This window comes from Cobetia sp. QF-1 (genome assembly GCF_002213105.1).
GTDB lineage: Bacteria > Pseudomonadota > Gammaproteobacteria > Pseudomonadales > Halomonadaceae > Cobetia > Cobetia crustatorum.
On sequence record NZ_NBVS01000005.1, the window covers coordinates 1 to 230,686 of the forward strand.

The 230,686-nt window shown below is 57.9% G+C and carries 208 protein-coding genes, 2 tRNA genes, 2 other RNA genes and 1 pseudogene (1 of these 213 cut by a window edge); 101 read left to right on the forward strand and 112 right to left on the reverse strand.

The window, feature by feature from the left end:
* Positions 1-541 precede the first annotated feature (541 nt).
* Entirely contained in the window at positions 542-1,750 is a 1,209-nt protein-coding gene (gene tyrS / locus CFN46_RS10465) for a tyrosine--tRNA ligase (RefSeq protein ID WP_088743522.1), read from the reverse strand.
* Positions 1,751-1,894: 144 nt separating this feature from the next.
* Between tyrS and CFN46_RS10470 the strand changes: the two genes are divergently transcribed.
* Entirely contained in the window at positions 1,895-3,043 is a 1,149-nt protein-coding gene (locus tag CFN46_RS10470; protein ID WP_088743523.1) for an anhydro-N-acetylmuramic acid kinase, read from the forward strand.
* A gap of 121 nt (positions 3,044-3,164) precedes the next feature.
* Here the strand turns inward: CFN46_RS10470 and CFN46_RS10475 are convergent, their stop codons facing one another.
* Positions 3,165-4,319 (reverse strand): PilT/PilU family type 4a pilus ATPase, encoded by a 1,155-nt coding sequence (locus CFN46_RS10475; RefSeq protein ID WP_088743524.1) that lies wholly within the window; start codon positions 4,317-4,319, stop codon positions 3,165-3,167.
* A 124-nt stretch (positions 4,320-4,443) separates the two neighbouring features.
* A complete protein-coding gene (locus CFN46_RS10480; RefSeq protein ID WP_088743525.1) occupies positions 4,444-5,475 on the reverse strand; it encodes a type IV pilus twitching motility protein PilT in 1,032 nt (343 codons plus the stop codon).
* Positions 5,476-5,659: 184 nt separating this feature from the next.
* On the opposite strand from CFN46_RS10480, the gene CFN46_RS10485 reads away from it, so the two are divergent.
* The 6 genes from CFN46_RS10485 to CFN46_RS10510 all read left to right on the forward strand — a co-directional run bounded on the left by CFN46_RS10485 (position 5,660) and on the right by CFN46_RS10510 (position 10,835).
* Complete coding sequence (locus tag CFN46_RS10485; protein ID WP_024952173.1) at positions 5,660-6,397, forward strand: YggS family pyridoxal phosphate-dependent enzyme; 738 nt, start codon at positions 5,660-5,662, stop codon at positions 6,395-6,397.
* 109 nt (positions 6,398-6,506) lie between these two features.
* Positions 6,507-7,349, forward strand: coding sequence for a pyrroline-5-carboxylate reductase (gene proC / locus CFN46_RS10490; RefSeq protein ID WP_088743526.1), 843 nt, complete (start codon positions 6,507-6,509; stop codon positions 7,347-7,349).
* Positions 7,350-7,484: 135 nt separating this feature from the next.
* Entirely contained in the window at positions 7,485-8,066 is a 582-nt protein-coding gene (locus CFN46_RS10495) for a YggT family protein (protein ID WP_024952171.1), read from the forward strand.
* Between the two features lie 260 nt (positions 8,067-8,326).
* Positions 8,327-9,520: a homoserine O-acetyltransferase gene (locus CFN46_RS10500; protein WP_088743641.1), complete on the forward strand. Its 1,194-nt coding sequence runs from the start codon at positions 8,327-8,329 to the stop codon at positions 9,518-9,520.
* Positions 9,513-10,127 carry a methionine biosynthesis protein MetW gene (gene metW, locus CFN46_RS10505; protein ID WP_088743527.1) on the forward strand — a complete coding sequence of 205 codons (615 nt, stop codon included), beginning with the start codon at positions 9,513-9,515 and terminating at the stop codon, positions 10,125-10,127. Before CFN46_RS10500 ends, metW begins: the two co-directional genes overlap by 8 nt.
* 225 nt (positions 10,128-10,352) lie before the next feature.
* The gene (locus CFN46_RS10510) at positions 10,353-10,835 is read left to right on the forward strand and encodes an acyl-CoA thioesterase (RefSeq protein ID WP_024952168.1); all 483 of its coding nucleotides are present in this window, start codon (positions 10,353-10,355) and stop codon (positions 10,833-10,835) included.
* A gap of 156 nt (positions 10,836-10,991) precedes the next feature.
* Here the strand turns inward: CFN46_RS10510 and CFN46_RS10515 are convergent, their stop codons facing one another.
* A complete protein-coding gene (locus CFN46_RS10515) occupies positions 10,992-12,044 on the reverse strand; it encodes a ChaN family lipoprotein (RefSeq protein WP_024952167.1) in 1,053 nt (350 codons plus the stop codon).
* Positions 12,045-12,127: 83 nt separating this feature from the next.
* Between CFN46_RS10515 and CFN46_RS10520 the strand changes: the two genes are divergently transcribed.
* A complete protein-coding gene (locus CFN46_RS10520) occupies positions 12,128-12,598 on the forward strand; it encodes a Rieske 2Fe-2S domain-containing protein (RefSeq protein WP_169734521.1) in 471 nt (156 codons plus the stop codon).
* A 27-nt stretch (positions 12,599-12,625) separates the two neighbouring features.
* Here CFN46_RS10520 and sfsA read toward each other — a convergent pair whose 3' ends face one another.
* The gene (gene sfsA / locus CFN46_RS10525) at positions 12,626-13,468 is read right to left on the reverse strand and encodes a DNA/RNA nuclease SfsA (RefSeq protein ID WP_088743528.1); all 843 of its coding nucleotides are present in this window, start codon (positions 13,466-13,468) and stop codon (positions 12,626-12,628) included.
* Positions 13,468-14,655 (reverse strand): aminotransferase class I/II-fold pyridoxal phosphate-dependent enzyme, encoded by a 1,188-nt coding sequence (locus CFN46_RS10530; RefSeq protein ID WP_088743529.1) that lies wholly within the window; start codon positions 14,653-14,655, stop codon positions 13,468-13,470. Before CFN46_RS10530 ends, sfsA begins: the two co-directional genes overlap by 1 nt.
* A 274-nt stretch (positions 14,656-14,929) precedes the next feature.
* On the opposite strand from CFN46_RS10530, the gene dksA reads away from it, so the two are divergent.
* The 10 genes from dksA to CFN46_RS10580 all read left to right on the forward strand — a co-directional run bounded on the left by dksA (position 14,930) and on the right by CFN46_RS10580 (position 24,860).
* The gene (gene dksA / locus CFN46_RS10535) at positions 14,930-15,367 is read left to right on the forward strand and encodes an RNA polymerase-binding protein DksA (RefSeq protein ID WP_024952164.1); all 438 of its coding nucleotides are present in this window, start codon (positions 14,930-14,932) and stop codon (positions 15,365-15,367) included.
* A gap of 130 nt (positions 15,368-15,497) precedes the next feature.
* On the forward strand, positions 15,498-16,430 hold the full coding sequence (gene gluQRS / locus CFN46_RS10540) for a tRNA glutamyl-Q(34) synthetase GluQRS (RefSeq protein ID WP_024952163.1): 933 nt from the start codon (positions 15,498-15,500) through the stop codon (positions 16,428-16,430).
* Positions 16,431-16,544: 114 nt separating this feature from the next.
* On the forward strand, positions 16,545-18,086 hold the full coding sequence (locus CFN46_RS10545; RefSeq protein WP_088743530.1) for a sigma-54 dependent transcriptional regulator: 1,542 nt from the start codon (positions 16,545-16,547) through the stop codon (positions 18,084-18,086).
* Between the two features lie 357 nt (positions 18,087-18,443).
* Positions 18,444-18,818: a hypothetical protein gene (locus CFN46_RS10550; RefSeq protein WP_088743531.1), complete on the forward strand. Its 375-nt coding sequence runs from the start codon at positions 18,444-18,446 to the stop codon at positions 18,816-18,818.
* 359 nt (positions 18,819-19,177) lie between these two features.
* Positions 19,178-20,578 carry a polynucleotide adenylyltransferase PcnB gene (pcnB, locus tag CFN46_RS10555; protein WP_024952161.1) on the forward strand — a complete coding sequence of 467 codons (1,401 nt, stop codon included), beginning with the start codon at positions 19,178-19,180 and terminating at the stop codon, positions 20,576-20,578.
* A 21-nt stretch (positions 20,579-20,599) separates the two neighbouring features.
* Positions 20,600-21,097 (forward strand): 2-amino-4-hydroxy-6-hydroxymethyldihydropteridine diphosphokinase, encoded by a 498-nt coding sequence (gene folK / locus CFN46_RS10560; RefSeq protein ID WP_024952160.1) that lies wholly within the window; start codon positions 20,600-20,602, stop codon positions 21,095-21,097.
* Positions 21,098-21,265: 168 nt separating this feature from the next.
* Entirely contained in the window at positions 21,266-22,057 is a 792-nt protein-coding gene (gene panB, locus CFN46_RS10565; protein ID WP_088743532.1) for a 3-methyl-2-oxobutanoate hydroxymethyltransferase, read from the forward strand.
* Complete coding sequence (gene panC, locus CFN46_RS10570; RefSeq protein WP_088743533.1) at positions 22,057-22,911, forward strand: pantoate--beta-alanine ligase; 855 nt, start codon at positions 22,057-22,059, stop codon at positions 22,909-22,911. The genes panB and panC overlap by 1 nt, the downstream gene beginning before the upstream one ends.
* 79 nt (positions 22,912-22,990) lie before the next feature.
* Complete coding sequence (panD, locus tag CFN46_RS10575; protein ID WP_024952157.1) at positions 22,991-23,371, forward strand: aspartate 1-decarboxylase; 381 nt, start codon at positions 22,991-22,993, stop codon at positions 23,369-23,371.
* A 307-nt stretch (positions 23,372-23,678) separates the two neighbouring features.
* Positions 23,679-24,860 carry an acetyl-CoA C-acetyltransferase gene (locus CFN46_RS10580; protein WP_024952156.1) on the forward strand — a complete coding sequence of 394 codons (1,182 nt, stop codon included), beginning with the start codon at positions 23,679-23,681 and terminating at the stop codon, positions 24,858-24,860.
* Positions 24,861-25,000: 140 nt separating this feature from the next.
* Here CFN46_RS10580 and pnp read toward each other — a convergent pair whose 3' ends face one another.
* The 15 genes from pnp to rlmE all read right to left on the reverse strand — a co-directional run bounded on the left by pnp (position 25,001) and on the right by rlmE (position 41,085).
* Complete coding sequence (gene pnp / locus CFN46_RS10585; protein ID WP_088743534.1) at positions 25,001-27,154, reverse strand: polyribonucleotide nucleotidyltransferase; 2,154 nt, start codon at positions 27,152-27,154, stop codon at positions 25,001-25,003.
* A gap of 247 nt (positions 27,155-27,401) precedes the next feature.
* Positions 27,402-27,671, reverse strand: a complete 270-nt coding sequence (rpsO, locus tag CFN46_RS10590; protein WP_024952154.1) for a 30S ribosomal protein S15 — start codon at positions 27,669-27,671, stop codon at positions 27,402-27,404.
* Positions 27,672-27,771: 100 nt separating this feature from the next.
* Entirely contained in the window at positions 27,772-28,701 is a 930-nt protein-coding gene (gene truB / locus CFN46_RS10595; RefSeq protein ID WP_024952153.1) for a tRNA pseudouridine(55) synthase TruB, read from the reverse strand.
* Positions 28,701-29,126, reverse strand: a complete 426-nt coding sequence (gene rbfA / locus CFN46_RS10600; RefSeq protein ID WP_088743535.1) for a 30S ribosome-binding factor RbfA — start codon at positions 29,124-29,126, stop codon at positions 28,701-28,703. The genes truB and rbfA overlap by 1 nt, the downstream gene beginning before the upstream one ends.
* 27 nt (positions 29,127-29,153) lie before the next feature.
* Positions 29,154-31,583, reverse strand: coding sequence for a translation initiation factor IF-2 (gene infB / locus CFN46_RS10605; RefSeq protein WP_088743536.1), 2,430 nt, complete (start codon positions 31,581-31,583; stop codon positions 29,154-29,156).
* Positions 31,584-31,610: 27 nt separating this feature from the next.
* On the reverse strand, positions 31,611-33,104 hold the full coding sequence (nusA, locus tag CFN46_RS10610) for a transcription termination factor NusA (RefSeq protein ID WP_088743537.1): 1,494 nt from the start codon (positions 33,102-33,104) through the stop codon (positions 31,611-31,613).
* Between the two features lie 76 nt (positions 33,105-33,180).
* A complete protein-coding gene (gene rimP / locus CFN46_RS10615) occupies positions 33,181-33,639 on the reverse strand; it encodes a ribosome maturation factor RimP (protein ID WP_024952151.1) in 459 nt (152 codons plus the stop codon).
* A gap of 123 nt (positions 33,640-33,762) precedes the next feature.
* Positions 33,763-33,839, reverse strand: a tRNA-Met gene (locus CFN46_RS10620).
* 102 nt (positions 33,840-33,941) lie between these two features.
* Positions 33,942-34,028: transfer RNA gene (locus tag CFN46_RS10625), tRNA-Leu, on the reverse strand.
* A 63-nt stretch (positions 34,029-34,091) separates the two neighbouring features.
* Positions 34,092-34,478 (reverse strand): preprotein translocase subunit SecG, encoded by a 387-nt coding sequence (gene secG / locus CFN46_RS10630; RefSeq protein WP_024952150.1) that lies wholly within the window; start codon positions 34,476-34,478, stop codon positions 34,092-34,094.
* A 5-nt stretch (positions 34,479-34,483) separates the two neighbouring features.
* On the reverse strand, positions 34,484-35,230 hold the full coding sequence (tpiA, locus tag CFN46_RS10635) for a triose-phosphate isomerase (RefSeq protein WP_088743538.1): 747 nt from the start codon (positions 35,228-35,230) through the stop codon (positions 34,484-34,486).
* Positions 35,231-35,429: 199 nt separating this feature from the next.
* The gene (gene glmM / locus CFN46_RS10640) at positions 35,430-36,773 is read right to left on the reverse strand and encodes a phosphoglucosamine mutase (protein ID WP_088743539.1); all 1,344 of its coding nucleotides are present in this window, start codon (positions 36,771-36,773) and stop codon (positions 35,430-35,432) included.
* On the reverse strand, positions 36,770-37,561 hold the full coding sequence (gene folP, locus CFN46_RS10645; RefSeq protein WP_088743642.1) for a dihydropteroate synthase: 792 nt from the start codon (positions 37,559-37,561) through the stop codon (positions 36,770-36,772). The genes glmM and folP overlap by 4 nt, the downstream gene beginning before the upstream one ends.
* A 493-nt stretch (positions 37,562-38,054) precedes the next feature.
* On the reverse strand, positions 38,055-40,037 hold the full coding sequence (ftsH, locus tag CFN46_RS10650; protein WP_024952146.1) for an ATP-dependent zinc metalloprotease FtsH: 1,983 nt from the start codon (positions 40,035-40,037) through the stop codon (positions 38,055-38,057).
* Positions 40,038-40,461: 424 nt separating this feature from the next.
* Positions 40,462-41,085 carry a 23S rRNA (uridine(2552)-2'-O)-methyltransferase RlmE gene (rlmE, locus tag CFN46_RS10655; RefSeq protein WP_254918472.1) on the reverse strand — a complete coding sequence of 208 codons (624 nt, stop codon included), beginning with the start codon at positions 41,083-41,085 and terminating at the stop codon, positions 40,462-40,464.
* Positions 41,086-41,366: 281 nt separating this feature from the next.
* Between rlmE and yhbY the strand changes: the two genes are divergently transcribed.
* Both yhbY and CFN46_RS10665 read left to right on the forward strand, forming a co-directional pair.
* Entirely contained in the window at positions 41,367-41,681 is a 315-nt protein-coding gene (yhbY, locus tag CFN46_RS10660; RefSeq protein ID WP_024952144.1) for a ribosome assembly RNA-binding protein YhbY, read from the forward strand.
* A gap of 42 nt (positions 41,682-41,723) precedes the next feature.
* Positions 41,724-41,948, forward strand: coding sequence for a hypothetical protein (locus CFN46_RS10665; RefSeq protein ID WP_024952143.1), 225 nt, complete (start codon positions 41,724-41,726; stop codon positions 41,946-41,948).
* Between the two features lie 20 nt (positions 41,949-41,968).
* Here CFN46_RS10665 and greA read toward each other — a convergent pair whose 3' ends face one another.
* From greA to dapB, 4 genes are all read right to left on the reverse strand, one after another.
* Positions 41,969-42,445 carry a transcription elongation factor GreA gene (gene greA / locus CFN46_RS10670; protein ID WP_024952142.1) on the reverse strand — a complete coding sequence of 159 codons (477 nt, stop codon included), beginning with the start codon at positions 42,443-42,445 and terminating at the stop codon, positions 41,969-41,971.
* Positions 42,442-45,672, reverse strand: coding sequence for a carbamoyl-phosphate synthase large subunit (carB, locus tag CFN46_RS10675; protein ID WP_024952141.1), 3,231 nt, complete (start codon positions 45,670-45,672; stop codon positions 42,442-42,444). Before carB ends, greA begins: the two co-directional genes overlap by 4 nt.
* Before the next feature lie 68 nt (positions 45,673-45,740).
* Positions 45,741-46,886, reverse strand: coding sequence for a glutamine-hydrolyzing carbamoyl-phosphate synthase small subunit (gene carA, locus CFN46_RS10680; protein WP_176426462.1), 1,146 nt, complete (start codon positions 46,884-46,886; stop codon positions 45,741-45,743).
* A 576-nt stretch (positions 46,887-47,462) separates the two neighbouring features.
* A complete protein-coding gene (gene dapB / locus CFN46_RS10685; protein WP_024952139.1) occupies positions 47,463-48,269 on the reverse strand; it encodes a 4-hydroxy-tetrahydrodipicolinate reductase in 807 nt (268 codons plus the stop codon).
* Positions 48,270-48,471: 202 nt separating this feature from the next.
* Here dapB and CFN46_RS10690 point away from each other — a divergent pair, with 202 nt between their 5' ends.
* Positions 48,472-49,497: an esterase-like activity of phytase family protein gene (locus tag CFN46_RS10690; protein ID WP_024952138.1), complete on the forward strand. Its 1,026-nt coding sequence runs from the start codon at positions 48,472-48,474 to the stop codon at positions 49,495-49,497.
* Positions 49,498-49,606: 109 nt separating this feature from the next.
* Here CFN46_RS10690 and dnaJ read toward each other — a convergent pair whose 3' ends face one another.
* The 3 genes from dnaJ to grpE all read right to left on the reverse strand — a co-directional run bounded on the left by dnaJ (position 49,607) and on the right by grpE (position 53,685).
* Complete coding sequence (gene dnaJ / locus CFN46_RS10695) at positions 49,607-50,749, reverse strand: molecular chaperone DnaJ (protein ID WP_024952137.1); 1,143 nt, start codon at positions 50,747-50,749, stop codon at positions 49,607-49,609.
* A 169-nt stretch (positions 50,750-50,918) separates the two neighbouring features.
* Positions 50,919-52,841, reverse strand: a complete 1,923-nt coding sequence (dnaK, locus tag CFN46_RS10700) for a molecular chaperone DnaK (protein WP_088743542.1) — start codon at positions 52,839-52,841, stop codon at positions 50,919-50,921.
* A 214-nt stretch (positions 52,842-53,055) separates the two neighbouring features.
* Positions 53,056-53,685, reverse strand: a complete 630-nt coding sequence (grpE, locus tag CFN46_RS10705; RefSeq protein WP_024952136.1) for a nucleotide exchange factor GrpE — start codon at positions 53,683-53,685, stop codon at positions 53,056-53,058.
* A 375-nt stretch (positions 53,686-54,060) separates the two neighbouring features.
* On the opposite strand from grpE, the gene recN reads away from it, so the two are divergent.
* Positions 54,061-55,731 (forward strand): DNA repair protein RecN, encoded by a 1,671-nt coding sequence (recN, locus tag CFN46_RS10710; RefSeq protein WP_088743543.1) that lies wholly within the window; start codon positions 54,061-54,063, stop codon positions 55,729-55,731.
* Between the two features lie 160 nt (positions 55,732-55,891).
* Here recN and fur read toward each other — a convergent pair whose 3' ends face one another.
* Complete coding sequence (gene fur, locus CFN46_RS10715; RefSeq protein ID WP_035159798.1) at positions 55,892-56,314, reverse strand: ferric iron uptake transcriptional regulator; 423 nt, start codon at positions 56,312-56,314, stop codon at positions 55,892-55,894.
* A 78-nt stretch (positions 56,315-56,392) separates the two neighbouring features.
* On the opposite strand from fur, the gene CFN46_RS10720 reads away from it, so the two are divergent.
* Positions 56,393-56,821, forward strand: coding sequence for an outer membrane protein assembly factor BamE (locus CFN46_RS10720; RefSeq protein ID WP_024952134.1), 429 nt, complete (start codon positions 56,393-56,395; stop codon positions 56,819-56,821).
* An 87-nt stretch (positions 56,822-56,908) separates the two neighbouring features.
* On the opposite strand, the gene CFN46_RS10725 is transcribed toward CFN46_RS10720, so the two are convergent.
* Both CFN46_RS10725 and CFN46_RS10730 read right to left on the reverse strand, forming a co-directional pair.
* Positions 56,909-57,223, reverse strand: coding sequence for an RnfH family protein (locus CFN46_RS10725; protein ID WP_024951455.1), 315 nt, complete (start codon positions 57,221-57,223; stop codon positions 56,909-56,911).
* Between the two features lie 59 nt (positions 57,224-57,282).
* Positions 57,283-57,714: a type II toxin-antitoxin system RatA family toxin gene (locus tag CFN46_RS10730; RefSeq protein WP_024951456.1), complete on the reverse strand. Its 432-nt coding sequence runs from the start codon at positions 57,712-57,714 to the stop codon at positions 57,283-57,285.
* A gap of 162 nt (positions 57,715-57,876) precedes the next feature.
* On the opposite strand from CFN46_RS10730, the gene smpB reads away from it, so the two are divergent.
* Together smpB and ssrA are read left to right on the forward strand one after the other, a co-directional pair.
* On the forward strand, positions 57,877-58,353 hold the full coding sequence (gene smpB / locus CFN46_RS10735; protein ID WP_024951457.1) for an SsrA-binding protein SmpB: 477 nt from the start codon (positions 57,877-57,879) through the stop codon (positions 58,351-58,353).
* Positions 58,354-58,476: 123 nt separating this feature from the next.
* Positions 58,477-58,832: a transfer-messenger RNA gene (gene ssrA, locus CFN46_RS10740) on the forward strand.
* A gap of 90 nt (positions 58,833-58,922) precedes the next feature.
* Here ssrA and CFN46_RS10745 read toward each other — a convergent pair.
* From CFN46_RS10745 to CFN46_RS10760, 4 genes are all read right to left on the reverse strand, one after another.
* Positions 58,923-59,807: an ABC transporter ATP-binding protein gene (locus CFN46_RS10745; protein ID WP_084487985.1), complete on the reverse strand. Its 885-nt coding sequence runs from the start codon at positions 59,805-59,807 to the stop codon at positions 58,923-58,925.
* Between the two features lie 104 nt (positions 59,808-59,911).
* On the reverse strand, positions 59,912-61,015 hold the full coding sequence (locus tag CFN46_RS10750; RefSeq protein ID WP_084487986.1) for an iron chelate uptake ABC transporter family permease subunit: 1,104 nt from the start codon (positions 61,013-61,015) through the stop codon (positions 59,912-59,914).
* 102 nt (positions 61,016-61,117) lie between these two features.
* On the reverse strand, positions 61,118-62,086 hold the full coding sequence (locus CFN46_RS10755) for an iron ABC transporter permease (protein ID WP_217897819.1): 969 nt from the start codon (positions 62,084-62,086) through the stop codon (positions 61,118-61,120).
* A 207-nt stretch (positions 62,087-62,293) separates the two neighbouring features.
* Complete coding sequence (locus CFN46_RS10760; RefSeq protein ID WP_088743544.1) at positions 62,294-63,301, reverse strand: ABC transporter substrate-binding protein; 1,008 nt, start codon at positions 63,299-63,301, stop codon at positions 62,294-62,296.
* Positions 63,302-63,887: 586 nt separating this feature from the next.
* Here CFN46_RS10760 and ybiO point away from each other — a divergent pair.
* Positions 63,888-66,353 (forward strand): mechanosensitive channel protein, encoded by a 2,466-nt coding sequence (ybiO, locus tag CFN46_RS10765; RefSeq protein ID WP_176426463.1) that lies wholly within the window; start codon positions 63,888-63,890, stop codon positions 66,351-66,353.
* 154 nt (positions 66,354-66,507) lie between these two features.
* Here the strand turns inward: ybiO and CFN46_RS10770 are convergent, their stop codons facing one another.
* The 5 genes from CFN46_RS10770 to hemC all read right to left on the reverse strand — a co-directional run bounded on the left by CFN46_RS10770 (position 66,508) and on the right by hemC (position 72,291).
* The gene (locus tag CFN46_RS10770; RefSeq protein ID WP_024951461.1) at positions 66,508-67,089 is read right to left on the reverse strand and encodes a DUF2780 domain-containing protein; all 582 of its coding nucleotides are present in this window, start codon (positions 67,087-67,089) and stop codon (positions 66,508-66,510) included.
* 487 nt (positions 67,090-67,576) lie between these two features.
* A complete protein-coding gene (locus tag CFN46_RS10775) occupies positions 67,577-68,800 on the reverse strand; it encodes a heme biosynthesis HemY N-terminal domain-containing protein (protein ID WP_088743547.1) in 1,224 nt (407 codons plus the stop codon).
* The gene (locus tag CFN46_RS10780; protein ID WP_246116477.1) at positions 68,797-70,395 is read right to left on the reverse strand and encodes a uroporphyrinogen-III C-methyltransferase; all 1,599 of its coding nucleotides are present in this window, start codon (positions 70,393-70,395) and stop codon (positions 68,797-68,799) included. Before CFN46_RS10780 ends, CFN46_RS10775 begins: the two co-directional genes overlap by 4 nt.
* Before the next feature lie 86 nt (positions 70,396-70,481).
* On the reverse strand, positions 70,482-71,363 hold the full coding sequence (locus tag CFN46_RS10785; protein ID WP_246116476.1) for a uroporphyrinogen-III synthase: 882 nt from the start codon (positions 71,361-71,363) through the stop codon (positions 70,482-70,484).
* Positions 71,344-72,291 carry a hydroxymethylbilane synthase gene (hemC, locus tag CFN46_RS10790; protein WP_024951464.1) on the reverse strand — a complete coding sequence of 316 codons (948 nt, stop codon included), beginning with the start codon at positions 72,289-72,291 and terminating at the stop codon, positions 71,344-71,346. The genes CFN46_RS10785 and hemC overlap by 20 nt, the downstream gene beginning before the upstream one ends.
* Positions 72,292-72,578: 287 nt before the next feature.
* On the opposite strand from hemC, the gene argH reads away from it, so the two are divergent.
* From argH to CFN46_RS10830, 8 genes are all read left to right on the forward strand, one after another.
* The gene (gene argH, locus CFN46_RS10795; RefSeq protein WP_088743644.1) at positions 72,579-73,973 is read left to right on the forward strand and encodes an argininosuccinate lyase; all 1,395 of its coding nucleotides are present in this window, start codon (positions 72,579-72,581) and stop codon (positions 73,971-73,973) included.
* An 84-nt stretch (positions 73,974-74,057) separates the two neighbouring features.
* Complete coding sequence (locus CFN46_RS10800) at positions 74,058-74,291, forward strand: lipoprotein (RefSeq protein ID WP_088743548.1); 234 nt, start codon at positions 74,058-74,060, stop codon at positions 74,289-74,291.
* 57 nt (positions 74,292-74,348) lie between these two features.
* Positions 74,349-75,620, forward strand: coding sequence for a diaminopimelate decarboxylase (lysA, locus tag CFN46_RS10805; protein ID WP_088743549.1), 1,272 nt, complete (start codon positions 74,349-74,351; stop codon positions 75,618-75,620).
* Positions 75,620-76,450, forward strand: coding sequence for a diaminopimelate epimerase (gene dapF, locus CFN46_RS10810; RefSeq protein WP_088743550.1), 831 nt, complete (start codon positions 75,620-75,622; stop codon positions 76,448-76,450). The genes lysA and dapF overlap by 1 nt, the downstream gene beginning before the upstream one ends.
* Before the next feature lie 77 nt (positions 76,451-76,527).
* Positions 76,528-77,319 (forward strand): DUF484 family protein, encoded by a 792-nt coding sequence (locus tag CFN46_RS10815; protein ID WP_024951468.1) that lies wholly within the window; start codon positions 76,528-76,530, stop codon positions 77,317-77,319.
* Positions 77,316-78,344, forward strand: coding sequence for a tyrosine recombinase XerC (locus CFN46_RS10820; RefSeq protein ID WP_088743551.1), 1,029 nt, complete (start codon positions 77,316-77,318; stop codon positions 78,342-78,344). The genes CFN46_RS10815 and CFN46_RS10820 overlap by 4 nt, the downstream gene beginning before the upstream one ends.
* Positions 78,341-79,075, forward strand: a complete 735-nt coding sequence (locus CFN46_RS10825; RefSeq protein WP_248623627.1) for an HAD family hydrolase — start codon at positions 78,341-78,343, stop codon at positions 79,073-79,075. The genes CFN46_RS10820 and CFN46_RS10825 overlap by 4 nt, the downstream gene beginning before the upstream one ends.
* 288 nt (positions 79,076-79,363) lie before the next feature.
* A complete protein-coding gene (locus CFN46_RS10830) occupies positions 79,364-79,714 on the forward strand; it encodes a hypothetical protein (RefSeq protein ID WP_024951471.1) in 351 nt (116 codons plus the stop codon).
* Positions 79,715-79,824: 110 nt separating this feature from the next.
* On the opposite strand, the gene yihA is transcribed toward CFN46_RS10830, so the two are convergent.
* Positions 79,825-80,514, reverse strand: coding sequence for a ribosome biogenesis GTP-binding protein YihA/YsxC (yihA, locus tag CFN46_RS10835; protein WP_088743552.1), 690 nt, complete (start codon positions 80,512-80,514; stop codon positions 79,825-79,827).
* Between the two features lie 382 nt (positions 80,515-80,896).
* On the opposite strand from yihA, the gene CFN46_RS10840 reads away from it, so the two are divergent.
* The 6 genes from CFN46_RS10840 (at position 80,897) to CFN46_RS10865 (ending at position 87,001) form a co-directional block, all read left to right on the forward strand.
* The gene (locus CFN46_RS10840; protein WP_254918473.1) at positions 80,897-81,535 is read left to right on the forward strand and encodes a cytochrome c; all 639 of its coding nucleotides are present in this window, start codon (positions 80,897-80,899) and stop codon (positions 81,533-81,535) included.
* A 251-nt stretch (positions 81,536-81,786) separates the two neighbouring features.
* Positions 81,787-82,428, forward strand: coding sequence for a thiol:disulfide interchange protein DsbA/DsbL (locus CFN46_RS10845; RefSeq protein WP_024951474.1), 642 nt, complete (start codon positions 81,787-81,789; stop codon positions 82,426-82,428).
* Between the two features lie 35 nt (positions 82,429-82,463).
* On the forward strand, positions 82,464-83,258 hold the full coding sequence (locus tag CFN46_RS10850) for an endonuclease/exonuclease/phosphatase family protein (RefSeq protein ID WP_088743646.1): 795 nt from the start codon (positions 82,464-82,466) through the stop codon (positions 83,256-83,258).
* A 489-nt stretch (positions 83,259-83,747) separates the two neighbouring features.
* Positions 83,748-84,317: a TRAP transporter small permease subunit gene (locus CFN46_RS10855; protein ID WP_024951475.1), complete on the forward strand. Its 570-nt coding sequence runs from the start codon at positions 83,748-83,750 to the stop codon at positions 84,315-84,317.
* Positions 84,317-85,723, forward strand: coding sequence for a TRAP transporter large permease subunit (locus CFN46_RS10860; protein WP_024951476.1), 1,407 nt, complete (start codon positions 84,317-84,319; stop codon positions 85,721-85,723). The genes CFN46_RS10855 and CFN46_RS10860 overlap by 1 nt, the downstream gene beginning before the upstream one ends.
* A gap of 231 nt (positions 85,724-85,954) precedes the next feature.
* Positions 85,955-87,001: a TRAP transporter substrate-binding protein gene (locus CFN46_RS10865; RefSeq protein ID WP_246116479.1), complete on the forward strand. Its 1,047-nt coding sequence runs from the start codon at positions 85,955-85,957 to the stop codon at positions 86,999-87,001.
* A gap of 132 nt (positions 87,002-87,133) precedes the next feature.
* On the opposite strand, the gene dtd is transcribed toward CFN46_RS10865, so the two are convergent.
* From dtd to CFN46_RS10880, 3 genes are all read right to left on the reverse strand, one after another.
* The gene (gene dtd, locus CFN46_RS10870; protein ID WP_024951478.1) at positions 87,134-87,583 is read right to left on the reverse strand and encodes a D-aminoacyl-tRNA deacylase; all 450 of its coding nucleotides are present in this window, start codon (positions 87,581-87,583) and stop codon (positions 87,134-87,136) included.
* Positions 87,584-87,761: 178 nt separating this feature from the next.
* The gene (locus tag CFN46_RS10875) at positions 87,762-89,036 is read right to left on the reverse strand and encodes a TRAP transporter large permease (protein ID WP_084487990.1); all 1,275 of its coding nucleotides are present in this window, start codon (positions 89,034-89,036) and stop codon (positions 87,762-87,764) included.
* 100 nt (positions 89,037-89,136) lie between these two features.
* A complete protein-coding gene (locus CFN46_RS10880; RefSeq protein ID WP_024951480.1) occupies positions 89,137-89,784 on the reverse strand; it encodes a TRAP transporter small permease in 648 nt (215 codons plus the stop codon).
* Between the two features lie 456 nt (positions 89,785-90,240).
* Between CFN46_RS10880 and dctP the strand changes: the two genes are divergently transcribed.
* Positions 90,241-91,329: a TRAP transporter substrate-binding protein DctP gene (dctP, locus tag CFN46_RS10885; RefSeq protein WP_024951481.1), complete on the forward strand. Its 1,089-nt coding sequence runs from the start codon at positions 90,241-90,243 to the stop codon at positions 91,327-91,329.
* Positions 91,330-91,483: 154 nt separating this feature from the next.
* Here the strand turns inward: dctP and CFN46_RS10890 are convergent, their stop codons facing one another.
* Together CFN46_RS10890 and thiD are read right to left on the reverse strand one after the other, a co-directional pair.
* Positions 91,484-92,101 (reverse strand): chalcone isomerase family protein, encoded by a 618-nt coding sequence (locus CFN46_RS10890; RefSeq protein WP_051510775.1) that lies wholly within the window; start codon positions 92,099-92,101, stop codon positions 91,484-91,486.
* Between the two features lie 88 nt (positions 92,102-92,189).
* A complete protein-coding gene (gene thiD / locus CFN46_RS10895) occupies positions 92,190-92,990 on the reverse strand; it encodes a bifunctional hydroxymethylpyrimidine kinase/phosphomethylpyrimidine kinase (RefSeq protein WP_024951483.1) in 801 nt (266 codons plus the stop codon).
* Between the two features lie 110 nt (positions 92,991-93,100).
* Between thiD and CFN46_RS10900 the strand changes: the two genes are divergently transcribed.
* Both CFN46_RS10900 and CFN46_RS10905 read left to right on the forward strand, forming a co-directional pair.
* On the forward strand, positions 93,101-93,550 hold the full coding sequence (locus CFN46_RS10900) for a YqaA family protein (protein WP_024951484.1): 450 nt from the start codon (positions 93,101-93,103) through the stop codon (positions 93,548-93,550).
* Positions 93,551-93,794: 244 nt separating this feature from the next.
* Complete coding sequence (locus CFN46_RS10905; RefSeq protein WP_024951485.1) at positions 93,795-95,015, forward strand: patatin-like phospholipase family protein; 1,221 nt, start codon at positions 93,795-93,797, stop codon at positions 95,013-95,015.
* A gap of 59 nt (positions 95,016-95,074) precedes the next feature.
* On the opposite strand, the gene CFN46_RS10910 is transcribed toward CFN46_RS10905, so the two are convergent.
* Together CFN46_RS10910 and CFN46_RS10915 are read right to left on the reverse strand one after the other, a co-directional pair.
* A complete protein-coding gene (locus CFN46_RS10910; protein WP_024951486.1) occupies positions 95,075-95,845 on the reverse strand; it encodes a pseudouridine synthase in 771 nt (256 codons plus the stop codon).
* Between the two features lie 3 nt (positions 95,846-95,848).
* Positions 95,849-97,783: an ABC-F family ATP-binding cassette domain-containing protein gene (locus CFN46_RS10915; RefSeq protein ID WP_088743647.1), complete on the reverse strand. Its 1,935-nt coding sequence runs from the start codon at positions 97,781-97,783 to the stop codon at positions 95,849-95,851.
* Between the two features lie 66 nt (positions 97,784-97,849).
* Here CFN46_RS10915 and CFN46_RS10920 point away from each other — a divergent pair, with 66 nt between their 5' ends.
* Positions 97,850-98,524, forward strand: a complete 675-nt coding sequence (locus tag CFN46_RS10920) for a TIGR02444 family protein (RefSeq protein WP_024951488.1) — start codon at positions 97,850-97,852, stop codon at positions 98,522-98,524.
* Positions 98,525-98,624: 100 nt separating this feature from the next.
* Positions 98,625-99,332, forward strand: coding sequence for an FKBP-type peptidyl-prolyl cis-trans isomerase (locus CFN46_RS10925; protein WP_024951489.1), 708 nt, complete (start codon positions 98,625-98,627; stop codon positions 99,330-99,332).
* Between the two features lie 478 nt (positions 99,333-99,810).
* On the opposite strand, the gene CFN46_RS10930 is transcribed toward CFN46_RS10925, so the two are convergent.
* Together CFN46_RS10930 and CFN46_RS10935 are read right to left on the reverse strand one after the other, a co-directional pair.
* Positions 99,811-100,470 (reverse strand): SCO family protein, encoded by a 660-nt coding sequence (locus tag CFN46_RS10930; RefSeq protein ID WP_088743553.1) that lies wholly within the window; start codon positions 100,468-100,470, stop codon positions 99,811-99,813.
* A 37-nt stretch (positions 100,471-100,507) separates the two neighbouring features.
* The gene (locus tag CFN46_RS10935; RefSeq protein ID WP_088743554.1) at positions 100,508-101,122 is read right to left on the reverse strand and encodes a hypothetical protein; all 615 of its coding nucleotides are present in this window, start codon (positions 101,120-101,122) and stop codon (positions 100,508-100,510) included.
* A 197-nt stretch (positions 101,123-101,319) separates the two neighbouring features.
* On the opposite strand from CFN46_RS10935, the gene CFN46_RS10940 reads away from it, so the two are divergent.
* Positions 101,320-102,249 carry an AEC family transporter gene (locus CFN46_RS10940; protein ID WP_024951492.1) on the forward strand — a complete coding sequence of 310 codons (930 nt, stop codon included), beginning with the start codon at positions 101,320-101,322 and terminating at the stop codon, positions 102,247-102,249.
* A 218-nt stretch (positions 102,250-102,467) separates the two neighbouring features.
* Here CFN46_RS10940 and CFN46_RS10945 read toward each other — a convergent pair whose 3' ends face one another.
* From CFN46_RS10945 to thiS, 4 genes are all read right to left on the reverse strand, one after another.
* Complete coding sequence (locus CFN46_RS10945) at positions 102,468-103,394, reverse strand: putative RNA methyltransferase (RefSeq protein ID WP_088743555.1); 927 nt, start codon at positions 103,392-103,394, stop codon at positions 102,468-102,470.
* Positions 103,395-103,505: 111 nt separating this feature from the next.
* Complete coding sequence (gene trmB, locus CFN46_RS10950) at positions 103,506-104,306, reverse strand: tRNA (guanosine(46)-N7)-methyltransferase TrmB (protein WP_088743556.1); 801 nt, start codon at positions 104,304-104,306, stop codon at positions 103,506-103,508.
* Positions 104,307-104,375: 69 nt separating this feature from the next.
* The gene (locus CFN46_RS10955; RefSeq protein WP_088743648.1) at positions 104,376-105,173 is read right to left on the reverse strand and encodes a thiazole synthase; all 798 of its coding nucleotides are present in this window, start codon (positions 105,171-105,173) and stop codon (positions 104,376-104,378) included.
* A 105-nt stretch (positions 105,174-105,278) separates the two neighbouring features.
* The gene (thiS, locus tag CFN46_RS10960) at positions 105,279-105,479 is read right to left on the reverse strand and encodes a sulfur carrier protein ThiS (protein ID WP_024951494.1); all 201 of its coding nucleotides are present in this window, start codon (positions 105,477-105,479) and stop codon (positions 105,279-105,281) included.
* 115 nt (positions 105,480-105,594) lie between these two features.
* On the opposite strand from thiS, the gene CFN46_RS10965 reads away from it, so the two are divergent.
* Positions 105,595-106,014 (forward strand): DUF423 domain-containing protein, encoded by a 420-nt coding sequence (locus CFN46_RS10965; RefSeq protein WP_024951495.1) that lies wholly within the window; start codon positions 105,595-105,597, stop codon positions 106,012-106,014.
* A gap of 40 nt (positions 106,015-106,054) precedes the next feature.
* Here the strand turns inward: CFN46_RS10965 and CFN46_RS10970 are convergent, their stop codons facing one another.
* Together CFN46_RS10970 and CFN46_RS10975 are read right to left on the reverse strand one after the other, a co-directional pair.
* Positions 106,055-106,471, reverse strand: a complete 417-nt coding sequence (locus tag CFN46_RS10970) for a PaaI family thioesterase (RefSeq protein WP_024951496.1) — start codon at positions 106,469-106,471, stop codon at positions 106,055-106,057.
* 228 nt (positions 106,472-106,699) lie between these two features.
* Positions 106,700-108,868, reverse strand: a complete 2,169-nt coding sequence (locus tag CFN46_RS10975) for a malate synthase G (RefSeq protein WP_088743557.1) — start codon at positions 108,866-108,868, stop codon at positions 106,700-106,702.
* A gap of 369 nt (positions 108,869-109,237) precedes the next feature.
* Here CFN46_RS10975 and CFN46_RS10980 point away from each other — a divergent pair, with 369 nt between their 5' ends.
* From CFN46_RS10980 to CFN46_RS10995, 4 genes are all read left to right on the forward strand, one after another.
* The gene (locus tag CFN46_RS10980) at positions 109,238-110,197 is read left to right on the forward strand and encodes an alpha/beta hydrolase (RefSeq protein WP_246116478.1); all 960 of its coding nucleotides are present in this window, start codon (positions 109,238-109,240) and stop codon (positions 110,195-110,197) included.
* On the forward strand, positions 110,185-110,715 hold the full coding sequence (locus tag CFN46_RS10985; RefSeq protein ID WP_024951499.1) for a hypothetical protein: 531 nt from the start codon (positions 110,185-110,187) through the stop codon (positions 110,713-110,715). Before CFN46_RS10980 ends, CFN46_RS10985 begins: the two co-directional genes overlap by 13 nt.
* A 142-nt stretch (positions 110,716-110,857) precedes the next feature.
* The gene (locus CFN46_RS10990) at positions 110,858-112,003 is read left to right on the forward strand and encodes a histidinol-phosphate transaminase (protein WP_088743559.1); all 1,146 of its coding nucleotides are present in this window, start codon (positions 110,858-110,860) and stop codon (positions 112,001-112,003) included.
* A 10-nt stretch (positions 112,004-112,013) separates the two neighbouring features.
* Positions 112,014-113,087: a DUF4105 domain-containing protein gene (locus CFN46_RS10995; RefSeq protein WP_088743560.1), complete on the forward strand. Its 1,074-nt coding sequence runs from the start codon at positions 112,014-112,016 to the stop codon at positions 113,085-113,087.
* 18 nt (positions 113,088-113,105) lie between these two features.
* Here the strand turns inward: CFN46_RS10995 and CFN46_RS11000 are convergent, their stop codons facing one another.
* The gene (locus CFN46_RS11000; protein ID WP_369597146.1) at positions 113,106-114,056 is read right to left on the reverse strand and encodes a YifB family Mg chelatase-like AAA ATPase; all 951 of its coding nucleotides are present in this window, start codon (positions 114,054-114,056) and stop codon (positions 113,106-113,108) included.
* A 21-nt stretch (positions 114,057-114,077) separates the two neighbouring features.
* Between CFN46_RS11000 and CFN46_RS11005 the strand changes: the two genes are divergently transcribed.
* Positions 114,078-115,694, forward strand: coding sequence for a recombinase family protein (locus CFN46_RS11005; protein WP_088743562.1), 1,617 nt, complete (start codon positions 114,078-114,080; stop codon positions 115,692-115,694).
* Positions 115,695-115,912: 218 nt separating this feature from the next.
* Here the strand turns inward: CFN46_RS11005 and CFN46_RS11010 are convergent, their stop codons facing one another.
* Positions 115,913-116,479, reverse strand: a complete 567-nt coding sequence (locus tag CFN46_RS11010) for a recombinase family protein (protein ID WP_088743563.1) — start codon at positions 116,477-116,479, stop codon at positions 115,913-115,915.
* A gap of 1,417 nt (positions 116,480-117,896) precedes the next feature.
* Between CFN46_RS11010 and CFN46_RS11015 the strand changes: the two genes are divergently transcribed.
* Positions 117,897-118,649: a hypothetical protein gene (locus tag CFN46_RS11015; RefSeq protein ID WP_088743564.1), complete on the forward strand. Its 753-nt coding sequence runs from the start codon at positions 117,897-117,899 to the stop codon at positions 118,647-118,649.
* A 3-nt stretch (positions 118,650-118,652) separates the two neighbouring features.
* Here CFN46_RS11015 and CFN46_RS11020 read toward each other — a convergent pair.
* Positions 118,653-119,297: pseudogene (locus CFN46_RS11020) on the reverse strand (magnesium chelatase domain-containing protein); the annotation flags it as partial.
* Between the two features lie 935 nt (positions 119,298-120,232).
* Between CFN46_RS11020 and CFN46_RS11025 the strand changes: the two are divergent.
* Complete coding sequence (locus CFN46_RS11025) at positions 120,233-120,511, forward strand: hypothetical protein (protein WP_035159267.1); 279 nt, start codon at positions 120,233-120,235, stop codon at positions 120,509-120,511.
* 95 nt (positions 120,512-120,606) lie between these two features.
* Here the strand turns inward: CFN46_RS11025 and CFN46_RS11030 are convergent, their stop codons facing one another.
* Positions 120,607-120,960, reverse strand: a complete 354-nt coding sequence (locus CFN46_RS11030; protein WP_024951504.1) for an accessory factor UbiK family protein — start codon at positions 120,958-120,960, stop codon at positions 120,607-120,609.
* Positions 120,961-121,396: 436 nt separating this feature from the next.
* On the opposite strand from CFN46_RS11030, the gene CFN46_RS11035 reads away from it, so the two are divergent.
* The 3 genes from CFN46_RS11035 to glnK all read left to right on the forward strand — a co-directional run bounded on the left by CFN46_RS11035 (position 121,397) and on the right by glnK (position 123,504).
* Complete coding sequence (locus tag CFN46_RS11035; protein ID WP_024951505.1) at positions 121,397-121,735, forward strand: P-II family nitrogen regulator; 339 nt, start codon at positions 121,397-121,399, stop codon at positions 121,733-121,735.
* 32 nt (positions 121,736-121,767) lie between these two features.
* Entirely contained in the window at positions 121,768-123,015 is a 1,248-nt protein-coding gene (locus CFN46_RS11040) for an ammonium transporter (RefSeq protein ID WP_024951506.1), read from the forward strand.
* 150 nt (positions 123,016-123,165) lie between these two features.
* Positions 123,166-123,504, forward strand: coding sequence for a P-II family nitrogen regulator (glnK, locus tag CFN46_RS11045; protein WP_024951507.1), 339 nt, complete (start codon positions 123,166-123,168; stop codon positions 123,502-123,504).
* 142 nt (positions 123,505-123,646) lie between these two features.
* Here the strand turns inward: glnK and CFN46_RS11050 are convergent, their stop codons facing one another.
* Positions 123,647-124,423, reverse strand: coding sequence for a ferredoxin--NADP reductase (locus CFN46_RS11050; protein ID WP_024951508.1), 777 nt, complete (start codon positions 124,421-124,423; stop codon positions 123,647-123,649).
* Positions 124,424-124,697: 274 nt separating this feature from the next.
* Here CFN46_RS11050 and CFN46_RS11055 point away from each other — a divergent pair, with 274 nt between their 5' ends.
* Positions 124,698-125,669 (forward strand): LysR substrate-binding domain-containing protein, encoded by a 972-nt coding sequence (locus CFN46_RS11055; RefSeq protein ID WP_088743566.1) that lies wholly within the window; start codon positions 124,698-124,700, stop codon positions 125,667-125,669.
* 150 nt (positions 125,670-125,819) lie between these two features.
* Here the strand turns inward: CFN46_RS11055 and CFN46_RS11060 are convergent, their stop codons facing one another.
* Positions 125,820-126,248 carry a host attachment protein gene (locus CFN46_RS11060; protein ID WP_088743567.1) on the reverse strand — a complete coding sequence of 143 codons (429 nt, stop codon included), beginning with the start codon at positions 126,246-126,248 and terminating at the stop codon, positions 125,820-125,822.
* A 317-nt stretch (positions 126,249-126,565) separates the two neighbouring features.
* Between CFN46_RS11060 and CFN46_RS11065 the strand changes: the two genes are divergently transcribed.
* Positions 126,566-127,099 (forward strand): hypothetical protein, encoded by a 534-nt coding sequence (locus CFN46_RS11065; RefSeq protein ID WP_024951511.1) that lies wholly within the window; start codon positions 126,566-126,568, stop codon positions 127,097-127,099.
* 148 nt (positions 127,100-127,247) lie between these two features.
* On the opposite strand, the gene CFN46_RS11070 is transcribed toward CFN46_RS11065, so the two are convergent.
* The 7 genes from CFN46_RS11070 to hemE all read right to left on the reverse strand — a co-directional run bounded on the left by CFN46_RS11070 (position 127,248) and on the right by hemE (position 134,686).
* Positions 127,248-127,976 (reverse strand): amino acid ABC transporter ATP-binding protein, encoded by a 729-nt coding sequence (locus CFN46_RS11070; protein ID WP_035159270.1) that lies wholly within the window; start codon positions 127,974-127,976, stop codon positions 127,248-127,250.
* A gap of 76 nt (positions 127,977-128,052) precedes the next feature.
* Positions 128,053-129,177, reverse strand: a complete 1,125-nt coding sequence (locus tag CFN46_RS11075; protein ID WP_035159272.1) for an amino acid ABC transporter permease — start codon at positions 129,175-129,177, stop codon at positions 128,053-128,055.
* Positions 129,178-129,187: 10 nt separating this feature from the next.
* Positions 129,188-130,378, reverse strand: coding sequence for an amino acid ABC transporter permease (locus CFN46_RS11080; RefSeq protein ID WP_024951514.1), 1,191 nt, complete (start codon positions 130,376-130,378; stop codon positions 129,188-129,190).
* A 240-nt stretch (positions 130,379-130,618) separates the two neighbouring features.
* Complete coding sequence (locus tag CFN46_RS11085; protein WP_024951515.1) at positions 130,619-131,644, reverse strand: amino acid ABC transporter substrate-binding protein; 1,026 nt, start codon at positions 131,642-131,644, stop codon at positions 130,619-130,621.
* A 404-nt stretch (positions 131,645-132,048) separates the two neighbouring features.
* Positions 132,049-132,912 (reverse strand): polyamine aminopropyltransferase, encoded by an 864-nt coding sequence (gene speE / locus CFN46_RS11090; RefSeq protein ID WP_088743568.1) that lies wholly within the window; start codon positions 132,910-132,912, stop codon positions 132,049-132,051.
* 272 nt (positions 132,913-133,184) lie between these two features.
* Entirely contained in the window at positions 133,185-133,556 is a 372-nt protein-coding gene (locus CFN46_RS11095) for a VanZ family protein (RefSeq protein ID WP_088743569.1), read from the reverse strand.
* A 32-nt stretch (positions 133,557-133,588) separates the two neighbouring features.
* On the reverse strand, positions 133,589-134,686 hold the full coding sequence (hemE, locus tag CFN46_RS11100; RefSeq protein ID WP_035159314.1) for a uroporphyrinogen decarboxylase: 1,098 nt from the start codon (positions 134,684-134,686) through the stop codon (positions 133,589-133,591).
* 340 nt (positions 134,687-135,026) lie between these two features.
* Here hemE and ribA point away from each other — a divergent pair, with 340 nt between their 5' ends.
* Entirely contained in the window at positions 135,027-135,662 is a 636-nt protein-coding gene (gene ribA, locus CFN46_RS11105) for a GTP cyclohydrolase II (protein WP_024951518.1), read from the forward strand.
* A gap of 123 nt (positions 135,663-135,785) precedes the next feature.
* Positions 135,786-136,517, forward strand: coding sequence for a hemolysin III family protein (locus CFN46_RS11110; RefSeq protein ID WP_088743570.1), 732 nt, complete (start codon positions 135,786-135,788; stop codon positions 136,515-136,517).
* A gap of 14 nt (positions 136,518-136,531) precedes the next feature.
* On the opposite strand, the gene CFN46_RS11115 is transcribed toward CFN46_RS11110, so the two are convergent.
* The 5 genes from CFN46_RS11115 to xseB all read right to left on the reverse strand — a co-directional run bounded on the left by CFN46_RS11115 (position 136,532) and on the right by xseB (position 142,407).
* Positions 136,532-137,809: a DUF4172 domain-containing protein gene (locus CFN46_RS11115; protein WP_088743571.1), complete on the reverse strand. Its 1,278-nt coding sequence runs from the start codon at positions 137,807-137,809 to the stop codon at positions 136,532-136,534.
* Positions 137,810-138,407: 598 nt separating this feature from the next.
* Complete coding sequence (locus tag CFN46_RS11120) at positions 138,408-139,028, reverse strand: glutathione S-transferase family protein (RefSeq protein ID WP_088743572.1); 621 nt, start codon at positions 139,026-139,028, stop codon at positions 138,408-138,410.
* A 227-nt stretch (positions 139,029-139,255) separates the two neighbouring features.
* A complete protein-coding gene (gene dxs / locus CFN46_RS11125) occupies positions 139,256-141,178 on the reverse strand; it encodes a 1-deoxy-D-xylulose-5-phosphate synthase (RefSeq protein ID WP_088743573.1) in 1,923 nt (640 codons plus the stop codon).
* Positions 141,179-141,190: 12 nt separating this feature from the next.
* Positions 141,191-142,126 (reverse strand): polyprenyl synthetase family protein, encoded by a 936-nt coding sequence (locus CFN46_RS11130; RefSeq protein ID WP_246116471.1) that lies wholly within the window; start codon positions 142,124-142,126, stop codon positions 141,191-141,193.
* Entirely contained in the window at positions 142,123-142,407 is a 285-nt protein-coding gene (gene xseB, locus CFN46_RS11135) for an exodeoxyribonuclease VII small subunit (protein ID WP_024951523.1), read from the reverse strand. The genes CFN46_RS11130 and xseB overlap by 4 nt, the downstream gene beginning before the upstream one ends.
* A gap of 319 nt (positions 142,408-142,726) precedes the next feature.
* On the opposite strand from xseB, the gene serA reads away from it, so the two are divergent.
* A complete protein-coding gene (gene serA / locus CFN46_RS11140; protein WP_088743574.1) occupies positions 142,727-143,977 on the forward strand; it encodes a phosphoglycerate dehydrogenase in 1,251 nt (416 codons plus the stop codon).
* A gap of 190 nt (positions 143,978-144,167) precedes the next feature.
* Here the strand turns inward: serA and CFN46_RS17655 are convergent, their stop codons facing one another.
* The 11 genes from CFN46_RS17655 to CFN46_RS11195 form a co-directional block, all read right to left on the reverse strand.
* Entirely contained in the window at positions 144,168-144,554 is a 387-nt protein-coding gene (locus CFN46_RS17655; RefSeq protein ID WP_211242399.1) for a 4-oxalocrotonate tautomerase family protein, read from the reverse strand.
* A 17-nt stretch (positions 144,555-144,571) separates the two neighbouring features.
* Positions 144,572-145,837, reverse strand: a complete 1,266-nt coding sequence (locus tag CFN46_RS11150; RefSeq protein ID WP_024951525.1) for a dihydroorotase — start codon at positions 145,835-145,837, stop codon at positions 144,572-144,574.
* Positions 145,834-146,886, reverse strand: coding sequence for an aspartate carbamoyltransferase catalytic subunit (locus CFN46_RS11155; RefSeq protein WP_024951526.1), 1,053 nt, complete (start codon positions 146,884-146,886; stop codon positions 145,834-145,836). Before CFN46_RS11155 ends, CFN46_RS11150 begins: the two co-directional genes overlap by 4 nt.
* Positions 146,883-147,431: a bifunctional pyr operon transcriptional regulator/uracil phosphoribosyltransferase PyrR gene (gene pyrR, locus CFN46_RS11160; RefSeq protein WP_035159275.1), complete on the reverse strand. Its 549-nt coding sequence runs from the start codon at positions 147,429-147,431 to the stop codon at positions 146,883-146,885. Before pyrR ends, CFN46_RS11155 begins: the two co-directional genes overlap by 4 nt.
* A gap of 83 nt (positions 147,432-147,514) precedes the next feature.
* Positions 147,515-147,970, reverse strand: coding sequence for a Holliday junction resolvase RuvX (gene ruvX, locus CFN46_RS11165; RefSeq protein ID WP_024951528.1), 456 nt, complete (start codon positions 147,968-147,970; stop codon positions 147,515-147,517).
* On the reverse strand, positions 147,963-148,520 hold the full coding sequence (locus CFN46_RS11170; RefSeq protein WP_024951529.1) for a YqgE/AlgH family protein: 558 nt from the start codon (positions 148,518-148,520) through the stop codon (positions 147,963-147,965). Before CFN46_RS11170 ends, ruvX begins: the two co-directional genes overlap by 8 nt.
* Positions 148,521-148,535: 15 nt before the next feature.
* Positions 148,536-149,453 carry a TonB family protein gene (locus CFN46_RS11175; protein ID WP_088743575.1) on the reverse strand — a complete coding sequence of 306 codons (918 nt, stop codon included), beginning with the start codon at positions 149,451-149,453 and terminating at the stop codon, positions 148,536-148,538.
* Between the two features lie 26 nt (positions 149,454-149,479).
* Entirely contained in the window at positions 149,480-150,445 is a 966-nt protein-coding gene (gene gshB / locus CFN46_RS11180; RefSeq protein WP_024951531.1) for a glutathione synthase, read from the reverse strand.
* 229 nt (positions 150,446-150,674) lie between these two features.
* Entirely contained in the window at positions 150,675-151,421 is a 747-nt protein-coding gene (locus CFN46_RS11185; protein WP_088743576.1) for a 16S rRNA (uracil(1498)-N(3))-methyltransferase, read from the reverse strand.
* A 148-nt stretch (positions 151,422-151,569) separates the two neighbouring features.
* The gene (gene secB, locus CFN46_RS11190; RefSeq protein WP_024951533.1) at positions 151,570-152,076 is read right to left on the reverse strand and encodes a protein-export chaperone SecB; all 507 of its coding nucleotides are present in this window, start codon (positions 152,074-152,076) and stop codon (positions 151,570-151,572) included.
* Positions 152,077-152,171: 95 nt separating this feature from the next.
* The gene (locus tag CFN46_RS11195; RefSeq protein WP_024951534.1) at positions 152,172-152,591 is read right to left on the reverse strand and encodes a rhodanese-like domain-containing protein; all 420 of its coding nucleotides are present in this window, start codon (positions 152,589-152,591) and stop codon (positions 152,172-152,174) included.
* A gap of 384 nt (positions 152,592-152,975) precedes the next feature.
* Between CFN46_RS11195 and gpmI the strand changes: the two genes are divergently transcribed.
* From gpmI to CFN46_RS11210, 3 genes are all read left to right on the forward strand, one after another.
* On the forward strand, positions 152,976-154,538 hold the full coding sequence (gene gpmI / locus CFN46_RS11200) for a 2,3-bisphosphoglycerate-independent phosphoglycerate mutase (protein ID WP_088743577.1): 1,563 nt from the start codon (positions 152,976-152,978) through the stop codon (positions 154,536-154,538).
* Positions 154,510-155,817: a murein hydrolase activator EnvC gene (locus CFN46_RS11205; protein ID WP_088743578.1), complete on the forward strand. Its 1,308-nt coding sequence runs from the start codon at positions 154,510-154,512 to the stop codon at positions 155,815-155,817. The genes gpmI and CFN46_RS11205 overlap by 29 nt, the downstream gene beginning before the upstream one ends.
* Before the next feature lie 196 nt (positions 155,818-156,013).
* Positions 156,014-157,399 carry a S41 family peptidase gene (locus CFN46_RS11210; RefSeq protein WP_088743579.1) on the forward strand — a complete coding sequence of 462 codons (1,386 nt, stop codon included), beginning with the start codon at positions 156,014-156,016 and terminating at the stop codon, positions 157,397-157,399.
* A gap of 156 nt (positions 157,400-157,555) precedes the next feature.
* Here CFN46_RS11210 and CFN46_RS11215 read toward each other — a convergent pair whose 3' ends face one another.
* The 4 genes from CFN46_RS11215 to CFN46_RS11230 form a co-directional block, all read right to left on the reverse strand.
* On the reverse strand, positions 157,556-158,887 hold the full coding sequence (locus CFN46_RS11215) for a UbiH/UbiF/VisC/COQ6 family ubiquinone biosynthesis hydroxylase (protein WP_088743580.1): 1,332 nt from the start codon (positions 158,885-158,887) through the stop codon (positions 157,556-157,558).
* A 126-nt stretch (positions 158,888-159,013) separates the two neighbouring features.
* The gene (ubiH, locus tag CFN46_RS11220) at positions 159,014-160,294 is read right to left on the reverse strand and encodes a 2-octaprenyl-6-methoxyphenyl hydroxylase (RefSeq protein ID WP_084487995.1); all 1,281 of its coding nucleotides are present in this window, start codon (positions 160,292-160,294) and stop codon (positions 159,014-159,016) included.
* Positions 160,295-160,298: 4 nt separating this feature from the next.
* On the reverse strand, positions 160,299-161,645 hold the full coding sequence (gene pepP, locus CFN46_RS11225) for a Xaa-Pro aminopeptidase (RefSeq protein ID WP_088743581.1): 1,347 nt from the start codon (positions 161,643-161,645) through the stop codon (positions 160,299-160,301).
* Between the two features lie 190 nt (positions 161,646-161,835).
* Positions 161,836-162,477, reverse strand: coding sequence for a UPF0149 family protein (locus CFN46_RS11230; protein WP_024951539.1), 642 nt, complete (start codon positions 162,475-162,477; stop codon positions 161,836-161,838).
* A gap of 296 nt (positions 162,478-162,773) precedes the next feature.
* Between CFN46_RS11230 and CFN46_RS11235 the strand changes: the two genes are divergently transcribed.
* From CFN46_RS11235 to CFN46_RS11245, 3 genes are all read left to right on the forward strand, one after another.
* A complete protein-coding gene (locus CFN46_RS11235; protein ID WP_024951540.1) occupies positions 162,774-163,139 on the forward strand; it encodes a cell division protein ZapA in 366 nt (121 codons plus the stop codon).
* Positions 163,140-163,212: 73 nt separating this feature from the next.
* Positions 163,213-163,394, forward strand: a non-coding RNA gene (gene ssrS / locus CFN46_RS11240) — 6S RNA.
* Positions 163,395-163,416: 22 nt separating this feature from the next.
* Positions 163,417-164,136, forward strand: a complete 720-nt coding sequence (locus CFN46_RS11245) for a 5-formyltetrahydrofolate cyclo-ligase (RefSeq protein ID WP_084487996.1) — start codon at positions 163,417-163,419, stop codon at positions 164,134-164,136.
* Positions 164,137-164,717: 581 nt separating this feature from the next.
* On the opposite strand, the gene ilvA is transcribed toward CFN46_RS11245, so the two are convergent.
* Positions 164,718-166,289 carry a threonine ammonia-lyase, biosynthetic gene (gene ilvA / locus CFN46_RS11250; RefSeq protein ID WP_084488002.1) on the reverse strand — a complete coding sequence of 524 codons (1,572 nt, stop codon included), beginning with the start codon at positions 166,287-166,289 and terminating at the stop codon, positions 164,718-164,720.
* Between the two features lie 169 nt (positions 166,290-166,458).
* Between ilvA and rpiA the strand changes: the two genes are divergently transcribed.
* A complete protein-coding gene (rpiA, locus tag CFN46_RS11255) occupies positions 166,459-167,130 on the forward strand; it encodes a ribose-5-phosphate isomerase RpiA (protein ID WP_024951543.1) in 672 nt (223 codons plus the stop codon).
* A gap of 10 nt (positions 167,131-167,140) precedes the next feature.
* Positions 167,141-167,857 (forward strand): DUF3157 family protein, encoded by a 717-nt coding sequence (locus CFN46_RS11260; protein ID WP_176426465.1) that lies wholly within the window; start codon positions 167,141-167,143, stop codon positions 167,855-167,857.
* A gap of 137 nt (positions 167,858-167,994) precedes the next feature.
* Here CFN46_RS11260 and CFN46_RS11265 read toward each other — a convergent pair whose 3' ends face one another.
* Together CFN46_RS11265 and CFN46_RS11270 are read right to left on the reverse strand one after the other, a co-directional pair.
* Positions 167,995-168,849, reverse strand: a complete 855-nt coding sequence (locus tag CFN46_RS11265) for an outer membrane protein OmpK (protein ID WP_088743583.1) — start codon at positions 168,847-168,849, stop codon at positions 167,995-167,997.
* Positions 168,850-169,145: 296 nt separating this feature from the next.
* Positions 169,146-170,414, reverse strand: coding sequence for a NupC/NupG family nucleoside CNT transporter (locus CFN46_RS11270; protein WP_024951546.1), 1,269 nt, complete (start codon positions 170,412-170,414; stop codon positions 169,146-169,148).
* A gap of 325 nt (positions 170,415-170,739) precedes the next feature.
* Between CFN46_RS11270 and CFN46_RS11275 the strand changes: the two genes are divergently transcribed.
* On the forward strand, positions 170,740-171,531 hold the full coding sequence (locus tag CFN46_RS11275; RefSeq protein WP_088743584.1) for a DeoR/GlpR family DNA-binding transcription regulator: 792 nt from the start codon (positions 170,740-170,742) through the stop codon (positions 171,529-171,531).
* 93 nt (positions 171,532-171,624) lie between these two features.
* Here CFN46_RS11275 and CFN46_RS11280 read toward each other — a convergent pair whose 3' ends face one another.
* Genes CFN46_RS11280 through CFN46_RS11290 form a run of 3 tightly spaced genes read right to left on the reverse strand, consistent with a single transcriptional unit; the run spans position 171,625 to position 175,552 of the window.
* Positions 171,625-172,947, reverse strand: coding sequence for a 3-deoxy-D-manno-octulosonic acid transferase (locus CFN46_RS11280; RefSeq protein WP_088743585.1), 1,323 nt, complete (start codon positions 172,945-172,947; stop codon positions 171,625-171,627).
* Positions 172,948-172,949: 2 nt separating this feature from the next.
* Positions 172,950-174,380 carry a bifunctional D-glycero-beta-D-manno-heptose-7-phosphate kinase/D-glycero-beta-D-manno-heptose 1-phosphate adenylyltransferase HldE gene (gene hldE / locus CFN46_RS11285; protein ID WP_088743586.1) on the reverse strand — a complete coding sequence of 477 codons (1,431 nt, stop codon included), beginning with the start codon at positions 174,378-174,380 and terminating at the stop codon, positions 172,950-172,952.
* Positions 174,380-175,552, reverse strand: a complete 1,173-nt coding sequence (locus CFN46_RS11290; protein ID WP_088743587.1) for a glycosyltransferase family 9 protein — start codon at positions 175,550-175,552, stop codon at positions 174,380-174,382. The genes hldE and CFN46_RS11290 overlap by 1 nt, the downstream gene beginning before the upstream one ends.
* Between CFN46_RS11290 and CFN46_RS11295 the strand changes: the two genes are divergently transcribed.
* The 3 genes from CFN46_RS11295 (at position 175,551) to CFN46_RS11305 (ending at position 178,429) form a co-directional block, all read left to right on the forward strand.
* Positions 175,551-176,354: a 3-deoxy-D-manno-octulosonic acid kinase gene (locus tag CFN46_RS11295; protein ID WP_088743588.1), complete on the forward strand. Its 804-nt coding sequence runs from the start codon at positions 175,551-175,553 to the stop codon at positions 176,352-176,354. The genes CFN46_RS11290 and CFN46_RS11295 overlap by 2 nt on opposite strands.
* A gap of 105 nt (positions 176,355-176,459) precedes the next feature.
* Positions 176,460-177,308, forward strand: coding sequence for a glycosyltransferase family 2 protein (locus CFN46_RS11300; protein WP_246116470.1), 849 nt, complete (start codon positions 176,460-176,462; stop codon positions 177,306-177,308).
* A complete protein-coding gene (locus CFN46_RS11305; protein WP_246116469.1) occupies positions 177,302-178,429 on the forward strand; it encodes a glycosyltransferase family 4 protein in 1,128 nt (375 codons plus the stop codon). Before CFN46_RS11300 ends, CFN46_RS11305 begins: the two co-directional genes overlap by 7 nt.
* A gap of 123 nt (positions 178,430-178,552) precedes the next feature.
* Here CFN46_RS11305 and CFN46_RS11310 read toward each other — a convergent pair whose 3' ends face one another.
* The 3 genes from CFN46_RS11310 to rfaD form a co-directional block, all read right to left on the reverse strand.
* Positions 178,553-179,449: a hypothetical protein gene (locus CFN46_RS11310; RefSeq protein ID WP_024951554.1), complete on the reverse strand. Its 897-nt coding sequence runs from the start codon at positions 179,447-179,449 to the stop codon at positions 178,553-178,555.
* A gap of 31 nt (positions 179,450-179,480) precedes the next feature.
* Positions 179,481-180,515, reverse strand: coding sequence for a lipopolysaccharide heptosyltransferase II (gene waaF / locus CFN46_RS11315; RefSeq protein WP_024951555.1), 1,035 nt, complete (start codon positions 180,513-180,515; stop codon positions 179,481-179,483).
* Positions 180,516-180,606: 91 nt separating this feature from the next.
* Positions 180,607-181,563, reverse strand: coding sequence for an ADP-glyceromanno-heptose 6-epimerase (rfaD, locus tag CFN46_RS11320; RefSeq protein WP_024951556.1), 957 nt, complete (start codon positions 181,561-181,563; stop codon positions 180,607-180,609).
* 170 nt (positions 181,564-181,733) lie between these two features.
* Between rfaD and glyQ the strand changes: the two genes are divergently transcribed.
* The 5 genes from glyQ (at position 181,734) to CFN46_RS11345 (ending at position 187,546) form a co-directional block, all read left to right on the forward strand.
* Positions 181,734-182,690 (forward strand): glycine--tRNA ligase subunit alpha, encoded by a 957-nt coding sequence (glyQ, locus tag CFN46_RS11325; RefSeq protein ID WP_088743589.1) that lies wholly within the window; start codon positions 181,734-181,736, stop codon positions 182,688-182,690.
* A gap of 2 nt (positions 182,691-182,692) precedes the next feature.
* Positions 182,693-184,762 carry a glycine--tRNA ligase subunit beta gene (gene glyS / locus CFN46_RS11330; protein WP_088743590.1) on the forward strand — a complete coding sequence of 690 codons (2,070 nt, stop codon included), beginning with the start codon at positions 182,693-182,695 and terminating at the stop codon, positions 184,760-184,762.
* A 386-nt stretch (positions 184,763-185,148) separates the two neighbouring features.
* Complete coding sequence (gmhB, locus tag CFN46_RS11335; protein ID WP_084487955.1) at positions 185,149-185,778, forward strand: D-glycero-beta-D-manno-heptose 1,7-bisphosphate 7-phosphatase; 630 nt, start codon at positions 185,149-185,151, stop codon at positions 185,776-185,778.
* Positions 185,779-185,910: 132 nt separating this feature from the next.
* The gene (gene luxS, locus CFN46_RS11340) at positions 185,911-186,423 is read left to right on the forward strand and encodes an S-ribosylhomocysteine lyase (RefSeq protein ID WP_088743591.1); all 513 of its coding nucleotides are present in this window, start codon (positions 185,911-185,913) and stop codon (positions 186,421-186,423) included.
* A 190-nt stretch (positions 186,424-186,613) separates the two neighbouring features.
* Complete coding sequence (locus CFN46_RS11345) at positions 186,614-187,546, forward strand: alpha/beta fold hydrolase (protein WP_088743592.1); 933 nt, start codon at positions 186,614-186,616, stop codon at positions 187,544-187,546.
* A 79-nt stretch (positions 187,547-187,625) separates the two neighbouring features.
* Here CFN46_RS11345 and gyrB read toward each other — a convergent pair whose 3' ends face one another.
* The 4 genes from gyrB to dnaA all read right to left on the reverse strand — a co-directional run bounded on the left by gyrB (position 187,626) and on the right by dnaA (position 194,070).
* Positions 187,626-190,043 (reverse strand): DNA topoisomerase (ATP-hydrolyzing) subunit B, encoded by a 2,418-nt coding sequence (gene gyrB, locus CFN46_RS11350; protein WP_088743593.1) that lies wholly within the window; start codon positions 190,041-190,043, stop codon positions 187,626-187,628.
* 19 nt (positions 190,044-190,062) lie between these two features.
* Positions 190,063-191,148, reverse strand: coding sequence for a DNA replication/repair protein RecF (gene recF, locus CFN46_RS11355; RefSeq protein WP_088743594.1), 1,086 nt, complete (start codon positions 191,146-191,148; stop codon positions 190,063-190,065).
* A 169-nt stretch (positions 191,149-191,317) separates the two neighbouring features.
* Positions 191,318-192,421: a DNA polymerase III subunit beta gene (dnaN, locus tag CFN46_RS11360; RefSeq protein ID WP_024951038.1), complete on the reverse strand. Its 1,104-nt coding sequence runs from the start codon at positions 192,419-192,421 to the stop codon at positions 191,318-191,320.
* Between the two features lie 149 nt (positions 192,422-192,570).
* A complete protein-coding gene (dnaA, locus tag CFN46_RS11365; RefSeq protein ID WP_024951037.1) occupies positions 192,571-194,070 on the reverse strand; it encodes a chromosomal replication initiator protein DnaA in 1,500 nt (499 codons plus the stop codon).
* Between the two features lie 954 nt (positions 194,071-195,024).
* On the opposite strand from dnaA, the gene rpmH reads away from it, so the two are divergent.
* The 6 genes from rpmH (at position 195,025) to CFN46_RS11395 (ending at position 202,753) form a co-directional block, all read left to right on the forward strand.
* On the forward strand, positions 195,025-195,159 hold the full coding sequence (gene rpmH / locus CFN46_RS11370) for a 50S ribosomal protein L34 (RefSeq protein ID WP_024951036.1): 135 nt from the start codon (positions 195,025-195,027) through the stop codon (positions 195,157-195,159).
* An 11-nt stretch (positions 195,160-195,170) separates the two neighbouring features.
* Entirely contained in the window at positions 195,171-195,560 is a 390-nt protein-coding gene (rnpA, locus tag CFN46_RS11375; RefSeq protein ID WP_024951035.1) for a ribonuclease P protein component, read from the forward strand.
* 118 nt (positions 195,561-195,678) lie between these two features.
* Positions 195,679-197,343 carry a membrane protein insertase YidC gene (yidC, locus tag CFN46_RS11380; RefSeq protein WP_024951034.1) on the forward strand — a complete coding sequence of 555 codons (1,665 nt, stop codon included), beginning with the start codon at positions 195,679-195,681 and terminating at the stop codon, positions 197,341-197,343.
* A gap of 200 nt (positions 197,344-197,543) precedes the next feature.
* A complete protein-coding gene (gene mnmE, locus CFN46_RS11385) occupies positions 197,544-198,971 on the forward strand; it encodes a tRNA uridine-5-carboxymethylaminomethyl(34) synthesis GTPase MnmE (RefSeq protein ID WP_024951033.1) in 1,428 nt (475 codons plus the stop codon).
* 108 nt (positions 198,972-199,079) lie between these two features.
* Entirely contained in the window at positions 199,080-200,960 is a 1,881-nt protein-coding gene (locus tag CFN46_RS11390; protein WP_024951032.1) for an ABC transporter ATP-binding protein, read from the forward strand.
* Positions 200,957-202,753 (forward strand): ABC transporter ATP-binding protein, encoded by a 1,797-nt coding sequence (locus CFN46_RS11395; RefSeq protein WP_254918476.1) that lies wholly within the window; start codon positions 200,957-200,959, stop codon positions 202,751-202,753. Before CFN46_RS11390 ends, CFN46_RS11395 begins: the two co-directional genes overlap by 4 nt.
* Before the next feature lie 155 nt (positions 202,754-202,908).
* On the opposite strand, the gene CFN46_RS11400 is transcribed toward CFN46_RS11395, so the two are convergent.
* The 4 genes from CFN46_RS11400 to rdgB all read right to left on the reverse strand — a co-directional run bounded on the left by CFN46_RS11400 (position 202,909) and on the right by rdgB (position 207,316).
* A complete protein-coding gene (locus CFN46_RS11400) occupies positions 202,909-204,495 on the reverse strand; it encodes a 23S rRNA (adenine(2030)-N(6))-methyltransferase RlmJ (RefSeq protein WP_088743595.1) in 1,587 nt (528 codons plus the stop codon).
* A 252-nt stretch (positions 204,496-204,747) separates the two neighbouring features.
* Positions 204,748-205,410: an OmpA family protein gene (locus CFN46_RS11405; protein ID WP_024951029.1), complete on the reverse strand. Its 663-nt coding sequence runs from the start codon at positions 205,408-205,410 to the stop codon at positions 204,748-204,750.
* An 86-nt stretch (positions 205,411-205,496) separates the two neighbouring features.
* Positions 205,497-206,696, reverse strand: a complete 1,200-nt coding sequence (hemW, locus tag CFN46_RS11410; protein WP_024951028.1) for a radical SAM family heme chaperone HemW — start codon at positions 206,694-206,696, stop codon at positions 205,497-205,499.
* Positions 206,696-207,316 (reverse strand): RdgB/HAM1 family non-canonical purine NTP pyrophosphatase, encoded by a 621-nt coding sequence (rdgB, locus tag CFN46_RS11415; protein WP_088743596.1) that lies wholly within the window; start codon positions 207,314-207,316, stop codon positions 206,696-206,698. The genes hemW and rdgB overlap by 1 nt, the downstream gene beginning before the upstream one ends.
* Positions 207,317-207,804: 488 nt before the next feature.
* Here rdgB and CFN46_RS11420 point away from each other — a divergent pair, with 488 nt between their 5' ends.
* The 7 genes from CFN46_RS11420 (at position 207,805) to CFN46_RS11450 (ending at position 213,768) form a co-directional block, all read left to right on the forward strand.
* Positions 207,805-208,443 (forward strand): LuxR C-terminal-related transcriptional regulator, encoded by a 639-nt coding sequence (locus CFN46_RS11420; protein WP_024951027.1) that lies wholly within the window; start codon positions 207,805-207,807, stop codon positions 208,441-208,443.
* Positions 208,444-209,022: 579 nt separating this feature from the next.
* Positions 209,023-209,706: a LuxR C-terminal-related transcriptional regulator gene (locus CFN46_RS11425; RefSeq protein WP_024951026.1), complete on the forward strand. Its 684-nt coding sequence runs from the start codon at positions 209,023-209,025 to the stop codon at positions 209,704-209,706.
* A complete protein-coding gene (locus CFN46_RS11430) occupies positions 209,706-210,215 on the forward strand; it encodes a CsgE family curli-type amyloid fiber assembly protein (protein ID WP_024951025.1) in 510 nt (169 codons plus the stop codon). The genes CFN46_RS11425 and CFN46_RS11430 overlap by 1 nt, the downstream gene beginning before the upstream one ends.
* 79 nt (positions 210,216-210,294) lie before the next feature.
* A complete protein-coding gene (locus tag CFN46_RS11435) occupies positions 210,295-210,708 on the forward strand; it encodes a curli assembly protein CsgF (protein WP_024951024.1) in 414 nt (137 codons plus the stop codon).
* Positions 210,709-210,736: 28 nt separating this feature from the next.
* Positions 210,737-211,573, forward strand: a complete 837-nt coding sequence (locus tag CFN46_RS11440) for a CsgG/HfaB family protein (protein WP_024951023.1) — start codon at positions 210,737-210,739, stop codon at positions 211,571-211,573.
* Between the two features lie 375 nt (positions 211,574-211,948).
* A complete protein-coding gene (locus CFN46_RS11445; protein ID WP_176426466.1) occupies positions 211,949-212,407 on the forward strand; it encodes a hypothetical protein in 459 nt (152 codons plus the stop codon).
* A 251-nt stretch (positions 212,408-212,658) separates the two neighbouring features.
* A complete protein-coding gene (locus tag CFN46_RS11450) occupies positions 212,659-213,768 on the forward strand; it encodes a hypothetical protein (protein WP_024951021.1) in 1,110 nt (369 codons plus the stop codon).
* Between the two features lie 172 nt (positions 213,769-213,940).
* On the opposite strand, the gene CFN46_RS11455 is transcribed toward CFN46_RS11450, so the two are convergent.
* The 6 genes from CFN46_RS11455 to CFN46_RS11480 all read right to left on the reverse strand — a co-directional run bounded on the left by CFN46_RS11455 (position 213,941) and on the right by CFN46_RS11480 (position 221,063).
* Entirely contained in the window at positions 213,941-214,261 is a 321-nt protein-coding gene (locus CFN46_RS11455) for a hypothetical protein (protein ID WP_024951020.1), read from the reverse strand.
* A 307-nt stretch (positions 214,262-214,568) separates the two neighbouring features.
* Positions 214,569-216,149: a bifunctional aminoglycoside phosphotransferase/ATP-binding protein gene (locus CFN46_RS11460; protein WP_246116467.1), complete on the reverse strand. Its 1,581-nt coding sequence runs from the start codon at positions 216,147-216,149 to the stop codon at positions 214,569-214,571.
* A gap of 166 nt (positions 216,150-216,315) precedes the next feature.
* Complete coding sequence (gene hemL / locus CFN46_RS11465) at positions 216,316-217,608, reverse strand: glutamate-1-semialdehyde 2,1-aminomutase (protein WP_024951018.1); 1,293 nt, start codon at positions 217,606-217,608, stop codon at positions 216,316-216,318.
* 225 nt (positions 217,609-217,833) lie between these two features.
* Positions 217,834-218,718, reverse strand: coding sequence for a hydroxymethylpyrimidine/phosphomethylpyrimidine kinase (locus CFN46_RS11470; RefSeq protein ID WP_051510702.1), 885 nt, complete (start codon positions 218,716-218,718; stop codon positions 217,834-217,836).
* Between the two features lie 10 nt (positions 218,719-218,728).
* Positions 218,729-219,160, reverse strand: coding sequence for a protoporphyrinogen oxidase HemJ (hemJ, locus tag CFN46_RS11475; RefSeq protein ID WP_024951016.1), 432 nt, complete (start codon positions 219,158-219,160; stop codon positions 218,729-218,731).
* Positions 219,161-219,311: 151 nt separating this feature from the next.
* Positions 219,312-221,063 carry a chloride channel protein gene (locus tag CFN46_RS11480; protein WP_088743653.1) on the reverse strand — a complete coding sequence of 584 codons (1,752 nt, stop codon included), beginning with the start codon at positions 221,061-221,063 and terminating at the stop codon, positions 219,312-219,314.
* A gap of 229 nt (positions 221,064-221,292) precedes the next feature.
* Here CFN46_RS11480 and argC point away from each other — a divergent pair, with 229 nt between their 5' ends.
* From argC to CFN46_RS11530, 9 genes are all read left to right on the forward strand, one after another.
* Positions 221,293-222,336, forward strand: coding sequence for an N-acetyl-gamma-glutamyl-phosphate reductase (gene argC / locus CFN46_RS11485; protein ID WP_024951015.1), 1,044 nt, complete (start codon positions 221,293-221,295; stop codon positions 222,334-222,336).
* 181 nt (positions 222,337-222,517) lie between these two features.
* The gene (gene erpA / locus CFN46_RS11490; RefSeq protein WP_024951014.1) at positions 222,518-222,871 is read left to right on the forward strand and encodes an iron-sulfur cluster insertion protein ErpA; all 354 of its coding nucleotides are present in this window, start codon (positions 222,518-222,520) and stop codon (positions 222,869-222,871) included.
* A 230-nt stretch (positions 222,872-223,101) separates the two neighbouring features.
* Complete coding sequence (locus tag CFN46_RS11495) at positions 223,102-223,869, forward strand: transporter substrate-binding domain-containing protein (RefSeq protein WP_084487952.1); 768 nt, start codon at positions 223,102-223,104, stop codon at positions 223,867-223,869.
* A gap of 146 nt (positions 223,870-224,015) precedes the next feature.
* Positions 224,016-224,687 (forward strand): amino acid ABC transporter permease, encoded by a 672-nt coding sequence (locus CFN46_RS11500; protein WP_088743597.1) that lies wholly within the window; start codon positions 224,016-224,018, stop codon positions 224,685-224,687.
* 79 nt (positions 224,688-224,766) lie between these two features.
* Positions 224,767-225,513: an amino acid ABC transporter ATP-binding protein gene (locus CFN46_RS11505; RefSeq protein ID WP_088743598.1), complete on the forward strand. Its 747-nt coding sequence runs from the start codon at positions 224,767-224,769 to the stop codon at positions 225,511-225,513.
* 1,308 nt (positions 225,514-226,821) lie between these two features.
* Positions 226,822-228,768 carry a tRNA uridine-5-carboxymethylaminomethyl(34) synthesis enzyme MnmG gene (gene mnmG, locus CFN46_RS11515; protein WP_024951973.1) on the forward strand — a complete coding sequence of 649 codons (1,947 nt, stop codon included), beginning with the start codon at positions 226,822-226,824 and terminating at the stop codon, positions 228,766-228,768.
* Entirely contained in the window at positions 228,765-229,415 is a 651-nt protein-coding gene (rsmG, locus tag CFN46_RS11520; protein ID WP_024951972.1) for a 16S rRNA (guanine(527)-N(7))-methyltransferase RsmG, read from the forward strand. The genes mnmG and rsmG overlap by 4 nt, the downstream gene beginning before the upstream one ends.
* 156 nt (positions 229,416-229,571) lie before the next feature.
* Positions 229,572-230,339 carry a ParA family protein gene (locus tag CFN46_RS11525; protein WP_024951971.1) on the forward strand — a complete coding sequence of 256 codons (768 nt, stop codon included), beginning with the start codon at positions 229,572-229,574 and terminating at the stop codon, positions 230,337-230,339.
* Between the two features lie 18 nt (positions 230,340-230,357).
* A protein-coding gene (locus tag CFN46_RS11530) for a ParB/RepB/Spo0J family partition protein (RefSeq protein WP_088743600.1) crosses the window boundary here: on the forward strand, positions 230,358-230,686 show its start. It continues 619 nt past the right edge of the window; only the first 329 of its 948 coding nucleotides appear in the window; the start codon lies at positions 230,358-230,360; the stop codon falls past the right edge of the window.

The window sequence follows — 230,686 nt, forward strand, 5'->3', positions numbered from 1 at the left end:
GCTCCGATATTTGGTGACCTTGTCACCACTCATCGGCAAGCGCTCACACGAATTACCTGATCAAATTTTTAAAGAGCGTCGCTGTTAAGCGAGGAGGCATATTCTACTAGGAACGCTTGAGAAGTCAAGCACTTGGTGATGAGTCAGTCGACTGCCTCTAAGCATCATCAAGCAGTGAGGGGCGATGCCCGTTCACGTGTTCCGTAAGGTGTGCAGCGTATTCTAGCGAATCTGCCGGGATTGTCAAGCGATGCATTTCGAAGAGACTTGAAAAACATCAATCGAAACAATCACCTGCACACCTCTTTCACCGCTGGTAACGCCATGCGTCCCCGGCAGCGGATGCGTACTTTACGCACCGGGCCGGTTCAGCGCAAGGCTTTTTGGGCATAAATGTCACATAAACGCCAGAGAGGTATGACCCTGCGTCGCCAAGCACCCTCTACCTGCCTTTACACGCTAAATGCGAGCTCCCTCACAACGCATTCGGCCCCGCCAATAAATGGCGGGGCCGAATAGCCAGACGATAAGGGTGTTGTATTTAGCGCGTCACGATCACCCGCGCATAACGCTTCTTACCGGCCTGAATGACAATAGCGGTATCAAAAGGGGCCATATAAGACGGATCGATGACTTCACCATCTACCTTTACACGACCATTCTTGAGCATGTCCTTGGCCTGAGCACTGTTATTGGCCAGACCTGCGCGGTTAAGCACTGCCGCGATGGGGGCAACGTCAGCACCCTCTAGGCTAATCGTAATTTCAGGCAGGTCTGCGGGCAACTCACCTTCTGCCAACTGATTGCCACTGGAGAGGTGAGCCGTTGCCGCAGCACCTTCATCATGGAAGCGTGCCACCAGCTCTCGCGCTAGCTCCATCTTCACATCACGAGGATTGGCGCCCTCATCGATGCTGGCCATCAGCGCCTTCACTTCATCCAACGGACGCAGGGACAGCAACTCGAAGTAACGCCACATCAGTGAGTCAGGCATAGAGACGATCTTGTTGAACATCTCGCCAGGACGGTCATTGATGCCGATGTAGTTGCCCAGTGACTTGGACATCTTCTGCACACCGTCGAGACCCTCGAGGATAGGCATGGTAATCACGACCTGTGGCTCCTGCCCACGCTGGCGCTGCAGCTCACGTCCCATCAGCAGATTGAACTTCTGATCGGTGCCACCCAGCTCAATGTCTGCTTCTAGTGCCACGGAGTCATAACCCTGAATCAGCGGGTACAGGAACTCGTGGATGGAGATCGGCTGATTGCTCGTGTAACGCTTGTCAAAATCATCACGCTCCAGCATCCGCGCAACAGTACTGGAGGCAGCCAGTTCGATCATGTCACTGGCAGAAAGCTTGCTGATCCACTCGGAATTGAACGCGATGCGCGTCTTCTCGCGGTCGAGAATCTTGAAGACCTGCTCCTGATAAGTCAGCGCATTGGCCTTGACGTCGGCTTCAGTCAGCGGCTTGCGTGTCACGCTCTTGCCCGTCGGATCACCAATACGACCAGTGAAGTCACCGATAAGAAAGATGACCTCATGCCCGAGGTCTTGCAGCTGGCGCAGTTTATTGATCAGCACTGTATGGCCGAGGTGGAGATCGGGCGCTGTCGGGTCAAAGCCAGCCTTGATCCGCAACTTGCGTCCGGATTCAAGTTTCTTGACCAGCTCTTCCTCGACCAGCACCTCATCGGTGCCGCGCTTGATGATGTCCAGCGCTTCGACTACTGACTTATCGCTCATCCTACCCTCTCTGGCCGTTGCTGCTCCCCCCGTAGCGGGGCATGTTGACCGAGAATGTTAGCATGACGAGCATCTGGTGCACCTCCTGCTCCCCTGCTTCATGCTCGCAAGCCTCACGCCTCAATTTGATCGGGAGATCTCCCCATGGCGCTTTACCTTGGCCTGATGACTGGCACCAGCCTTGATGGGCTGGACATTGCTCTGCTCGAGATAGAGTCCAAGACCGCGGAGAAAGAGCGTATCCGCTTCGTCGATGGTCTTGATCTACCTCTTCCCGAAACATTGCGTGAATGCCTGTGGCAACTGATGCATGACGATCAAGTACGCTTTGCTGATCTTGCCAGAGCGGAGCAAGGACTGGCCGAACTTGCCGCCAGCGCTATACGGCAGTTACTTACTCGACAACAGTTGACGCCAAACGATATCTGCGCGGTCGGCAGCCATGGTCAGACTATCGAGCACCGTCCTTACGGCTTTCATATACCGCAGCAAGCTACGCCCTACACCTTGCAGCTGGATAACCCAAGCCTGCTGGCAGAGCTGTGCGGCATTGCTGTCGTCGGTGATTTCCGTCGACGTGATCTCGCTGCCGGCGGGCAAGCCGCCCCACTGGCACCTGCCTTTCACGCCGCACTGTTCAGTCAGCCGGATCAATGGCATGGATTGTTGAATCTTGGCGGTATCGCCAATCTGACCCTGCTTCCCCCCCAGAACTCGAGTGAGTCCGTGATTGGCTTTGATACGGGGCCCGCCAATTGCCTATTGGATGCCTGGCATGCCCGACACCACGGCACACCGGTAGACCACAATGGCCAGTGGGCCGCCAACGGCCGTGTTATTCCTGAACTACTCGAGGGCCTGCTGACAGCTGAGTATTTTGCCAAACCACTCCCCAAGAGCACCGGCCGCGAAGACTTTCATCTCGGCTGGCTAGAGCAACACCTCTCCGGCGATGAGACTCCTGCCGATGTGCAGGCCACACTACTGACCCTGACAGTAGAGAGCGTTGCACGCAGCCTGGAGGAAACAGGCATACCTTTACCTGCAATAACGCCTTGTGGAGGCGGTGCACGTAATCTGGCGTTAATCACGGCGCTTGAACAGCGCTTGGCAAACGGGCCGCATCCAACGCAGATCACCTATTGTGCTGAGCTGGGATGGAATGCCGACCTGCTGGAGGCAGGAGCGTTTGCGTGGCTGGCAGCTCGCCGCGTACTGGGCCGTCCTGGCAACTTGCCTAGCGTGACCGGTGCGCGTGGCTCGCGAGTCTTGGGCGGAATTTACGCTCGCTAGACGGCTCACCGGGTCGCTTCATTTCAGGCTGCCCTAATGCAAGGCTGCCGCCTCCTTTCAAATCAGGAGGCGGCAGCCTTGTGTCATGCATGGAGTGCTTTCTGATCGGCCCATTGGCTTATCAATCATCATCGTCCTGAAGCGAGAAACGGCTTGCGGCATTCAGTACATCCAGCTGCGCCTCTTGCGCACTGTCAGAATCTCCAAACTTGATCATCAGGCGCAGGTCGTTGGCAGAATCCGCATGTGCCAGCGCGACCTCTTCAGTGATCAAGCCCTGCTGATGCAATGCATAGAGCGATTGATCGAACGTCATCATGCCCAGCTGCTGGGAGCGCTTCATGACGTCCTTGATCTCGACAACTGCCCCTTTACGAATGAGATCAACGATCAGAGGTGAGCGTAACATCACTTCAATCGCCGGCACGCGCTGTGCACCATCACCACTTTTATGCGGTAGCAGTTGCTGAGCGACAATCCCCTTGAGGTTTAGCGACAGGTCCATCCAGACCTGCTCGTGGCGCTCCTCGGGGAAGAAGTGAATGATGCGGTCCAGCGCCTGATTGGCATTATTGGCATGCAGTGTCGCCAAGCACAGATGGCCTGTTTCGGCGAAGGTCAGTGCATGTTCCATGGTCTCGCGTGAGCGAATCTCACCAATCATGATCACGTCGGGCGCCTGACGCAGAGTATTGCGCAAGGCAACCTCGAAGGACTCGGTATCAATACCCACTTCGCGCTGTGTCACGATGGAGCGCTGGTGAGGATGAATATACTCGATCGGGTCTTCGATACAGATGATGTGCCCACTAGAGGTTTGATTGCGATGCTGAATCATCGACGCAAGTGAGGTGGACTTCCCGGCCCCCGTACCACCCACGAAAATCACCAATCCACGCTTGGTCTCGGAAAGCCCCTTGATGATATCAGGGAGTCGTAACTCTTCCAGGCTGGGAATCTTCAGTTGAATACGACGAATGACCATGCCCATTTGACTGCGCTGATAGAAAGCGCTAATCCGAAAACGTCCAATACCGGGCAAACTATGTGCGAAATTTGCCTCACGCTCCTTTTCGAAACGCCCTCGCTGCATGTCACTCATGGACGCGAGCACTAGCTCACGCACCTGGTCGACGCCAAGCTTCTTGTCGCCTAGCGCGATCATCCGACCATTGACCTTCATCTGAGGCGGCGTACCGGTCGAGATAAAAAGGTCGGAGCTACCTTTGTTGACCATCAACTGCAGGAGTTCCTGCAGCCATTCATGAGGAGTCATGAGTCGTTTCCCGGTCTACGCTGTTAAATCACGCTCAAATTACCGTCCCGCGAACATTAAGCACCACGATGATGCGTTCTGGGCTTGGCAACACCTACAGCACTACACACCGTTTATCGGTTCATCAGCTCAATAGGCCTTTGGCTTTTGCCTGAGCATCTTCTCTGGTCACCAATCCTTCGGCTAACAAACGATTCAGTGCGGAGTCCAGCGTTTGCATACCCAGCGCACCACCGGTCTGGATGGAGGAATACATCTGCGCCACCTTATCCTCACGAATCAGGTTACGGATGGCAGGCGTCGCCAGCAGTATCTCGTGCGCCGCCACACGGCCACCACCCACCTTCTTGAGCAGTGTCTGAGCGATAACGCCCTGCAATGACTCGGAGAGCATCGAGCGCACCATCGACTTTTCATCCCCCGGGAAGACGTCAATGATACGGTCGACCGTCTTGGTCGCGGAGGTTGTGTGCAGCGTGCCGAATACCAGATGCCCGGTCTCGGCAGCTGTCAGCGCCAAACGGATGGTTTCCAGATCCCGCAGCTCACCAACCAGAATGACGTCGGGATCCTCACGCAATGCCGAACGCAATGCTGGAGCAAAGCCGTGAGTATCACGGTGTACTTCACGCTGATTGATCAGGCAGCGCTTGGATTGATGCACGAACTCGACCGGATCCTCGATGGTCAAGATATGGTCGTACTTATTCTCATTGATATAATCGATCATGGCCGCCAGCGTGGTCGACTTACCGGAACCCGTCGGCCCCGTGACCAGAATCAGCCCGCGCGGCAGCATGCACATCTTGCGGAATGACTCCCCCAACCCCAGATCTTCCATCGATAGCACTTCCGAGGGAATGGTACGGAAAACAGCGCCGGCACCACGTCCTTGATGAAAGGCGTTGACACGGAAGCGCGACACACCCGGCACCTCGAAGGAGAAATCGGTTTCGAGGAATTCTTCAAAATCACGCCGCTGTTTGTCATTCATGATCTCGTAGATCAGCGCCCGCACCTGCTTGTCATCCATTGACGGGACATTGATACGCCGTACATCACCATCGACACGTATCATCGGTGGCAAACCTGCAGACAGGTGCAGATCCGAAGCGTTCTGCTTTGCCGAAAAAGCCAGCAGTTCGGTAATATCCATGCATATCCCTCGCGAAGACCGATGCTCTTGTATAAACGAGTCTTGTGTATGTGAAACGTGACCATTCGGTAGATGGCGCGAACACCGTAGAGCTGGAACGCCCATCGCCCGATGCTACAGCCAAAGCGCGCAGCGTCGAGCCATTGATCGTAAAGATATTCCGTAAACTTCGGAGCCGAGCCGCATGACCACAGTCCCTGATGATGAAGCCTGTGTTACTCAGTGTATCCTAGAGGCACGTGCACGACTGGAAAAGGCATTACAGACAAGTAAACGCAATGCTCATTCCGCCCAGCTATTGGCCGTAAGCAAGACCAAGCCGGCCTCCTTGTTGCGTGCCGCCTGGAATTCTGGTCAACGCGCCTTTGGCGAGAACTATCTTCAGGAGGCACTGGACAAGCAGCAAGCATTATCAGATCTCGCAGACATCGAATGGCATTTCATCGGTCCAGTTCAGTCCAACAAGACGCGCGCCATTGCCGAGCACTTCGCGTGGGTGCATACCGTGGAGCGCGACAAGATCGCTCGCCGTCTGAGCGAACAACGCCCCACAGCGCTTGAGCCACTGAATGTGTGTTTACAGGTCAATGTATCTGGAGAGGCCTCGAAGGCGGGTGTCGCGCCCGGGGAACTCATGGCGCTGGCCGAGACTGTCATGGCGCTGCCCAGCCTGAACCTGCGCGGCCTGATGGCTATTCCTGCACCTTGCCCCCTCGATTCCAGCGAGGAGGAGCAACGCGCGCCCTTCCGTCAGCTGCGCGAGATGCTGGATCAGCTGCAAGCACGCTATCCGCAGGCCGCTCTCGATACGCTCTCGATGGGCATGAGTGCTGATCTGGAAGCTGCTGTCGCCGAAGGCGCTACTCTAGTGCGTCTTGGTACTGCGATCTTTGGTGCCCGCGACTACTCAACGATATCCTGACCTTCCACCCTATTCGTCTCGATCGCTGCCAGCATTCTCGCAGCCTCGACGCTAGCTTCATCCCGCTATGACAGGCGCCTTTCAAAGCACCTAGCAACAGGAGCACTGCATGACTCGCCAGACCTCCTCAGCACCTCGCACTATCGCATTCATCGGCGCAGGCAACATGGCCAGCGCCATCTTTGGCGGCATGATCGAGGCCGGCTATCCGGCCAGTCATATCATCGCGACCGCCCGCTCCCGCGAGACGCTCGACGCCCTTGAACAGCGCTACGGCGTGAACACTACACACGATAATGCTGATGCCGTGTCACGTGCTGATGTCGTCGTATTAGGCGTCAAGCCACAGATGATGCACGACGTCTGCCAGGCACTCACGCCTGCGGTACAGGCGAAAAAACCTCTGATCGTCTCCGTGGCAGCCGGCATCACCTGCGAGAGTCTCGAGCGTTGGCTGGGCGGAGATCTCGCCGTCATTCGCTGCATGCCGAATACCCCGTCACTGGTCGGAGTGGGTGCCAGTGGCCTGTTTGCCACACCACAGGTAACTGACGAACAACGCGCACTGATGGATGACATGCTGACAGCCGTCGGCATCGTCGAATGGGTCGAGGAAGAAGGCTTGCTGGAAGCCGTGACCGGTGTGTCAGGCTCCGGCCCTGCCTACTTCTTCCTGTTCATCGAATCGCTGGAAGCGGCAGGTATCGAGCTTGGCCTGAGCGCCGAGACTGCCCGTCGCTTGGCGATTCAGACCGCACGCGGTGCCGCCGAGATGGCCTTTACCAGTGAGCATGAACCAGCAGAGCTACGACGCCGTGTCTGCTCGCCGAATGGCACCACCGAACGGGCGGTCAACAGCTTCGAGAATGACGACCTACGCGATATCGTCGCGCGTGCCGCCAAGGCCTCCAGCGTCCGCGCAGCAGAGATGGCCCGCGAACTGGATCAATAACCTGACGCCTATGACTGGCAGCACGGAGATGAACACGCCATCATGCGCTGTTCATCTCTTGTTGGCATGCTATCGGCATGACGTGCGTATTTATCGTTCGTGCCCCTCAACTCTCACCGTCTTAAGGAAAACCCCATGGGTGCTATGGGTAACATCGGACTCCAGCTGACTACCATCCTGCTGCAGCTGTTTGTCTACATACTGATGCTGCGCTTCTTGCTGCAGCTGTCACGCGCAGATTTCTACAATCCGGTCACCCAATCGGTGGTCAAGGCGACCAACCCGTTAGTGGCGCCGCTGCAAGGTATCTTGCGCCCGATGGGCCGCTTTGATATCGCCACGCTCGCCGCAGCCTTTATCGTCGTCTGCCTGGTACTGGTCGCCATTGGTGCGCTATTCGGTGGTGGAATGCTACCGGTGAGCTTCATAGCACTGACGGCACTAGGCACCATCCTCGACAGCATCATCAATATCTACTTCTTCGCGCTAATCGCGATGATCATCCTGTCGTGGGTCTCTCCCAAGGCCAACCATCCCGGTGCCATTCTCGTCCACCAGCTGGTCGACCCGATCATGAAGCCGGTGCGCAAGGTAATCCCCTCCATCGGCATGCTCGATCTGTCACCGATCTTCGTGTTCATCGCCCTCAACCTGCTCGGCAGTCTGGTCAGCCAGACGCTACCGTCACTAGGCATGCTGCGCAGCGCCTTCGGTTGATAACAGCACGCAAGGCCTGCCCGCCAGGTTCTTAACGCCAGTTCTCTTGCGCCCGTTGCGAATTTTCGTCGCGGGCGCTTGTGCGTCTGCACCATTCCACTGGCTCACGCACGAACAGCGCTGTGCTAGAGTTAGCCCTCGGCCGGAGCGGTCATTACGGTGCACGAGACGCCCACAAGGCGCATCACCGCACTCCGCGCCCAGGACACGGGTAACGCCCGAACACTCTGCTGGACATGATGCTGGAAACCTTCACTACGATGCCTGATTCCCTGCCCCCGGATTCGGTCGGTCTGGTCACGCCTCAGACCGCTCACTTCGACATCCCCCTGGCGCTAGCTTGCGGCAGACGCCTTGAGCAGTATTCGCTGGTCTACGAGACCTACGGCGAGCTGAACGCTGACGCCAGCAACGCTATTCTGATCTGCCACGCCCTGACCGGCCACCATCACGCTGCCGGCTACCACACCATGGGTGATCGCAAACCCGGCTGGTGGGACGACTATATCGGCCCAGGCAAACCCATCGACACCGCGCGCTTCTTTGTCATCTCGCTGAATAACATCGGTGGCTGTCATGGCAGCACTGGCCCCACCTCGATCAACCCCGATACTGACGAACAGTGGGGGCCCGACTTCCCGCTGGTGACTGTGCCCGATTGGGTCGAAAGCCAGAAGCGCCTCGCGGAACGCCTCGGCATCACTCGTTTCGCAGCCGTGGTCGGCGGATCACTGGGGGGCATGCAAGCCCTGCAGTGGACACTGGATCACCCTGAGCGCGTCGGTCATGTCGCCATTGTTGCCTGTACGCCGAAACTCTCTGCGCAGAACATCGCCTTCAATGAGGTCGCGCGCCAGGCCATCCGCTCTGATCCGGAATTCCATGACGGCTGGTACGCGCGAGTGGATGCAATGCCCAAGCGCGGCCTGAAGCTAGCGCGTATGGTTGGCCACATCACCTATCTTTCTGAACATTCGATGGGCACCAAATTCGGACGTGATCTGCGCCAGGACCGCCTCAATTTCGGGTATGACGTCGATTTCCAGGTCGAGAGCTACCTGCGTCACCAAGGGGATACTTTCTCCACTGCTTTCGACGCCAATACCTATCTACTGATGACCAAGGCATTGGATTACTTCGATCCGGCCGCCGAGGCCGGCGATGACCTCGCTGCCGCCATGAAACCGATCAGCTGCCCGATACTCGTCGTCAGCTTCACTACCGATTGGCGCTTCACTCCCTCACGCTCTCGTGAACTGGTCAACGCCATGATTCATGCTGGCAAGTCGGTCAGCTACGCGAATATTGATTCGCCTCATGGTCACGACGCCTTCCTGTTACCGGGGGAGCGCTATGAGGCAGTACTGGGTAACTTCCTGACCCGTGCGCATGATCAAGCCAACCGTGAATCAGCGGCACGATGCGCTACCGCGCAGGAGACATCCCATGCGTAATGACCTCGCCCAGATTCATGACTGGATCCCAAACGGCGCGCGCGTGCTCGACCTCGCCTGTGGTGATGGCACGCTGCTGGCCTCGCTAGCCGAGCAGAAGCAAGTGTTCGGTTATGGGCTCGAAATCGACCCGCACAACATCAACGCCTGTGTCGCACGCGGCGTCAACGTCATCGAACAGAACGTCGATGACGGCCTGGCCAATTTCGCCGACGACACCTTCGATCGCGTGGTGATGTCACAGGCCTTGCAAGTCTTGAAGCGGCCAGACCGCGCCCTTGAGGAGATGATGCGTGTCTCGCGAGAGGCCATCATCACCTTCCCTAACTTCGCTTACTGGCGCCATCGCCTGCACCTCGGACTCAAGGGGCGCATGCCGGTCTCCAAATCGTTACCGCACGCTTGGTACGATACGCCCAATATCCACCTGTCGACCTTTGCCGACTTCGAGCGCCTGTGCCGTGATCAGGGTCTCAAGATCATCGATTGTGCGGTGGGCAACGGTGATCACGAACCACATCCGGCAGCGACCTGGTGGCCAAATCTATTTGGTGAAGTCGCCATTTTTCGCGTCTGTCGCGATAACTGCGCATCGCTAGAGCGTTAACCTCCCCCAAGTCTCAAACGCAACAATACAGAGGCCCGCGGGGGAATCCTGCGAGCCTCTGTGCGCCAACGCTGCACTTCCCTCTCTCTCGATCGATAGTCGTGCACTATCTTGGCGATGACAGACAGTCGCAACTAAAGTCTATATACTTTCGGGGTAAACGCAGCAGAGGATCGCGACCTGCACTTCCGGTGAAGATGCATCGCCATCCCTAGGAGAGAGCGCATGAACTTCCATACCCGCAAGTGGGTCAAGCCCGAAGATCTCAACCCCAATGGCACCCTGTTCGGTGGACGCCTGCTGGCCTGGATCGATGAAGAAGCCGCCATCTACGCCATTGTTCAGCTGGGAACTTCCCGCGTGGTCACCAAGTTCATGTCGGAGATCAACTTCGTTTCCAGTGCACGCCAAGGCGATATCATCGAGCTAGGTATTACTGCCAGCGCCTTCGGTCGCACCTCCATCTCGCTGTGCGTCGAGATCCGCAACAAGATCACCCGCGAACGTATTCTGACTATCGACCGAATTGTGCTGGTCAGTGTCGACGCCGACTTCAAGCCGGTCCCGCATGACCGCACGCGCATTACCTATATCGAAGACCGCTTTCGTGAACAGTCCGCTAACAATGACAGCCAGGACGAGCCAATCCCGCAAAAAGCCACGCGTCGTCGCGCGGAAGGCACATCTGCAACCGGCACTGACACCTAGAGCCTCGTGACGGAGCTTTCGCCCCGCCGTCTGAAATAAATTTCAGCCAATAGGGCATCAAAGAGCGGAACGTAAAGCATGGAACGCAAAAGGCACCCCCAACGGGAGGTGCCTTTTTTGTGGCCGAGCATTATCGACCAGATCAATACCGGATTCTCAGCTGGCAGATATCTCACTCGCTTCGCGTAGACCTGCACATGCCTCTTTCAGCGGTGTCCGCGCCGGTGTGAACCACACTAGATCATAGGCCGGTGCTGCACCGGCACTCTCGGGCAAGTAATCTTTCAATCGCGTCAGCGGCTGACCATTATCATCCCAGGCAACCGGCATCAAGGCAACGGACAGTGCCTTGCCCTCCAGCCAGCGTGGCACACCGATGTCACGACGCGCATGACCGTTGCCACAAACGAGCAGTGCCGTCGAATCATTGGCCGCCAGTGCATCCAGCCGCTCCGCCATTTGCTTGTCGCGTGCCAACTGGCCACGCAACATCGCATCCAGGCGTTCTGGCGGCAACAGACCACAGTGCCCCTCATCCAGCGCTTCTCTCTGCAGACGCAGTACCGCTTCTGGCAAAGCTAGCGCAGCCTGCCCCGGCGCCATAACATCCTGTACCTGTGTCACTGACAGACTCGCTGCTGACAGCGGCACACCGCTATCCAGAGTACTGCGCACCAGCGGAGCGTAATCAGTAAATGCCCAACGCGCATCCCATGCCAGCAATTGCTTCAGCTCTTCATCCGGCAGGCCTGCCACGGCAAGCGAGGTCCGATTAGCCAGCGACAACGCTGCATCCTGAGTCGTATCGAGCATCTCCAACGCCACCCCGCCTAGCCGCTTACGCGTGGCCAGCGCCTCAATCAGCCAACGCTCCAGCTGATGATGATCCGGGTTGTCATGGTGCTCCCCCAGCAGTACCAGTGGATGCGTCTGACTCCAGTCGACCAGCGCACTCGGCGACAGGCGGCGATTACCCTCGGCAACAAGAATACTGCCTAGCAAGGGATGCGACGCCTTGGGATCATGCCAGGCAGGTAGTGGCGGCAGCGGCCCCATGGCAGTCTGACCAGATGCACGGGCAAGCGAGCTGCCTAGCAGCGAAAATCCACCAGCAGAGACCGCCATTCCCGCCAGCAATTGACGACGACTGATGCCAGCAGCGGTATCGCGAGTAGAACGGTAAGAAGTCGAACGATGAAATAGCGACATGAAAATGACCAGACGTGAAGGAAACGGTAAAACGCACAAGAAAACATACTGTCCCAGCAATGATAACCGATGCGAGCCACCCCATGTCCGAAAGCCCACCATCACGCCGCTCAACGTTGCTTGGCTCGACACAGGAATGCCGGGCGCTGGAGTCCGTGCAGCAGATGCCGCAATTGATTCTGCCGTATCCTGAGCTGCCTGTCGGGCACAGCTGTGCCGTGCAACTTGAAGATGGCCGCGCTGCGTTGCTGGTCATGCTGGAAGCGGGGCCGCGCGCATATCTGGACCGCTGCCCACATCGCGGCAGTCGGCTGATGGCAGAGGCTGATGCAAACCACGAGCAACAGGACCCGTACATGGATGCCACTGGCGGGCTGATCCTGTGTCATCGCCATCAGGCCTGCTTCGAGCCTCAGCACGGCGTTTGTGTGAGCGGCCCTTGCCTGGGTGAGCGTCTGATCGCGCTGCGCGTGGAGATACGGCAAAGCGACGACAGACAGCTTAACCAGCACTGGCTTGTGCTGTGGGATGGCGAGACGGGTACCGAAGCGTAAGAAAGCCGAGTCATCGTCAGCCGCCGGTCAGATATCAAAACTGTGCAGATGCAGTGGCAATGCACGCGTCAACGCCATCTGCGCCCGCCACAGCGGTTGTCCGAGGGCATCCTCATAGGACGCTATCTGAATCTGCATGCTCAGCGCCAATACCTCGACACCAGCCGCCTGCGCTTCAACAAAGGCCTGTGCATAACGTGGATCAAGATGCGCTGCAGGTGCAACATTCTCAATGCCGTCATGCGCAACACAGAAGACCAGCACACAGCGATGTCCCGCTGCGACCAGCGCTGCCAGACTGGCGAGGTGACGACGCGCACGCACGCTGACCGAGTCCGGAAAGTAGCCATGCCCATCGACTTCACGCAGCGTGACCTGCTTGACCTCCAGATAGGTGGAGGCAGCTTGCTCCTCTACCGGCCACATCAAGAAATCGAGTCGCGAACGCTCCGGCGTCTCGCTGCCCGCAGGCGTCACCTCAACCCGCGCTTCACGCTCAAGCCGTACGAACGATGCAAGACCCATTGTCTTGAGCACTGCCAGCTCACCCGCCCGCAATACTGCCTCGACATGTGCATTGGCGCGTCCGGTGTGCACGCTGACCAGCGCATCTTGCTGCCCTGCGACGCCTGATGGCACGAGCGGCAGGCGAATCAATTCCCAGGTCCAGGCAAGCTTGCGCTTGGGATTATCAGAGGGCGATAACCACACCTCGCAACCCTCCATGCACACTGCACGCATCGAGCCGGTATTGGGGCAGTGTGCCGTCACCACCTCACCGCCGCGCGGACCTTCAAGCAGTTCCACCTCGGCAAAGAAGCGCTTGTAGCGACGCAATAGCCGCCCGCGATACAAACCCTCCAACACCATTAGACCGACACCTCGCCACACTGAACAGCGCGACGCGACAGAAAGCGCTCAAATCGTGCCAACGCCTCGACAAGCCGTGCTTCATCCGCCGTGAAGGCGATACGTACATGGCGATGTCCTTCAGCCAAGGCAAAGTCAGTTCCCGGCGTGATGGCAACATTTTCCTCTTCGAGCAATGCACGGCAGAAGGCTTCACTGTCATCACTCAGGCGACTGATATCCAGCCAGACATAAAATGCCCCTTGTGGCGGCACCGAGGGTGCCAGCCCAAGACGCTCAAGGCCTTCGAGCAGCACGCTACGCCGCCCTTCAAGCACCTGACGACGACGTTCCAACTCCGCCTCACATTCCGGCGTGAATGCAGCGAGCGCAGCGTGTTGCGCGGGCGTGGAGGCCGCCAGGAAGACATTCTGCGCAAGACGCGAGAGCGGCTCGACCGCAGCTTCGGGCGCCACCAGCCATCCCAACCGCCAACCCGTCATGCCGAAGTATTTGGAGAAGCTGTTGATCACGAAGGCCTCAGGGCAGTCCGCCAGCGCAGTATGTGATGCCACACCGTAGGTCAGCCCCTGATAGATTTCATCCACCAGCAGGTGCGCGCCACGTGTGCGGCATAATTCGCCAAGCTCACCCAATTGTGTGGGCGACAACACGTGGCCAGTGGGGTTGGAGGGCGACGCCACCATCACTGCGCGAGTATTTTTGCGCCAATGTGCTTCGGCAAGTTCAGCGGTCAGCTGCCAGCCACTCTCGGCATCCACCGGTACCGTATGCAACTCAGCTTCGACCAGCCCCATGAAGTGGCGATTGCATGGATAGGTCGGGTCTGCCATCAATACACTGTCACCGCGCTCGGCACATAGCAGCGTCGCCAGCAACAGCGCACCGGAAGCTCCCGGTGTCACGATGATGCGCGACGGCGATACCATCACACCGTGGCGCCGCGCGTAGTCGGCGGCGATGGCTTCACGCAATGCTGGTAGACCACAGGCTGGCGTATAGCGTGTGTGCCCCGCGGCCAATGCAGCCTGCCCAGCAGCGATAACCGGTGCAGGTGTAGGGAAGTCCGGCTCACCAACTTCAAGATGGATAACATCGTGCCCGCAAGCTTCGCGCGCCTGCGCAGCTTCCAACAATGTCATCACACGAAAGGCGGCGACAGATTCGAGACGGCGAGCAAACGGCATGACAACACTCCTCAGGGCTTGAGCCCCATTCTAGGCGCCGTCCCGCTACCATTCCCACCCCTTATTCGCATGAAAATCATCCTCGTTTCCCAGGCCCACACACATCAATCGCTACCAACTATCGTCGGAGATCTGTTGCAAACTTGTCACTTTTACGCTAAATAAGCTGATCTTCTCGCGAGGGCAGCAGTCAGGACAGCCCCCTCGCCGTGGCCAAGGAGGCAGTGCATCTAGCTGTCGATGGCCCAAGTCACCTGCGGAATGAGGCGGTCCCATGTCAGTAGCTGAAACAAAGCCGGAAGCGCTTAAGAAATTCACCCCATATGAGCCGGCAGCGGGTGAAGAATATATGAATGAAAAGCAGCTGGGGCACTTCCGCCAGATCCTGCTGGACTGGAAACAAGAGCTGATGGAAGAGGTCGATCGGACCGTACGCCATCTGCAGGAAGATGCGAACAACTATGCTGACCCTGCAGACCGCGCAACTCAGGAAGAAGGCTTCAGCCTCGAACTGAGAACACGTGACCGTGAGCGCAAGCTGCTCAAGAAGATCAACGAGACCATCGATAATATCGATGAGGACGACTATGGCTTCTGTGACGCCTGTGGCGTCGAAATCGGCATCCGTCGCCTGGAAGCACGTCCGACCGCCACTCAGTGCGTCGACTGCAAGACCTTGGCCGAGCTGAAGGAAAAGCAGCTGGGCCGCTAAGCCCAGCTGTCGGTATATCGACGGCTCTTCGTCGATATGACTTCCCATACGGGCACCCTCCTCGGAGCGGTGCCCGTATGCGTTTATCACTTTTAAACTGCCGATCATGACGGATGCCGGAGCCTTCCCAATGCCTACCGCCTACCGTGGCCGTTTCGCCCCCACCCCTTCTGGCCCCCTACATGCCGGATCCCTGCTAACCGCCGTCGCCAGCTATCTCGATGCCCGTCATCACGATGGCGAATGGCTGGTGCGTGTCGAAGATATCGATCTGCCGCGCTGTCCTTCTGGTGCCGCCGATACCATTCTGCGCCAACTAGAGGCCTTCGGCCTTGAGTGGGATACCGACACACCAGACATGACTCACGACGTGCGCTATCAAAGCCACAGAAATGACGCTTACGCGACAGCGCTGGAGCAGCTAAAAGCCAGCTGCGTTGTCTATCCTTGTGACTGTTCGCGTAAGCAATGGCGTGGCTTTTCGCTTTATCCCGGCTGGTGTCGTACGCGTAGTACACCCCCTTGTGGCGCGCATGCCTGGCGACTCGATATTCGCGCGGCAGAACAGTGGGGCGGGAATGCCGCGGTCGCGGGCTGGGAGGACCGCCTGCAAGGCCACGTGCAACTCGATCTCGCCACCCTTGGTGACGTGGTACTCAAGCGCAGGGACAGCCTCTGGGCCTATCAGTTAGCAGTCGTCGTGGACGATGCTGATCAGGGCATTACCGACGTGGTGCGCGGTCTTGATCTGCTTGATAACAGCCCATGGCAGCGCCTGCTTCAAGCAGCGCTAGGGCTTCCCATGCCGAGCCTGACCCACCTACCCCTGATCACTGCAGACAATGGCCAGAAGCTTTCCAAACAGAACCTGGCACCCGCGCTACCAGAGGCACCAGATGCTATCCGCCAGCGACTGCATCACACCTTGAAGCTGTTGGGGCAGCACCCACCAAACGAGCTAGTGGATGCTAGCCCCGCAGAGCAACTAGCCCATGCCATCCCGCGCTGGTCACTCGCTGCCGTGGGAAAAGCGACCGCGTTGAGCGCGTCAGCTCCCTCCTGACAACCGTGCCCTGACAGCCACGATTGTCGGATTGCCTCCTCTGAGTGAACAGGACAGACTCACCAGGCAATATTCACTCCCGCATACATCTCATCAGGCGAGCGACCTCACTCAATGGCCCGGATTCTGATCGTCGAAAAGGAAGGTGCCACACGCAATACGTTGCAACACCTGCTGGAGCGCGAAGGGCATGGTGTCGTTCAGGCCAATGGGCTGGAGGACGCCTACACCCAGGCGCCAGCCGACTTTGCACTCGTAATCTGCGATATCGCACTGGCCGGTGAGCATGCCGAGCCCATCATTCAGGCAAGCCGCCCGACACCGGTCATCCTGCTAGCAGACACACCGAGCATGCATGCTGCCATTGCCAGCCTGAAGGCCGGCGCCATCGACTATCTCCCCAAACCCTTCGATCAAGATGTCTTTGCACGCAGCGTTCGCGAGGCGCTGTCACTGCCGCGAGATGCTGCACCGCTGCTGTCCTCCCCAGCACCACCCTCACAGCGGCTGGCCAGCCACCCAGGGGGCACTGGCCAGCCAGTAGAGATGATCGGCCATTGTCGTGCCATGCAGCAGGTCTACACCCGTATACGCAAGGTCGCGCCCGCCGATGTCACCGTTCTGGTGCTCGGTGAGTCCGGCACCGGCAAGGAGCTGGTCGCACGCGCGATTCATCGCCAGAGCGACCGCCACCAAGCGCCACTCATTTGCGTCAACTGTGCTGCCATCCCCGAGACGCTGATTGAGTCAGAGCTATTCGGGCATGAGAAAGGCGCCTTCACCGGCGCCACCAGCTCGCGTACTGGCCTAATCGAAGCGGCCGATGGCGGCACACTATTCCTTGATGAAATCGGTGAACTGCCACTGGATGCCCAGGCACGCTTGCTGCGTGTACTGCAGGAGGGCGAGATTCGCCGCGTGGGGGCCATCGAGACCCGCTACGTGGATATACGCCTGATCGCAGCCACGCATCGCAACCTGCACCAGCTATCCAGCACCGGAGGTTTTCGCCTCGACCTCTACTACCGCCTCAATGTGATGGAGATTGATCTACCTCCCCTACGTGAGCGCGGCGATGACGTATTGGTACTGGCTGAACATCTACTTGATGGCATTGCTCGCAAGCATGGTCGCGACGGCATGCGCCTCTCTCAACGTGCACGGCAGGAAATTCACCACTACGCATGGCCTGGCAATGTTCGTGAGCTGGAAAATGCCCTTGAACGTGGCGTGATTCTCGCAGACCGTCGCATCATTGCCCCTGAGGACCTTGGTCTGCGTGGCCCGTCAGGCTTGCCACCCGAGGCTTCTCACGCTTCTCCCATGGTGGGGGCAAATAGTGATAACGCTCGACAGGGAAGCAATGCGTCGACAGCCTCCTCAACCACAGGCATGCCCGCCCCTGCTGCAAAACTGGCCACCTCGACATCCTCAGAAGCCTCACGCGGCAGCGTGTCCGTCATCAGCGATGATAGCGAAGAGGAAGACTTGTCATTGGAAGACTACTTCCAGCATTTCGTACTCGAGCATCAGGACCACATGAGTGAGACAGAACTGGCACGGCGCCTCGGCATCAGCCGCAAAAACCTGTGGGAACGACGCCAGCGCTTGGGCATCCCACGAAGAAAAGGGCGTCGCGGCACTCCTTCAGCCTAAATATGCTCTCTCTTTTCAAGCACGTCGCGCATAGCTGAAATCGCATTCGTGTGCCCCGCAGATCCTGTATCGGCAGACTCGGCGCACCATCTGGGTGCCTCTCCACGCGCCGATGGCTATCAGACATCGCTGATTTTCTTTCCCAGCACAGCAATTCGCCTACGCCTCGCTAGACTTTAGTGCCGAATCACAGACAAAAAACCGTGTTCAATCATTAGCTTGCAAGCCATTCCTTTAGACCTTCGCACCAATTGTTACCATCGACCCCAAACTATGACCCCATCCGGCGCAGCAATGGCCACGTCAGGTAACACCTTGACCCGCTATACACCTCACGTCTCAGCGACCTATGTCTAAATGACTGAATTGCGTGTTTTTTTTAAGCTGTGGCACATCCGATGCAACATCACGGTCAAGAAAAAGAACAACCGGAAATACGAAGCGCGCCTAACAACAACAAAATTGCGCAATGCTTCGAAAACCCTCGACACCAACAAGAACAATACTCGTCGAGCGAGTGACATTGATGATGACCAGCATGTCTCGACCCACAACGTTGGGCGATGGCAAGAGCCACAACAAGAACAAGCGGCCGCAGGGCATCATCCGCCGATCCAACAACAACAATATATCGGCAGTCCGGAATCTATTGACCAGGACGCGACGAATCCGGCCTCGAGCGCCAACAAGAATAATATGCTCGACCTCGGATCACCCCCGAAACAACAATAACTCTCGGGGGTAGGCTATTCAGCCGTCGGTGAATGGAAGATTGTTTTGAATACGAGATGGTCACCGAACAGACAGCCAGATAACAACAACATGATCTGTCTGAATTGATTAGTGACTGTGGTCCGTATTCAGGGCGATGCGCCATCACGAAAAAGAACATCCGCTCAAGGATGCGTGTACTCTACCTGCAAGGGAGACCGAGTAATCGGTCTCCCTTTTTCCTTGCTAGGGAGGTGATTTTTTACCCCACTGGCACCCTAAAGTGCAGAGTCGGCCCATATACGGCAGACCGGCGCTTTGCCAAGGTATCTGCCCTCAGCTACACTGGGCGGCCTGCCACGCACGAGTCGAATCGCTGCATGCTTAAAGGATTTACCCGCTTTCTACAACGCCCCGGTGACCGCTTGAAGACGCTTTTCAATGCAACTGACGCGCCCGCGGCCTCATTGCCCAGCCTGCGTGTGATTCCGCGGGATGAGCATCCCGTGTCCCGCCGCCAACTCAGCGAAAATGCGCTGAAGGTGCTCTATCGTCTGCAGAGTGGTGGCTATCAGGCCTATCTGGTCGGTGGCTGCATCCGTGATGCCTTGCTCGGGGAACGCCCAAAGGACTTCGACGTAGCGACCAACGCCACGCCAGAACAGGTCCGCGAGCTGTTCCGCAATGCCCGCATCATCGGACGCCGCTTCCGTATCGTGCACGTACGCTTCGGACGCGAGGTGATCGAGGTCACCACCTTCCGCGGCAAGCCAGCCGATAGCACGCCGAGCCAGCACACTCAGCAGTCGGAAGACGGCATGCTGCTGCGCGATAATGTCTGGGGCTCCATCGAGGAGGATGCGCTACGCCGCGACTTCACGATCAATGCCCTGTACTACGACGTCTCGGACTTCACGATCCACGACTGGGCGCATGGTGTACGTGATATTGAAGCACGCATGATTCGCTTGATCGGTGATCCTGAGACTCGCTATCGCGAGGATCCGGTACGGATGCTGCGTGCGGTGCGCTTTGCCGGCAAGCTGGACTTCGATATCGAAGAGGCGACTGCCGAGCCCATGTACGAACAGGCCCCGCTGCTGCTACAGATTCCACCAGCGCGCATGTTCGAGGAAGTGCTCAAACTGTTCATGTCTGGCTACGCACTGGAAACCTTCCATCTGCTGCGTGAGTTTGGCCTGTTCCAGATGCTCTTCCCAGAGACAGAAGAGAGCTTCGCACATTATCCGTGGTCCATGCCGCTCATCGAGAAAGCGCTGGCCAGCACTGATGATCGTATTCGCGAAGACAAGCCGGTCACGCCTGCCTTCCTGTATGCCGCCCTGCTTTGGCCTGGCGTCAAGGCGCGTACTGACCAGCTAATGGAAAGTGGCATGCCTGATATTCCGGCTGCCCATCAAGCGTCTCAACAGGCTATCGCGCGCCAGCTTAACCATACCTCTATCCCGAAGCGCTTCAGTATTCCGATGCGCGAAATTTGGGATATGCAGGCCAAGCTACCGCGTCGCCGTGGCAAACGCGCCTTCCAGACCCGCGAGCACCCGCGCTTCCGCGCCGCCTACGACTTCCTGCTGCTGCGGGAATTTGCTGGCGAGATCGAACACGGCCTGGGCAAATGGTGGACCGACTTCCAGGAAGTCGATGCACGCACTCAGGTATCGATGATCGAACTGGTCGCCGATGAAGGGCCCGCTGGCAGTAAGCCGGTGGGTGTCAAACGTCGTGGCAAGCGTCGGCGTAACGGTCGTGGACAGGGCTAAGCAGTTGAGCAGGAAACCCGCATGACCTCGACTGCCCTGATCGGCCTGGGGGCCAACCTCGACAATCCGCGCGCTCAACTCGAGCGCGCGATTGAGGCTCTCGATCAGCTTCCGCTGACACATTGCACGCGCCATTCACGGCTGTATGCCAGCAAGCCGGTCGGCCCTCAGGATCAGCCCGACTACGTCAATGCCGTCGCCGAGCTGCATACCCGCCTGTCTCCCCTCGCGCTACTGGATCAGCTGCAGGCACTTGAGCAGCAGCATCGTCGTGTGCGCCTGCGCCATTGGGGACCGCGTACACTGGATCTTGATCTGCTCCTGTTTGATGATCGCGCCATCATCATGCCCCGCCTCGTCGTACCACATCCCGAAATGCTTAACCGCGGCTTCGTGATGCGCCCTCTTGCTGACCTGCTGGGCTCCCGGACATTCATGTCATTGAGTAATGAAGATCTCGAGACGCTGGCGCAACAGGTTGAGGGTGACGACTTGCTCCCGCTCGGGCCTCAGGAGTAGAGTTTCGCTACTCTGTTACCGTTATGCCCATTTCAGGCTTCCCGGTAACACTTTCTGGTAACACCGGCCGTTCCGCCACACGCCTGCTCCTCAGGCCTGCTTGGTGATAGTGCCTGCTCGACGCCACGGGCAGGCGCGTTATACGCGCCGCAACGAGTACGCTTCCTGATGAAAAACGTCACCCTGAGCACCCTGCGCCGTCTCAAGGCTGATGGTGAGACGTTCAGTTGCCTCACCGCCTATGATGCCACCTTTGCCCATCTTGCCGGTGATGCCGGTATCGAAGTGCTATTGGTCGGCGATTCTCTCGGCATGGTCCTGCAGGGCCATGCCAGTACTCTGCCTGTCACCATCGATGATATCTGCTATCACACGACTGCTGTCGCGCGCGGCAAGCAAGGTAGTCTGCTGATGGCCGATCTTCCCTTCATGAGCAACGCCAGCACCGACATTCTGCTCGACCACGCCGCTCGCTTGATGCGCGCTGGCGCCGAGATGGTCAAGGTCGAAGGCGAAGCCTGGCTAGCAGGTGCCGTCACTGCGCTCGTCCAGCGCGGTGTGCCAGTCTGCGTCCACATGGGACTGACACCGCAGCATGTCCATGCCTTCGGTGGCTATAAGGTACAGGGCCGTGAAGAGGCGCGCGCCGAGCAGATCATCGCAGATGCCCGCACACTGGAAACCGCAGGCGCGGCAATCATTCTGCTGGAATGCGTCCCTTCTGAACTGGCACGCCAAGTGCGTGACGCCGTCAGCGTGCCCGTCATTGGCATTGGTGCTGGCGTAGACGTGGATGGTCAGATTCTTGTCATGCACGACATGCTCGACCTGACCACTGGCCGCAAGCCCCGCTTCGTCAAGAACTTCATGGCCGATGCCGGCAGCGTGCAAGCAGCTTTCGCGGCCTATCACCAGGCTGTTAAAGCGCGCAGTTTTCCCGCGCCGGAGCATGGCTTCTGATGGATACCGTTTTCCACGCCAGTACACTGCGCGAACGTCTCACCACAGCACGGCAGGCCGGACAGCGCATCGCACTGGTGCCGACCATGGGCAATCTGCATGCCGGCCATCTATCGCTGGTGCGCGAAGCGCGCCGCCACGCCGACCTGGTCGTGGCAAGCATATTCGTCAATCCGTTGCAGTTTGGGCCCAGTGAAGACCTCGACAACTATCCTCGTACACTCGCGGCAGATCAGCATGCATTGATGACCGAAGGCTGCGATCTACTTTTTGCACCCTCGACGACAGAGCTCTATCCCGAAGGCCGCGATGGACTGTGCAATGTTCAGGTCCACGGTGTCTCCGAGGGCCTGTGCGGAGGTAGGCGTCCGGGCCACTTCGATGGCGTGGCGACGGTCGTCAGCATTCTATTCAATCTGGTACGTCCCGATATCGCCTGCTTCGGTGAGAAGGACTTTCAGCAGCTGGCAGTGATCCGCAAGCTCAATCGCGACCTTCACTTCAACATCGATATTGTGGGCGTACCTATCGTGCGCGCCGAAGATGGATTGGCGCTCTCGTCACGTAATGGTTACCTGAGCACTGATGAGCGCGAGATTGCTCCCAAGCTCAAGCAGTGCCTGGATGCCCTGAAGACACGGCTTGAGAAAGGCATCGAGCCTGCTGAATCCTTGCGTGTAACACTAGCGGCGATCAGCGAGAGTGGTTTCAAGCCGGATTATCTCGAGTTACGTCGCACATCAGATCTCAGTCCTATCGCTGATGACACACGTGAAGCCATTATTTTGGCAGCCGCTCATCTAGGTCGCACACGCTTACTCGACAACCTGAAGGTCGTTCTACCGACGACCTGATATCTGTATAGACTGCGCTATCTGCCGGTCAGCCATCCCCTTTTCATGGGCCGGCGGCGCTTTTCCTGGAGGAATACCGATGCAAGCCATCATGCTCAAGGCCAAGCTGCACATGGCCCGCGTGACTCATGCCGTACTCAACTATGAAGGATCCTGTGCGATTGATGGCGATCTTCTCGATATGGCTGGCGTCCGTGAGTACGAACAAATCCAGATCTACAACGTGGATAACGGCAAGCGCTTCACCACCTATGCCATCCGTGGTGAAGAAGGGTCGAAGATGATCTCCGTGAATGGCGCAGCGGCGCACCAGGCAGATGTTGGTGATCGCGTGATCATCTGCGCCTTTGCCAATTACGCCGAGAGTGAGCTGGAAGCCCACAAACCTGCCATGGTCTATCTGATGGAAGGCAACGAGATCAGCCACACAGCCAATGCCATCCCTGTTCAAATGGCCTAAAGCTCGACATCTTTGCTAGTTCTTCTCTAACGCCAGCTCTGCTCACCAGCAGGGCTGGCGTTTTGCATTATGCTTATTCTCTATCTTTACTTCACTTATCCCCTCAGCCTGACAGAGTGAAAACGGAAGGCTTTCACTGTGGCAAATGACTGACATCTCGGAAGCACTTTGACGATTGCCGCATTGCACAACACTGCCTTATGCTGGATTCTCATATCAGCAGGGCTGTATGACGCGTGCGCTATCTGTCCGCACTCATTGCAGTTCTTTGACCCCGATAGTCTCGGCAGAGTAGAGGAGCATTCAGATGCAAGATGTGGTGATCGTAGCAGCCCGCCGTACCGCCGTTGGTGCTTTCAGCGGTAGCTTGGCCGGCATTTCCGCCGCAGACCTCGGCGCCCATGTCATCAAGGATATCCTCGCCAGCACGGGTGTCAGCGGTGACCAGGTCGATGAAGTCCTGCTCGGCCAGGTACTGACTGCCGGTTGTGGCCAGAACCCGGCACGCCAGGCGGTCATCAAGGCAGGTCTACCGGAAGGCGTGCCGGCGATGACGATCAACAAGGTCTGTGGCTCCGGCCTCAAGGCACTGCATTTGGCGACTCAGGCCATTCGTTGCGGAGATGCAGATCTGGTTCTAGCCGGCGGCCAGGAAAACATGTCCATGTCTCCACATCTGCTGCCCAACTCGCGTAATGGCCAGCGCATGGGGGACTGGAAGGCAATTGACTCCATGGTCCACGACGGTCTGTGGGATGCCTTCAATGATATCCACATGGGCGTTACTGCCGAGAACCTCGCCGAGAAATACGATATCAGCCGTGAAGCACAAGATGCCTTCGCCGCGGCTTCTCAGCAAAAAGCCTGTGCCGCTATTGAGGCCGGTCGCTTCAAAGGCCAGATAGTGCCGGTAGAGATACCCCAGCGCAAAGGTGATCCAGTGGTCTTCGATACCGACGAGAATCCGCGTGCGGGGACGACTGCCGAGAAGCTCGCGGGCATGCGCCCCGCCTTCAAGAAGGATGGCAGTGTCACCGCGGGTAATGCATCCTCACTGAACGATGGCGCGGCTGTGGTCATGCTATGCTCTGCCGACAAGGCACGTGAGCTCGGCCTGACACCACTGGCGACCATCAAAGCCTATGCAAGCTCTGGTGTTGACCCGAAGATCATGGGCATTGGGCCGGCACCGGCCACACGTCGCTGCCTCGAAAAAGCTGGCTGGAGTCTTGAAGACCTGGACCTGGTTGAAGCCAATGAGGCTTTCGCAGCTCAAGCATTATCCGTCAACAAGGAGCTAGGCTGGGATACTGACAAGGTCAACGTCAATGGCGGTGCAATTGCTCTTGGCCATCCCATTGGCGCCTCTGGCTGCCGTATCCTGGTATCTCTCGTACACGAGATGATTGCGCGCGATGCCAAGAAAGGCTTGGCCACGTTGTGCATCGGTGGCGGCCAAGGTATCGCGCTGGCCATCGAGCGCAGCTGATCGTCAGTCAGTGAGCCGCTCCCTCCTACCTTCACAGGATTTAGGTGGAGATACGCAAAACCCCGCCAGTCACACTGGCGGGGTTTTTTGTGGGCACTCAATTACAAAGGTGTTACGACACGAGGAGTCTTGCACAAACTCTACTGGCTATCTGCCTGCTCAGCGAGTCTGGCTGCTGCCTGCTCGGCAGCAAACGCTGCCTTCTCGTCTTCACTGACCTCTTTCAGCGACAGCTTGACGCGATTACGGTTATCAATATCAAGCACCTTGACCACGACCTCGTCACCTTCATTGAGGTAATCGCGCACATCATTGACGCGCTCGTCGACGATCTGCGAGATATGCAGCAGGCCATCAGTACCCGGCATGAAGGTAATGAATGCACCGAAGTCAGCGATACGCACCACCTTGCCAGCATAGAGCTTGCCAATCTCAGCCTCGGCAATGATGCCTTCCACGAAATCTGCCGCCGCACGGGCCTGTGCCTTATGCTCAGCGTAGATACGCACACTACCGTCATCATCAAGATCGACGTTGGCGCCGGTCTCTTCACAGATCTTGCGGATGGTAGACCCCCCTTTGCCGATCACATCGCGCACCTTGTTCGGCGCGATCTTCAGCGACAGCATCGCCGGGGCATTGTCAGACACCTCTTCGCGACTACCCTTCAAGACAGCGTTCATCTGCTCGAGAATGGTCAGGCGCGCCTCAAGCGCCTGCTCCAGCGCCTGCTCCATGATCTCTTCATCAATCCCTTCGATCTTGATATCCATCTGCAATGCCGTCACGCCATGCGCGGTGCCTGCAACCTTGAAGTCCATGTCGCCGAGGTGGTCTTCATCGCCCAGGATATCGGTCAGGACGGCGACACCTCTCGCATCCTTGACCAACCCCATGGCGATACCGGCGACAGGTGCCTTGAGTGGCACACCAGCATCCATCAATGCCAGCGAGGCGCCGCACACAGATGCCATCGAACTTGAACCATTGGATTCAGTGATCTCGGAAACGACACGAATGGCATAGGGAAAGTCCTCCAGCGATGGCAGCATGGCCTCGATGCCACGTCGCGCCAGCCGGCCATGGCCGATTTCGCGCCGCTTGGGCGAACCAATGAAACCCGCCTCCCCCACACAGTAAGGCGGGAAATTGTAATGCAGCATGAAGCGATCCTGCTTCTCGCCAGACAACCCCTCTATCAGCTGAGAGTCACGCGTATTACCTAGCGTGGCAGCCACAATGGCCTGGGTCTCGCCGCGCGTGAACAGCGCCGAGCCATGTACCTTGGGCAACATACCAACCTCGATGTCCAGCGGGCGCACGGTACGCGCATCACGCCCATCAATACGCGGCTCACCGGCAATGACTCGCTGACGTACGATACGCTTTTCCAGTGTCGCAAAGGCACCCATGATTGTCGCCGCTTCAAAGCGCGCGTCATGCTCATTGGCCAGCACTTCAATAGCCCGAGCTTTGAGTACCGCTAGAGCATCCTGACGCGCCATCTTGTCGGTCAAGCGATAGGCTTCTCCGATCTGCATGGCAAAATCACGCTCCAGCGCCTCAACCAATACGGTGTCAGGCGCCTGTGCCACCCACGACCATTTGGGGCAATTCACCTTGGCCGCAAACAATTCGATGGCAGTGATCGCCTTTTGCATCTCGTGGTGACCAAATAGCACTGCGCCCAGCATTTCATCTTCCAGCAACTCATGTGCCGAAGACTCCACCATCAACACCGCTTTCTCTGTACCGGCAACGACCATATCCAGCTCGGAGTGAGTCAGCTCGGAATGTCCGGGATTCAAGAAATAGCCGCGCTCCTCACTGAAACCAACACGTGCTGCCCCGACCGGACCGGCAAACGGCACGCCAGAAATGCTCAGCGCTGCCGAGGTACCAATCAATGCAGCAATATCAGGATCAACATTGCGCTCCGCTGACATCACCGTGCAAACCACCTGAACTTCATTCATGAAGCCCTTCGGAAACAAGGGGCGCATTGGCCGATCGATCAAACGCGACGTCAGCGTCTCTTTCTCGCTAGGCCGTCCTTCACGCTTGAGAAAGCCACCAGGAATACGGCCGACCGCATAGGCCTTTTCCTGATAATGTACCGACAACGGAAAGAAGGACTGACCGGGCTTCGGCGACTTCTTCGCGACCACGGTGCATAGTACTGAGGTATTGCCCATGGTCACCATGACGCTGCCCGTCGCCTGACGCGCGATACGACCAGTTTCGAGGGTGATAGTGTCATTACCGTACTGGAAGCTGTGAGTAACCGGATTCACGGCGCATGTCCTTTTCTGATAGTCATCGATGTCTGGCGCTCATGGTAAAGCGTGGCGCAGGCAATGGAAAGCCGACTCACCTCCCGCTGCATGCGGGCTGCAGCGAAGATAGCGGCATATAAGTTACCGGTCAGTGGACATGACATCCGGGCACAAAAAAACCGGCAACGCCCGCAGGCAGTGCCGGTTTTCCTGTGCCCACCGGGGGCCCGCCATACACCGAGATGTATGGCGGCAACATCGCTTGTTAGCGACGCAGACCCAGGCGCTGGATCAGAGCGGTGTAACGCTCGAAGTCCTTGCGCTTGAGGTAGTCAAGCAGCTTACGACGCTGGTTGACCATGCGGATCAGGCCACGACGGGAGTGGTGATCCTGCTTGTTGGCCTTGAAGTGACCCTGCAGGCCATCAATGTTGGCGCTCAGCAGTGCAACCTGAACTTCCGGGGAACCGGTGTCGTTCTCGCCACGGCCGAATTCGGTAACGATCTCAGCCTTCTTCTCAGCGGTAAGTGCCATCTGTCTCTCCAGTAAGCAATATGCTTGATAGATAAGAAATGTCGAAGACCACGCATATTTGCAGTCTTCATGCGGCTTGCGGACGGGCCACAATGAATGCTCACCCAGCCGCCGCTTCCACGGCAGTGCTGAGCAGTCGGCGAGGAGCAATAATGCCCTCCGCCACAATCCGAACCAGCCCGAGCAACTGCTGGTCCTGATACACACGGGTCACAGAATCCACCTCAAGCGCTCCTGTTGCCATCTCTGCTTGCTGACCACGCAATATCTGCCACGCCACCTCGGCACTGATGTCGAGGCGCGGGAGATGATCGAGCAAAATGTCTACAGGCAACAGAACACCCTCACGTGCCTGCTGATCCGCAAGTGCCTCAAGGCGCTCGAAGTCCAGCATGGCATCTCCCGTGAAGGGACCTGTTTTCAGACGACGCAACGCCGTGAGGTGGGCTCCACAGCCCAGCGTCTCGCCGATATCCTCGGCTAGACTGCGTATATAGGTGCCCTTGCTGACCGCCACTTCGATCTCGATGCCATCGGAGTGCCGTGCAAGAAGCGCCATATTGTAGATGGTAACGCGACGGACTGCACGCTCGATTTCAATGCCCTGACGCGCCAGCTCATAGAGTGGACGGCCTTGGTGTTTGAGCGCGGAGTACATCGGCGGTACCTGATCGATCTCACCACGAAAACGGTCCAGAACGGTCTCGAGTTCAGCATCCGTGACGTCGGGAATTTCCCGCTCGCGAATCACCGTGCCTTCGGCGTCTCCGGTATCCGTGTCCTGACCGAATTTGATTCGTGCTCGGTAGACCTTATCCGCCTCGAGTAAATGCGAGGAGAACTTGGTCGCCTCCCCAAAGCAGACTGGCAGCAAGCCAGTCGCCATGGGATCGAGCGTACCGGTATGACCGGCCTTCTGCGCCTGGTAGAGACGACGTGCCTTTTGAAGCGCGTAATTGCTGGACATACCCTTGGGCTTGTCCAGCAATAAAACGCCATCAATCGGCAAGCCGCGACGACGACGCGCCATCAGGCGTTCGGCGTGGTGCCCGGGGCACCATCTTCGTTGTCTTCATCACCGCGCTCGACACTGCGTCTGCGGTCATCTGCGACCGCATCGTTGATCAGTGAAGACAGGTGATGACCACGAACGACGCTTTCATCGTAATGGAAGCGCAGCTCGGGCACGTGACGCAGCTCAATGGTACGCGCCAGCTGGGAACGCAGGAAACCTGCCGCGCGCTTGAGCACGGCGAGGTTTTCCTTGATACGTTCCGGACTGTCGTCACCCAGCAGGGTCACATAGACATCGGAATAAGACAGGTCGCGGCTGACCTTGGCGGCGCTGACCGTCAGCATGCCAAGGCGCGGGTCCTTGACCTCGCGCTGAATCAACAGCGCGAGTTCTTGCTGGATCTGGTCCGCGACGCGGTCAGTACGGCTGTATTCACGCATCCGTGATATCTCCTCGCAGGGACACTATCAGAGAGTACGCTCGACCTGGATCTGGTCGAACACCTCAATCTTGTCGCCCACTTGCACGTCGTTGTAGTTCTTGACGCCGATACCACATTCCATGCCATTGCGGACTTCGTTGACGTCATCCTTGAAGCGACGCAGAGATTCCAGCTCGCCTTCATAGATGACCACGTTGTCACGCAGTACACGGATGCGCTTGGAGCGATACATGTTGCCTTCGACAACCATACAACCGGCGATAGCGCCGATTTTCGGTGCCTTGAAGACATCGCGAACTTCTGCAATACCGACGATCTGCTCGCGGAATTCCGGAGCCAGCATACCAGTCATGGCCAGCTTGACCTCATCGATCAGCTGGTAGATGACGCTGTAGTAGCGCAGATCCAGACCTTCACGCTCAACGATCTCACGAGCGGAGGCATCGGCACGAACGTTGAAACCGACCAGGATGGCTTCAGAAGCCAGTGCCAGGTTGGCATCAGTACCGGCGATACCGCCGACACCGGAAGAAACCACTGCGACCTTGACTTCGTCGGTGGAGAGTTCTTCCAGCGCGCCACGAATGGCTTCCAGAGACCCTTGCACGTCTGCCTTGAGGACGATGTTGACCTTGGCCACTTCGTCTTGGCCCATCTGGGAGAACATGTTCTCCAGCTTGGCCTTCTGCTGACGTGCCAGACGCACTTCACGGTACTTGCCTTGGCGGAAGTTGGCGACTTCGCGTGCCTTCTTCTCGTCCGGGACCACGGTGAATTCTTCACCGGCATCCGGAGTGCCACCCAGGCCCTGAATCTCGACCGGCATAGCCGGACCAACAGAATCGACCTGCTGGCCAAGCTCGTTGATCAGCGCACGTACGCGGCCGTAATGCAGGCCAGCGAGAACGATATCGCCTTTCTTCAGAGTTCCGTTCTGGACCAGAACGGTCGCCACCGGACCACGGCCCTTGTCGAGACGTGACTCGACAACGACGCCTTTACCCGGCGCAGACGGGACAGCCTGGAGCTCAAGTACTTCGGAGACCAACAGCACTGCTTCAAGCAGAGCATCGATGTTCTCACCGGTCTTGGCAGACACGTGGATGAACTGCGTGTCACCGCCCCACTCTTCAGAGATGACGCCGTGCTGGGACAGCTCATTCTTGACGCGATCCGGATCAGCACCAGCCTTATCGATCTTGTTGACAGCCACGACCAGCGGAACACCCGCGGCCTTGGCATGCTCAACCGCCTCGATAGTCTGCGGCATCACGCCATCATCAGCAGCCACCACGAGGATGACTACGTCAGTCGCCTTGGCACCGCGAGCACGCATGGCGGTAAACGCCGCGTGGCCCGGAGTATCCAGGAAGGTGACGTCGCCATTGTCGTGTTCGACATGGTAAGCACCGATGTGCTGGGTGATACCCCCAGCCTCGCCGGTAGCAACCTTGGTGCGACGGATATAATCCAGCAACGAGGTCTTACCATGGTCAACGTGACCCATGACGGTGACGACGGGTGCGCGAGTGATCTTCTCACCCTCGTAGGAGATGCCTTCGAGAACAGCTGTCTCGAGCGCGTCATCCTTGATCAGCTTGGGCGTGTGCCCCATTTCCTCGACCACAAAGGACGCGGTTTCCTGATCAATCGTCTGGTTGATAGTGACCGCAGCGCCCATGTTGAACATGGTCTTGATCACTTCAGCAGCTTTGACGGCCATCTTGTCCGCAAGGTCTGCCACTGAGATGGACTCAGGAATGGAGACTTCACGCACAAAGGTTTGGACCGGCTTCGGCGGCTGACGGTTGCTATCGCGACCGCCACGACGACCACCACGACGCTCAGCGCGCTTGACCTTCTTGGTCCCGCCACGCTTGCGCTCGCTACGATCTTCACGGGCTTCACGACGATCACGCGACTCATCACGCGGCGCAGCCTTGGCACGGCGCGGTGCATCACCACGTGGCTCTTTCGGCGGAGCGTTGACTTCCGGTGCCGCAGCGACAGGCGCAGCAGCAGGTGCTGGCGCGCTTTGACGCGGACGCTCGTCACGACGCTCTTCGCGCGCTGGTGCTACTGCAGGCTTGTCAGCCACAGGAGCGGCCGGCGCTTCAGCAGCAGCGGCCGGAGCCTCAGCTACCTGCTCTTCGCCATCTTTGACGTAGGTACGCTTCTTGCGTACCTGCACCTCGATGGACTTGCCACGACCGCCAGCCGTATTGATGCGCGACTTGGTCTTGCGGGTCAGGGTGATACGGTTTTTCGGTGCTGCCGGTGCAGCGCCACCGCCGTGACTTTTGGTGAGGTGATCAAGCAGCTTCTTCTTGTCGACCTCAGACACGCCGTCATTTTCTGACTTGTGCGCCAGACCGGCTTCGTGCATCTGCTCTAGTAGACGGGCTGACTCGCGGCCCACCTTCTTGGCGAATTCTTTGACTGTCATTTCTGACATTACGACCCTCCTGAGCCCGTGACCTAGTTACTGTTCGCTTGCGAACCAGGGCGCGCGGGCGGTCATGATCAACGCCGCTGCTCGCTCTTCGTCGACGCCATCGATGTCTTTTAGATCATCGACGGCCTGCTCGGCAAGGTCTTCCATAGTGACAATACCCTTGCTAGCCAGAATGTATGCCAGATGACTCTCCATGCCTTCCATGCTGAGCAGATCTTCGGCCGGCTGAGCGCCGTCCAGCTGCTCTTCGGTGGCGATGGCGAGATTCAGCATTTCATCCTTGGCCCGAGCGCGCAGCTCTTCGACCAGATTCTGGTCAAAGCCCTCAACCTCGAGCATTTCCTCGAGCGGGACATAGGCGATTTCCTCGAGAGAGGTGAAGCCCTCGTCCACCAGGACACGGGCTAGATCCTCTTCAATCTCGAGATGAGTGATGAAATATTCGACAAAGCTGTCGATTTCCTGCTCGCGCTTGCCTTCGGCTTCCGCCTCGGTCATGACGTTGAGCGACCAGCCGGTCAGCTCACTGGCCAGACGTACGTTCTGACCGCTGCGACCAATGGCCTGAGCCAGATTGTCCGCGGCGACAGCGACATCCATGGAATGGGTGTCCTCGTCGACCAGAATGGAGCCGACATCAGCCGGTGCCATGGCGTTGATGACCAATTGGGCAGGATTATCATCCCACAGGATGATATCCACGCGTTCATTGCGTAGTTCATTGGAGACTGCCTGCACGCGCGAACCACGCATGCCAACACAGGCACCAATCGGATCGATGCGCTTGTCGTTGCTCTTGACCGCAATCTTGGCACGCGAGCCCGGATCACGGGCAGCGCCCTTGATCTCGATCAGCTGCTCGGCAATTTCCGGGACTTCGATCTTGAACAATTCGATGATCAGCTCGGGCCGCGTACGCGACAGGATCAACTGAGAGCCACGGGCTTCAGCATCAACCTTCCACAGCAGTGCACGAACACGCTCATTCAAGCGATAGCGCTCGCCATGGATCATCTCGCCACGCGGCAAGAAGCCTTCTGCGTTATCACCCAAGTCGATGATCAGGCCGTCGCGTGTCGTTTTCTTGACAATACCCGCGACCAATTCACCTTCACGCTCAGCGTAAAGACGCACGACTTCCGCGCGCTCTGCCTCACGTACCTTCTGCACGATCACCTGTTTGGCAGTCTGTGCAGCGATACGACCAAAGGCTTCGGATTCGATCTGCTTTTCGACTACAACACCCAATGCCAACGGTTCTTCGCGTTGTTCCGCGATGCTGGCCTTGATCTCGTAATCAGGCGTCTCGAATTCATCATCCTCGACGACAGTCCAGCGACGGAAAGTCGCATAGTCACCGGTGACACGATCGATCTTGACGCGGATATCCGCCTCTTCCTGATCAAATCGCTTACGTGAAGCCGAAGCCAATGCCGCCTCGACGGCTTCGAAAATCACATCCCGCGGCACGCCCTTCTCATTGGAGATGGCGTCTACGACCAGCAGAATCTCTTTGCTCATGACTTTGCCTCGCCAGAAACCTGTCCTTGCGCATCGACCCGGGCTCGCATAGCGAGCGGTGTGCCGACAACGTCAGTTATTTGAACTGTGGCACGACGCGTGCCTGGTCGATGCTTTCGATAGGAAAGCAGTATTCTTCTTCATCGACCCGGATCACGACATCACCTTCTTCGGTGCCTGTCACCAGTCCTTGGAACTTGCGCTGGCCATCAAAGGCCTGGCGAAGTCGCAGTGCCACTACGTGACCGATGTAGCGCTCATACTGATCAAGCGTGAACAGCGGACGATCCAAACCTGGAGAAGACACTTCAAGCTGGAACTGACCGGTGATCGGATCTTCGACATCCAGCACAGCACCTACCTGACGACTGACATTTGCACAGTTGTCCACGGTAATGCCATCGGCATGGTCGATATAGATCACCAGACGGGACTGCTTGCCTTGGGAGAGATAGTCGATACCCCAAAGCTCGAAGCCCAGGGCAGAGACTACTGGATCGATAAGCGCATTAAGCGCAGCGTCCTTGGTTGACACAGACGAGGCTCCTACAGCAGTTGCATCAGGCACCTGACCGGGAGTAGAGAAGAGAGCTAGGTGGCTGATTGGCACTGGTGCTAACAAAAAGCCCCTTCATAGGAAGGGGCCTTTCAAGAAACTTGGTAGCGGGGACCGGATTTGAACCGATGACCTTCGGGTTATGAGCCCGACGAGCTACCAGACTGCTCCACCCCGCAACAATAGTCGAACGATTTTACTGTCACCATAAAATGAGGTCAAGGAATGACGTCTTTCCAAGGTGGCAATGCTACGTTCTGACTGCCAATCGATCTAACAGATGGTGCCGAAGGGGGGACTTGAACCCCCACGACCATAAGGCCACTACCCCCTCAAGATAGCGTGTCTACCAATTCCACCACTTCGGCACGGGGGCGGGTATCGCCTGAGACGCTACCCGGAAGAATTCAATCGATAACGCTTTGAATTCTTTAGAGTGCTGGTTGGTCTGCGTCTCCGCTTTCCTCGAGCACTGGCGACGTATTCTCCACACTTTCATCCGCGTCGTCAAGCGAAGGCAGTGAATTTTTCTGTTGCTCGATGACGGTGGCATCCGGAATACCGGCTTCCACTGACGGTTGATTGGCGCCAGACGCGAACCAGGCCAGCGTCAGAGAGGTCGCGAAGAAGCACACGGCCAGAACACCCGTAAAACGCGCGAGGAAATTACCGCTACCACTGGACCCGAATACGGTCTGGGAAGCACCTCCTCCACCGAAGGAAGCACCAGCTTCGGCTCCCTTGCCCTGCTGAAGAAGGACGAGCACGATCAACGCGACCGCGAGTACCACATGGACCATCAGAACGGCTACTTGCATGGGATTCAACCTGCAGACTGACAAATGGCTAGGAATTCGTCGGTCTGGAGCGAAGCACCGCCCACCAGACCGCCGTCGATATCCGGCTGCGCAAGCAGCTCGGCGGCATTGGCAGCTTTCATGCTGCCGCCGTACAGCAATTGCATCGCATCAGCGAGCGACGCGGACCACAGCGCCAAGCGCGCACGAATGGCCGCATGCACGGCCTGCGCCTGCTCCGGTGATGCTGTGCGCCCGGTACCAATGGCCCAGACAGGCTCATAGGCAATGACCAGACGCTGGCGTGCTCCCTCGGAAAGCGCGGAGAGCACCGCTTCAAGCTGTCCCAGCACGACACGCTCTGTATCACCCGCTTCACGCTCTTCCAGCGTTTCGCCAATGCACAGCACTGGTGTAAGGCCGATCTCAAGCACAGCCTCGACACGCGCAAGTACAGCCGCGTCATCTTCACCGTAAAGACTACGGCGCTCAGAGTGCCCCACCAACACCAGCGACGCACCTACATCCTTGAGCATCCGCCCACTGACTTCACCAGTAAAAGCACCGGAATCAGCAGGATTCAGCGTCTGGGCACCCAACAACACGGTGTCCGGCAAACGCTCATGCGCAGCACTCAGATAAGGGAAAGGCAGCGCCAAGGCGATCTGAACCCCCTGCGGGAGAGCCGTATTTTTCAGTGCGCCAGCAAACTCGTCAATCAAGGCAAGATCGCCATTCATCTTCCAGTTACCGGCAATCAGCGGTGTACGCATGCGCTTCCCCCTTATGAGCAGTGCGAGGATGGTAATGGAGGCGCCACTCACTGACAACCTTGTCAAGCCCTGCCCGCCCCTGCTAGCGCACCTTTGCGGAGAGTCAAAGACGACGACAGGCGCACATGGCGCCTGTCGTTTTCACTCCCTTTGGTGACCCGGCCAATAACCCCAGCGGGAAGACCAACACCCAGTAAAATCACATGCTGGATTCGACCGTTGCCGCAATCTGCCCAGCCAATGCCTCGACATCAAAGTGCGGGCGCCCTTCGACCATGACACGAATCAGCGGCTCGGTGCCACTGGGGCGCAATAGCACACGCCCTTCATCGCCAAGAATCGCTTCAACCTCGGCAACGGATGCTTGCACGGCGTCTGCCGCCATCAGTGCCTTGTTGTCGCAGCCCGGTGCAAGGCGCACATTGATCAGTGCCTGCGGGGCCTTCTCGAGACCTACCAGCAGCTCGCTGAGAGAGCACTCTTCGCGCGCCATGATCGCCAGCACTTGCAGCGCGGAGACGATGCCGTCTCCTGTGCTCTGAATATGACTACAGACGATATGACCGGACGACTCACCACCCAGCTGCCAACCATTGGCTTCGAGGCGCTCGATCACATAGCGATCACCGACCTTAGCGCGCTCAAAGGGAATACCAATGCCCTCCAATGCTGCCGCCAGACCGAAGTTGGACATCAACGTGCCGACGACACCGCCGCCTAGAACGCCACGCTCATGACGATCACGCGCAATCATGAACAGAATGTCGTCACCATCGATGACACGCCCATCAGCATCGACAAGAATCAGGCGATCACCATCACCATCGAAGGCCACGCCAAGATCAGCGCCCTGCTCGATCACCGCTGCACGCAGTGCCTGCGGATGAGTTGAGCCAACCCCTTGGTTGATATTGAGGCCGTTCGGCTCACCACCGATCACGCTGACGCTGGCGCCCAGCTCGCGGAAAACATTCGGCGCGATATGATAGGTAGCACCATGCGCGCAATCCAGCACCACTTTCATACCGTGCAGACCCAGGCGGCCCGGCAGGGTGGATTTGCAGAACTCAATATAGCGACCAGCAGCATCCTGGATACGCGATGCCTTGCCGAGGCGATCAGGGCCGACAATCTCGATATCACGCTCCAACTCGGCCTCAATCTCAGCCTCTAGCGCATCATCCAGCTTGGTACCCGCCGCCGAGAAGAATTTGATGCCGTTATCGGGATAGGCGTTATGCGATGCCGAGATCACGATGCCTGCATCAGCACGAAAGGTGCGCGTCAGATAAGCAATACCCGGCGTCGGCATAGGGCCAAGCAGTGAGACATCGACACCAGCAGCAGAGAGACCAGATTCCAGCGCCGACTCGAACATGTAGCCCGAGATACGCGTATCCTTGCCAATCAATACTTTACCACGCCCATGACGCGCAAAAACGCGCCCTGCCGCCCAGCCCAGCTTGAGCATGAAATCAGGCGTAATGGGGAACTCCCCGACCGTGCCGCGAATACCATCTGTACCAAAATAACGTCGACTCATCTTATCGTGCCTTCCTGTAGCACGGCCCAAGCCATATCGACAGCGTCGACAGTCGGGGCCACATCGTGAACGCGTAACAGCCGGGCTCCCTCACGAACGGCGAGTGCCGTCAGTGCCAGATTGCCAGCCAGCCTATCCTCTACCGCTCGCCCAAGGGCGTTGCCAATCATGCTCTTGCGCGATGTGCCAATCAGCAGCGGGAGGTTGAATTCGTGTAGCTGCGCCATGCGGTGATACAGACGCAGATTATCTTCCAGCGATTTTCCGAAACCGAAGCCAGGGTCGAGCAATAGGCGCTCGCGCGGGATGCCAGCAGCCGTACAGGCGGTAATCCGAGTGGCGAGAAACTCGTTCACCTCATCTTCAATGGACTGCGCATAATCAGTGTGCTGCTGCATGCTATCCGGCTCACCACGCATGTGCATCAGGCAGACAGGCAGACCACTCGCCGCCGCCGCTTCGAGCGCACCTTCACGCCGCAGCGCACGCACGTCATTGATCATGCCAGCACCGAGGCGAGCCGCTTCATGCATGACGCCGGGACTACTGGTATCGACACTCACCAGGGCTCCCAGCTCGCTCACCAGCCGTTCGACGACGGGACACACGCGAGCCAGCTCTTCATCGACGCTGACTGGTGTCGCGCCTGGGCGGGTGGACTCGCCCCCGACATCTATCATTGCCGCACCATCAATCAGCATCTGCTCAGCATTGCGCAGCGCGGCATCTAGAGTCGCGCTGCGCCCACCATCCGAGAAGGAGTCCGGGGTCACATTGAGAATGCCCATCACACGCGGACGTGAAAGATCGAGCGGCCGACCACCGCAATCCAGCAGCGTCAGGTGGCGCACCAAAGGCTCGTGTGTCGGCGAAGCGGATGAATTGGTCATGACTATCCATGCTGGCTAGCAGGGCCTGCCCGCGATACGACAGCCCTGCCAAGAGAGAAGCGGGCACCCACTTTAAAGAGCCAGCCCAGCACGCGCAAGGCGTGGAATGCCCGCCACATGGGGCGTCAGCAGATGGCAACGCTATCCGCTCAGTCATTTCATCGTTAGCAGCTCATTTACCTGAGAATAGTCGATGATGGATGTGAGCCATTCGTCAGATCTCTTCTCTCATACTGCCAATCCGTCCTGAGCAAAGCCTCAGCTCAGCAGCCATACATCATCCCGACACGCCAGATACGACAATGCCCGATCGGGTATCCCGATCGGGCATTGTCGTGTTTCAGCAGCACGAGTCAGTCATGGACTGCCGTGATCCGCGGCACTGTTCAGCTTAGTGCCCGCTCGGACCACCTAGCGGATCAGACGGACGGCGACGTGTGTCATCATCCTCATCCTCGCTGTCATCCTGTGGCGCTTCAGCAACCGGCTTCTCGAGAGCCACTGGCGTAGTCAAACCACCACCACTGCCATTGGTCGGGTCTTCCCAATCCTTGGGCGGCTTCGGCGTAAGTCCTTTCATGATGTCAGCCAATTGGCTTGCATCAATGGTTTCGTAGGTCATCAGCGCTTCTGTCATGGCATCAAGCTTGTCGCGATTTTCTTCAAGGATCTGCTGCGCCTTGGCATAGCACTCGTCGATGATACGACGCACTTCCTTGTCGAGGCGCGACGTGGTGTCACCTGACTTCAGCTTACCACCACCCTGACCCGGACCACCGAGGAACTGATGAGACTCGTCCTCGTCGTACATGATCGGGCCCATCTCGCTGGAGAGACCCCATTTGGCGACCATGTTGTGGGCAAGCTCGGTAGCACGTTTGATATCGTTGGAAGCCCCGGTAGTGACACCATTCGGCCCCAGCGTCATCTCTTCCGCGATACGACCGCCGAACAATGAACAGATCTGACTAATGATCTGCTGGCGCGAGAAGCTGTAGCGATCCTCTTCCGGCAGGAACATCGTCACACCCAGTGCACGACCGCGCGGGATGATCGATACCTTGTAGACCGGATCATGCTCGGGCATTACCAAGCCGATGATGGCATGGCCAGACTCGTGGTATGCGGTGTTGCGCTTCTCTTTCTCGGACATGACCATCGATTTGCGCTCGGAGCCCATCATGATCTTGTCTTTGGCCAACTCCAGCTCTTCCATGCTCACCAGGCGCTTGTTACGACGTGCGGCGAACAAGGCCGCTTCATTGACCAGGTTGGCCAGATCAGCACCCGAGAAGCCCGGCGTACCCCGTGCAATATTAACTGGCACGACGTCATCCCCCATCGGGACCTTGCGCAGGTGAACACCAAGAATGTGCTCACGGCCGCGAATGTCCGGCAAACCCACCATGACCTGGCGATCGAAGCGCCCCGGGCGCAGCAGTGCCGGATCCAGCACGTCAGGACGGTTGGTCGCGGCAATCACGATAATGCCATCGTTAGCCTCAAAGCCATCCATCTCGACCAGCAGCTGGTTCAACGTCTGCTCGCGCTCATCGTTTCCACCACCCATGCCAGAGCCGCGCTGACGACCGACAGCGTCGATCTCATCGATGAAGATGATGCACGGCGCCTGTTTCTTGGCCTGCTCGAACATGTCACGGACACGGGAAGCACCCACACCGACAAACATCTCGACAAAATCGGAACCCGAGATGCTAAAGAACGGCACCTTGGCTTCACCGGCAATAGCCTTGGCAAGCAGAGTCTTACCCGTGCCTGGCGGACCTATGAGTAGTACGCCGCGCGGAATCTGCCCCCCAAGACGCTGGAACTTGCTGGGATCCTTGAGGAAGTCGACCAACTCCTCGACATCCTCCTTCGCCTCATCACAGCCCGCAACATCCCCGAAGGTAGTCTTGATCTGATCTTGGCTCAGCAGCTTGGCCTTGGACTTCCCGAAACTCATCGGCCCGCCCTTGCCCGCACCACCACCCTGCATCTGGCGCATGAAGAACATGAAAATGGCCAGGATGATCAGGATCGGGAAGCTAGCGATCAACAGACGCGTCCATAGCGACTGTTGTTCCGGCTTCTTGCCAATGACCTCAACCTTGTTGGACAGCAGGTCATCCATCAGCTTGGGATCGGACGCCGCCGGCCGGACCGTGGTGAAGCTTGAGCCGTCGGCTCGCTCACCCTCGATAGTGTAACCATCAATGGTCACACTCTTGATCCGGTCGTTCTGCACCTGCTGGACGAACTGTGAATAGTTCATCGCCTGCGGCGAGTTATCGACGCTGAAGTTGTTGAACACCGTCAGCAGTACTGCCGCGATGATCAACCAGAGAATCAGGTTCTTCGCCATGTCGTTCAAGGGGACACCCTCATTGCATGAATCTGTCTTGGCAAGCCGCGAAAATCGGAATGCCGTCTTGTGGTGGCCTGCCATGCTATCTGATCGTGCCTACGGGGTACCAACCGACGCAACGCGCCGCTCTGCCTACCGAGCCACTCAAAGCTTGCCTGCGTTGCCGTGCTTGCCTGCCAGCATCGGCCATGTCTTCACATGCTACCAACCCGTCATCGGCCATACTGCTGAAGATCATATGCTATCGACACTACACCAGATGGGGGCTGGCAACCATTGCTTAAAGGCCGACCACGGACTATTCAATCGATAGTCAACCTGCATCAGAAAACGATTTGGCTTGATCCATTCGCAATGATGCCAGTCTGACCAAGGATGCCATCACCTGCCTTAACCGGCGATGAAGTCTACACAGCGAGCAATATCAACATCAGCCCTTATAACCCTGGCCAAGCAGATAGACTTCTCGCGAACGTGCACGCGAGGCCTCCGGCTTGCGAGTCACCACCTTATTGAAGCTGGTGCGCATGTCTTTCAGGTAGGCATCAAAACCCTCGCCCTGAAATATCTTGACCAGAAAATTGCCACCCGGCTTTAGCGTCTGGCGCGCCAGATCCAGTGCCAGCTCGACCAGATACATGCCGGCTGGCTGATCAATGGCATTCATGCCGCTCATGTTGGGCGCCATGTCGGAGATCACCAGATCCACCGGACGCTTACCCAGCGTCGCCAGAATGGACTCCAACACAGTGTCTTCCGTGAAGTCGCCCTGAATGAAGTCGACGCCAGCAAGGGCATCCATCTCAAGGATATCGGAGGCAATGACCACACCTTCCATGCCGACACGCTCTGCGGCAATCTGGCTCCAGCCACCGGGGGCGGCACCTAGGTCGATAACAGTCGCACCCGGCTTGAGCAGGCGGTCCTTGTCATCAATTTCAATCAATTTATAGCTGGCACGGGAACGATAGCCGTCGGCCCAGCTACGCTGGACATAAGCATCATCAAAGTGTTCCTTCATCCAGCCAGCACTGCTCTTGCTGGGGAGAGCCACGTTGTCACCTGGTAAGTCGGAAGAATATCGAAAACTGGCGGGAGATAGAGCGGGGAAAGCGACAACACGAAAGGCGTGACACATGTAAGCTCACGGGTCGTGTCATGAGCGCCGTCATGGAGTAGAATGGCGGGTCCTGCGCGCGGTTCCGCCCGCGGGCACAGACATTGCCTGCGCAACAGACGGGTTCACACCCCCGGATTTCAAGCCCTGGAGTCGACCCTGTCTTTCGCTACGCTCCCCGCTCCCATCGGACGCCAACAGGGAAACTTTACGATACCATGAGCTTGTCACAGTCACAAAAGAAAGCATTTCGCAGCATCGGCCACCATCTCGACCCGGTCGTTACCGTTTCAGAGAACGGCCTCTCAGAGGGCGTGATGAATGAACTGGAACGCGCGCTGCACGATCACGAGCTGATCAAACTCAAGCTGGCGATCAACGATCGTGAAGCCCGCGCCGAGGTGGCCCGCCACCTGTGCAGCGAAGCCAACGCCACGCTGATCCAGAGCATCGGCAAGATTGCTCTGCTCTATCGTCGCAATCCGCAGGCCAAGCCGAAGCTGTCCAACGTACAGCGCTTCAGCGAGAAGTAAGCCTGCCTCACGCAGTTCGGGCAAGACACGCCAGGACATGCCGTGAGAAACAAGAACGCCGCCCTCATCGAGGGCGGCGTTCTTGTTTTCTGTTGCCGACAACCACTACCTGACGCGCTGATTCAGTTCAAAGGTGATGTCATCCAGCGCCCGCTGGGTGACCTGATGACGCTTGAGTGTCGTCTGCCCGAAGGATTTCGTGCCCGCAGGCCAAAAAAACAGCCCTGCCGGGGCTACCGGCAGGGCTGTAATGACATCGAAATCTGACGAATCAGAGGCGATGCACTTTAGATGTAATGCACTTCGGAGATCTCATACTCCACATCGCCACCCGGTGTACGCACGACCACCACATCACCTTCTTCCTTGCCGATCAACGCACGCGCAATCGGTGAAGTGACGGAGATCTTGCCATCCTTGATGCTGGCTTCATCTTCGCCAACGATGCGATAGCGCACTTCACTGTCATCATCGAGGTTCATCAGGTCCACGGTAGTACCGAAGATCACCTTGCCCGTCTTCGGCAACTTGGTGACATCGATGACCTGGCAAATCGACAACTTGCCTTCGATCTCCTGAATACGCCCTTCAATAAAACCTTGCTGCTCGCGTGCCGCGTGGTACTCGGCATTCTCCTTGAGATCACCATGTTCACGCGCGACTGCGATGTCAGCGATGACCCGCGGGCGATCCGTGCCCTTGAGGCGCTCAAGCTCCTTGCGTAGGCGATCTTCGCCCTCAACGGTCATCGGACTTCTGCTCATATCATGACTCCTGCATGCATATCCTGGAGACGACGAACCTTGACATCATTACCGTATGCAAGCGCCATGCACACGGCATTGGCGCCTGCCAGCGTTGTGGCATAAGGCACCTTATGCCCCAGCGCAGTGCGGCGGATCACGGACGAGTCATTGATGGCCTGACGCCCCTCAGTGGTGTTGACGATGTAAGCGATCTCGCCGTTCTTGATCATATCGACGATATGCGGCCGCCCCTCGAACACCTTATTGACGGGTTCAACCTCGAGCCCGGCAGCGGCGATAACCTCTGCCGTGCCGCGGGTAGCACAAAGCGTAAAGCCTAATGTTACCAGAGAGCGGGCTACCTCGATAACGCCCGCTTTATCGAACTCGCGTACTGACAGAAATGCCTTGCGATCGCCAGATAGTGCCGGGATGGCTTCACCAGCCCCCAACTGTGCCTTGTAGAAGGCCTCGGCGAAGGTATCACCAGAACCCATCACTTCACCGGTCGACTTCATTTCCGGCGACAGGATCGGGTCGACGCCCGGGAACTTGGCAAACGGCAGCACCGCTTCCTTGACACTATAGAAGGTCGGCACGATTTCCTGAGTGAAGCCGATGTCTTCCAGCGTCTGACCGGCCATGCAGCGCGCGGCGATCTGCGCCAGTGACTTGCCGATGCACTTGGAAACAAACGGTACGGTACGCGAGGCACGCGGGTTGACCTCGATGACGTAGATCACGCCATCCTGCCAAGCCAGCTGGACATTCATCAAGCCAACGACGTTCAGCTCCAGCGCCATGCGCTTGACCTGCTCGCGCATCTCTTCCTGCACATCAGCCGGCAGCGAATACGGCGGCAATGCGCATGCCGAGTCACCGGAGTGAATACCCGCCTGTTCGATGTGCTGCATGATGGCACCGATCACGACCTGCTTGCCGTCGGAGACGGCATCGATATCGACCTCGATGGCAGCATTCAGGAAGTGGTCCAACAGTACCGGCGAATCATTGGACACCTTGACCGCGTGCGTCATGTAGTTCTCGAGCTCAGACGCCGAGTAGACAATTTCCATCGCACGACCGCCCAGCACGTAGCTAGGACGCACCACCAGCGGATAGCCGATAACCTCTGCCTTGACGAAGGCTTCCTCGAAGCTGCGCGCAGTGGCGTTTTCCGGCTGGATCAGACCGAGCTTCTCGATCATCTTCTGGAACCGCTCACGGTCTTCCGCACGGTCAATGGCGTCCGGCGTGGTACCGATGATCGGCACACCCGCGGCTTCCAGCTCACGCGCCAGCTTCAGCGGCGTCTGGCCACCGAACTGAACGATGACACCGACCGGCTTTTCCTTGTCGGCGATTTCCAGCACATCCTCAAGCGTCACCGGCTCGAAGTAGAGGCGATCAGAGGTGTCATAATCGGTGGAGACGGTTTCCGGGTTGCAGTTGACCATGATGGTCTCGTAGCCGTCTTCGCGCATAGCGAGAGAGGCGTGGACACAGCAGTAGTCGAACTCGATGCCCTGACCGATACGGTTCGGGCCGCCTCCCAGCACCATGATCTTCTTCTTGTCGCTGACCTCTGCCTCACACTCCTCCTCGTAGGTGGAGTACATGTAGGCAGTATCAGAAGCGAACTCGGCAGCACAGGTGTCAACACGCTTGTAGACCGGACGGACACCCAGATTCTGACGATGACGACGCAGAGCCTTCTCGGACACCCCCATCAGGCGTGCCATACGCGCGTCACTGAAGCCCTTGCGCTTGAGGCGATAGATGCGATCAGCATCGATATCACCCAGCGACAGGCTGGCGATGTCGCCTTCCAGTGCGACCAGGTCGGCCAGCTGCACGAGGAACCAGCGATCGATATTGGTCAGGCGGAATATCTCTTCGATATCCAACCCGGCACGCATGGCGTCGGCGATATAGAAGATACGCTCAGCACCGGCGGCCTGTAGCTCACCCTTGATACGCGCCATGCTCTCGTCGCTGAAGTCTTCGACAATCGGATCGAGGCCATCGACGCCGGTCTCCATGCCACGCAGCGCCTTCTGCAGAGACTCCTGGAAGGTACGACCGATGGCCATGACTTCGCCGACCGACTTCATCTGAGTAGTCAAACGATCGTTGGCCTGCGGGAATTTCTCGAAGGTGAAACGCGGAATCTTGGTGACGACATAATCGATGGACGGCTCGAAGGACGCCGGCGTCTTGCCACCGGTGATGTCGTTCTGCAGCTCGTCCAGGGTATAGCCGACCGCCAGCTTGGCCGCAATCTTGGCGATCGGGAAGCCCGTCGCTTTCGACGCCAGTGCAGAAGAGCGCGACACTCGCGGGTTCATCTCGATGACGACCATACGGCCAGTATCCGGGCAGATGCCGAACTGGACGTTGGAACCACCGGTCTCGACACCGATCTCACGCAGGACAGCCAGCGATGCATCACGCATCAACTGGTATTCCTTGTCCGTCAGCGTCTGCGCGGGTGCCACGGTGATGGAGTCGCCGGTGTGCACGCCCATCGGATCGAAGTTCTCGATGGCACACACGATGATGCAGTTGTCGTTCTTGTCACGAACGACCTCCATCTCGTATTCCTTCCAGCCCAGCAACGATTCGTCGATCAACAACTCGCGCGTCGGCGACAACTCGAAGCCGCGATGACAGATCTCCTCGAACTCCTCACGGTTGTAAGCAATGCCGCCACCGGAACCGCCCATGGTGAAGCTGGGACGAATGATGGACGGGAAGCCTAGCTCAGCCTGAATTTCCCAGGCTTCTTCCATGGAGTGAGCGACCTTGGCTTTCGGGCACGCCAGACCGATTTTCTTCATCGCCTTGTCGAAGCGATCACGATCTTCGGCCTTGTCGATGGTGTCGGCATTGGCACCGATCATCTCGACGCCAAACTTCTCGAGCACACCCTCGCTTTCCAGCGCCAGCGCACAGTTCAGTGCAGTCTGGCCGCCCATGGTCGGCAGAATGGCATCTGGACGCTCTTTCTCGATGATGCGCGCCACGGTTTCCCAGGTAATCGGCTCGATGTAGGTCGCATCGGCCATCGCTGGGTCAGTCATGATGGTCGCCGGATTGGAGTTGACCAGAATGACCCGGTAACCCTCTTCGCGCAGGGCCTTGCAGGCCTGAGCGCCGGAATAGTCGAATTCGCACGCCTGGCCGATGACGATAGGGCCGGCGCCGATGATCAGAATGCTTTTCAAGTCTGTACGTTTCGGCATGTCTCTTCCCGCAATGATCTGGTGACTGAACTCAACGGTAAATCAGGCCATGTGGGCCTGTGATCGGCTCAGCGTCGCGCACGCATCATGTCGATGAAGCGATCGAACAAAGGGGCGACGTCTTGCGGGCCGGGGCTGGCTTCCGGGTGACCCTGGAAGCTGAAGGCCGGGCGATCCGTACGCTCGATACCTTGCAGACTACCGTCAAACAGCGACTTGTGCGTCGCACGCAGACTAGCTGGAAGACTGGCTTCATCGACCGCAAAGCCGTGGTTCTGGCTGGTGATCATCACGATGCCGCTGTCGAGATCCTGCACCGGATGGTTGGCACCGTGGTGGCCGTGCCCCATCTTGACGGTCGTCGCGCCAGAAGCCAGTGCCAGCAGCTGATGGCCGAGACAGATGCCGAACACCGGAGTGTCAGTCTCAAGCAGCGCGCTGATAGCTTCGATGGCGTAGTCGCAAGGCTCCGGATCACCCGGGCCATTGGATAGGAAGACACCATCCGGGTTGAGTGCCAGCACATCGGCGGCCGGTGTCTGGGCCGGCACGACCGTCAGGCGACAGCCACGTGAGGCCAGCATGCGCAGGATGTTGTGCTTCACGCCGTAGTCATAAGCGACTACGTGGAAGGGGCGCTCGGACTCGCGGGTATCAGCATAGCCGGCTCCCAGCGTCCACTCGCCTTCGTGCCATTCAAACGACTCGCTGCATGACACTTCCTTGGCCAGATCCATACCTTTCAGACCCGGGAAGGCGCGTGCCGCTTCCAGCGCGCGCTCAACCGCACCTTCGCCCTGAGCAGCCTCCCCCGCCAGAATGGCGCCATTCAGCGAACCCTTTGCACGCAGAATGCGCGTCAGGCGACGCGTATCGACATCAGCGATCCCGATCACGTTCTCATCACGCAGATATTGATCGAGAGAGCGAGTAGAGCGGAAGTTGCTAGCCATCAGCGGGAGGTCGCGGATAACCAGGCCAGCAACAGCAACGTGATCGGACTCATTGTCCTCATCATTGATGCCGGTATTACCGATATGGGGGTAGGTCAGGGTGACGATCTGTCGGGTATAGGAGGGATCTGTCAGGATTTCCTGATATCCCGTCATGGCGGTATTGAATACCACTTCGCCACTGGTCTGCCCATCAGCACCGATGGCGCTGCCGTGAAATACACTGCCGTCTTCCAAGGCTAGTATCGCGGGTTTGATCAACGCAACGTCCTCCCCATAGTGTCCACTTTCCTGCCCGGAATCCGCGGTCGAACACCGGACATGCTGCTTGTTTATCGTGCCTGGCTTACGCCGAGCCTGTGTCTCGCAGCCACTCATCTGTCATGTGTCACACACCTGACAGATGCGGCAAATTCAGGTTGCAAAAAAGCGGGACGAAACCGAAAAATCAGGTTTCATCCCGCTTATTATCATTCTTCGGAATGCCTCTGGCCCGTATGTGGCCAAATTGGGTAGAGATTACCGGAATTTGGCGGTTCTAGCCACCCCGAGCACGGAGTGAAAACAAGCGACAGCGCCCACTATACGGACGTTTCGTCACTGTAGTCAGGTTATCGGGATCACGAATTTCCATTCACCTGCCCACACGACTCATTGATAACGCCATTTGATGATGACTCTGGCCATGAGAAGCATGCCTTCTGATCACATCTTGACGGAGTCGACAGCTTTCAAAAAGTCGTCAGCCGCGCTTGTTAATGCCATGAAGGGATAGCCGTCGTTATCGGAGGCGCCTGTGACTCCCGGCAACTCACTTCACAAGCACGGCCACACATCTCACTTCAGGCCCAGCACGTCCTGCATGTCATAGCGGCCGACCTCGCGACCTGCTAGCCAGCCTGCCGCTCGTACGGCCCCCTTGGCAAAGGTCATACGACTAGACGCCTTGTGAGTAATTTCGATACGCTCGCCTTCCGTCGCGAACATCACGGTATGCTCACCCACGATATCGCCAGCACGCACAGTGGCAAAGCCGATCTCCTTGTCAGTACGCGGTCCACACTGGCCTTCACGCGCAAAGACACCGTGAGTTTCGAGATCGCGCCCAATAGCATGCGCCACAACTTCCCCCATCGCCAACGCCGTGCCGGATGGCGCATCGACCTTGTGCCGGTGATGCGCTTCGATGATCTCAATGTCATAACCGGCATCACCCAGCGCACGCGCGGCGGTTTCCAGCAGCTTGAGTGTCAGGTTCACGCCAGAGCTCATATTGGCCGCAAACACGAACGGCACGCTCTCGCGATAGCTATCGAGCTGAACCAGTTGCTCAGGAGAGAAACCTGTCGTGCCGATCACCATGCGCTTACCATGCTCAGCGCACAGTGCGAGATTCTCAAGCGTCACCTGCGGTGCAGTGAAATCGATCACGACATCGAACTCGTCGATGACAGTCGCGAGACCCTCACTGGCGAGTACACCCAGGCGCCCTTGACCAGCCAGTTCACCGATATCGACACCGGTCAGCGAGCTGCCCGCTTCGACCACACCCGCGGCCAACGTCAGCTCGTCGACAGCCCCAACGGCCTCGACCAGCGTGCGTCCCATGCGTCCGGCGACGCCCATGATTGCGATACGGGTCATGCTGACTCCTGCACATTATTGCCAATGATGACGGACGCACCTGCTGGATGCGTCGCATGTTCTGGCACCGAGTATATCAGCCGCCTGCTTCCTTGGCTGACGTCATGTATAGGTGACGATTACGCGCTGGAGTATCACCATGCTGGGGTTCATTATCGTGTTGTGACATTCTCTTTATCATCGCTCAGCCTTCGGAGTCAGCATGCCTGCACTTCATCGCACTGCACGTGTCTCCTGCCGCCAGATTATCGCCGTCAGCATTCTCGTTGCGCTCGCCAGCCTACTTGGTGCCTGCGGCGTACATCCGCGCCCTTATACACTGGCCGCACCAGAAAAAATGGCCGACATTCCCGAAATTCAGTGGTGCGGCACCCTCAAGCTGCCCGGCAAGTGGCTGGACGGCACTCCAGTGGGCGGGCTCTCTGATATCGGGTGGGACCAGGATGAGTCCTTGCTGTACGCCGTCTCGGACCGTGGCTGGCTTCACCGCCTGCGGCTCGCCTTCCGTCATGGTGAGTTGATCGGTGCCAAGGCGCTCAAGACTTACACACTGCGCGATGAAACTGATATCTCTCTGCAAGGTACGCTGAGCGACGCTGAAGGCATGCAGCTGCTACATAGCGATAATGATCGCCGCGGTGATACACGACTGGCCATCAGCTTTGAGCAACAGCCTCGCGTCGAGCAGTTCTTGCCCAGCGGCCTGGCAGTCCACGAACCTATCTCGCCTAATGGTGCACGCGGAGCAGCCCCGAATCATGGAATGGAGGCTTTGGCACTTCATCCACAGTACGGGCTGATAGCGGGTCTGGAGTCCACGCCTGAAAATATGAGTGAAGGCACTACGCGACTCTTCACCGTTGATGGAAAATACGAGTGGACCTATCCACTAGCAAGCGATAGCAACTCCAGCCTGACGGCCATGGAAATGCTGCCGGATGGCGACATGCTAATGCTGGAGCGGGCTTTCTCGCCGCCCTTCCCACTCATTATCAGTCTACGCCGCGCGCATCTTGGTGACCCCGGCACTCAGGTCGAGGTGCGCACTCTCGCCCGCCTGTCGACTGGTGAAGGCTGGTCACTGGATAACTTCGAGGGATTGACACGCATCAATGGCAATCGCTTCCTGATGATCTCGGACGACAACTTCAGCTCCTTCCAGACCACACTGCTGAGTTGTTTCGCGGTGATCGAACCCGAGGCCTTTACGCACCCTGACGAGAAGTAAGCACTCAGCTTTTATCGCTCACCAACATCCTATCGAGCAGACACAAAAAAGCCCCGCCTCCCGAGCAATCGAGAGGCGGGGCTTTTACATGCAGCCTGAAGGCAGCGGCCTACGGCTTCATGTCTTCGAAGAACTTCTTCACGCCATCGAAGAAGCTATTCTCTTTCGGCGAGTGGCTCTTGCCGGTATCACCGAGGCTCTGCTGGAACTGACGTAGCAGCTCCTTCTGTTCCTCGTTGAGGCTAACAGGAGTCTCAATGACCACCTTGCACAGCAGATCACCTGCCGGACCGCCACGCACTGGCTTGACGCCCTTGCCACGCAAGCGGAACAACTTGCCTGTCTGGGTCTCAGCCGGGATCTTGAGCACAACGCGCCCATCGAGGGTCGGCACCTTGAGCTCACCACCCAGCGCAGCATCGACGAAGCTGATCGGCACTTCGCACTGCAAGTGACGGCCATCGCGCTTGAAGATCTCATGTTCGCGCAGATTGACCTGCACGTAGAGATCGCCCGCGGGGCCACCATTGATACCGCCTTCGCCTTCGCCATTCAGACGAATGCGGTCACCGGTATCGACACCCGGCGGAATCTTGACGGATAGCGTCTTGGATTCCTGCACGCGGCCTTCACCGTGACACTTGCGGCATGGCACGCTGATCTTCTCGCCACGACCGTGACAGGTCGGACACGCCTGCTCAACTGCAAAGAAGCCCTGCTGCATGCGTACCTTACCCATGCCGTGACAGGTCGGGCAGGTTTCCTTGCTGGAACCCGGCTCGGCACCATCGCCGTCACAGTGGCCACACGCTGCAAGACGCGGCACGCGGATATCGACCGTCGTGCCAGCAACAGCCGACTCCAGATCGATATCGAGGTTGTAGCGCAGATCGCTACCACGCTGCGGTGCATTCGGATTACGACGACCACCGCCGCCACCGAAGATGTCACCAAAGACATCGCCGAACACATCACCGAAACCACCGGCACCGCCGCCAAAGCCGCCACCACCACCGCCCGCTTGACCATCGACACCGGCATGACCGAACTGGTCATACGCAGCGCGCTTGTCAGCATCGGACAGAACTTCATAGGCTTCTGACACCTCGCGGAACTTGTCCGAGGAGGTTTCGTCGTCCGGGTTACGGTCAGGATGATGCTTCTGAGCCAGGCGCCGGTACGCCTTTTTGATGTCCTTGGTGTCGGCGCCACGCTCGACACCAAGCACTTCGTAATAATCACGCTTGGACATGGATCAGGTCCGCCTGGATTGCTGGCAGCCTCAGGCTGCCGATCTGTTCTGGAATTCCGGTTTGCACCGGTGACTCGCGGCTGGCGCCATGCGCAACCGATACAAACAACAACGCGGGACACCTTCGCAAGGCTCCCGCGCTGTCGTCAGACGTCTATCAAGAAATCACTCAGGACTTCTTGTCGTCGTTGACTTCCTCGTACTCGGCGTCAACCACGTCATCGTCCTGCTTCTGAGCAGACTCGCCTTCGGCTGCCTGCTCGCCCTGAGCACTCTGCTCGGCGTAAAGCTTCTGCGCCAGGTTGCCGGAAGCTTCGGTCAGCGCGTCCAGCTTGGACTGGATAGCATCCTTGTCATCGCCCTTCAGCGCTTCTTCAAGCTCAGAGATGGCCGTCTCGATAGCTTCCTTCTCGCTGGCTTCTGCCTTGTCACCGGCTTCGGTCAGTGTCTTCTTGGTCGCATGGATCATGCCGTCGGCCTGATTGCGCAGCTGGACCATTTCCTCGAACTTCTTGTCTTCGTCCGCGTTGGCCTCAGCGTCGCGCACCATCTGTTCGATCTCTTCGTCGGACAAGCCGCTAGAAGATTTGATGACGATGGACTGCTCTTTACCGGTGGCCTTGTCCTTGGCGGACACGTTCAAGATACCGTTGGCATCCAGATCAAAGGCAACTTCGATCTGCGGAACGCCACGCGGTGCCGGCGGAATGTCAGCCAGATCGAAGCGACCCAGAGACTTGTTCTGTGCGGCTTGCTTGCGCTCACCCTGCAGGACATGGATGGTCACCGCGCCCTGATTGTCGTCAGCGGTGGAGAACACCTGAGACTTCTTGGTCGGGATGGTGGTGTTCTTCTCGATCAGCGGGGTCAGCACGCCACCCATGGTCTCGATGCCCAGCGTCAGCGGAGTCACGTCGAGCAGCAGCACGTCCTTGACGTCGCCACCCAGCACACCGCCCTGGATGCCGGCGCCAACAGCGACCGCTTCATCCGGGTTGACGTCCTTGCGAGCTTCTTTACCGAAGAACTCAGCCACCTTGGACTGGACCAGCGGCATGCGCGTCTGACCACCGACCAGAATCACGTCGTCGATTTCAGCAGCTGTCAGGCCAGCATCAGCCAAAGCGGTCTTGCACGGCTTCAGCGAGCGTGCGACCAGCTCATCAACCAGAGACTCAAGCTTGGAACGAGTCACCTTGACGTTCAGGTGCTTCGGGCCGGTGTTGTCTGCAGTGATGTACGGCAGGTTGACGTCAGTCTGCTGGGCGCTGGACAGCTCAATCTTGGCCTTCTCGGAAGCTTCCTTCAGGCGCTGCATGGCAAGGTTGTCGCCAGACAGATCGATGCCACTATCAGCTTTGAACTGATCCACGAGGAAGTTGATCAGATACATGTCGAAATCTTCGCCACCCAGGAAGGTATCGCCATTGGTGGCCAACACTTCAAATTGGGTTTCGCCGTCAACATCAGCAACTTCGATGATGGAGATATCGAAGGTACCGCCACCCAAGTCATAGACAGCGATGGTCTTGTCACCACGAGACTTGTCCATGCCATAGGCGAGTGCGGCTGCCGTCGGCTCGTTGATGATGCGCTTGACTTCAAGGCCCGCGATACGACCGGCGTCCTTGGTCGCCTGACGCTGGGAGTCGTTGAAGTATGCCGGCACGGTGATGACGGCTTCGGTCACTTCTTCGCCCAGGTAGTCTTCGGCGGTCTTTTTCATCTTCTTGAGGATTTCCGCACTGATCTGCGGCGGTGCCATGCGCTTGTCTTTTACCTGGACCCAAGCATCGCCATTGTCAGCTTCGACAATCTTGTACGGCACCATCTTGATGTCTTTCTGAACCACATCATCCTTGAACTTGCGACCGATCAGACGCTTGACCGCATAGAGAGTGTTCTCCGGATTGGTCACTGCCTGGCGCTTGGCCGACTGACCCACGAGGATCTCGTTGTCGTCGGTGTAGGCAACGATGGACGGCGTTGTACGGCCGCCTTCAGCGTTCTCGATGACCTTGGTCTTGTCGCCGTCGAGCACTGCCACACAAGAGTTGGTAGTACCCAAGTCAATACCGATGATGCGTCCCATAATCATATACCTCGAATCTGTTGCTAGCCTGAAAGATAAATCTGGATGTCGGTACCTTGTATCGGTACCTGAACTTGCTTCAATAGGTGGGGTCACGTGCTGGGGTTTCAAGGGCCGTGATTGCATTTTTTATCTGCATAATCACCCCTCAGCCCCCGTAGGGCGGGCATATGGTCCTTCCTCAACCAATAGACCCACCTCCCCACACCGCGCTCTAAGGCGCCTTGCTGACCGCCACCATGGCCGGACGAACAAGACGACCGTTCAGGGTGTAGCCCTTCTGCATCACATCGATGACGCTATTCGGCTCGGCATCCGGGGATGGCACCATTGCAACCGCCTGATGGTATTCCGGATCGAAGGGCTCGCCATGCGGGTCAAGCTGCTCGACGCCGGACTTGACCAGAGCATCCAGCTGCATTTTCAAGGTCATCTCAATGCCCTCGATATGCGTCTGGGCTGCCTCATCGCTGCTCATGGATTCGAGCGCCTTTTCAAGCGAGTCGATCACCGGCAGCATTTCCTTGATGAACTTCTCCAGCGCGAACTTGCGCGCCTTCTCGGCTTCCTGCTCCGCACGGCGACGCGAATTCTGGGCGTCAGCTGCGGCACGCAATGCCTGGTCTTTCGCTTCCTGTACAGCCTGCTCCAGCTCTTCAACCTGAGCGGCCAACATTTCGGCTTCCGGGTTGTCGACCAATGCACCTTCACTTTCGGAGGCGACATCATCGGCATCCAGCACATTGTCGATCACTTCACCTGCCGGTGTTTCCGGCTGCGGCTCGGCTTCACGATCGGCGCGCTGAAGCTCTTCATCCATCGGGGTCTGCGGGTCCTGAGCCATGCTGATCTCCTGCGGGCCGACGTCTGTGCGCCATTGCCCTCGTTCGCGGCCTGCTGATACTGCCGCGTAAACATGCTGCGGCGAATGACATACAGGCAGGCCATGAGTTGCCTGAAAGAGCAGCAAGGCAAAGCCATTGCTGCCAACCAAAAGCTGTCTGGGCTTCTATATGGGGACAGCACCTTGCTTCTCAAGTCTTGACGGCCGCTTTTCTCTTTCAGGTGCCGTGCGTGGATTGAAGGACACCGAGGTCTGCTGTATAAAAAGCCATATGCACTGTATAAACATACTGTATAGCGACGGCATCGCTTACTCGCGATTTAAATCACGGGTCCTGCCTTGCACGGTGCGCCCCAGCTTCCCCCGGAGGTAGTCATGCTGCTCCAGCTCGCCATTCACGACTTTGCCATTGTCGAGACATTGGAACTCGATTTCCGACGTGGCATGACCGCCATCACCGGTGAGACCGGTGCCGGCAAGTCCATCCTGCTCGGCGCGCTCGGCCTGTGCCTGGGCGAGCGCGCCGACGCCGGTAGCGTACGCCACGGCGCCGAGCGGGCCGACATCATTGCACGCTTTGACATCAGTGGACTGGCCGAAGCTCGCCAATGGCTGGATGAGCGCGAGCTTGGCAGCGACGACTGCTTGCTGCGCCGTGTCATCACGGCCAGTGGCCGCTCCAAAGCCTGGATCAACGGCACGCCCTGCACCATCAGTGACTTACGCGAGCTGGGAGAGTGTCTGATCGACATCCACTCACAGCACGCCCACCACTCGCTACTCAAGGAAGAGACGCATCTGCGCCAGCTGGATGAGTATGCCGGCCTCGAGCCTCAGACAGCTCAGCTACGCGAAGAATTCCGGCAATGGCAAGACGCACATCGGCGGCTCAAACGCATGAGCAATGACGGCGACGAAATACGTGCGCGCCGGCAACTGCTGAGATATCAGGTAGAAGAACTCGACGAACTCGCACTGAGCGAGGGGGAGCTTGAGGCGCTGGAGCAGGAGCAGGAAACTCTGGCCAATGCCGAGCAGACTCTCGAAGAAGCACAAGCCGCTGTCGATTGCTGTGATCACGATGACGAGGGCGCGCTGGTGCGGATCAATCAGGCCGTGACTCGCCTGACGCACTTGCCGGGCAACGAACGAGGCGCACTGGCCAGCGCCCTTGGCATGCTGGATGAAGCACGTATCCAGATTGAGGAAGCCGCACGCGAATTGCATCGCTTCATCGAAGTCACTGAGCTCGACCCCGAGCGTCTCGCCTTTGTCGATGAACGCCTGGGGCGCATTCACCAGATCGCCCGCAAGCATCATGTCATGCCGGACGAACTGCATGGCCTGCATCAACGTCTGAGCGAAGAACTGGAAGGGCTCGGTGGAGACGAAGACGCCATCGAAGTACTACGCGAAGAAGTCGCCAGTCGCCGCGATAGCTGGAAGACATTAGCCACCGAGGTAGGATCCCGACGTACCGCCGCCGCTCCCAGCCTTGCCAGTGACATTCAAGATCAGCTGGCCTTTCTTGGCATGGCCAAGGCGACCTTCGAAGTCGCCATTGAGGCGCGTGAGCGCCCGCAGCCAGAAGGTATGGAGCGCATCCACTTCCGCATTAGCGCCAATCCGGGGCAACCACCCCGCGCACTGGCCAAAGTGGCCTCTGGCGGCGAGCTGTCACGCGTCTCCCTGGCGATTCAGGTCGTCGCGGCGAGTCGCTCAACGATTCCCAGCTTGGTGTTCGATGAGGTGGATGTCGGTATCTCTGGTGCCACGGCGGAGATTGTTGGCCAGTTACTACGCCGCCTGGGTGACAAAGGGCAAGTGTTAACCGTTACTCACCTGCCGCAGGTCGCTGCACAGGCACATCAGCATCTGCATATCGAGAAGCAGGCCGAGAACAACAACACTCGTACTCACATGGAGTTGCTGGACGAGAGCGGTCGAGTGCGTGAGCTGGCACGCATGCTAGGGGGCATTCACCTATCCGAGCAGACCCTGGCTCATGCCCGCGAAATGCTAGGTGCCACCGACAGTCGCCATTAACCCGGCCAATCGGTACCTATTGAGCCAAGCGGCGCAGTCCATTCGTCGCACAGACACTTATCCTTCAGACACACAAACGGCCACCCTTTTGGGGCGGCCGTTTGTGTGTCTGCCTGGCGTGTCAAACACCTACCGCTCGTCATCCCTGACACGATACGCGTTAGCTGTCGCTCTTTGTGCCCTTGGGGCGCACATAGAGAACCAACGCATGCTCGACCAATTCGTAACCGTGCTCCTCGACAATCTCACGCTGACGGCGCTCAATTTCAGGGTCACAGAACTCTATGATCTCACCGCTGTCCAGACATACCATGTGGTCATGGTGTTCTTCCTGGGACAACTCGAAGACAGCATGGCCGCCATCGAAGTTGTGGCGCATCACCAGTCCAGCAGTTTCGAACTGGGTGAGCACACGATATACCGTCGCCAGGCCGACATCTTCGCCAGCCTCCAGCAACGCTTTATACACGTCCTCGGCACTCAAATGTCGATCCATCGATTTCTCGAGGATCTGCAGGATCTTGACTCGCGGTAAGGTTACCTTGAGCCCCGCCTTGCGCAGTTCATGGTTCTGATCGGCCATGCTGGGGTACTCTTCGCAGTCGCTTGATGTATCAGGTATGATCGGCCAAGGCAAAACGATAGGGAATCTTCAGGGCAAATGCAAAACTTGATCAAAACAGTCGCCTTTTGCAGCGCCCTGTCGCTGCTCACCGGGTGCAGCTACTTCAGTGTCTACAAACGCGATCTTCCTCAGGGCAACCTGATAAAGCCGGAAATGGTTGAACAATTGAAGCCGGGCATGAGCCGTGAGCAGGTCATCTATGTGATGGGCTCGCCGTTGCTTACCGCTCCCTTCAATGAGAGTAGCTGGGACTACGTCTATCGGCTCAAGAAAGCTGACGGCGACATCATCAACAAGCGTGTGACGCTGACGTTCGATGGCGATGCACTGTCTACCATCACCCCGAGTGGCGAGATTGGCCAAGAGACCGTCATTGTGCCGGATCTGGACATTGACCCACGCGCTGCACAGCCTAATCGTGCCGAGAGCAAGGCAGGCGCAGCTGACCTGCCTGATGAACGCTGATCACTGATTAGTCAGTACTCGCACTTGCAGTACTTACGCGTAACAGGGCACCCATGGGTGCCCTGTTACGCGTTATATCATCCTCGCCTACGACGACGTGGCGCTCGCGGCCTTATCAGCTCGACGCTTACGCGCCAGCTTCGGATCAGTGATCAGCGGACGATACACCTCGACTCGATCGCCTACCGCCAGCACATGCTCCTCCGGCTTGCGCAATGACTTGCCGAAGATGCCCAGGTCTGCCTCGAGAAAGACTTCGGCACTGAGCGTCGGGAAATGTTGCTCCAGATGCGCCATGCGCACAGCGTCACGCGCCGTAGTACCGGGCGCTACTGCCAACGATACAATCTTCTGCTTCTCGGGTAGCGCATAGGCCACCTCGACCGTGATTCTGTCGCTCATGTCTGTTCCTTGTCTCGCGCTTACCGCACCCATATCTATAAAGCGGTTTCAGGACGCGCTTATCGGTATATCTGATCAGCCCGGCGCGTAAATGCATCAACCATCTGCCCTGCAACCTGACTGAACAATTTGCCGAAGGCCATGCCCAGCAGACGATTACTGAACTCGAAATCGAGCGCCAGTGAGACCTTGCAGGCACCCTCACCCAGCGGCGTGAATAGCCAGCGCCCCTCAAGGCGCTTGAAGGGGCCGTCCACCAGGCTCAGCTCTATCCGCTCCGGAGCGAAAAGATCATTGCGGGTCACGAAGCTTTGTTCCATGCCCGCCTTGGACAGGGTCAGCTTGCCCTTGAGGTGATTCTCATCGCGTTCCAGCAATACTGCATTGCTGCAGCCGGACAGGAATTCGGGGTAACGCTCGAAATCATTGACCAGATCGAACATCGCCTGGGCCGAATGCCTTACCAGGGCAGACCGGTTGACCGTAGGCATCTAGCTCTCCGCTGACTTGGATACGCAGCATGCGTATCATGAACAATGGGCCGGCGCATGATGTGCCGTCTGGCCTTGAATGGTAACACGCCTCCCCCCATCCAAAAGGATGCACCGCAACCCCGTCGGGCAGCGGCAGGAGCAAACGACTAACGAGGCAACATGGGCAAGAAAAAGAAACCCGAACAGGGCGGCAACATGATCGCCCAGAACAAGAAGGCACGCCACGAGTACCATATCGAGGAAGTCTTCGAGGCGGGTCTGGTACTGGCGGGCTGGGAAGTAAAGGCGCTACGGGCCGGCAAGGGTCAGCTGACAGACACCTACATCGTGATCAAGAATGCTGAAGCCTGGCTATTGGGTTGCCATATCCATCCGCTGGAGACCGTCAACACTCACGCAGTGGCCGATCCACAACGTACCCGCAAGCTGCTGCTGCACAAGAAACAGATTGCGCGCATCTTCTCGCGTACTCAGGACAAGGGGCACACCTGCGTACCGGTCAAGCTGTACTGGAAGAATGCGATAGTGAAGTGTGAAATCGCCTTGGTGGAAGGCAAGAAAATGCACGACAAGCGTGCCACCGAGAAAGACCGCGACTGGAACCGTCAGAAAGCCCGTATCTTGCGTGATCGATAATGGCGGCATGAGACTGTCGTCGCCGGCAAGCTCCTGTCAGGTCAGAAAATTTTCCTGAAAGCTTGAACTGGCGTAGCACAGTCTCCACCTGTTATAGTGAACGTGTTGTTGCAAGACAGTTATGGGGGCGTTCTGGCATTCGACGCTGGTGGCAAACCCTGAGGTGCATGCCGAGATCGTAACGTATCTCGTAAATAAAACGTTGCAAATTATATAGTCGCAAACGACGAAAACTACGCTCTAGCTGCATAAGCTGCTCATGATACCGTTGCGCCTGTTCAAGGTGGATTGAGAACGAGCCCGTATAAACAGGATCGTCCTGATCGACGTCTCTAAAATCAGGGTTAAAACTCAGAGAATCGCATTGCTGTAGCCTGTCCATTGGCGATAGTCGTGTTAAACCAAATAATGAGACTACGCATGTAGAGCCGAAGGCGGAGTGCCGGCGGACACGGGTTCGACTCCCGTCGCCTCCACCATATCCGTTACAGAAAGGCCTCCCTTCGGGGAGGCCTTTCTGTTTTCAGATGAAAATTTCCTGTCAGCTCAATGATGGATGACGTTACGCATCACGTCGCGCTGCCACTCAGACGCTCGTGGGTACGGCGTACGCCGATCAGCAGCGGCGTACCGGTATCGGGGTCTGGTATCAGGCGACACTCGACGCCATACAGCTGACGCACCAATGCTGGCGTCACCACCTCGGCCGGTGGTCCTTCGGCAATCACGCGGCCCGCGTGCATGGCAACTAGGTGGTCGGCATAACGACAGGCACTGGCCAGGTCATGCACGACCATGACAATCGTCTTGTCCTCAACGTGAGCCAGCCGCTGAATCAGTTCAAACACCTCGATCTGATGCCCAAGATCCAGCGCAGACGTCGGCTCATCCAGCAATAGCAGCGGCGTCTGCTGCGCCAGTGCCATGGCAATCCAGGCACGTTGGCGTTGCCCGCCTGACATTGAAGACAACTCGCGCTCCGAGAGGCTCTCGATATCTGCGGCCACCATGGCGGCGGTCACGACGCTCTGATCCTGTTGCGACCACTGACTCAGTGCCCCTTGATGAGGCTGACGCCCGAAGCGCACCAGCTCATGCACGGTAACGCCTTCCGGAGAATGCGTCTCCTGGGGCAACAGAGCGATACGCTGTGCCACATCACGCCGCTTGAGGTGCTGGATATCCTTGCCTTCCAGCAGCACGGAGCCAGATTCCGGCAGCTGCAAACGAGCCAGTCCCGCCAGCAGGGTCGACTTGCCACAGCCGTTCGGCCCGACGATGGCCGTGACCTTGCCGTCCGGCAGTCCCAGCGTCAGCCCATCAATCACCTTGACCCGCTGCTTGCGTACGCCATATCCCAACGTTAGCGCATCGGTCTTCAGAGTCGGTGCTAGTGACAGGTGAGATGCGCAGTCCTGCTGCGCGGGGGAGTACTGCTTGGCATCGACGCTCATGGCGCGCTCTCCTGAAACGTCATTGATCACTGTACCGTTCTTAGCCACAGCGGCCTGTCGACAGGTCACTCCTGTCGACAAAAATTGGGGGGCTTTGGTATGGATCAGCGAGGGCTACGCAGCAATATCCATAGCAAGTAGGGGCTACCGACCACTGCCATCACGATACCTACCGGTACTTCCAGTGGGGATAGAAGCGTGCGCCCAGCCAAATCCGCCAGCACCATGACGAGCGCCCCCGCCAATGCCGATGCCAGCAGTGGCACTCCTTTGTGGCGAGACAGATAGCGCGCAATTTCAGGGCCCACCAGCGCCACCATACCTACCGGCCCCGCGACAGCTACTGCCGCAGCCGTCAGCACGACGGATAGCCACAGAATCATCAGACGCATGCGAGCGACAGGTAGCCCCAATCCCGTTGCTACTCGGTCCGTGAAGCGGAGTGTATTCAGCCCCCGCCCCAACCATAGTGCCAGTGGAAGCCCAATCAGCATGGCAATCCCTAGCCAAATGACTGAATTCGCATCGCGGGCGTTGAGGCTACCCACCGTCCACGGATAGGCATTGTTGGCTACATCGATAGAGACACGCGCCAGCATCAGCTGGGTGCCTGCGCCGAACAGTGCACCGACGCCAATGCCTGCGACAAGAAAACGATAGCCTCGCGTACCGATGCCGCCCGACAACCCGAAAGCGAGCGCCATGGCGACGACGGCGCCGCTGAGTGCCATCGCGGGGGGAGCAATCGATGCGCCTAACCCCACCACCGATGCGACCGCAAATGCCGTGGCACCATTGTCGATCCCGATGATGCCTGGCGTCGCCAACCGATTGCCGGCCAATGTCTGCATCAGACATCCCGCAAGCGCGAAGGCAGCCCCTGTCCCCATGCCGGCCAGCAATCGGGGCAGCCGCAGCTCCTGAACGACAAAGACGTGCATGAATTCCCCGATGCCAAAGATGGCTTTGAGCGCATCCAGCAGATCAAGTCCCGCACTGCCAAGTGTGAGTGACGCAAGGCTGGACATCAGCAGCGCAGCCAATAGTCCACAGGCCGCAAGAAGCGGCGCGCGATACACCAGCAGCGACACAGCGCCCCAACGCCACCATAAGGTACCAGCGGGAGCACTCGCGATAGACAAGGGAGAGGTAGGCGTAGATACCGCCGAACAGAACGTCGGGGATCTATACAGTTTTGTTTCAGGCATCAACGGTTCCAGATATCAGCGGTTCCAAACATCAACAACGCACAGGATCAGTCACACAAGGACTCAGCGGCTCAGGTGACATCGCCATCGCGGGCCGTCACTTCACAGCGTGGGCAGGCGCCGCGCACGCACCACGGCAATCAGCACCGGGGCGCCGAGCAGCGTGGTCAGGACGCCCAGCGGCAGTTCCGACGGCGGCACTACCAACCGTGAGATCACATCGGCCGTCAGCAGCATGGTCACGCCCAGCGGCAGGCACAGCCATAAAGTGCGGCGGATGTCTGCTCCACACAGTGCGCGCGCCACATAGGGCACGGCCAGGCCGACAAAAGCCACCGGGCCCGCCAGTGCCGTCGCGGCCCCGACGAGCAGTGCGACCACCAATATCGTGATCTGCCGCACTCGCTCTGGCCGATGACCAAGACCGCTCGCCACCTGCTCGCCCAACACCAGGGCGGCCAACGGACGCGCCAGCCACAGCGTCAGCACAACTGCCAGCAGCAGGCTGGGCAGGCAGTGGTAGAGCGCACTCAGTGAACGGCCCGCCAGGCTGCCCACCACCCAGAAACGAATCTCGTCGGCGGCACGCTGGTCAATCAGCAACACCAATGACGTCAATGCGACCAGCAAGCTGGAGAGCGCTGCTCCCGCCAGCACCAGGCGAACCGGATCCTGTCGGGCCCCACGCACACGTACCGTACTCATGACGAACAGACAGCCCAACAACGCGCCACTCTGGGCCACGATCACGTGCATGCCTGCGGCCTCAATGCCCAGCAACAACGCCACGGCGACCGCAAAGGAAGCGCCGGCACTGACACCCAGCAATCCCGGCTCAGCCAGCGGATTGCGCGCCACGACCTGCATCAGCGCGCCACCACAGGCCAGCATCATGCCCACGACAATGCCGATCAGCGTCCGCGGCGCGCGTAGTTCAGAGACGACAAAGCGTGCTTCTTCACTGCCCTGCCCCATCAAGGCCTTCAGTGCCTGCATAGGCCCCACCTGTCCCGCTCCCCACAACAGGCTTGCCAGGCAGGTCAACAATGCGATCGCACAGGCCAGCGGCATCACCTTCCACAACGCAAGGCGTCCAGTGACCTTGCGAGTCGCCGGAGCCGAGTCGGCCATCGGTACTGCTGAGCTAGAGGGCATTGCTGAGCTAGAAGACATCGCTGAGACGTGCGATCGAGGGATCATCTCGTCAGCCTGCATGCATCCTCCTGCACGCGTCATGCGCCAGAACGTAGTGCATGGCGGCGATATGATGACGACTCATCATTCGCGATCTTGATCATGCAAGTCATCACGCACGCTATCGAGATCCTTCAACAGCGCTTCGGCGGCCAGCGGACCGCTAGCGCTCGTCCACAGCTGACCATCCACGCCCACCAGCCCTTGGCGGCTGGCAAGCTTCAAGCGCTGGAAGACCGGCTGCGACGCCAGTGCCTCGACAGCCTCATTGGAGGTATGGTCCAACGTCGCAAGGAAGATAGTCTGAGCATCGATGCGCGAGAGATTCTCGTCACTCAACGGATCAGAGTGCGGCCGGCCGGCCTTGACCAGGTCACTGCCTGCCAGCTGATAACCACTGGCAGTGAGCAAGCCGGTGGCAAACAACTGATCAGACATCACCAGCAATCCTCCTGGCATGCGACGCACCAGACTGGCCGTCTGTGGCGCCGACATCCGTGATTTGAGATGTGCTGCATGAGACTCGATCGCCGCAAGGCGCTTCTCGAGCACAGCCGCCGCGTCATCACCCAACGCCTCAGCATAGGTGCGACTCTGTGCCTTCCAGGCATCTGACGTCAGCTCGGCAGCGGCGGGCACGATGGTCGGTGCCAATCGTGAGAACAGCTGATACTGGGTCAGATCCAATCCGGGAGGCGCCAGAATCATGTCCGGCTTGAGCGCCACGACCGCTTCAATGTTGAACTCGCGCGGCGTACCAATAATGGCAATCTTCGGTACCTGCGGTGCTATATAGGCAGCGACACCGTCACCTCCGCGCGTCGTGACGGCGCCCAATGGGGTGATCTGACTCGCTACCGCCACATCCAGCGCACCTTCATAGAGAGTGACGACGCGCTTGGGCGTGCCCTCGATCTCCAGCTCGCCGAAGGCAGTCTCGACACTGCGTGCCTCAGCCGATAACGAAGCGCCCAACAGTAGCACGGCCACTGACGCCAGCAGGCTGCTGCGCAAGCCGTTTCTCAAGCCCACCTTACGTGACAGCTCTTGAGAGGAAAGCGCCAACGCGGCAAGGTCTCTACGGTTCTCCATGCAGTTCTCCATGAACCAGGCACTAAATGAGGGGTCGGCCGTCATACGTGAACAGCCGCGGGGAAATGGGCGGGAGCAGGTGGTCATGAGCGGCCACGTGAGTACCCCGCACAGCATCAAGCGGTCGAGCATGATTCTCCAACGAATGTTCTCGATGCCAGAAGCACCATGATAAACCAGCTTCGTGAATAATAATCAGTCGCAACACTACTTGCTCTCTTCTCCTGCCACCACACCGGGTCGTGCAACGCCACATTGCATGCTGCCGGTCATAAGAAATCGCCGAGCGCGGCCACAAACACAGCAAAAAGCTTGAAGGATGACCATGCCTACCGCAGGCTGTGGCACACAAATGTCTCTCTAAAGCAGAGATCAGGGTTGGGTTAACGCAAACTGCCCCGATAACTGTTGCATGGTGCGTGCGCAGGATGCTCGCGACATCACCTCACATCTGCCTGACAGATCCTCGCGTTACTGCTTAGAGCCTGCATGTTCAGATGCCTGCGTGCATATGAAGTACCTGCAGAGTCTGCTCGACACACCACTACATGCCCATCACACACTCATCAAACAGGAGAAGCCATCTGTGGCGATTCCGACTCCCCCGCACTCCCCTCCCGCTCACGTTTCGTCTACCTCCCGTGCGGCCAATCCCTCTTCTTGGCTGATGCATGGGTTGATGATGGTGATCATGGCGCTGAGCCTCGCGTTCAGTGGCCTATCTCATGCCGCACCGGCCAATAATGATACCGAGGCAGCTGCTCCCTCCTATGAGAGCCTAGCGAATCTGCTGGAAGATCCGGGCCAGCGCGAGGCGCTGATTGAAGGGCTGCGTCAGCTGGGTGACAAGACAAGCGACAAGGCTGTTGACGTGGCTGGCTCGGAAGTCACTCTCGACGAGGAATCTCCCTCGATATCACGTCAACTGGCCGAAATCAGTCAAGATTTGGTCGCTGATCTCTCCGCCACTCTGGATAGAGTGCTCGGGACCCTGGAGGGTCTGAACAGCGAAGATGCCGAAAAAGTCGACTGGAGTCATTTCGGTGAAGAGGCCATCAGTCTCGGTTTGGTAGTCATCTCTACCATCGCGCTGTTCCTGGTGATGCGCCGACTGGCACACCCGCTCTTCGGTCGCGTGAGTCAGTGGTCACTGGATGGTCAGCATCGCAGTCCACTGTTGCGCACCCTGATCGCCGTGATCGTTGCCGCGCTGGTAGACCTCGCCGTGATTGGCCTAGCCTTCCTTGGTGGCTACCTGCTGGCGATCTTTGCCTATGGTGAGCAAGGAGTGATTGGTCAGCGTGAGTCGATGTTCTTGAACGCCTATCTGGTAATCGAGCTATTCAAGGCATTGATGCGCATGCTGTTCTCTTCTGGCTATCAGGGCCTGCGCCTGCTGCCGATGCGTGATGAAGTGGCACGCTACTGGAATCGTTCACTGGCACTGCTGTCTGGCTTTATTGGCTATGGCATCCTCGTCGTTGTCCCGATGATCAATAACAATCTGGCACCGGCACTGGGTAGCTTCGTGGGCCTGCTGATCATGGCTGCAGCGCTGATCTGGGCCGTCGTCGTGATTATGCGCAACCGTATCCTGCTGCGTGACCGCCTGCTCAATCAGGCTGTCGAGACACACAACAGCATCATCGCTGTGTGCCTACGCATCCTCGCGAGCACCTGGCACTTGATTGCACTGGCCTACTTCATCACGCTATTCGTGATCTCGCAGACCACGCCAGAAACGGCACTGCCGTTCATGATGGCCGCGACCCTCAAGACATTGCTGGCCATCGGTGGTGGCGCCTTGCTCTCGCGCGTCCTCACGCAGTTGATCGGCAAGCGCATCATGGTCTCTGACAACCTGCGTGGTCAGTTGCCGATGCTGGAGAAGCGCCTCAATTCCTACATCCCGACCGCACTGCGTATCATGCGTGCCATCATTCTGATCGTCGTGATCGGCATGGTGCTGAATGCATGGGGCGTCGTGGCACTCGGCACCTGGCTGGCGACAGATACTGGTGCTCAGCTGCTGTCACGCGTCTTCCATGTGCTGTTCATCGTCGGCTTCTCCGTACTGCTGTGGATCGGTATTGCCAGTCTGATCGAGCACAAGCTCAATCCGGATACTGGCAAAGGCAAGCCGTCGGCGCGTGTCGAGACACTGCTAGCGCTGTTCCGCAATGCCATCGCCATCGCCATGATCATCTTCACCGTAATGATTGTGCTGTCCGAGATCGGCATCGATATCGGCCCACTGTTGGCCGGTGCCGGGGTGCTGGGTCTGGCGATCGGCTTTGGCGCTCAGAAGATGGTGCAGGACATCATTACCGGGGTATTCATCCAGCTAGAGAACGCTATCAACACTGGTGATGTCGTCTCTGCTGGCGGAGTGACAGGTACCGCAGAACGCCTGACTATCCGTTCGGTTGGCATCCGTGATCTGTCCGGCACCTTCCATATCGTGCCGTTCTCTTCCGTGGATACCGTGTCCAACTACATGCGTGACTTTGCTTACCATGTCGGCGAGTACGGCATCTCTTATCGTGAGAATGTCGATCACGCCATCGTGCATCTGCGTGCTGCCTTCGATGAGCTGCAGGCCGGTAGCTATGGACCTGAAATTCTCGAACCCGTCACGGTAGCCGGGGTGTCGGCACTTGCGGATAGCGCGGTCAACATTCGTGTGATGATAAAGACCAGTCCAGGTAATCAGTGGGCCATCGGACGCGAGTACAACAAGCTCGTGAAACAGCATTTCGACGCCGCTGGTATCGAGATTCCGTTCCCGCACATGACGATGTACTTCGGTCAGGACAAGGAGGGTGGCGCGCCGCCAGCCAACGTACGTACCATGAACTCTCCGTTCGTGATCGATGGCTCGGCTGCAGGGCAGCCTAAAACCCCCGAGCAGCGTGAGGCTCTACAGGCACTCAAGAAAAGTGCCAAAGAGGAAGAGCCGCTCACTCGCCATGCAGCGAAAGATGGCGAAGTCATCGATGATGACGAAAAGCGTATTCGGCAGACTACCCAGCCGGATGCTGATGGTGACTGATCTCTTGGCTGACGGCAGATGATTCATTTGCAGTGCATGCCTGAAGCGAAAGAGAAGATGCTGTAACGAAAACGCCCCCCGAGCCAATGGCTCGGGGGGCGTTTTTTTGCGGCCATGGAAAAGAAAAATTATCCTCTCATGCGCAAGATATCACTCAGGAGCCGGTGCCCCATACGCTGGACAGCGAGCTCAGCAGAGAAGAGCTAACACCTTCACCACCCATGTAGCTGAGCAGTACTGGTGCGAACTGGGACACCATGCTGCTATCCATTCCCAGCATCGAGAAGGTGCTGTTCATGGAGGAAGTGTCATCCACACCGCTGACGGCACTGGCCAGAGACTTGGCGTTATCATTACCGCTCAAGCTCGCCAGGTTGGAAAGCGTGGACAGCGAGCTATCGCTGGTCAGGCTAGACAACTGCGGGACATCGCTGGAAAGCTCGGAAGTGGCGCTACCGCCTAGCTGAGACTGGGCCAATGCCAGCATGGCAGCAGAGCCACCGAGCGCCTGAGTGGGAGAAACACCCAGCTGGGAGGTCAAGCTGGACATCAGGTCAGCGGCCGGAAGCGTCTGGCCTGTCTCACTGCTCAGCATACTGCTGGCAAGGCTCATCATGGAGCTGCTGGAGGAAGAGCTGGCAGCGTTGCTGGAAGTGCTGTTACCAGAAGTGGCACAACCGGCGAGAGATACTGCCAGTACAGAGGCGCCCATCAGGGCCAGGGACTTTTGCAACATGCAGACTCCATTATGTCTTGAGAAAATAAGCCGAAGAAGGCTTACGAATGACCAGCCATACTGCTGCATCATCCATCGCGCCGAATCATCGCACGGACGAAACGCCGTCAGCCAGCGTCGCAGTACAGATAGATAATGCCATGCATTGATATACGCGGTTGCCCTGTAGGCAACCGCGTATATCGCCTTTCATACCGCACAACCACGATCATTGGCAGCGCCCTTTTTGGACACACTCACGGGCAGGGAAGTTCGCGCCATGCACTTATCTTCCTTATTTATCCTTTTCCTCATGCCCACCTTCCCCTTATTACCTTGCAGAATTACCTTGCTGACGTTGAAACACACGGTCGTGACCATAACGCAGACAAAAAAAGGGTATCCCGTCACAACATCGTGTGAACTCGGATACCCGGAGAGTAACTACTGTCGCCTCGTAGCCTGACTACGAGGCGATTATCTCTTTTAGCGTTACTGCCAGCCTTTGCTAGACGTTGTCCTTGCTCGGCTGCGGCAGTGCAGGCAACGAGCGATCCAGCAGCTCGACACTCTGACGATAATAAAGCTGGCTCTTGTTGTGCTCACCAAGATTGGCGAACAAACGTGCCAGCTCAGCACAGACGGTGCCGCTCGGACGCTGGCGTTGGCTAGCCTCGAAATACTCCTGTGCCTTACCCCAATTAGCATTACGCAGTGCCAAGCGGCCCAGCGACAACAGCAGATCAGGATCATTCGGACGCTCTTGCAGCCACTTCTCGGCATACACCAGCTGACGCGGTGCATCCACGTCCAGCAGGCCATAGCGCAGCACCAGACGCGAATCCCAGCATTCCTTCAGCGAGTGGCGCAGCAGACGCTCTGCCAGGCCTTCCTGGCCTCCGGCAATCAATGCCTCGGCATACAGCGCCACCAGGCTCACATCATTACGCAGGTGGTCCGGCATGTCGGCCCACAGATTGCGCACACGCTCGATGTCTTCCGGATTGCGTGCTGCCTGCTGAATCAGCGCGACATAGGCACGTTGCTCCAGCTCCTTCTTCTCTTCAGGAGAGATCAAGTCTTGCTTATCCAAGCGCGGCAGCAGACGGCGCAGGCCATCCCAATCACTGACGGCCAGATAAGCCTGCTTGAGCAGCTTCAAGACCTGGGGGTGCTCACCCAACTGCTTGTCGAGGCGCGTCAAGGTTGCCAGCGCTTGCTCGTGCTGCTGACGGTCCAGCATCAGTTGCGCCTGTACCAGCCCTACCGCGCTCTCAGACCCCTGGGTAGAGGCATGAGCACGCTTGAGCAACGTATCCGCCTGATCGAAGCGCCCCTGATAGTGAGCCGCCAAAGCCGCGGAAAGATAATTGACCAGCGGTGTACTGGAATCCTCCGCAGAATGTGTCAGAGAGCGTTCGGCACGCTTCCAGCGACCTTCCGCCAGCGCCACCAGCCCACGCTCCGTCTTGCGCGTGGCATTACGGTGACGTGTGCGGCTATTCCACACCTTGATGCGTGAAAACGGGTGCGCAAAGCGTCCTAACAGGCGCAGACCAAAATGTAGCACTACAAAGGCGGCAAACAACAGGATCAAACCGAACCAGAAGGATGTCTGTACCGAGGTATCGCCAACCCGAATCAACCAGTAACCCGGGAAGGCCTGCATCAGCTGACCGAACAAGGCACCGATGGCTAGCCCAATGATGATCAGTAGTATCAGGACTCTCATGCCTTGCCACCCCCTGCCTGTGCGCGACGCTCAATCAGCTCACGCAGCGTGCCAAGAGAGGCGGAGATATCGGGTAGCTCCGGACGGATGGTCTTGCCCTTGAGTTCTTCGAGCTTGGCGACAGCATTCTTCACGCCATCAACCTTGGTGTCGTAGTAGCCATTGACCAGTGTGACCGCCTTCTCGATAGCGGCCTGATAGAGCTCCGGCTCTTCCTTGAGCAGTGCCAGCTGGGCCTGCTCGAGCACCAGACGCACGTTCTGACGCAGGTAGGATTCCTGCTCCGGCGTGATCAGAGCTTCCAGGGCTTCGTCATGACGACGTACCGTTACCAGCCCCTTCAGCTCATTACCGAAACGGGCCAACTGCTTCTGCCAGCCACCGGTGGGAACGGATTCGTTCTCGACCTTGGCTGCAATCTCAGCGACATCCTGCTTGAGCGGCAAGCGCGCTAGCTGCTCCTGCTCTGCAAGCAGCGCCAGATAGATACCGCTGCGATCGACGCGCGGCACGCTATCAAGGCTAGCAAGCTCTGACTGAATGGCCTTGCGCACCGGCAGCAGTGCCGGGTTGTTAGCAGCGGCAATACGCGCATCAGCGTTTTCGAGCAGCGCATCGGCGCCGTTCACGTCACGCTCCAGCTGCAGACGCTGATTCGCCAGACGCAGAAGATACTCGGCTTCGGCGTAATGCCAGTCGCGCGCGTCAGTCTGCTGGGACTTGCTGAGCTCTTCCAGCACCTTGTTGAGGGCTGTCTCGGTATCCTTGCTCTCGCTCGACAGACGCTTGTCGAGGTCGCTGACGCGGGACGCACTCTTGTCGATATCGCTGGAAAGACTGGCGACCTTGCTTTCGACCTGACCCACCTGCTGAGTCACGGATTCACTGACCTGCTTGTCGATTCCCTGCGCATTCGGCAAGGCATTCAGACGCTGCCAACCGAACCATGACAGCACGGCCACCACGATCGCGAGCAAGATGACGAGGATCAGCGCAATGATACCAGTAGCACTCTTCTTGGCTTCCCTGGAAGCCGGCGGCGGGGTACTGCCACCGGCCCCTTGACCACCCCCTTTGCCGCTTCCAGCACCACCGCTATTGGCAGTACTGCTCTTGCCCGCCGGACTACTACTGTCCTTGCTGGACGGTTGCTTGGGCTTGCTGTCCGCTCCCTTGGCAGACGCCTTGCTACCGGACGTCTCAGCGGTAGTCGTGCTCCGCTCAGAGAAGGGAGATTTTTCGCCGGAAGGCGTCGATGCGTTGTCGTCTGAAGTCTGGCTCACGGGAGTGGACTCACTGGCAGTGGGGGATGAGGATGAAGAGGAACTGCTGCCCTGTCCTTTCCCGCGTCCGCGACGATTGCGCCCACCTCGCGAGCGGCGCTCGCGCGGGGCATCAGCCGTAGAGGATGACGAGGAAGATGAGGACGAACGGGGAGCCTCGGCGCCAGGGCGGCCAGAGGCAGTGTCATCGGCATTATCGCCGGGAGCGGAAGAGGCATCTGATGCGCGAGCGGCAGCATCCTTGTCGCCGGACATGCCCGGCGTAATGCCGGCAGGCCCACTATCTTCCTGATGGTGTTCTCGGTTGCTCATCTACGCTTGCCCTTTTCCGGATTCTTGGAAATCGATGGCCTCACGCGGACCAGGCGCATTGGCGCCGATCCCTCTCGCATGGCGAGTCATGTAGCCGGGGTGCAGGCGCGCAAGACAGCCTGCGTCAAAGCCCCGGGCGAGGCGTCCTCGGCTACCGTCACACGCTCGAACCCATGAGCGTATGCCAGTGTAGCCAAACGGTTGCTCGACACGATTAGCGGTTGGTACAAGCTGCGTGTCGTGACGGACGTCAGGACCGTCTCGAGCAGTTCATTACTGGTCACCACCATTGCATCATACGCGCCCGCCGCCAGACGGCCAGCCTGTTGAGGCGACAATACCAACGGAAGCCGCCGATATAGCTCGATTCGCGTCAACTGAGCACCGCGTGCTTCTAGCGTATCACCGAGTAGCGGGCGGCCACCCTCTCCGGCGGCCAACAACCAACGCTGCCCTTCAAGATGCTGCAATGAAGGCAGTGATAGCAATGCCTCACTGGTCGTGCCCACGGGCGCATCCGCCTCGGCATGCTCACCTCGCGTCACACGGGGAGGCACACGTACCCGCACACCGAGACGCGCATGCAGCACTTCAGCTGTCGCCGCACCGACGGCATAGAAGTTGATCCCTTGCGGCAGTTGCGGCCACCAGTCCTCCAGCCATTCGGCCAGACAGCTGGCAGCCTGCGGTGAAATGACCACCACGCCCTGGAAAAGATCCGCATCGATGATGGCCTGACGCATCGCTTGTGTGGCGGGCAGCGGCTCAAGGGCCATCAATTCAAGGCATTCCACTCTACAACCAGCCTCGGTGAGCATGGCATCAAGCACTGCACCACGCGAACCGGGCCGCGTCGTCAGCACCTCAGGACGACACGCGGGTGGCTTGGCCATGGCACCATTGGTCAAAGCCGTCTGAACCGCAGCCGTGTGCGACTGTTCAGCGCCACTAGCCACGGGCATCGCCATAGACTGCCGCCAGAATTTCACCGGCACCCTGTGCGAGCAGATCTTCTGCGACGGCCACGCCCAACACTTCCGGCGCATCCGCCGGGCCACGCGCCTCGGCCCGCAGGATGACAGTGCCATCAGGATTGCCGACCAGCGCACGCAGCCACAGCTGACTGCCGCCCTCTTCCAGCACGGCATAGCCACCGATGGGCACCTGACAGCCACCTTCAAGATGGGTGTTCATGGCACGCTCGGCCAGCACACAGCGACTGGAATCTTCATGTGCCAGCGGTGCCAACAGCGCGAGAATCTCAGCGTCCTGCAGATTGCACTCGATACCCAGCGCACCCTGACCACAGGCTGGCAGACAGATTTCAGCGGACATCTCATCAGTGATGCGCGCATCCAGTTCAAGACGCTGCAAGCCCGACGTGGCGAGAATGATGGCATCAAACTCACCAGCATCCAGCTTGCCAAGGCGTGTTTGCACATTACCGCGCAGGCTAAGCACGTCGAGATCAGGACGGGCCGCCTTGGCCTGCAAGCCACGTCGCAGACTGGAAGTCCCCAGGCGCGCCCCCTGCGGCAACGCGTCGAAATTGGCGTGATCATTGGAGATGAAGGCATCGGTTGGCGCATGCCGTTCAAGAATGACCGCCAATCCCAGTGACTCGGGGAAGTGCATCGGCACATCCTTCATGGAATGCACGGCGATATCGGCACGGCCTTCCAGCATGGCCTCTTCCAGCTCCTTCACGAACAACCCCTTGCCGCCAATCTTGGCCAGCGGAGTGTCGAGAATCTTGTCACCACGCGTGGACATTGGCACCAACTCGACGGAGAGCCCCGGATGCAAGGCCTCAAGGCGCGCTTTGACGTGCTCAGCCTGCCATAGGGCAAGCAGGCTCTTGCGGGTGGCGATACGCAGGATGTCACGACGGGACACGGCATTCTCCTTGGAAGGTGCACGAAGCACTCAGTTTGAATCGTAAAGCGGCGCGAGGCATGACTCGCAAACGGTCGCGGACAGACCGTGTTGCCACGTAATGCGCCTTATCATAAAGGCAGTAACGTCAGGGGGAAAATCCAGCGCCAACTTAGCGGCGCGCTTCCTTGCCCGCCCCCTCGCCCGCGCGCTGGAGTCTGGTACACTCCAAGGTATCAACGGTACCCGTTGCGCGACCCTGCACCGGACGCCGAAATCTGGACATGTCACCACCATTCGAGATCCCGATGAGCGAATCTACCAATCAGTCCTGGGGCGGCCGCTTCAGCGAGCCGACCGATGCCTTCGTGGCCCGCTTCACTGCCTCTGTCGATTTTGATCAGCGCATGGCGCAGCACGACATTCGTGGCTCCATCGCCCACGCCACCATGTTGGCCGGCGTTGGCGTATTGAGCGAGGAAGAGCGCGACACCATCATCGAGGGACTGAAGGAGATCAGCGAAGAGATCGCTCGCGGCGAATTCGAGTGGTCCGTCGCGCTGGAAGATGTGCACATGAACATCGAGGCACGTCTGACCGCCAAGATCGGCAACACCGGCAAGAAGCTGCACACCGGTCGCTCACGCAATGATCAGGTGGCCACCGACATCCGCCTTTACCTGCGCGATGAGATCGACGTCATCGATGCCGAACTGACGCGTCTGCGTGAAGGCATGCTGGGCCTGGCCGAACAGGAAGCCGACACCATCATGCCGGGCTTCACCCACCTGCAGAGTGCTCAACCGGTCACTTTCGGTCACCACCTGCTGGCGTGGCAGGAAATGGTCGCCCGCGACCAGGACCGTCTAAATGACTGCCGCGTCCGCATGAACGTGCTGCCGCTGGGCGCTGCGGCACTGGCCGGCACCACCTTCCCGATCGATCGACATGTCACCAGCGAGTTGCTTGGCTTCGATCGCCCGACCGAGAACAGCCTCGATTCAGTCAGCGACCGTGACTTCGCCATCGAATTCACCAGCTTCGCCAGCCTGCTGATGATGCACCTGTCACGCATGAGCGAAGAGCTGGTGCTGTGGACCAGCGCCCAGTTCGATTTCATCGATCTGCCTGACCGCTTCTGCACCGGCTCTTCCATCATGCCGCAGAAGAAGAATCCGGATGTACCGGAGCTGGTCCGCGGCAAGACCGGTCGTGTCTATGGCCACCTGATGAGCCTGCTGACCCTGATGAAGTCGCAGCCGTTGGCCTATAACAAGGACAATCAGGAAGACAAGGAGCCGCTGTTCGACACCGTCGATACCGTCCGCGGCTGTCTGCGCGCCTTCGCTGACATGATTCCTGCCATTCGGCCCAAAGCTGCCAACATGTACGCCTCTGCCAGCAAGGGATTCGCGACCGCGACCGACTTGGCCGACTACCTGGTACGCAAGGGCGTGGCCTTCCGTGATGCTCATGAAATCGTCGGCAAGTCCGTCGCCTTCGGCATTGAGCAAAACCGTGACCTGTCCGAGATGACACTCGAAGAGCTACGTCAGTTCTCCGACACCATCGATGCTGACGTCTTCGATGTACTGACGCTTGAGGGCTCTGTCGCCGCGCGCAACCACATCGGTGGCACCGCCCCGAATCAAGTACGTGCCGCCGCGCAGCGTGCTCGCGAGGCACTGGCCACACGCGCCTGATGCCCCCCCCCTTTTCAGAGGCTGCCAGACGCTCGCTAGCGTCTGGCAGCCCGAATCACTCTATTGCTGCCAGGAGGCCGCCCGATGCGTTATCTGATGAGCCAATCCGCCCGTCACACTCTCCGCGCTCTTGCGGTTCTGCTGCTAGGGGCTGGCCTGCTGGCCGGTTGTGGCCAGAAAGGCCCTCTCTACCTGCCCGCAGATGCGGATGCCGGTGGTCAGCGCGCTGAGGCGCCGGTCTCTTCAGAGTCCGAAGGCGCCGCGTCAGAGACCGAGAGCGCCAAAGCAGAGAACAAGGCGACCGGTAACGGCGCCTGACCCCCATTCATCTCCGGCGGGTGATGCCCGCCGGCGCGATATCTTGCAGGCCGGATCATGGATCACTTCGTTTATCAGGATGGCGTGCTGCACGCCGAAGACGTCTCGCTCGCCACGCTGGCCGATCAATTCGGCACTCCGTGCTACGTCTATAGCCGCGCCACCTTGACTCGCCACTTCAAGGCCTATCAGGAAGCGCTGGGCGACCACCCACACCTGATCTGCTACGCAGTGAAAGCCAACTCAAATCTGGCCGTGCTCAACGTACTGGCGCGTCTTGGCGCTGGTTTTGACATCGTCTCCAAAGGTGAGCTTGAACGCGTCATCAAGGCCGGCGGCGATCCCGCCAAGATCGTGTTCTCAGGCGTCGCCAAACAGGCCGATGAGATGGAGCGCGCACTGGAGCTGGGCATCAAGTGCTTCAACGTCGAATCGCTGCCAGAGCTTGAGCGCCTCAACGCTGTCGCCGGCCGCTTGGGTCGCGTGGCACCGGTCTCGCTGCGCATCAATCCAGATGTCGATGCCGGCACGCACCCGTATATCTCCACTGGCCTCAAGGCCAACAAGTTCGGCATTCCGGTTGAGCAGGCGCTGGAGGTCTACGAGACCGCCCGCGACATGGAGCATGTTCAGATCGTTGGTGCCGATTGCCATATCGGTTCACAGCTGACCGAACTGGCCCCCTTCCTCGACTCACTCGAACGTCTGCTGGTACTGCTGGACCGCCTGCGCGAGCGCGATATCATCATCGAGCATCTCGACCTCGGCGGCGGCCTCGGTGTGCCCTACCAGAATGAAACACCACCGGAGCCGTTCGCCTATGCCAGCGCCCTGCTGGAACGTCTGGCACGCTATGAGCACGGCAACGAGATGACATTGTTGTTCGAGCCGGGCCGCTCCATCGCCGCCAATGCCGGCGTACTGCTGACACGTGTCGAGTTCATCAAGCCGGGCGAAGAGAAGAACTTCGCCATCATCGACGCCGGCATGAACGACCTGATTCGCCCGTCGCTGTATCAGGCCTGGCAGAACATCGTATCTGTCGACACGCGTGACCCGCGTGAGACATCGAGTTATGACGTGGTCGGCCCGGTCTGCGAGACGGGGGATTTCCTCGGCAAGGACCGCGAGCTGGCAATCGCGCCGGGCGACCTGCTCGCCGTGCGCTCCTCCGGTGCCTATGGCTTCGTGATGGCCTCGAGCTACAACAGCCGCTGCCGCCCCGCCGAAGTCATGGTCGATGGCCCCGAGATGCACCTGGTGCGCCGTCGCGAACGCCTCGAAGAGCTGTGGACCGGCGAGTGCTTGCTGCCGGAGGGTGACGACTGATGCTGGTGCACTTCACCAAGATGCACGGGCTGGGTAATGACTTCATGGTCATCGACCTGATCTCCCAGCGCGGCCGATTGCGAGATGCCGATATTCGTCGTCTGTCACATCGTAACTTCGGTATCGGCTTTGATCAGCTGCTCGTGGTCGAGCCGCCACGTGACCCGGATATGGACTTCCGCTATCGCATCTACAATGCCGATGGCAGCGAAGTGGAAAACTGCGGCAACGGTGCGCGCTGCTTTGCGCGCTTCGTGCTTGATCAGCGTCTAACGACCAAGCGCGAGATTCGCGTCGAAACCGCCGGAGGCCCGCTGACACTGGTCGTCGCCGATGACGGTCGCGTACGTGTTGATATGGGCGCACCGCGTTTCGCTCCTGAGACACTGCCTTTCGCTGCCGAATCCGACCTTCCAGTACACACACTGGACGTGGCTGGCGAAACGCTCGAGATTGGTGTGGTGTCGATGGGCAATCCACATGCCGTCCTGGTCGTGGACAGCGTCGAGTACGCGCCGGTACTGGAGCTCGGCCCACTGATTGAGGTACATCCGCGCTTCCCCAAACGCGTCAATGCTGGCTTCATGGAAGTTGTCACTCCACACGAGGTGCGTCTGCGTGTATTCGAGCGTGGCGTAGGTGAAACACTGGCCTGTGGCACAGGTGCTTGCGCTGCTGTTGCCAACGGTATTCGCCGCGGGATGCTCGCAAGCCCAGTCAACGTGACACTGCCGGGTGGCACGTTGAGCATTGAATGGGGTGGCGAGGGGCACCCGGTCTTCATGACGGGACCCGCTGAGACGGTCTTCGAGGGCCGCATCATTTTGTAAATCGCGGTCTATTGGTCATCACTGCCGGGCGAGTCTCCGGTAGCGGTCCACCGCCTGTCGTCTGCAAGGAGAGCCGCATGGCTGAGTCACCCGTTTCACGCCGCCCGCGCACATTGGACCCGGAACGAGTGGCCGAATGGTTAGCCACGCATCCTGACTTCTTCGAAGGGCGCGAAGGATTGCTTCAGCAGCTGCGCGTGCCGCATCCGGAAGCGCGTGGCGGCAGTATCTCGCTGCTCGAGCGCTTGGTGCATGATCTGCGCGGCCGCACGCTACAGGCAGAAGAACGTCTCGGCGAGCTACTCGACACGGCACGTGATAACGAAAGTCGCTATCAGCGTCTGCGCCAGCTGGCGCTTGATCTGTTGGATGCCGAGTCCGATGACGCACTGGCCGAAACACTCGCGACTCGCCTTAGTGAGCTGTTCGATATTCCGGCCGTTTGCCTATGGCAACGCGATGCTGGCAGCACAGCACAGCCGCCACGCCAGCCTCTCGATGACTCCCGCGCCGAGCAGTTTGAGCGACTGCTCGATGGCCGTGCCAGTCGTTGTCTGGCCATGCCGCGCACTCGCTGGGAAGCACTGCTGCCAGATCACAGCTGGCCACTAGGTGCAGATTGCGAAGATCTCGTCGAGGCCACACAGGCCGACGCCACACGTGGCTCGGCCGTCATTGTGCGCCTGACCCGCGGTGAATGCTTAGGTTATCTGGTCGTCGCCAGTGCCGAGGCGGAGCAGTTCCGGGCGGGCCTCGACACCCTGTTTCCCGAATATCTCGGCGATGTGCTGGCCCGCTGCCTGGGGCGTAATACCCACTCGAGCCCCCCCCGAAGCCCCAAAGCACGCAACGATCAGGCCGCGCAATGAGCGTGACTGGCGATTCCGACACACGTGAATACATCGCCGCCGAACAGGCACTGGACGCTATCTGTCAGCAGTTCCTCGGCTGGCTGGCTAGCGACAGTAGTCCTGCCACCGTCAGTGCCTATACGCAAGATCTCAAGTCGCTGACGACCTTCATGCTACGCCCCGATCGTGCTGATGAGGCCGTGCTACCGATAGACTGGCAGGCGCTCGATGTACCGATGCTACGTCGCTTTCTCGGTGCCGAACGAAGCCGAGGCCTCGCGCCACGGTCAATGGCTCGTCGCCGCGCGGCGATCAGTCGCTTCTGTAGCTGGCTGGTCGATCAAGGCATCCTGGCGCACAACCCGGCGGGCCTGGTACAGACACCGCGTCTGCCAGACCACCTGCCTCGCCCGGTGGATATCGACAGTCTGTCGCGCTTTCTCGACTGCCCGCACGACGGCACGCCGCTGGCGATCCGCGATCAGGCCATGCTGGAGCTGCTCTACGGCTCGGGACTGCGCCTCTCGGAACTGGTCAGTCTCGACCTCGACATGCTGGAAACGCGCCGTCTGCGCGTGCGCGGCAAAGGTGACAAGCCACGTCAGCTACCCATTGGCTCACGCGCGCGACAAGCGCTGGATGCCTGGCTCATGGTAAGAGGGCAACTGGCGTCACCGGATGAGACAGCACTGTTCGTTGGTCAACAAGGAAAACGGCTGGGACAGAGGGGAGTGCAGTTGCGGCTGGTGACACAGGCCAAGCAACGTGGCCTGCCGGAACATCTTCATCCACACCGCCTGCGCCATTCCTTCGCCAGCCATCTACTTGAATCAAGCGGCGACCTGCGTGCAGTGCAAGAGCTGTTGGGCCACGCCCACCTCTCTACCACTCAGATCTATACTCGCCTCGACTGGCAGCAGCTAGCTAGTGCTTACGATCAGGCTCATCCTCGCGCACGCCGTCAGCGACAGACCGAGACGGTGACTGATGCTCGACTCACTACGCCCGCGGCTTTTACTTCTCGAGAGGATGATCCTCAGTGACCCTTACCATCCCAATACGCCTGACCGCACTGACCTTCGACCTCGACGATACCCTATGGGCGAATCGCCCAGTCATGGAGCGCGCAGAAGAAGAGCACTATGCCTGGCTGGATGGTGAAATTGGCCATGCAGCGAGCTTTCCACTCGAAGAATACACGCGGCGGCGGATGACGCTAGGCCTTGAGCACCCCTTACGGCGCGGAGATTTCACCTGGCTACGACACGAAGCCATGAAGACCATGCTGCGCGATTTTGGCCACGATGATCACGAAGCTTCACATTGGTCACAGGTCGCTATCGAGCGTTTTCTTGTACTGCGCCATGAACTGAACCCTTTCCCGGAAGCCAGTGGCATCCTCGAGGAACTGGCCAGTCACTTCCGACTGGGCGCCATCACCAATGGCAACGTAGATCTCACCCGGCTGGCGCTGGATCATCACTTTGAATTCAGCATCGCTGCCGGTGAATGGCTAGCGCCGAAACCCGATGCTCGCCCCTTCCTCGCAGCGATGGCACGCCTTGGCAGCGTGCCTTCTACAACATTACACGTGGGTGATTCGTGGAAGGAAGATGCCCTGCCAGCAGCACGCCTCGGCATGCAAGTCGCCTGGATCGACGTCAAAGGCCTCGGCGCGCCTGGTCCGCTACCCGCAGGCGTGCACGTTCTTTCACATGTGCGCGAACTGCCGGCGCTACTGACACGCCTGACCGGCCAAGCGCTCTCAAGTTAAGTAGCATGCCGGTCCGTTTGTTCGCCCTCTCCGCGACGTAGTTCACCTTCGCGGATGTAAAACGGACACCACCTTTTATTACGCAGGCTGATAATGATGAGAACTGATACCACAATTTATTTCTTGTACAACAGTAAACCTGAGGCCATATTTAATGTACAAGATTTCAGCCACAGGTACCTACACGACAAGCGCTTGCTTATAGGCACTTGATGTCGTGCAGCGGGCCTGAGTTGAAACCTGAATCGCTGCATTTCATCCTTTTATTGCCCAGCAGGAGAGGACTTCATGAGCATTCACCCACTGAACCGCCATCATGACCCCATGCCTGCCGAGCGCCGAGCCACATTGCCAACACCTTATGATCCGGGCCCAATGGCACTGCCACACTCAAGCGCTTGGCACGGACTGATCATTGGTACCGGACTAGCGTTACTATGCGCTGCACTCGTCGTTGCAGGTGTCTACAGCGCACGTGCCAGCATGCCCATGCACGGCCTGAATGTAGTGGGCCTCGAGCAAGCACTCGTCACGCAGCCTTCAGAGAAACGCCCCCAATGGCAGGCATCGCGCCACATGATCCCTGCGTCGTTATCGAACTCGCCCCGCGAAGCCCCCCCTCGCAGCCTGTTCATGTAAGAAATGCAGGCATCGCACTCCAGAATGCGCACTTCACCATGAAAAACGGCCACCCTAGGGTGGCCGTTTTTCATCGACAACAGTTGATCGATATACCGATCAACCGGATATCAATCGTCGAAAGGATCTTCTACTGCCTCTGCATCACCAACATCATTCACGCCATCCATGACAGACGGATCCGCCAGCCATTCGTCGAGCTTGGCATGCGCCTGCTCAACACCCGCATATTTCAGCGATGAGAACAGCTGCACGCTTACAAGGTCTTCCCATTCTTTCAGGGCATGACGCACCTTCTGCAGACTGGCGGCGGCCGGACCGCGCTTCAGCTTGTCAGACTTGGTCAGCAGGATATGCACCGGCATACGTGCCTCATTGGCCCAGCCCAGCATCATCTGGTCGAACTCTGACAGCGGATGACGCACATCCATCAACAGCACCAGGCCACGTAACGCTTGACGATTGCGCAGGTAGTTGGACAGATGCGTTTGCCATTCCCGCTTCACCTTCTCCGGCACCTTGGCATAGCCATAGCCGGGAAGATCGACCAGATGACGACCTGTTTCACCGATGGTGAAGTAGTTGATCAGCTGGGTACGTCCAGGCGTTTTGGAAATACGTGCCAAGGCCTTCTGAGAGGTCAGCGCATTGATGGCGCTGGACTTGCCCGCATTGGAGCGACCTGCAAAGGCCACCTCTGCGCCGACGTCGGTCGGACATTGGGCCAGCGTCGCGGCACTGATCAAGAAGCGCGCCTGACGATAATGAAGCTTGTGGGTCGAAGTGGCTGATTCGGCCATGAGGATTCTGAATACCTGTTGAAGGCGGACGTCTCGCCCGCGCGACATCACGAGAGAGCAGAAGAAACGACCGGTGAAACGGAAAAGAGCGCCGCAGACCCTGTCTTTACGTTGACAGGCAGACACACGGATATGCATAAGCATGAGTCAGTGTGACGTTAGGCTGACGACAGGCACATTCACGCGCCCTGAGGGGATTCGCTATACTCCCGTCATGGCAAGTGTCGCGATCATGATGGCCTAGTGTACCACTCTGCTCTCACGGCCTGCGAGACGTGCGATGGACTTCCCAAGAGATGATAGCCGCTAGCACAGATAGTTGATGGTGCATCCGGCCCAAGGCCTGGGCCCAGTGACAGGGAGCAGCGAAATGGACAAGCTGATGAGATCATTGCAGAGACCCCTATGGCTGCTGAGCCTGGTGCTGATGGCCGCTACCACCGGTATCTCGACAAGTACTATCGCTGCCGACAGAAAGGATGCGGATACCCGCGCAGGACAGACCAAAGCAGCCACCTGTGCTGCCTGTCATGGCGCACAGGGTATTTCTCCGGCATCTGCCTTTCCTCATCTGGCCGGGCAGCAGGCACACTATCTACGCAAGCAGATTGAAGATATTCGCGATGGGCGGCGCCCTGTCCCTCAGATGGCCGGCATGACCGATAATCTAAGCGATCAGGATGTAGCAGACATCGCTGCCTATTATGCTGCGCTACCCGCCAATCAGGGCCAAGCCGAACCTGATGCTGCCGAAAAGGGGGAAATACTCTATCGCGCGGGCTCACTCACCGAGGGCATCGCCGCATGTACTGCCTGCCATGGACCGCGTGGCGAAGGACTCGATGCTGCTGGCTATCCTGCGCTCGCAGGACAATTCCCTCAATATACCGTCGCAGCACTCAAGGCCTTCCGTGATGGCACGCGCGACAATGATCCCAATGCCATCATGAGTAGCATTGCAGCGCGTATGAGTGACAACGACATGCAGCAAGTCGCCGAGTATCTGCACGGGCTACGCTAAGGCATCCGCCTGCCCATCAATGGCGTATTACGCCATTGATCGCCGAAGATGCGCTCATTGCGGCATACCATCTCGTCGATGACGTTCATGCGCCGGTCAACCTTGTCGCGCTAATCTGCGACAACAGCGTTCGACGTGGGAACGGAGAGCAGTATCGACAGCAGCTGCCTGTGACACGCATACTCGATGTATCGCTAATGTTTCCGAGTGCCTTGCTCGGACATGCCTCAACTCGATGGAGATGTTCCATGATGTGGAAACCACTACTGACTCTGGTGGCGGGCCTTGGTCTGTCAGCAAGCGTTTTCGCCGCTGAAGCCGGCAAGGATTATCAGGTACTCGACGAGCCGGTGAAGACTGATGCACCAGCCGGTAATGTCGAAGTGGTTGAAGCCTTCTGGTATGGCTGCCCACATTGCTACAAGCTGGAATCCAGCCTGGAGCCGTGGGTAGCTGAGCTACCGAGTGATGTGACCTTCAACCGTCTTCCGGCCACTATGGGGCAGGACTGGGTCAAGCACGCTTATGCTTTCTATGCCGCTAAAGATCTGGGCATCCTCGACGAGACTCACAAGGCATTCTTCGACGCTATCCACCAGGATCGCCAGCGCCTGACAGACCCGGACGATGTCGCCGCGTTCTATAGCGACTATGGCGTGACAGAAGATGCCGCCAAGAAATCGCTGACGTCCTTCGGCGTGAAAAGTCAGGTCAATCAGGCTCACGCCCAGATGCGCGCCTACAAGATCATGGGCGTTCCGGCGCTGATCGTTGACGGCCGTTATGTCATCTCTCCAAGCACTGCAGGTTCACTGCCGAACATGCTCAAGGTGGCTGATGAGCTGGTCGAGCAAGTGCGTGAAGAGAAGGCTGGCAACAAGGACGCCGCTTAATGGCGTTAGCCACTAATTCAGTGGCCGCCAGCGCAATGGAGGGCGTCGTATCAAATGATACGGCGTCCCCTCTGCGTCTATTGACCTTCAACATGCAGGTCGGTATTCACACCGCGGCGTGGCACCACTATGTTACCCGCGGTTGGCAGCATCTATTGCCACATCCCAAGCGCCGCCGGCGTCTGGAGCTGATCGCTGGTGCGATTACTCCCTACGATATCGTAGGCCTGCAGGAAGTGGATGGCGGTAGTTTTCGCTCTGGTAACGTCAATCAAGTCGATTCGCTGGCCGACACGGCTGAGTTTCCCTACCACTATCAACAGCTCAACCGTAATCTTGGCCGTCTGGCACAACACAGCAATGGCCTATTGTCGCGCCTGCCGATCAGCCGTCTTGAAGAACACAGACTGCCTGGCACCCTGCCGGGACGCGGTGCAATACATGCCCGCTTTGGTGATGGCGAACATGCGCTACACGTCTTCGTGACCCACCTGGCACTTGGTGCGCGAATCCAGCGCAAGCAGCTCGATTATCTCGGAGAGCTGATCGCACCGCTCAAGCACGTCATCGTGATGGGCGACCTGAACTGCACGCTAGCGCAACTTCGCCAGCACAAGGACTTCTGTGAGGCACTGGATTCACGCCCCAGCAAGGCCATCAATAGCTATCCTGCCTGGCAGCCAAGCCGCGGGCTCGACCACATCCTGGTCTCCTCCACGCTACGCCTCAGTCATCCCGGCACTCTGTCGCATCTTTTCTCCGATCATCTTCCGATGGCGGTGGAAGTGTACCTTCCTGAACCGTGTCGCAAGGCTATTGGGCTCGCCTGATATTCCCCCTCTCCCGAAAGACTCCCCTCTCTTTTCTTATGCTGCAAAGTGGTTCACGCCCTGATTCTCGCCTGCTCTCCCTCTTCTTACCTACCCTCTTTTGGCCAACTTCTGCACCTCATCAATCGCGCCCAGCATACTAATGCCCACCTAACAACTTGAAATAAAAGGTAAAAATATCTTGTCAGACCAATGATCCATTTGTAGTTACAGCCTCACTCGCTACTCTTGGCCTGTCTAAGACGTGGACTCATCGTGAGCCTAGCGCCAATAAAGGGATGTCGAGGAGTCACAGTGCAGCCTCTACAGGTCGCCAGCGTGGAATAGCGTTGTCTACCAAGCCCCATTCCCTCATTGCTGCTATCCGTCACTAGCTCCAACATGAGAAAAGCCTGAATCTAAGGTAACGGTGTTGAACGAAGCACCACGTCGCCTGACAACAACAACGCCAACAAATACCACCTGCTACCCGCAGGCCAAGGGGATTCCATGTCTGCCACTGCCTCTACCCCCGGCTGGCTCACAGGGCTCGACCGCATGACGGAAGGGCTAGGACGCTGCGTGTCCTGGCTGGTCGTCATCATGATGCTGGTCGAATTCATGATCGTGATGCTGCGCTACGCCTTCAATATCAACAGCATCCAGATGCAAGAGTCCGTGATGTACATGCATGCGGCCGTCTTCCTGCTGGCCGCCAGCTATACCCTCAAACACGATAATCATGTCCGCGTGGATATCTTCTATCAGCGTCTGTCGCATCGTGGTAAATCGTGGATCGACCTTGGCGGCACCCTTTTCCTACTGTTCCCGGTGATGACCTTCATCCTGCTCTCAAGCCTCGGCTATGTCGGCGACTCCTGGAGCATTCACGAAGGGTCACCGGAATCCGGCGGTCTGCCGGGCGTTTATCTGCTCAAGACACTGCTACCGGCCATTGCCGTGCTGATGCTGCTGCAGGGCGTAGCTGAGGCTGGTCGCCATCTATTGTTCCTGTGTGGCCGCCTACCCTCTCCGCATACGAGCGAAGACACCCCCGATCACGATGAGGAACTGGTGTAATGCTCGAGATCATGCCGCTGCTGCTATTCGTATGTATTTGTGGAGTCCTGATGCTGGGCTATCCAGTGGCCTTGTCACTGGCAGGCACGGCGCTGGCTTTCGCTGGACTGGGCATGGGACTGGATGCCTTGGGAATTACAAATGGTGTCTTCGATGCCAGCTTCCTGTCGGCAATGCCCAATCGCCTTTACGGCACCATGACCAACCAGACTCTGCTGGCCGTACCACTGTTCGTGTTGATGGGCGTATTGCTGGAGAAGTCGAAAGTTGCCGAGACCCTGCTAGACGCCATGGCGCTGATGTTCGGCTCCTTGCGCGGCGGGCTGGGCATCTCCGTCACCATCGTGGGCATGCTACTGGCCGCCTCTACCGGTATCGTCGGTGCCACCGTCGTGACTATGGGCCTGCTATCACTGCCGACCATGCTCAAGCGTGGCTATGACCCATCACTAGCGACCGGTGCCATCTGTGCCACCGGCACGTTAGGACAGATCATTCCCCCCTCTATCGCACTGGTACTGCTGGGCGACGTGCTGTCCTCGGCCTACCAGCAGGCGCAGCTGTCGATGGGCATCTGGAGCCCGAAGACCGTCTCGGTGGGCGATCTATTCATCGGTGCCCTGATCCCGGGTCTGATTCTGGTCGTCGCCTATATCGTCTACATTGCCATCATCGCGTGGCTGAAGCCTGAGAAGGCGCCGGCTGTCGATCGCGATGCGCTGCTGGAAGAGCTTGGGCACACTGGGAGTATCGCCTTGTTGCTGCTCAAGGGTCTGGTACCGCCGATCATATTGATCGTCTGTGTACTAGGCTCGATTCTTGGCGGGCTGGCAACGCCAACAGAAGCGTCTGCCGTAGGTGCCTTCGGTGCATTAATGCTGGCCGTCGCCAATCGTAAATTGAGCATCAAGACACTCACAGAGGTCGTCCGCTCCACCACTCATGTCACCTCGATGGTGTTTCTGATTCTCATCGGTGCAGCGCTGTTCTCACTAGTCTTCCGCGGCTTCGGCGGCGAAGAAGTGGTCACCGAGATCTTCGAGAACATGCCGGGCGGTGTCGTCGGTGCCACCCTGGTAGTGATGCTGGTGATCTTCCTGCTCGGCTTCATTCTAGACTTTATCGAAATCACCTTCGTGGTAGTACCGATCGTCGGTCCGGTGCTGCTGGCCATGGGACTCGACCCCATCTGGCTGGGCATCATGATCGCCATCAATCTACAGACGTCCTTCCTGACGCCACCCTTCGGTTTCGCGCTGTTCTATCTTAGAGGCGTGGCGCCCAAGGAAGTCACGACCAGTCAGATCTACAAGGGCGTCATCCCGTTCATCTTGATTCAGCTGTGCATGCTAGCCGCGCTGGCAGCCTTTCCGGGACTCGCGACCTGGCTACCAGCCCAGTTCTGAGGGTAGATAACGAAACAAAAAGCCGTCCACTGGGCGGCCATATAAAAAACGGCGGGGCTTGCCCCGTTGGCTGATGGGAGAGCCGCCATGCGGCTCATGCAGATGTGTCATATCCGGTGGCCGCTCGGCGGCACACCCTCTGCCCACAACTTGTCCACAAAAACAATCGGGCACTTCAAGGAGCACGCCATGCAACTCAACAAGCTCGCCTTCGGTATCGCCGTCGGTACCATGACGGCCATGGGCACCCTGCCAGCAATCGCCAATGCTGCCGATACCTACAGCTGGAAGATGGTCACCTCGTGGCCGAAGAACTTCCCCGGTGTTGGCCAAGGGCCTGAGCGTCTCGCACGACTGGTCGATGAGATGTCCGATGGACGCCTCAAGATCAAGGTCTATGGCGCAGGTCAACTGGTACCGGGCTTTGAGGTTCTCGATACTGTCTCGTCCGGTACTGCACAGATTGGCCACTCAGCTTCCTATTACTGGAAGGGTAAGTCGCCGGAGGCACAGTTCTTCGCTGCCGTGCCATTCGGTATGACTGCTCAGGAGATGAACGCCTGGCTGCATTATGGTGGCGGGCTGGAGCTGTGGAACGAGGTCTACGACAAGTTCGGTGTTGAAGTGATGGCGGGTGGCTCATCTGGCGTCCAGATGGGCGGCTGGTTCAACAAGGAGATCAACTCTGTCGCTGACCTTGATGGCCTCAAGATGCGTATGCCAGGTCTTGGTGGCGATGTCATGCAACAGATGGGCGTAGCCACCGTCAGCATGCCGGGTGGCGAGATATTTACCTCTCTGCAGTCTGGCGCCATTGATGCTACCGAGTGGATCGGGCCGTACAACGATCTGGCTTTCGGCCTCTATCAGGCAGCCAAGTACTACTACTATCCGGGCTGGCACGAGCCGACCGTCACCTTCGAAGCCATCGTCAACGACGAGGCCATGGCCGAGCTACCGGATGATTTGAAAGCTATCCTCCGCTCTGCAGTCCGCGACGTGAACCAGGACATGCTCGACGAGTACACCGCACGCAATAACGATGCACTCGAGACATTGATCAACGAACACAAGGTCGAGCTGCGCCGCTATCCACAGGACGTGCTGGACAAGGCTCGCGAGCTATCGCAGGGTGTCGTGAAGAAGCTTGGCGATTCCAACGAGCTGGCGGGACGCATCTATGAGTCCTACACCACCTTCGAAGGCAAGGTCGAGAAGTGGCACGAAGTGTCCGAGCAAGCCTACCTGAATGCCCGTAATCCAGAAGGCATCAAGTAAGACAGTACCAGAACTCGACCCGAGCACCTTACGCGCTCGGGTCACCGCTCCAATGCTTGCAGCCGCTTCTTCGGGAGCGGCTTTTTTGTGCCTCCACGCGGCACCGTTATCAGTGGCTTATCAATGGGAGTATCAGCTCTCAAGCATAAATGTCACTGGTCCATCATTGAGCAGCGAGACCTGCATATTGGCTCCGAAGCGCCCAGTTTCAATCCCAACGCCCAACTCTTCACCACACCGTCCCGCTCGTTCGACCAGATACGCGAAGAGGCGCTCGCCCTCGGCAGGCGGCGCAGCAGCAGAAAAGCTCGGCCGCATACCGCTGCCAGTATTCGCCGCCAACGTGAACTGGGAGACCAGCAACAAGCTACCACCTGCCTGCTGCACGTTGAGGTTCATCTTGTCTGCCTCATCGGCGAACACACGGTAATGCAGCAACTTGTGCAAGAGTTTGTCAGCACGCGCTTCATCATCGCCTTTCTCGATCCCCACCAGCACCAGCAGACCGCTCTCGATAGCGCCAACGCTCTCATTTTCTACCATCACCTCTGCCTGGGTGACGCGCTGGATCAACGCTCGCATACCATTTGCTCCTGGAGGTCGGGATGATCATCACTGGCTCATGGCCACGGACTGATGAATTGGTCGAGCATATCAGACAAAAACGCCCCGCAGGCTTCGGCCTGCGGGGCGTTTTTGTCATCTCACATTGAATCAAATCGTACCCTCATACGCACCTGTACTCATGTGCGCATGGACGTCAGTTGGCAAGACTCGGCAGGAACAGCGCAATCTGCGGGAACAGCATCAACAGCACTGTGGCCAATAGCAGCAGCGCGATGAAGGGAGGTGTGCCACGAATGACCTCCATATACGGTTTTCGGAAGACCGCCACCGCCGTAAAGATATCGCAGCCGAAGGGGGGCGTTGCCGAGCCGATCGCCGCCTGTAGAGTCACCAGCGTGCCGACGAGGACCGGATCAAGGCCAGCGGCATCGACTGCTGGCGCAAATACTGGCGCCAGAATCAGAATGACCACGATGGGATCAACGAACATGCAGCCCACGAAGTAGGCCACCGCGATCACCGCCAGCAACGCCAGGGCGTGTTCTGACAGGTAAGGAATGTACCCGCCGAGAATGGCATCCGGAATCTTGGCGAACGAGATCATCCATGAGAAGCCAGCGCCCGCCGCGACGAGGATGAAGACCACCGCCGTGATCAAGCCGGTCGAAAAGGCGACGCTGGGCAGGTCTTTCAGGGTCACGCCACGGTAGATCAGCATTTCCAGAATCAGCGCATAGATCACCGATACCGTCGCTGCCTCAGTGGGCGAGAACATCCCCGAATAGATGCCACCAATGATGATGACAGGGAAGCCGGCAGGCAAGCTGGCGCGCTTGAGCGCCTTGAACCGCGACGGCCAGTCAGCCTTGGGCTGTGGCTGGATGCCCAGCTTCCACGATTTCCACATGCAGTAGAGAGAGAACAGCACCAGGATCAACAGCCCCGGGCCGATACCGGCGATGAATAGATCACCGACCGACGTGCCGGTTGCGACGCCGTAGATGATCATGCCGATAGACGGCGGAATCAACAGCGCAATATCCGAGGCATTGATGATCAGCGCAATCGTGAACTTGTCGCTATAGCCTGCCTCCAACAGCCGTGGGCGTAATGGCCGCCCCATCGCTACCACCGTGGCCTGGGTAGAGCCGGACACAGCGCCAAACAGAGTACAGCCCAACGCCGTCGTTACCGGCAAGCCGCCACGCCAATGGCCAACAAAGCGTTCGACCACATCCAGTAGACGCTGTGCCGTCGAGCCCTTGAGCATGATGTCGGCCGCCAGGATGAACATCGGAACCGCTGTCAGCACTACTGGCTGCAGGCCGCCAATCATCTGCTGAATCACCAGTTCGGGCTTGAGGAAGGGAAAATCACTGAACAGCAAAAAGAAAGTACCAACACTCAGCGGCACCATCATGGGCACCCCAAGCAGCAACAGCCCTACCATCACGAGCAGGATCCACATGGGCAGCTCCATCCTTAGACCAGATACATGTTGTTTTTAAAAAATGCTAGTCAGCCAACAAGCCCCCAAAGGCCTCACAGACATGGCTGACGAAGATTCCTTACAAGGCACCGCTACCATCAGGCTCATCGTTCTCATCAATTTCTGATGTCTGCCAAGACAGCCATGATCCACTGGCAAGCAGGTTGCGCATGACCGCCATCAAGTATTGCAGTGCTCCCAGTGCCAGTCCGACAGGCACCACAGCATAGAGAATCGCCAACGACCAACGCAGCGAGGGTGTCACGCGCCCCGATTTCGCCAGACTCTGGAGATAGTCGACCGCCAGCCATGACAGATACGCCAGCAGCGCACAGGTAATGACCTGCCCCAGTATCAGCAATGTCTTGCGCAGCCAGGGCGGCGTAAAGTCCAGTAACGCCGTCACACGAATATGGCGACCAGCACGTGCACCGTAGCTAATCCCCAGAAAGGTCAGCCACAGCTGCAGAATTTGCATTAGCTCTTCAGTGAACGGCAGACTGTGATTGAACACATTACGCCCGATGACGTTGGCGATACTGGCCGAGGCCATACCGAGGACACACACCACGATCAGCCAGCGTTCGACGTGTGCCAGACCACGGTCACTGCGCTCAAACAGTCCCGCCATGCCACGCAGTGATGCTGGCAAATGTGCAAGCGGATCTGGCGGTGCACCACTGCCGTCTGCAGCAGAGTGAGAATCAGATGATGAAGACTGGTTCATGGAGCAGTTTCCTGTCGGCTTGGCTTCCGGTTGCTTGGGCTTTTCATCCATCGCTTGGTTTTTTTATCAATAGAAAAGCCATTGCGTGGCTAATTCCTCCAAGATAAAACCAATTACTAGCGTTATTCGTTGGATCATGGCGAGCAGTCACCATTGTTTCCGTTCTAGGCAAACATGTTCTAGCTTTATTAGTGATCATGACTCGTATGACACAAGGAACCTGATTGACATGTCAGCGTGCCACGCACGCTACATCTGCATGAATCAGTAAGCGGCAAGTATCAGACAATAATGCTGAAAAACCTCATGATTCATAATAATTTATAATCACATCATCCAATTTGGTAATTTTTTTATTATATTAAGGATGGCAATATTATCTAAACGATGCAAGCTGGACAGCGGGTGAGCGGCCAAGCCACCCGATGCTGATGGAAAACAGACAAGGAGAACAAGATGACCATGCAGTGGACCCCGTCACCCGAACAGACCCGCGAGACGACCCAACCACAGGTACCTGTTCGCCTTTCCGCGCTGATCAAGGGAATCGCACTAGCCTCCAGCCTTGGCGTATCAGCCTTCGCCTCTGCTGGCGTCCAGGCAGATACTTGGCGTTTCGCGCTGGAAGAGGTTTCCGGCAGCGTACAGGATGCCTATGCACAGGAATTCAAGCAGCGTATCGAGAAGGCATCCGAGGGTGATATCGACGTTGAGATCTACCCCTATGGCGCACTGGGCACCTCTTCCCAGCTCACCGAGCTTGTGCAGAGTGATGCTATCCAGCTGACTTTCGCCTCACCCGGCCACTTGGCCTCGGTGATTCCAGAAGCAGGCGTTTTCACGTTGCACTTCCTGTTTTCTGACGACAATGCCGTCAACGAAAAGGTACTGGGCAACTCCAAGGCCATCGACATGCTGTCAGAGGCCTACACCGAGCAGAATCTACAGTTGCTGGGCGTCATTCCGGAAGGCTGGATGGTGTGGACCGGTAATCGCGACATCGAGAAGCCGGCTGATATGGATGGCTTCAAGATTCGCACCATGACGTCACCCATTCTGGTTGAGACCTATCGCGGCTACGGTGCTAACCCGACGCCGCTGCCCTATTCCGAGGTTTACTCCGGCCTGCAGCTGGGACAGATCGACGGCCAGGTCAATCCGGTATTCGCTATCGAGGAAATGAGCTTCTACGAAGTTCAGGACTACATGATTCAGGCTAAGCAGGCGCAGTTCATCACCACTCTGGTGGCCTCCAGCGACTTCTACTCGGGCCTGGATGACGATCAACGCCAGGTTCTGGATAAGGTGACCAATGAGATGCGTCCCTACATCTTCGAGAAGCAGGAGCAGTACAATGCTGACCGCCTCGAAAAAATCAAGAAGGACAGCGATATCAAGATCATCACGCTAACTGACGAGCAACGCGATGCCTTCCGCCCAGAAGGCGAGAAAGGCTGGAAGGTCTTCCGCGAACAGGCGGGGGAGCGTGGCAGCAAGATACTCGATACCCTGCAGGCCGATATCAAGGCTGCTGAAGGCGAGTAAATCGCATCATCCGGAGTGGTCATATCCACTCTGGCCAAGATGAAAAAAACGCCCCTGCCGGTTATCCGGTAGGGGCGTTTTTTCGAGTCAATCAGACAGTAATCGTCGCCGTCATTCAGGCACTGCCTTGGAGCCTACCTCTCTGGCCGGCCCCTTATTGGCCCAGCAGCTGAGCGCGAAAATCGTCTTGCGCTGGCGTATCACCCAGCCAAATCGCGAACAGGCCATTGGCCAGTGCCAGCGAGTCACTACTGAAGATAACCGAGTCATTGAGCGTCAGTGTCAGCGCCCCTCTTCCTCCCCCTGCAGGCTGCCACTGCAGCGCGTAGCGATCACCCGGTACCACGCTACGATAGGCGGCATTGAACTCTTTCAGCGCCGACTCGACAGCCGCAAAATCACTCGCCGAAAGATTCTTGCGCACGCCCTTGGTTGTCGCCTTGACGAAATCTTCAGCATCAATGGCATGGAAATACTCCAACACCAAACGCCGCGAGATATCATTCAAGGGCGCTGGCCGTGGGCGTCTAGCATCCTGATAGTAAGCGCCGACATAGGCGTCCCACACCATGTAGGTGAAGAGCCCAGTACCGATCAGCATCATTGACTGGCCGCCAGGCGCGTCGATCTGATCAGCAAAGCTCACATCCTTGATCTCGGCAGCCAACACCTGCGGGCTCACGGCAGCCGCCATACAGGCCGCCAGACTGACCGCTAGCAGTCGAGGCTGAAACGCGCGAAGCAAAGGCAGACGGAACAGTGATGAAGTCATGGCTTTCACTCGTCAATGAAGCAACAGGATAGGAAACATCAACCTCATCACGCCGCTCCGAAAGGGGCCCGCGACAGAGAACCACTTATCACCACAGCGCATGAAAGTGATGCACAGGGCCGCGGCCTTTACCCACGCTGAGTTGATCCGATGCACGCAAGGCACCCAACAGCCATTCACGAGCCTCTTCCACGGCCTGTGGCAATGACCGCCCCTGAGCCAGACGTGCCGTAATGGCAGAGGACATTGAGCAACCAGTACCATGCAGGTTATCGGTCTCGATACGTGGCGCACACAGCCACTGCTCTCCCGCATCACTGACCAGCAAGTCATCACATGCCTGCCCCTCAAGCGCCCCGCCCTTGATCAGTACCGCCTTCGCACCTCTAGCGCGTAGCTCTCGCGCGACTGCCGGCATATCACTGCGGCCGATAAGTCGACGCTCGCCTAGCAGTACCGCGGCCTCATGCAGATTAGGCGTGATGATATCGGCTAGCGGCACCAGATACTTGGCCACGGCGCTGATGGCAGCATCATCAACCAATGCATCACCACTCTTGGCAACCAGTACCGGATCCAACACGATCCACGGTGGACGACGCTGGGCAAGCCGATCTGCCAGCATTTCCACGACTTGCGGGTCTGCGACCATGCCGATCTTGGCGGCACGAATATCAAGATCATCCAGTACGGCGTCTAGCTGCGCGGCAATGAACTCGCGCGATACGACCTCTACACTACGCACACCACAGGTATTCTGGGCGGTGAGCGCAGTGATCACACTGGCTCCATAAGCCCCCAGTGCGGAGAATGTCTTGAGATCCGCCTGAATGCCGGCTCCCCCCGAAGGGTCAGAACCCGCAATCGTCAGGACGCACGGAATAAGCATGCAAGAAACTCCCGAAAAATAGCATGAACATGCCACCAGCATACCCGAGCTGGACGGGGAAGAAAGCCACCATGACAGCCCTCACACCATGACTAGTGGAAGACTCACAGATGGATGAAGTCACATCGCTACTATCACTGGCATTGATTGCACTCGCCAGCGCCACGCTGTTACCCGGTGGATCGGAAGCGGCATTGGCCGGGCTCTGGTGCCAGGGGCAGACACCGTGGCTATTGTGGATCGCCGCGACGCTGGGCAATACGCTCGGCAGTCTGATCAACGTCGCCATGGGACGAGGGGCACGCCGCCTGCGTACTCGGCGCTGGTTCCCCGTATCACGCCGAGCATTGGCCCGCGGCACGCTCTGGTATCGTCGCTTCGGTGCCTGGAGCCTGCTACTGAGCTGGGCACCCGTGGTCGGCGACCCGCTGACCGTGCTGGCGGGAGTCTTCCGACTCGCATGGTGGAAGAGCGTGGTATTGATCGTGATCGCCAAGGGTGGGCGCTATGCCCTACTGCTGCTGGCCGCAGATCAATGGCTGAGCGGATGGTGTCGCTAGAGAGGTGCTGGCAGGCTTACCAACGCAAGCACCCATCGGCCAAGTGAACAAAACAGTGATTATGGGCACCGCTATACTGCACCGCGATTTCCGTGGGAGCGTGCTATGCTGACAGTCACATGCTGCAGCGCACAATAATGACGATATATCCCTATCGTTACCGCCAAGATGCTACGTAAAAGAGGCATCTGCGAAGGCGGTACCCTACCGGGAATAGCGGCGCTGCCGGAGAGGAGAAGGTTTCATGCGTGATACATCCTGCGACTTCTGTGCCGACGCGCTCAATATCCTGGTACTCCAGGGCGGCGGCGCCTTGGGCGCTTACCAGATTGGCGTATTTGAGGCACTCAGCGAAGCCGGTATCCAACCAGACTGGGTTGTCGGCACTTCTGTCGGTGCCATCAATGGTGCACTGATTGCCGGCAACCCGGATGGTGAGCGCCTGCAAGCGCTGGAAAAATTCTGGTATGGCATTGCCCAGCCCGCCACCAGCATGGGGGCAGCCTTCCACCCCTGGGAGCGCAGCATCGCACGTACCTCGGCGATGGTATTCGGCATTCCGGGCTTCTTCCGCCCGCGACCGCTATGGACAGTGCCGCTGTGGCAAAGCTTCTTCGGTGAGCCGCCCAGCCTTTACGACACCGAGCCGCTAGGCGACACACTCAATCGACTGGTGGATTTCGAGCGCCTCGACGCGCGTCATCCCGAGAATGTGCGCCTGTCCGTCGGCGCGGTGAACATCGGCAGTGGTGCACTGCGTTATTTCGACTCATCGCATGAAGCGCTGGACCATCGCCATATTCTCGCCAGTGGCGCACTCCCTCCCTCTTTCCCGCCAGTCTGGATCGATGGTGAGGCCTATTGGGATGGTGGCCTCTACTCCAACACGCCCGTCAGCTGGGTTCTGGCCGAGCACCCGCATGGCGAGACGGTCGTCAATTGCTATGTCATCGATCTGTGGAGTTCCGACGGCAAGGTGCCTGAAACACTTCAGGAAGCGCAGTTACGTGAGAAGGATATTCAGTATTCCAGCCGTGCGGGCGAGCACTTGAACCTGCTGGAAGAGAATCAGACGCTGCGCATGGGCATCGAGAATCTGGCGAATCATCTGCCAGAAAGCTTACGGAAAATGCCGGAGATTCAGGAAATTCTCTCCATGACCCAAAAGCCTTCCATCAATGTAGTGCGATTGCTGGCGGCGGCGCGACCTGGTGAAACCTCGCTCAAGGACATCGATTTCTCGCGCGCAACCATCGATGCGCGCAGAGGCAGTGGTTACGACGACATGCACGAAGTACTTAGTCGCTGCAGTCAGTTTGCGCCGCTACCACACAACATTGGCGTGATCGTGCGTAACTTCACCCGCGATGTCGACGGTGAGCTGATCAGCCTATCGACGCCAGAAGCCAGCCCGGTGCACGGTGAGAATGAGGGCGACCTCCCGACTCAAGCCGTCGGCAGCTAACGGCTAGCCCAGACTATCCACACCCTCTTTGCTTGCTACGGGGTGTGGATAACACAGTCTCAGCCCATGATGTGTGCGGCGCCTAGCCGGCAACATTCCTCTGCCGTCAGCTCTCGCCACTCACCTATCGCTAACCCCTCCAGACTCAATCCTGCCACTGACTCACGATGCAGCCACACCACGCGATTGCCCAGTGTGCGCCACAGACGTTTGACGTGATGATGGCGACCTTCGTGCAGCGTCAGGCGCACTTCATCCGCCGCTAGAAACACCAGCGTGGCGGGCAAGGTAGGCCGTGGATCATGTTCCAGCAATACGCCTTCCGCCACGCATGCGACGGCACTGGCTCGCTCAGCGACTGACAGCGGCGACTCCAATCCCATGCGATAGATCTTGGCGGGGCCTTCGAGTCCGGCATCACTGATGCGTGCCGACACATCACCATCGTTGGTCAGCAGCAGCGCACCGGTCGTGGCGCGGTCCAGTCGGCCGACGTGATGAATTTCCTGTAGCCAGCCATCGTCTTCACCGCGCATCTCAAGTGAGATCCGCAGTACATCGATGACGGTGGGATGCTCAGCATCATGGCAAGCAGTGACGATGCCAGCAGGCTTGTTGAGCAGGACATGGCGGGGGCGACGCGCGACCTGCAAGCAGGTGCCCGGTGGCGAGTCGGTGTGTGACAGCACGAGCGTATCGAAAGGCCCGACTTCATGCAGCGGGTCACGCACAGTGAGCCCGTTGACCTGTACCTGCCCCGCCGCCAATGCCTGCAAGGCAAGGCGGCGGTTCAGCTGTGGCTGGCGCGTCAGCCAGCGATCCAACCGCATCGGTCAGTCCGTCGCCTTGAGTTGGGTTTCCATCTCTTCCAATGCTTCCTGAGCCTCGAGCCACTCTGCTTCAGCAGTATCCAGACGGTTCTTTATCTCGCCCTGACTGGCCAACAGCCTGGTCAGCTCTGCCTTGCGATCTGCCTCATACAGCGTGGCATCGCCCAGTGCCTCCTCGATCTTGTCCAGCTCGCCCTGCGCCTTGCTCATCTGCTGTTCGGCCTTGTCACTGACCTTCTTGAGCGGACGCAGCTTCTCGCGCAGTTCGGCGGCCAGACGCCGTGCCTCCTTGCGGTCCGGCGTGCGCGTGCTGTCGACCCCTGCATCGGCATCCTTCTGAGCGCGCGCTTCACGGCGCTCACCTTCGGCACGTGCCTTGAGCCAGGCACGATAGTCATCGAGATCACCATCGAAGGGTGTCACGCGTCCATCAGCAATACACCAGAACTCATCGACGCAGGCACGCAGCAGGTGACGATCGTGCGAGACGAGAATCACGGTGCCCTCAAACGTTGCCAGTGCATCGGTAAGTGCCTCGCGCATGTCGAGATCAAGGTGGTTGGTCGGCTCATCCAGCAGCAACAGATTCGGTTTCTGCCACGCAATCAATGACAGCGCCAGACGCGCCTTCTCGCCACCGGAGAACGAACCCACCAAGGCGTACACTTCATCACCGTGGAAGCCGAAGCTGCCAAGGAAGGTACGCACTTCCAGCTCACCCGCGGCCGGCGACAGGCGCAGGATATGGTTGAAGGGCGTCGAGGACAGATCGAGCCCATCCACCTGATGCTGGGCAAAGTAGCCAATCGCGAGATGCTCACCTGCCGTGCGCTGACCTTCGACCAGATCGAGCTCACCCGTCAGCGCCTTGATCAGCGTCGACTTGCCGGCACCATTGGGGCCAAGCAATCCGATACGCTGGCCGGGCAACAACGAGAAACGCACGCCCGACAGCTGTGGCGTCTTGTCGGGATAGCCAATTACCGCACGGTCCAGCCCCAGCAGGGGATGCGAGATCTTGTCGGAACATGGAATGGTGAAGTGAAACGGCGAGTCGGCTTTTACCGCTGCCGTCTCTTCCATCCGTTCCAGCATCTTCATGCGACTCTGGGCCTGGCGAGCCTTGGTGGCCTTGGCCTTGAAGCGCCGCACGAAGTCTTCGATCTCGGCGCGACGTGCCATGGTCTTCTCGTGCTCGACCTGCTCACGCACCAGTCGCTCGGAACGCGTGCGCTCGAAGCGGCTGTAATTGCCCTTGTAGACCACCAGCTTGCGGCGATCGAAGTGAATGATGTGATCACATACCGCATCGAGAAAATCACGATCATGCGAAATCAACAGCAGCGCGCCGGGATAGCGGGCCAGCCACTGCTCAAGCCACAACAAGGCATCGAGATCCAGGTGGTTGGTCGGCTCATCCAGCAACAGTAAGTCAGATGGCGTGAACAGCGTACGTGCCAGATTGGCACGCATTCGCCAGCCCCCCGAGAAAGCCACCAACGGTTGCGTCAGCTGTGCCTGACTGAAGCCCAGTCCGACCAGCAGCTGCTCGGCACGTGCACGCGCCGTGTAGCCATCGAGAGTATCGAAATGGGCATGCAGCTCGGCCTGACGCTGGTGTGCCTCCGAGGCTTCGGCAGCCGCTAGCGCGCGCTCTGTCTCGCGCAGGGCATGGTCGCCATCGACGACGTAATCGACGATCGGGCGCTCCAGCGCCTCGATTTCCTGCGCCATGTGCGCCACGCGCACGCCGCCCGCCAGTGAAACGGTGCCACTGTCCGGGATCAACTCACCGAGGATCAGGCCAAACAGACTCGACTTTCCGGCACCGTTGGGACCCACGATACCGGCCTTGTGACCGGCATGCAGCGTCAGGTCCGCTTCGTCGATCAGCGGCGCTCCGCCGCGTTGCAGGGCGAGCTGGCGCAGTGCAATCATGACAACCTCGATCAGAAATCCGGGGGACGTCGGCTTCACTGGCATCCTCCCGCAGGAGAGAGCACCATGGCTGGCGTCTCCCGTCAGCGGGAATCCACCACCAGCGAAAAGGCCGACTTGATGGGCGCATATTCTACCGGATTGTGGGACTACGCGCTGTCTCTGTATGACCAGTCAATCGATGTGGCAATGCATGATGGCTCCCTCGGCCTGAAGGATGTCATGAGTGCGTGCCTGTCATTGCAGGAAGAGGCCGGATACGACGTGTGTGAGCTCCTCTGGATCCATTGGCTGGCGGCCAATGGTGTCATGCTGGCGACGTCGCCAACCCGTCTGCTCGAAAGCGTACGCGACTGGCAGAGCTGGATGACCGGCATGCTGCGCGAACGTCGCCAACAGCTCAAACAGGAGCTGATGAGCCACGAGCCCATGTCCGACGACAGTGCCTCGCGCAGATTGGAACGCCTTTATGAGCAGCTGAAGGCCTGTGAGCTGTCCGCCGAGCAGGAAACGCTCGCGCAGCTGGAGGCGCTGAGCCCTGCCAATGATATTGCCCACCTGAACACCCCATTTGCGCGGAGCCAGGACCCGCTACTGGCGTTTCAACAATCGGTTGCGCTACTCAAGGGCCATGCAGGATGGGGCGAGGATGACTCACGTGTGACGCGGACCCTGAACCTGCTGGCACTGACTCGCGTGCCTGCCGTCAAGGCAGATGCGGAACTTGTGCGCGGCTGTTAGAGTCGGAGTAACACTAGGGCACCAGGATAGCCACACTATCCTGGTACCCATCGTGATTTTCGGGCCCGTCTCAGGCCCTTCTCATCCTGAAGGAGTTTTCATGAAACAGCTGGTTAGTGCCGTCGCGCTCGGCGCCCTCCTGGTCACCCCGTTCAGCTTTGCCGCAGACAAGAGTCTCGCGGACGAGCAGGCACAGCTCAGCTATGGCATCGGTGCGACTCTGGGCAAGAGCCTTTCCCAGGACATCACCGATCTGGATCTGGACGCCTTCACTCAAGCCGTGCGTGATGTCTACGCCAAGGGCGACATGAAGATGAGCGACCAGGAAATTGCAGACTCGCTCTCCAAGTTCCAGCAGAAGAAGATGGAAGAACAGAAAAAGGTCGTCGAACAGGAAGCCACGGATAACAAGACCGCTGGTGACAAGTTCCTCGCTGAAAACGCCAAGGAAGACGGCGTGAAGACACTGGATTCCGGCCTGCAGTATAAGGTACTGAAGTCCGGTGAAGGCGAGAGCCCCGCCGCTGAAGATACCGTCAAGGTAAACTACGAAGGCAAGCTGCTGGATGGCACCGTCTTCGATAGCTCCTATCAGCGTGGCGAACCGGTTAGCTTCAAGGTCAACCAGGTCATCAAGGGCTGGCAGGAAGCACTGCAGGAAATGAGCGTCGGCGATACCTGGATGCTCTATATCCCGGCTGACCTTGCCTACGGCAAAGCCGGCACTGGCGGCCCGATCGGCCCGAACGAGACACTCTCCTTCAAGGTTGAGCTACTCGACGTGACCAAGGCTGACGCCAGCAAGTAAGACCGACTTGGTAGCACCACCTCATGTCGGTAACAGAAGAGCCGCCCCAAGGGGCGGCTCTTCTTGTTTGGCTGGCACCATCTCCACGAAGCAGAACATCGATACTTGCTAATATCCGATAAATACTTGCACGGAAGTGTGGCAAAAACTGCTCGACCACCCTGTGGATAAATCTGTGGGGAAGCTATTGACCACAGGTTGATAATTCAGGGCCAAGAACACCAATGCGGCAGTGATACTGTCTGGATGCAAAGTGAACACTGACTTCCATCCATGCAGTCAATTATCGCAACCCACTGTTTTAAATAGATATAATAAATTCACTATTTCAGCGACTGCGTTGCAGGTTTGGTACATCATGATTATCCACAAAATTTCCAACCACCACTTGCCAACTTGTGGATAATGTGTATTTACCATCGGATTCTGGTAGGCATCGCATGACTCCGGCGGAGACTGATAACACCTCGCAGGTCAGCTACTCGCGGGTCTCGTTCAATACACGTGTCAAGCCAGCCCGAATGCCTGCAGCACCCGGCGTAAAGGGAATACGGTCGTAGATTCGGCCCTCGTTAGATACGAGATAAAGCGCTGCACCGTGATCAATGGTGTAACCCAGTGCCGAATCCGGTGCTTCGACACGGCGATAGCTGACACCGTAGCGACGCGCGATCTCGGCCAATTCTTCATCACTACCGGTGACACCGATGAAGCGTGGCCCGAAATGCCCCGTGTACTCAGCAAGGCGCGCAGGAGTGTCGCGCTCAGGGTCCAGCGAGATCATCACTGGTACAACACGGGCAGTAGTGGCGGGAGGCAACTCCGCCATCACCTGACGCAAGGCAGCCAGCGTCATTGGGCAGACATCCGGACATTGGGTATAACCGAAGTAGAGCGCGACGACGGGAGCGGCACCTACGCTAGCCGCCTCGCCCATACTGACATCTGACAGACGGAATTCACCTTGCGCTGACATCAGATGAATGGGGCCACCGAGACTCGCCCACGCTTGCATGCCGGAGACAGGAGCAAGATCACGCTGCGCCTGCTGCCAGGCCACCCCGGCACCCACTAACGCCACCAACCCGATCGCTCCCAGCATCAGCCAAGTGTTGATCCGCTTTTTCTCTTCGCGCATGCCCTACTCCTGATTTTTACGCTCCGATACTTGAGCGTCAGCTTCCTGAGCGCCTGTCGCTATCATGTGCAGAGCGTGAGCGTCTCTCGTTACGAAATAGCTGATTCACCGAGCTCTCGAGCTGTTCTGCGGTAGACGCCTGCGGATGGCTGTCGAAGTCAAACCAGCTGCCGAGGCGCCCACGCTCAGTCGTGACAATGATCTGCGCTCGCCACGCCATGGTCGCACTACTGCAAAATCCCAACTGTCCTTCGCCAAGCCATTGCTGGCGCTCAGCACTTGGAGCATCAGTGGTCGTCAACATGCTGCGTTTGACGCCCATATCCATGTGACGCCCGATAAAATCGACCTCCACGCCCTCTGGTGTCACGCCTTCGGTCACGACATGAATACCCAGTGGCGTCAGCGGGCTGATATCGCCCTCAAGCGAGAGCGTCACGCGACCAAAGCGGCCAAGTTCAGCGCTGCAGGGAGCATGGCTCAGCTCACAGGACTGGTTAGGCGCAAACCAGGTGACCTTGCCGTTACTGCCGTCACGCACAAGGTAGTAGTCGATCAGGTAGTACAGCGAGACCACGATCGTGATCAGCGTTACCACAATCAGCAGATTGAGCAGCGGTGGGCGAGCATTATCATCTTCGGCGCGATACATGGCAGTTCCGGTGACAGTCCGGCGTACAGCCGGAAAGGAAAAGTAGATATTGCTCAGCCACATGTCGCAAAAACAACCGAGCATGAAACCCAATACGACACATGAATGAATGCGGCAATATGTGACTCATGGCAAGCTTATCAGGCTGGCCTTTGGCACCCAGTATGCCTTCCCACACAATCAGACAAGGAATCAGAATGGCAAGTGTACAGCAGGCGCTTGGCCCCCTCTTCCTCTTGATCGTCATCGGGGCGCTGCTGGGCTGGAAACGCTTCCCGGGCGAAGGCTTCTGGAATGAGATGGAGCGACTGATCTACTACGTCCTGTTCCCCGCCATGCTGCTTTCCACACTGGCACGCGCCGACATGGCGAGTGTACCCGTCATTCCGCTGGCTAGTGTGATGCTGGGCGCCATGCTGCTGTTCTCCGCAGCCCTGTGGCTATGCTGGCGGCATGCCCCTGACTGGCTGAGTCGACAGCTAGGCGATGCGGCCTCATTTACCTCGCTGTTTCAGGGCAGCATCCGCTTCAACAGCTACGTCGGTGTCGCCGGTGCTGCAGCATTGCACGGCACAACAGGCGCGACCGTCGCCGCCGTCGCGCTGGCTCTGATGGTGCCTGTCGCCAACCTGTTGTGCGTGATGGCCTTCATTGCCGCGGGAACCCTTGGAGAAGGCGGTTTTCTGCGCTCACTCAAGGCGCTGTCACGTAACCCACTCGTCCTCGCCTGTCTGGCAGGTACCGCACTGAATCTCAGTGGTGTGGGTCTGCCGGGCTGGAGCGGCGATACACTCGCGCTGTTGGGCAGAGCGGCTCTGCCGCTAGGACTGGTCGCCGTCGGCGTTGCGTTGCGTCCGCGCGTACTGCTCGCCAGTGGCAGCGTGGCTTGGCTTGCGAGCCTTCTCAAGCTATTGGCAATGCCTGCCCTGGTCGTGGTGCTGTGCCAGCTGGCTGGCCTGACGGGAGTCGCGCGTGATGTAGCGATTCTGTTTGCCGCGCTGCCGACGGCAACCTCGGCCTATATTCTCGCTCGTCAGATGGGCGGTAATGCCGAATTGATGGCAGCGCTGATCACGGCACAGACCCTGTTGGCCATGCTGACGCTGCCGTTCTGGCTGTCTATCTGATGTAAAACACGCATTCCCCGTAGAACAGACAAGAAAAAGGGCATCCCCATATGAGGATGCCCAAGACCGTGACTAGCTTGATGAGGAGAAACACCGTAGCGGGGGCCTGACTCCGCCACTACGGATGGGCTTGCGCCCTGCGATGTCTGCCCGGACACCGCCCATACAAGATAATCATTCTCATTTGCTTTTGCAAGGCAAACGCGAACAATTTCTATTTAAGTTTTGTCTTGTGCATCTTCCAGCCCAAAGACTCTCAGCTCGCCGTGCAGTTCGACATCCAACACGTCCAATGCCTCAGCACGTGCCAGCCCTTCTCGCTCGGCACGATATAGGTGCGGCGTCATGGTCAGCAGATCACGAATCTGGTCATTACCACTCAGTGACAGTCCTGCGTGCAGGTGCTGCACGTCGCCCTGTGGTGTGAAGCCGGCCGCTACTGCGGCACTCAAGCCGGCTTCGCCACGCGCGGGTTTCAGCTCACGGTAGAGAATCTTGCGCAGGGCCAGCAGGTGCCCGCTGCCCGCCTCCAGCAATACGACACGTCCCCCAGGCTTCAGTACACGGGCGAATTCCTGCCATACCGGGAATCCGAAGGCGCAGATCACGACATCCAGACACGCATCCGCCAGCGGCAAGGCAGCATTGGTCCCGACCAGCCAGGCCGCATCGCGTGACTGCCTGGCGGCGGCCAACACGGCATGCTTGGAGATATCCAATCCTGCCGCTTCCAGCGTCACGCCACGAGCATGTGCTCCGTGCGCCAATTGGCGTAGATAGAAGCCTTCGCCACACCCGGCATCCAACACGGCCAGTGGATCAGCACCGGATGACGCGATATCTGCCTCAACTTCCTCCAGCACACACTCTGCCAACGCCGTGGCCAGTGGCTGGTAGCCTCCCAGTGCGAACAGTCGCTGGCGTGCCGTCACCATTCCCTTGCTGTCACCAGGGTCGAGGCTACGCTTGCGCTGCACCGGCAGCAGATTGACATGCCCTTGGCGGGCGATATCGAAGCGATGTCCATCGACACAGCACCAGCTCTGGCCATCGCGCTTCAGTGGCTGAGCATCCAGCGGACAGATCAGGGCTGTCAGTGGTGTCATCGTGGGGCGATCAGCCGAATCGGCAACAAGCGACGTCATGGATAGCAACTCTCGGGACGAGAAAGGGGAGAAAAAGAAAGCGTGTAGTGTTAAACGCAAGCGGCCACCCGAAGGCGGCCGCCATGCACAGCATCAGAACCTGAGAACGGTTCAGTCCTGCTTGACGAAGATCAGGTCCCACACGCCATGACCGAGACGCTCACCGCGCTGCTCGAACTTGGTCAGCGGACGAAAGTCCGGACGCGGTACATAGGGTGCGCTTTCAGCAGGTGCGGTGTTGGCGAAGCCCGGAGCTTCGGCCATTTCTTCCGCCATCGCTTCCGCGTAGTTGGCCCAGTCAGTCGCCATATGAAAGTGACCGCTCGGCTTGAGCACACGACGCACTAGCTCGACGAAGGCCGGCTGCACGATGCGACGCTTGTGGTGCTTCTTCTTCGGCCACGGGTCCGGGAAGAATAGCTGGAAGGTGTCAGCACTGCCCGCAGGCACGCAGTCCGCCAGCACTTCCAGTGCATCGTGACGATAGACGCGCAGATTGGTCAGGCCCAGCTTGTCAGCTTCATCCAGTAACTTGCCGACGCCCGGCGCATGGACCTCGATACCGATGAAGTCCGTCTGCGGGTTAGCCTGAGCCTGTTCACACAGTGACTTGCCCATTCCGAAGCCGACTTCAATGACCAGCGGGCCACGACGGCCGAACAAGGCCTCGAGATCCAGCTCGCCCTGTTCATGACGCAAGCCAAGACGCGGGAAGATCTCGTCGAGACCACGTGTCTGGGCCTGTGTCATACGCCCGCCGCGAATCACGTAACTCTTGATGCCACGCTTGCGGGCCACGGCTTCATCGGCCACGGAAGACGTGTCTTGTGCATCAGACGCTTGCGCAGCTGTACCAGCAACGTCAGTAGAGGGGGACGTATCGTCCTGCGGCTTGGTGGTCTCGTCAGTCATGGTGTCGTCTTGGTCTTTGCATGAAACGATGCCGGAGCATCGGGTTCGAATTCAGGTGAGCGGCTAGGCTCAGCCAGTGATCAGGCCAGCTCCCGGCGATGATGCGCGAGCGGTGACGTGGGTCGGCATACGGCCTGCAAGGAAGGCGCCACGCCCTGAAATCACGGCCTGGCGCATGGCATCGGCCATCATCAATGGCTGGCGAGCATGAGCGATGGCGCTGTTCATCAGCACGCCATCACAGCCCAGCTCCATGGCAAAGGCGGCCTCGGATGCCGTTCCTAGCCCGGCATCCACCAGCACTGGCACATTGGCACGCTCGATGATCAATGACAGGGTATGCGGATTGAGGATGCCAAGGCCAGAGCCGATCAGCGAGCCCAGCGGCATGATGGCGCAGCAGCCGATCTCTTCGAGTTGACGAGCGACGATGGGGTCATCAGAGGTATACACCATCACGTCGAAGCCATCGGCGACCAGCTGTTCGGCAGCCTTGAGCGTCTCGACGACGTTGGGATACAGCGTGTCCTGGTCGCCCAACACTTCCAGCTTGACCAGATTGTGGCCATCGAGGAGTTCGCGGGCCAGCTTGCAGGTGCGTACCGCATCACGCGCGTTGTAGCAGCCGGCGGTGTTCGGCAGGAAGGTGTAACGGCTGGGAGATAGCACGTCGAGAAGATTCGGCTCATCGCTGCTCTGGCCCAGATTGGTACGCCGTACCGCAAAGGTGACGATTTCCGCACCAGACGTCTCGATGGCCGAGCGCGTCTCGGCCATGTCCTTGTACTTGCCGGTACCGACCAGCAGGCGCGAGGAAAACTCGCGACCAGCAATGGTCAGTGGAGCATCGCCCGGCACTTGGGTCATGGCCTGATTCAGGGTGGCGTCACGCGGTGTCTGGGCAGAACTGTCTGTCATGATGACCTCATCGGGCTGGACGTGAAAAAGATGTCAATCAGGTGGACAAGATGATCAGCCACCACCAATGGCATGCACGATTTCGATACGGTCACCGTCATGCAGACGAGTGCCGGCATGCTCGCTACGTGGCACGATATCGTCATTGCACTCGACTGCCAGTCGCCGCCCCTCAAGACCCAGGCTCTCGACCAGTGCTGCAATGGTGGTGGTATCCGCGACCACGTGATCTTCACCGTTGAGCTGTATCTGCATGCTATCGCTCCCGCGAAAAGAGGCCGCTATTGTAGCGGCTTTGCGTGGGTCGGCGTAAGCATTGGCGCATCGCGCTGACTTATCACCTCTGCCACTTGTTGAAGGAAATCCCGCTATGCACCGCAACGACTCACACTCTCGCCACTGGTGGCTAGCCATGGGCCTGGCCGGCATGTCTACCGTGGCCTTGGGAGCCTTTGCCAGTCATGGTCTGCGCGGCACGCTCAGCCCTGACATGCTGCGCGTTTTCGAGACCGGCGTACGCTACCAGATGTGGCATGTACTGGCGGCCGTCGGGGTACTGGCCTGGCACTCGGTGCAACCGCTGCGCGGCCAGATGCTGACGTTGAGCCTGTGGGCAGCCGGCATGTTGCTGTTCTCCGGCTCGCTGTATGCCTTGGCGACAACCTCATGCACTGCGCTAGGCATCATCACACCCATCGGCGGCCTATTACTGCTGGGTGGCTGGCTAAGCCTCGCCATTACCGGCTGGCGTCAGCACGGTGACGAAGAAAAAGACCACAACACGCTTTAGCAGCAGGCCCAGGCTTCCAGACTTCACTCGTCTACATCGCCTAGTCATCACGCTCGGGCAGCGTATAGGTCGCGGTCACGATGGCGACCGGTTCAGTATCGCCGTGGCTGAACAACTCGATCTCACCAACGGCCAAGCGACGGCCCAACTTACGAAGACGGGCAGTGGCCATCAGATCTCTATCTCCCCGCGCGCGGCGCAGAAAGTGAATATTGAGATCACTGGTCACTGCCATTGGCTCTGGCCCTATCTCACCCAGAATGGCGACATAGAGACACACGTCCGCCAGCGCCATCATCGCAGGGCCGGAGACGCTGCCGCCGGGACGCAGATGCTCGTCCTCGATCGCCAGCCCCATGGTGGCCCAGCCGTCGCCGACGGCCTCGATGGTGCCCATTCGCTGGGGGAAGACATCATCGAGGAAATCCTCGATGGCAGCAGCGTGCATGACGGGCATGGAGTGCTCCTCGACAGAATTACGATAGTCAGCATGATGGCGCTAACCCAAGCATGCCGGAGAATGATGCTGCCAAGGCTAGCGTCAAATGCGAAGTTCGGAAATATTCAGCGCGTAAAAAGCTCCCTCTGAGAGCCTTGTTTTACGCGTGAGACAACAACGGCGGCCCTGGGCCGCCGTTGTTGTCTTGACTCCTGATGAGCCACAGCCGTACAAGCTAGCGCCGCATCAGTGCGCTTGCTGCTTCTTCTCGAGGCGGCGGCGATGCAAGACTGGCTCGGTGTAACCGCTAGGCTGCACGCGTCCCTTGAAGACCAGCTCGCTGGCAGCCTGGAAGGCGACCGAGCCCTCAAGATCATCCGTCATCGGCTGATAGCTCGCATCGTCTGCGTTCTGGCGGTCTACCACGCCCGCCATACGTGCAAGAGTGTTCTGCACCAGCGCAGTATCAACGATGCCATGATGCAGCCAATTGGCAATGTGCTGGCTGGAAATACGCAGCGTGGCGCGATCTTCCATCAAGCCAACATCATGGATATCCGGCACCTTGGAGCAACCGGTCCCGTGGTCAATCCAGCGCACCACATAACCGAGAATTCCCTGAGCATTGTTGTCCAACTCGGCCTGAATCTCTTCGGCGCTCCACTGAGGATTGGTTTCCAGCGGAATCGTCAGCAGGTCATCAAGGCTGGCACGCGGGCGAGTGAGCAGATCATGCTGCACATCCTTCACCGACACCTGATGATAGTGCAGCGCATGCAGCACAGCCGCAGTCGGCGACGGTACCCACGCAGTGTTGGCACCGGCACGCGGATGGCCGATCTTCTGCTCCAACATCGCGGCCATCAGATCCGGCATCGCCCACATGCCCTTGCCGATCTGCGCACGTCCGCGCAGGCCACATTCCAGGCCGATATCCACGTTCCACTTCTCATAGGCCTGAATCCACGCCGAGCCTTTCATGTCGCCCTTGCGCAGCATCGGGCCGGCTTCCATCGAGGTGTGAATCTCGTCACCGGTACGGTCCAGGAAGCCAGTGTTGATGAAGGCCACCCGCGAACTGGCCGCTGCAATACAGCTCTTGAGGTTGACGGTAGTGCGGCGCTCCTCATCCATGATGCCCATCTTGATCGTCGCGTTCGGCAGTCCGAGCAGTGTCTCGACTCGTGAGAACAGTTCGTCGGCGAAAGCGACTTCCTCGGGGCCATGCATCTTGGGCTTGACGATATAGACAGAGCCAGTGCGCGAGTTACCGTGATTGCCTTTGCCCTGAAGGTCGTGGATGGCAATCAGGCTGGTGAAGATGGCATCCATCATGCCTTCCGGCGCTTCACTGCCGTCTTCGAGCAGAATGGCCGGATTGGTCATCAGGTGACCCACGTTGCGGATGAGCATCAGCGAGCGACCATGCAGCACGCGCGGCTTGCCATCGGCACCGATGAAGTCACGATCAGCGTTGAGGCGACGCGTCATCGAGCGACCGTTCTTCTCGATCGTCTCGGTCAGATCACCCTTCATCAGGCCGAGCCAGTTGCGGTAGACCACTACCTTGTCATCGGCATCCACTGCAGCGACCGAATCTTCGCAATCCATGATAGTGGAGAGCGCGGCTTCCATGATCAGGTCACTTACGCCAGCAGGATCAGTTTTGCCGATGGCATGTTCAGCATCAATGACCAGCTCTGCGTGCAGACCGTTATGGGCAAAGACGATGGCGCTCGGCGCGGATTCTTCGCCGCGATAACCCAGGAAGCGCTCCGGCGACTTGAGGCTGAGATCACGCCCGGCAACCCGCACCAGTAGATGGCCATCGCGGATCGCATAACCCTCACTGTCGTGATGACTACCGCCTGCCAGCGGTGCAATGGTATCCAGCACCTGACGCGCATAAGCCACGACCTTGGCACCGCGCACGGGATTGTAGGCACCACCGCGTTCAGCACCATCATCTTCACTGACCGCGTCAGTGCCATAGAGCGCATCATAGAGCGAGCCCCAGCGCGCATTGGCGGCATTCAGGGCGTAGCGGGCATTCATTACCGGCACCACCAACTGCGGACCCGCCTGCTGGCAGATTTCGCTGTCGACATTGCTCGTGGTCGCCTCAACGGTGCTCGGCTCTGGTAACAGATAGCCGATCTCTTCCAGGAAGGCTTTATAGACAGTGAGATCTACCTTGCCCGGATGTTCGCGATGCCAACGGTCAATCTCGCCTTGCAAGGTCTCGCGGATTTCCAGCAACTCGCGGTTGCGCGGTGCCAACTCATGCAACAGGGCATCAACACCCTTCCAGAAAACCGCGGGCGCGATACCAGTGCCCGGTAGCGCCTCCTGCTCAATGAAGTGATGTAGGCCGGCATCAATGCCCAAACGTTCAATGTGAATGCGATCGGTCATGCGTGTGCTCTCCCTGGAAACGAATAGCTGGAAACGTGACGTCAGTGGAATGGTTCACCCGTGAAATGATTCAGCGGTACAACAATTAGCGGCCGAGCGCTTACAGATCACCTCACCATACCTGATGCCATGCCTTGCGGAAGGTGGGGTTTGACCAATGAACAATAGGCTGAAGCCGGATTACCCCTCGATAGACGATTTATCGTCTCGGCTGTCGCTCGGCAACACGCAGGCCGTCATACATCAAGAAACACTGTTCTTTCTATAGCTCGCAGCCGCGCCAGCCGCTAGCATGGCAGCATTATGGAGATGACCATGCCCGATTTCAGTGAACTGCTCGACCACGGCCCTTTTATCCGCCTGCCTGACATGCTGCCGGGCCAGACGTCCAGTCCACTGGAGTGCTATCTGAGCCATTACGGCCTGGATGCCCTGCGCAGTGAAGACATCACGGTACATGCCGGACATCTGGACGCGGGTGGCTTTCGCCTGTGGGCCCAGCTGTGGACGCCATCTAAGCCGCGCGGCACCATCTTTGTGGTGCATGGCTATTTCGATCATCTCGCGCTCTATCGCCACCTGCTGGCGCATCTACTCCGCCAGGGATGGCAGGTCGCCCTGTGGGATCTACCGGGCCACGGGCTATCGTCCGGCGAACCGGCCTCGATTGACGACTTTGGCGATTACGTCGGCTGCCTGAAATTCTTCCAGCAATATCTGGAAACTCGCGAACTGGCACCACGCCCCTGGTTTGGCGTTGGTCAGAGTACCGGCGGTTCAGTGCTGGCCACCGATGCGCTGACGCGCGGCATGGACTCGCAATGGCGTGGCATCGCGCTGCTTGCCCCGCTGGTACGCCCACATGGCTGGCCTCAGTCACGCTGGCTGCACAGCATGGCGCGCCCCTTCATTGACTCCATCCCGCGCAAGTATCGTGCAAATACCAATGATGCGGCCTTCTATGAGTTTCTCAGTACCAATGATCCACTCCAGGCTGATCGGCTGGCAGTGAAATGGGTAACGGCAATGCGCGCGTGGATTCCACGCATACAGGCGCTCCCTCCCTGTCAGCTACCTACGCTCATCTTGCAAGGTGAACAGGATACGACTGTCGACTGGCAGTGGAACCTTGGAGTGCTGGCCAGCAAATTCCCCAATGCACGTATTCATCGTCACCCCGAGGCTCAGCATCATCTAGTCAATGAGGCAGAGCCCATCCGGACTGCACTGTTTGCCGAGCTGGATACCTTCCTCGATGCCCTTTCGCCGCGTGTCGTGCCTGCTCATGCAGGGGATGACGACGCAGGAGCTCCGGCATGCAACGCCTGATGCGCTGGGGCCGCCCGTTGGTCGTGGCGCTGTTGCTCGGGTTACTTGCCGGATGCATGGGTCTGGATAGAGTACCGCGCGCGGAGCGTGACCCGATCTACGGTCTTGGGCAGAGCGCTGCTCGCCTGATTGCCGAGCAGCACTGGTCACCGCCATTGGTGCAACAGGTTCTGCTGCTGGCACCACCCGAAGTGGATGCCACACTCGACACACAGCCCGGCGCGCTGAATGAAGCTCTGACGCGTGCCCTGCTCTCGCTGCAGGACGGCCCTCAAGTGCTTAACTGGAGCAAGGACCGCCCCGGCATCGCCAGCAATCAATGGCGTCTCGAAGCACAGCTCGAGGCCAATGGCGTCCCGCTGATGCTGTCAGACCGTACGCTACAGTCTTATCAACTGACGCTGACACTCGTGCGCAGTACCAGTGCCGAGCGCAACGAGACGCGTGAGTTGATGCTGAGCGGTGCCTTTGATCAAGCCGCGCTAGAGGCACTGGCACACACCCGAACAGCACCCTGATGCCGTAGTGCGCATGCCGATTCTCTGGCGCGCTGATATTTTGTCCATGTCATGCGCCAACGGCCAGCTTCCTGACGTGCCTGTTTTTCTGACACGCCTCTTTGTTCTGACATACCCACCGTTATCATTTTTCGGAGCCCACATGACCACCGCTCGATCCCGCCGCTTTCTTGCCCACCTTTATCAGGATGGGCCACATAACCCGTTCCCCGGCATCAAGGCGCTGGAACGCAGACTGGGCCACTCGCTGCCATATCAATATGGGTCCAATGAAGGCCTGGATATGCCGCATCGCGAACTGAGCGGCGCGCTGGGCAGTGCACTGGCAGGCCTGAGTCGCAGTTACTCCGACGCCGATGCCTGGCAGTTGCGTCAGCAGCTGGCGGTGCACCTCTCTATTTCCATGGGAAGCTTGTTGGTAGATGCCGGTGCCGACAGTCTGCTGGCCTTGGCCATTAGGGCGACTGTCACTGTCGGTGAGCGTGTCGTGACCAGCGCTGGCACCTATCCGACCCTCGCCTACTTCGCCCGTGCTCAGGGTGCTGAAGTCATCGAAGTCCCTTACTCGGAAGCCTTCGCGGATGCGGCCAATGATGGGCAGTTAGCCCCCGATCTCGCGGCACTGGCTGCTGCAGCGCATGAACACGATGCGCGCATCGTCTACCTCGCCAACCCTGACAATCCCAGTGGCCATCTGCATACCGATGCTGCTGTTCGTACATTGCGCGATGCTCTTCCGGAGCACTGCAGTCTGCTGCTCGACGAGGCCTATCACGACTTCCGTGATGACGCCGCTACCGCAGACAGTGCACCGATGACGGCCACCTTCCGCCTGCGAACCTTCTCCAAGGCCTATGGGCTGGCAGGCTTGCGCCTTGGCTTCATGATCGCAGATCCTGCCGACATCGCTCTGCTGATGAAGGTACGGATTCACTATGCGGTCAGTGCGCCAGCACTGGCAGCTGGCGAACTGCTGCTGTCACATCCTGATGAAGCAGCAGCTCACGTGACAAGCGTCATTGAGGTGCGTGAGCGCTTGGCAGCACATCTACGCTCGTTCGGTGGCGAGGTGCTGCCTAGCGCAACCAATTTCATCTGCGTTCGCCTCAAGAGCGCCGAACAGGCAGCGCAGGTTCAGCAGCTGTTGCTGTCTGAAGGCGTGCTAATCAATCGTCCGCCACACCCCGCACTTGGCCACATACTGCGCATTTCAACACTGGAAGACAGTTTGGTGCCGGGACGCCTGACTCACCTGGAACACGCCATTCAGGAAACCCCAAGCGCATGAGACTGATCATATGAGCCTTGTGAGCGGTATCGTGCGCGCCGCACTCAGCATCACCATGCTGGGTGCGGCAACCTGGCTCACTCCTGCGCTGTGGTTCCGATTACCAGGGCCGGAGGTACTGCGTATCGGTATCGCGGTACTGGTTGGCACGCTGGCACTGCTCTGCGTCGTGGCACTGTGGTGGCCTCAAGCCAGCACACTTCGCTGGCGGTTGGCAGGGAGCTATCTGATGCTGCTGGTCGCCAGCCTGGCGTGGTGGCACAGCATTGCGCCGCAAGCCGATCGCGACTGGGCAGAAGAGGTTGCGCATCTGGTCGAGGGACGTGTGATTGAAGGGCAGGAAAGCCAGACTCAGCCAGATGTAGGACACTCACGCGGCGCTGTACTGCATCTCGATCACGTGCGTAATTTTGAATGGCATACGCCAGAAGACTTCACGCCACATTGGGAGTCGCGCGACTATCCCTTGGATGAACTGACCTCCGTTGACCTGCTCACCAGCCACTGGATGGGGCCACAGATCGCCCACACCCTCGTCAGCTTTGGCTTCGCCGATGGTCGCTATCTGGCCTTTTCGGTGGAGATCAGAAAAGAAAGCACCGAAGTGTTCTCGACACTGGGCGGAATGTTCAAACAGTACGAACTGGCGGTGATTGCCGCCGACGAGCGCGATATCGTACGGGTGCGCAGCAACGTGCGCGGTGAGGAAGTGCACCTCTATCGGGTACAGATGCCGCAGGAAATGATGCGTGAGCTGCTGCTGGCCTACGTGGACGAGGCCGAGACATTGCGCACCCAACCTCGTTTCTACAACACTGCTTTCAGCAACTGCACTACGCTGGTCTACGCGATGATGACGCGCCTGACAGATGGCTTGCCTCTCGACTACCGCCTGCTGCTCTCCGGCTACCTGCCAGAATACGTCGCGGATCAGGGCGCGCTCAGCGATACCGCGCCCTTCGCCGAGCTGAAAGCCAGGAGCCTGATCAACCCCGCGGCACTGGCCGCAGACCAGCAGCCGGATGGTGACTTCTCGCGCTTGATTCGCGAAGGCATCCCCGGCGCGGACCGGCCATCTTTCTAGACGCGAACCCTGCTCGTGTTACGCAGAACGTCGCTCTGGCCCAGCCCCGGGGCGCGCAGGGTCACGCCCCATCATGCGATCCAGCTGTCGGTAACCGATAGCCTCCATCAGCTGGGCTCGCTGCACTCCCTCCTGCGCAATCAGATCACTTAACGTCAGCGCGACACGCAGCACGCGGTGGTAGGCGCGCGCCGAGAGATTCAGTCGCGACAGCACGCCAGCCAGCCATTGCCGCTCGGCATCATCGAGCTGACAGGCAGCCTCCAGGTCCGGCGTACTCAGGTGTGCATTGAGCCCTCCTCGTGCCAACTGGCGAGTACGCGCGGCCAGTACGCGGGCGCGCACCACTTCAGAGCCCTCACCGGGAGTCGCCGACGTCAGTTCTTCCGCTGGCAATCCCGGCACCTCGACCTGCAGATCGATACGATCCAGCAACGGACCAGATAAGCGGGCCTGGTAGCGCTGAATCTGCCCGGGCGTACAACTACAGTTGCGACGCGAGTCTCCCAGATAGCCACAGGGGCAGGGATTCATCGCCGCGACAAGCTGAAAGCGCGCTGGGAAGCGACGCTGATGACTGGCACGGGAGATCAAGATCCGGCCACTTTCGAGCGGCTCCCTCATTACCTCCAATACCCCCCGATCAAACTCCGCCAGTTCGTCCAGAAACAGCACCCCGTGGTGGGCAAGCGAAACTTCGCCTGGGCGCGGCTTTGAACCACCGCCCACCAGAGCCACCCCGCTGGCAGTGTGATGCGGTGCGCGGAAAGGTCGCTGCCCCCAGCGCTCCATGATCGGCAGACCACACACCGAACGCACCGCCGCCACCTCCAGCGCTTCGTTTTCGCCCAACGGCGGCAGAATGCCCGACAGACGACTGGCTAGCATCGTCTTGCCAGTACCCGGTGGACCTGCAAAAAGCAGGTTGTGACCTTGAAGACCTACAATGTAGGCTGCCGCCATCAACACACGCAGTAACAGAGCTGAGTCATGACCACCGAGCAGCCCAAAGCCCCAGCCATCAAGGCTTACAGCTACCTTCGCTTCTCCACACCAGAGCAGATGAAGGGTGACAGCTTCCGAAGACAGACCAAGCTAGCCAAGGACTACGCCCAGAAGCTCGGCCTCACACTGGACGATCACAGCTTCCACGATCTAGGCATCTCCGCTTACCAAGGCAAGAACAGACAGACAGGCTCACTAGGGATCTTCCTCCGTGCTGTAGAGGACGAGATCATCGCTGAAGGCTCCTACCTGCTAGTGGAGTCACTCGACAGGATCTCCCGACAGTCAGCCCACAGAGCCGCCAGCGTCCTGAGCAGCATCTGCGAGATGGGTATCAACGTCGTGACCTTGTTCGATGGGAGGGTCTACAGCGCCGAGACCCTAGAGCAAGACCCAATGACCTTCATGATGGCTGTGCTCACCTTCCAGAGAGCCAACGAGGAGTCAGCCACCAAGGCCAAGCGGCTTCGCTCTGTGTGGGAGAGCAAGAGGAAGATGATCGCTGAGGGGAAGCCTGTACGCCTCACCTCTCGCGCTCCTCAGTGGCTCAAGCCATCCGATGACGGTGTGAGCTTCGACATCATCCCTGAGCGTGGCGAGGTGGTCAGGAACATCTTCAAGTGGACACTGGAAGGCACAGGCAAGCAGTCCATCGCTGCGAGGCTCAACAGGGAAGACGCTCCGATCTTCGGTAGAGGGAAGCTGTGGCACACCAGCTACGTGAGCAAGATCCTCACCAACACTGCCACCTACGGAACACTCACTCCCTTCACCAGCCGTGCCGACAGGAAGGAGCACAGGGAAGCCTGTGAGCCAATCGAGGGCTACTACCCAGCGGTGATCGACAGGGAGACCTTCGAGGCTGTCCAGATGCTCAAGGCCAGTGCTTCCCCGAGGAGAGGACGACATTCATCGTCACCAGTACAGAACATCGTTGGTGGCATAGCTGTCTGCCCTCTGTGTGATAGCAGGATGATCAGGGTCACTAAGAACAAGGCCAAGGGATGGGTCTACCTCGTCTGCCACCGAGCCAAGCAAGGAGCTGGCTGCGTCTACAACGCTGTGAGAGTGGACATGGTCGAGCCAATCATCCAAGACAATATCTCCTTCCTTACTGCTCAGTGCCCTGTTGGTGACGATGACTTCGATGAGCGCTTCGATAGCCTCAATGGTCAGCTTGAAGGTGTGGAGGAGCTGATTCACAACGTCCTTACCTCTATCGAGAACGGCCTTGATCCGAGCAAGTACCCTGCCATCGGTGAGCGTCTCACTGCCCTACAAGAGCAACAGGAAGCCCTCAAGGAAGAGATCGATCAGATGGGGCAACAAAGGATCAGCTTCAACAATGACGTGGCTCAGAGACGAGCACAGAAGCTAGAGGCAGCAGTACGAGAACACTGGAATGACAAGGCACAGATCAACACGCTCATGCGTGGGTGCTTCTCCAAGGTGGTCGTCGACTTCACCACTGGAGGGCTGATGTTCCACTGGCAACAAGGCGGTGAGACTGAGCTGATATACACCTTCCTTGATAGCGAATGGGTAGACCCTACAGAAGCCTCACAGAAGCCACATGAGAGGCATATCACCTCTCCTGCATAAACACTCATCTTCGTACACCTAGAGCCTCTCAGCGTCTGTGTGAGCCACTGTGGAGCATGTGTGTCTACAGGCGCTGTCTCTGGGATGTGTTATCACAAAAATACATCTACCCACTGCTGTTCTCTGATGCAAAAAGCCATCCCTGCGAGTCGTCACAAGGATGGCCAGGATGTTAAGCGGATAGCCCTACTACTGCCGTTCTACAGCTGCCCTACTGCTCAGCCCTTCGCTGTCCTACAGGCACGCTTCACTGATGCCGTTGAGATGTCGAAGTGCTCTGCTGTGGCCTTGATGCTGGCGCTGTTCTCACTACGCCACTGAGCCACCTGAGCGTCATCGATGGTCTTCTCTCTGCCCAGCGCTCGACCCTCAGTCCTCGCCCGTTCGATCCCTGCCATCTGCCGCGCCTTGATGTTGCTCCTCTCCAGCTCAGCCATACCGGCGAGCATTGTCAGCATCATCTTTCCCATGGGCGTTGAGAGATCGAAGCCTTCACGAGTCGAGATCACAGCGACTTCCTTCGCGGCCAGCGCTTCGACTGTCTCCAGCACGTCGATGGTGTTACGGCCAAGGCGATCAATCGCATAGACCACGACGGTGTCACCCTTGCGCACGTACTGGAGGAGCTTGCTCAGCCCTTCACGTTGCTCTGCCTTGATCGCTCCCGAGGTTGCCTCATCGGTGAACCACGTATCGATCTTGTACTTCTCCTCGATGGAGGCTCGCTGTGTGGCTGTGGTCTGGTCGTCAGTGCTAACGCGCAGGTAGGCGATGGTTGCTGCCATGGTTGGTTACCTTCCTTGGTGGATCACAATCTATGGCTCAATACTATGGGTGGCTCAGTGGTACGTCAAACACTATTGATCCATGATGATGGTAACTCCCCAGCATAGCTCTCAGGGTGTACCTTCTGATCTAAGCTGACGGCAGGGCTGGCGGGCGTGACGGACAGAGGGAACACGGCGAGGAGTAGCGAGGCTCTCGGCTTGGCTGGCTGGTGGCTATCGAAGGCTTTTGTTCTTTTAGGAGAGGAGCAGCGAGGCTGGCTGGCGGCAAAGTCAGGATATCCTGACTAAGCGAGAAGCAGTGAGAGCAACGAGGCTGGTTGGAAACTTAGAAAATCCTAAGTTAGCAAGAGGAGCAGCAACGAGGCTGGCTGGTAGGTAATGCGTGAAATCCCGCGTTAGCGAGGGAAGCAACGAGGCTGGCGATGAACAAGCACAGTGTCAGGCCATGGGTGGGTGGCTAACGACGAACGAAGGCGGGGCTAACGGGGTAGCTATGCGCGTTCCCCCCCATAGATATCGGCTCAGAGATGTGCGCCAAAAAATAGGCCGGTGCCAACGGTGAGTGAGTCCGTAAGCATCCGACCTAGAGATGTTCGATGTGCTGTTCTTCTGGTGCTGCTGCGCTGTGATGCCCGCCAGCTGGGGCTGAGAGGCGTCGCTGTGTGAAATCCATGAGAGATCCTGGGCCTTCGCCTTGCCGATTGAGCGAGAGAGCGCGAGTGGTGAGCCTTCAAGGCCGTCTTGAGCCGAGGCTGTTGGCTGTCGCTGTGCTGTCGGTGCGTTGCCGGTGAGTGGTGGGATCATCCAATACCACCTTCCCTCGATGGAGCCTTTCTCTCTGGGCCGAGTGTCAGCCAAGCGAAGCGCTCACTGTTGGACTCACTGAGAGAAGCTCATGAGAGGTATATACATGGAGGGTGATACATCCCACAGAGGCACTAAGAGACAACTAAGAGGTGAACTAACAGAGGGACTAGTAGAGGGACTCATAGCTGTACCTATAGATAGGCAAACAGGGGGGCTTTCTGTTTCCCCCATGAATGGGCACTAATCGCTAGCTCACGTCTCACGGGCGTCTCAGAGGTGGTCTCATAGGCGGTCTCAGCGTTGGCTCAGGAGTGGGTATGCATAGGGATGGTATCGTCCATAGCTAGCTCACAGAGGGGCACACAGGGAGGCTCACAGAGGGGCACAGTGGGAGAAGCGAAGCGCTCTTCTCCATGAATGGGCACGAATCGACAGTCACTGTGTGGCGCTGTGTGGAGCCATGAGAGTTGATAATCCTTACCTGCCCAATCACACCAGCCATGGCATAGTGAAGCTCAGAGAGGCGCACAGAAGCTCTCAGCGGATAGCAGACCAGACAGCCTGACAACAAGGCTGCTCATAGAATCGCCAAGGGAAGAAGAAGCTCATGGAAGAGAAGCTCAAGCGGCTGAAGCAGTTCAACAGCAAGTCGAAACAGTCTAGCCAGCGCAAGGAATGTAAGTGGTGCAAGAAAGAGATCCTGAAGGAAGCGTCGATATGCCCAAGCTGCCAGCAACCACAGAGCAAGGCGCATCGCTACCTAGACAAGCGAGTCCCCATAGGTATAGCAATGATCTCGGTGCTTCTTTCGGGCTACTCGCTTTACGTCTCCTATAACCCTCCACCCGCAGAACCCAAGATCGGTGCCAGTACTCGGGTATCCGGCGTAGATAAGTTCCAGCTCCTAATCTACAACTATGGCAATGCTCCTACTCTATTGAGCTGGATAAGACTCAAGGTATCTCTCTTAGATGAAAATAATGTTCGTCGCACAGCTTACGCCGCACAGATGCTCGAAGACCCTATCGTCCTCCAAGTCGGCTCCTCTCCAGAGCTGCTCACCGTGGAGTATGAACGGTTCAGCCCGTACATAGGCTTCTCAGGTAACGAACATGCGATCACCACACGATCCTTATCCAAGCTAACTCCCTACTCCATATTTGATTACCAAGCTAATGATATTGAGTGTGAGCTACTCCTTCAGCATACATCCGTAACTTCTCCACACCTCACAGAAACACCGATCTCCCTCAACTATCAGAACTGTTCGTATGCAATGCGATGGCTAGCCAGCACCAAAGGAGTGGCTATAGGAGAGGCAGTACAAGAAACCAGCGAGAATAGGTCTCCAGACACATAACGCTAGCAGATTGTGGCCGCCAGCCGCCGCGATCTCCAACGCACGTCGTGCCTGATGTTGCCCGCGCACCTCGCTGAGGTCTGGTTCCGGCAGTCGCGCCTGAGGCGTCACCGCACACACATGCGGCGTGATGCGCTCACGCCCCAGCAAATGAGCGACCAATTCCAATAGATGCCCCACCGCCAGCACTTCCAGCTGGTCTGCCAGTGCAGCCTCATCAGCATTCGCCATCGGCACCACCAATGCGCGCCCTGCTCTGCGACAACATAGTGCGGCGGGCAGTACGCCAGTCACGGGACGAATACTGCCATCCAGTGCCAACTCGCCAAGGCATTCCAGTTGAGCCACCGCTTCTTCGGGTATCTGCCCTGATGCCACCAGAATGCCAAGTGCGATCGGCAGGTCAAAACGACCGCCCTCCTTGGGCAAATCAGCTGGCGCTAGGTTGAGCGTGATGCGACGCGCTGGAAACTCGAACCCCGCATTGAGCAGCGCACTACGGACGCGCTCGCGACTTTCTTTCACCGCCGTTTCCGGCAGCCCGACAATCGATAGCCCCGGCAGCCCATTGGAGAGATGTACCTCAACCTGAACTTCTGGTGCCTCGAGACCGAGCGATGCTCGCGTGCGCAGCATTGCCAATGACATGAGCCTTCCCTTGCGTGATGCCGTCGCTACGTTGCACGGCGAGAGCGAAGCAGGGCATGTGCCCTCCGATATACCAGGACACTTACGTCACCCAGCCTCACAAGCATGGCAAAGCTCATGCTGATAAGAACCCTGCTGACTCAACGCTAGCCAAAACTCAATCAATGCCAGAACCCCGCTCAATATCAGAACACTGCTTCTGCTAACAGATAGCAGGCAAAATTGACGTGATACACACGTGACCTATTCTGAATAACTCATCGTTAGCGTAAATTCGCTTACGACTGCAAATATTGTCGTTACTGAATACGTAATGAATAAACCGACTGTGGATAACATTACATAAAGATATGAATTGTTCTTTTTACAGCGCTCAAATACCCATCAATTCCTCATGACAACAGCCTGAAAGACTAGTGATTTGAGGTGATTTTCGACTAGAGCCTCAACTAGGACGCTCATCAGCCTTTCAGAAAGATTCCAAAGGACGAAATATCAACGGAATGCACCTCAAAAGAACATCTCCGTAGCCGAACGTGATTGGTTGTCGAGGCGGTAATTTCTTTAAGAGCCATGATTTAACCTGCCATCAGCCATTAAACCCTCAAGAAATGGCGCCATTTTTTCTCTCGCACAGAAATATCTCCTCGAGCGAGCGTGTCCCTGCCATGCTTTAGTCCTTGCACCAGCTTGGCGACGTCAATGCGCCTCGTTTTCCATTTCTACCTCATCAAGCGCATCGTCCCCCAAAGGTGCACCGCGACAGTGCCTATCTGGACAGCTGCTGGTATATTTGACCGGCTTTTCTAACCATATGGTCAGGTAAGCCGCCAAGCTGTCTCACGGAATGTCGCTCTAGCGCGGCAGAGAATCGTCCAACCCACGGAAGGGCCAGCCATTCAGGGCGACTTTGGCTTGTTTCAGGAGCAATACCCATGCAAGACATGCTTGCCCCGCTGGCATCCTTTGCAGATGTCATTGGCATGCTGGGCACCACCCTGGTGGTCGGTGCCTTCTTCATGCTGCAGATAGGCAAACTCGATGCCCGCAGCCTGACCTATAATCTGGCGAACCTGAGTGGCGCCGTTCTGCTGCTCATCAGTCTGTGTATCAACTTCAATCTGGCCAGTTTCGTGATAGAAATCTTCTGGATCGTGGCCTCGATAGTGGGGCTGGTACGCTGGATGCTGGGGACGCGCCCGCACGCCGCCTAGCGGATGACGCGACCTGCAGATACGAAAAAGCCGCCACACCCTGAGGTGTGGCGGCTTTTTTCATCCCGATGGCATGCCGAACTGCGGCTCAGACTTCACGCATCACGCTGACGCTCGACTTCTGCAGCGTGGCTTGCGCTTTCTTCGCCTGCAACCGGTGTACAACTGTCTTCATCCGCAGTTTGCATACCTGTCACCAGTCCCTGCTTTTCCAGCAGCGATTCTAGCGCAATGACCTGCTTTTCCAACGACTCGACACGGCTACGCGTACGCGTCAGCACATCCATCATGATGTCGAAGTCTTCCCGCGATACCAGCTCCATACGATCAAAGGCACTGCGCATCACCCCCTGCACAGACTTCTGCAGCTCCTCCGGGCCATGAGAGGCATCTTGCAGGCGCTCACCAATTTGCTGGGCCATCCGCCCGATGACGTCATTCTTGAACATGCTTCACCTCAGACGTTGCGTGCCGATCGCCTGATGCCATCAGGGTCGACGCGGTAAAAAGGACACCCCCCTGATATATGGAGCGCCGGTTCTTGCTACAAGGATACGCAACCCGCTCGCAAGTCGCATGTTCAGAACACACATCATGCCCGCACGCCTTCTGATGACCCTCTCAGATGACTCCCTCTGCACCATATTAGCGTTACCCCCTACGTCGAAAGGCGCAAGGTCAGCACCAAAACAGTGCGCCCTTGAGGGCATGCTCATTCGCCTCTTTTCTTCGTCGCGGAAATGGGCCGCTCTCAGTCAATGCAACTGAATGAGTTAAAAGGTCTTTTCGCCAAATGGCACGCCTCCTGCGATGCACTTGGCAAGAACAAGGCACTTTGGAGTTGTGCTTCAGACAGATCATTCAGGTAGCGAACGGGGGCAGCACATGAAACTGATCACCGCCATCATCAAACCCTTCAAGTTGGACGACGTGCGTGAAGCGCTGGCAGATAACGGCGTTCAAGGCATTACCGTCACCGAGGTGAAGGGCTTCGGTCGGCAAAAAGGGCATACCGAGCTCTATCGCGGCGCTGAATACGTCGTCGACTTTCTTCCCAAAGTGAAGATTGAAGTGGCAGTCGATGACAGTGATGCAGAGAAGGTACTGGACGCCATCACCCAAGCGGCCAACAGCGGCAAGATTGGTGACGGCAAGCTGTTCGTCACTCCTCTGGATGATGTCATTCGTATCCGTACCGGTGAACGCGGCGCCGACGCTGTCTGATCACCGCGCACAATAATAAAGGAGAATCCCGCATGAACGAGATCATCGAGGTCAAGTACGCACTTGATACCTTCTACTTCCTGGTCTGTGGCGCACTCGTGCTGTGGATGGCCGCCGGCTTCGCCATGCTGGAAGCTGGCCTGGTACGCGCCAAGAACACCACGGAAATTCTGACCAAGAACGTGGCTCTGTTCGCCATCGCCTGCACCATGTACATGGTGGTCGGCTATCACATCATGTACTCAAGCCCTGAAGGCGGTTTCCTGCCGAATCTGGGCTTCTTGATCGGCGCCGAGAATACTGCAGAAGACGCGCTCGCTTCCGGTGGCGACATTTACTATAGCGCCCGCTCCGACTTCTTCTTCCAGGTCGTGTTCGTAGCGACCGCCATGTCCATCGTTTCCGGTGCCGTTGCTGAGCGCATGAAGCTGTGGGCCTTCCTGTTGTTCGCCGTGGTCATGACAGGCTTCATTTACCCGGTGCAGGGCTACTGGACCTGGGGTGGCGGCTTTTTGAGCGAAGCGGGCTTCAGTGACTTCGCCGGCTCCGGCATCGTGCACATGGCAGGCGCTTCCGCCGCACTGGCAGGCGTGCTGCTACTGGGCGCTCGTCAGGGCAAGTACGGCAAGAATGGTGAGATTAATGCCATCCCGGGCTCCAACCTGCCACTGGCAACCCTGGGCACCTTCATCCTGTGGCTAGGGTGGTTGGGCTTCAATGGCGGCTCCGAGCTAGTGCTATCCAACATCGATGAGGCCAATGCAGTCGCGCAAGTCTTCGTCAACACCAATGCTGCTGCCTCTGGTGGTGTCATCGCCGCCCTGGTGCTCGCTCGCCTGTGGTTCCGCAAGGCGGATCTGACCATGGCCCTCAACGGCGCACTGGCTGGCCTGGTCGCCATCACTGCTGGACCACTGACGCCGAGTATCGGTGAAGCTACGCTGATCGGGGCTGTCGGTGGTCTGCTGGTCGTGTTCGCTATCGTCGGCCTCGACAAGCTGAAAATCGATGATCCGGTCGGTGCCATCTCCGTCCACGGCGTCGTCGGCCTGTGGGGCCTGATGGCAGTACCGCTGACCAATAGTGATGCTACCTTCTCCGCACAGCTGCTGGGCGCCGCTACCATCTTCGCTTGGGTGTTCTTCGCAAGCCTGGTGGTATGGATGATCATCAAAGTCACCATGGGCCTGCGCGTCACTGCAGAAGAAGAATACGAAGGCGTGGATCTGGCAGAATGTGGTATGGAGGCTTACCCGGAATTCACCTCCAGCCGCAAGTAATCCAAGTCAGATGCTCACACGCACTCAAAAGACTCCCGCCATATGGCGGGAGTCTTTTTTCCTGATCGAATAAGCGGTGTATGCTTGAGCCATAGGCTGGCGTGGCGAGCAGGGCGTCGTCACCCGCACCATCACCCAAGGAGAGACACGATGAAACTGGTCACTGCCATCATCAAGCCATTCAAGCTCGACGACGTGCGCGAGTCCCTGTCGGAGATCGGCGTGCAGGGCATCACCGTGACCGAGGTCAAGGGGTTCGGCCGTCAGAAAGGGCACACTGAGCTATACCGTGGTGCCGAATACGTGGTCGACTTCCTTCCCAAGGTGAAGCTCGAGGTCGCGGTTGACGACGCCATGATCGATTCAGTCATCGAAGCCATCACCAATGTCGCGAACACTGGCAAGATCGGCGACGGCAAGATCTTCGTTTCACCGCTGGAGCAGGTCATTCGCATCCGTACCGGCGAAACCGGCAAGGACGCCGTCTAACGCCACGTTCTCGGAGCAGACACCTGTACTCTGATATTTCATGGCCAGACAAAAAAACCGCAGGCCAATGGCCTGCGGTTTTTTTGTGCTATCCGACAACTTACTTCTCAATCGTTACTGTTTGACTACCAGTTCTCGATCATCACTTCTCGACAAAGGCACGCTCAATCACGTAATCACCCGGCACGCCCATCTTCGGTGAGATGGCAAAGCCACGGGTATCCAGCATGGCACTGATGTCGTCCAGCATCGCCGGGCTGCCACAGATCATGGCGCGGTCACGCTTCGGGTCCAACGGCGGCAGACCAATATCTTCGAACAGCTTGCCGCTTTCCACCAGATCAGTGATACGACCCTGATTGCGAAACTCCTCGCGGGTCACTGTCGGGTAGTAGATCAGCTTCTCCGCGATATCTTCACCAAGATATTCGTGCTTCGGCAGCTCTTGCGCGATCACATCGGCATAAGCCAGCTCAGAGACGTGACGCACACCGTGCATCAGAATGATCTTGTTGTAGCGCTCATAGGTCTCCGGGTCCTGAATGACGCTCAGGAAGGGCGCAAGGCCCGTACCGGTGGAGAACAGGTAAAGGTTCTCACCCGGTAGCAGATCATCCAGTACCAGCGTGCCTGTCGGCTTGCGGGACACCATGATCTGATCGCCCGGCTTGAGGTGCTGCAGGCGAGAAGTCAGCGGGCCGTCCTGCACCTTGATGGAGAAGAATTCCAGGTGCTCTTCGTAGTTCGGGCTGGCAATCGAATAGGCGCGCATCAGTGGCTTGCCTTCGACTTCCAGACCAATCATCACGAACTGGCCGTTCTTGAAGCGCAGGCTATCTTCACGCTGTGTGCGGAAGCTGAATAGCGAGTCATTCCAATGATGGACGTCGATGACTTCTGTCGTGGTCAGGCTGCTCACTTGATGCCTCCCGGGGCACTGCCCCTCAAATTCAATATTCACTATTGGAATAAACAAATAACAGCTTATGACCCAATGAACTATGCGACGATTGTAGTCACTTGCGGGTTATGCGTTAAATGGTTTATCTGGATATAGGTTATCTATTTTATCAATATTGATTGCGAATGAATCTTATTTCAACCTTGTGATGGCAATAAACCTTCCGTAACGGCGATTTCTCGCGTTGCGCCCGTCACCACACTATCTACCTACGTGCGTCATAGGAGGCAAAATGCGCTACAGCCTGCGTCAGCTGGCCGTCTTTGTCGCCGTGGCTCGCCACGACAACGTGTCATTGGCCGCCGAAAGCCTGGCCATGTCGCAATCCGCTGCCAGCACGGCATTGGCAGAGCTGGAGCGTCAGTTCGACTGTCGGTTATTCGATCGTCACGGCAAGCGTCTGCGCCTCAATGGGCTGGGACGCGAGCTGCTGCCCAAAGCCATCGCGCTGCTCGATCAAGCCGAAGAGCTTGAGCAACTGCTCGGGCAGCAAGACGCGACTGGCTCACTGGAAATTGGCGCCACACTGACCATCGGTAACTATCTCGCACCACAGATCATCGGCAGCTTTCTGACCCAGCACCCCGCAAGCCGCGTCGAGCTGCACGTACACAACACACATCAACTGATCGACAAGCTGGTGAACTTCGAGCTCGATATCGGCCTGATAGAAGGGGAGGTAGAACATCCGCTGCTGGAAGAGGCGCACTGGGTCAGCGACCGATTGAGCATCTTCTGTGCGCCCTCACACCCACTAGCGCAGGGGCTGGCGCAGGGACTGTCCCAAGAGGGCATCACCCTGGACCGACTACTCGCCACCCGCTGGATCATGCGTGAGAGAGGCTCCGGCACGCGCAGCACCTTTGAGCAGGCCTTGCGCCCGCACCTTGACGGCCCATCGACCAGTGTCGCCCAGCGGCTCGACATCATGCTGGAGCTGGAGCATACCGAGGCCATCAAGCGCGCAGTAGAAGCCGGCCTGGGCATTGGGTGCATCTCTCGTCTCGCGCTGCGTGACGCCTTCCGGCGTGGCAGCCTGATCGAGATTCCCACGCCCTGGCTGGAGCTCACTCGCGCCTATCGCTTCGTGCATCACCGTGACCGCTTCATCACCCAAGCCATGCGCGAGTTTGTCGCAAGTTGTCGTACATTGAGCGGCTCTGCCTCGCGCAGTGACGAGATCGTACTCCCACAGGTGTTGTAAATCAGCTATTTACAAGAGAGTGAGTACCCACATACAAAACACTACCGAGCGACTGCTCGGTAGTGTTTCTAACATGCTATCCGAAGACTCAAGCCTTCTCTCGATGGCTAACATGCATGCTAGCCACTCATTACTTATAGCGTTCAGTAGTCAGTGCCGGAAGCCAGTAAAGCGCGCCTTGATCTGGTCTGCACTCTCATGGGAAAGATCCTTGTCGAGCGTCTCAATGACTAGCTTGGCCACCGACTTGTCTAGCTTGTCACGCAAGACACCGAGAAAGCTGGGAGCCGCTGCGATAATCAGTTCATCAAACTTGCCGCCATTGGCGGCCTGCTTGAGATAATGAGCCACCTCTTTGGCGAAGAAAGCCTGATGTTTATCGGAGGTGGCGCCGTCATCACCTGTCTGGTGGAGACTTCCGTGTCCACCACTGGACTCACCCTTACCGCCGGTTCTCAAGTCGCCAGTATGCTGACGACTCTCTGGATGGACGAGGCTTTCCACTTCGGTGATCTTACCAGCAGTACGGGCAAAAACACGGGCACGAGCGGCATCGGCAGCAACGATGTAAGTAACCATTTACACACTCCCTATCTCTTGCGAGGCGTTAGTGATGAAGCAGGTAACAACTCTCTTTCGCGTTCATTAAAAGGACATGCTGCCGACACAGCACACATTCAACCCCGAAGAATGTCCCCCCCCCCCATTTGCTAGCCAGACTCACAACACGTACAGAACCAGTTCGCCATCACGCCAAGCCGCCGACACCAACGTCGCCGCTCCCGGACATGACGTAACTGGCGGAGTGCGTGCTAACATCCGCCCATCGCCAGCTTCGGCCTGCTTTCTACCCTCTGGCCCTATTCATCTCGCTGTTATTTCCCGGAGAATTTCCGATGCGCAATCTACTCCTGATGCGCCACCCGCTGCCCCGCCGCGTGCTGGTCACTGCTCATCTCATGCTTCAGTTGGGCCTGCTAGCTGCCGCTACTGGCTGGACTCTGCAGCACCTCACGCCGATCGGCCCTGATAACTCGCTACTGGTCCAATGGCCGGTACTGGCACAGGGTATCGGCGGCTTTCTGCTGGCCTTCGTGCTGATTCGCCTGTTGTTCGAGCTGATGATGTCGCCCCACCACTTGGTAAGCGCACGCGGCTCCCTTCCGACACTGGATGCCGCAGCGCTGGTCACTCGCTCTATTTCACGCCGTCCCGCAGTGCATGACAACGATGATAGCTGGGTTGGTAAGCCGCGCAGCGTTACCTGGCCACGTGAAGGCGAGGAAGTACCGACGGAGCCCAGCCCTGCGACTGCCGCACCGCGTACGACGGCTCCAGCCAAGCCTCAGGAACCGAGTCTGGGTAACGATACTGAGTTACCTACAACGGTGGACGAGCAACCTACTAGTCGCACCGAGCCCAGCCTATAAAGGCCAATCAAGTATGTGGCCACTCACTTACTTGATTGTTTTTTCACCATGGAAAAGCCCCGCGTGAAATTCACGCGGGGCTTTTTGCTTTTCAGCGCACACCAGGTGCAGCTGATATGGCTCTTCTTGGCTTGGGGCTTGGCTTGGATCAGTGCCCCAATATCTGACTCAGGAACAACTGGGTACGCTCCGATTGAGGATTGTTGAAGAACGGTTCGGGTGCGTTCTCCTCAATGATCTGCCCCTGATCCATGAAGATGACCCGATCTGCCACTGTCTTGGCGAATCCCATCTCGTGGGTCACACACAACATGGTCATGCCTTCATTGGCGAGCTCAACCATGACATCCAGCACTTCCTTGATCATTTCCGGATCCAGCGCTGAGGTCGGTTCATCGAACAGCATCACTTCCGGGCTCAGGCATAGCGAGCGCGCAATCGCCACTCGCTGCTGCTGGCCTCCTGACAGCTGACCGGGAAATTTATGCGCCTGGTCAGCGATACGTACGCGCTCCAGATACTGCATCGCTTCAGCCTCAGCTTCCTTGCGCGGGCGCTTTTGTACCCAGATCGGGGCCAGGCAGCAGTTCTCCAGCACTGTCAGATGCGGGAACAGATTGAAGTGCTGGAACACCATGCCGACGTTACGGCGGATCGCTTCGATCTGCTTGATGTCCTGGGTCAGCGGCATGCCATTGACCACGATATCGCCTTCTTGGTGTTCCTCGAGATGATTGATACAACGGATCATCGTCGACTTGCCCGAGCCTGATGGCCCGCAAATGACGATACGCTCACCCTTGCGCACGCTCAGGTTGATATCGCGCAGTACGTGGAAGTCGCCGTACCACTTGTTGAGTCCCTTGAGTTCGATCATCGGGCGCTCGTTGTCAGTGGTGTTATCTCGGGAAGCGGTTGTTGTTGTCATGATAAGAGTTTCCTTGGCGCCGTGATCAGCGCTTCTTGTGACCGGTATGCAGCAGGCGCTCGAGATACTGGCTGTAGCGAGACATGCTGAAACAGAAGACCCAGAAGATCAGCGCCACGAAGGCGTACCCCTCGATGGAATATCCCAGCCACTTGGGATCCGCCAAACCAGCCTGCACGATGGCCAGCAGGTCAAAGAGCCCAATAATCAGTACTAGCGAGGTGTCTTTGAATAGAGCAATGAAGGTATTCACGATGCCGGGAATCATCAGCTTGAGTGCCTGAGGCAACACAATCAGCCCCATGTTGCGCCAATAGCCCAATCCCAAGGCCACACCCGCTTCCGTCTGCCCATTGGGAATCGCCTGCAGGCCGCCACGTACTACCTCAGCCATATAGGCACTCTGGAACAAGGTAATACCGATCAACGCGCGTACCAGCTTGTCCAGATTGACTTCGCCTGGTACGAACAGTGGCAGCATCACCGAGGCCATGAACAGCACGGTGATCAGCGGCACGCCGCGCCAGAACTCGATGAACACCACGCAGATGCTCTTGACGATCGGCATGTCGGAGCGGCGTCCCATCGCCAGCAGAATCCCCATCGGTAGTGCCGCCACGATGCCGACAACCGCCAGCACCAGCGTCAGCATCAAGCCACCCCACTCGTGGGTACCCACTACCTCAAGCCCAAAGCTGCCACCGTGCAACAGGAAGAAGGCAATGAAAGGGAACACCGCCAGCGTGGCAATGGCGACCAGCCCTTTGACAGGCATGTTCGGAATTGCCAACCAGGCCACCAACGCTGCGAAGATGGCAAAGACGATATCGACTCGCCAGGTCAGCTCTTCTGGATAGAATCCATAGATGAACTGATCGAGGCGTGCACTGATGAAGACCCAGCAGGCGCCTTCACCCGTGCAATCGGCACGTGTCGTTCCACTCCAGTTTGCATCGATCAATGCCCATTGCAGGCTAGGCACGATCAGCAGATAGATGAGATAGCACGCGAATAGGGTAAACAGCGTGTTGATCGGTCCGGCAAATAGATTGGTACGTAGCCAGGCAATCGTCCCGATGCTGTCGCTCGGTGCCGAGCGTGCATCGATCATTTTTTCGGTAACCCGTGAAGGGGTCTTTTCAATCGACATGGGCAGACCCTCAGCGCTCGACCAACGCCATACGGGCGTTGAACCAGTTCATGAACATGGAGACCAGCAGACTGATGGTCAGATATACCAACATCGTCATGGCTATGACTTCGATGGCCTGACCGGTCTGATTGAGCGTGGTGCCGGCAAATACCGAGACCAGGTCCGGGTAGCCAATGGCAGTCGCCAGCGACGAGTTCTTGATCAGGTTCAGGTACTGGCTGGTCAGCGGCGGAATGATGACGCGCAGTGCCTGTGGCACGACCACCAGACGCAGCGTCATGCTGTTTGTCAGTGATAGCGCACGCGAGACCTCTGTCTGTCCATGCGGTACTGCCTCGATGCCTGAACGCACAATTTCAGCAATGAAAGCAGCGGTATAGACCGACAGTGCCACCCATAACGCGAGGAATTCAGGAACAACCGTAATACCGCCACGGAAGTTGAAGCCCTTGAGCTCCGGCAGCTCCCACGTCAACGGCATTCCCATGACCACAAAGACCAGCAGCGGTACGCCGATGATAATCCCCAGTGAGATCCAGCCAGCCGGTAGACGCTGCCCTGTCTGGGCCTGACGCTGACGATTCCAGTAGATGAAGACGCCGCTGGCCACGATAGCCAGTACAAAGACCGCCAGCACGACGGAGAAGCCTGCTCCTGCGATCGGCGCTGGCACATACAGCCCGCGCACGTTGAGGAAAATAGCCTCACCCAGCGATAACGAACCTCGTGGGCTAGGCAGCGCCCGCAAGACCGCGAAGTACCAGAAGAAGATCTGTAGCAGTAGCGGGATATTGCGGAAAATCTCGATATAGACCGCAGCCAGCTTGGAGATAAGCCAGTTGGGCGATAAACGGGCGACCCCCATGACGAAACCAATCACGGTCGCCGCAATCACGCCCAAGGCCGAGATAAGCAGGGTATTGAGCAGGCCGACGATAAAGGTATCGCCGTAGGTGGACTGCTCGGAATAATCGATCAGGCTTTGCAGAATGCCGAAGCCTGCGGTGTTATCAAGAAACGCAAAGCCGGTGGTGATACCACGGCTTTCAAGATTGGTCAGGGTGTTGCTGACGATCAGCGCCAGCACTCCGAACACGCCTCCCAGCATCAACAGCTGAAAGATCAGTGCTCGCTTGGCCGGGTCACGCCAGAAAGGCGGTTTGACCTTGGCCGGCGGGCGAGAAGCAGGGTGTGTCATACAGGCAATCTCCGCCGGAAAGCTATGTGACTTCTGCCTGCCACCCTGTCGAGCGGCAGATCAGTTATCTCTCAGCACTCGGTGAATGGCTCAAACGGTCACGATGGGTAAGGCAGGCGGTGCCTTAATGACGCTGGCCAGGGAAGATAGCTTGGCGGCCATCTCTCCCTGGCCAGCGTCCTTGCTCAGCCTGCTGCACAAGACAGAGAATCCACTTCACGTCATGAAGCGGTCTGTGGATCAGCGAACCGGCGGAGCGTACTGGATGCCACCGTTACTCCACAGGGCGTTCAAGCCACGCTCGATATTCAGCGCGGAACCGGTACCGACGTTGCGCTCAAACATCTCACCGTAGTTACCAACTTGCTTGATGACCTGATAGGCCCAGTCAGCCGGCAGCCCCATGGCCTCGCCATAGTTGCCATCGGCACCGACCAGACGCGCGACATTGGGATTGGTATCCGACTTCTTGGCTTCGATGTTGTCGGAGGTCAGGCCCATCTCTTCGGCGTTGATCTGAGCGAACAGAGTCCATTTCACGATGTTGAACCACTGATCATCGCCTTGGCGAACAACAGGCCCCAGCGGTTCCTTGGAGATGACTTCCGGCAGTACCATCGCGGCAGCCGGATCAGCAAGCTTGATACGCAGGGCGTAAAGCTGGGACTGATCGGAGGTCAACACGTCACAACGGCCAGCTTCAAAGCCCTTGACGGTCTGATCGGAGGTATCGAAAACGACCGGCTCGAACGTCATGTCATTGAGGCGGAAGTAGTCAGCCAGATTCAACTCGGTGGTGGTACCGGACTGGATGCAGATTGCCGCGCCATCCAGCTCTTTGGCACTGGCGACACCCAGGTCCTTGCTGACCATGAAGCCCTGACCGTCGTAATAGTTCACACCGGCGAAATTAAGGCCCAATGAAGTATCGCGCGTGGCGGTCCAGGTGGTGTTGCGTGACAAGACATCGATCTCGCCGGACTGTAGTGCAGTGAAACGTTCCTTGGCCGTCAGCGGTATATAACGCACCTTGCTGGCGTCGCCCAGTACCGCGGCAGCCACACCACGGCATACATCGACATCGAGACCCTGCCAGTTGCCGGCATCATCCGGTGCCGAAAAACCCGGCAAGCCGGTGCTGACGCCACACTGGACAAAACCCTTCTCCTTGACGCTATCCAGAGTCGCTGCGCTGGCACCACTGGCCACGGAGGCAGCCAAGAGGGCAGCACTCGCGATCAGCAGTGGCTTTTTATTGTTATGCATCATGAATCCCTCGCGTATGTCTGGGGTCCGCTCGGAAATCTCTCCGATACGGATGTAGTGCAATGCTATGCATGGCACCCCTCGACAATAGCAAGCCGCGTTCCAATTTCCGCCTATCGCGTAATTCACTACGTTCAACGCTTGAAAAACACCTGAAGTCCAGTGAAAAAGGCCAAAGCTGATAAAGGAGGCCATAGATCGTATGGCATGATTGGCGCGTAGATGGTGCCGTTATACGACGTGTTCGCTTCATATCGGTGCAAAATAAAAACGGCCGTTTCATGACGAAACGGCCGCTTGGGCTCTTCTAATAGTGCTCAATCAGGCAGCTGCGACCAATGTCTCAACCTGCCTGCATCAACGCTGACACGCCTGGAGGCATACTAAATGCCTCTGAAAATCGATCATTTTTCCAGCAGGCGCTGCATGAAGGGCGGTAACACCAGTGCGGCACGATGACCTTCAACTGTGTAGAAATCGCGCGCGAACGTCGCCGCAGCAGCGTCTTCTTCACGGAAGGCTTTTACATCACAGCCCTTGCCAGCGAGCGTGCAGCTCCACCAGCCGGACGGATACACCGGCTGCGGGAACGGCAGTGTCGCGACGCTATCAAAACCGGCCTCGCCCATGTCGTTGCGCAGGTCCTTGATGATGGAGTCGGTGTGATACAGCGGCGACTCGCTCTGCTGCACCATCAGACCACCCTGCTTGAGGATGCGGTGACAACGCTTGAGAAAGTCGGTCTTGAACAGGCCTTCCGCTGGGCCAACCGGATCCGTGGAATCGACGATCAGCACGTCGATGCTCTCGTCCGGGCAGTTGTCGACCCACTTGACGCCATCCTCGAACAGCAGCTCGGCACGCGGGTCATCATTGGACTCGACCAGCGCCGGGAAGAACTGCTCGGAGGCACGCGTGACCGCCGGATCGATATCGATCTGCGTCACCTTCTCCACGCCCGGGTGCTTGAGCACCTCGCGCAGGGTGCCACAGTCGCCCCCCCCGATGATAACGACACGCTTGGGGGCCGCGTGGGTGAACAGTGCCGGATGCGACATCATCTCGTGATAGAGGAAGTTGTCGCGGTCGGTCAGCATCACGCAGCCGTCCAGCACCATCAGATTGCCGTAGGTCTCGGTGGCATAGACCTCAAGGTGCTGATAAGGCGTCTGCTCGTCATGCAGCTTGTGGCTGACCTTGAGCGAAAAGGCGCTGCCGTGGCGGTCGAAGATTTCGGTGAACCAGGAGCCATCGAGATGTTCGGTCATGAGAACCCTCACAAGGGATATCGGGAGTCGGATATCAAGGTATGAATAAGAGGACGGGACATCAGACCCTCAAGGCCTGAATCATCGACGCACGCGTCATCGGGCGATGCAGTCCTGATCAATCAACAGGACTCAGGCGCAGCACCATAGCCAAAGACACGCGGAGTGGAAAGAGCTTGTGCACGATCTCGAGGCACTGGGGCTGACGCGCGATGACCAACGACACACCCGCCAGGCCTCTTCTGGCGGGTAGAGGCCTGGCACACGGCCCGTCACAGGCGGCTCAGGCGCGCCATCAGACGTCCGCCCAGGTGGCAGCCAAGCCCGGCAAGAATGCCGAGGAAATCCGCCAGCGCATCCAGCACTTCTGCCCCACGATAGGGAATCAAGAGCTGCAGACATTCGATACCGACACCCAGCAACAGCAGTGCCGGCAGAATAATCAGGCTGGAAATTCCCGATAGCCGTGTCATCAGCGCGAGTAGAACAAAAGCCGAGAAATGCTGCAGCTTATCCCACGGGAAGGTCTGCTCCGGATGCGGCTCGCCCGGAGAGAGCGTGCCGAAAAGGATCAGCAACAGGCATAGCAGCGCCACGAACGCCCAGCCACGGCGAGGAACGAGGCGCTGCGCAACAGGTGTCACTTACGCTTTTCTCTCTGCATCAACGCCATGAGTCAGCCACGTGCCAATGGCGTGGCGTTGGCGGTGTCGTCCTGATGGTACGCAGGGCTCAGCTCATGCAGAGCGTCCATCAGAGCATTGACGTTGCCTGGGTCAGTGAACTGGCTGATGCCATGACCCAGATTGAAGATGTGGCCCGGGCCCTGACCGTAACTGTCGAGAATACGGCCGACTTCGGCGCGGATAGCCGCCGGTGAACCGAACAGTGCGTTGGGATCAAGATTGCCCTGCAGTGCCACACGATGGCCGACGCGCGCGCGGGCGCTGGACATCTCGGTCGTCCAGTCGAGACCGACAGCATCACAGCCACTGGCCGCGATATGCTCAAGCCACTGACCACCATTCTTGGTGAACAGAATCACCGGTACACGGTTGCCTTCGCTGTCCGGCTTGAGACCAGCAACGATCTGCTCCATATAACGCAGCGAGAACTCGAGATAAGCCGGCGTGGACAACGTGCCACCCCAGGTGTCGAAGATCTGCACAGCTTGAGCGCCGGCGGCGATCTGGGCATTCAGATAGTCAGTAACGGCCTGCGCGAGTGTATCGAGCAGCTGATGCATGGCCTCCGGATTGGCATACATCAGGCCCTTCACATGGCGGAAGTCCTTGCTGGCACCGCCTTCTACCATATAGGTCGCCAGCGTCCACGGGCTACCGGAGAAGCCGATCAGCGGCACACGACCGTTCAGCTCACGACGAATCGTGGAGACGGCGCGCATGACGTAATCGAGATCACGCTCGACATTCGGCACGCTCAGTGCCTCGATTTCCGCCGCGGTACGCACCGTCTTGCGGAATTTCGGGCCTTCGCCAGTCTCGAAGTAAAGGCCCAGGCCCATGGCATCCGGAATGGTCAGAATGTCAGAGAACAGGATGGCAGCGTCGAGCGGGAAGCGCTCCAGCGGCTGCAGCGTCACCTCGCAGGCACGCGCGGTGTCCATGCACAGGTCCATGAAACCACCGGCCTGACCGCGAAGTTCACGGTACTCCGGCAGGTAGCGACCAGCTTGGCGCATCATCCAGACAGGGGTACGGTCGACCGGCTGACGGGCCAGCGCGCGCAGGAAGCGATCATTCTTCAGGGTCATCGGAATCACACATCAGCTCGGGAATGTGGGGGCATTCTATCAGAGCTTGAGCAAAATCCCGTCAATCGCCACGATGCAGCAAATGCATTGGCATTCCTGCAAATCTCCTTCCTGCTTCACATCACATAGCCCTTGATGATGCGAGCCCCGCCTATTGTCGTGATGTCGGCAACAACGCTTTTCCATACTGAGCGATGAGTCATGCGCCACAGACTGGTAAACTCGGCGCATGACTGCATGCCGTCCACCGAATGCCTTGCACTTGCGCCTGTGCACTTCGAGAAAACGACATGCTCGCGCTTTTTTAGCCCGGCACGTGCTCGGGCGCTTGAGGTGAACAGTGACTATTCGATTCATCGCCGCCTCGCGGCTACCAACGCCCTGGGCGACCTTCACCATGCACGGTTTCGAAGACGAGACGACCGGCAAGGACCACATCGCGCTGACACTGGGTGAGATCGACGACGGTGCGCCTGTTCTCGGTCGCGTGCATTCGGAATGCCTGACCGGCGATGCGCTGTTCTCCATGCGCTGTGACTGCGGCTATCAGCTGCAGGAGGCGCTCAAGCGTATCGCAGCCGAAGGCCGTGGTGTGCTGCTCTATCTCCGCCAGGAAGGTCGTGGTATCGGGCTGCTCAACAAGATTCGGGCTTATGAGTTGCAGGATGGTGGTGCAGATACTGTCGAGGCCAACGAGCGTCTGGGCTTCGGGGCCGACATGCGTCGCTACGATATCTGCGTCCCGATGCTTGAACACCTGGGCGTCAGCACACTCAAGCTGATGACCAACAATCCGCGCAAGGTCGATGCACTCACTCGCGATGGCGTCATCATCAGCGAGCGTCAACCCATCACGACCGGCCTGAACCCGCACAATGAACAATATCTTTCGACCAAGGCCGACAAGCTGGGCCACATGATGGCACTGGGTGACTTCACTCAAGCCAGTGACGTGGATATTGAGCGTCGCAGCTAATGCCATTACACCACTGCTTTTTGCCAGATGGCCGCGTGGAATCAAGAGGGTTGTCGTGCGTGAAATGACGGAATTGCAGGTGGAGGAGTAATCTAGAGATGAACCCGCGTCAGAGGTCTTATCATGCGCAACGACTCTTCATCGCCCTCTTCTTTATCCACACCCTCATCGACACAGACTGATCAGATAATTGACGATAAGCCGTCCCCTGCGCTCTATAGCCAACTTGAAGAGTGGCTACATAGCGCAAGTCATGGCATCGGTGCCGTGATGGGGTTGATCGGCATGGTCGTGCTCATCGTGATGGCCAGCATCGCGGCAGACGCCGATCCGTGGAAGATCGTGAGTGTCAGCCTCTACGGTGTCACGCTGGTAGTGCTGTATGCCGCCTCGACGCTTTATCACGGCATCCGCCATCCGCGACTCAAGTACGCCTTCCAGCTGCTGGATCACTGCGCCATCTATCTATTGATCGCTGGCACCTATACGCCCTTTCTGCTGGTCAACCTGCGTGGCCCGACCGGCTGGACGCTGTTTGCCATCATCTGGTCGCTCGCACTCGGCGGCATCTTCCTCAAACTGCGTTGGCCGGAGCGCTTCAGCGCTCTACGCGTCAGCGTCTATCTATTGATGGGCTGGCTGATCGTATTTGCCTCACCCATGCTTGTAGACCAGCTTTCCGAAAACGGACTGATTCTGCTGGTGGCCGGTGGCATCACCTACACGCTAGGTGTGATCTTCTTCTTGATGACACGACTGCGTTATCACCACGCGATCTGGCACCTGTTCGTGCTTGGCGGCAGCACCTGTCACTTCTTTGCCATCTACACTGGCGTACTGCCTTACAGCGTCTGAGGACTTGCTGGGCACTAGCCTTGCCCCGTGAAAACCGGCAAGCGATAACGCGTGCCTCGGCCGACACCATAACTTTCCAATACCTGCTTGGCTGTCAGATCTGCCAGATCACGCGCCGCCGTGGGATCTGAGGTCGTGACCAACGCACGGTATTCCGCACGCCCAACGCCCTCTTCATCATCACGCTCCAACAGCGTCAGCACCAGCTCACGCTGACGTGTGTTCAGTGGCGTGCGGGCGTGCTCCAGCCATAACCTCTCGGCACGCTGAACTCTCTGATAGTGGAAAGAGGTACACCGCCCACCCTCGCGCAACCGTGTCAGCCACCACTGCACCCAGACATTCATGTCGCCGGGCAACGTCTCCACCGCCTCACCGTTCAAAGCGCGATCCAGCATCGGCGGCAACTGGCGCCCACTAGCAGATTCTTCTGGCTTTCCAAAACAGTGCTGCTCCAACTCGCGCAGCGCATCCTGCTGCTCGAGAACCACCGCAAACAATGACTGGCGACGCCAGCACAGCTGCTCCAACGCCTCTTCACCGAGCTGCTCGCCCACCTTCCCCGACCACTCACCTTGCTGCTGTAGTGCGCCCAACGCATCGATACGCGTCAGCCAGCGCATCAATAGCAGGCGCCCGATCAGGCCATTGCCCAGTGCCAGCGGCGACAGCGCCTGCCAGTGCGCATGCAACTGCAGCGCATTCAAGACACCCGAGTTATCCACATCCGGTTCTTCCGATGCCAGACGCGCCCAGAAACCGGCGAGTTCTTCAGCCAGCTCTTCTGTCGTATTCGCTGGCGCGCGATAACGCAAACGTTTGATCCCGTAGCGTCCACTGATCGCCTCATAGGATGCGGCACGCCATTCGCCCAATCGCTGACCACTGCTGCGCGGCAGGAAAGGTCCCAGGCGCCGATGCCATTCCAACACCTGCTCTTGCTGTAGCGGCTGAAACGCAGTGCGAACAACCTCAAGCGTGACATCAGCAAATACCTCAACACCGGGCGCCAGCCCGCGTGGACTTTCCTGCTGGCCGGTTTCCAGCCCTAGCGCCTGATAAAGGGCATCTCGCAAAGCTGCCCGACCCAGTACCACGCCGGACAACTGGGCACTCGCTTCCATCTCCTCACTGAGCAGCGTTGCTTCAAGACGCAACCGTTGCCGTGGGTAGAGATGCTGTCCTTGGGCAACCAATGGCGACATCACTGCCTGCGTCGCTGCCAGCTCTCCCAACAGAGGCATGATCGTCAATCGGCCACGAGGCCAGTCGGATTGCTGCCAGATCCACATAAGTCGTTATCTCCATTGGTCTTTTCCTCTAGATGATAGCAAAAAGATCTGCAACAAACCACATATCGAATCATATTAAGATACGAAAAATTGAAGAAATGAATGCATAGGTCAAAGTATAGCCAATGCCATGTCAGACAAAGCTCCTGCACGTCACAACCACATGATTTTCCTCGTCTATACACGGGGCATTCCCCTGGATAGTCATCCAGCGCACCTTATAAGATTACAATTCATCCATCGAAACAAAAACAACCATCTTTCGGATCATAAAATGATGCAAAATAGCGAAATAAGCGCCTCAATCAATTCCGCCGCGCCAATCGCATCATAAAAATCAGCCTTCACGACGAGTGTCGTGACGCGATTCACCCGACTGCACTCTCCCCATTCATGGAGCGGGCCATTTATCTCTTCGCTCCACTCCACAAGCTTCGCTGCGGGCCAAAAACGCAAAAGGCGCCACCCTGATATCAGGATGGCGCCTTGGCGCTTCAGCAGCCTTTTAAAGCCATTTCACTCACTCAATACTGAGTCGTTGTATCACTTGATAATGTGACACCTCATTTTCGGTACGTAGATGCTGGCATCAGGCCTTCTACCGCTCGCTGGCAGCGTGCGCTTCACGCTGTCGTGCACGCTCGCATGCCGGGCGCGCCAGCGTCTCTGTCGCCCACTTTTCCAGCACTTCGGGAATCGGCTGACCTGCTTTCTGCGCCCAGCCCAGCGTTTGTGCAAGGAAGAGGTCAGCAACGGTGAATTCATCACCCAGCAGCCAGCCACGTCCATCAAAACGCCGCGACAAAGCTGCCAGCGCTCGCTGAAATTCCCACTGCGCCGTCTGCTTTACTGCATCACAACGCTGCTCTTCCGGCAGCGCAAAGGTGTGCTTGGCCAACGTCCACAGCGGCTGCTCAAGCTCGGTAGTCAGAAAGCTGAGCCACTGATCAAGCTGTGCCTGCCCGGCTAGCGTTTGCGGCATCAAGCGGCCTTCACGGGCTGCCAGGTAACGGCAAATGGCGCTGGACTCAAACAGGGTCAGCTCACCATCCACGATTGCCGGGGCCTTGCCATCTGGATGAATCGCCAGATATTCAGGGCTACGCCCCTCACCGCTCTTGAGGTCAAGACTGTGAATTTGATATTCGATCCCCAGCTCTTCCAGTGCCCAGGCAACACGTAACGAGCGGGAATTGGGATAGCTATAGAATGTCAGCATGCGAAATGATTCCTGAGTGAATGGCATGGCACGGCATGACAACGCGATGCAGCTACTAGCACCCGAGTCATCTTGCAAGAAAACCCGCTCAGCATGGCGCGATATCGCCGATGTTGCCACCTATAGCCTCAGCATCGGACTCATCTTGAGGGCATGAAAAAGCGCCTGTGGACAACTCGATGTGTCGAGTCATCCACAGGCGCTTCCAATATCACTCGAACAAGTGCTCAGCGAGCGAGGCGTGCCTCGATACTGGCACGAATTCCGGCAGCATCCAGCCCACAGTCGCGCAGCAGCTCAACCGGCTTGCCATGCTCAACGAAACCATCCGGCAGGCCCAGCAGCAGCATAGGCTGTGCCAAACCCGCATTCAGATAGAACTCAGCCACTCCAGCACCGGCTCCGCCTGCAATCGCGTTTTCTTCGACAGTCACCACCAGATCATGCCCTTCGGCAATCTCCAGCAACGCCTCACGGTCCAGCGGCTTGATCGAGCGCAAGTTGAAGTGGGTAGCATCCAATGCCTCAGCAACATCCGTGACCGGCGTATTCATGCTGCCGACCGCCACGATTGCCACCCGCACCTCTGGGTTGCCAGCGATGCGGCGACGATATTCACCGCGCCCGATCGATAATGGCTCAAGATCATCGCCCGTCGCTACACCCGGCCCGGTGCCACGCGGATAACGCACTGCTGCCGGCCCAGGGTGCGCCAGTGCCGCACTCAACATGCCACGACACTCTGCTTCATCGGCCGGCGCCATCAGTACCAGCTCCGGCACACAGCGCAGGAAGGAGAGATCGAGACTCCCGTGATGGGTCGGGCCGTCTTCACCGACAAGCCCAGCGCGATCAATCGCAAAAGTGACATCCAGCTTTTGCACTGCCACGTCATGAATCAGTTGATCGTAGCCACGCTGCAGAAAGGTGGAGTAGATCGCCACTACCGGCTTCATACCCTCACAGGCCATACCCGCCGCAAGCGTCACCGCATGCTGCTCAGCGATGGCGACATCGAAGTAGCGCTCCGGATACTCCTTCGAGAAACGCACCAGATCCGAACCTTCGCGCATGGCTGGCGTAACGCCAATGACACGCGAATCAGCGGCCGCGGCATCGCACAGCCAGTTGCCGAATACACTGCAATACTTCTGCGGTTTCGCAGCCGGTACATCGGAGACAGCTGGCGCTTCCTTGGTCGCTTCCGTCGGCGCTTTCTCAAGCTTGGTAATGGCGTGATAGCCGATCGGATCCTGCTCGGCAGGAATGAACCCCTTACCCTTGCGAGTGACCACATGCAGGAACTGAGGACCTTCCAGATCACTCATGTTGTGCAGTGTCTGCACCAGCGTAGGCAGGTCATGCCCATCGATGGGGCCGATGTAGTTAAAACCCATCTCCTCGAACAGCGTTGCCGGGCTAATGAAGCCCTTCATGTGCTCTTCGGTGCGCTTGGCAAACTCAAGCGCACCCGGCAGATGCGATAGCACCTTCTTGCCATTGGCTCGCATCTGGGTATAGGGCTTGCTAGCCAGAATACGTGCCAGATAGCTGGCCATCCCACCGACATTCTCAGAGATGGACATCTCGTTATCGTTGAGCACCACCAACAGATTGGCTTTGACGTGCCCCGCATGCGCTAACGCTTCGAATGCCATGCCTGCCGTCAGTGCACCATCACCGATAACGGCGCAGGCACGCCGCTTCTCGCCCGCAGTGCGCGCCCCCAGCGCCATACCAAGCGCGGCACTGATCGAGGTGCTGGAATGACCCACCCCAAAGGTGTCGAACTCGCTTTCTGCGCGTTTGGGGAAGGCCGATAGGCCGCCGTACTGACGCATGCTATGCATGGACTCACGGCGACCGGTAAGGATCTTGTGCGGGTAAGCTTGATGCCCCACATCCCACACCAAGCGATCATGCGGCGTTTCCAGTGCATGGTGGAGCGCTACCGTCAGCTCAACCACACCAAGGCCGGCACCGAAGTGCCCACCCGTGCAGCCAACGCTGTAAAGCAGGTAGGCACGCAATTCATCAGCAAGCTGGCGCAGCTGTGCCACGCTCAGCGCTCGTAGAGCCTGGGGGGACTCGACGGCATCGAGCAGTGGCGTCGCAGGGCGCGCCTGAGGTATCTCGTCAAACAGCTTCATAGGCGTCAGGAATCAGTGGTCTCGCTCGATCATGTAGCGCGCCAACACCGCGAGTGGCGCTGCAGCCTCTCCCAACGGTGCCAGAGCATCCAAGGCCTCGTCCAACAGCTGACCAGCACGCTTTCGAGCACCTTCGAGCCCGAGTAGCGAGGGGTAGGTCGGCTTGTCACGTGCGGCATCCGCACCTGCGGTCTTTCCTAGCGTCACGGTATCGCCAGTCACATCCAGAATGTCATCCTGAATCTGGAAGGCAAGGCCAATGGCAGCAGCGTAGCGGTCAAGCGCCGCAAGGCGCGAATCCTGCTCTTCAGCTGCGACCAGGCCACCCAGACGAACAGCCGCGCGAATCAGCGCTCCCGTCTTGTAAGCATGCATCCTCGATAGCGCTTCGACCTCACGGAACTGACCCACGGCCTCGAGATCTAGCGCTTGGCCCGCGACCATGCCACGACGGCCAGAAGCCTCGGCGAGCGTGCGCACCAGTGCCGGTGTTCTGACGTGCCCAGTATCTGCCATCACCTCAAAGGCCAATGTCAGCAAGGCATCACCAGCCAAAATGGCGGTTGCTTCATCGAAAGCACGATGCACGGTAGGACGACCACGACGCAGGTCATCATCGTCCATGGCCGGCAGATCATCATGGACCAGCGAGTAAGCGTGTACCAGCTCGAGCGCAGCGGCGGCGGCATCCAACGCGGCACGTCCGGTCGCATCCTCGTCACTTCCCAGTGCACGGCCAACCGCATACAGCAACACTGGGCGCAGCCGCTTGCCGCCGCCCAGTACGCTGTAACGCATCGCCTCTTCAAGACGATTACTTACCGCACCACTGGCAGGGGTCAGCAACGTCTCAAGCACTGCCTCGCTACGCGCCTGTCCAGAACGGATCAGCTCACTCGCCTGCGATTCAGATGACGAGGTTTGTGGGTTCAATACGCCTGACGTCACCAGTCCTTCTCCTCATCCGTGTCACCCGCCACGCTGGCCGAGGTTGCAGGCGCAGCAAATGCTGCCGGCACCAGCTCACCATCAGGCCCTTCTATCAGCGCCTGCAAGCGAAGCTCGGCACTGTCGAGACGCTGCTGCGCCTCGCGGGCCAGACGCACGCCCTCTTCGAAAGCGCCCAGCGACGCTTCCAGCGACATATCGCCAGCCTCGAGCCGTGTCACCAATCCTTCAAGACGGGCAAGGGTGGCGGCAAAGTCCTGCGGCGCTTCCTGTTCGGCCATGAGTGCTCTCGCTCATCGGACCGGGCGGGCCCGGTGTGTCTGTGTGAAAAGCCAGTATAACCTGATGGGCTTCGAGACGCTGCCCACTCGGCACTTACCAATAACCACTATCAGCACATACCAAACCGCGGTTTTTTCATGTCCGCCACGCGGACATTTCATCCGAAGGCCCCGTCGGCTGTGATATTCTTTGCACCCCTGTTGACAGCACGCCTGCTGTTTTTCTGGCGTTTTCTTGAGGCGTGACACGCCAGCAGGTCACGAAAAAGACCAAACGAACAGAAACGCCGGCATGACCGGCGAGAGGGTTGATTCGACAATGGCCAAGACGTCTCTGGACAAGAGCAAGATCAAGATCCTATTGCTCGAAGGTGTCCACCAGTCCGCAGTGGATGACTTCCTCAATGCAGGCTACACCAATATCGAGCTACTTCAGACCTCGCTTGCCGAGGATGAACTGGTCGAGAGAATCCGCGATGTGCACTTCATTGGCATTCGCTCCCGCACTCAGCTCAACGAGCGTGTGATCAGCGCTGCAGAAAAGCTCACTGCCATCGGCTGCTTCTGCATCGGCACCAACCAGGTCAACCTGGAAGCCGCGCTCAAACGGGGGATTCCGGTCTTCAATGCGCCCTACTCCAACACTCGCTCCGTTGCTGAGCTAGTGCTGGCCGAAGCCATCATGCTGATGCGTGGCGTACCGGAGAAGAGTGCCAAGGCGCATCGTGGCCAGTGGATGAAGACTGCCAAGAATAGTCACGAAGTCCGTGGCAAGACGCTGGGTATCGTCGGCTATGGCAGCATCGGATCTCAGCTATCGGTACTCAGTGAGTCGTTGGGCCTTGATGTCATCTACTACGATGCCGTCACCAAACTTGGCATGGGTAATGCCCGTCAGGTCGCCAGCATGGAAGAGCTGCTGGCGCGCGCTGACATCGTCACGCTGCACGTGCCTGAGGTTCCCTCAACCAAGTGGATGATGGGTAAGCAGCAATTCGCATTGATGAAACAGAACAGCGTCTTTATCAATGCCGCACGCGGCTCCACTGTCGTCATTGAAGATCTTGCTGAGGTTCTCGCCAGCGGTAAGCTGCTGGGAGCTGCCATCGATGTCTTCCCTGTCGAGCCAAAGGGCAACGGTGAAGAGTTCGTGTCTCCATTGCGCGAATTCGACAATGTCATCCTGACCCCGCACGTCGGGGGCTCCACCATGGAAGCTCAGGAGAATATTGGCGTCGAAGTGGCGGAGAAGCTGGTGACCTATTCCGATAACGGCACCACCATCGGTTCGGTCAACTTCCCTGAAGTCGCCCTGCCGGCCCACCCGGAAAAGCATCGCCTGCTGCACATTCACGACAACGTGCCGGGTGTACTGTCGCGCATCAACCAGGTGTTGTCTGAGGAAGGTATCAACATCTCTGGCCAGTACCTGCAGACTAACAATACGGTCGGCTACGTGGTCATTGATGTAGACAAGGCCTACGGCAAGAAAGCGCTTGAGGCGCTCAAAACCGTTGAGCACACTCTACGCATTCGCACACTCTACTCGGAAGCTGATTTCGAGGGTTGATGTGCACTGCTCATGGCTTAGCTTCATGCCATGACATATGCAGGATGTAAAAGCGCCGCAGCCTTCCCGGGCTGCGGCGCTTTTTATTTCTTCAGCCAATTCCACCTCAACAGAACACGCCAGCATGTTTCACGTGGAACATTTTACTTCAACCACATAAAACATATAAAAATCATAATGTTATAAATAATCAGCGATCGGATAATCGCTTTCCTGCAACGCCCCAGTTTTCCGCTTCCACTTCCTGCAACACTACCCAGACTGATTCCTCTCGCACTCCCAGCACACGAGCTGTCTCGCGAGTCAGTGCTTCGATAAGCTCACGTTTCTGTTCTTCACTCTTTCCACTGATAAATTCTGCACGAATCATTGGCATCAATCTGATCTCCTGAAACGATAATTTTGCTTTCTTGAGGCTGATGTTCCACGTGAAACATTGCCTTTTATTGTTAGCGCTCTCAGCATTGGCCCGCTCAAACAGCGACACTGTCTTGTCAAACCGCATGATTAAATTAACAGACTGATATATAACAACTTTTATTCTTTCGAACCGCTGATTCTCAAGCACGTGTTCCACGTGAAACATGCTCGTCTTCAGGCATAAGACACATTACCCAGAAGCACCTGCTGTACACGGCCTGACAGAGTCATCCCAAGTAGCGGTGTATTGTGCCCAGCACTCATCAGAGTATTGCTGTCGACTGTCCAATAACACTGCGGGTCAATAATTGCCAGATCGCAGCACTCGCCCTCCTTGAGCCTGCCACCTTCCAAGCCGAAGCGGCGCGCGCTAAAGGTCAGCGCTTCAATCAGCCTGGATATGCTGATCAGGCCTGCAGTGACCAGTACCAGCCCAAGTGGCAGCATGGTTTCCAAGCTAGTCATGCCCGGTTCAGAGACAGCGAAAGGCGCGCATTTGGCGGCTGCCTCATGGGGTAGATGATCACTGACGATGGCATCAATGGTGCCATCAGCCACGCCGGCACGTAGCGCATCTCTATCCTCTGAACTGCGTAGTGGAGGCTCCAGGTGGAAGTTGGCGTTAAATCCCTCTAATTGCTCATCCGTCCAATGCAGCTGAGCCATCGAGACATCGGCGGTGATATCCAGCCCACGAGCCTTGGCATCACGCACCAACGCGACCGCTCGCGCACTGGAAAGCAATGAAACGTGGGCACGCACGCCCGTCTGCTCAATCAACAGCAGCCACTGAGTCAGTGCAATCGTCTCGGCAGACTCGGGGATGCCGGCCAGTCCGAGTCGTGAGGCAATCGCGCCTTCATGCGCACAGCCATGCCCCGCCAGAGTGGCTTCCTGGGCTTGAAACACCACCGTGATATCAAAGGTATGGGCGTATTCAAGACAGCGACGCAGTACGCCAAGGTCACGTACCGGCTTGCGTAGATTGGTCAGGGCGACACAGCCAGCAGACTTGAGCGCTGCCATGTTGGCCAATAGATCACCTTCAAGCCCTTGTGTCAGGGCACCCAATGGAGCAAGCCTGACGCCAGCTACATCGCGAGCACGGTCGAGTAGTGTCCGTACGTGCGAGGCACTATCGAGTACAGGGCTGGTATCTGGTCGCGGCAAGATAGTGGCATAGCCTCCAGCGAGTGCTGCTGCTGACTCGCTCACCAGACTGCCCTTGTAGCGCGGCCCCGGGTCACGCAAATGAGCACCGAGATCGACGAAGGCCGGCGTGATCCATTTGCCGGTGAGATCTTGCTGCTGCTCAGCAACGAAGCCTAGTGGTGCTGCGCCAATGGCGACCAGGCGGCCGCCCTCAAGATGCAGGTCATGTTGGCCATCAAGGCCACTGGCCGGGTCGATCACCCGAGCATTGATCAGGCTGTGCTTCATGCGCCAGCTCCTCGTGAACGTTCACTTCTGCGCTCTGCGCGCGCCTTCATCTGGCCCGAGACAGCCATCGACAATACTGCCATGCGCACCGCGATACCGTTGGTGACCTGATCCAGAATCAGCGAGCGCGGGCCATCCGCCACGGCCGATTCGATCTCAACGCCACGGTTGATGGGTCCGGGATGCATCACGACCGCCTCTGGGTGGGCATGTGCGAGGCTTTCACGAGTCAAACCATAGCGACGGTAGTATTCGGATTCGGAAGGCAGTAGCGCGCCATCCATGCGCTCTTTCTGCAGGCGCAGCATGATCACAACATCGACATCCTTGAGGCCTGCCTCTAGTTCAGTGAACACGCGACAGCCCAGCGTCTCGATACCAACAGGCAGCAGTGTCTGCGGTGCCACCACTCGCACCTCTGCAGCGCCAAGCGTATTGAGCGCCAGAATCTGCGAGCGAGCGACACGCGAGTGCAGAATGTCACCCACGATAGCCACGCGCAGATTGGCGAATTCACCCTTGTGCCGACGAATGGTCAGCATGTCGAGCATCGCTTGTGTCGGGTGCGCATGACGGCCATCACCCGCATTGATGATCGCCACATGCGGCGTAATCTGACTGGCAATGAAGTGCGCCGCACCCGAATCACCGTGGCGCACCACGAAGGCGTCTGCCTGCATGGCTTCCAAGTTGACCAGCGTATCCATCAATGACTCACCCTTGGCGGCCGAGGAGGTCTTGATGTCCAGATTGAGCACATCGGCCGACAAACGCTTGGCAGCCAGCTCGAACGTTGCACGCGTGCGCGTCGAGTTCTCGAAGAACAGATTGGCGACGGTACGGCCGCGCAGCAACGGTACCTTCTTGACCTCGGCATCTCCGATACCGCGGAAGTGATCAGCGGTATCAAGAATCTCGGTCAGGATGCTACGCGACAGACCCTCGATATCGAGAAAGTGACGTAGCCGTCCTTGGCTATCGAGCTGCACCTCGGCAGGAGACGCTGCGCGAGCGGCGGGACTGGCTTGAGAGAGATCCAGCAGATTCATGCAACGCTCTCCCCGGTATCTACCAATGTCAGGCGCAAGTTCTGTGGGCCTTCCAGCTTGATACGTTTACCGGGCTCCAACGCCAGGCTTGCCCCCAGAGCATCCGGCTGCACTGGTAGCTCACGGCCTGGCAGCTCCAGCAGACAGGCCAGCAATACCCGGCGCGGACGCCCATAGTCGAACAGCTCATTAAGCGCGGCACGGACAGTGCGACCACTCATCAGCACATCATCAACCAGCAGCAAATCGCGATTTTCGATATCCGGTAATTGCGAGCCCTGCCCTGCGTCTGGCAGGCCCTTGTGGCCGAAATCATCACGCCAGAAACCAATGTCCAATGTCGCCAGCGGAGCAGGCAGTCCCAGTCGCTCGCGCAGCGCCTGGGCGACCCATACGCCACCGGTATGAATCCCGATCGGAATCAAACGCTCACGATCGATCTCGCGGCGTTCGAATAACAGTTCGAGTTCTTCCGTCATGGACTCAAGCAAGGCCTCCACATCAGGCAGTGTCTCGTATTCGTCACGTACCTCAGATTCTTGCATGGGTATCGCTTCCTCTTTTCCCTGCCGGTCAGCGGCAGACAGACAAAAAAAACCCGCTTCCTGAAAGGAAACGGGTGAGATATTCAGTAACCGACAAGGTCGCCCTCGCCTCGCTGATTTGCAAACCAGCTCTCGAGAATCACCTGAGCGGCCAATCCATCCACGCCATCATCTCGGTAGTTGCCACGGTGGCCTCGCTCGCGAGCGAGGCTCTTGGCCGCCTTGGTGGAACCACGCTCGTCCCACATTTCCAGCGGCTTTCCATAGCGACCATACAGTCGCTTGCCGAACTTGCGGGCGCGACTGCACATCAGGGTCTCGCTACCGTCCAATTCCAATGGCAATCCCACCACAAACAGGTCTGGCTGCCATTCTTCAATCAGACGAGTGACAACATTCCAGTCGGGAATGCCGTCACGCACATGCAACGGCACTAGTGGTGACGCGGTGCCGAGCATTTCAGTGCCTACCGCGACACCGACGCGACGCGTGCCAAAATCAAACGCTAGTGCCGTGCGGCTTATTGCCCTTTCAGCCATGCCCGATCTCCCGCGACATCAGACTCATGTCGACACCGAGTTTGCGTGCTGCGGCATCAAGACGTGATTCGCTATCGGCATCAAAGAGGATGCCACTGTCGCCTTCGACGATCAGCCAGCTATTTTCTTTCAATTCATTGGTCAGCTGATCAGGCTCCCAGCCAGCACACCCCAGACATACCATGAAGTCTTCTGGACCTTGGTTGCCCGCAATGGCCTTGAGAATATCCAGCGACGTCGTCAGCGCCAGTTCTTCGGTGACTTGCAGACTGGAGTCCCACTCTTCTGCCTGACCGCGATGCAGAATAAACCCGCGGTCCTTGTGTACCGGACCGCCGTAATAGACGACATCGTCGAGGCATTCACAGCTATCGGCGGTAATTTCGAGCTGTTCAAACAGGCCACGCATGGTCAGCTTGATCGGCTTGTTGACGATCACACCGAGCGTACCTTTTTCATCGTGATCACAGAGATAGCTGAGCGAGCCGGAAAAATTGTCATCATCGAGATGCGGCATCGCCAGCAGGAAATAGTCTCGCAGACTTTGCATGGTCCTCCCGAGGCGTCAGGGCGCGCCAGAATCGTTGCCGGGGCCAAACCGCCAGATGCGAGTAATGGTCAGACGGCTCATCCCCTGGAGGCTCTCATCGAAGGAAGCGTAGGGGGCAGCGCCATAAACCGTATCCAATGCAGCCTGGTCGAGTTCGGCATGTCCCGAAGATTGTAACACTTCCGCGTACTCAAGCTGACCGTTAGGCAGCACGACCGCTCGGATACGCAATTCGCCACTCAGGTTGGCAGGCGCAGGGTAGTGAAGATTACCAAATGACTGAACAGCGCCGGTCCAGTCATTGATATAGCGAGCACGCGCTGAAGCACGCGCTGCCTTGCGCGATGCCAGCTCACCCACGACTTCGCGTGTCTGGCCGGAGGCCTGAACCTGGGCCAGCACATCGTCCTGCTCGCGGGCCTCCTGCTCACGATCAGGCGTATCCGGCAACAGCTCTGAGTGCGCCACCTGCTGTGGTGAATCTGTCTGTGTGGCGATTACTTCAGGGATATGTTGAGGCAGCACCAGTGATGCTGGCGCTGCCTCGGTCATCGTCGGTTGTGCCGCGGCGGCAGTCACAGGCTCTGCCTCGCCCTCTTGCGGTGGTGCAGGCGCCTCCGGTCCAGCATGAGCTATCGCTTCACGACCACTGCCACTGGCCTGCTGAGCCTGCTCGGCGATCACGTCACTCTTGACCGCAGCACTAGTGGCCTCACTCACCAGCGTGACATCCAGCATGACGGGCCGTGGTAGTGGCTGCACCTGTGGCGGTATCAATAACCCACTGCCCAGCAACCACCAGCCAATACCGACATGGATAGCCAAAGCTGCCCCCCAGGCCACGACACGACGATGCACCCGCGTCACCGGCACATAGGTGATCGGGTCGGTGACGCTATGAAGCGGCTCCCACCATCCGCTGGGTGCTGCCATGCCTTGTACTCCCTGTTAGCAAATCATCAAACGCGAGCGTCCAGCCGCGCCTCGATGGCATCCATCAGCAGACCCGCAATATCCGTACCGCGCTGAGAGTCGATCTCGCGTACGCAGGTCGGACTAGTGACGTTGATTTCGGTGATGTAATCGCCGATCACATCCAAACCAACGAACATCAGGCCCAGCGACTTCACGACCGGCTTGACCTGTTCTACCAGCCAGTAATCGCGTGCCGTCAGCTCACGTGATTCACCACGACCGCCAGCGGCCAGGTTACCGCGCGTCTCGCCAGCGCTGGGAATTCGCGCCAAGCCGAAGGGCACCGGCTCGCCATCGACCAGCAGAATACGCGTATCACCGGCGCTGATTTCCGGCACATAGCGCTGCGCCATGATCTGACGCTTGCCGCGCAGCGTCAGCTGCTCGATCACCGAACCCAGATTACGACCGTCTTCAGCGACGTGGAAGATGCCGCTACCGCCCATGCCATCGAGCGGCTTGAAGATGACGTTGCCATGCTCGGCATGGAAAGCACGCAGCACCTTGTCGTTGGCCGACACCGTCGTCGGCGGGATGCACTCCGGGAACTGCTGCGCGAACAGTTTCTCGTTGCACATCAGTAGCGCGGCGGTAGGGTTGACCACCAGTACACCTTCGCGCTCCGCAAAGCCCAGCAGATGGACAGCATTCAAGAAGTGTTCGTCGACGGGCGGATCCTTGCGCATCAGGATCACGTCCAGTTCCGCCAGCGGTGTCGCAACGACGTCGCCCAAGCGATAGAAGGCGTCTGGATCATGGAAGACTTCCAGATCGCGCATCCGGCCCATGGCGCGGCCATTCTCGAGATAGAGATCTTCCTGTTCGAGATAATGAAGCGACCAGCCACGCTGACTGGCAGCCCACATCATCGCGAGGGTGGTGTCCTTCTTGTAGGCGACAGTGGACATCGGGTCCATGACCACGCCGATCTTGAGCTTACGAGCTGTCATCGAGTCAACCTTATGACGACACCGCCGACATCCATACGCCGACAGTGATGAAAACGGGAGTCTTGCACCACCTCACGAACATCGGAGCGAGGCGGCAGAAGTGATATGACAAGTATGCAGCAGCACTTCGTTGCTCACCACTGGCGAGAAGGGCAATGACATCTCACGCTGTGTTGCCGGGATATCAACAATCCATCCCTTGCCGCTCTCTGCAGGAGAATGCCAGCCGCTAACGCGGCAGATCACCAAAGCGCTGCTGCAACAAGGCGAGCGCAACCACTGGTGCTGTCTCGGTACGCAGAATCCGCGGCCCTAGCCCCAGCACCTGGCATCCAGCTGCCGCCGCCTCGATCACCTCGTCTGTCGTGAAACCGCCCTCTGGGCCGATCAACAGACTGGCTTGGATGACTCCCCCTGCAGCCTCGGCCGCATCAAGTGCTTCTGCCCCGCCCGGCTGCAAGATCAACTTGAGTGATTCATCACGCACGGCCAACCACTCCGCCATCGAGATGGGGGGATGCACGACCGGTACGACGCTGCGCCCGCACTGCTCACAGGCACTCGCCGCGACTCCTTGCCAGTGCGCCAGCTTCTTGTCGGCGCGCTCGCCCTTGAGCTTCACATCACCACGCGCGGTGTACAGCGGTGTTATTGCTGCCACGCCCAGCTCGCAGGCCTTCTGAATTGCATAATCCATGCGGTCTCCCTTGGAGATCGCCTGACCGAGATGCACCGCCAAGGGTGACTCGCGGTCATTGGGCACTGATGCGACCACTCGTACGCTCACGCCCTTGCGCGTGACTTCCTCCAGCGTTACCCGTATTTCCTGCCCCTGGCCGTCAAACAACTGCGCTTCACTGCCCACCTTGGCACGCAGTACCAGTCCGAGGTGGCGCGCAGGCCCTTCAGGGAGCGCAAAGGAAACACCCGCGCTGACGTTGAGGTCGAGATCGGGGCAGTGCAGACGAATGGCCATGGGCAAAGTCTCGTGGCAGTCAGGGGCGAGGGAAGCACGCCAATAAAAAATAACAGAGGGAACACAGGCCGGCATTGTGGCCAAAAACGCAGCGACGGGCCACTAGGGCCCGTCGCTGGAAGTACTATCTACCACCGGACTCACATGATCAGTGAGCAGTGGCCTCGGCACCCTGCTGCTGCGCTTCACGCTGCTTGCGCTGTGCATACATGGCTTCGAAGTTAACCGGTGCCAGCATCAGCGGAGGGAAGCTGCCGCGGTTGACCAGGTTGTCGATAGCTTCACGAGCGTACGGGAACAGCACGTTCGGGCAGAAGGCGCCCAGGGTGTGATCCAGCTGCTCAGCGGACAGACCTGCAATGCGGAACAAGCCAGCTTGCTCGACTTCGGCCAGGAAAGCAGTGGTCTGGTCTTCGCCGTTGGTGACCTGTGCGGTGACCTTGATGGACACCTCGAACAGCTCTTCACCGACTTGCTGGTGTTCAGTATCCAGCTCCAGGCCCACTTTCGGCTGGAACGGCTGGGAGAAGACAGCCGGTGAATTCGGTGCTTCGAAGGACACGTCCTTCACATAGATGCGCTGCAGGGCAAACTGGAGTTGATCCTGAGCCGGTTGATCGCCCGCTGCAGCCTGTGCGTTCTGTTCTTCAGCCATGAGACATATCCTTGAATTTTCGGAGAATTATTTTTTGGCTGCAAACCTGCTTCCAGCAGACCTGCAGGCTCGCCGTGGTACTCGGACCATTGTCCTTAGCGAGTCACGACCGGCAGGCTATCGGCTTGCCACTGGCCCATGCCGCCCTTGAGCTTGACGGCTTGCTTGAAGCCATCCTTCTCAAGGCGCGCCACCAGCGGACCAGCCGTCTGGCCATGCTTGCAGACAACGATGACCGGACGTTCCTTGTACTTGTCCAGCGGCGTAGTCGCGCTAGTCAGTTGGGCACTGGGGACGTTGACGGCACCGGCAATATGGCCGGCCTTGAATTCCTTGCTGTCGCGGATGTCGATGAAGACACCCTCTTCGCGATTGACCAGTCGCGTGGCCTCGCTGACGCTGACACCGTGATTGCCACGCATGGTTTCCATGACAATAAGGGCGACCAGCAAGGCGACAAAAGCGCCGACCAGCAAAGGATGATTCTGCGCGAACTGAAGCAGCTGTTCGATCATGAGACGGGCTAACTCCGCTGTGACGTGCATGCCAGCGCGTACGCGGCAAAGGAAATAGACCGCTACCCAAGGTAACGGAGCCAGCATTATACATGACAGGCCCAGCCATGAATGCCCGCAGGGTGGCATCTAAAAGGCGTATCTACGCGACACGCCAACAACAGCAGGACAGCGCCCTTCTGATCCCCGCATCGATACTCGCATCGGCGCTCTTGTCGATAGCGCGACACAATCCCTGCGATACACTACCAGCACTTGCACTTGGCCCCTTCCCGCCTCTCTAATAGGAGGCAGAATGAGCAGGTAGTTTTATCACCACATGATGCATCACTCCATTGTGGCCCTGCTCTCCCAAGATTCATTCGTCATTACAGCGAGGAAGTCATGGCAGCTCAAGCACAAGGTCCGCGTCCCGTCGCCCTTATCATCCTGGATGGCTATGGTCACAGTGAGGAGGTGAAGGACAATGCCATTCTCGCCGCCAACACGCCGGTGATGGATCGCCTGCGTCGCGACTATCCCAGCGAGCTGATTCACACTGACGGTGGCTTCGTCGGACTGCCGGACGGTCAGATGGGTAACTCCGAAGTTGGCCACATGAACCTCGGTGCTGGTCGTATCGTCTATCAGGACTTCACGCGCATCACCAAGGCCGTTCGCGAGAACGCGCTGAAGGACAATACCGTACTGACCGCACCGATCGACGCTGCCATCGACGCAGGGCGTGCCGTTCACCTGATCGGCCTGCTGTCTCCGGGTGGCGTGCACTCCCACGAGGACCACATTCTGGCCATGGCCAGCCTGGCCGCTGAACGTGGCGCACGGCGCATCTTCATTCACGCCATCCTTGATGGCCGTGATACTGCGCCCAAGAGTGCCGAGGCCTCCATCGCGCGTGCCGACGAACATCTCGCTGGTCTGGGACTCGAAGAAGGTCGCGTCGCCACTCTCGTTGGACGCTACTTCGCACTGGACCGCGATAACCGCTGGGATCGTGTCGAACAAGCCTATCGCCTGATCGCCGAAGGAAAAGGCGCGCACGAAGCCGCCACTGGCGTCGAAGGCCTGGCAGCCGCCTACGAACGTGACGAGACCGATGAATTCGTCACCGCCACACGTATCGGCGACGCTGTCGCCATGCAGGACGGCGACGCAGCCCTCTTCATGAACTTCCGCGCCGACCGTGCCCGCGAGCTGACGCGTGCCTTCGTCGAGCCTGAGTTTGCAGGCTTTGAGCGCACCGCGCCCACGCTAGCGCACGAGGGTCTGGTGATGTTGACCCGTTATGCGGCCGATATTCCGGCACCGTCAGCGTTCCCGCCGTCTGATCTGCACAATACGCTCGGTGAAGTGGTATCGGATCGTGGTCTGACACAGCTGCGCATCGCCGAAACCGAAAAATATGCTCACGTCACCTTCTTCTTCTCGGGTGGCCGTGAAGAAGAATTCCCTGGTGAAACACGCATTCTCGTGCCGTCTCCACAAGAGGTGAAAACCTACGACGAGAAGCCGGAAATGAGCGCCGAAGAGGTCACCGACAAGCTGGTGGAAGCCATCGAATCTGGCACCTTTGATATGATTGTCTGCAACTATGCCAATGGCGATATGGTCGGCCACACTGGCAAGTTCGAGGCTGCCGTCAAGGCAATCGAATTCCTGGACATCTGCGTTGGCCGTGTGGTCGAGGCGCTGGAGAAGGTCGGCGGCGAATGCCTGATCACAGCTGATCACGGTAATGCTGAACAGATGGTGCACCCGGAAACTGGCAACCCGCAGACTGCGCACACCACTTTCGAGGTACCGCTGATCTATATCACTCAGCGCGACGCGACACTGGCTGCCGAGGGACGTCTGTGCGATCTCGCACCAACGCTGCTGACCATGATGGGTCAGTCGGTGCCCAACGAGATGGACGGCAATGTGCTGGTCGACTATGCCGGTGCCTGACAGCCCTTTGCATAATACTTTGCACGGCACTTCGCATCGCCCCTCCTGTTCGACCGCCGCCGCGGCAGCCGAGCGGGAGGGCTGCGACAGGCAGTACAAACGCCGGAGCCGAGTCTCCGGCGTTGTGCTGTCTGCCTGCCTGCTGGTACTGACACCGCTGCCCTTGGCTAGCGCGATGGCGGCTGACGATAGCGCCACGCTGACGCAGAAAAAACAGGCTTCTCAAGCAGATCTCAAACGCCTCAAGAACGAAATAACAGCGATGCAGGGCGAACTGAAAACCACTGCAGCGCGGCGCAGCGACACGCGCAATGGACTGGAAAAGATCGAGCGCCAGCTCAATGACACTCGCCAGCAAACCGGCAAGCTCGAAGATGAGCGCGACGATATCAAGCAACAGCTAGTCTCGCTCACCAAACAGCGCGATACCCTGAGCCGACAGCAGACGGCTCAGAAAGCGGCGGTAGCAGAAGAGATGGCAGCACTGTATCGCCTTGGACGTCAGCCAGAGTTGAAACTGCTGCTCAATCAGGATGACCCTGCGCGCCTCGAGCGCTTGCAGGTCTATCTGAATCACTTGAGCACGTCACGCCGTCAGGCACTGAAGAAGCTGGCGCAGCTGAATGACTCACTTGAGAAGACACGCAGCGCACTTATTACTCGCCAGACACGTCTTACTGATGTGCAGAAAGGCCTTGAGCGCCAAGCCAAGACCCTGATCGCCCAGCAGAATGAGCGTTCAGCCCTCTTGCGTACGCTGGATGCGCGCTATGCTAGCCACGAAGCGAGAATCGCCGAACTGGATCAGGATCGTGCGCACGCCAATCAGATGATTCAAACCCTCGAAAAACGTCTGAAGTCGATCAAGAGTGCACCACCGCCCAAGACACGCATTACGCGCGCCATGGGCAAGATGGATTGGCCAGCACCGGGGCGGGTCATCACGGCTTACGGGGGTGGCGAAGGGGTCAATCGCGATGGCGTTTTGATTCAGGCGACACAGGGCACTGCCGTGACGGCGCCGCATGCCGGCCGCGTGGTCTTTGCCGACTGGATGCGTGGCTACGGTAACTTGCTGATCATCGACCACGGCGACAATGTACTGACCCTCTACGCACACCTGGCCAGCTTCAGCGTGGGCCCGGGGGATAGTCTGTCACGCGGCCAGCAACTTGGCAGCGTCGGCAGCAGTGGTGGCCGCGATGGCCCCGCGCTCTACTTTGAAGTGCGTCGCGCCGGACAGCCCGTCAATCCGCAACGCTGGCTCTCGAGTCGCTGAATGATGGATGGTTCTGACGATGAGGCAGGCCGCAGGGCTGATGAGCCCGTTGTTAAGCTAGTCGCCAAGCACGCAGGCAAGCTATGCTCGCAATAAGCCTATCATTGCGAGCGTTTTGATCTGATCTCACCTCTTGCTCGCTGCCTTAATGTCAGGCCCGCCAGCGCGTTTCAGTATTCGTCGAGAAGGAAATCGCATGCCCGCATCGTCGTCATTCCACCCTGCCCCGCGCCGCCTGCGTCAGCTGGCGGTCAGCGTGCCTTTAAGCCTCGCCTTGCTGGGCGGCGGACTGCCGGCCGTGGCAGAAGAAATGCCACGCGAAACAGCTCCGACTCAGGCCGAAGGCCTACCACTGGATGAGCTACGTACCTTTGCCGAGGTGTTCGAGCGCATCAAGCGCACCTATGTCGATGAAGTCGACGACCGCACACTGCTGAAAAATGCCATGCGCGGCATGTTGGAAGGGCTCGACCCGCATTCCTCCTATCTCGACCAGCAGGACTGGCAAGATCTGCGCGAGAACACTGACGGTGAATTCGGTGGCATTGGTATTGAAGTCGGCATGGAAGACGACGGCAAGTTGACGATCATCGCGCCGATTGATGACACGCCCGCTTCTCGGGCCGGCCTGCAGCCGCGTGATGTCATTCTCAAGATCGACAACACGCCGCTGGATGGCCTACCGATGTCTGAGGCCGTGAAACTGATGCGCGGCGATGCCGGCTCACGCATTCGTTTGCTGATTCTCTCCGAAGGGGCCGACATGCCACGTGAGGTGGTACTGGAGCGCGCTATCATCAAGAGCAGCAGCGTGACTCATCGCCTGTTGGATCCGGGCTATGGTTATCTGCGTATCAGCCAGTTCCAGAGCGCGACTGGCGATGAAGCTCGCACTGCTCTGGCGCAACTACGCAAGGATAATGATGCGACATCGCTCAAGGGGCTCGTGCTGGACCTGCGCAACAACCCCGGCGGCCTGTTGTCGGCGGCGGTAGAGATCAGCGATCTTTTCCTATCCAACGGCCGCATCGTCTATACCCAAGGCCGCTTGCCCGACAGCGAGCTATCCTTCTCTGCCAAGGCTGATACGCCGGCGGACGACATACCGTTAATCGTGCTGATCAATGGCGGCACCGCCTCGGCTGCAGAGATCGTCTCCGGTGCTCTGCAAGACCAGCGTCGCGCGATCATCATGGGCACCGACAGCTTCGGCAAGGGCTCGGTACAGACCGTCATGCCGCTGGGCAATGGTGATGGCCTCAAGCTGACCACGGCGCTGTATTTCACGCCCAGCGGTCGCTCCATCCAGGCCGAAGGTATCCAACCGGATGTCGAGGTCGTGCGCGGACGGCTGGAGCGCGATACGCGCCGCGACTTCAGCGTACGCGAGGCAGACCTCGATGGCCGTCTCGATAACGCCAACGGTGAAAGCGAAGCCGTACAGAGCAAGGCACCTACCAGCCCGGTCGTCGCTGAAAGCGACTATCAGCTGGGTGAGGCACTCAATCTGCTCAAGGGCATGAACGTGCTAGACCGCAGCGCAGCACTCGAGGCAGTGGCACCAGCGACACCTGATCAGTAACGATCACACACGTCGGCCGGTTCCCTGACTGGGCTCCAACACCTCCTCATGGAAATGCCTCTCACAAGAAGGCCCCGCCAATTGGCGGGGCCTTCTTGTCATCACACTCGTGAGCATGCTTTCAGCGATCATCGCGCTTCTGTCAGCGAGTACTTACTACTGACGAGGCTTGCAGCTATCGGGCAGTTCGCCACGTTCGCCCATCGCCTGGCGCATCAAGATACGTTTCAGTTCGCTGCGATTATCAACCCAGCCCAATCCGAGGTTGCGGATCAACCGCACGCCAGGCTGGCGGCTGCCGAACAGCAATCGGAAGCCATCCATCATCTTCAGCATCAGCGCGTTATCGCTCCGACGGCGGCGGCTATAGCGCTTGAGCCACCGCTCATCACCAAGTGCCACGCCGCGTCGATGGCCGGCTAACAGCTCCTCCGCCAGCACCGCAGCATCCATCAAGCCAAGATTGACGCCCTGACCGGCCAGCGGGTGGATGGCATGTGCAGCATCGCCGACCAGCGCCAGCCCCGGCAGAACATACTCCTCGGCATGACGCTGATACAGCGGGAAGCTGAAGCGCTCAGCCGCCCACTCCACGGTACCTAACGTGTCTTCAAATGCCGTCTGAAGCTCACTGTAGAAGGCGCGATCCGAGAGCGCCTGCAGACGACTAGCTTCCTCTGGCGTGGTCGACCACACGATGGAGCAATAACGCTGTGCGGCAGGGGCTGCTTCCGACGGCTGCGCCCATTCATCATTCACCGCCAGCGGCAGGAATGCCAATGGCCCTGTTGGTAGAAAGCGCTGACGCGCGATGGCTTGATGCGGCAAGGCGGTGCGTACCGTAGTGACGAGCGCCACCTGGCCAGTGTCGTGCTCACGCGTGGCAATGCCCGCCAGATCACGCAACCCGGAACGCGCGCCATCTGCCGCCACAACCAGCGCAGCACTGACAGAGCCGCCATCGCTAAGCGTCAGACTGACGGCTTTAGCATCTTTAAGTAAGTAAGCATTCACTACTGATGTGGATCCCGAAATTGGTAGTGCCAAATCATTGACACGCACCCCATAGCAGCGTGTGATCGCGGGGCAACGGTCAATCGCTTGCTCCAACGCCGCCAGGGTGACGCGGTTCTCGATGATATGGCCCAGTCGTGCCACGCCGTTGTCCTCGGCACTGAAACGAATCTCGCCATTGCCTTCCGCGTCCCAGACCTGCATGCCGGTATAGGGCATCAGACGACTGGCGGCGACTGTCGACCAGACACCGAGCCCTGTCAGCAACTGTTGTGACACCGGCGTAAGAGCGCTGACACGCGGCTCAGGGGCGGAGTCTGCTTGCCAGCTGGCAGGAGATTCACGGCCTTCGATCAGCATGACACGCAGACCCGCCTGCCCCAGCAGCAACGCCAGGGTAGCGCCGACAATACCGGCCCCGACGATGGCGACATCCGTGTCCCGCTCTGCACCCGCTGCCCGACTGTCCTTCATGCCTGCTCCCTCGTGAAATATCCGCGTTGTGCTGCCTGATGCCTTCAAGAAACGCTTACTCCTCGACACAAGAAGTGAGCACCTACTCTCAGCATGATCACCATTGAAGAGAGGCCTGGGTATTGATCAGCGTTCAATGCCCATCGAACGTCTGGCCAGCAGACGCTTGAGCGGGGAAATCAGATTGAGCCCAATCAATCCCGCTGCGCGTGCATGCCCCAGCCAGCGACTATCAACACCGAACAAGCGAATCAGTCCATCACTGAACAGCACCACGTTATCGCGATCATCACTGCGTCGTGTCTCGAAATCACTCAGCACGCTGCTGGCACCGGCAGGCTCACCACGTGCCTGCCCTGCCTCAATGGCAGCTACCAGATCCGTGACGCCACGTAGCGCGAGGTTGAAGCCCTGCCCTGCCACCGGGTGCAGCGAATGCGCGGCATTGCCGAGCACTGCAAGTCCGGGGCGCGTGCCTTCGCTGGCACGCACCAATGACAGCGGATAAGTATGCCGCTGACCGACGCGACGAAAGCGCCCTGCCCGTTCACCGAAGGCACGCTGCAATGCCGTCAAGAAATCGCTGTCCGGCAGGGTCATCAGGTGCTCGGCATCATCTGGTTCCCGCGTCCAGACCAGCTCCATGCGTCGACCGGCCAGCGGCAGCAAGGCCATGGGGCCTTCGCTGGTAAAGCGTTCGTACGCCACGCCCTGATGCGGCTGGCTCATCTCTACCGTGGCGATCAATGCGTGTTGCTCATAAGACTGCGCTGCACTGTGAATACCGAGTCGCTCCTTGAGACCCGAGCGGCCACCATCTGCCAGCACCGTCAAACCGGCCACCAACTGGCGACCATCCTCCAGCATCAGATGGTGGCCATCGGCAGTGACGACAATCTCGGCCACGCGGGCTGGGCAATACCAGGCCAACGACAGCTCAGCCAGTCGTCGATGTAGCACCTGCCCCATCCAGGCATTCGGGATGACATGGCCAAGCGCCGGTACGCCAATCTCTTCGGCCCGCATGCGCGTCGCACCCAGATGTCCGCGTTCGCTGACATGAATGGTGCGAATGGGCGTGGCATGCTCCTGCATGGCCTCCCACAGCCCGAAGGCCGTGAAACGCTGGCGCGAACCCGCGGCAATCGCACTGGCGCGGGCATCAAAACTGGGCTGAAAACGCGGCATGTCCGCCGCAGAAGACAACTCGTTCGCCTCCACGACGGCAACACGCAACGGGGCCTGAGGTGAGCACGCCTCTGAATGACGCTCCATCAGGGGTGCCAATGCACAGGCCAGGCTCGCGCCGACCAGGCCACCGCCAATGATCACGACGTCAAAGTGTTCTGCCTGCGCCTCGATACCGTCAGCGCTCTCTGCCGGATGACCTGCCTCACGCTCGCTCATGTGACTACGCTCCTTCGCGCATCAGGGCCTCGATGGCCGCGACGGATTTGGGCACGCCATGACTCAGCACCTCATGGCCGTTACCCGTCACCACCACATCGTCTTCGATACGAATGCCAATGCCGCGATATTCACGCGGAATATCTGCCTCGTCAGGAATATAAAGCCCCGGTTCGACGGTCAGCACCATCCCCGGTACCAGCGGACGCGGTTCGCCATTCTCGCGATAGCTGCCGACATCGTGCACATCCAGTCCCAACCAATGAGAGGTGGAGTGCAGATAGAAGCGGCGATAAGCCTCATCACCAATCAGTTCATCAACATCGCCTGTCAGCAGCCCCAGTTCAACCAGGCCTGTCGTCAGGTCATGCACCACCTGCTGATGAATGCCGACCAGGGTTGCACCCGGCACGACAGCCGCGATAGCGCGCTCCTGTGCTTTGAGTACCACATCGTAAAGAAGGCGTTGCGGCTCGCTGAAGCGGCCGTTGACGGGGAAAGTACGCGTGATGTCACCGGCATAGAGCGCGAACTCAGCGCCTGCATCTATCAGTACCAACTCACCCTCGACCAGCGGGGCGCGGTTCTCGATGTAATGCAGCACACAGGCGTTCACCCCCCCACCGACGATGCTGGTATAGGCTGGCGCGGGTGCACCCTGCCACTGGAATTCATGCTCGATCTCGGCTTGCAGATGATACTCATGCAAGCCGGCACGGCTAATCTGCATGGCACGCACATGAGCGCGTGCCGAAATTTCAGCCGCGTGGCGCATGAGTGCAATCTCACGCTCGTCCTTAATCAGACGCTGCTCATGCAGCAAGGGAGCGAGGTCTTCAAAGGCGGACGGTGGGCGCGCACCACGACGTACGCCAGCGGCCAGCTCCTCACGCAGCGACTGAGCCAGTACGAGTGCCTCCTCGTCTTCAAACAGCACGTAAAGACGCTGGCGGCCATCCAGAAGCCCCGCCAGCACCTCATCACGCGCGTCATTGGTAAAGGCTTGGTCGAAGCCTGCCTCGGCGACAGCACCTTCAGCACCGACGCGAATGCCCGTCCAAGCTTCGGCCAGCGGATCCTTCTCCTGACAGAACAGCACACTTTCGCCCTCGGCGCGGCCAGGCAACAGCAGCAAGGCTGCTTCAGGTTCCGGCCAACCCGTCAGGTAGTGGAAGTCGCTGTTCTGACGGAAGGCGTATTCGCTGTCGCGATTACGCTGGGCAAGTCCGGACGACAGTACCAACGCAGCAGCATCTTGCGGCAGCTGCGCCATCAGCCGCTGACGGCGGGCGTGGAAGTTCTCCGCCGTCAGGGCGGCAGGCGCGGTCAGGATGGCAGGGGCAGTCGTCATGGCAATCTCCGTCGAGAACCCGCCGGGCATGGCCCGTCCGAGTCGCAAAAAGGCAAGATATGTTTGATGGGGTCAGCGGCCTCGTAAATCCAGACCGCTGACGAGCTCTGCATGCAGTCAATCAAGTGGCGATGAGCTCAGTATTGGGCATGGTCGACTTGGCACGCGATCGACCTGGTGCGTGACAGGCTTAATGCGTGTCCTGCCGAGAACTCATGCCGAGGCTACCTTCGAGGCCGCCTTCCGGCAGCTGGTCATCGCTCGGCTTCTCGACGTCCGGCTGACCCAGGTGCTGCTCGGTATAGAGCAGCAACGCGGCCATGCGCACGTGATCAGCCAGTGCAAAGAGATCCGCTTCGTCCTCGGCGTTGTCGTCGTCAAGATCAATGCCGTTTTCCAGCCCGGCCGAGATGGACTCGACATCGCTTAGTGCGTCCTTGAGCGCTCGGCTCCAGCCCTCACGAGCTTCGCTATCAGCGCTGGATAGCTCTTCCTGAAACCCAAGTGTCCATTCACGCAGACTCTGGGCACGCTCAGCCAGTGAGAACATCTCATCCGGCAGTAACGGTTCAAAGCTCATCTCGCTGGCGGCCAGACGCTCTTGATTGCGCGTGCGCCAGACAAGAAAGACTTCGCCAGCCTCACGCGTGGCGGGCTGTTCGACGCCGAGCGCCGCACACACACGGTTCAACCAGTCATCAGCACTGATGTCATCCAGCGCCAGTGCGGCAACCAGCTGGCCATCAAGGAAGGAAGGATTATTCAGGCTGCCGTGAGCCAGAAATTGGTCAGCGACAAGAGAGAAATCGAAGGTGTCATTGATGATTGCCATGGAGCGGGTCCGTTGAGTCAGTGAGTTAGGAATATGAGCAGAATACCTGCCAAGCCAGAAGGTACAGACTGAGTGCATAGACTGAACGCGACAAAATGAGTAGAAGCTCGAAGGCGGCCGCGCTACGTAGCGCGTTGACCCCCTAGAAGCGGCTCTCTATAGTGGCTCGGGAATGCCCCCATCTTACCGCACTGGCCCTCCTTCTGGCTTGCCGTCCTCGCTGCGACGGTGTCGCGCAGTCAGCAGGACGCCGCCGTCAATCTGGACGACGCCGGACATGGCCCGAGAGGACCGACATGAGCGAACCTGCCAAGCCCCGCAACACCACCGAGATCAGCCTGCTCGGTCGCAGCTATACCATCAGCTGTCAGCCTGGCGAGGAAGACGGCCTGACCCGTGCGGCGGCCTATCTGGATCTCGCCATGCAGGGTATCCAGCAGCGTGGCAATACCATCAGTGCCGACAAGGTCGCGCTGATGGCGGCGCTCAATATCTCGCACGAGCTGATCAATAGCCGTGACAGCGAGCGCGCCCTGCAAAACGACTTCGAGACACGCCTTGCCGTTCTTGATCGTCAGCTTGATGCCGCACTGAATCAGCTGCCGGCAGATTACGCCCAACGTGCTTCCGAGCGAAAAAATTCTTCAGAATCAAATAGCTGATCTTCATCAAGACCAGAATAGTCCGGGCAGGATTAGTCCTTGGGCCAACAGGCGGGGTTTGGTAGACTGGAAGAGTTCTCTGGGGTGTACGTCAGTTGCCGATGTCCCTCGAGCTTATAAGCTATTCCCAGGGAGTCCACTGTGCAGCACTGTGTGCATGTCCGTGCGTCGGAACGCCTAATGTACTGCGCGGGACTACCCACCTTGAACCGCTAGGTTCAGGGCCCCCGGTAACAACGGCATCTTGGAGAACCCTGCCTGACGGAGATTGTCAGGCATGCGCAAGCCCCCAACGGTATACGCCGCACCTGCGAGCCTCTACTCGCCCTCGCTTTCCCCTTCTGCACCCAGCACGACTCTCTGGCCTCTGCCGGCCGAGTTAAGTCATTCTGAGGCTGACCGCCGCGCCCTGCGCCGGTTGTTGCGCCAACGCCGACGTCATCTATCACTACGCGAACGTTGCAGTGCAGAACATGCTCTATTTCGCCAGCTGAAGCGCCTGCCTGAGCTAATGCGTGCCCGCACCGTCGCCCTCTACTTGCCAAACGATGGCGAAATCGACGCGACGCTTCTCTGCCAATGGCTGACTCGCCGCGGCGCACACGTCTACCTGCCAGTATTACGCCCCTTCGCCGATAACTCACTCTGGTTTGTGCGTTATGACAGCAGCACGCCACTGGTCAAGAACCGCTTCGGCATCGCCGAGCCCGACACCCGTTTTGGTGCACATAAACGTCGCAGACTACCGGCTTGGGCGCTGGATGTGGTGTTGATGCCACTAGTCGGCTTCGATGCTACCGGCGCGCGTATCGGTATGGGCGGTGGCTTCTACGATCGCAGCTTTGCTTTCACTCGCCGTCCAGGCCCGCGACCACGATTGATCGGGTTGGCGCATCATTGTCAGAAGGTGCCGGCCTTGCCGGTGCAGCCCTGGGATGTCCCGCTGGACGCCATCGTGAGTGATCGCGAGATAGTGCGACCCAGCCGTCAAGACTGAAGGCATGCGAGTCGAGTCGTGAAGGGGAGCGGGGGAAAAAGAAATGGTGCGAGAGAGTCACACACAGAGAGGGGCCAGGGAGAAGCCTTCCTCTAGAAACACCACTGCCGCCAGAAAGGCGGCAGTGCGGGATTCAGGACCCCATCACAGTCTGGGCGTAGCCGGTTGCGACAACACCAATCCCGAAGATGAACACCAGGGCCATGACCAGGTCGGGCTTACGTTTCATGAGAGCGGACTTCTTTTTATATCGTCGGTGGCTTTCGCGTGACGGTTGTCGATGACTGTCATCCTGACAGTGCTCAGATGATAGGCATCTGATCGCAGCATGACAATCGCCAAGCAACCGTTTGAATGAACGTTTTTCCACGTAGCCTTCCGCAGACTGCCGTCAATAGCCGCAAGGCCTGAAGAAAAAACAGCGTTCTGTATCATTTCCACTGATCACAGCAGAATTCTATGCGGCATTGCTGACAATCACACATAAAAAATCCCCCGCCTCCACATAGGAGAAGCAGGGGATTTTCTCATTCAAGACTTAACTAATAATCGCTGGCTCAGTGATACTCAAAACAGAAAACTTAAGCCAGGAACAGTCGATAAGCAGGATTGTCACTCTCTTTCCAAAAGCGATAACCAATTTCGGTGAAATACTCTTCGACCCGTTCACGATCTCCATTGGGCACCTGCATACCAATCAGGACACGGCCATGCGAGGCACCATGATTACGGTAATGGAATAGCGAAATATTCCAGTCTGCCGGCAAGTGAGTCAGGAAGTTCATCAACGCTCCCGGACGCTCCGGGAACTCAAAACGATAGACCTCTTCAGGCAAGCTGCTTGATGTGCGACCGCCCACCAGATGACGCGTATGCAGCTTGGCCAATTCATTATCGGTTAGGTCCTCAACCGCATAGCCCGATTCACGCAGCTTGGCCACTACTGCCGCACGGTCTTCACCGCCCGGCTTGACCTGCACGCCGACAAACACATGTGCCTCGTCAGGATTGGCATAGCGATAGTTGAACTCGGTCACCATGCGCTTGCCAATCACCTTGCAGAACTGCTTGTAAGCCCCGGGGCGTTCCGGCAGCGTCACCGCGAGAATTGCCTCGCGCTGCTCGCCCAGCTCAGTCCGCTCGGCAATATGTTGCAGGCGGTCAAAGTTGGTATTGGCTCCGGAATTGATGCAGACCAACGTCTGCCCTTCCACTCCCGTCTGCTGCACATACTTCTTGAGACCCGCCAGTGACAGCGCGCCACTGGTTTCGGAGACAGCACGAGTATCCTCGAAGATATCCTTGACCGCCGCACATATCTCGTCAGTGTTGACAGTGATCACTTCATCGACGGTATGACGGATGATCTCAAAAGGTGCTTCACCAATCTGCGCGACTGCAACGCCTTCGGCAAATACGCCGACCTGATCCAGAATCACACGTTCACCGGCCTCCATTGCCGCCTTGAGACAAGCAGCGTCTTCCGCCTCTACGCCAATGATGCGAGTCTCAGGACGCAGATACTTCACGTAGGCGGATACACCCGCAATCAGGCCACCACCACCTACCGGTACAAAAATCGCATCGATGTGACCGGGATGCTGGCGCAGAATTTCCATGCCGACCGTGCCCTGACCCGCGATCACGTCCGGGTCGTCAAAGGGCGGAATGAAGGTGTAGCCATGCTCATCGATGAGCGTACGCGCATGTGCCAGCGCTTCAGGGAAGGCATCGCCCTTGAGAATGACGCGGGCGCCACGCTCACGCACTGCCTGAACCTTGATCTCTGGAGTCACGCGCGGCATCACGATGACGGCCTTCACGCCCATCAACTTGGCGGCCATCGCCAGTCCTTGCGCATGATTGCCCGCTGAGGCTGCAATCACGCCGCAGGCCTTCTGAGCCTCCGTCAGCATGGCCATCTTGTTGTAGGCGCCGCGAATCTTGAAGGAATACACCGGCTGCAGATCTTCACGCTTGATGAAGATGTTGTTGCCGAAACGACGGGATAACAAAGGCGCCGGAGAGAGCGGTGTTTCATGAGCGGCTTCGTAAACACGAGCCGACAGGATTTTCTTGACGTAGTGTTCGAGCATTATGGGAATGTCCTGATGTGTCACAGCGCGGGCCGCATTGGCGCGACCGACTCCCATTGTTATCAGACCGCTGGCGAGAGCGTCCAGCGCCATCGTGACGTTTACCGTTATAATATGGCGTTTTCTGACGTTGCGTTACGTGTTTTCCATGCGATGTGATGGCACGTCATCGCCCTGTTACGCGTTTGATGCCGACTGATCCATCTCCCCCGACCCGAGGTATGACATGACCCAGGATGAGCTGAAGCAGGCCGTGGCCCGCGCTGCACTTGACGAGATTCGCCCGCTATTGAACCGCGACACCATCATCGGCGTCGGCACCGGCTCTACTGCCAACCTGTTCATCGATGCCCTGGCCGAGGTCAAGCATGACTTCGCCGGTGCCGTCGCCAGCTCCGAAGCTACCGCTCAACGCTTGAAAGGCCACGGTATTGATGTCTTCGAGCTCAACCATGTCGGCACCGTACCGGTCTATGTCGATGGTGCTGACGAAATTGATCCGCGCCTGGCGATGATCAAGGGCGGCGGTGCTGCGCTGACTCGCGAGAAGATCGTCGCTGCCTGTGCCGAGCGCTTCGTGTGCATCGCCGATGGCTCCAAGCAGGTCGATATCCTCGGCGGCTTCCCGCTGCCGGTCGAGGTCATCCCAATGGCCCGCTCCTACGTGGCGCGTGAACTGGTCAAGCTGGGCGCTGACCCTGTCTATCGCGACGGTGTGCTGACCGACAACGGCAATCGTATCCTCGACTGCTACAACTTTCTCATTGAAGATCCGATCACCATGGAAGCGCGCATCAACGCCATCGTCGGTGTGGTCACCAATGGCCTGTTTGCCGCCCGCGGTGCTGACGTACTGCTCATCGGTCGCGAAAACGGTGTCGAACGCATCACCGCTTAAGGAGGCTCGCATGATGACTTCGCTTCTCAAACGCAGCTCACGCATGGCAGGTCTGACGCTACTGGCCAGTATGATGATGAGCCCTGCGCTAATGGCCGATAGTCTGCCTATCAGCACACCGGTCACCGTGACGCTTGATAATGGTATCAAGGTACTGCTCAAACCGGACCATAGCTGGGAATATCTGCTGGATGAGACACAGTCGGCCTCGTCGTCGGTTGCCGCACAGAGCACCACGGACAGCACGCTGGTACCGACATCCACTGCCGTGCCCGTTACCGCAGCGGTCTCTCCGGCAGGCGCGGGCAGCGCTGCCGACTCAGCGTCTGACATGACCGGCCACACCTCGGAATCCAGTTCGACGCGCCTGAACAGCAGTGCGCTGGCCAACCCTCGACTGCTCAGCGAGGGGCATCGTGATGGCGTGGTCGCGCATCTAACCGAGGTGAGCGTGGAAGATGATGAGGCCGTGCTGCAATTCGATCTCGACAATACCGCGGGACAGAGCGTCATCGGTGTCCAGGCCAGACTGCGCCTGTATGCCGATGATGGCCACCTGATTGCGACACGCGAAGCGCCGCTATGGGTCGGTGAGTATCGCCTACCGCAGACCTACCTCCGCTCGGGCCAGACACGTGACAGTCGTGAAGTTCGTGTAGCGCTGCCCAAGGGAGAGTGGTCGCGTCAGCTGGTGCGTGTCGAGGTGACCGAGGTCGAATTCCGCTAGTTGTCTCTTTGTATCACCCGCGCGTCAGCAAGGCATTCGTGGGACGTAAAGCGTAAAGAAAACGGGAAGCCCTTTTGGGCTTCCCGTTTTTTCATGCAGACCGAGCCATCAGGCTTGGCCAGAACATATTTCAGCGATCAGAATTTGTAGTTGATGCTGAAGTAGTTACCAAAGCCGGTAGTGTCCTGACGCACGCCGGTCGCAGTAGAGCCATCTGTGAAGAAGGCCATGTTGTTGTAGTACTTCAGGCCATAACCAAGTGCGAAACGCTGGGTGTGATAGTAGATGCCATTGAACCACTCCATGCTATTGACGGAGCGACCTGCCTGACTACCCACTTCATCGGCATCGAACTTGTAATCCAGATAGCCCTGATAGGCGATGAAGCTACCATCGTCGAAGTTGACGAACGGCTTGAACCAGTTGGTCGACGCCATGTAGCCGTCCCACTTGCTTTCGTCTTCACCACCGTAGTTCTCACGCACGTAGCGGGCGTAGAGATTGAACCTCATCTTGCCGAACCACGGCACCTGAACATCACTGCCCAGACCCACGTAGTGCTCCCACAGACCGCCAAATTCACCGTTGTCGCCGATATTGGTGACGGTCGCGATATACAGTTCATCCACCGGACCGAAGGACAAGTCATAGCCGGTCATGGCGTCCAGCGAGAAGCGTGGGGCCAACTTGGCGAAGAAGTTGTCGCCGCCATTCTGGTCATCAGAGCTGTCATCGAAGATGTCGAAGAAATCGACGTAGCCATAGAGGTCGACGATACCCGAGCGGCCACCGAACTCCATCTCCAGGTAGGTATCTTCGCTATTGCGGAACGGAAGGCGGTTGTCTTCGCTGCGCATCAGATTGAAGGTCAGCCACTTGTAATCATTGGCATGGATATCGCCATTGAAATCGGTGGCCTGTGCCGGCGCCGCGGCGGTCAGCAGGGTAGTAGCGGCCAGCGCACTGGCTGCGACGGTCTTGAGCATAGTCATCGCGTAACGATCCTGTCTTGAATGATTCGACTGTTCGAATTCTTGTGGTTATTGCCCGCTGAACGGGTCTTGTCACTATCGGTCTGATCGAGCATGCAGAGGGCAAAACACTCGCAGGGCCCAATCTGGAAAGGCGGCGATGTTAGCACTTCCTCGCAAAAACGACAGACCGACATTTGGAGGGTTTTCAACTAGCCAATGCCATGGGTGTGAATATTTTCACACCCATGTCGATCAGCGCACCCTCCTCTCCAACTGCCGCCAATACCTTTCAGGCAGAGGCGGCAGCTTGACGATCAGGCCGCCAGTGCGAGGAAGAAGCCAGCGATCGCCGCTGACATCAGGTTGGATAATGTCCCCGCCAGTACCGCTTTGAGACCCAAGCTTGCGATCTCGTGACGACGCGTCGGTGCCAGGCTACCGAGCCCCCCAAGCAGAATGGCGATCGACGACAAATTCGCGAAGCCACACAATGCGAAGGACAGCACCGCCATGGTATAGGGCGTCATGATCGCCCCCGTGGCCGCGACAAGAGTGTCGCCGCTGAGGTAAGGCGCAAGATTGATGTAGGCAACGAACTCGTTCACGACCAGTTTCTGGCCAATGAAGGAGCCGGCCAGCGTTGCTTCGCTCCACGGCACCCCCAACAGGAACGCCAACGGCGAGAACAACCAGCCGAGAATCATATCGAGACTCAGGCTACCCATGCCAAACCAGCCACCGACACCACCGAGAATGCCGTTGATCAGTCCGATCAATGCAATGAAGGCCAGCAGCATCGCACCGACATTGGCGGCAAGTTTCAAGCCGGAAGATGCACCAGATGCCGCAGCGTCCAGCACGTTGGAAGGCGCATCATCATCCTTGAGCGTGGCGTCAGCCACTGCGATGGAATCATCCGGCTTCTGCGTTTCCGGCAGCAGCAACTTGGCGAACAGCAGACCACCCGGCGCTGCCATGAACGAGGCCGCAACCAGATATTCCATCGGGATACCGAGTGCTGCGTAACCGCCCAGCACGGAGCCTGCAACCGATGCCAGCCCGCCGCACATCACGGCAAACAGCTCCGAACGCGTCATGCTGGCCAGATATGGCTTGACCACCAGCGGTGCTTCGGTCTGTCCGACGAAGATGTTGGCGGTCGCGGACAATGACTCGGTACGCGAAGTCCCCAACAGTCGCTGCAAACCACCGCCCAGCAGGCGGATCACCCACTGCATGATGCCGAGGTAGTAGAGCACTGCAATCAGCGAAGAGAAGAAGATGATGATCGGCAGCACCTTGATCGCGAAGATGAAGCCAACGCTGCTACCGGGATTGGCCAGGCTGCCAAACAGGAAGCTAATCCCCTGATCGGCATAGTTGACTACCTGACTGACCCCACCGGACACCGCCGCCAATACATCCTTGCCAAAAGGCGTGTAGAGCACAAAGGCACCGATAGCCAGCTGGATGGCAAAGGCGCCACCCACCGTACGAAGCCGAATAGCACGTCGATTCGATGACAGTGCCACGGCGATAAGGATGAGCGATGCCATCCCGACCAGACTCATGAGGGGATTCATTGGAAGGATCCTGAATGTTCTTGTGGTTGTTATGGGAAATGCTGTGCAGATACGACATCAACCGAGCGTTTCTCAACGGATGACAGTGTTACTCTGCATTCTCAACATGTTCAAAAAGTCACATACTGACCAAATAGTCAATACGTTCGTTTGAACATTTTCCGACTTGCCATACAGTGGCTTCGTGAGACCTTTGCCATCGATTTACAGGTTCTCCCTGTATGTCAGTGGTTTATCATCTCTGCGCGACACATCGCGTGACTCGACAGCGCCACGCTTCGGCCAACGCTTCATCATCGTTATCGGCAAAAAAGGACACTGCCGCATGAACAATCACAGCGCTGTACGTCTTGATCGCCTACAGGCCATCCTGCGTGAGGGTAGCCCTCTACCACTGAGTGACGCGGCACAGTTATGTGGTGTCTCGGAGATGACTATTCGCCGCGATGTGGCCCACAGCAACGGCCTGTTGGAGATTCTTGGCGGCCGTCTGCTATTGGCAGAGGCTTCCGCTGGTAGCGTCTATCGCCTGGAGCGTGAAATCGATGCCAGCGCTCCGATAAAGCAAGCACTATGCCAGCAGTTGGCGAGTCATATCGAGGATGGTGACACCTTGTATGTCGATTGCGGCACGACGCTGGTCCACTTGGCTGCAGCACTGAACCGCCAGCAGACATTGACGCTAGTGACCTGCGCTCTGAATGTTGCCAATGCGGTTGGTCATCTGCCCGGCGTTCGGTTGGTCATGCTCGGTGGGCTGTTTCACGCCGCTACCCAGTCCTTTACCGCCACCGATATGCCGGAAACGATCCGTCGCCTCGGGATCAACAAGGCCTTCATCTCGGCCGGCGGCGTACATGCCAGCCGTGGCGTCAGTTGCTTTCACTTCCATGAAGTGGCCGCCAAGCAGGCGGCGCTGGAAAGTGCCATGCAGCGCTTTCTGATCGTCGATGCCCGTAAATTTGAAATGGTGCGGCCCGCCTTTATCGCGCCACTCAGCGACTTCGATGTGGTGATCAGCAATAGCCATCCGGCAGCGCGTGATTGCCTGGGCACACTGGACCCAGAGCTGTGCGTGACAGCAGAGATGATTGATTGCCACCCAAGCATCGACTGAGCGAAGGGCTATAAAAACAAAAGCGCCGCACAATTGTGCGGCGCTTTTGTTTTGAAAAATCGGTTAGTGCCCGCAAAAGGCGCGCTAACCAACTCATGCGGGCAACAAGATGGCAATCTCCGCCAAGGAGCCTGACAGTGCGCCACGATTACGTGCAACTACCTGACGGGCCGCTTCACCGGCCTGCTTACGCATTACGTTATCCGCGAACAGTGCGGCGACGGCAACCGCTAATGCCTCACTATCAGCCACCACCTGCAACGCACCTTCTTCCGTCATCACTTCAGCGATCTCGTTGAAGTTAGCCAGCGACGGGCCACTCAACAGGGGTAGTCCCAGCGCAGCAGGTTCAAGCATGTTATGGCCACCGACAGGCACCAGACTGCCGCCCACAAAAGCGATGTCACTGGCAGCGTACAGTGTGAGCAACTCTCCCAGAGAGTCACCCACCAGTACCGAAATGGCCGGGTCGCTCAACGAGCTTGCAGCATGCATGTGGCTGCGACGTAGATTCGTTTCTTCTCGTGACTGACACCACGTGTCGCTCTGAGCCGCTACCGCCTCGAAACGCTGCGGATGGCGTGGCACCAGCAGCAGCAACGCGTCAGGGTGCTGTGCTCGTACCGCCGCATGCGCCGTCAGTATCTGAGCATCCTCACCTTCATGCGTTGAAGCCGCAATCCAGACTGGGCGCCCATCAAATTGCACCTGCAGTGCCTGTCCGCTGGTGATCACCTGTGGAGATATCTCAAGTTCAAACTTGAGTGACCCCACCGTGACGCCGCGGGCAGCCGGTAGTCCGAGTGCAATGAAGCGCTCCAGGTCTTCTGGCGCCTTGGCGCCCAACCAGCTGACATTCGCCAGACTCTCGCGCATGACGCTCGCCACCTTTCGATAGCGATCGAAAGCGCGCGGTGATAGACGTCCATTGACGACGCCCAATGGCACCCCCTCTCTGGCACATGCCGCCATCAGATTCGGCCACAGCTCGGTTTCCACCAGGATGGCAAGCGCCGGACGCAGGCGTGTGACGAAGCGCCGTGCGGTGCACGGGAAGTCCAAGGGTAGATAGTGATGACGAGCAGGCGCCAGCACCGCACTGCCTTCAGGACTGTGCAGAAGCCGCGCGGCCTGTGCGGCGCCTGTGGCAGTCATGGTCGTCATTACCAGCGGTCGCGTGGGATAGCGACGGCGCAGTGCCTCGACAAGACTCGCTACCATCACCACCTCACCCAGTGAGGCAGCATGTAGCCAGATAGGACTCTCGAGCGCGGGTGTGCTTGAAGGGGTTGCTGGAATGATGCCCAGCCGCTCGCAACGCGGATGCTGGTCATCATGCTCGCGCCAGACCCGCTGCCAGATCAATGGCGACAGCAGGGTCAGGGCAGCACTATAGAGGCCACGGGCAAGGCTCACACCTAGTCCTCGCGATCAAGAATAGTGGCGATCATCGCGGTGGTGGAAACGCCATCCTCGAAACCAAGCACACGCACCTCACCCCCATTGGCAATCACGGCCTCGCCCCCGGCGATTTCTTCAGGCAGATAATCGCCACCCTTGACCAGCACGTCGGGGAGCACAGCTTCGATCAAGCGCGCTGGCGTATCTTCCGCAAAGGGCACCACCCAAGCGACCGCCCCGAGACCGGCCAATACCTGCATACGGCGCATTATCGGATTGATCGGACGTGTCGGGCCCTTGAGGCGTGCGACGGACGCATCATCATTGACCGCAACAATCAGGCGATCACCGAGACGCGCGGCCTCCTGCAGGTAGGCCACGTGGCCAGCATGCAGGATGTCGAAACAACCGTTGGTCATGACCACGCGCTCACCGCGTGCCTGTGCGGCACGTACTGCGGGAATCAACGTATGCTCCTGAATCGCGCCAAACTCTGCCAGCTTGTCGCCATGCAGCGCGGTATAGAGCTCAGCGACCGACAGTGTTGCGGTACCCGGCTTGGCGACGACAAGTCCCGCCGCCAGGTTGGCCAGCATCACAGCCTCCGGGAAGGCATGGCCCGCCGCCAGTGCCAGCCCGAGCACACCAATGACGGTGTCACCGGCACCCGTGACGTCATAGACCTCACGCGCATGCGTCGGCAGATGCAGCGGCGCATGACCTTCGCGAATCAGGGTCATGCCCTTTTCACTACGCGTGACCAGCAGCGCTTCCAGTGCCAGTTCAGCGCGCAGTTTCTCGCCCTTCTCCGCTAGCTCTTCATCGCTACGGCATGGGCCGACGATGGTCTCGAACTCGGTCAGATTGGGCGTGATGATGCTGGCGCCACGATAGCGTGAGAAATCACTGCCCTTCGGATCGACGAGCACACGCTTGCCCGCAGCTCGCGCTGCGGCAATCAGTACCTCGACCTGGTTCAGCGTACCCTTGCCGTAGTCGGAAAGAATCATCACGCCGCTGGCGCCCAGCTCCGCCTCGACATGACTCACCAGCTCACCGGTATCCACCTCATGCAGCGGCTCCTCGAAATCGAGCCGCAGCAGCTGCTGGTTGCGGCTCATCACGCGTAGCTTGGTGATGGTCGGTACGCTGTCACTGGACTGAAAACGCGTGATGACATTGGCGTTTTCCAGCGCGCGCGTCAGGATGGCGGCGTTGTCATCCTGGCCCACCACGCCTGCCAAGGTGGCATGCGCTCCCAGCGAGGCAATATTCAGCGCAACGTTGGCGGCACCGCCGGGGCGATCTTCGCTTTCGTTGACACGGACCACCGGTACCGGCGCTTCCGGCGAGATACGTGAGGTACCGCCGTGCCAATAACGATCCAGCATCACATCACCCACGATCAGCAGGCGAGCCTGTTCCAGCGCAGTCAGGTCAAGCTTCATCAGGCGTCTCCGCGTGCAGAGGGGGAATCAGAAGGGGCGGCATCAACAAAGGTGTCTGTTGAGACAGTGGGCACCGGGAGTCGTTCGCAGCTTTGATGGCTCACGACGCCGTCAGTATCCGCCAGCAACTCGGTCAGCCGCGCGATGACATCCTCAGCACGAATCAGGCTCATCGCGTCCTGATGGCGTACCCGCTGGCCCCAGTTGATCTCATCCATGCGCTTGTGCAGATACGTCTCCACCGCATCCGGATAGCGATTGGCCACCAGATGCTGCCAGCAATAAGGCGCGGCGCGCTCAGGATTGGTCGTGGCGTACAAACCGATCACCGGCGTATTCAAGGCATTGCCCATATGCACGGGGCCGGAGTCCGGCGCGATCACGGCGACGGCGCGGTCGATCAGCGCCAGCAAGCCCTTGAGCGAGGTTTCGCCGATCGCATCAATGACGGCGCCCTCACTGACCATCGCCTTGATGCGTGCGCCCATTTCTCGCTCCTGTGGGCTACCGCCTCCTGTCATCACGCTGCGGATGCCGTATTGCTGCCAGGCGTGATCCACCACCGCGGCATAACCTTCAGCTGACCAGTTACGGAAGTTGCGCAGACGCGGATTGGCGCAGGGACTGATCACCAGATACGGCGCTTCCCCCGTCACTCGCGCGGCTTCGACGTAAGCTTCATCAGGTACGTCAAGATGCCAATCGAGACGACAGTCCTCAACGCCCAGTGTGCGCGCGAAGTCCATGAACGACTCCAGGACATGAGCACGCTCACGCGGCGCCAGCTGATGCGAGGTGAAAAGGTACTGCCAGTCCTTGGCGCGTGCACGGTCGTAACCGATGCGCACATCAGCCTTGAGGCCGAGCGACAACGCACTCGCACGCAGCGCCTGCTGCATGTGCAACAGCACATCGAAACGAGTGTCCTTGAGCTGACGCCAGATGGAGCGCATACCGGCAAGCCCGGTAGACTTGTCGTAGACCACGAATTCGACCCCGGAAAGGCCGGACAGTAGACTGTGCTCCCCCTTGCCGACGATCCAGGTAATGCGTACCTCAGGCCATTGGCGCTGCAAGGCACGCACCGTCGGCACAAGATTGCAGACATCGCCGAGAGCGGAGAGCCGGAGCACGCAGATATGCGCGGGCTGGGCTGGAAGAGGATGCTTCATGCGGATGGCAGTTTTCCGAAATGAGAATGCCTACATTCTATATGATGGCGAAACAGCGCCACAAATGACGCCGGACTGGTTCACGCCATCGTTCTGGCGTAAACACGCTGCCGTGACCGGTGAAGCTCCGGGGCGAGGAGCCAGTTTATTCCTCGCGCCCGCGCGGCTACCAGCCTCGCTACAGCATGAATCCCCGGCTCAAGCATTGGCCCGACAGTGGGCACTTCGCCCTTATCGACGCGGAGGCCTGATCGCGAAACTTGCCAGTCACCGCTACGTCTATACCGGACTGGAGCGTACCCGCGCCTTCGCTGAACTGCGCCTGACGGCCCAGCTGCATCGTCAGGGCCTGCCAGTGCCAGAACCCGTTGGCGCCTGTGTCTGGCGTCATGGCTTGACCTACGAAGCGGCGCTGATCACGGTGCTGATTCCCGGTGCGCATGCCTTCGCAGATGACCTGATGACGCTACAGGCATTGGAGCTGTCCACCAGCGAGCCAATGCCAGCGGCCATGCTCACTCTACTCGACACCACCGGTCGCGCCATTCGTGCCGTGCACGATGCGGGTCTTGAGCATGTCGATCTCAATGCGCGCAACCTGCTGGTTGATGAGGCTGGGCACGTCTACGTGATCGACCTGGATCGTTGCCAGCTACACGACGATGCGCCACAGGGTGCAAGCTGGCGCGGAGCCAATTTGTCCCGTCTCGCTCGCTCGCTCGCACGTTTCTGCCCAGATCATCATGCTGCCTGCCTGGCGCATATTCACGCAGCCTATCACTCTACCGACCAGGCCATCTAAGGGCACTACCCGCCAGGCAGTGTACGATACTGGCAGGAAACGTCTTTTGAGATCGACCTTGAGGCCAAGCGCGTCATGTCCGAGATTGCCACGAATGAGACCGTCATGAATTCAGCCGACGAGACCCCGCCCGCCATGAATCCCGATCGCGCGAGCACTTCCACCAGTAACAAGATCACGGGCTGCGTCATCACGCTCAATGAAGCACACAACATCGAAGACTGCCTGCGCTCGTTGGCACAGGTCTGCGATGAGCTGATCGTGGTCGATTCCGGGTCCAGTGATGCGACCTGTGAGCTGGCGCGCAACATGGGGGCCAGCGTGATCGATCAACCCTATCTCGGGGATGGGCCACAGAAGAATGTCGGCCCGGCGCAAGCGACGCACCGCTGGGTGCTGTCCCTGGATGCTGATGAGCGTCTCACTGACGGTGCCGTCACAGCCATTCATGGCCTGGCGCTCGATAGCACACCGCATGATGGCTTCGCGCTGCGCCGTCGTAACTTCATTGGCTCACGCTGGGTGCGTCACGCTGGCTGGTACCCTGATTACTGCCTGCGCCTCTATGACCGCGAGAAGGTAGCCTTCCGTGACTCGCGCCAACACAGCTCGGTACAGGCCACCAACCCCTGTGAGTTGGACGCGGACCTTGAGCACTATAGCTTCGCCAATCTTGGTGAGCTATTCGTCAAGGCCAGCGGCCGCTTCTCGAATCGCGCCGCCAAGATCATGTATCAAAAGGGAAAACGCGCCAACGCATTCACGCCATTCCTGCATGGCAGCAATGCCTTCATGCGCAAATTCGTCTTCCAGGCGGGCTTCCGCGATGGCGTGGATGGTTTCTCGGTGGCACTGTCCGCCAGCGTCAACGCCTATCTGAAATACGCCAAGCTGCTCGAATTCCAGCGCGATGCCAAGGTGCGCGAGGCAGAGGATTTCAACAAGGTATGGTGACCACGACTGCCACGCCCGAAAACGCCGCCCTTTCCATGATGCGCCCTCTTCACGTGCGTCACGTCAATCTGGCACGTGGGTTTCGCGGCGGCGAGCGTCAGACGCTGAATCTGATCGCGGATCTAGCGCGGCGCACAGCCGAAGGTGAGGCAATCAACCAATCGCTGGTATGCCTCACCGGCTCGCCATTGATTACCGAACTGGCGGCACTTGAGCTGCCCGTCACGGTAGAGGTGATCGAAATCAGCGGGCGCTTCAGGGGCCATCGCGGTCGGCCACGCGCCGATATCGTGCATGCGCATGAAGCCAAGGCGGTGCATTGGGCATGGCTACACCAGCGCCTGACAGGGACTCCCTATCTATTGACGCGTCGTGTACCTCAGCCGGTCAAGAACAAGGCTTTCAACCGACTGACCTATCGCGCTGCGGCCTGCCGTGTGGCGATTTCCTCGGTAATCGAAGCACATCTGCGCGAGCGTCACTGGGGCGAAACCGCTCTGATCCCCAGCACCCTCGCCCATCTGCCCAGTGATTCCGAGTCCGTGGCGGCACTACGTGCGCGCTTCGGCAATACGCCCGCAGGAGGCCGCTTCGTCATCGGGCATGTTGGCGCACTGGTAGATCGTCACAAGGGCCAGCGCCTGTTGATCGAGGCCGCACATCTGCTGCGCGCGAGTCATCCCGGGTTGCTGTTCGTCTGCCTGGGTGCAGGGGAAGATGAGGCGGCCTTCAAGGCGGAAAGTGCTGATCTCGACAACCTCGTCTGGGAAGGTTTCCACACCAATGTCGGCGACTACCTCGACGCCTTTGATCTGTTTGCCTTTCCCTCACGCAATGAAGGGCTGGGCTCTATCCTGTTGGATGTGATGGATCACGGTGTCCCTGTCATCGCCAGCAACGTGGATGGCATTCCCGATATCGTGCATGACGACCAGACTGGCGTGCTGGTACCCGGTCAGGATGCTCAAGCACTGGCAACAGCTATTACAGCGCTCTCCGAGGATGCGCCCCGCCGTGAGCGACTCGTCACTGGTGCGCGTGCTCATCTTGCCCGCTTTACCCCCAGCGCCATGGGCGAGGCCTATCTCGCGCTTTATCGGCGATTGATGCGCTCAAGATAGCTCGCTCAAGATACGTGGCAGTACAGAAATATGCCAAGATCCAAAAAAGCCTGTTTCATGTGAAACATCTCACATGAAACAGGCTTTTTAATTTTTATAAATCAATGCATTATCGGAAAAATATCAATCATCGAGATCGCGTAGATCAGGCCACCCCTCATCTATCTTCAGGTCAGGGTAGGCCGTCGGGTCCAGTGGACCTGCCTCGCTTTCAGGATGACAATCGCGCAGGGCCTCGCTCAAAAGGCGTAGCGCTTCGTCACCCTCAGCGCCCACCGTGACCCGCTCCCAGAATTCACGATGCACTGCTTTCACGACCACCGGCACGCTGGGTACGCCCACCTGCTGCGCCATCGCCAAGCGATGCAGTCCCCGGTTGATCTTGAGCAGACGGCCATCGCGCGAGACTGCCACGCCCATCTCATCCTTGGTGATGCCCTGACGGAAACCATTGCGTGACATGTCCTGCAGGTAGCCACGATAGCACTGCAGATATCCCAGGATACGTGCCTCACTATCCAGCAGGAGGCCATCACGCGGTGATGACCACGGCTTGCCGGCCTCCAGCAACGCTTTCAGACGCTGATAGCGCTCGATCACCGTGAGATCATCACCATGTTCGATCAGATCACGCATCAAGCGTGAACGCGTGCCGTGACGAAAAGCACCACGCCGCAGGTCCCATTCGCCATCCCAGATAAAGGCATTGGAGGACGGCCGCCTGCGCTTGTCACGCCCGAAGTTGACGTCGCGCACCAGTTCTCGCGGATTGACCCAGACTGTCAGCGCCTCCTGACCGAGAACAGACTCCACCGCGTGGCGTGGCAATCCGCGCCGTTCAAGTCCGCCATGGCGCCAGCGTGATGCCTGCCAACGCGATAACCACCCGCGACTGAACGGCAGAATCAGATGCTTCTCGCACCAGCCACGTAGCGCCTCGAGACGATGTGCACGACGCATGGCGCCACGCATACGTGGATGAATGAGGTCTTCTGTCGTGCGAATGTGCTGCGAACTCACCGGCAGTCCTCATCAAGGGTGTATGGCGTCATCACGAAGGCAGAGCTTCCTGGTTGTCATCGGCAAGCGTGATCGCTGCCAGAAGCCGCTCAGGCGGCAGATGGTTCAGACAGTTGGTATGTCCCAGCGGGCATACGCGCTTGAAGCACGGCGAACACTCCAGCGCCAACCAGTGAATCTCGCGATTGGCCGTCAGCGGTGGCGTGTAATGTGGCGACGAGGAGCCGTAGATTCCCTGAATGCGGGCCCCAACAGCAGCAGCGACATGCATCAGCCCCGAATCATTACTGACCACTTCCTGACACTCGGCGATCAGATCCACCGCATCTGCCAGCCGCGTCTTGCCGCACAAGTTATGCACGCCCGGCAATCCTTGGGCAATCTCCTCCCCTGCCGCGACATCCTTGGGGCCACCGAAGATACGCACCTCTGCACCTGCCTGAGTCAAGGATTCTGCCAGCGCACGAAAGTGTGCCAGCGGCCATTGTTTGGCTGGGCCATATTCCGCCCCCGGCATCATGCCGATGATGGCTTTGGGCGGTGCGACCAGCCCCAATTCCCCACGCAGACGCGCCTGATTGGCGCTATCTGTCTCAAGGTGCGGCTCGAGGATATTGGCAGGTGGATTGGCCTCAACGACCGGTAAACCAAGCGAGGTGAAGCGCTTGACGGTCTGATCGAGCACCGACTTGTCGAGCTTGCGACACTCAGTCAGCAGGCCGTAGCGCTGCTCACCGGTGAAGCCAACGCGTACCGGGATACGGGCGAAGAACGGCACCAAGGCTGACTTCCACGAGCGCGGCAGCACGATGGCGCGATCAAAGCGCCCACGCAACGCGCGCCCCAGCTGCCAGCGCGCCTTGAGAGCAAAGTCACCATGCCCTGCTGGCAGCGCCAATGCCTCTTCCACCTCGGGCATGCGCTCAATGATCGGTTGCGACCAGGCGGGCGCCAGCACACTGATCCGGCAGCCGGGCGAGCGCTGCTTCAACGTCATGAACAGGCTCTGCGCCATCACCATGTCGCCGACCCAGCTAGGTCCGACCACCAGAATGCGCTCACTCATGCCTTGCTCCTCTTCACGGCCAACCCTCTTTGCGGATGCTCGCCATCTCGGCTCGCCTGCCCCATCACACTTGCGATGCAGGTCTTCAAGCTCAGCGATTCAGCCATTCGAGATAGGCGCGGGTGCCCTGGGCGACGGTCTTGAATTCGACGTTGCAGCCCGCCTTGCGCAGCTTGCCAATGTCGGCACGCGTGTAACTCTGATAGCGGCCCTTGAGGTTTTCCGGGAAGTCGATGTACTCGATCTCGCCCTTCTCGTAGTACTCGATGACGGTCTCGGCGATCGCCTTGAAAGGCTCGGCACGGCCGGTGCCCAGGTTGAAGATGCCGGAGGCTTCCGGGTGATCGAGGAACCACAGGTTCACATCAACCACATCACCGACGTAGACGAAGTCACGGCTCTGCATGCCGGCTTCATAGCCATCGTAGGCGCCGAACAGCTTCGGGTTCTCGCCCGCCTTCACCTGGGTGTGATGGTGATAGGCCACGCTGGCCATCTTGCCCTTGTGCTGCTCACGCGGGCCATAGACGTTGAAATAGCGGAAGCCGACCACCTGGGTGGTCAAGCTATCCCAGCGCTGACGGACATGCTGATCGAACAGCAACTTGGAGTAACCATAAACGTTGAGCGGCCCTTCGAACTCCGGCGTCTCCTTGAAGACCTGGCTATCGCCATAGGTCGCTGCAGAGCTGGCGTACAGCAGCGGGATCTGGTTTGCCTCGCAGAAATTGAGCAACACCTTGGAATACTCGAAGTTATTCTCGAGCATGAACTGGCCGTCCCACTCGGTGGTATCGGAGCAGGCACCCTCGTGGAAGATCGCCTCGATCTTCGGCAGCTCGGCATACTCACCCATCAGGCTCGACTGGACGCGAATCAGGAAATCGTCCTTGTCGAGATAGTCGGCGAGGGTCAGATCCGCCAGATTGACGAATTTGGTACCGTCACTCAGGTCATCCACCACCAGAATGTCGGTACGGCCGCGGTCGTTGAGTGCCTTGACGATGTTGGCACCGATGAAGCCGGCACCTCCGGTAACGACGATCATGTTGAGCTCCCATAGCCTCTAGAGGCTTGTACGCAATGCGTTCGTGCATGGACGCGACGCATCAGAATTTGGAAATGGCACGCACTCGGTTTCATCTGCGGCCTATAACCCTATAAGCGGGGATTGTATACTTGGCAGTTCTCGAATTCATGGGCCAACGGGCTTCACCAATGACACAGCCAGACGTGAAAACCTTCCAGGGCCTGATTCTGGCCCTGCAGCAATACTGGGCCGAACAGGGTTGCATCATCCTGCAGCCTTTGGATATGGAGGTTGGGGCAGGGACTTTCCACCCAGCGACCTTCCTGCGTTCCATCGGACCTGAAACCTGGAACGCTGCCTACGTGCAGCCTTCCCGCCGTCCTACCGACGGCCGCTATGGCGAAAATCCCAATCGTCTACAGCACTACTATCAGTTCCAGGTGGTGATGAAACCGTCACCGGCTAACCTGCAGGAGCTCTATCTGGGCTCACTGGAGCGTCTGGGCATTGATCCGCTGGTCCACGACATCCGCTTCGTCGAGGACAACTGGGAATCTCCGACGCTTGGCGCCTGGGGCCTCGGCTGGGAAATGTGGCTCAACGGCATGGAAGTGACGCAGTTCACCTACTTCCAGCAGGCAGGGGGTATCGAATGCTTCCCGGTCACCGGCGAGCTGACCTACGGTCTTGAGCGCATCGCGATGTACCTGCAGGACGTGGACAGCGTCTACGACCTGATCTGGACCACCGCACCGGATGGCTCGGTCGTCACCTATGGTGATGTCTTCCTGCAGAATGAGAAGGAGCAGTCCGCCTACAACTTCGAGCATGCTGCCGTGCCGGAGCTGTTCGCTGCCTTCGATCACAGCGAAAGTGAGTGCCAGAAGCTGCTAGCCGCCAATCTGCCGCTGCCAGCCTACGAGCAGGTACTGAAGGCATCACATACTTTCAATATGCTGGATGCCCGCCACGCCATCTCGGTCACCGAGCGTCAGCGCTATATTCTGCGCGTCCGGACGCTAGCACGTGATGTGGCGCACGCCTATTACGCTTCCCGCAAGGCCGCAGGATTCCCGCTGGCGCCGAAGGCGCTGCGTGATGAATTGCTCGCTGCCGATGACACCATTACCGAGGGAGACGCGTAAGCATGGCCTCCGTGAATACTCTGCTGATCGAACTGGGCTGCGAAGAACTGCCGCCGGGCGCCATCGATGCACTGGCTGAAAGCCTGGCCAATGGCTTGGCCGATAGCTTGCGCGACGCTGAAGTTTCCTTCGGCCAAGTCCGCGCCTACGCTACCCCGCGTCGTCTTGCAGTCATGATCGAGTCACTGGCCGAGCGCCAACCGGACCGTGAGATAGAGAAGCGCGGCCCGGCCAAGGCCGCCGCCTTCAAGGACGGTGAGCCGACGCGCGCAGTGCAAGGCTTTGCCCGCTCCTGTGGTGTCGAGGTCAGTGATCTGATTGAGCTGGAAACCGACAAGGGTACCTGGCTCGGCTACCGTCACACCCAACCGGGCGAGCATCTCTCCGCCCTGCTGCCGACCATGCTTGAGCAAGTGCTGGCGCGTCTGCCAGTGCCCAAGAACATGCGCTGGGGTGCTTCGCGCATCGAATTCTCACGCCCGGTACATTGGCTGGTCGCGTTGTACGGCAGTGAAGTCATCGATTCGAGCGTACTCGGTCTCAATGCTGGCCGTACCACTTTCGGTCATCGCTTCCACGCCCCGCAGGCCATCACTCTGGCCCACGCCGAGGACTACCTCGACGTGCTGGAAAATGCCCGTGTGCTGGCCAACCGTGAGGTACGCCGCGAGCGTATTCGCGAGCAGGTCCAGGCCGAAGCAGAAGTCTATGGTGCCAACGCCGTCATCGACGAGGCGCTGCTCAACGAGGTCAATGGCCTCGTGGAATGGCCGGTCGCACTGACGGGCACCTTCGATGAGCGCTTCCTGGAAGTGCCATCGGAGTGCCTGATTTCCTCCATGAAGGCCAATCAGAAGTATTTCCACCTGCTCAATGATGACGGCAGGCTCATGCCGGCCTTCATCACCGTCGCGAATATCGAGAGCAAGGACCCGCAGCAGGTCATCTCCGGTAACGAGAAGGTGATTCGTCCGCGTCTGGGCGATGCCGCCTTCTTCTACGAGACCGACCTGCGCAGCACGCTGGAATCGCGTCGCGAGAAGCTCGAGAGCGTCGTCTTCCAGCAGAAGCTGGGCAGCATGGCTGACAAGGCACGCCGCAGCGAAGCCGTGGCACGTCATATTGCTGAACGTATCGGTGCTGATATCGATCACGCCGCACGCGCCGCACAGCTGGCCAAGACCGACCTGGTCACCGAGATGGTGCTGGAGTTCCCGGAACTGCAGGGCATCATGGGCCACTACTACGCCCGTCACGATGGCGAAGATGCCACCGTCGCGCGTGCGCTGGAAGAACAGTATCTGCCGCGCTTCGCCGGCGATGCGATTCCCACGACCAAGGCAGGCATGGCGGTCGCCCTGGCAGACCGTCTCGACACCCTGACCGGCATCTTCGGTATCGGTCAGCGTCCGACGGGCGCCAAAGATCCGTTCGCACTGCGTCGCGCCACCATCGGGGTGCTCAACATCCTGATCAAGGGCGAACTGGATCTCGACCTGCGCGAGCTGCTGACCGTCAGCGCCGAACAGCATCGTGATCTGCCCAAGGCCGAGGGTCTAGTCGAGGACGTGCTTGAGTACATGCTCGATCGCTTCCGCGCCTGGGCCAATGACGAAGGCATGGGTGCCGAGCTGTATCTGGCCGTACGCACGCTGAAGGTCAGCAACCCGCTGGACTTCGCACGTCGTCTGCGCGCAGTGCACGCCTTCGGTGAGCGTCCGGAAGCGGCCGCATTGGCTGCTGCCAACAAGCGCGTGTCCAACATCCTTGCCAAGGCCGAGCACGATGGCCGTACCGAGGTGGACGCAAGTCTGTTGAGCGAAACTGCCGAGCAAGAGCTGGCAGAAGCCCTCAAGGCACGTGGCGCCGAAGTGGCACCGCTGTTCGCGACTGCGCGCTACCAGGAGGCTCTCGATGCACTGGCCAGCCTGCGCGCGCCGGTCGATGCCTTCTTTGATCAGGTCATGGTCAATGCTGACGATGCGGCCGTACGTGCCAATCGTCTGGCGATGCTGGCTAGCCTGCAAGGCCTGTTCATGGGTGTGGCGGACATCAGTCTGCTGACTCAGTAAGGCACTGTTGCGCTCGATAGTATTATCGAGTGCAACCTATGTAACACGCAAAGAACCCCGCCATGGCGGGGTTCTTTGCGTGTTGAGCATCATGGAATATGGCGTTGCGTGACAGGATTTCACGCAAACAGCGGTGAAAGTCACAAATTCCGCCTTGATACCCTACCTAGGTCGCACTAGAATCCCAGTATAGAAACAGTGTTCGAGAAATGCAGCAGCATGTTACTGCAAGGTTCATGTCTCCAAGCACTCGGCGCCATTTGCCTGTTTACCCGTGTGAGCGTCATGTCGTGACCATGGTCACGACTTTTCCTCAAGGCAAGCGGCGACCCCCTGACAAGCAGCCTGGCTGACGCCCCTGACTGCCCTGATGTGAAGAGTTGACCATGCGTAAACTGATCGTGCTCGACCGTGACGGAGTCATCAACGAAGACTCCGACGCCTTCGTCAAGAACGCTGAAGAGTGGATCGAATATCCTACTTCCATCAAGGCCATCGCACGCCTGACCCGTGCTGGCTATACCGTGGCCGTCGCGACCAATCAGTCCGGTATCGCCCGTGGCCATTTTGGTCACCGCGAGCTTGAGGCCATGCACACCAAGATGATTCAACTGGTGAAAGCCGCAGGCGGTGACATCGCACACATCGCTTACTGCCCGCATGGTCCGGATGATGGCTGTGACTGCCGTAAACCCGAGCCAGGCCTGCTACACCAGATTCAAGACGCACTCCAGATCCCTGATTTTGATGGTGCGTGGATGCTGGGAGACAGCCTGCGTGATCTCGTGGCGGGTCAGAAGGCAGGTTGTCGTGCGGCGCTGGTCATGACGGGCAAGGGACAGAAGACGCTTGCGGACGGTGAAGGCTTGAAGGATGTGCTGGTAGTCGCCAATCTGGCCGACTTCACCAATCGTCTACTGGATGGCGAGCTCAATCATGAGCCATCCGAGGGCGAGCCGGGAAAGTCCCAGCGTAGCTGCAATGGCTGTGAAGCGGCGGCCGAGAGCTATCTCTGACTGCTGGCACTATCGAGCCGTTCGCACTGTCGCATATCACTCTAATGACAGGCAGCGATATGCTACCCTTCAAGCATGAAACAGCGTAGGTAATACCTGCTCTCTCCTTCCCCTCATGCTTGGAGGCTTCACATGCCATTACTGGATAGCTTTACCGTCGACCACACCATCATGAAGGCTCCCGCCGTACGTGTGGCCAAGAAGATGGGAACGCCGAAGGGTGACAACATCACCGTTTTCGATCTGCGTTTCTGTGTGCCTAACGAAGAGATTCTTTCCGAGAAAGGCATTCACACTCTTGAGCACTTGTTCGCCGGCTTCATGCGCGATCACCTCAATGGTCACGACGTCGAAATTATCGACCTCTCACCAATGGGATGCCGTACAGGCTTCTATATGAGCCTGATTGGCGAGCCGGAAGAAGCCCGCGTAGCAACTGCCTGGTCTGCTGCCATGCAGGATGTGCTGAACGTGGCACGCCAGGAAGAGATTCCTGAGCTCAACATCTATCAGTGCGGCACCGCCCAGATGCACTCTCTGGAAGAAGCCAAGCAGATTGCCACCAATATCCTGTCACGCGATATTGGTGTGAACCTGAATGAAGAGCTGAAGCTTGACGAAGGCTTCCTGAATCAAGCGCATTAAGTCAGTATGTAAGCGTTATTAATTGACTTGAGTATTAATAGAACGCTTCATGCTTAAAAACCGGTCTCTGCCCATACAGAGATCGGTTTTTTTTCGTTACAAAAAAGATCCATGCCTGACAATATCGCTATGCTGTTAAAACATTCAGATAGTCACCTCTTTCTTGCCGTACTTGCCTGGGTAACCACCAATGCCAGAGAAAAGCGATCATGCTTTTGATTTCACTACTTTTCTAGCAGACAAAGCTACATGGTCAATCCCTGCCTCACTAGAGCCTTATACCTGCCGTGATGGTAGCTCATTGGGGTGCCGACACTACTCTGCAATGAAAGTATCTGAAGCAAGTCAACTATGTGACGAGAGACATATCATCCTTATCCACGGATCCAGTAGCGATAGCCGCTATCTCGCCACCTTAGCGACACAGCTCGCAACGGTTGGATATCACATTCATACACCGGATCTACGTGGCCACGGTCCTGCACCTGCTCGACGGGGGGATATTGATCACAGTCAGCAGCTGGAAGAGGATATTGAAGATCTCATCACATCCTTGGCACTATCGAAAAAAGCCACTCTACTCATCGCTGGTCACTCCGCAGGCGGCGGATTGGCACTGCGCTTTGCTGCTGATATTTCACGACGGCAACCGTTAGATATATCCCTTGCCGGAGTTATATTGCTGGCACCCTATCTTCATTATCGCGCTCCCAATACGCGCCACGACTCCACATGGGCGACTCCTAACATACCGAAAATGCTGCTTTGTAGCCTGCTTGCAGGACTCGGCATTCATGCGTGCGATCATTTAGAAGTACTGACTTTCAACATCCCGAAACAATATCGTGATTCAAATACCACTTCTGCCTATTCCTGGCGAATGATGCAAGGCATCAATCCACAGCATTATCAGCGTGATCTCGCGATGCTGGCTCAACATGGAGTACCGCTACTAGCGATGATTGGAGAGCATGATGAAGCCTTTCATGCCGAACGACTAGGGAACAGCCTGCTGCCATTCCATGAAAAAACGCAACTGGAAGTAATGGATAATGTCGATCACCTTGGTATCGCAACCTCAGAGATGACTGGAAAGTGTATCGATAAGTGGCTGACAAGCTGACTATCTGATGGAGTCCTATAAAACGGCCCCTGATCAATGATCAGGGGCCGTTTTTTAATTACCGCGCATCTTCATGCCATCAGACATCAAGATTGGCGACCAGCGCGAAGCGCTCAATAAAGTCACGACGCGGTTCAACTTCATCACCCATCAGGGTATTGAACATCATGTCAGCGCTCACCGCATCTTCGATGGTGACGCGTAGCATGCGGCGATGTTCTGGATCCATCGTGGTTTCCCACAGCTGGCCCGGATTCATCTCGCCCAACCCTTTGTAGCGCTGAATGCTGAAACCACGCGCTGCTTCCTTCATTAGCCAGTCGAGTGCTTCGTAGAAAGTAACGACTTCTTTCCTGCGCTCGCCACGCGAGACAAAGCTACCTTCTTCCAGTAATCCGTTAAGCATCGAACCAAGCTCACTCAGCTCGCGATAATCGGCAGAATTGAAGAAGTCGATATCCCACAGATAATCACTGGTGACACCGTGTGCCATTAATGTCACTGCCGGCAGGTAGAGATTACGCTCAGTATCGTGGCTGATGCTGAAGTCGTAATGAGGGCCGCCTTCATAGGCAATCAGCTCATCCATCTCATGCTGAAGGCCATTAATCCAACTCTGTACCTGTGCTTCGTCGGCCAAGGCCACTTCATCAATATGCGGTGCATGCACAATCTTGCGCAGCACAGCAGAAGGATATACACGCGCCAAACGATCAATACGCTTCATCACGCCGCGATATTGGCTGACGAGCGTCTCCAGCTGAGTACCACCAATACCCGGCGCTTCGCTATTCACGTGCAGCTTGCCGCCGTCGAGCGCGGTGGCGGTCAGATAATCCTGCAGCGCCTGCTCGTCCTTCAAGTATTGCTCATGTTTGCCACGCTTGATCTTATAAAGCGGCGGCTGAGCAATGAAGATATGGCCACGCTCAATCAGCTCCGGCATCTGACGGAAGAAGAAAGTCAGCAACAGGGTACGAATGTGCGAACCATCAACGTCGGCATCCGTCATGATGATGACAGAGTGATAACGCAGCTTGTCCGGATTGAACTCTTCACGCCCAATACCACAGCCCAGAGCAGTGATCAGCGTGCCAACCTCGACAGAAGACAGCATCTTGTCGAAACGTGCTTTCTCGACGTTGAGGATCTTGCCCTTCAACGGCAGGATCGCCTGAGTACGACGATCTCGCCCTTGCTTGGCTGAACCACCAGCTGAATCACCCTCGACCAGGTACAGTTCAGAGAGGCTGGGATCTTTTTCCTGACAGTCTGCCAATTTACCCGGCAGGCCCGCGATATCCAGCGCACCCTTGCGACGCGTCATATCACGCGCCTTACGGGCGGCTTCACGCGCGCGCGCTGCATCCAGCATCTTGTTGACGATGCCCTTGGCTTCGTTGGGCTTCTCGATCAGGTACTCGGAGAACAACCGGCCCATTTCCTGCTCGACCGCAGTCTTGACCTCAGAAGAGACTAGCTTATCTTTAGTCTGCGAGGAAAACTTCGGGTCCGGCACCTTGACCGAGATGATCGCGGTCAGACCTTCGCGGGCATCATCGCCAGTGGTGCCAACCTTGGACTTCTTGAGCAAACCTTCCGCCTCAATATAGCTATTGAGGGTACGCGTCAACGCAGCACGGAAACCTGCCAGGTGAGCCCCACCATCACGCTGCGGAATATTGTTGGTGTAACAGAAGATATTTTCGGAGAAGCCATCATTCCACTGCATCGCCACTTCAACGACGATGCCGTCCTCGCGCTCCATTTCGAAATGGAATACAGGATTCAGTGGCGTCTTATTGGTATTGATGTGATTGACGAATGCCTTCAGGCCGCCTTCATAGTGGAACAGCTCTTCCTTGCCGCTGCGCTCATCGATCAAACGAATCGCCACACCGGAATTCAGGAAGGACAGCTCGCGCAGGCGCTTGGCCAGAATATCGTAATGGAACTCGATATTGGCAAAGGTCCGGTCGGAAGGCTTGAAGCGGACCAGAGTGCCGGTCTTTTCAGTCTTGCCCACAACACCCAGCGGAGCTTGCGGCTCGCCGTAACGATAGATCTGTTCGTGAACATTACCCTGACGCCAGATGGTCAGCTTGAGCTCTTCAGACAGTGCATTAACGACCGAGACACCCACGCCGTGCAACCCACCGGAAACCTTATAGGAGTTGTCGTCAAACTTACCGCCAGCGTGTAGTACCGTCATGATAACTTCGGCAGCACTGACGCCTTCTTCCTCGTGAATCTCGGTCGGTACTCCACGGCCGTTATCACTAACGGAAACCGACTCGTCTGCGTGGATGACCACCCGGACTTCGCTACAGTGCCCTGCCAGTGCCTCGTCGATGGAGTTATCCACCAGCTCGAACACCATGTGATGCAGCCCCGTGCCATCATCGGTATCACCGATATACATACCGGGGCGCTTGCGTACGGCATCTAGTCCCTTGAGGACCTTGATGCTCGATGAGTCGTAAGCCTGTTCGCTCATTGGCTTCTCCGTCGTGAAATCATTCCGTGTGCAGTCGCCCGTGTTCCACGTGAAACATTCTGACATTCGTGTTTGGCAGCCATACCCGATCCAATGCTTCGGGTTCGACGCAGGTCACGAAGACCTGACAATCGAGGCTAGCCAATAGCTGGCAGAATAGACGGCGATGTTCGCCATCCAATTCCGCTGGCAGATCGTCAATCAGATAGACACAGGTACGTCCGTTCATTTCTTCGAGCAATCGCCCCTGAGCCAGCTTGAGAGCACTGACAACCAGCTTCTGCTGGCCGCGTGACAGCACCTCGACCGCAGGCCGGCGCCCTAGACGAATACGTAGGTCAGCGCGCTGCGGCCCCGTCTGGGTAAATCCCATATGGCTGTCGCTATCACGGCCGGCGGCAAGCACTTCACCTAGTGAGCGCTTGGTGTCCCAGCCGCGCTGATAGCGCAGGGTGAGCTCGGGTAATTCAATCAACTCGGCAAGCGTGGCCTGAAACAACGGTGCCAGCGCTTGCATGTATTCCATGCGCAGGGCATCGAGACATTCACTCCAGTGAGCAAACTCACGATCCCAGACGTTCAGTGCCTGAGCGTCCATCTTACCATGCCTGAGCAGCGCGTTCCGATGTTTGAGGGCGCGCCGCACGCGGCGCCAGACATCGAAAAAGTCATGTTTCACGTGAAACACACCCCAGTCGAGAAACTCACGCCGTGCGGAGGGTGAGCCTTCCAGCAATCGGAAAGCATCCGGGTTAATCAATTGCAGGGGTAACGCCTGGGCAAGCTGTGCGACACGCTCGACTTTTTCGCCATCCAACCGCATCTCAAGACCATCAGCCGCCTGATCTCGTCGCACACCTAAGGGCCGCGATGGCTCTCCCGACAGACGCCCGAACAATGTCATACCTGCCGTATCATGGGCGATAGCATGCTTGAGCTTATGGGTGCGGAAAGAGCGCGCCAATCCAAGTACATGGATGCCTTCTAGCAGGCTCGATTTGCCACTGCCATTAGCACCACTCACCAGATTGATTCCTCGCTCTGGCACCATGTCGACAGGCGCCAGATTACGCAGGTTCTGGAATTGCAGACGTTCAAGCGCCATGGCGGCCTCGGCGTGGACTGAAAAGAAAAACTCGCGGCACTAATATGACAACACCCATGATCGTCGGCCAAGAGGATCATGGGTGTTGTCGTTAACTGTTGCGCTACATCACTGATGGGAACAGCATCATTATGATTCAAGATACTGTTTTATATGGTTTATTTTATAATTACAGGCGCATTGGCATAACTACGTAACGCGCATCACCACCACCTGGCTCTTCCAGAAGTGCCGAGCTATTGCCATCAGAGAGCGTCAATTGCACACGATCCGAGTCCAGCACGCCTAGCACGTCAATCAGGTAACCAACATTGAATCCGATTTCCAGACCCGCCCCCTGGTAGTCGAGGCTGATGTTTTCCTCGGCCTCTTCCTGCTCCGGGTTATTAGCCAGCACACGCAAGTTACCGGCCTCAAGGTGCAGGCGTACCCCGCGATACTTCTCATTGGAGAGAATCGCCGTACGCGACAGTACCTGACGCAGCTCGGCACGCTCAGCAATGATGACCTTATCGCCACCACGCGGCACAACACGCTCGTAATCCGGGAACTTGCCGTCAACCAGCTTGGAAGTGAAGGTGAAATCACCAGTCTGAGCGCGCACATGCGTGCCACTCACGGTCAGAGTCATCGGCTCATTGCTACCATCCAACAAACGTGCCAGCTCCAGAATACCCTTGCGCGGAATGATCAGCTTCTGGGATTCGCTGACACTGATATCAGCCGCCTGCTCGCAGACTGCCAAGCGGTGGCCATCCGTTGCCACGGTACGCACAATATTGCTGGTCAGCTCGAGCAGCATGCCATTGAGGTAGTAGCGCACATCCTGCTGCGCCATCGCGAAAGATGTCGCATCGATCAGATGCTTGAGCGTACCGCGCGGCAAGCTGATGGTGACATCGCCCTGACCATCATCGATATTCGGGAACTCAGCGACCGGTAGTGTCGACAAGGTAAAGCGGGAGCGGCCACTACGCAGAATGGCACGCCCTTCTTCCAGCGCCAGCGTGATTTCACTGCCATCCGGAAGTGACTTGCAGATATCCATCAGCTTGCGTGCAGGCACGGTAGCCGAGCCCGGCTCATCGACACGGCTCGGCTCGACACGACCGATCAGCTCGACCTCAAGATCGGTGCCTGTCAGCGACAACTGCTGGTCGGAAACTTCAAGCAATACATTGGATAGCACCGGCAGCGTCTGACGACGCTCAACCACACCCGCCACCAGGGACAGTGGGCGCAGCAGGGCTTCACGCGAAATGGAAAATTTCATGGAGACTCCACTCTCTGGAAACGGGGCAAGTGCTCGCTGCCACAGCAGCGCGCACTCAAAAAAGATTCAGGGCCAACGGGATACAAGGCCCAATGCACAGCGAGTCAAATCGACAATTGTCGCCAACCCGACCCGCCGCTGCAATGCGATCAACTGGTCAAGAGACGCAGTAGATTCTTGTAGTCCTCACGAATGTCAGCGTTCTCTTCACGCAGCGAGGCCACCTTGCGACACGCGTGCAGCACGGTCGTATGATCACGACCACCGAAGGCATCACCGATTTCCGGCAAGCTATGGTTGGTGAGCTCCTTGGCCAGCGCCATGGCCACCTGACGCGGTCGGGCGACCGAGCGCGAGCGGCGCTTGGAGTGGAGATCAGAAATCTTGATCTTGTAGTACTCAGCGACGGTGCGCTGAATATTATCCACACCTACCTGCTTGTCTTGCAGTGCCAGCAGATCTTTCAGCGACTCACGAATGAAGTCCTGGGTGATCACACGCCCCATGAAGTGGGAGTCCGCGATGACCTTCTTCAGGGCCCCCTCCAACTCACGCACATTGGAGCGGATCTTCTGGGCAATGAAGAAAGCGGCATCGTGCGGTAGATCAACCTTGGCCTGGTCAGCCTTCTTCATCAGGATCGCGACGCGCGTCTCTAGCTCAGGTGGCTCGATGGCGACAGTCAGCCCCCAGCCAAAGCGGGACTTGAGTCGCTCTTCGACGCCATTGATCTCTTTCGGATAGCGATCCGATGTCAAAATCATCTGCTGGCCGCCTTCAAGCAACGCATTGAAGGTGTGGAAGAACTCCTCCTGAGAGCGCTCCTTACCCGCAAAGAACTGAATGTCATCAATCAGCAGCGCATCGACTGAACGATAGAATCGCTTGAAATCATTGATGGCATTGAGCTGCAACGCCTTGACCATGTCGGCCACGAAGCGCTCTGAATGCAGGTAGACCACCTTGGCATTCTCGCCTCCTTGCTTGGCGAGATGATTGCCCACTGCGTGCATCAAGTGGGTTTTACCCAAGCCCACGCCGCCATAAAGGAATAGCGGGTTGTAAGCGCCACCAGGATTTTCGGATACCTGGCGTGATGCTGCACGCGCCAGCTGGTTCGACTTGCCTTCGACAAAGGTTTCGAAGGTGAAGTTCGGGTTCAAACCATTGGAGTGCTTGAGACTGCCTTCGACCTGCACTTGGCGTGCATTACGACGCGGGGCTCTATCGCGCAAGCCATCACCAGCCATCTCGCGCTCTTCGCCGAGATTACCGCGCGGTGGCGTATGCACATGTGGCGAACGCGGGCTCGGCATCTGGCCAGGCGCTTGTGCCTGAGCAGATGAAGAAGTGGATGAAGAAGACGCGGGGCTTCCTTCCGGTCGCGGATTGGACACCGTACGTCGACTACCCACACTGAGTTCGACCTTGGGCGGCTTGCCCGGTGCCAACTCACGCAGTAGTTCGTGGATACGTTTGAGGTACTTGTCATTGACCCAATCACGCACGAAGCGGTTGGGAGCGAGTAGGCACAGCTCTCCGCTGTCACCTTCTTCAGCCTGCAGAGGACGAACCCAAGTGTTGAACTGCTGTGAATTCAGCTCGTCTTGCAGTGCGTCAAGACATTGTTGCCAAAGTGCGAGCGACACGCGACCTCACATCCAGTTGTCGAAGGGGCGGCCATTGTATAGCTCAAGCCCTGAGTTATCCACACGACATCTGCGTCATGAGCTGTTGTGGACAACATGGGTATTGAGGACCCTCTTACTTTGGGAAAGGTTGGGGAGCAATATGAGACGACTCAGACGCTGGGGACAAGTCAACACTTATGCACACAGCCATGCACAGGGTAATATCAGGTTTTCCACTGCTTATCGTCAGAGATATCCTGATGACAGAAGATTGAGCTAACTCTAGAAAAATAGGTTATCCACAGAATCTCCCTCCCTCTATAGTTATTAGTTACTCAGAACTACCTCTTTATAGTAATGATAGGGGCAATGCTAAAAATGCGTCTCGGATTAAGCTCAGCGCTGCACTCCTGATCAGGTCGACTCAAGGTTATCCACTGGGCCTTTGATGCTCGATGATGCATACATCGCTGACTGGCCTGCTACACAAATCGTGGGGGTCGTACGAGCATCTCTGCCTCATGCCGGATGGGCGAAGTCAGCACCTTACGAAACCGCAGCGCAGCAAAAATATCTGCTGGTTTAGCATGAGAAACCACTTCAGTTTTTCGGTCTTGTCTTTCAAGTCTCGCCACTTTGGGTTTCGTGTATTCCTCGCTTGGAATGCAAGTCTCTCAGGCCACACCTCAGCTCCCCAGGCAGTGCCTGTCAGAAAAACTGATTTTTTTTGCCTGCCAACGTCCAAATTCCGCCCCGTCACCGGTAGACAGGAAACGCCATCTGACGGGCGGCGCGAGGCATCGTCACCCTGAAATGCCACGAACCAGCTGTGGACAACTTTTCGACTCGACATTGCAAGCCACTTGCAGATTCACTAGAATCCCTGCCCCTGACCAATCTGCCCTGTCCTCATGTGGATACAGGGCAACATTCGTTGACCTTTTCCAAACAACCACGTGGGAAGAAGCAGCTATGAAACGCACATTTCAGCCGAGCGTCCTTAAGCGCAAGCGCACACACGGTTTCCGTGCTCGTATGGCGACCAAAGGTGGCCGTGCGGTCATCCAGCGCCGTCGTGCGAAAGGCCGTAAGCGTCTGAGCGCCTGATCGAGGCCCGGATGTCCCGTCAGGGATTTCCCCGGCAGCTTCGCTTGCTGACTGCCGGGGATTACCGGCACGTCTTCGATCACACCATCCTCAAGGTACACGGCAAGGGGCTTTTGGCCCTGGCCTGTCCGAATGACCTAGGGCATGCCCGCCTGGGGTTGGTGTTCAGCAAGAAGAACGTGCGCCGTGCCGTAGATCGCAACCGCCTCAAACGTCTGACGCGAGAATCCATTCGCCTCCGCCAGCAACGCCTTCCGGCCATCGACATTGTCGTTCTGGCCAAACGAGGCGTAAATGAGCTGGATAACGAGACCCTTCATCGCCAGCTTGACGGCATGTGGTCTCGTCTGGAGAAGGATGCCAGACGTCTGAAAGCGGCCAAGTCAACGCCACCTGCCTGACGCGACACCTACCCGGTGCGTCCGGCATGTGGCGTTTTTTTCGTTATACGCCCATCCGTTCGTGACCGGTCTCATCTGACTCCCGCCAGATTGATTCACCCTCCAACGGGCATACACAATGGACGTCAAACGATTACTCCTCGTGATTCCGCTTGCGGTTGTCGCCTATCTCATGGTGATCCAGTGGAACAAGGATTACGATCAGCCGGCTGCGGAAACACAGGCTCCTCAGGTCGCCGCTCAGGCTGCCAAAGCGACTGCCCAAGGCTTAGAAGCCCCAAGCAGTAGCACGACTGCTAACACTGCTGCAGGTCTCTCCACACCGGACACCGCTGCCAGCACCCCGAGCAGTAATCTGATTGAAATCAAGACTGATGTGCTTGACCTGCGTATCGATCCGCAGGGTGGCGACGTGGTCTACGCCGCGCTACTTGAGCACAAACAGAATAACGCCTCCGAGTCTCCCTTCGTCCTGCTGTCTGATAATCAGTCGCGCAGCTACGTTGCCAAGTCTGGCCTGCAGCTAGAGGGACACAAGGGACGCATCGCCTTCTCCGCCGACAGCAACAGCTACACACTGGGCGAGAACGACGACAATCTGCAGATTGATCTGAAGGCCGACGTCAATGGCGTCGCTGTCATCAAGCGCTTCACCGTCAGCAAGAATAGCTACCAGCTCAAGGTCGACTACCTGTTGGACAACCAGTCCCAGCAGCCGACCAACGCTCGTTTCATTGGACAGCTAGCGCGCGATAACAGCGCAGATCCGTCTACTGGCGGCGGCATGGGCATGAAGTCTTACCTGGGTGCGGCCTTCTCTTCCGAAGAGAACCACTACCAGAAGATCGACTTCGACGACATTCAGGATGGCAGCTTCAAGAATGCCGACATCCAGGGTGGCTGGGTCTCCATGATCCAACATTACTTCGTCTCTGCCTGGGTCCCGGCCGAAGGCCAGAAGAACCTGTACTACACCAGCGTCGACAAACAGCAACGTAACGTGGCGGCCTTTGCCAGCCCGTCCACGCAGATCGCTGCCGGTCAGCAAGCTGAACTAGGCGCCACCTTGTACGTGGGCCCAAAAGATCAAGACCAGCTGGAAGCCACCGCACCGTACCTGGAGCTGGTTGTCGACTTCGGCTGGCTGTGGTTCCTCGCCAACCCGCTGTTCTGGCTGCTGGAGCACATCCATGCACTGGTCGGTAACTGGGGTGCTTCCATCATCCTGCTGACCGTTCTAGTCAAGGTTGTGCTATTCCCGCTGTCTGCGACTGCCTACCGCTCGATGGCCAAGATGCGCAAGATGGGCCCCGAGATGCAGCGCATCAAGGAGAAGCATGGCGGCGACCGTCAGAAAGTCTCCCAGGAGATGATGAAGTTCTACCAGACGGAGAAGATCAATCCGCTGGGCGGCTGTCTGCCTATCGTCATTCAGATGCCAGTCTTCATCGCGCTGTACTGGATGCTGATGGAATCCGTGGAGCTGCGCCACGCGCCGTTCATGCTATGGATTCAGGATCTCTCGATGAAAGATCCGCTGTTTATCCTGCCGATCATCATGGGCGCCACGATGTTCATTCAGCAGCAGCTGAATCCGACACCTCCGGACCCCACCCAGGCGAAGATCATGAAGATGCTGCCTATCGTCTTCACCTTCTTCTTCCTGTGGTTCCCGGCGGGTCTGGTCCTGTACTGGATCGTCAACAACACGCTGTCGATCACCCAGCAGTACTTCATCACGCGCCAGATCGAAAAAGCCGAGCCGGTCAAGAAAAGCATCTAACGTGCTTTACTCCGCCTCGACATGATCGATGCATGACTGACACGACCCTCGCCTCTGGCGGGGGTCGTGTCGTTTCAGGGAGTGTCTTTCAGGCTTGGCTCTCCTCACGCCATCCTCCTCACTTGCTGTCACGGGGCACCAACCGCGACAATATGTGCCATCTCCTCTTCACTTTCTGGCTCCTTGCCCGAGGTCTTCGCATGTCTTCCGTCTATCAGCCCGACTCCATCGCTGCGCTGGCCACTCCCCCTGGTCGTGGTGGCGTCGGTATCATCCGCGTCTCCGGCCCCGCCTGCCAGGCCATTGCTCAGGAAATGCTTGGCCTGTGTCCTGCGCCACGCCACGCTCACTACGGCCCCTTCATGGGCCGGGGAATGGATGGCAGCCCCACCGCCCTCGATGAAGGAATTGCGCTCTACTTCAAGGGCCCGAACTCCTTCACCGGCGAGGATGTACTGGAGCTACAGGGTCACGGTGGCCCAGTGATCATGGACCTGCTGCTGGAGCGCTGCGTCCAGCTTGGCGCACGCCTGGCACGTCCCGGCGAGTTCTCCGAGCGTGCCTTCCTGAATGACAAGCTGGACCTTGCCCAGGCTGAGGCGATTGCCGACCTGATCGACGCCAGCTCACGTGCGGCCGCCGAGAATGCGCTGCGTTCGCTCAAGGGCGAGTTCTCGACCCGTGTCAGCGCGCTGGTACAGCGTCTGATCGAGCTGCGTATCTACGTCGAAGCGGCGATCGATTTTCCGGAAGAAGAGATCGATTTTCTCGCCGATGGCCATGTCGCTGCTCGCCTCACTGACGTCAAAGCCGAGCTAGCCGGCGTACGTGCCGCTGCCAATCAAGGTGCGCTGATGCGTGAGGGCATGACGGTGGTGATCGCCGGGCGTCCGAATGCCGGCAAGTCTAGCCTGCTCAACGCACTGACCGAGCAGGACACCGCCATTGTCACGGATATCGAAGGCACCACGCGCGACGTACTGCGTGAACACATTCATCTCGACGGCATGCCGCTGCATATCATCGACACCGCTGGCCTGCGTGATACGCCTGATGCCGTTGAGCGTATCGGCGTGCAACGCGCCTGGAGTGAGATAGAGAAGGCCGACCGTGTCCTGTTACTCGTGGACGCTGCGACAACAACAGCGACTGACCCTATGGAAATCTGGCCGGAATTCGTGGCTCGTCTACCGGACCCTACCCGGCTGACGCTGGTGCGCAACAAGATCGACACCAGTGGTGAAACGCCAGGGCTGACAGATGCGCATGCTGTCACGGACGATCAAGCGGGCAGTCTCGAGCTGGCCCGCCATCAAGCCAGCGTCGTGCGTATCTCTGCACGTGATAATCAAGGCCTCGACGCCCTGCGCAATCACCTGAAGGACATCATGGGCTTCACTGGCACGGCCGAAGGCCGCTTCAGCGCTCGCCGTCGTCATCTGGATGCCCTTGAGCGCGCTGGCGAATCTCTCGACAACGGTGAAGCCCAATTACTGGGTGCCAGCGCCGGCGAGCTATTGGCTGAAGATCTTCGCGCTGCCCAGATGGCGCTGTCAGAGATCACCGGTGAGTTCTCCGCTGACGACCTGCTCGGTGAGATCTTCGGCAGCTTCTGTATCGGCAAGTAGCCCCGTCAATACCTCACGCCTTCTTGCCTTACCTCGTCGCTACCTCGCTATACTGCCCCTGCCGATCACCTCCGACAGGCGGGGGCGAAGGCAGGGACAGGAGGTAATATGGCGGGACGCGAGGCACCAGCAGCGGTGCAAGATGCCACACAGAACGGCGATGACGTCGATACATCGCAAACCTCTCTCTCCAATGCTCCCTCTGCCACCCCGCTCCGCAGCCTGCTGATTGCCTTCTTCAAGCGCCATTGGCCACGCTATCTGCTGGCCATCGTGTTTCTGGTTGGCGTGGCAGGACTGAATCTACTCTTGCCGTGGGCCATTGGCGCCACTATCGACGCCTTGCGCGCTGGCACGCTGGATCGCGAAGCATTAATGTCACGTCTACTGTGGCTAGTCGGCGCGGGAGTCGGGCTCTACATGCTGCGTTATGCCTGGCGCGTCACCTTGTTCGGGACCGCCTATCAGCTGGGTACCGAGCAGCGTGATGCCTTTCACGCCAAGCTGACGCGCCTCGATCCCGGCTTCTATCAGAAACATCGGACGGGTGACCTGATGGCACATGCCAGCCAGGATATCGATGCCGTGGAGATGGCGGCCGCCGAAGGCGTGCTATCCAGTGTCGATGGGGCGATGACCTTCGTGCTGGTGCTCGGCATCATGCTGATCGGTATCGACATTCCTCTGACGCTACTCGCGCTGTTGCCCTTTCCGTTCATGGCATGGGCCTTTGCCCGTATCTCCGCCCGTATCGGTGAACGATTTCGCGAGTCACTCGAGCGCTTCTCTGATCTGAATGACCAGACACAAGAAGCCTTTGCGGGCATTCGCATGCTCAGAAGTCACGCACTGCTCGATGACGAGACAGCGGCCTTTTCTCAGCGAGCTGCCGCCGCTGAGGCCATCGACTACCGCGTCCAGAAGCTCGAAGCCACCTTTGATCCGGTGGTATTCATCTCACTGTCAGTGGCAACGCTACTCACGCTTGGCGTGGGAAGCTGGCGCTATCTCGACGATGCCATCACGCTCGGCCAGCTCACCAGCTTCAGCCTCTATCTGGCCCAGCTGATCTGGCCAATGTTCGCACTCGGCTGGTGCCTCAACATTCTGCAGCGCGGTGCGGCCGCCGCACGCCGGCTGGCCGTGTTCCATTCTGCGCCAGAAGCACTTCAAGACACCGGGACTCGCCATGAAGTATGCGATCACTCACTTCGCCTTGAAGTGAGCAGTTTCAGCTATCCCGGCAGCCAACAGTGTGCACTGGGGCCACTGTCACTGAAGATTGATGCGGGTGAGAGCCTGGGCATCGTAGGCGCAACCGGCAGCGGTAAATCGACGTTGCTGCGCCTGCTGTCACGTAGTTGGCCGATGACGGCATCACAGGGGCGACTAGAGCTAGGCGGCCATGAAGCAAGCGAGTACTCACTATCTTCTTGGCGCCCGCAGTTCTCACTAGTGCCACAGGACCCCTTCCTGTTCGCACTCTCGGTCGCCGACAACGTCGCCCTCGCACGCCCCGAAGCCAGCCACGCCGAGATTCGTCACGCCCTGACAGCTGCCGCCTTCGATGATGACCTGCGTCGCCTACCTGACGGCCTCGATACGTTGATAGGTGAACGTGGCATCACGCTATCAGGAGGACAGCGCCAGCGCCTGGCACTCGCCCGCAGCTTGCTCACCGAAGCGCCAATCCTGCTGCTCGATGACACATTGTCAGCAGTGGACCAGGTGACTGAGCGCACCTTGCTGACAACCCTCGCTCGTCTGCAACAGCCAGACGCCAACGGTCGGCGGCGTACCTTGATCATCAATAGTCATCGCCTATCCGCGGTACAGGCTTGCCACAACATAGTGGTCTTGAAGGAAGGGAGCATTCTTGAACAAGGTGATCACGCCACGCTGCTGGCTGCGCGCGGGGCTTACTGGCACCTGTGGCAAGTCCAGCAATCGCGCCGTGACACCGATCGTCCTCCGGGAGAGCACTCATGAGCCCCTCTGACGCCTCACAGACGCACACCCATGGCTCATTACGGCTGGTCAGTCGTCGACGCCTCAAGCTATTGTGGCAGCCGCTGGCGGCACGTCGCGGTGCCGTCATGCGCGCCATGCTGATACTTGTCGCGGCCACCGCGCTGGATGTCCTGGGCCCCTGGCTGACACAGCGCTATCTCGATGACCATTTGATTGCCGGCAATCTGGCGCCGGAAGCGCTCATGGCGCTGCTGGGCCTCTATGTCATCACGCAGCTTGGCGCAGCAGCCGGACGCTACCTTCAACAACTGCGTTTTGCGCGTCTGGCGCTGGCCAGTGTTCGCGATCTACGTGAGCGAGTCTTCACTCACTTGCTTCATCTGCCGCTGGCAAAGCTCGATACCATTGCGGCTGGCGAGCTGGTCGCACGCGTCACCAACGATACCGAATCGCTCAAGGAGTTGTATGTCGGCGTGCTGGCGACGCTTGTCGGCAATGTAGTGTTGTTGATCGGGATTCTGTCGGCGATGGCACTGATGGACGGGACGCTCGCGCTGATCGCCATGGCGCTCATTCCACTGGCCATCGGCATGATCTGGCTCTACCAGCGTTTTTCGGGACGCGCAGCCCGCGAAGTGCGTCAGCTACGTGCACTGCAGAACGCGCGTATCGCCGAAGCCATCGGCGGTATGAGCGTTCTGCAGGCCAGCCACCAGACCGAGCGCTTCAATCAGCGCTACCATCTACTCAATGTCGCGCAATACCGGGCGCGTATGCGCACGGTACGCGTCTCTGGCCTGCTGCTGCGCTCGGCGATCGACCTGATGGCCATGCTGATCACCCTTACTCTCGTCGCAGTTTTTGGGCTACGAGAGCTGGGTGGTGGCGCAGAGCTGGGTGTGCTCTATGCCTTCATCGCTTGGCTGGGTCGCATCAGCGAACCCTTGATCGAGATCACCCAGCGGCTGCAGGTCTTTCAATCGGCACTGGTCGCGGCAGGACGCCTTGAGGAAGTGCTCGACCAACCGCGCGAAGTGTCTCCGATGACGCTGAAGACCTCAGATGCCAGTGAATCGATAGCAAGTGGTCACTATCGTCTTGATCACCTTGAATTCAGGCATACAGGCACTGACAACATCACACTCAGCGACATTACTCTGACGATCGACAGCGGCGAGTTCATCGGCGTGGTCGGCCCTACCGGCAGTGGCAAGTCCACCCTCCTCGACCTGTTGAGCGGACAGCGTCCAGTGCAGGGTGAGCAACTGATGCTGGATGGACGCCCGCTCAGCGATTGGCCAGCGAGCCAGCGAGCACATGCGATTGCCATCGTTCCTCAAGAGCCCTTCATCCGCGCCACCAGCTTGCGTGACAATCTGCTACTGGGGCGTGAAATAGACGCTGAGCGGCTGAATGGTGTGCTGGAGAAGGCACACCTGGCGCCGCTGGTGGCCAGCCTCCCCCTCGGTCTCGAGACTCTGCTGGGAGAGCGTGGGCTGAGCCTCTCAACCGGTGAGAGACAGCTACTCGCACTAGGAAGAGCGCTGATAACCACCCCGAGAGTACTGCTGCTGGACGAGGCGACCGCCAGCATCGATAGCCACACCGAAGCACTTCTGCAGCAGGCGCTGCATGAGCTACGTGGCGAGGTCACCTTGATTGTGGTGGCGCATCGTCTCGCTACCGTACGCGATGCTGATCGCCTGCTGGTGCTGGAACAAGGGCGCGTCACCCAGCTGGGAACGCATAACGCACTGATGGCGACGCCAGGGCTTTATCGCCGCCTATGGCAAGAGGATATTCCTCACTGATCGCACCATATCCTCTCGTGGACCCACTGCTTTTTCTTGTGAATGCAAAACGCCCCCGCAGGCTTGGCCTGTGGGGGCGTTTTGTTCTGGCTTGATGATGCATTGAACATCACACATCACTGGGGAGTCATGTGCATGGCTCCTGGATCAAGCCATCAGGGCTTGCGCGGTCCACGCGGCTTGCCACGTCCCTTGCCAGCATTATGCTCGGCCTGCTCACGCAGCGCACGAGCTTCGCGCGCGTCCAGCGGCTTACCAACCTCGGAAGTGCCTTCAGGACGCTTCTTCGCCGCGTATTTTTTCGGCAGCTTCGTGGTGCTGCTCGGGTTCACCTGACCATCACGACCAATCGCAGGCGTGCTGCGCATATTGACGCGCGTCGCCCCCTCTCTGCGGTCGCTCCCCGGCATGCTGGAAGACCAATCGCTCCAGCCTGACTTGTCCTTGCCGCCCGCTTCGCCCTTGCCACGCGGACGGGCCGGCTCAGCATGAGAGGACGAACGTTCAGAAGGCTTGTCACTGACACGCTTTTCGCTCGGTGCCGAGTGACCATGCACCTGGTCCTTGACCTGCGCCTTGATGCTTGTCTTCGGCTTGGCAGTCGCCGAATGGCGCTTGCCCTTGGCTTTCGGTGTCGCGCTGTCGGTACGCACACGCGGCTTGGCCCAGCCTTCCCCACGCTTGAGCTTCTCGCGCTTGGGCTTGGCTTGGGTCACCTCAACTTCAGTGTCGCGCTTGACCTTCTGATTAAGCTTGCGCAGCGTCAGAAGGCGCTCGCGCGGCATGGCTTTGGGCTCGCTACGCGCACGCGCGACTTCTTCCGTCAGCCACCAAAGGCTCTTGTGCTCGACAGCGACCGATTGTGGTGCCGGCAAGGCGCCCTTGAGTACCTCGACCACTTCCTGCATGGCGGTGGTAAAGAGACGATCAAACTGCCACGGCGGGTTGATCACCAGCATGCCAGACCCATACATGCCGTGCTCGCCTTCCGGCGTATCGATGAGCAGCTCACTGCGCCACATCGGCGCGGGCGACTGCTTCTTGAGGCGCTCGAGAAGATCATGCTGACGTCCTGCCGGCAGCATGGGATACCAGATCATGATGGTCGCGTGGCGCGACTTGCGCAGCGTCTCTACCACGACTTCTGCCACATCACGATATTCATTCTTGAGCTCATAGCTGGGGTCGATCAACACCGCCACACGCGGCGTGGTGACCGGTACCGCCGCCAACAGACCAGAAAGACCGTCCTGCTGGCGACGCATGACCTTGCCAAGGCTGTCACGCTGAACCGGCGCCTGATCAAAGTGGTAGATCTCACCCGGGTGCAGTTCATAAGCCAACAATCTGTCACCGCGACGCAGCGACTGGCTCAGCCACCACGGCGAGCCAGGATAGACACTTAGCTCACTGGCATTGTTCTTCCCGGCATCCGGCTGCATGTCGGCCAGACGGGCCAACCAGCGAGCAATTGGCTTATCCGTCGCTCGCTGCAACATGTCACCGCTTTCACTCAACCATCGGCTGCGTGTCTGCCACAACGGCAGAACACCCTGCTCGTACTCACGCAGTTGTTCTGTCTCGCGTGCCGCCAAGGGATACCAGCCACGACCTGCGTGAGTGTCTATGAACGTAACGGGAGACTCTTTACGTAATAGCTGTTCTGCCAGTGTATTGGCTAGCAGATGCTTGTGCAGGTCGGCAAAGTTACCTGCGTGATAGGCGTGCTGATAGGCGAGCAAGAGCGCCTCCTTGATACGGCAATGTCTGCGACGCCTTGCAGGTCGGCAAACGGAAATCTGGGGGGCGGCGTTAAGGGAAGGCCACCGAGGGGGCTGAAGGATAGCAGAGATGGCTCACCATCACCGGAAAAGCCATGCTTCATAGACAACAAGGCCCGCGCCGGAGCGCGAGCCTTGTTGTCATATCTTTTGACTTCGATGCATCACTTTCACATCACTGCACCTGATGGCATGGCGCAGTACTGGTAGCGTTTAGCTCTCCAGCGGGGTCAGCGTGATTTCGACACGACGATTCTGGGCGCGACCTGACGTCGTATCGTTGGATGCCACCGGGCTGGCTTCGCCATAACCGCGCATGTTCAGACGATTGAAGGCGATACCACCACTAGCCAGATAGTTGCCTACCGATTGAGCGCGGAGCTCGGAAAGGTTCTGGTTGTAGTTGCTGGCACCCGTGGAATCGGTGTAGCCGGCAATGTTCACGCGAGTCTCATCATATTCCTTGAGGACGGTGATCACGCCATCCATGACCGGCTGGATCTGGCCGGACAAAGTGCTGGAATCGGAGCCGAAGGTGACATTGGACGGCAGATTGAGAATGATCTGATCGCCGACACGCGTGACGCTGACGCCAGTGCCCTGGAGCTGCTGACGCAGCTTGGATTCCTGTACATCCATGTAATAGCCAATACCACCACCGGCGGCAGCACCGGCGGCAGCGCCGATCAGCGCCTTGTCGAGACGGTGGTTGCCGCTCTTGGTAGCACCGGCAATCGCGCCAACCACAGCGCCAATACCGGCGCCTTTGGCTGCGCTGGAAGTCTGCTGCTCATTGGTATACGGATTGGTCGTGCTGCAACCCGCCATCGCAACGGCAGCTGCCAGCGGCAGTGCCAGGAGTACGGACTTCTTCATGGTAACGCTCCCTATCTTCACTCTCATGAAAGGCAAAACGACAACCGCCTACTGCGGTTATCAAGGTGTTGATCATGCCTGATCGTTCAGGCGTCGAACATGGCCAGCAGGTCATTCAAAAACAGTAACCCTTGAGGCGTAGCGCATAATCGCGAGGCATCCTCTCGGATAAGGCCACGTTCACGTGCCTGACCTAGTGTCGGTTCAAGCACCTCAGGACCCAGCCCAGTAGTGCGCTGCAGCGTCGCTAAACTGACACCGTCAGTGAGTCGCAGGGCATTCATCATGAATTCCAGCGCTAAATCGTCACGAGCAATATCCTGCTGGCCGGCAAGGAATCCGCGCGGATCCTGCATCCTACGTAAATAGGCGTCAGGCTGACGACTCTTCCAACGACGCTGAAGCCGTGGCAGGGCCACCAGTTCTCCATTGCCATCTGCTTCCAATAGAGTGAGCTTGCCATGTGCGCCAGCACCGATGCCAAGATAGTCACCAAACTGCCAGTAGTTCAGGTTGTGGCGAGATCTACGACTCTCAAGCGCGTAGGCTGAAATTTCATAGCGTTGAAATCCCGCTGCTTCTAACTCGGCATGGCCGTGATCCTGAATATCCCACAGCAGATCATCCTCCGGCAGTACCGGCGGACGTGAATAGAACTCGGTATTGGGCTCCAGCGTCAGCTGATACCAGGAGAGATGGCTAGGCCCCAACGCCAAGGCACGCCGAATATCATCCAACGCCGTTTCCAGTGTCTGTCCCGGCAATCCATGCATCAGATCGATGTTGAAGTTATTGAACCCTGCCGCTTGCGCACTGGCAACCGCACGCTCTGCTTCCTCGGCCGAGTGGATACGCCCCAGCACGCTGAGCTGCTCCGGCTGGAAAGTTTGCACGCCCAGCGATAACCGATTGATTCCAGCGGCACGGTAAGCGGCAAAGCGTCCCTGTTCAAGCGTACCAGGATTAGCCTCTAGCGTGATTTCACAATCAGCAGATAGCGTCATGCGCTCGCGGATGCCATCAAACAGCCGCTGATAGGCCTTACCGCTCAACAAGCTGGGCGTGCCGCCGCCAATGAATACGCTATGCAGTTCACGCTCAGGCTGATCTTCAAGCAACTGCAGGTCTTGATCGAGGTCCATCAGTAGAGCAGTGATGTACTCCTCTTCCGGCAAACCCGCGTCACGCCCCACACCGTGGGAGTTGAAGTCGCAATACGGACATTTGCGCACACACCAAGGCACATGAATATAGAGCGATAAGGGGGGCAGCATTTCGGCAGACATCACGTACGCTCACGCAGCTCGGAGAGCGCATCAAGTAGCTGGTGCATAGCGCGGCCGCGATGGCTTAGGCGATTCTTGGTCGCAGCATCGAGTGCCGCGGCGGTCATGCCCTGATCAGGTAGCCAGAACAACGGGTCGTAGCCAAAGCCGCCTTCGCCAGCAGGGGCATTCAATACACGCCCCTCCCAACTGGCCTGCACGATGATCGGCACCGGATCCTCGGCATGACGTAAATATACCAGCACACACCAGTAACGTGCCGTGCGCTCTGCTTCGGGCACACCCTCCAAAGCGGCTAGCAGTGCGGCATTATTATCATCATCCCCTTGTCCTTGCTGACGACGTGCCGCAAAACGCGCGGAATAGATACCCGGCTCTCCACTCAATGCATCTACTTCAATTCCCGAATCGTCAGCCAACGCCGGCAGCCCCGTGGTATGGGCAGCATGGCGCGCCTTGATCAAGGCGTTCTCGACAAAGGTCAGCCCCGTCTCGTCAGCGTCGCTCACTCCCAACTGCCCCTGAGGAATCAGATCAATGCTCAGCGGGGCGAGCAGATGGGAAAATTCGCGCAGCTTGCCAGCATTGCCACTGGCCAGCACGAGAGAGGAAGCGGGCATGAATATCTCCGAAGTTATCACTGGGGAAGGTAGCGCTATTAATGACATCAGTACGCGACGATGCAGGAGGTAATGCCACATTCTACCGCGTGAGTCCGATGCGTACACGCGAGAGACTGTGACCATGGCAGATGAGGCACCTACCCCCGAGGACTTATGAAACTCATGCTTCCAGTCTTGGCCTCATGCCGACCGATACTCCCGATTAACCTCAGTAATAGCTCATGCCTGAACAGGGTTTTTCTGTGTCTGATGGCTAGCGAGTAGCCTCTCGACCTTAAGAATCACGCATAACCCATTGATTAAACATAAGATTATTCATTATCTAAGAATCTATCTGCTTTATGCCATCTAACACTATAGAGATCTGCAACCCGAGGGTGATGCTTGGCTAGACTATAGATGGCCACTGGCCAACTTTTTGATCACTCTGCTTATCAGCATATTAATGATGAGACGGCCCCACAATTGCACGGCAGGAGAGCCCCATGTCCTCAACCAGAATCCTGTTCGTGACGGCTCCCTCGCCACAAACCGAACTTTTCGTCGATTACCTTCGTGAGAAACTGCAGTGCGACGTGGAAGCATGCGATCACGAGGCGCTGCTCCCTTCCGCGCCCTGTCTAGCCTTGATCGATAGTGCCCAGTGCAACCTTACTCAAATGATACGCTGGGGAGGGATCGACAAGATCGCTGCATTCAATGTTGAGCATATCGATGACGCTGTATCTTTATTGTTAAATATTCCTTTTATTGGAATATTTTATCGTCATGACAGCCTTTCACAGATTAGTCAGGGAATAGAAAAGATACTCAATAACGAAATCTGGCTTACTCGTAGCATGATGCAGACACTGATTCGGCATTATCGCCAACAACAACAAATTGCCTTTCATCCGGTCATGGGGCTTACGCAGCGTGAATTGGAAATACTGTCCCTCATTTCCTCGCAACAAAGCAATTCAGATATTGCTCAACGATTGATGCTTAGCCAGCACACTGTCAAGTCACACCTATACAACATCTTCCGAAAAATCAGAGTCCACAATCGTCATCAGGCCATCGAGTGGGCTCACGAGCACCTTAATTTTTACATCCCCCAGCGATCCTCTCATCCAGAAACATGAGGCCAGTGAGTTATTCGGGCTGAGTCTATCGCACGAGACATTGGCACACATGATGAGATCACTGTCTTAATTTCATGCATCACACGCGTAGTAAGTACTTCACTTAGCAGGAATTAACTCCTCACATTCTCCATGTGCGTCGCATTTTCGACACAGGCAATCACCCTAGATACAAAAAGACAACCTGGCTTACAGGATGACATTGAATTGATGCACTCTAGTACTAGATGTGTGGCACCTTTGACCTACACGAAGCCCTGATTAAAAAAGCGCAATGGTCTGGTTTTCTTGCACTCCAGAGAACGACTACCAAGACTTCCTTTTATCTTTCAAAGTTTACGCACTGTTTTTCCTGCTCTTTTTCCAAGCCAGGTATAAAGTAGACGAGAATGGATAAATTGATTAATTTAGCAAGAACTGATTAGAGGTTGCCTTATCTCCACTATCGAGTAATCCTATATAGGTGCTCAGCGCGTAATGCCCGACGTGAATGAGTACCGCCTTACAGGTTCAATCCGATCACGCTTTAGATATGGCTCCACCAAGAAAATAGGTACGACAACTCAGAGGTCTCGCACCATGATTACAGGGAATGCAATGGTGCTGCTGGTGACTGACTGCAATCCGCAGTCGGCGCTGTTTATGGATTACATTCGCCAGCAGCTTGAGTGTCAGGTGGCTTCCGCAAGCCCCGACGAAGACTACACACCTGGGCAGGCAGATAGAACAATCGTGCTGCTAGACACCGATCATGTCGATGAAGGCACGATGCAGCGCTGGGATGCAGATGCAAGCCAGGATGCCAGTGCCGAACTGGCCGCCATCAATATCAGTGATGAAGAAGAAGCTGCCAGCTTACTGGTCAGTACTCATCTCCAAGGTGTGTTCTACCGCCAGGATAGCCTATCGCTGATCAGCAAAGGCATCGCCAAGTTGCTGGAAGGCGATATGTGGATGTCTCGCCCGTTGATGACGCGCCTGCTGGATTTCTATCGCCGTCAGCAGCTCAATGCCTACCGCCCGGTCTGTGGATTGACCCAGCGCGAGGTAGAAATCATCGGCCTGCTGGGTACCGGTGCATCCAATACCGAGATCGCCGATCAGCTGTTCGTCAGTGAACACACGGTCAAGTCGCATCTCTATAATATCTTCCGCAAGATCAAGGTTCATAACCGCATTCAGGCGATGAACTGGGCGCGTCAGAATCTGGCCATGCCGGTTTCACGTACACCGCGCATTGCACGTCGAGCTCAGATGTCGTGATGGGCATGGTCAGCCGCCATGCACTCGCCTGGGGATTGACGCTCTGCTATATGTCGACCGCCTCCGCGCAAACCGCGCCGGAGGTGGTACGACCGAAGGTCTCGGTCGCCAGCGAGCATCAAGGATCAGATACTCAAGGCGAGGACGGCGTTGCGATCACGCAGACACACCCCACACTTAGCGATGGCCTGAGCGGGGTAATGATTGACCGCACCATGACCATGATAGGCAAAACCTTCTTCCGTCAATTCAGTCAGCAGCGTCTCGATAGCCCCGTGCTACGAAACACGTCGCTGAGTATTCACGAGCGTCCTTCGGCACGCTGGGGAAGTCTTATCTGGATAACGGAAGGCAATACCGTGCTGTATGAAGCGACGTTGCCTCCAAGACTGAACGATGTCGATCTCTATGCGAGTTCAGCGGTAGCAACCGTTTCCGACCAATTCCTGCGGCGCAAGGTACTTGATGCACTGCGCAACGATCCTGATATGGCCGGCGACGAATTTTGATGTACTGCAGACCGAATCAATAATAAATGGGCTCCGGTGACGGAGACCCTAACAATACGCAAGGGAACAGGGGAACATCATGAAGCATCAGACACTTGCCGTGTCGTTGCTGCTCTCGGCGATGCCGCTATATGCCGGTGAGCTCATCTACCAGCCTATCAATCCAAGCTTTGGCGGTAATCCGCTAAATGGCAGCTACCTCCTCAATAAGGCTCAGGTTCAGGATACTCATGACGATCCTGATGCATTTGCCTTCGATAGCCTTTCCGATACACAGCTCTTCATCAATGACCTTCGCAATAGCCTGGTCTCCGATGCCATCACCGATGCCGTCGATGCTGCTGAACCCGGACGCTCAAGCGTAATAGACAGTGCTCAATTGCGCATAGAGGTCGTCAGTAACGGCAATGGAGGCTTCTCGATGCAGGTCCTTGACCGCGCAACCGGAGAAACCACCGTCATCAACCTTGGTACGTCAGGTAACACTTTCTGACCTCGACTTCTGATGAAGGGTATCGCGAATGAAGCTGCTTTCTTCCCTGCTGGCTGTTGCTGGCCTGGCGCTCTCCGGCTGCGCCCCAATGGTAGCCAACACTGATGGCTTGGCGGGTGTACCCAGCACCTTGATGCCAAGAACTTCCACCTATAGTGACTTGATCAACCTGCCGAAACCGGCAGGGCGTATCCCTGTCGCCATCTACGATTTTCGTGATCAAACAGGTCAGTATCGTCCTGCCCCGGCAAGTACCTTCTCTACTGCTGTCACTCAAGGCGGCGCCGCCATGTTGAGTGCCGCGCTGGCAGACTCTGGATGGTTTATTCCGCTGGAGCGTGTTGGGCTTCAAAATCTGCTGACCGAACGCAAGATCATCCGTGCCAATCTAGAGCGCACAGGTCGCAGCAATGACCTAGAGGCACTCCAGGCTGCTAATCTGCTCTTCGAGGGAGGAATCATCGCTTTTGATTCCAATGTGAGAACTGGTGGCTCCGGAGCTGAGTACTTCGGCATTGGAGCTTCGGGGCAGTATCAGGTCGACCAGGTGACCATCAATCTACGTGCCGTTGATATCACTACCGGTCAGGTGATCGCCAACGTCAATACAAGCAAAACGATCTTCTCTCGTGAGCTTCGTGCCGGCGTCTATCGCTTCATCGACTTCAAGCGCCTGCTGGAAGTCGAAACCGGCTATACCAACAACGAACCCGTACAACTGGCCGTCATGTCTGCCATTGAGTCTGCCGTCATTCACCTCATTGCCCAAGGGGTAGATCGCCAGCTGTGGGCCTTGGCAAATCCTGCCGAGATGCAGCAGTCAGAATTGATGGACTATCTGCAGGCACCAACGCCCATGCTGTAGCCCCCCGTTGTATCGATAGGTCTACGATGAGGGCGCAGGATAACGAAGAAAGGCACCTTTCCAGAGGTGCCTTTCTTCGCTCTTATATATAAACAAAAAATAATGTATTAATATAAAATATAATGAATCATTGACGGCATTAGATATAGCATACCAAGATGATTATCCCTTCCCTCAACATTATTGACTCACTCCTCACTATTCATCATTAACGTACTACTTTTTTCAATACGCTAAAGTAAGCTTCTCCTCACTCTTACAATCCTGAAAAGGGCTGATGGCGTACTGCTCTGCAAAGGTCAATAGTTAGTACCAATAAGAATACGACCAGGATGGGCCTTCGCCATGATTCAGGGACACAAGCAGTATCATAGAGTGTTGCAGGCAGGGCTATTTTCCTTATCGCTTTCCGCCAGTCTGTCTGTGATAGCCAGTGACTTGGCTGTCAGCTCTGAACTTGAACATGGCCGCTCAGTGTCCTCGGTCAACCAGCAGGGCTATTACAATACTGCCGATGTTCATCAGCAAGGTGCTGCAAACTATTCACTGATAGCCCAGCAAGGTTCACTCAACCATTCGCAAATAGTGCAGCGAGGGAGGAGTAATGCTGCTCAGACCCTACAGGCCGGGGCGCTGAATGAAGCCAACATTCTCCAGCAAGGTCAGTATCACGATGCGCTGATTCTTCAACAAGGAATCTCGCAAACGGCAGCCATTCAACAGACGGGCATCGGCGGTAGCGCTGCACTCATCCAGCAAGGCAGTAGCCAGATACCAGTCAGCATTACACAGCATGCTCGTGGCCGCATGCAAGTACAGGTTATTCAAAAATAATGCCAAGTACATACCATTATATACGCGACGCTCTGATCCTGGTTGCCTTTTCATCGAGGTGATTATAAAAATCACATGATGGGGAATTGGAAAGTATAACAACAGCATTATCACTAAAAGAAAAACAGTTTGCAGTAAAGCATGGTGGTCATGATCATCGAAGGGGTGAAGCACGACACCATGTGATGGGGATGTAATGTAGTTAATAATAAAAACACAAATGACATAATGACTAATACAAGGGAACACACATGAAAATTCAGATGAGCCTTCTCGCCGTCGCTATCGCCTTCTCCTCGCATGCCATGGCTGATGGTAATAACTCTGATCTCGATCAGATCGGCTTCAATAACCAGGCAGAGATCGCCCAGACACCGAGAGACGGTGGTAACAACAATAGTAATCATCGCAGTGATGTTGAACAGACGGGTGTTTACAACAAGACTTCTGTCTATCAGAGCGGTGTCACCAGCACGGTCCGGATCAATCAACTCGGGGGTGGTAACAAGACAACCGCTGAGCAGTATGGCAGTACTGAAAGAGGATTCATCGATCAGGTCGGTGCACTGAACACAGCGAACCTGCATCAGAAAAGCTTCAAAAATACAGCGCGCATCAGTCAGTCAGGATATCGCAACCTCTCTAACTCATCACAAGGTGACAGTGGCCCCAATTCCAGCGGTAAGCACAATGTGCTGAGTGTCACGCAAGAAGGCGGCTTCAATGTATCGACGGCAACCCAAAGCGGCAGCTATGAAAGAGCTCGCGTGGCGCAGGCCGGCCTCATGCATGACTCCGATATCCTGCAGGACGGCGAGAATAATCGTGCGAGCGTCAGCCAGGAAGGTCGCTTCCACAATTCTACGGTCACCCAGACCGGCACCAACAGCCAAGCACTGGTCGTCCAGACTGGCTCTCGCATTGACTCCACGGTCACCCAGAGTGGCAATGAGCAGCGCGCCCGCGTCATTCAAGGCGGTAGCTCCCATGACTCATTGGTCACACAGAGCGGGTCAGCCAACACCGCCCTCGTGACACAGTCTGACATGCTGCAATACTCCGACATCAGCCAGTCTGGTAGTGAGAATCTGGCCGTCAACACTCAGAGCGGTTACTTCAACCTCGCCATCGTGGAGCAGACTGGCACCAACAGTGACTCCTTGATTACCCAGACGGGTCTCAACGATCATGCTCGCGTACAGCAGTCCGGTAGCGGCCAGCGCTCCGATATTCTCCAGCAAGCCGGTGGCTTCATGAGCTTTGCCGCCAACCGCGCTCACGTGGTTCAGACTGGCGCAGCCAACACGTCCAGCGTGACCCAGACCGGTGGTGGCAACATTGCCAACGTGATGCAGTACTGATCATTCACTCACCGTCTGACATGTTTTGACAGAACCCCGCGTACGCGGGGTTTTTTGATTCAGGCAAGCCGAACTGGAACATGACATGCATACCGACAAGAAGGCCGCTGACAGTCATGCCAGCGGCCTTCTTGGTGATTCAGAGAATCAGTCGAGCGTCACTCTTTCACTATCACTTCGTAGCAGGCGTCAGTGATTGCTTCGGGAACGACTGACGGTAGCTTGTGAGGCTCTCATCAACCATCTTGCGCCCCTTGTTGATCTGAGCATTACCACTGCTGATACGCGACTTGCCCTTCTTGATCTGCTTGTTGCCCTTGTCGATCAATGACTGGCCCTTGCGCACATTGGCTTCACCATCGTTGACCAGATCCTCACCGCCGACAACCTGTTTCTCTCCGGTCGCCACCAGCGTGTTACCGCTTTCCCAACTATCGGCCATCTGGTCACGGACTTTCGCAACGGCCTTGGCTTCATCAGCTTGGCCGCGCATCAGATCTGCTGTTGTGGGCTGGTTAGAGCAACCCGTGAATAAAACAATACCGAAAACTGCGACGGCTGTACGCATTGCAAAAAACTTACGCATATAAAAATTCCAATAAAAATCAGTAACCTGAAAAACAAGTGGCAATGTTGAATACCCCTGCTGATGGGCTGCTGTTGAGGGGTGGGTGAGAAATAAGAAGCTCAGGTACACATGACTTGATACATGAGCTGACCATGCACCAGGTCATGCATCAAGTCATGCGCCAGATATGCCAGCTCAGCTGTCATATCTGGCGTCAGAACCATAAGCAGAGCTAGTGCAGACGAAGCTGCTCGCGAATCAAGCGGACCAACGTGACGTTGGCATTCGGGGCCGTGGTATCGATGTGAACCAGTTGGCCGTGCTCCTCTGCCGCGAAGGGCTCTCGGTTAGCCAACTGTTTGTCGAGTACTTCCAAGCCAGCCTCAGAAACCTCACCGCTACGCCGACTACGCTTGATGATACGCTGACGTAGCGTGTCGTCATCAGCCTCAAAACTGATCATCAGTACCGGCAGACCACGGGCCTCTGCCTCATGACGCAAACGGTCACGCTGCGCTTTCTTCAAGCAGGTCGCATCAATGCAGACCGGAATACCAGACTCGAGCAACGTAGCGGATAAAGTGGACAAGCGTTCGTAAGTCGCGTGCGTCGCGTGTGGCGTATAAATACCACCATTCAGGTCAGAGCGAGTGTCATCATCAGCGGAAAATCCGTAAAGACGCTTACGCTCTACATCGCTACGAATCCGCACTCCTCCCAGCTCACGTACCATCTCTTCAGTGAAACGACTCTTGCCACTGCCTGATACGCCCACCCCGATAATCATGTAGGGGAAACGAATCTCGCTATAGCGCTCCGCCAGTCCGATATAACGTTCGTACTCCGCCTGTACATCGGCACGGTCGGCGTCACTTAGCTCCGGTTGGTGATAACGAATCATCGCTACCTTGGCACGAATGAGCGCACGATAAATCTTGTAGTACGGCAGCAAACGCACCAAAGAGTAGTCACCGGATAACTCGAGATAACGATTCAATGCGTGATGTGCAAAAGCGGGTTCATCACGCGCCTCGAGATCCATCACCAAAAAAGCCAGATCGCAGCCGACATCATTCCAACGAAGCTCTTCGTTGAACTCGATTCCATCAAATAACAGTGCACGGCCTTCGTGACGCACCGCATTACCCAGATGAATGTCACCGTGGGTTTCACGCACGAAACCTTCCTGCCAACGCCGCTCGAACTCCGGATTGAGGCGCTGGAAGGTTTCTTCTGTCCATTGTTGAAGCAGCCCAAGCCGGCTAACCGCCTCACCATTATTCGCAAGCCGCGGGCGAATCAGCTCGAATTCATTATCAATGGTACGGCGAACCATCTGTGGGCTGCCCAGGTCGCTATCGCCCTGGATACGTTCAGCCTGCTCGTGGAAAGCCACAAGCTGATCGACTAGATCGTCCAGTAGCTCAAGCGATAGCTCACCACTGGCCTGCAAGGCACTAAACAGATGACGATTGGAGAACTGGCGCATTTTTACCGCATACTCAAATACCGCACTCTCATCATCCATCCGTGGCGCTTCCGGTGTACCGGAAATAGCCACGGTATCCAGATAGAGAGAGGGTGCCAGACGACGGTTAAGACGCACTTCCTGCTCGCAAAGATACTTGCGCCGCTCCAGTGTGGAGAAATCCAGGAAGCTGCCAAAATCTACCGGCTTCTTGATCTTGTAGGCGTAATCGCCGGTTAGCACGATCCACGAAATATGGGTCTCGTGCACCTCGACATCCTTCACGGGGTGATCGAAGCATCCGGCAGTGTGAAGGGCTCGAATCAGGGCCTGGCTCAAGGTCATCTCCGCTAAGGCAAGCTGGCTATAAGGTCATTAGCGCAATCGCTATCGTTGGCGGCAAGTGTACCGGATGGTAGCCCAACCGGCAGCACGTCGATCAGACCGGAGCCAGCACTGACACACGTACTGGCTCACATGCTGGCCCAAACACTCGCTCAGATGCTGCCCATTAGACGCTGGCAGTCATCTTTGCAAAAACGCGCTCAGCCGCGTCTAACGTGGCCTGAATATCCACATCGCTGTGAGCTGCCGACATGAAACCCGCCTCGTAAGCAGACGGTGCCAGATAAATACCTTCATCGAGCATACCGTTGAAAAAGGTCACGAAATCTTCCTGACGGCAGCGAGTCGCTGACTGGAAGTTACTCACCGCCGACTCATCAGTGAAGAAAACACCGAACATGCCGCCCGCGCGCTGAGTGATGAGGCGAATACCGGCAGCACTAGCACGCTGCTCAAGCCCTTCACACAGCATCTCAACCTTGCGAGTCAGTTCGATATGAAAGCCCGGCACACGCAGCTTGCGTAGCAACGCCACGCCTGCGGCCATCGCCAGCGGGTTTCCTGCCAGCGTACCGGCCTGATAGACCGGCCCCAGCGGTGACAGATGATGCATGATCTCGCGCTTGCCGCCGAAGGCGCCGACTGGCATGCCGCCCCCGACGATCTTGCCCAGGCAGGTCAGATCCGGCGTGATGCCGTAATGCGCCTGAGCACCACCCAGCGCGACACGGAAGCCCGTCATCACCTCATCGAGGATCAGCACGCTGCCATGGGCATCACACACTTCACGCAGGCTCTCCAGGAAGCCCGGCACCGGCGGAATGCAGTTCATGTTGCCGGCCACCGGCTCGACGATGATGCAGGCGATCTGATCACCCAGCTCGGCGAAGCAACGGCGCACACCTTCGGCGTCGTTGTAGTCCAGCGTGATGGTGTGCTCGGCAAGCGAGGCCGGCACACCGGGCGAACTGGGCTCACCGTGTGTCAGCGCACCAGAACCGGCCTTGACCAGCAGCGAGTCAGAATGGCCGTGATAATTACCCTCGAACTTGACGATCTTGTCTCGCCCCGTGAAACCACGCGCCAGACGAATTGCCGACATGGTGGCCTCGGTACCCGAGTTGGTCATGCGCACCATGTCGAGGCTAGGCAGCATTTCGCAGATCAGCTCAGCCATCTCTGACTCGATCTCGGTTGGCGCACCGAAGGACAGACCGCTCTCGAGACGCTGGCGCACGGCTTCCAGCACATCTTCATCGGCATGACCGGTGATCATCGGCCCCCAGGAGCCGACGTAATCGATATAGCGCGTGTTCTCGACATCAAACAGATAGGCGCCCTTGGCATGATCAATGAATACCGGCGGACGATGCAGTCCCTTGAAGGCGCGAACCGGGGAATTGACGCCACCGGGAATATGGCGGCTGGCGCGTTCGAACTGGGCAGCGGACGTGGTCATGACATACCTCTTGAAAGCAGCGGCAACATGGAAGCCGCAAGACAGGAAACGGGAGGAAGAGACGCGGTACGTAAAAAGGGGGTGTGGATAATTCAGTGAGCCGCATCTGCCTCATGTGAGGCCATGCAGCAGCCACGCTCGACACGTCACCCCTTGTGGATAGATCTCTTCCCCATGATGGGGACAGCTTAACGCGAGAAGAGGGAATGATGCAGCTGAAGCTGGCTATCGCCAAGGTAGGTACTGGGCATTCATCAGGCTACCGCGCAGTTGACGATCATGGCCTGCCGCAAGGCTCTGCCAGGTGGCCTGTTGTGCTTCGTGCCAAGCGGGCTCCAGTGACATACCCTGTGCCAACCGCACCGCGAGATGTGAAGCCAGGGTGCAGCCACTGCCGTGATAACTGCCAGGTAGACGCGGGCAGTCCAGCGAAAGTATTGGAAGGTTGCGGCGATATAGATAATGCAGGATGTCTGTGGCTTGCGCTGCGCTCGCCTGCTGCTCACTGGCCAACGGGTCAGTCCCCGTCACCAGCACCGCGCCCACTCCCATCGCCAGTAGCCGTTCGACCTGAGCATCAGCTCTGTCATCAGCTCTATCAGTACTGGCATCAGTGCTGGTACCTGCTGTCAGGCCACTCAAGCGCACCAACTCCACACGATTGGGAGTCACGACATCCACGCGGGACATCAATGTCTCGCGCGCCAGCTCGATCAGCGATTCGCTGGATAGCTCACAGCCACCGCCAGCCTTCAGTACCGGATCCCACACGACGGGCAGCATCGGCCAACGCGCTCGAAGCTCATCGATCAACGCCACGGCGGCGACCAATGACTCATGACTGGCGAGTAGCCCGATCTTGAGCGCCTGCGGGCGAAAGTCGTCGATTAGCGCACGCGCCATGCCCAGTATCGACTCGCCGGATTGCGGCATGACAGCCCTGACATTGCAGGAATTCTGCACCGTCAAGGCTGTGGGTACCGTCAATGCCCAGCCACCGCCAGTACGAATCGCCTCGCTATCGGCGATCAGCCCGGCACCACCACTGGGGTCGTGGCCTGCCAGTACCAGTACGTAGCATGGCGTCTTTTCAGACTCGAGACTGGGCACTGACATTACCTCAGAACGGTTTGACGATGACGCAGATGACGATCACGACCAGCATCAGCACCGGCACTTCATTGAAGAAGCGGAAGTAGCGCGACGTCTTGTGACAGTTATCCGCCGCCAGCTTCTTCATGTAGAGGCCACAGGCGTGGTGATAGCCGATCAGCAGTACGACCATGGTCAGCTTGAGGTGCATCCAGCCCATGCTCATGAAGCTCGGCACCAGTGCCAACAGCCAGATACCCAATACAAGGGTCGCGATCATCGACGGTATCATGATGCCGCGGTAGAGCTTGCGCTGCATGGTCTTGAAGTAAGCAATCGCCTGACTATCACCGGCGTCACGCGCCTCGACGTGATAGACGAACAGACGCGGCATATAGAATAGGGCCGCAAACCAGCACACTACGGCGATCAGATGAAAGGCCTTGATCCACAAGTACATGGGATAACTCCGTCAGTCAGGGGCGGAAAGGTCGGGATGAGGTCTGTCATGAAGGGCTGTCACGTCCGAGCACGACAAGGTGCCATGTTCGGTGCCGGACGCCCATGCGGTATCGAGTCACAGGACGTGGCGTCATCGAGACTACACCCCTTCAAGGGGTATAGCGGTAGTAACTCTCGATGGCATCCCGCGTGATGATACCGGAAATCTTGCGAATCATAGGCGCGGTGGTGTGCTCTACATAGAGAGCATCAATATTGGTCGGCAACAATCGCTCATAGGCTTCTGATAGTGTGGCCTGCAGATGGATGGGCGCGAGATCCAGGCGTTGGGCGGGAATCTCGAGCAGATCAAGCTCTTCGTGTTCACTCCAGTGTTCATCCATCAGAACACGCACTAGATCCGCAGCCGGCAGCGCGACCATCGGCTTCTCCGGTGTCGAGCGTATTATCACCAGCCACACCGGCTTGCTGTCGAGCAGCGCACGCGCGCGCTCACGACTGATGCGCCGTGCCACGCTGACCACCGAGCGCTCCATCACGGCAGGCACCGCAACACGTGATAGTGCTTGCATCAGAGGCTGCTGCAAAGGATGCAGGCCCTGCGCTGTCAGCGTCGAGATGAAGAACCCCTGACAGCGACACAGCTGGCGACAGGTCAAGCCCGCCACCACTACGGCCAGCATACCGGGCAGAATGATGGTCGGTGAGTGAGTCAGCTCCAACAGTGCCATCAGTGCTGCCAATGGGGCCTGCAATACCGCCCCCATCATGGCGGCCATCCCCAGCAAGGCATACAGCGCGATATCGGAGGCCTGTTCCGGCAAGATAAGACCACCGAGCATCCCCATCAACGCCCCTGCGGCAGCACCGGCGACCACGACGGGACCAATGATGCCGATCGGTACACCGCAAGCCACGCACAGTGCCGACAGGACCAGCTTACCGACGACCAGTGCCAGCAGCACGTCCAGCGCCAGCTGGCTGTCGAGCAGCTGAGCCAGACTGTCGTAACCGATCCCCTGCACCTGCGGATACCACCAGGCAACGCCTGCGGTCGCGACGCCCACCAGCGCCATGCGCATCCACCATGGCAAGCGAGCCGCTAGCGCCTGCTGGCGCGCAAGATGCACGAAGCCTCCCGCTAGCAAGCCAATGATCAATGCCGTGATTATCACCCAAGGCAGATCAAGCAGTGAGTGCAGTAGCAGCGATGGCACCGCGAAGGCCGGTGCCGAGCCGTAAAAGATCTGGGAGACTACGGCACCGGCGGTAGAGGCCAGAATCACCGGCATGAAACCAGTCAGGGTGTACTCCATCATCACCACTTCCATGGCAAAGATGACCCCGGCAATCGGCGTATTGAAAGAAGCAGAAATACCCGCAGCCGTGCCGCAGGCAACCAATACGCGCAGGCTGTTATTGGGCAGCTTCAGCCGTTCACCGATCCAGCTGGAGGCTCCTGCCCCAAGATGGATCGCTGGTCCCTCGCGCCCAGCAGACAATCCGCCAAGCACGCTCACGACTCCCACCACGACCTGATTGAGCCAGCCACGCAATGGCATCTTGCCCTGATGATAGGTGAGCCGCTCAATGACATGCCCAATACCCAGCTTGCGCTGAGCAAGCGGCTGGCGACCGAGCACAATGCCAATCACCAGCACTGCCAGCAGTGGCAGCAGGGCACGGACCCAGGGAGCAAGGCCCTCGAAATTTTCCGGGTTGTCATTCGGCATGAACCCCAATGCCCCGGCGCTGAGCAGCAAACGAAAGCCGACCATCAATGAGCCGGTCAGCAGGCCCGCGACAAGGCCCAGCAAACAGAGCTGGGGAAGGGCATCGACAGCGGCAAGCTTGCGCCGGAAATTATCGAGGCTGGGGCGAGGCAGATGCGGGCGCGTCAAGCGTGACACTCACGACTCCTTGGGTGCACAGTCAGTTGCATCGAGACATCCGTGTTGGCAGCGCATTACTGCCCGCCTGACACCTTGTGTATCATATCGACTACGGCTCGTCGCGACCGTGCGCAATACAACACCTCGGGGAGAACATAACGCAACCCCCGGCACGACGGCGCTGGCACACGGCATCATCACGTATCAACAGGACACCGCTCATAGGCGGGGAGGCAGCATGATCAAGGTAGGCATAGTCGGTGGCACCGGTTACACCGGAGTGGAGCTTCTCAGGCTGCTGGCCAACCATTCGCAGGTCGAGGTGACAGTGATCACCTCACGCAGCGAGAAGGGGATGCGTGTCGATGAGATGTACCCCAATCTACGCGGCCACTACGACACACTCGCCTTCAGCGAGCCTGATCCCGACACACTCGCTGCCTGTGACGCCGTGTTCTTCGCCACGCCTCATGGTGTGGCGCATGCGCTGGCGGGTGACCTGCTGGCACGTGGTACTCGTGTGATTGATCTCTCCGCCGACTTCCGTATCAAGGACGCTGACGTATGGGCCGAATGGTACGGCCAACCGCATGGTGCACCCGAGCTGCTGGGTGAAGCGGTCTACGGGTTGCCGGAAGTCAATCGCGAGGCCATCCGGGAAGCGCGCCTGATCGCAGTCCCCGGCTGCTATCCGACCTCTGTGCAACTGGGCCTGATCCCGCTGCTGGAAGCCGGGCTGATCGACACCAGCAATATTATCGCCGACTGCAAGTCAGCCGTATCAGGTGCCGGGCGTGGTGCCAAGGTTGGCTCTCTGCTGTGCGAAGCCGGTGAGTCCATGAAGGCGTATGGTGCCTCTGGCCATCGCCATCTGCCGGAAATCACCCAAGGATTGGATCTGGCCGCTGGCAGCGCGGTGGGCCTGACGTTCGTGCCACATCTGACGCCGATGATTCGTGGTATTCACTCCACGCTCTATCCGCGCTTGATGAATTTCTCGGGTTCACTGGAAGATCTGCAAACGCTATTCGAGCAGCGCTATGCTGATCATCCGGCTGTCGACGTGATGCCACTGGGTAGCCATCCTGAGACGCGCAGCGTACGCGGCACCAACATGTGTCGTCTCGCGCTGCATCGTCCGGGCAATGGCGATACTCTCGTCGTGTTATCGGTGATCGACAACCTGGTCAAAGGCGCGTCGGGGCAAGCGATCCAGAATCTCAACCTGATGTTTGGCCTGGACGAGGTGGCTGGCATCAATGCTCCGGCGATGATGCCCTGAGGCAGACTTCGCTGCCTATCTACGCCCGCATGCCCTGCTCATATTCTGCTGATAAAGCATCGGATCAGACAAAGTTGACCCTTTTGCTCGGATATAGGGATAATAGGCAACATTCTCTCCTCTATACCGTGCCGGGCGTTCACATGAGCGTCCGGCCACCGACTCCTTCCAGGAGGCCCGCATGAGCGAAGCACAAAGCTTCATCCCCACGCCGTTGTTTCTCTCCGAGGCCGCCAGTGCCCGGATCGCGGCGCTGCGCGCGGAAGAGGCCAACCCGAAACTGCGTCTCAGGGTCTATGTCACCGGTGGCGGCTGTTCCGGCTTCCAGTACGGTTTCGACATCGCCACCGATCTCAGCGACGACGATACCGTAGTCGAGCTAGGTGAGGCTGCCATCGTGATTGACCCACTGTCTTATCAGTATCTGGTTGGCTCAACCATCGATTACGAAACCGGCTTGGCTGGCGCACGCTTTCTGATCCAGAACCCCAACGCCACGAGTACTTGCGGGTGTGGTTCCTCCTTTATGGTGTAGGAAGCCCCTCACCGCCAAGCACCACCCTCAACACCCCTGCCTCGGCCCCCCCCGAGACAGGGGTGTTTTTGTATTGGCTTAATGCGTGAATATCAATTAACCATCAGTACATTAGCCTTTGCCGTGACGCGCGACATAGGTCGTGCGTCTTCATCGTCAGGCTTGACGGGGGACCATTGGTCTGGCCAATCTAAAAGCGCAACATCCTAAAATCTAAATATAAGAGGACGATGTCAATGCGCAGACCCCACCTGCTAGCCTCACTTTCCGGACTTGCCGCGGCGACTCTGCTCGCTGGCACAGCTCAAGCCGTTACCTTGAAAGCTGCGACTGATCCCAGCTTCGTACCCTTCGAAATGCTCGACCAGGATAGCGGCGAGATGGTCGGCTTCGATATCGATATTCTTAACGCTATTGGCAAGCGCGCCGGCTTCGATATCGATCTCAAGACCATGGATTTCAATGGCATCATTCCCGCCGTACAGACCGGCAGCGTAGATGTTGCCATTGCTGGCATTACTATCACCGATGCCCGTGAGAAGATCGTCGACTTCACTCAGCCTTATTATGATTCCGGGCTACGCGTACTGACCTCCTCCAACACTACGGCAATCGAGGACTTTGACGACCTGGAAGGCAAGAAGATTGGCACCAAGATTGGCTCAACCAGCTATGACTATCTGAAAGCCAATCTCGACGATGCTACCGTCACGCCATACCCGGGCAGCTCCGACATGTACATGGCATTGATGTCCGGTAGCGTCGATGCCGTTTTCTATGACGCACCCAATGTAGGCTATTTTGCCAAGACCAAAGGCAATGGCCGGGTCAAGACTGTCGGCCCCCTCTATGAAGGCCAGCAGTACGGTATTGCGTTCAGACAGGGTAGCGAATGGACCGAGGCTGCCAATGAGGCGCTGGCCGAGATGAAGACTGACGGCAGCTACGCCGAGATCTACCAGAAGTGGTTCGGTGAGCTTCCCGCAGACAGTCAATAAGGCCTACGCCTGACAAGCTCTGCCTTGCGGCATTTTTCTCTCGCCATTCAAGCATCGTCGCTGTAGTGCAGCGGCGATGCCTGTCTGCATGACTCTTGCGCTCTGTGAGTTACAGAGTGTGAGGATATCGCGTCAAGGAGCCCGACGTGGACGTTCAGTTCCAGTTTGACTGGCATGCGGCATTCGCCTCGCTGCCGTATCTGCTTGAGGGCATTCCCTGGACCCTCGCCATTTCCTTCGGTGGCCTCGCCATCGGCTTCGTACTCGGCATTCTGTTTGGCTTGCTAAGCCTCTCACCCAGCCGCCTGTTGCGCTGGGCGGCAACCGCCTATATCGAGATATTCCGCGGCACTCCCGTACTGGTCCAGGTGCTGTTCATCTTCTACGGTCTGCCGCAGATCATCGGGGGTCCCATCGATGCCCTGACCGCCGGTATCGCGGCCATCGCGCTCAATTCCGCGGCCTATATCTCCGAGATCGTGCGTGGTGGCGTGCAGTCCATCGCGCGCGGGCAACGCGAGGCCGGACTGTCACTGGGCCTTTCCCCCCCCCAGACCTTCCGCTACATCATCTGGCCGCAGGCACTGCGTCGCATGATCCCGGCGCTCGGCAATCAGGGGATCGTGTCCATCAAGGACACCTCGCTGTTCTCGGTGATCGGTGTCGGTGAGCTGGTCCGTCAGGGCCAGATCTACATTGCCACCACCTTCAACGCGCTGGAAACCTACTTCATGGTCGCCATGCTGTATCTGGTTATCACCATGAGTCTGTCCTTTGCACTGCGGATGCTTGAGCGTCGTGGGCTGGTGGGGCAATGAAAAAATATTCACTTTGCCTCCATCTTCATCACTTCTTTTCAGCCATCCATCCGGCTCGCCTAGCGGCCAGGAGTGACTCATGACTGCCATCGTGCACATGGACAAGATCAACAAGCATTTCGGTAACCTGCATGTTCTCAAGGACGTTGAGCTGGATGTCGCTGCCGGCGAAGTCGTCGTGATCATCGGGGCTAGTGGCTCCGGAAAATCGACACTCATTCGCTGCGTGAATGGCCTCGAGGAGTTCCAGGGCGGCAGCATCGAAGTGGACGGACAGTCCTTGATCCCCCACGGCAAGAGCCACCGAGCGCTGAAGACGATTCGCACCGAAGTCGGCATGGTCTTCCAGCAGTTCAATCTCTTTCCGCACATGAAGGTACGTGACAACGTCAGCCTGGCCCCCATCAAGGTGCGCGGCAGTGACCGGGCGACCGCCGAGCGACAGGCCGACACACTGCTCGAGCGGGTCAATATTCTCGAGCAGGCCGACAAGTACCCCGGCCAGCTGTCAGGCGGCCAGCAGCAACGCGTCGCCATCGCCCGCTCACTGGCGATGGAACCCCGCTTGATGCTGTTCGATGAGCCCACCTCAGCACTCGACCCCGAGATGATCGGCGAGGTCCTCGACGTAATGCGTGAGCTGGCCCGTGAAGGCATGACGATGATGATCGTGACGCACGAGATGAGCTTTGCCCGCGAAGTCGCTGACCGAGTCATATTCATCCACCAGGGCGCTATCGTGGAGCAGGGGAGGCCGGAAGAAATCTTCGATCATCCGCAACATCCTCGAACTCAGAGCTTCCTTGCGCGAGTGCTCAAACACTAGGTCGCCGCGAGAAAACATCCCAGATGAGGACCATCTGATGCCTCGATTCCTGATCGGGGCATTTTTTTGCGCGCTAGCGGGGCTCCCCCTTGGCGTAAACCTCGTCATTCGCATGAATATTTTCACTTCTATTAAATATATTTTTTATTTTCAGCCAATAAAAACGAACGAACAAACGTTGCCTTACTCGTCTATCGTCACGTGTCAGATGGCGCTCTTCGCATGTCGGGCGCCTGTTTACTCGCCTCCACGCTCGCTTTATCACTTCGCAGCAGAGCCACATTGATCGCCATTCAGCGTGTGAGGACGGTAAAGCACACGCCCCTCCTACGCTCCCATCCTGGAATCACGGCATCCACGATAGTGCTTTGCCGAATCACATCCCAAAACTATCCACAAAATACTTGTCGTCGCTCAATCGGCACCATTCAAGCGGTCTACAGCACTCCACTCACCGGTTATCCCAGAACTGTCTACAGACTTTGCCATGAAGAAAGAATGTCATTTGCCTCTGTGGACATTTTGCGGCATTATCCGCGACCATCTTGGCGTTAGGCCATGCAGCACTAAGGGATGTGGGTAAATAACTCACTTGTGCACAGCAGGGCAGAAAAGTCGGGTACCAGCACGGTATGAAACAGGGGATAATTTGGCTTGTGGATAAAGGGCCATTCCATCCACAGGAAGCCACCGGTAGCGTCCTCAGGTAGCACTCATTTTCTCCCCAGCTATATCAACAGCGTAACAAGTTGTTTTTAAAGGAATAAACCCGCTTCCCCACTGTTTTTGTCCACAACAGTAGTTACAACATCAACAGAAACCCTTCTTCTTTTCTTTATATAATCTTGTTATCCGGTAAACCAAGGTCGAAGACCAAAATCCCTATCGGGGTCAATATGATCTCTTCGCCATGCATCTGTTCGGGATAACGAACACCCGGATGATTCATTCGATACGAAGATAGATTCACTTCGAAAATCGAAGCCTCAAGCGATAGCCGATGGTTGACCGATTGGTGCGGTATCGGCACCGTGGAGGCTATCCACATCACATCGGTCTAGCCCGGCGGTTGTGGAAAACTCCTGACGCTTACCCACAGGCGGTTTATACTGTGCGGCCCAGACGTCATCTCGATTCTGAACATCAGCTCCCCAACCAGGGTCGAGCAGGTCCTATCGGTGACGATCATTCATCCGTCACAGCCGTCTGCCAGACGCCGATCCAACATTGGATTTGGCCGTTTTGCCTGATCTGCACTGTGCAGACAGCGCTTCATCCCAAAGTTTTGTGATACCCCGAGGTGCCAACGTGGATTACCCGAACCGCTTTGACGTGATCGTCATCGGCGGCGGTCATGCCGGTACGGAAGCCGCACTGGCTGCTGCCCGCATGGGTCGCCAGACCCTGCTGCTGACTCATAACATCGAGACGCTGGGCCAGATGTCCTGCAATCCGGCCATTGGCGGGATTGGCAAGAGCCATCTGGTCAAGGAAATTGATGCGCTGGGCGGTGCCATGGGTCTGGCCACCGACATGGCGGGTATCCAGTTCCGTACGTTGAATGCCCGCAAGGGGCCTGCGGTTCGAGCCACTCGTGCTCAAGCAGACCGGGCGCTGTACAAAGCCGCCATTCGCAGTCAGCTGGAAAATCAGCCGAATCTGACGCTGTTCCAACAAGGCGCTGAAGATCTGATCGTCGAGGGTGATACCGTGCGGGGCGTGGTCACTCAGACCGGTATTCGCTTCCATGCCACCACGGTGGTTCTGGCAACAGGTACTTTCCTTGGCGGTGTGATTCACATCGGTCTGGATAATCATGCCGGAGGACGAGCAGGGGATCCGCCGGCAAACGGTCTGGCCGCTCGACTTCGTGAGCTACCGTTCCGGGTCGATCGTCTCAAGACAGGAACCCCGCCGCGTATCGATGCCAAGAGTGTCGATTTCAGCATGATGGAAGCGCAGCCCGGCGATACGCCACGTCCGGTGATGTCTTACATGGGCAGTCGTGAGCTGCATCCTGAGCAGGTCAACTGCTACATCACTCACACCAATGAGCGGACTCACGAGATTATCTTCGCCAATCTTGATCGTTCGCCGATGTATTCAGGTGTGATCGGTGGTGTCGGCCCGCGTTATTGCCCGTCCATCGAGGACAAGGTGCACCGTTTCGCAGACAAGAACAGCCATCAGGTATTCATTGAGCCTGAAGGTCTCAACACTCATGAGCTGTATCCCAATGGCATCTCTACTTCGCTGCCCTTTGATACGCAGCTCGAGGTAGTGCGTTCGATTCGTGGCATGGAAAACGCCCACATCACGCGTCCTGGTTACGCCATTGAATATGATTTTTTCAACCCCCAGGATCTGCTGCACTCTCTTGAGACGCGCTTTGTCAAGAATCTGTTCTTTGCAGGGCAGATCAACGGCACCACTGGTTACGAAGAAGCTGGCGCACAAGGTCTGCTGGCCGGTGTAAATGCGGCGCTGCGTGCCACAGACGACGAAGCTTGGCATCCGCTACGTAATGAGGCGTATACCGGCGTGATGGTCGATGACCTGATTACGCTCGGAACACGCGAGCCGTATCGCATGTTCACATCTCGTGCTGAATATCGTCTGCTACTGCGCGAAGACAATGCTGACTTGCGTCTGACCGAGAAGGGCCGTGAACTCGGGTTGATCGATGATGCACGCTGGGCCGCTTTTGAAGCCAAACGTGACGCCATCTCTCGCGAGACGACACGCCTTGAAAGCACTTGGCTGACACCTTCGAGCCCTGAGTTGGCACCATTGGCGGATAAGCTGAGCTCACCGCTCAAGCGCGAAGCGAGTCTGATGGAGCTTCTCAAGCGTCCGGAACTTGAATACCCAGACGTGGCCAGTCTCAAGGGCCAAGGTGTCGAGGATTGGCGCATCGCCGAGCAGGTGCAGATTACGGCCAAGTACGCTGGTTATATCCAGCGTCAACAGGAAGAGATCGATCGCCTGCGTCGTCACGAGAACACCGCTCTGCCGGAAGGTATCGATTACGATACGGTTGATGGGCTGTCCAACGAGATTAAGCAGAAGCTCAACGAAGCGCGGCCGGTCACACTGGCCCATGCTGGCCGTATCTCTGGTGTTACCCCTGCAGCAGTATCTATCTTGTTGATTCACATGAAAAAGCGTCAACTTCTCAAGACAGATGTAGCAGCCGAAATGACCTCTGAACAAGATGTGGCATCTCTGGCAGTGGATACCGGAGCAGCCCAATGAGTCATGCACTGAACGAGACTCAACTAGCCCGTTGTGGCCAGTTGCTAAGCCGCGGTGCAGACGCACTCGATATTGCTCTGAGCGATGAGCAACATGCCCAGTTGATGACGCTGCTGGTGCTGTTGCACAAGTGGAATCGTGCCTATAACCTCACCGCGGTACGTGAGCCGGAAGCGATGGTGACACGTCATCTGCTCGACAGTCTTAGCGTGCTGCCGTATATAAAGGGCCCACGCCTGCTGGATGTGGGTGCAGGTCCCGGATTACCGAGTATCGTGATCGCCATCATGCGGCCTGATATTGATGTTGTGCCATTGGACTCCAATGGTAAAAAGGTGCGCTTCCAGATTCAGGCAGGGCATGAGCTGAGTCTGAAGAATTTGCACCCGACCCAAGTACGTATTGAAGCCTATGACGGTGCGCCTTTTGAGCAAATCATCTCGCGAGCCTTTGCGGACACCGATGCTTTCGTCAACCTGTCAGCTTCCGTGCTGGCTGAAGGTGGCGAATGGCTGGCCATGAAGGGACGCGTACCGAAAGATGAGATCGCACGACTGCCGCAGGGCGTGTCGTTGATCGAGACATTGCGGTTGGCAGTCCCTGGTGAGGAGGGTGAACGTCACCTTCTGCGCCTGAAATGTGACTGATTCAGCGATACAAGGCGTGCGCAGGGATTGTGCCGGGCGCAAAAGGCAGGCAGCCTGAAGCCAGCTCTTCATGAAGGACAGATCATTGATCTGTCCTTCATGAACATGCAGCAGGTGCCGCTGGCCCCGCTTCTCAAGGAACCAAGGAAGTCGCTCGTGACCAAGATCATCGCGCTGACCAACCAGAAAGGTGGCGTCGGCAAGACCACCACTGCTGTCAATCTGGCGGCCTCGCTGGCGGCGCTCGATCGCCGCGTTTTGTTGATCGATCTCGATCCTCAAGGCCATGCCACCATGGGCAGTGGTATCGACAAGCATGACCTCGACGGCAGTGTACTGGATGTATTACTGGGCGATCTTCGCGCTAGTGATGTGATTCTCGACTGCCCTGATGCAGGCTATGCCTTGTTGCCCGGCAATGGCGACCTTACCGCTGCTGAAGTCAATCTGCTGTCTGTTGAAGGTCGAGAACGTCGTCTCAGCGAAGCTCTTGCGCCCATCGCCGGTGAGTACGACGTGGTACTGATTGACTGCCCCCCCTCCCTGAATATGCTGACAGTCAATGCACTGACAGCCGCGCATGGTGTATTGATTCCATTGCAGTGCGAGTTTTATGCACTGGAAGGGTTGTCGGCACTGCTGGATACGGTCGAACAGATTCAGGCTAACGTAAATCCGGCCCTCGACGTATTTGGTATCGTGCGCACCATGTATGACGCGCGTAATAGTCTGACTCGCGATGTCAGCAAGCAACTTTCCGATTACTTTGGCGACACCCTGATCAAGGCCACTATTCCGCGCAACGTGCGGGTAGCTGAGGCGCCAAGTCATGGGCTGCCGGTTACCAAATATGCGCGTCTATCGCGTGGCAGCCAGGCATATAGGGTGCTCGCCAAGGAATTGATTCGTCGTCTCTCGCTGTAACTTTACCGAGGAAGGTTCATGACGCGTAAGCGTGCCCTGGGAAAGGGTCTGGATGCCCTGATTGGCGCCGGAAGCCGTCGCCGCCATGCCGAAATCGATATTGAGGCAGCTGGCGGTGCGACTGGCGATGCATCGCTGGAAGTCTCGCACGCTGCTGAAGCGGTAGATTCGGCTGCCGAGATGCCAAGCGAGCGCCTCGAACGTATACCACTAGGACAGTTGCAGCGCGGCAAGTATCAACCGCGGCGTGATATCCAGCCGGATGCACTTGAAGAGCTTGCGGACTCCATTCGCGCTCAAGGCGTCATGCAGCCCATCGTGGTTCGCTCGATAGGGGAAGGGCGTTA

Coding starts and splice junctions, on each gene's coding strand:
- tyrS (WP_088743522.1), bottom strand. CDS start 1,750: ATGAGCGATAAGTCAGTAGTCGAAGCGCTGGACATCATCAAGCGCGGC.
- CFN46_RS10470 (WP_088743523.1), top strand. CDS start 1,895: ATGGCGCTTTACCTTGGCCTGATGACTGGCACCAGCCTTGATGGGCTG.
- CFN46_RS10475 (WP_088743524.1), bottom strand. CDS start 4,319: ATGACTCCTCATGAATGGCTGCAGGAACTCCTGCAGTTGATGGTCAAC.
- CFN46_RS10480 (WP_088743525.1), bottom strand. CDS start 5,475: ATGGATATTACCGAACTGCTGGCTTTTTCGGCAAAGCAGAACGCTTCG.
- CFN46_RS10485 (WP_024952173.1), top strand. CDS start 5,660: ATGACCACAGTCCCTGATGATGAAGCCTGTGTTACTCAGTGTATCCTA.
- proC (WP_088743526.1), top strand. CDS start 6,507: ATGACTCGCCAGACCTCCTCAGCACCTCGCACTATCGCATTCATCGGC.
- CFN46_RS10495 (WP_024952171.1), top strand. CDS start 7,485: ATGGGTGCTATGGGTAACATCGGACTCCAGCTGACTACCATCCTGCTG.
- CFN46_RS10500 (WP_088743641.1), top strand. CDS start 8,327: ATGCCTGATTCCCTGCCCCCGGATTCGGTCGGTCTGGTCACGCCTCAG.
- metW (WP_088743527.1), top strand. CDS start 9,513: ATGCGTAATGACCTCGCCCAGATTCATGACTGGATCCCAAACGGCGCG.
- CFN46_RS10510 (WP_024952168.1), top strand. CDS start 10,353: ATGAACTTCCATACCCGCAAGTGGGTCAAGCCCGAAGATCTCAACCCC.
- CFN46_RS10515 (WP_024952167.1), bottom strand. CDS start 12,044: ATGTCGCTATTTCATCGTTCGACTTCTTACCGTTCTACTCGCGATACC.
- CFN46_RS10520 (WP_169734521.1), top strand. CDS start 12,128: ATGTCCGAAAGCCCACCATCACGCCGCTCAACGTTGCTTGGCTCGACA.
- sfsA (WP_088743528.1), bottom strand. CDS start 13,468: ATGGTGTTGGAGGGTTTGTATCGCGGGCGGCTATTGCGTCGCTACAAG.
- CFN46_RS10530 (WP_088743529.1), bottom strand. CDS start 14,655: ATGCCGTTTGCTCGCCGTCTCGAATCTGTCGCCGCCTTTCGTGTGATG.
- dksA (WP_024952164.1), top strand. CDS start 14,930: ATGTCAGTAGCTGAAACAAAGCCGGAAGCGCTTAAGAAATTCACCCCA.
- gluQRS (WP_024952163.1), top strand. CDS start 15,498: ATGCCTACCGCCTACCGTGGCCGTTTCGCCCCCACCCCTTCTGGCCCC.
- CFN46_RS10545 (WP_088743530.1), top strand. CDS start 16,545: ATGGCCCGGATTCTGATCGTCGAAAAGGAAGGTGCCACACGCAATACG.
- CFN46_RS10550 (WP_088743531.1), top strand. CDS start 18,444: ATGACTGAATTGCGTGTTTTTTTTAAGCTGTGGCACATCCGATGCAAC.
- pcnB (WP_024952161.1), top strand. CDS start 19,178: ATGCTTAAAGGATTTACCCGCTTTCTACAACGCCCCGGTGACCGCTTG.
- folK (WP_024952160.1), top strand. CDS start 20,600: ATGACCTCGACTGCCCTGATCGGCCTGGGGGCCAACCTCGACAATCCG.
- panB (WP_088743532.1), top strand. CDS start 21,266: ATGAAAAACGTCACCCTGAGCACCCTGCGCCGTCTCAAGGCTGATGGT.
- panC (WP_088743533.1), top strand. CDS start 22,057: ATGGATACCGTTTTCCACGCCAGTACACTGCGCGAACGTCTCACCACA.
- panD (WP_024952157.1), top strand. CDS start 22,991: ATGCAAGCCATCATGCTCAAGGCCAAGCTGCACATGGCCCGCGTGACT.
- CFN46_RS10580 (WP_024952156.1), top strand. CDS start 23,679: ATGCAAGATGTGGTGATCGTAGCAGCCCGCCGTACCGCCGTTGGTGCT.
- rpsO (WP_024952154.1), bottom strand. CDS start 27,671: ATGGCACTTACCGCTGAGAAGAAGGCTGAGATCGTTACCGAATTCGGC.
- truB (WP_024952153.1), bottom strand. CDS start 28,701: ATGGCGCGTCGTCGTCGCGGCTTGCCGATTGATGGCGTTTTATTGCTG.
- rbfA (WP_088743535.1), bottom strand. CDS start 29,126: ATGCGTGAATACAGCCGTACTGACCGCGTCGCGGACCAGATCCAGCAA.
- infB (WP_088743536.1), bottom strand. CDS start 31,583: ATGTCAGAAATGACAGTCAAAGAATTCGCCAAGAAGGTGGGCCGCGAG.
- nusA (WP_088743537.1), bottom strand. CDS start 33,104: ATGAGCAAAGAGATTCTGCTGGTCGTAGACGCCATCTCCAATGAGAAG.
- secG (WP_024952150.1), bottom strand. CDS start 34,478: ATGCAAGTAGCCGTTCTGATGGTCCATGTGGTACTCGCGGTCGCGTTG.
- tpiA (WP_088743538.1), bottom strand. CDS start 35,230: ATGCGTACACCGCTGATTGCCGGTAACTGGAAGATGAATGGCGATCTT.
- glmM (WP_088743539.1), bottom strand. CDS start 36,773: ATGAGTCGACGTTATTTTGGTACAGATGGTATTCGCGGCACGGTCGGG.
- folP (WP_088743642.1), bottom strand. CDS start 37,561: ATGGGCATTCTCAATGTGACCCCGGACTCCTTCTCGGATGGTGGGCGC.
- yhbY (WP_024952144.1), top strand. CDS start 41,367: ATGAGCTTGTCACAGTCACAAAAGAAAGCATTTCGCAGCATCGGCCAC.
- greA (WP_024952142.1), bottom strand. CDS start 42,445: ATGAGCAGAAGTCCGATGACCGTTGAGGGCGAAGATCGCCTACGCAAG.
- carB (WP_024952141.1), bottom strand. CDS start 45,672: ATGCCGAAACGTACAGACTTGAAAAGCATTCTGATCATCGGCGCCGGC.
- dapB (WP_024952139.1), bottom strand. CDS start 48,269: ATGACCCGTATCGCAATCATGGGCGTCGCCGGACGCATGGGACGCACG.
- CFN46_RS10690 (WP_024952138.1), top strand. CDS start 48,472: ATGCCTGCACTTCATCGCACTGCACGTGTCTCCTGCCGCCAGATTATC.
- dnaJ (WP_024952137.1), bottom strand. CDS start 50,749: ATGTCCAAGCGTGATTATTACGAAGTGCTTGGTGTCGAGCGTGGCGCC.
- dnaK (WP_088743542.1), bottom strand. CDS start 52,841: ATGGGACGCATCATCGGTATTGACTTGGGTACTACCAACTCTTGTGTG.
- grpE (WP_024952136.1), bottom strand. CDS start 53,685: ATGGCTCAGGACCCGCAGACCCCGATGGATGAAGAGCTTCAGCGCGCC.
- recN (WP_088743543.1), top strand. CDS start 54,061: ATGCTGCTCCAGCTCGCCATTCACGACTTTGCCATTGTCGAGACATTG.
- fur (WP_035159798.1), bottom strand. CDS start 56,314: ATGGCCGATCAGAACCATGAACTGCGCAAGGCGGGGCTCAAGGTAACC.
- CFN46_RS10720 (WP_024952134.1), top strand. CDS start 56,393: ATGCAAAACTTGATCAAAACAGTCGCCTTTTGCAGCGCCCTGTCGCTG.
- CFN46_RS10725 (WP_024951455.1), bottom strand. CDS start 57,223: ATGAGCGACAGAATCACGGTCGAGGTGGCCTATGCGCTACCCGAGAAG.
- CFN46_RS10730 (WP_024951456.1), bottom strand. CDS start 57,714: ATGCCTACGGTCAACCGGTCTGCCCTGGTAAGGCATTCGGCCCAGGCG.
- smpB (WP_024951457.1), top strand. CDS start 57,877: ATGGGCAAGAAAAAGAAACCCGAACAGGGCGGCAACATGATCGCCCAG.
- CFN46_RS10745 (WP_084487985.1), bottom strand. CDS start 59,807: ATGAGCGTCGATGCCAAGCAGTACTCCCCCGCGCAGCAGGACTGCGCA.
- CFN46_RS10750 (WP_084487986.1), bottom strand. CDS start 61,015: ATGCCTGAAACAAAACTGTATAGATCCCCGACGTTCTGTTCGGCGGTA.
- CFN46_RS10755 (WP_217897819.1), bottom strand. CDS start 62,086: ATGCCGCTGGCCTGTGCGATCGCATTGTTGACCTGCCTGGCAAGCCTG.
- CFN46_RS10760 (WP_088743544.1), bottom strand. CDS start 63,301: ATGGAGAACCGTAGAGACCTTGCCGCGTTGGCGCTTTCCTCTCAAGAG.
- CFN46_RS10770 (WP_024951461.1), bottom strand. CDS start 67,089: ATGTTGCAAAAGTCCCTGGCCCTGATGGGCGCCTCTGTACTGGCAGTA.
- CFN46_RS10775 (WP_088743547.1), bottom strand. CDS start 68,800: ATGAGAGTCCTGATACTACTGATCATCATTGGGCTAGCCATCGGTGCC.
- CFN46_RS10780 (WP_246116477.1), bottom strand. CDS start 70,395: ATGAGCAACCGAGAACACCATCAGGAAGATAGTGGGCCTGCCGGCATT.
- CFN46_RS10785 (WP_246116476.1), bottom strand. CDS start 71,363: ATGGCGATGCCCGTGGCTAGTGGCGCTGAACAGTCGCACACGGCTGCG.
- argH (WP_088743644.1), top strand. CDS start 72,579: ATGAGCGAATCTACCAATCAGTCCTGGGGCGGCCGCTTCAGCGAGCCG.
- CFN46_RS10800 (WP_088743548.1), top strand. CDS start 74,058: ATGCGTTATCTGATGAGCCAATCCGCCCGTCACACTCTCCGCGCTCTT.
- lysA (WP_088743549.1), top strand. CDS start 74,349: ATGGATCACTTCGTTTATCAGGATGGCGTGCTGCACGCCGAAGACGTC.
- dapF (WP_088743550.1), top strand. CDS start 75,620: ATGCTGGTGCACTTCACCAAGATGCACGGGCTGGGTAATGACTTCATG.
- CFN46_RS10815 (WP_024951468.1), top strand. CDS start 76,528: ATGGCTGAGTCACCCGTTTCACGCCGCCCGCGCACATTGGACCCGGAA.
- CFN46_RS10820 (WP_088743551.1), top strand. CDS start 77,316: ATGAGCGTGACTGGCGATTCCGACACACGTGAATACATCGCCGCCGAA.
- CFN46_RS10830 (WP_024951471.1), top strand. CDS start 79,364: ATGAGCATTCACCCACTGAACCGCCATCATGACCCCATGCCTGCCGAG.
- yihA (WP_088743552.1), bottom strand. CDS start 80,514: ATGGCCGAATCAGCCACTTCGACCCACAAGCTTCATTATCGTCAGGCG.
- CFN46_RS10840 (WP_254918473.1), top strand. CDS start 80,897: ATGAGATCATTGCAGAGACCCCTATGGCTGCTGAGCCTGGTGCTGATG.
- CFN46_RS10845 (WP_024951474.1), top strand. CDS start 81,787: ATGTGGAAACCACTACTGACTCTGGTGGCGGGCCTTGGTCTGTCAGCA.
- CFN46_RS10850 (WP_088743646.1), top strand. CDS start 82,464: ATGGAGGGCGTCGTATCAAATGATACGGCGTCCCCTCTGCGTCTATTG.
- CFN46_RS10855 (WP_024951475.1), top strand. CDS start 83,748: ATGTCTGCCACTGCCTCTACCCCCGGCTGGCTCACAGGGCTCGACCGC.
- CFN46_RS10860 (WP_024951476.1), top strand. CDS start 84,317: ATGCTCGAGATCATGCCGCTGCTGCTATTCGTATGTATTTGTGGAGTC.
- CFN46_RS10865 (WP_246116479.1), top strand. CDS start 85,955: ATGACGGCCATGGGCACCCTGCCAGCAATCGCCAATGCTGCCGATACC.
- dtd (WP_024951478.1), bottom strand. CDS start 87,583: ATGCGAGCGTTGATCCAGCGCGTCACCCAGGCAGAGGTGATGGTAGAA.
- CFN46_RS10875 (WP_084487990.1), bottom strand. CDS start 89,036: ATGTGGATCCTGCTCGTGATGGTAGGGCTGTTGCTGCTTGGGGTGCCC.
- CFN46_RS10880 (WP_024951480.1), bottom strand. CDS start 89,784: ATGAACCAGTCTTCATCATCTGATTCTCACTCTGCTGCAGACGGCAGT.
- dctP (WP_024951481.1), top strand. CDS start 90,241: ATGACCATGCAGTGGACCCCGTCACCCGAACAGACCCGCGAGACGACC.
- CFN46_RS10890 (WP_051510775.1), bottom strand. CDS start 92,101: ATGACTTCATCACTGTTCCGTCTGCCTTTGCTTCGCGCGTTTCAGCCT.
- thiD (WP_024951483.1), bottom strand. CDS start 92,990: ATGCTTATTCCGTGCGTCCTGACGATTGCGGGTTCTGACCCTTCGGGG.
- CFN46_RS10900 (WP_024951484.1), top strand. CDS start 93,101: ATGGATGAAGTCACATCGCTACTATCACTGGCATTGATTGCACTCGCC.
- CFN46_RS10905 (WP_024951485.1), top strand. CDS start 93,795: ATGCGTGATACATCCTGCGACTTCTGTGCCGACGCGCTCAATATCCTG.
- CFN46_RS10910 (WP_024951486.1), bottom strand. CDS start 95,845: ATGCGGTTGGATCGCTGGCTGACGCGCCAGCCACAGCTGAACCGCCGC.
- CFN46_RS10915 (WP_088743647.1), bottom strand. CDS start 97,783: ATGATTGCACTGCGCCAGCTCGCCCTGCAACGCGGCGGAGCGCCGCTG.
- CFN46_RS10920 (WP_024951488.1), top strand. CDS start 97,850: ATGGCTGGCGTCTCCCGTCAGCGGGAATCCACCACCAGCGAAAAGGCC.
- CFN46_RS10925 (WP_024951489.1), top strand. CDS start 98,625: ATGAAACAGCTGGTTAGTGCCGTCGCGCTCGGCGCCCTCCTGGTCACC.
- CFN46_RS10930 (WP_088743553.1), bottom strand. CDS start 100,470: ATGCGCGAAGAGAAAAAGCGGATCAACACTTGGCTGATGCTGGGAGCG.
- CFN46_RS10935 (WP_088743554.1), bottom strand. CDS start 101,122: ATGTATCGCGCCGAAGATGATAATGCTCGCCCACCGCTGCTCAATCTG.
- CFN46_RS10940 (WP_024951492.1), top strand. CDS start 101,320: ATGGCAAGTGTACAGCAGGCGCTTGGCCCCCTCTTCCTCTTGATCGTC.
- CFN46_RS10945 (WP_088743555.1), bottom strand. CDS start 103,394: ATGACGTCGCTTGTTGCCGATTCGGCTGATCGCCCCACGATGACACCA.
- trmB (WP_088743556.1), bottom strand. CDS start 104,306: ATGACTGACGAGACCACCAAGCCGCAGGACGATACGTCCCCCTCTACT.
- CFN46_RS10955 (WP_088743648.1), bottom strand. CDS start 105,173: ATGACCCAAGTGCCGGGCGATGCTCCACTGACCATTGCTGGTCGCGAG.
- thiS (WP_024951494.1), bottom strand. CDS start 105,479: ATGCAGATACAGCTCAACGGTGAAGATCACGTGGTCGCGGATACCACC.
- CFN46_RS10965 (WP_024951495.1), top strand. CDS start 105,595: ATGCACCGCAACGACTCACACTCTCGCCACTGGTGGCTAGCCATGGGC.
- CFN46_RS10970 (WP_024951496.1), bottom strand. CDS start 106,471: ATGCCCGTCATGCACGCTGCTGCCATCGAGGATTTCCTCGATGATGTC.
- CFN46_RS10975 (WP_088743557.1), bottom strand. CDS start 108,868: ATGACCGATCGCATTCACATTGAACGTTTGGGCATTGATGCCGGCCTA.
- CFN46_RS10980 (WP_246116478.1), top strand. CDS start 109,238: ATGCTGCCGGGCCAGACGTCCAGTCCACTGGAGTGCTATCTGAGCCAT.
- CFN46_RS10985 (WP_024951499.1), top strand. CDS start 110,185: ATGCAACGCCTGATGCGCTGGGGCCGCCCGTTGGTCGTGGCGCTGTTG.
- CFN46_RS10990 (WP_088743559.1), top strand. CDS start 110,858: ATGACCACCGCTCGATCCCGCCGCTTTCTTGCCCACCTTTATCAGGAT.
- CFN46_RS10995 (WP_088743560.1), top strand. CDS start 112,014: ATGAGCCTTGTGAGCGGTATCGTGCGCGCCGCACTCAGCATCACCATG.
- CFN46_RS11005 (WP_088743562.1), top strand. CDS start 114,078: ATGACCACCGAGCAGCCCAAAGCCCCAGCCATCAAGGCTTACAGCTAC.
- CFN46_RS11010 (WP_088743563.1), bottom strand. CDS start 116,479: ATGGCAGCAACCATCGCCTACCTGCGCGTTAGCACTGACGACCAGACC.
- CFN46_RS11015 (WP_088743564.1), top strand. CDS start 117,897: ATGGAAGAGAAGCTCAAGCGGCTGAAGCAGTTCAACAGCAAGTCGAAA.
- CFN46_RS11025 (WP_035159267.1), top strand. CDS start 120,233: ATGCAAGACATGCTTGCCCCGCTGGCATCCTTTGCAGATGTCATTGGC.
- CFN46_RS11030 (WP_024951504.1), bottom strand. CDS start 120,960: ATGTTCAAGAATGACGTCATCGGGCGGATGGCCCAGCAAATTGGTGAG.
- CFN46_RS11035 (WP_024951505.1), top strand. CDS start 121,397: ATGAAACTGATCACCGCCATCATCAAACCCTTCAAGTTGGACGACGTG.
- CFN46_RS11040 (WP_024951506.1), top strand. CDS start 121,768: ATGAACGAGATCATCGAGGTCAAGTACGCACTTGATACCTTCTACTTC.
- glnK (WP_024951507.1), top strand. CDS start 123,166: ATGAAACTGGTCACTGCCATCATCAAGCCATTCAAGCTCGACGACGTG.
- CFN46_RS11055 (WP_088743566.1), top strand. CDS start 124,698: ATGCGCTACAGCCTGCGTCAGCTGGCCGTCTTTGTCGCCGTGGCTCGC.
- CFN46_RS11060 (WP_088743567.1), bottom strand. CDS start 126,248: ATGGTTACTTACATCGTTGCTGCCGATGCCGCTCGTGCCCGTGTTTTT.
- CFN46_RS11065 (WP_024951511.1), top strand. CDS start 126,566: ATGCGCAATCTACTCCTGATGCGCCACCCGCTGCCCCGCCGCGTGCTG.
- CFN46_RS11070 (WP_035159270.1), bottom strand. CDS start 127,976: ATGATCGAACTCAAGGGACTCAACAAGTGGTACGGCGACTTCCACGTA.
- CFN46_RS11075 (WP_035159272.1), bottom strand. CDS start 129,177: ATGTCGATTGAAAAGACCCCTTCACGGGTTACCGAAAAAATGATCGAT.
- CFN46_RS11080 (WP_024951514.1), bottom strand. CDS start 130,378: ATGACACACCCTGCTTCTCGCCCGCCGGCCAAGGTCAAACCGCCTTTC.
- CFN46_RS11085 (WP_024951515.1), bottom strand. CDS start 131,644: ATGCATAACAATAAAAAGCCACTGCTGATCGCGAGTGCTGCCCTCTTG.
- speE (WP_088743568.1), bottom strand. CDS start 132,912: ATGACCGAACATCTCGATGGCTCCTGGTTCACCGAAATCTTCGACCGC.
- hemE (WP_035159314.1), bottom strand. CDS start 134,686: ATGACCCTGAAGAATGATCGCTTCCTGCGCGCGCTGGCCCGTCAGCCG.
- CFN46_RS11110 (WP_088743570.1), top strand. CDS start 135,786: ATGCGCAACGACTCTTCATCGCCCTCTTCTTTATCCACACCCTCATCG.
- CFN46_RS11115 (WP_088743571.1), bottom strand. CDS start 137,809: ATGTGGATCTGGCAGCAATCCGACTGGCCTCGTGGCCGATTGACGATC.
- CFN46_RS11120 (WP_088743572.1), bottom strand. CDS start 139,028: ATGCTGACATTCTATAGCTATCCCAATTCCCGCTCGTTACGTGTTGCC.
- dxs (WP_088743573.1), bottom strand. CDS start 141,178: ATGAAGCTGTTTGACGAGATACCTCAGGCGCGCCCTGCGACGCCACTG.
- xseB (WP_024951523.1), bottom strand. CDS start 142,407: ATGGCCGAACAGGAAGCGCCGCAGGACTTTGCCGCCACCCTTGCCCGT.
- serA (WP_088743574.1), top strand. CDS start 142,727: ATGGCCAAGACGTCTCTGGACAAGAGCAAGATCAAGATCCTATTGCTC.
- CFN46_RS11150 (WP_024951525.1), bottom strand. CDS start 145,837: ATGAAGCACAGCCTGATCAATGCTCGGGTGATCGACCCGGCCAGTGGC.
- CFN46_RS11155 (WP_024951526.1), bottom strand. CDS start 146,886: ATGAATCTGCTGGATCTCTCTCAAGCCAGTCCCGCCGCTCGCGCAGCG.
- pyrR (WP_035159275.1), bottom strand. CDS start 147,431: ATGCAAGAATCTGAGGTACGTGACGAATACGAGACACTGCCTGATGTG.
- ruvX (WP_024951528.1), bottom strand. CDS start 147,970: ATGGCTGAAAGGGCAATAAGCCGCACGGCACTAGCGTTTGATTTTGGC.
- CFN46_RS11170 (WP_024951529.1), bottom strand. CDS start 148,520: ATGCAAAGTCTGCGAGACTATTTCCTGCTGGCGATGCCGCATCTCGAT.
- CFN46_RS11175 (WP_088743575.1), bottom strand. CDS start 149,453: ATGGCAGCACCCAGCGGATGGTGGGAGCCGCTTCATAGCGTCACCGAC.
- gshB (WP_024951531.1), bottom strand. CDS start 150,445: ATGACAGCTCGTAAGCTCAAGATCGGCGTGGTCATGGACCCGATGTCC.
- CFN46_RS11185 (WP_088743576.1), bottom strand. CDS start 151,421: ATGGCCATTCGTCTGCACTGCCCCGATCTCGACCTCAACGTCAGCGCG.
- secB (WP_024951533.1), bottom strand. CDS start 152,076: ATGGCTGAAGAACAGAACGCACAGGCTGCAGCGGGCGATCAACCGGCT.
- CFN46_RS11195 (WP_024951534.1), bottom strand. CDS start 152,591: ATGATCGAACAGCTGCTTCAGTTCGCGCAGAATCATCCTTTGCTGGTC.
- gpmI (WP_088743577.1), top strand. CDS start 152,976: ATGGCAGCTCAAGCACAAGGTCCGCGTCCCGTCGCCCTTATCATCCTG.
- CFN46_RS11205 (WP_088743578.1), top strand. CDS start 154,510: ATGTGCTGGTCGACTATGCCGGTGCCTGACAGCCCTTTGCATAATACT.
- CFN46_RS11210 (WP_088743579.1), top strand. CDS start 156,014: ATGCCCGCATCGTCGTCATTCCACCCTGCCCCGCGCCGCCTGCGTCAG.
- CFN46_RS11215 (WP_088743580.1), bottom strand. CDS start 158,887: ATGAAGGACAGTCGGGCAGCGGGTGCAGAGCGGGACACGGATGTCGCC.
- ubiH (WP_084487995.1), bottom strand. CDS start 160,294: ATGAGCGAGCGTGAGGCAGGTCATCCGGCAGAGAGCGCTGACGGTATC.
- pepP (WP_088743581.1), bottom strand. CDS start 161,645: ATGACGACTGCCCCTGCCATCCTGACCGCGCCTGCCGCCCTGACGGCG.
- CFN46_RS11230 (WP_024951539.1), bottom strand. CDS start 162,477: ATGGCAATCATCAATGACACCTTCGATTTCTCTCTTGTCGCTGACCAA.
- CFN46_RS11235 (WP_024951540.1), top strand. CDS start 162,774: ATGAGCGAACCTGCCAAGCCCCGCAACACCACCGAGATCAGCCTGCTC.
- CFN46_RS11245 (WP_084487996.1), top strand. CDS start 163,417: ATGCGCAAGCCCCCAACGGTATACGCCGCACCTGCGAGCCTCTACTCG.
- ilvA (WP_084488002.1), bottom strand. CDS start 166,289: ATGGGAGTCGGTCGCGCCAATGCGGCCCGCGCTGTGACACATCAGGAC.
- rpiA (WP_024951543.1), top strand. CDS start 166,459: ATGACCCAGGATGAGCTGAAGCAGGCCGTGGCCCGCGCTGCACTTGAC.
- CFN46_RS11260 (WP_176426465.1), top strand. CDS start 167,141: ATGATGACTTCGCTTCTCAAACGCAGCTCACGCATGGCAGGTCTGACG.
- CFN46_RS11265 (WP_088743583.1), bottom strand. CDS start 168,849: ATGACTATGCTCAAGACCGTCGCAGCCAGTGCGCTGGCCGCTACTACC.
- CFN46_RS11270 (WP_024951546.1), bottom strand. CDS start 170,414: ATGAATCCCCTCATGAGTCTGGTCGGGATGGCATCGCTCATCCTTATC.
- CFN46_RS11275 (WP_088743584.1), top strand. CDS start 170,740: ATGAACAATCACAGCGCTGTACGTCTTGATCGCCTACAGGCCATCCTG.
- hldE (WP_088743586.1), bottom strand. CDS start 174,380: ATGAAGCTTGACCTGACTGCGCTGGAACAGGCTCGCCTGCTGATCGTG.
- CFN46_RS11295 (WP_088743588.1), top strand. CDS start 175,551: ATGCGGATGGCAGTTTTCCGAAATGAGAATGCCTACATTCTATATGAT.
- CFN46_RS11290 (WP_088743587.1), bottom strand. CDS start 175,552: ATGAAGCATCCTCTTCCAGCCCAGCCCGCGCATATCTGCGTGCTCCGG.
- CFN46_RS11300 (WP_246116470.1), top strand. CDS start 176,460: ATGAATTCAGCCGACGAGACCCCGCCCGCCATGAATCCCGATCGCGCG.
- CFN46_RS11305 (WP_246116469.1), top strand. CDS start 177,302: ATGGTGACCACGACTGCCACGCCCGAAAACGCCGCCCTTTCCATGATG.
- waaF (WP_024951555.1), bottom strand. CDS start 180,515: ATGAGTGAGCGCATTCTGGTGGTCGGACCTAGCTGGGTCGGCGACATG.
- rfaD (WP_024951556.1), bottom strand. CDS start 181,563: ATGATCGTCGTTACCGGAGGTGCCGGCTTCATCGGTGCCAACATCGTC.
- glyQ (WP_088743589.1), top strand. CDS start 181,734: ATGACACAGCCAGACGTGAAAACCTTCCAGGGCCTGATTCTGGCCCTG.
- glyS (WP_088743590.1), top strand. CDS start 182,693: ATGGCCTCCGTGAATACTCTGCTGATCGAACTGGGCTGCGAAGAACTG.
- gmhB (WP_084487955.1), top strand. CDS start 185,149: ATGCGTAAACTGATCGTGCTCGACCGTGACGGAGTCATCAACGAAGAC.
- luxS (WP_088743591.1), top strand. CDS start 185,911: ATGCCATTACTGGATAGCTTTACCGTCGACCACACCATCATGAAGGCT.
- CFN46_RS11345 (WP_088743592.1), top strand. CDS start 186,614: ATGCCAGAGAAAAGCGATCATGCTTTTGATTTCACTACTTTTCTAGCA.
- gyrB (WP_088743593.1), bottom strand. CDS start 190,043: ATGAGCGAACAGGCTTACGACTCATCGAGCATCAAGGTCCTCAAGGGA.
- recF (WP_088743594.1), bottom strand. CDS start 191,148: ATGGCGCTTGAACGTCTGCAATTCCAGAACCTGCGTAATCTGGCGCCT.
- dnaN (WP_024951038.1), bottom strand. CDS start 192,421: ATGAAATTTTCCATTTCGCGTGAAGCCCTGCTGCGCCCACTGTCCCTG.
- rpmH (WP_024951036.1), top strand. CDS start 195,025: ATGAAACGCACATTTCAGCCGAGCGTCCTTAAGCGCAAGCGCACACAC.
- rnpA (WP_024951035.1), top strand. CDS start 195,171: ATGTCCCGTCAGGGATTTCCCCGGCAGCTTCGCTTGCTGACTGCCGGG.
- yidC (WP_024951034.1), top strand. CDS start 195,679: ATGGACGTCAAACGATTACTCCTCGTGATTCCGCTTGCGGTTGTCGCC.
- mnmE (WP_024951033.1), top strand. CDS start 197,544: ATGTCTTCCGTCTATCAGCCCGACTCCATCGCTGCGCTGGCCACTCCC.
- CFN46_RS11390 (WP_024951032.1), top strand. CDS start 199,080: ATGGCGGGACGCGAGGCACCAGCAGCGGTGCAAGATGCCACACAGAAC.
- CFN46_RS11395 (WP_254918476.1), top strand. CDS start 200,957: ATGAGCCCCTCTGACGCCTCACAGACGCACACCCATGGCTCATTACGG.
- CFN46_RS11405 (WP_024951029.1), bottom strand. CDS start 205,410: ATGAAGAAGTCCGTACTCCTGGCACTGCCGCTGGCAGCTGCCGTTGCG.
- hemW (WP_024951028.1), bottom strand. CDS start 206,696: ATGTCTGCCGAAATGCTGCCCCCCTTATCGCTCTATATTCATGTGCCT.
- rdgB (WP_088743596.1), bottom strand. CDS start 207,316: ATGCCCGCTTCCTCTCTCGTGCTGGCCAGTGGCAATGCTGGCAAGCTG.
- CFN46_RS11420 (WP_024951027.1), top strand. CDS start 207,805: ATGTCCTCAACCAGAATCCTGTTCGTGACGGCTCCCTCGCCACAAACC.
- CFN46_RS11425 (WP_024951026.1), top strand. CDS start 209,023: ATGATTACAGGGAATGCAATGGTGCTGCTGGTGACTGACTGCAATCCG.
- CFN46_RS11430 (WP_024951025.1), top strand. CDS start 209,706: ATGGGCATGGTCAGCCGCCATGCACTCGCCTGGGGATTGACGCTCTGC.
- CFN46_RS11435 (WP_024951024.1), top strand. CDS start 210,295: ATGAAGCATCAGACACTTGCCGTGTCGTTGCTGCTCTCGGCGATGCCG.
- CFN46_RS11440 (WP_024951023.1), top strand. CDS start 210,737: ATGAAGCTGCTTTCTTCCCTGCTGGCTGTTGCTGGCCTGGCGCTCTCC.
- CFN46_RS11450 (WP_024951021.1), top strand. CDS start 212,659: ATGAAAATTCAGATGAGCCTTCTCGCCGTCGCTATCGCCTTCTCCTCG.
- CFN46_RS11455 (WP_024951020.1), bottom strand. CDS start 214,261: ATGCGCGGCCAAGCTGATGAAGCCAAGGCCGTTGCGAAAGTCCGTGAC.
- CFN46_RS11460 (WP_246116467.1), bottom strand. CDS start 216,149: ATGACCTTGAGCCAGGCCCTGATTCGAGCCCTTCACACTGCCGGATGC.
- hemL (WP_024951018.1), bottom strand. CDS start 217,608: ATGACCACGTCCGCTGCCCAGTTCGAACGCGCCAGCCGCCATATTCCC.
- hemJ (WP_024951016.1), bottom strand. CDS start 219,160: ATGTACTTGTGGATCAAGGCCTTTCATCTGATCGCCGTAGTGTGCTGG.
- argC (WP_024951015.1), top strand. CDS start 221,293: ATGATCAAGGTAGGCATAGTCGGTGGCACCGGTTACACCGGAGTGGAG.
- erpA (WP_024951014.1), top strand. CDS start 222,518: ATGAGCGAAGCACAAAGCTTCATCCCCACGCCGTTGTTTCTCTCCGAG.
- CFN46_RS11495 (WP_084487952.1), top strand. CDS start 223,102: ATGTCAATGCGCAGACCCCACCTGCTAGCCTCACTTTCCGGACTTGCC.
- CFN46_RS11505 (WP_088743598.1), top strand. CDS start 224,767: ATGACTGCCATCGTGCACATGGACAAGATCAACAAGCATTTCGGTAAC.
- rsmG (WP_024951972.1), top strand. CDS start 228,765: ATGAGTCATGCACTGAACGAGACTCAACTAGCCCGTTGTGGCCAGTTG.